At 65.4% G+C, this 227,217-nt stretch carries 204 protein-coding genes (2 of these 204 cut by a window edge); 105 read left to right on the top strand and 99 right to left on the bottom strand.

What is annotated here, in order from left to right; translation table 11 throughout:
• Nucleotides 1-1,572, bottom strand: partial view of a sulfatase gene (locus ACFY5D_RS10215; protein ID WP_387528721.1) — the 5' portion only. The gene continues 195 nt to the left of window position 1, outside the view; 1,572 of the gene's 1,767 nt are visible here — the first part of the coding sequence; the start codon lies at nt 1,570-1,572; its stop codon lies beyond the left edge, outside the window.
• Between the two features lie 37 nt (nt 1,573-1,609).
• On the bottom strand, nt 1,610-2,224 hold the full coding sequence (locus ACFY5D_RS10210) for a PadR family transcriptional regulator (RefSeq protein ID WP_387528718.1): 615 nt from the start codon (nt 2,222-2,224) through the stop codon (nt 1,610-1,612).
• Between the two features lie 130 nt (nt 2,225-2,354).
• On the opposite strand from ACFY5D_RS10210, the gene ACFY5D_RS10205 reads away from it, so the two are divergent.
• Nucleotides 2,355-3,332: a formylglycine-generating enzyme family protein gene (locus ACFY5D_RS10205; protein ID WP_387528715.1), complete on the top strand. Its 978-nt coding sequence runs from the start codon at nt 2,355-2,357 to the stop codon at nt 3,330-3,332.
• 232 nt (nt 3,333-3,564) lie between these two features.
• Here the strand turns inward: ACFY5D_RS10205 and ACFY5D_RS10200 are convergent, their stop codons facing one another.
• Complete coding sequence (locus ACFY5D_RS10200; RefSeq protein WP_387528712.1) at nt 3,565-4,263, bottom strand: HAD family hydrolase; 699 nt, start codon at nt 4,261-4,263, stop codon at nt 3,565-3,567.
• Nucleotides 4,264-4,455: 192 nt separating this feature from the next.
• On the opposite strand from ACFY5D_RS10200, the gene ACFY5D_RS10195 reads away from it, so the two are divergent.
• The 6 genes from ACFY5D_RS10195 (at nt 4,456) to ACFY5D_RS10170 (ending at nt 10,186) form a co-directional block, all read left to right on the top strand.
• Nucleotides 4,456-5,217 carry a GntR family transcriptional regulator gene (locus ACFY5D_RS10195; protein WP_387528709.1) on the top strand — a complete coding sequence of 254 codons (762 nt, stop codon included), beginning with the start codon at nt 4,456-4,458 and terminating at the stop codon, nt 5,215-5,217.
• Between the two features lie 143 nt (nt 5,218-5,360).
• Nucleotides 5,361-6,524 (top strand): extracellular solute-binding protein, encoded by a 1,164-nt coding sequence (locus tag ACFY5D_RS10190; protein WP_387528706.1) that lies wholly within the window; start codon nt 5,361-5,363, stop codon nt 6,522-6,524.
• The gene (locus ACFY5D_RS10185) at nt 6,521-7,453 is read left to right on the top strand and encodes an ABC transporter permease (RefSeq protein ID WP_387528703.1); all 933 of its coding nucleotides are present in this window, start codon (nt 6,521-6,523) and stop codon (nt 7,451-7,453) included. The genes ACFY5D_RS10190 and ACFY5D_RS10185 overlap by 4 nt, the downstream gene beginning before the upstream one ends.
• The gene (locus ACFY5D_RS10180) at nt 7,441-8,295 is read left to right on the top strand and encodes an ABC transporter permease (protein WP_387528700.1); all 855 of its coding nucleotides are present in this window, start codon (nt 7,441-7,443) and stop codon (nt 8,293-8,295) included. Before ACFY5D_RS10185 ends, ACFY5D_RS10180 begins: the two co-directional genes overlap by 13 nt.
• Nucleotides 8,292-9,350, top strand: a complete 1,059-nt coding sequence (locus ACFY5D_RS10175) for an ABC transporter ATP-binding protein (RefSeq protein ID WP_387528698.1) — start codon at nt 8,292-8,294, stop codon at nt 9,348-9,350. Before ACFY5D_RS10180 ends, ACFY5D_RS10175 begins: the two co-directional genes overlap by 4 nt.
• Complete coding sequence (locus tag ACFY5D_RS10170; RefSeq protein WP_387528695.1) at nt 9,347-10,186, top strand: alkaline phosphatase family protein; 840 nt, start codon at nt 9,347-9,349, stop codon at nt 10,184-10,186. The genes ACFY5D_RS10175 and ACFY5D_RS10170 overlap by 4 nt, the downstream gene beginning before the upstream one ends.
• A gap of 82 nt (nt 10,187-10,268) precedes the next feature.
• Here the strand turns inward: ACFY5D_RS10170 and ACFY5D_RS10165 are convergent, their stop codons facing one another.
• Nucleotides 10,269-11,504: a CynX/NimT family MFS transporter gene (locus ACFY5D_RS10165; RefSeq protein ID WP_387528693.1), complete on the bottom strand. Its 1,236-nt coding sequence runs from the start codon at nt 11,502-11,504 to the stop codon at nt 10,269-10,271.
• A gap of 80 nt (nt 11,505-11,584) precedes the next feature.
• Nucleotides 11,585-12,259, bottom strand: a complete 675-nt coding sequence (locus tag ACFY5D_RS10160) for a TetR/AcrR family transcriptional regulator (protein ID WP_387528690.1) — start codon at nt 12,257-12,259, stop codon at nt 11,585-11,587.
• Nucleotides 12,260-12,554: 295 nt separating this feature from the next.
• On the opposite strand from ACFY5D_RS10160, the gene ACFY5D_RS10155 reads away from it, so the two are divergent.
• Nucleotides 12,555-14,183, top strand: coding sequence for an ABC transporter substrate-binding protein (locus ACFY5D_RS10155; protein ID WP_387528687.1), 1,629 nt, complete (start codon nt 12,555-12,557; stop codon nt 14,181-14,183).
• Between the two features lie 180 nt (nt 14,184-14,363).
• Here ACFY5D_RS10155 and ACFY5D_RS10150 read toward each other — a convergent pair whose 3' ends face one another.
• Nucleotides 14,364-15,044, bottom strand: coding sequence for a TetR/AcrR family transcriptional regulator (locus ACFY5D_RS10150; protein WP_387528685.1), 681 nt, complete (start codon nt 15,042-15,044; stop codon nt 14,364-14,366).
• Nucleotides 15,045-15,277: 233 nt separating this feature from the next.
• Here ACFY5D_RS10150 and ACFY5D_RS10145 point away from each other — a divergent pair, with 233 nt between their 5' ends.
• Genes ACFY5D_RS10145 through ACFY5D_RS10115 form a run of 7 tightly spaced genes read left to right on the top strand, consistent with a single transcriptional unit; the run spans nt 15,278 to nt 23,891 of the window.
• Entirely contained in the window at nt 15,278-16,876 is a 1,599-nt protein-coding gene (locus ACFY5D_RS10145; RefSeq protein WP_387528682.1) for an amidohydrolase, read from the top strand.
• 13 nt (nt 16,877-16,889) lie between these two features.
• Nucleotides 16,890-18,521 (top strand): ABC transporter substrate-binding protein, encoded by a 1,632-nt coding sequence (locus tag ACFY5D_RS10140; RefSeq protein ID WP_387528679.1) that lies wholly within the window; start codon nt 16,890-16,892, stop codon nt 18,519-18,521.
• Nucleotides 18,508-19,533, top strand: a complete 1,026-nt coding sequence (locus ACFY5D_RS10135) for an ABC transporter permease (protein WP_387528677.1) — start codon at nt 18,508-18,510, stop codon at nt 19,531-19,533. Before ACFY5D_RS10140 ends, ACFY5D_RS10135 begins: the two co-directional genes overlap by 14 nt.
• Complete coding sequence (locus ACFY5D_RS10130; protein ID WP_387528674.1) at nt 19,530-20,387, top strand: ABC transporter permease; 858 nt, start codon at nt 19,530-19,532, stop codon at nt 20,385-20,387. The genes ACFY5D_RS10135 and ACFY5D_RS10130 overlap by 4 nt, the downstream gene beginning before the upstream one ends.
• On the top strand, nt 20,384-22,054 hold the full coding sequence (locus ACFY5D_RS10125; RefSeq protein WP_387528671.1) for a dipeptide ABC transporter ATP-binding protein: 1,671 nt from the start codon (nt 20,384-20,386) through the stop codon (nt 22,052-22,054). The genes ACFY5D_RS10130 and ACFY5D_RS10125 overlap by 4 nt, the downstream gene beginning before the upstream one ends.
• A gap of 11 nt (nt 22,055-22,065) precedes the next feature.
• A complete protein-coding gene (locus ACFY5D_RS10120; protein WP_387528668.1) occupies nt 22,066-23,511 on the top strand; it encodes an NAD(P)/FAD-dependent oxidoreductase in 1,446 nt (481 codons plus the stop codon).
• Nucleotides 23,512-23,525: 14 nt separating this feature from the next.
• Nucleotides 23,526-23,891 carry a cupin domain-containing protein gene (locus ACFY5D_RS10115; RefSeq protein WP_387528665.1) on the top strand — a complete coding sequence of 122 codons (366 nt, stop codon included), beginning with the start codon at nt 23,526-23,528 and terminating at the stop codon, nt 23,889-23,891.
• A 170-nt stretch (nt 23,892-24,061) separates the two neighbouring features.
• Here the strand turns inward: ACFY5D_RS10115 and ACFY5D_RS10110 are convergent, their stop codons facing one another.
• A complete protein-coding gene (locus ACFY5D_RS10110) occupies nt 24,062-24,397 on the bottom strand; it encodes a cupin domain-containing protein (protein WP_387528662.1) in 336 nt (111 codons plus the stop codon).
• A gap of 212 nt (nt 24,398-24,609) precedes the next feature.
• Nucleotides 24,610-25,296, bottom strand: coding sequence for a DUF2848 domain-containing protein (locus ACFY5D_RS10105; RefSeq protein ID WP_387528661.1), 687 nt, complete (start codon nt 25,294-25,296; stop codon nt 24,610-24,612).
• A 140-nt stretch (nt 25,297-25,436) separates the two neighbouring features.
• Between ACFY5D_RS10105 and ACFY5D_RS10100 the strand changes: the two genes are divergently transcribed.
• The gene (locus ACFY5D_RS10100; protein WP_387528659.1) at nt 25,437-26,840 is read left to right on the top strand and encodes an MFS transporter; all 1,404 of its coding nucleotides are present in this window, start codon (nt 25,437-25,439) and stop codon (nt 26,838-26,840) included.
• Here ACFY5D_RS10100 and ACFY5D_RS10095 read toward each other — a convergent pair whose 3' ends face one another.
• The gene (locus ACFY5D_RS10095; RefSeq protein WP_387528656.1) at nt 26,841-27,497 is read right to left on the bottom strand and encodes a GntR family transcriptional regulator; all 657 of its coding nucleotides are present in this window, start codon (nt 27,495-27,497) and stop codon (nt 26,841-26,843) included. It lies immediately after the preceding gene.
• 33 nt (nt 27,498-27,530) lie between these two features.
• Between ACFY5D_RS10095 and ACFY5D_RS10090 the strand changes: the two genes are divergently transcribed.
• Both ACFY5D_RS10090 and ACFY5D_RS10085 read left to right on the top strand, forming a co-directional pair.
• On the top strand, nt 27,531-28,325 hold the full coding sequence (locus tag ACFY5D_RS10090; RefSeq protein WP_387528653.1) for a carbon-nitrogen hydrolase family protein: 795 nt from the start codon (nt 27,531-27,533) through the stop codon (nt 28,323-28,325).
• 204 nt (nt 28,326-28,529) lie between these two features.
• Nucleotides 28,530-28,877 (top strand): hypothetical protein, encoded by a 348-nt coding sequence (locus tag ACFY5D_RS10085; protein ID WP_387528651.1) that lies wholly within the window; start codon nt 28,530-28,532, stop codon nt 28,875-28,877.
• Nucleotides 28,878-28,988: 111 nt separating this feature from the next.
• Here the strand turns inward: ACFY5D_RS10085 and ACFY5D_RS10080 are convergent, their stop codons facing one another.
• Both ACFY5D_RS10080 and ACFY5D_RS10075 read right to left on the bottom strand, forming a co-directional pair.
• Nucleotides 28,989-30,368: an APC family permease gene (locus ACFY5D_RS10080; protein ID WP_387528649.1), complete on the bottom strand. Its 1,380-nt coding sequence runs from the start codon at nt 30,366-30,368 to the stop codon at nt 28,989-28,991.
• On the bottom strand, nt 30,355-32,046 hold the full coding sequence (locus ACFY5D_RS10075; protein ID WP_387528648.1) for an amidohydrolase: 1,692 nt from the start codon (nt 32,044-32,046) through the stop codon (nt 30,355-30,357). Before ACFY5D_RS10075 ends, ACFY5D_RS10080 begins: the two co-directional genes overlap by 14 nt.
• Nucleotides 32,047-32,244: 198 nt before the next feature.
• Between ACFY5D_RS10075 and ACFY5D_RS10070 the strand changes: the two genes are divergently transcribed.
• Nucleotides 32,245-32,862, top strand: coding sequence for a TetR/AcrR family transcriptional regulator (locus tag ACFY5D_RS10070; protein ID WP_387528645.1), 618 nt, complete (start codon nt 32,245-32,247; stop codon nt 32,860-32,862).
• A 103-nt stretch (nt 32,863-32,965) separates the two neighbouring features.
• Here the strand turns inward: ACFY5D_RS10070 and ACFY5D_RS10065 are convergent, their stop codons facing one another.
• Entirely contained in the window at nt 32,966-34,399 is a 1,434-nt protein-coding gene (locus ACFY5D_RS10065) for an amidase (RefSeq protein ID WP_387528642.1), read from the bottom strand.
• Between the two features lie 246 nt (nt 34,400-34,645).
• On the bottom strand, nt 34,646-35,686 hold the full coding sequence (locus tag ACFY5D_RS10060) for an Lrp/AsnC family transcriptional regulator (RefSeq protein WP_387528640.1): 1,041 nt from the start codon (nt 35,684-35,686) through the stop codon (nt 34,646-34,648).
• 154 nt (nt 35,687-35,840) lie between these two features.
• Here ACFY5D_RS10060 and ACFY5D_RS10055 point away from each other — a divergent pair, with 154 nt between their 5' ends.
• Both ACFY5D_RS10055 and ACFY5D_RS10050 read left to right on the top strand, forming a co-directional pair.
• A complete protein-coding gene (locus tag ACFY5D_RS10055; protein WP_387528637.1) occupies nt 35,841-37,346 on the top strand; it encodes an AbgT family transporter in 1,506 nt (501 codons plus the stop codon).
• A gap of 30 nt (nt 37,347-37,376) precedes the next feature.
• A complete protein-coding gene (locus tag ACFY5D_RS10050; RefSeq protein WP_387528635.1) occupies nt 37,377-38,561 on the top strand; it encodes a M20 family metallopeptidase in 1,185 nt (394 codons plus the stop codon).
• A 65-nt stretch (nt 38,562-38,626) separates the two neighbouring features.
• On the opposite strand, the gene ACFY5D_RS10045 is transcribed toward ACFY5D_RS10050, so the two are convergent.
• Entirely contained in the window at nt 38,627-40,126 is a 1,500-nt protein-coding gene (locus tag ACFY5D_RS10045) for a carboxylesterase/lipase family protein (protein ID WP_387528633.1), read from the bottom strand.
• A 151-nt stretch (nt 40,127-40,277) separates the two neighbouring features.
• Between ACFY5D_RS10045 and ACFY5D_RS10040 the strand changes: the two genes are divergently transcribed.
• The gene (locus ACFY5D_RS10040; RefSeq protein WP_387528630.1) at nt 40,278-42,581 is read left to right on the top strand and encodes a glycoside hydrolase family 3 C-terminal domain-containing protein; all 2,304 of its coding nucleotides are present in this window, start codon (nt 40,278-40,280) and stop codon (nt 42,579-42,581) included.
• On the opposite strand, the gene ACFY5D_RS10035 is transcribed toward ACFY5D_RS10040, so the two are convergent.
• The 4 genes from ACFY5D_RS10035 to ACFY5D_RS10020 all read right to left on the bottom strand — a co-directional run bounded on the left by ACFY5D_RS10035 (nt 42,578) and on the right by ACFY5D_RS10020 (nt 47,272).
• Nucleotides 42,578-43,693 (bottom strand): zinc-binding dehydrogenase, encoded by a 1,116-nt coding sequence (locus tag ACFY5D_RS10035; RefSeq protein WP_387528628.1) that lies wholly within the window; start codon nt 43,691-43,693, stop codon nt 42,578-42,580. The genes ACFY5D_RS10040 and ACFY5D_RS10035 overlap by 4 nt on opposite strands.
• Before the next feature lie 72 nt (nt 43,694-43,765).
• Nucleotides 43,766-45,475, bottom strand: coding sequence for a PhnE/PtxC family ABC transporter permease (locus ACFY5D_RS10030; protein WP_387528626.1), 1,710 nt, complete (start codon nt 45,473-45,475; stop codon nt 43,766-43,768).
• Nucleotides 45,472-46,311 (bottom strand): phosphonate ABC transporter ATP-binding protein, encoded by an 840-nt coding sequence (gene phnC, locus ACFY5D_RS10025; RefSeq protein WP_387528624.1) that lies wholly within the window; start codon nt 46,309-46,311, stop codon nt 45,472-45,474. The genes ACFY5D_RS10030 and phnC overlap by 4 nt, the downstream gene beginning before the upstream one ends.
• 37 nt (nt 46,312-46,348) lie before the next feature.
• Nucleotides 46,349-47,272, bottom strand: coding sequence for a phosphate/phosphite/phosphonate ABC transporter substrate-binding protein (locus ACFY5D_RS10020; RefSeq protein ID WP_387528621.1), 924 nt, complete (start codon nt 47,270-47,272; stop codon nt 46,349-46,351).
• A gap of 489 nt (nt 47,273-47,761) precedes the next feature.
• Here ACFY5D_RS10020 and ACFY5D_RS10015 point away from each other — a divergent pair, with 489 nt between their 5' ends.
• Nucleotides 47,762-49,186 carry a flavin monoamine oxidase family protein gene (locus ACFY5D_RS10015; protein WP_387528618.1) on the top strand — a complete coding sequence of 475 codons (1,425 nt, stop codon included), beginning with the start codon at nt 47,762-47,764 and terminating at the stop codon, nt 49,184-49,186.
• A 58-nt stretch (nt 49,187-49,244) separates the two neighbouring features.
• On the opposite strand, the gene ACFY5D_RS10010 is transcribed toward ACFY5D_RS10015, so the two are convergent.
• The 5 genes from ACFY5D_RS10010 to ACFY5D_RS09990 all read right to left on the bottom strand — a co-directional run bounded on the left by ACFY5D_RS10010 (nt 49,245) and on the right by ACFY5D_RS09990 (nt 54,140).
• Nucleotides 49,245-50,201: a DMT family transporter gene (locus ACFY5D_RS10010; RefSeq protein ID WP_387528616.1), complete on the bottom strand. Its 957-nt coding sequence runs from the start codon at nt 50,199-50,201 to the stop codon at nt 49,245-49,247.
• Nucleotides 50,198-50,794: a TetR/AcrR family transcriptional regulator gene (locus ACFY5D_RS10005; RefSeq protein WP_387528613.1), complete on the bottom strand. Its 597-nt coding sequence runs from the start codon at nt 50,792-50,794 to the stop codon at nt 50,198-50,200. Before ACFY5D_RS10005 ends, ACFY5D_RS10010 begins: the two co-directional genes overlap by 4 nt.
• 207 nt (nt 50,795-51,001) lie before the next feature.
• Nucleotides 51,002-51,799, bottom strand: coding sequence for a histidine phosphatase family protein (locus ACFY5D_RS10000; protein WP_387528610.1), 798 nt, complete (start codon nt 51,797-51,799; stop codon nt 51,002-51,004).
• A gap of 128 nt (nt 51,800-51,927) precedes the next feature.
• Nucleotides 51,928-53,295, bottom strand: a complete 1,368-nt coding sequence (locus ACFY5D_RS09995; RefSeq protein ID WP_387528607.1) for an MFS transporter — start codon at nt 53,293-53,295, stop codon at nt 51,928-51,930.
• 257 nt (nt 53,296-53,552) lie between these two features.
• Nucleotides 53,553-54,140 carry a TetR/AcrR family transcriptional regulator gene (locus tag ACFY5D_RS09990; protein ID WP_387528604.1) on the bottom strand — a complete coding sequence of 196 codons (588 nt, stop codon included), beginning with the start codon at nt 54,138-54,140 and terminating at the stop codon, nt 53,553-53,555.
• 137 nt (nt 54,141-54,277) lie between these two features.
• Between ACFY5D_RS09990 and ACFY5D_RS09985 the strand changes: the two genes are divergently transcribed.
• A complete protein-coding gene (locus ACFY5D_RS09985; RefSeq protein ID WP_387528601.1) occupies nt 54,278-56,563 on the top strand; it encodes a glycoside hydrolase family 3 C-terminal domain-containing protein in 2,286 nt (761 codons plus the stop codon).
• Nucleotides 56,564-56,659: 96 nt separating this feature from the next.
• Here the strand turns inward: ACFY5D_RS09985 and ACFY5D_RS09980 are convergent, their stop codons facing one another.
• The 4 genes from ACFY5D_RS09980 to ACFY5D_RS09965 form a co-directional block, all read right to left on the bottom strand.
• Complete coding sequence (locus ACFY5D_RS09980) at nt 56,660-57,160, bottom strand: DUF805 domain-containing protein (protein WP_387528598.1); 501 nt, start codon at nt 57,158-57,160, stop codon at nt 56,660-56,662.
• 203 nt (nt 57,161-57,363) lie between these two features.
• Nucleotides 57,364-58,602 carry a saccharopine dehydrogenase family protein gene (locus ACFY5D_RS09975; RefSeq protein ID WP_387528595.1) on the bottom strand — a complete coding sequence of 413 codons (1,239 nt, stop codon included), beginning with the start codon at nt 58,600-58,602 and terminating at the stop codon, nt 57,364-57,366.
• A gap of 98 nt (nt 58,603-58,700) precedes the next feature.
• A complete protein-coding gene (locus ACFY5D_RS09970) occupies nt 58,701-60,215 on the bottom strand; it encodes an APC family permease (RefSeq protein ID WP_387528592.1) in 1,515 nt (504 codons plus the stop codon).
• 125 nt (nt 60,216-60,340) lie between these two features.
• Complete coding sequence (locus tag ACFY5D_RS09965; protein WP_387528590.1) at nt 60,341-60,901, bottom strand: TetR/AcrR family transcriptional regulator; 561 nt, start codon at nt 60,899-60,901, stop codon at nt 60,341-60,343.
• Nucleotides 60,902-60,969: 68 nt separating this feature from the next.
• Between ACFY5D_RS09965 and ACFY5D_RS09960 the strand changes: the two genes are divergently transcribed.
• Nucleotides 60,970-61,770 carry an alpha/beta fold hydrolase gene (locus tag ACFY5D_RS09960; RefSeq protein ID WP_387528587.1) on the top strand — a complete coding sequence of 267 codons (801 nt, stop codon included), beginning with the start codon at nt 60,970-60,972 and terminating at the stop codon, nt 61,768-61,770.
• 75 nt (nt 61,771-61,845) lie between these two features.
• Here the strand turns inward: ACFY5D_RS09960 and ACFY5D_RS09955 are convergent, their stop codons facing one another.
• The 3 genes from ACFY5D_RS09955 to ACFY5D_RS09945 form a co-directional block, all read right to left on the bottom strand.
• Nucleotides 61,846-63,444, bottom strand: coding sequence for an SPFH domain-containing protein (locus ACFY5D_RS09955; protein WP_387528585.1), 1,599 nt, complete (start codon nt 63,442-63,444; stop codon nt 61,846-61,848).
• 3 nt (nt 63,445-63,447) lie between these two features.
• Complete coding sequence (locus ACFY5D_RS09950) at nt 63,448-63,924, bottom strand: hypothetical protein (RefSeq protein WP_387528582.1); 477 nt, start codon at nt 63,922-63,924, stop codon at nt 63,448-63,450.
• A gap of 177 nt (nt 63,925-64,101) precedes the next feature.
• On the bottom strand, nt 64,102-65,013 hold the full coding sequence (locus tag ACFY5D_RS09945; RefSeq protein ID WP_387528579.1) for a LysR family transcriptional regulator: 912 nt from the start codon (nt 65,011-65,013) through the stop codon (nt 64,102-64,104).
• Nucleotides 65,014-65,146: 133 nt separating this feature from the next.
• Between ACFY5D_RS09945 and ACFY5D_RS09940 the strand changes: the two genes are divergently transcribed.
• On the top strand, nt 65,147-66,469 hold the full coding sequence (locus tag ACFY5D_RS09940; protein ID WP_387528576.1) for an MFS transporter: 1,323 nt from the start codon (nt 65,147-65,149) through the stop codon (nt 66,467-66,469).
• A gap of 98 nt (nt 66,470-66,567) precedes the next feature.
• A complete protein-coding gene (locus tag ACFY5D_RS09935; RefSeq protein WP_387528574.1) occupies nt 66,568-68,214 on the top strand; it encodes an amidohydrolase in 1,647 nt (548 codons plus the stop codon).
• Between the two features lie 87 nt (nt 68,215-68,301).
• Here the strand turns inward: ACFY5D_RS09935 and ACFY5D_RS09930 are convergent, their stop codons facing one another.
• The 11 genes from ACFY5D_RS09930 to ACFY5D_RS09880 all read right to left on the bottom strand — a co-directional run bounded on the left by ACFY5D_RS09930 (nt 68,302) and on the right by ACFY5D_RS09880 (nt 81,962).
• Nucleotides 68,302-70,350 (bottom strand): beta-galactosidase, encoded by a 2,049-nt coding sequence (locus tag ACFY5D_RS09930; protein ID WP_387528571.1) that lies wholly within the window; start codon nt 70,348-70,350, stop codon nt 68,302-68,304.
• 140 nt (nt 70,351-70,490) lie between these two features.
• Nucleotides 70,491-72,212: an amylo-alpha-1,6-glucosidase gene (locus ACFY5D_RS09925; protein WP_387528569.1), complete on the bottom strand. Its 1,722-nt coding sequence runs from the start codon at nt 72,210-72,212 to the stop codon at nt 70,491-70,493.
• A 3-nt stretch (nt 72,213-72,215) separates the two neighbouring features.
• On the bottom strand, nt 72,216-73,133 hold the full coding sequence (locus ACFY5D_RS09920) for a carbohydrate ABC transporter permease (protein ID WP_387528566.1): 918 nt from the start codon (nt 73,131-73,133) through the stop codon (nt 72,216-72,218).
• On the bottom strand, nt 73,130-74,104 hold the full coding sequence (locus ACFY5D_RS09915; protein ID WP_387528563.1) for a carbohydrate ABC transporter permease: 975 nt from the start codon (nt 74,102-74,104) through the stop codon (nt 73,130-73,132). Before ACFY5D_RS09915 ends, ACFY5D_RS09920 begins: the two co-directional genes overlap by 4 nt.
• Nucleotides 74,101-75,420 carry an ABC transporter substrate-binding protein gene (locus ACFY5D_RS09910; protein WP_387528560.1) on the bottom strand — a complete coding sequence of 440 codons (1,320 nt, stop codon included), beginning with the start codon at nt 75,418-75,420 and terminating at the stop codon, nt 74,101-74,103. The genes ACFY5D_RS09915 and ACFY5D_RS09910 overlap by 4 nt, the downstream gene beginning before the upstream one ends.
• Before the next feature lie 537 nt (nt 75,421-75,957).
• Nucleotides 75,958-76,713, bottom strand: coding sequence for an SDR family NAD(P)-dependent oxidoreductase (locus ACFY5D_RS09905; protein WP_387528557.1), 756 nt, complete (start codon nt 76,711-76,713; stop codon nt 75,958-75,960).
• Nucleotides 76,714-76,719: 6 nt separating this feature from the next.
• Complete coding sequence (locus ACFY5D_RS09900) at nt 76,720-77,484, bottom strand: amino acid ABC transporter ATP-binding protein (protein ID WP_387529771.1); 765 nt, start codon at nt 77,482-77,484, stop codon at nt 76,720-76,722.
• A 38-nt stretch (nt 77,485-77,522) separates the two neighbouring features.
• A complete protein-coding gene (locus ACFY5D_RS09895) occupies nt 77,523-78,497 on the bottom strand; it encodes an amino acid ABC transporter permease (RefSeq protein ID WP_387528554.1) in 975 nt (324 codons plus the stop codon).
• Between the two features lie 3 nt (nt 78,498-78,500).
• Complete coding sequence (locus ACFY5D_RS09890) at nt 78,501-79,460, bottom strand: ABC transporter substrate-binding protein (RefSeq protein ID WP_387528550.1); 960 nt, start codon at nt 79,458-79,460, stop codon at nt 78,501-78,503.
• A 15-nt stretch (nt 79,461-79,475) separates the two neighbouring features.
• On the bottom strand, nt 79,476-81,065 hold the full coding sequence (locus tag ACFY5D_RS09885) for an amidohydrolase (protein WP_387528547.1): 1,590 nt from the start codon (nt 81,063-81,065) through the stop codon (nt 79,476-79,478).
• A gap of 231 nt (nt 81,066-81,296) precedes the next feature.
• Nucleotides 81,297-81,962 carry a GntR family transcriptional regulator gene (locus ACFY5D_RS09880; protein ID WP_387528545.1) on the bottom strand — a complete coding sequence of 222 codons (666 nt, stop codon included), beginning with the start codon at nt 81,960-81,962 and terminating at the stop codon, nt 81,297-81,299.
• Nucleotides 81,963-82,070: 108 nt separating this feature from the next.
• Here ACFY5D_RS09880 and ACFY5D_RS09875 point away from each other — a divergent pair, with 108 nt between their 5' ends.
• The gene (locus ACFY5D_RS09875) at nt 82,071-83,219 is read left to right on the top strand and encodes an ATP-NAD kinase family protein (protein ID WP_387528542.1); all 1,149 of its coding nucleotides are present in this window, start codon (nt 82,071-82,073) and stop codon (nt 83,217-83,219) included.
• Between the two features lie 19 nt (nt 83,220-83,238).
• On the top strand, nt 83,239-83,997 hold the full coding sequence (locus ACFY5D_RS09870; RefSeq protein WP_387528539.1) for an SDR family NAD(P)-dependent oxidoreductase: 759 nt from the start codon (nt 83,239-83,241) through the stop codon (nt 83,995-83,997).
• Nucleotides 83,998-84,294: 297 nt separating this feature from the next.
• Here ACFY5D_RS09870 and ACFY5D_RS09865 read toward each other — a convergent pair whose 3' ends face one another.
• The 4 genes from ACFY5D_RS09865 to gcvPA form a co-directional block, all read right to left on the bottom strand.
• Complete coding sequence (locus ACFY5D_RS09865; RefSeq protein WP_387528536.1) at nt 84,295-84,795, bottom strand: DUF805 domain-containing protein; 501 nt, start codon at nt 84,793-84,795, stop codon at nt 84,295-84,297.
• Between the two features lie 214 nt (nt 84,796-85,009).
• A complete protein-coding gene (locus ACFY5D_RS09860) occupies nt 85,010-85,174 on the bottom strand; it encodes a hypothetical protein (RefSeq protein WP_387528533.1) in 165 nt (54 codons plus the stop codon).
• A gap of 1,144 nt (nt 85,175-86,318) precedes the next feature.
• Entirely contained in the window at nt 86,319-87,920 is a 1,602-nt protein-coding gene (gene gcvPB / locus ACFY5D_RS09855; RefSeq protein ID WP_387528530.1) for an aminomethyl-transferring glycine dehydrogenase subunit GcvPB, read from the bottom strand.
• Nucleotides 87,921-87,922: 2 nt separating this feature from the next.
• Nucleotides 87,923-89,293 (bottom strand): aminomethyl-transferring glycine dehydrogenase subunit GcvPA, encoded by a 1,371-nt coding sequence (gcvPA, locus tag ACFY5D_RS09850; protein ID WP_387528528.1) that lies wholly within the window; start codon nt 89,291-89,293, stop codon nt 87,923-87,925.
• A gap of 271 nt (nt 89,294-89,564) precedes the next feature.
• Here gcvPA and ACFY5D_RS09845 point away from each other — a divergent pair, with 271 nt between their 5' ends.
• The 4 genes from ACFY5D_RS09845 (at nt 89,565) to ACFY5D_RS09830 (ending at nt 93,277) form a co-directional block, all read left to right on the top strand.
• Complete coding sequence (locus tag ACFY5D_RS09845) at nt 89,565-90,872, top strand: ABC transporter substrate-binding protein (protein WP_387528525.1); 1,308 nt, start codon at nt 89,565-89,567, stop codon at nt 90,870-90,872.
• 4 nt (nt 90,873-90,876) lie between these two features.
• Nucleotides 90,877-91,818 (top strand): carbohydrate ABC transporter permease, encoded by a 942-nt coding sequence (locus ACFY5D_RS09840; RefSeq protein WP_387528522.1) that lies wholly within the window; start codon nt 90,877-90,879, stop codon nt 91,816-91,818.
• Nucleotides 91,815-92,636 (top strand): carbohydrate ABC transporter permease, encoded by an 822-nt coding sequence (locus ACFY5D_RS09835; protein WP_387528519.1) that lies wholly within the window; start codon nt 91,815-91,817, stop codon nt 92,634-92,636. The genes ACFY5D_RS09840 and ACFY5D_RS09835 overlap by 4 nt, the downstream gene beginning before the upstream one ends.
• 107 nt (nt 92,637-92,743) lie before the next feature.
• Nucleotides 92,744-93,277: a VOC family protein gene (locus tag ACFY5D_RS09830; RefSeq protein ID WP_387528516.1), complete on the top strand. Its 534-nt coding sequence runs from the start codon at nt 92,744-92,746 to the stop codon at nt 93,275-93,277.
• A gap of 36 nt (nt 93,278-93,313) precedes the next feature.
• Here ACFY5D_RS09830 and ACFY5D_RS09825 read toward each other — a convergent pair whose 3' ends face one another.
• Entirely contained in the window at nt 93,314-94,132 is an 819-nt protein-coding gene (locus ACFY5D_RS09825) for a helix-turn-helix domain-containing protein (protein WP_387528513.1), read from the bottom strand.
• A gap of 125 nt (nt 94,133-94,257) precedes the next feature.
• On the opposite strand from ACFY5D_RS09825, the gene ACFY5D_RS09820 reads away from it, so the two are divergent.
• A complete protein-coding gene (locus ACFY5D_RS09820; protein WP_387528511.1) occupies nt 94,258-95,481 on the top strand; it encodes a glycoside hydrolase family 3 N-terminal domain-containing protein in 1,224 nt (407 codons plus the stop codon).
• Between the two features lie 62 nt (nt 95,482-95,543).
• Nucleotides 95,544-96,686 carry a hypothetical protein gene (locus ACFY5D_RS09815; RefSeq protein ID WP_387528508.1) on the top strand — a complete coding sequence of 381 codons (1,143 nt, stop codon included), beginning with the start codon at nt 95,544-95,546 and terminating at the stop codon, nt 96,684-96,686.
• A gap of 16 nt (nt 96,687-96,702) precedes the next feature.
• Here the strand turns inward: ACFY5D_RS09815 and ACFY5D_RS09810 are convergent, their stop codons facing one another.
• The 4 genes from ACFY5D_RS09810 to ACFY5D_RS09795 all read right to left on the bottom strand — a co-directional run bounded on the left by ACFY5D_RS09810 (nt 96,703) and on the right by ACFY5D_RS09795 (nt 99,705).
• Complete coding sequence (locus tag ACFY5D_RS09810) at nt 96,703-97,305, bottom strand: dual specificity protein phosphatase family protein (RefSeq protein ID WP_387528505.1); 603 nt, start codon at nt 97,303-97,305, stop codon at nt 96,703-96,705.
• Between the two features lies 1 nt (nt 97,306).
• Nucleotides 97,307-97,960: a VWA domain-containing protein gene (locus ACFY5D_RS09805; protein ID WP_387528502.1), complete on the bottom strand. Its 654-nt coding sequence runs from the start codon at nt 97,958-97,960 to the stop codon at nt 97,307-97,309.
• 31 nt (nt 97,961-97,991) lie between these two features.
• Nucleotides 97,992-98,354 (bottom strand): hypothetical protein, encoded by a 363-nt coding sequence (locus ACFY5D_RS09800; protein ID WP_387528501.1) that lies wholly within the window; start codon nt 98,352-98,354, stop codon nt 97,992-97,994.
• A 181-nt stretch (nt 98,355-98,535) separates the two neighbouring features.
• Nucleotides 98,536-99,705, bottom strand: a complete 1,170-nt coding sequence (locus tag ACFY5D_RS09795) for an acetyl-CoA C-acyltransferase (RefSeq protein ID WP_387528498.1) — start codon at nt 99,703-99,705, stop codon at nt 98,536-98,538.
• A gap of 180 nt (nt 99,706-99,885) precedes the next feature.
• On the opposite strand from ACFY5D_RS09795, the gene ACFY5D_RS09790 reads away from it, so the two are divergent.
• Complete coding sequence (locus ACFY5D_RS09790) at nt 99,886-100,674, top strand: IclR family transcriptional regulator (RefSeq protein ID WP_387528495.1); 789 nt, start codon at nt 99,886-99,888, stop codon at nt 100,672-100,674.
• A 32-nt stretch (nt 100,675-100,706) separates the two neighbouring features.
• On the opposite strand, the gene ACFY5D_RS09785 is transcribed toward ACFY5D_RS09790, so the two are convergent.
• Both ACFY5D_RS09785 and ACFY5D_RS09780 read right to left on the bottom strand, forming a co-directional pair.
• Nucleotides 100,707-102,251, bottom strand: coding sequence for an FAD-dependent oxidoreductase (locus ACFY5D_RS09785; RefSeq protein WP_387528492.1), 1,545 nt, complete (start codon nt 102,249-102,251; stop codon nt 100,707-100,709).
• 178 nt (nt 102,252-102,429) lie between these two features.
• Nucleotides 102,430-103,104 (bottom strand): TetR/AcrR family transcriptional regulator, encoded by a 675-nt coding sequence (locus ACFY5D_RS09780; protein WP_387528489.1) that lies wholly within the window; start codon nt 103,102-103,104, stop codon nt 102,430-102,432.
• Nucleotides 103,105-103,217: 113 nt separating this feature from the next.
• Between ACFY5D_RS09780 and ACFY5D_RS09775 the strand changes: the two genes are divergently transcribed.
• Both ACFY5D_RS09775 and ACFY5D_RS09770 read left to right on the top strand, forming a co-directional pair.
• Complete coding sequence (locus tag ACFY5D_RS09775; protein WP_387528486.1) at nt 103,218-104,747, top strand: APC family permease; 1,530 nt, start codon at nt 103,218-103,220, stop codon at nt 104,745-104,747.
• Nucleotides 104,748-104,749: 2 nt separating this feature from the next.
• On the top strand, nt 104,750-105,730 hold the full coding sequence (locus ACFY5D_RS09770) for a carbon-nitrogen hydrolase family protein (protein ID WP_387528483.1): 981 nt from the start codon (nt 104,750-104,752) through the stop codon (nt 105,728-105,730).
• 47 nt (nt 105,731-105,777) lie between these two features.
• On the opposite strand, the gene ACFY5D_RS09765 is transcribed toward ACFY5D_RS09770, so the two are convergent.
• The 8 genes from ACFY5D_RS09765 to ACFY5D_RS09730 are packed head-to-tail and all read right to left on the bottom strand — an operon-like array spanning nt 105,778 to nt 112,818.
• A complete protein-coding gene (locus ACFY5D_RS09765; protein WP_387528480.1) occupies nt 105,778-107,175 on the bottom strand; it encodes a cryptochrome/photolyase family protein in 1,398 nt (465 codons plus the stop codon).
• 39 nt (nt 107,176-107,214) lie between these two features.
• Nucleotides 107,215-108,072 carry a prenyltransferase gene (locus ACFY5D_RS09760; RefSeq protein ID WP_387528478.1) on the bottom strand — a complete coding sequence of 286 codons (858 nt, stop codon included), beginning with the start codon at nt 108,070-108,072 and terminating at the stop codon, nt 107,215-107,217.
• Nucleotides 108,069-108,395: a lycopene cyclase domain-containing protein gene (locus tag ACFY5D_RS09755; protein WP_387528475.1), complete on the bottom strand. Its 327-nt coding sequence runs from the start codon at nt 108,393-108,395 to the stop codon at nt 108,069-108,071. Before ACFY5D_RS09755 ends, ACFY5D_RS09760 begins: the two co-directional genes overlap by 4 nt.
• Nucleotides 108,392-108,730, bottom strand: a complete 339-nt coding sequence (locus ACFY5D_RS09750; protein ID WP_387528473.1) for a lycopene cyclase domain-containing protein — start codon at nt 108,728-108,730, stop codon at nt 108,392-108,394. Before ACFY5D_RS09750 ends, ACFY5D_RS09755 begins: the two co-directional genes overlap by 4 nt.
• Nucleotides 108,727-110,352 carry a phytoene desaturase family protein gene (gene crtI / locus ACFY5D_RS09745; protein WP_387528470.1) on the bottom strand — a complete coding sequence of 542 codons (1,626 nt, stop codon included), beginning with the start codon at nt 110,350-110,352 and terminating at the stop codon, nt 108,727-108,729. The genes ACFY5D_RS09750 and crtI overlap by 4 nt, the downstream gene beginning before the upstream one ends.
• Nucleotides 110,349-111,227, bottom strand: coding sequence for a phytoene/squalene synthase family protein (locus ACFY5D_RS09740; RefSeq protein ID WP_387528467.1), 879 nt, complete (start codon nt 111,225-111,227; stop codon nt 110,349-110,351). The genes crtI and ACFY5D_RS09740 overlap by 4 nt, the downstream gene beginning before the upstream one ends.
• Before the next feature lie 5 nt (nt 111,228-111,232).
• On the bottom strand, nt 111,233-112,324 hold the full coding sequence (locus ACFY5D_RS09735) for a polyprenyl synthetase family protein (RefSeq protein ID WP_387528464.1): 1,092 nt from the start codon (nt 112,322-112,324) through the stop codon (nt 111,233-111,235).
• Nucleotides 112,321-112,818: a MarR family winged helix-turn-helix transcriptional regulator gene (locus tag ACFY5D_RS09730; RefSeq protein ID WP_387528461.1), complete on the bottom strand. Its 498-nt coding sequence runs from the start codon at nt 112,816-112,818 to the stop codon at nt 112,321-112,323. The genes ACFY5D_RS09735 and ACFY5D_RS09730 overlap by 4 nt, the downstream gene beginning before the upstream one ends.
• Before the next feature lie 141 nt (nt 112,819-112,959).
• Here ACFY5D_RS09730 and ACFY5D_RS09725 point away from each other — a divergent pair, with 141 nt between their 5' ends.
• Both ACFY5D_RS09725 and ACFY5D_RS09720 read left to right on the top strand, forming a co-directional pair.
• A complete protein-coding gene (locus ACFY5D_RS09725; protein ID WP_387528460.1) occupies nt 112,960-113,751 on the top strand; it encodes a tryptophan-rich sensory protein in 792 nt (263 codons plus the stop codon).
• Nucleotides 113,748-115,223 carry an SDR family oxidoreductase gene (locus ACFY5D_RS09720; protein ID WP_387528458.1) on the top strand — a complete coding sequence of 492 codons (1,476 nt, stop codon included), beginning with the start codon at nt 113,748-113,750 and terminating at the stop codon, nt 115,221-115,223. Before ACFY5D_RS09725 ends, ACFY5D_RS09720 begins: the two co-directional genes overlap by 4 nt.
• Nucleotides 115,224-115,258: 35 nt before the next feature.
• Here the strand turns inward: ACFY5D_RS09720 and ACFY5D_RS09715 are convergent, their stop codons facing one another.
• Both ACFY5D_RS09715 and ACFY5D_RS09710 read right to left on the bottom strand, forming a co-directional pair.
• Nucleotides 115,259-115,825, bottom strand: a complete 567-nt coding sequence (locus tag ACFY5D_RS09715) for a MarR family winged helix-turn-helix transcriptional regulator (RefSeq protein WP_387528456.1) — start codon at nt 115,823-115,825, stop codon at nt 115,259-115,261.
• A gap of 173 nt (nt 115,826-115,998) precedes the next feature.
• The gene (locus ACFY5D_RS09710) at nt 115,999-116,550 is read right to left on the bottom strand and encodes an HNH endonuclease (protein ID WP_387528453.1); all 552 of its coding nucleotides are present in this window, start codon (nt 116,548-116,550) and stop codon (nt 115,999-116,001) included.
• Between the two features lie 344 nt (nt 116,551-116,894).
• On the opposite strand from ACFY5D_RS09710, the gene rlmN reads away from it, so the two are divergent.
• The 4 genes from rlmN to ACFY5D_RS09690 all read left to right on the top strand — a co-directional run bounded on the left by rlmN (nt 116,895) and on the right by ACFY5D_RS09690 (nt 120,961).
• Nucleotides 116,895-118,100 (top strand): 23S rRNA (adenine(2503)-C(2))-methyltransferase RlmN, encoded by a 1,206-nt coding sequence (gene rlmN, locus ACFY5D_RS09705; protein ID WP_387529768.1) that lies wholly within the window; start codon nt 116,895-116,897, stop codon nt 118,098-118,100.
• Nucleotides 118,101-118,147: 47 nt separating this feature from the next.
• Nucleotides 118,148-118,615 carry a carboxymuconolactone decarboxylase family protein gene (locus ACFY5D_RS09700; protein WP_387528451.1) on the top strand — a complete coding sequence of 156 codons (468 nt, stop codon included), beginning with the start codon at nt 118,148-118,150 and terminating at the stop codon, nt 118,613-118,615.
• Nucleotides 118,616-118,798: 183 nt separating this feature from the next.
• The gene (locus ACFY5D_RS09695; protein ID WP_387528449.1) at nt 118,799-120,139 is read left to right on the top strand and encodes an anaerobic C4-dicarboxylate transporter; all 1,341 of its coding nucleotides are present in this window, start codon (nt 118,799-118,801) and stop codon (nt 120,137-120,139) included.
• A gap of 171 nt (nt 120,140-120,310) precedes the next feature.
• Nucleotides 120,311-120,961: a DsbA family protein gene (locus tag ACFY5D_RS09690; RefSeq protein WP_387528447.1), complete on the top strand. Its 651-nt coding sequence runs from the start codon at nt 120,311-120,313 to the stop codon at nt 120,959-120,961.
• Between the two features lie 188 nt (nt 120,962-121,149).
• On the opposite strand, the gene ACFY5D_RS09685 is transcribed toward ACFY5D_RS09690, so the two are convergent.
• Entirely contained in the window at nt 121,150-122,316 is a 1,167-nt protein-coding gene (locus ACFY5D_RS09685; RefSeq protein ID WP_387528444.1) for an N-formylglutamate amidohydrolase, read from the bottom strand.
• 203 nt (nt 122,317-122,519) lie between these two features.
• On the opposite strand from ACFY5D_RS09685, the gene ACFY5D_RS09680 reads away from it, so the two are divergent.
• From ACFY5D_RS09680 to ACFY5D_RS09585, 20 genes are all read left to right on the top strand, one after another.
• The gene (locus tag ACFY5D_RS09680) at nt 122,520-123,353 is read left to right on the top strand and encodes an oxygenase MpaB family protein (protein ID WP_387528442.1); all 834 of its coding nucleotides are present in this window, start codon (nt 122,520-122,522) and stop codon (nt 123,351-123,353) included.
• Nucleotides 123,354-123,573: 220 nt separating this feature from the next.
• Nucleotides 123,574-124,161 (top strand): hypothetical protein, encoded by a 588-nt coding sequence (locus ACFY5D_RS09675; RefSeq protein WP_387528440.1) that lies wholly within the window; start codon nt 123,574-123,576, stop codon nt 124,159-124,161.
• 9 nt (nt 124,162-124,170) lie between these two features.
• Complete coding sequence (locus ACFY5D_RS09670; RefSeq protein WP_387528437.1) at nt 124,171-124,767, top strand: SipW-dependent-type signal peptide-containing protein; 597 nt, start codon at nt 124,171-124,173, stop codon at nt 124,765-124,767.
• Complete coding sequence (locus tag ACFY5D_RS09665; protein WP_387528435.1) at nt 124,764-125,381, top strand: signal peptidase I; 618 nt, start codon at nt 124,764-124,766, stop codon at nt 125,379-125,381. The genes ACFY5D_RS09670 and ACFY5D_RS09665 overlap by 4 nt, the downstream gene beginning before the upstream one ends.
• On the top strand, nt 125,378-125,917 hold the full coding sequence (locus ACFY5D_RS09660; RefSeq protein ID WP_387528432.1) for a hypothetical protein: 540 nt from the start codon (nt 125,378-125,380) through the stop codon (nt 125,915-125,917). Before ACFY5D_RS09665 ends, ACFY5D_RS09660 begins: the two co-directional genes overlap by 4 nt.
• A 311-nt stretch (nt 125,918-126,228) precedes the next feature.
• Nucleotides 126,229-126,594 carry a thioredoxin gene (trxA, locus tag ACFY5D_RS09655; protein WP_387528429.1) on the top strand — a complete coding sequence of 122 codons (366 nt, stop codon included), beginning with the start codon at nt 126,229-126,231 and terminating at the stop codon, nt 126,592-126,594.
• 123 nt (nt 126,595-126,717) lie between these two features.
• Entirely contained in the window at nt 126,718-127,923 is a 1,206-nt protein-coding gene (locus tag ACFY5D_RS09650; protein ID WP_387529765.1) for a pyridoxal phosphate-dependent aminotransferase, read from the top strand.
• Nucleotides 127,924-128,082: 159 nt separating this feature from the next.
• Complete coding sequence (locus ACFY5D_RS09645) at nt 128,083-128,493, top strand: DUF2695 domain-containing protein (protein ID WP_387528426.1); 411 nt, start codon at nt 128,083-128,085, stop codon at nt 128,491-128,493.
• Nucleotides 128,494-128,690: 197 nt separating this feature from the next.
• Entirely contained in the window at nt 128,691-130,898 is a 2,208-nt protein-coding gene (locus ACFY5D_RS09640) for an acyl-CoA dehydrogenase (protein WP_387528423.1), read from the top strand.
• Nucleotides 130,899-130,977: 79 nt separating this feature from the next.
• Complete coding sequence (locus ACFY5D_RS09635) at nt 130,978-133,131, top strand: acetate--CoA ligase family protein (protein ID WP_387528420.1); 2,154 nt, start codon at nt 130,978-130,980, stop codon at nt 133,129-133,131.
• 80 nt (nt 133,132-133,211) lie between these two features.
• Nucleotides 133,212-133,826, top strand: coding sequence for a TetR/AcrR family transcriptional regulator (locus ACFY5D_RS09630; RefSeq protein WP_387528417.1), 615 nt, complete (start codon nt 133,212-133,214; stop codon nt 133,824-133,826).
• A 22-nt stretch (nt 133,827-133,848) separates the two neighbouring features.
• Nucleotides 133,849-134,664 carry a VOC family protein gene (locus tag ACFY5D_RS09625; protein ID WP_387528415.1) on the top strand — a complete coding sequence of 272 codons (816 nt, stop codon included), beginning with the start codon at nt 133,849-133,851 and terminating at the stop codon, nt 134,662-134,664.
• A gap of 102 nt (nt 134,665-134,766) precedes the next feature.
• Nucleotides 134,767-135,972 carry a thiolase family protein gene (locus tag ACFY5D_RS09620; protein ID WP_387528412.1) on the top strand — a complete coding sequence of 402 codons (1,206 nt, stop codon included), beginning with the start codon at nt 134,767-134,769 and terminating at the stop codon, nt 135,970-135,972.
• A gap of 13 nt (nt 135,973-135,985) precedes the next feature.
• Nucleotides 135,986-136,417, top strand: coding sequence for a Zn-ribbon domain-containing OB-fold protein (locus ACFY5D_RS09615; protein ID WP_387528409.1), 432 nt, complete (start codon nt 135,986-135,988; stop codon nt 136,415-136,417).
• Between the two features lies 1 nt (nt 136,418).
• Nucleotides 136,419-137,900: an aldehyde dehydrogenase family protein gene (locus ACFY5D_RS09610; RefSeq protein WP_387528406.1), complete on the top strand. Its 1,482-nt coding sequence runs from the start codon at nt 136,419-136,421 to the stop codon at nt 137,898-137,900.
• A gap of 232 nt (nt 137,901-138,132) precedes the next feature.
• A complete protein-coding gene (locus tag ACFY5D_RS09605) occupies nt 138,133-139,632 on the top strand; it encodes an MFS transporter (protein WP_387528403.1) in 1,500 nt (499 codons plus the stop codon).
• Nucleotides 139,633-139,912: 280 nt separating this feature from the next.
• Nucleotides 139,913-140,806 (top strand): MaoC/PaaZ C-terminal domain-containing protein, encoded by an 894-nt coding sequence (locus ACFY5D_RS09600; protein ID WP_387528400.1) that lies wholly within the window; start codon nt 139,913-139,915, stop codon nt 140,804-140,806.
• 30 nt (nt 140,807-140,836) lie between these two features.
• Nucleotides 140,837-141,607 (top strand): electron transfer flavoprotein subunit beta/FixA family protein, encoded by a 771-nt coding sequence (locus ACFY5D_RS09595; RefSeq protein ID WP_387528397.1) that lies wholly within the window; start codon nt 140,837-140,839, stop codon nt 141,605-141,607.
• A 14-nt stretch (nt 141,608-141,621) separates the two neighbouring features.
• Nucleotides 141,622-142,608, top strand: a complete 987-nt coding sequence (locus tag ACFY5D_RS09590; protein WP_387528394.1) for an electron transfer flavoprotein subunit alpha/FixB family protein — start codon at nt 141,622-141,624, stop codon at nt 142,606-142,608.
• 21 nt (nt 142,609-142,629) lie between these two features.
• Nucleotides 142,630-143,571: a cytochrome b/b6 domain-containing protein gene (locus tag ACFY5D_RS09585; RefSeq protein ID WP_387528392.1), complete on the top strand. Its 942-nt coding sequence runs from the start codon at nt 142,630-142,632 to the stop codon at nt 143,569-143,571.
• A 134-nt stretch (nt 143,572-143,705) separates the two neighbouring features.
• Here the strand turns inward: ACFY5D_RS09585 and ACFY5D_RS09580 are convergent, their stop codons facing one another.
• The 3 genes from ACFY5D_RS09580 to ACFY5D_RS09570 form a co-directional block, all read right to left on the bottom strand.
• On the bottom strand, nt 143,706-144,191 hold the full coding sequence (locus ACFY5D_RS09580; protein WP_387528389.1) for a septum formation family protein: 486 nt from the start codon (nt 144,189-144,191) through the stop codon (nt 143,706-143,708).
• A gap of 113 nt (nt 144,192-144,304) precedes the next feature.
• Nucleotides 144,305-144,742, bottom strand: a complete 438-nt coding sequence (locus ACFY5D_RS09575) for an acyl-CoA thioesterase (protein ID WP_387528386.1) — start codon at nt 144,740-144,742, stop codon at nt 144,305-144,307.
• A gap of 98 nt (nt 144,743-144,840) precedes the next feature.
• Nucleotides 144,841-145,356, bottom strand: a complete 516-nt coding sequence (locus tag ACFY5D_RS09570) for a MarR family winged helix-turn-helix transcriptional regulator (RefSeq protein WP_387528383.1) — start codon at nt 145,354-145,356, stop codon at nt 144,841-144,843.
• Between the two features lie 90 nt (nt 145,357-145,446).
• On the opposite strand from ACFY5D_RS09570, the gene ACFY5D_RS09565 reads away from it, so the two are divergent.
• Both ACFY5D_RS09565 and ACFY5D_RS09560 read left to right on the top strand, forming a co-directional pair.
• Nucleotides 145,447-146,121, top strand: a complete 675-nt coding sequence (locus tag ACFY5D_RS09565; RefSeq protein WP_387528380.1) for an NADPH-dependent F420 reductase — start codon at nt 145,447-145,449, stop codon at nt 146,119-146,121.
• A 65-nt stretch (nt 146,122-146,186) separates the two neighbouring features.
• Nucleotides 146,187-147,230 (top strand): LLM class flavin-dependent oxidoreductase, encoded by a 1,044-nt coding sequence (locus ACFY5D_RS09560; RefSeq protein WP_387528378.1) that lies wholly within the window; start codon nt 146,187-146,189, stop codon nt 147,228-147,230.
• 231 nt (nt 147,231-147,461) lie between these two features.
• Here the strand turns inward: ACFY5D_RS09560 and ACFY5D_RS09555 are convergent, their stop codons facing one another.
• On the bottom strand, nt 147,462-148,262 hold the full coding sequence (locus ACFY5D_RS09555) for an IclR family transcriptional regulator (RefSeq protein ID WP_387528375.1): 801 nt from the start codon (nt 148,260-148,262) through the stop codon (nt 147,462-147,464).
• Between the two features lie 230 nt (nt 148,263-148,492).
• On the opposite strand from ACFY5D_RS09555, the gene ACFY5D_RS09550 reads away from it, so the two are divergent.
• From ACFY5D_RS09550 to ACFY5D_RS09535, 4 genes are all read left to right on the top strand, one after another.
• Nucleotides 148,493-148,816, top strand: coding sequence for a putative quinol monooxygenase (locus tag ACFY5D_RS09550; protein ID WP_387528372.1), 324 nt, complete (start codon nt 148,493-148,495; stop codon nt 148,814-148,816).
• 323 nt (nt 148,817-149,139) lie between these two features.
• A complete protein-coding gene (locus ACFY5D_RS09545) occupies nt 149,140-149,325 on the top strand; it encodes a hypothetical protein (protein WP_387528369.1) in 186 nt (61 codons plus the stop codon).
• Nucleotides 149,326-149,395: 70 nt separating this feature from the next.
• Complete coding sequence (locus ACFY5D_RS09540) at nt 149,396-150,007, top strand: dihydrofolate reductase family protein (protein WP_387528367.1); 612 nt, start codon at nt 149,396-149,398, stop codon at nt 150,005-150,007.
• A gap of 124 nt (nt 150,008-150,131) precedes the next feature.
• A complete protein-coding gene (locus tag ACFY5D_RS09535; RefSeq protein WP_387528364.1) occupies nt 150,132-151,229 on the top strand; it encodes a pyridoxal-phosphate-dependent aminotransferase family protein in 1,098 nt (365 codons plus the stop codon).
• 132 nt (nt 151,230-151,361) lie between these two features.
• On the opposite strand, the gene ACFY5D_RS09530 is transcribed toward ACFY5D_RS09535, so the two are convergent.
• On the bottom strand, nt 151,362-151,931 hold the full coding sequence (locus ACFY5D_RS09530) for a nucleotidyltransferase domain-containing protein (protein ID WP_387528361.1): 570 nt from the start codon (nt 151,929-151,931) through the stop codon (nt 151,362-151,364).
• Nucleotides 151,932-152,437: 506 nt separating this feature from the next.
• Between ACFY5D_RS09530 and ACFY5D_RS09525 the strand changes: the two genes are divergently transcribed.
• The 4 genes from ACFY5D_RS09525 to ACFY5D_RS09510 all read left to right on the top strand — a co-directional run bounded on the left by ACFY5D_RS09525 (nt 152,438) and on the right by ACFY5D_RS09510 (nt 156,172).
• Nucleotides 152,438-153,886, top strand: a complete 1,449-nt coding sequence (locus ACFY5D_RS09525) for an APC family permease (RefSeq protein WP_387528358.1) — start codon at nt 152,438-152,440, stop codon at nt 153,884-153,886.
• Between the two features lie 48 nt (nt 153,887-153,934).
• The gene (locus tag ACFY5D_RS09520; protein ID WP_387528355.1) at nt 153,935-155,185 is read left to right on the top strand and encodes an acyl-CoA dehydrogenase family protein; all 1,251 of its coding nucleotides are present in this window, start codon (nt 153,935-153,937) and stop codon (nt 155,183-155,185) included.
• A gap of 142 nt (nt 155,186-155,327) precedes the next feature.
• A complete protein-coding gene (locus tag ACFY5D_RS09515) occupies nt 155,328-155,678 on the top strand; it encodes an ArsR/SmtB family transcription factor (protein WP_387528353.1) in 351 nt (116 codons plus the stop codon).
• A complete protein-coding gene (locus ACFY5D_RS09510) occupies nt 155,675-156,172 on the top strand; it encodes an SRPBCC domain-containing protein (RefSeq protein ID WP_387528350.1) in 498 nt (165 codons plus the stop codon). The genes ACFY5D_RS09515 and ACFY5D_RS09510 overlap by 4 nt, the downstream gene beginning before the upstream one ends.
• Nucleotides 156,173-156,246: 74 nt before the next feature.
• On the opposite strand, the gene ACFY5D_RS09505 is transcribed toward ACFY5D_RS09510, so the two are convergent.
• The gene (locus ACFY5D_RS09505) at nt 156,247-157,107 is read right to left on the bottom strand and encodes a helix-turn-helix transcriptional regulator (protein WP_387528347.1); all 861 of its coding nucleotides are present in this window, start codon (nt 157,105-157,107) and stop codon (nt 156,247-156,249) included.
• 77 nt (nt 157,108-157,184) lie between these two features.
• On the opposite strand from ACFY5D_RS09505, the gene ilvD reads away from it, so the two are divergent.
• From ilvD to ACFY5D_RS09485, 4 genes are all read left to right on the top strand, one after another.
• Complete coding sequence (gene ilvD / locus ACFY5D_RS09500; RefSeq protein WP_387528344.1) at nt 157,185-159,053, top strand: dihydroxy-acid dehydratase; 1,869 nt, start codon at nt 157,185-157,187, stop codon at nt 159,051-159,053.
• 155 nt (nt 159,054-159,208) lie between these two features.
• The gene (locus ACFY5D_RS09495; RefSeq protein WP_387528341.1) at nt 159,209-160,378 is read left to right on the top strand and encodes an outer membrane lipoprotein carrier protein LolA; all 1,170 of its coding nucleotides are present in this window, start codon (nt 159,209-159,211) and stop codon (nt 160,376-160,378) included.
• Entirely contained in the window at nt 160,375-161,346 is a 972-nt protein-coding gene (locus tag ACFY5D_RS09490) for an ABC transporter ATP-binding protein (RefSeq protein ID WP_387528338.1), read from the top strand. The genes ACFY5D_RS09495 and ACFY5D_RS09490 overlap by 4 nt, the downstream gene beginning before the upstream one ends.
• Nucleotides 161,347-161,353: 7 nt before the next feature.
• The gene (locus ACFY5D_RS09485) at nt 161,354-162,151 is read left to right on the top strand and encodes an ABC transporter permease (RefSeq protein ID WP_387528336.1); all 798 of its coding nucleotides are present in this window, start codon (nt 161,354-161,356) and stop codon (nt 162,149-162,151) included.
• Nucleotides 162,152-162,206: 55 nt separating this feature from the next.
• Here ACFY5D_RS09485 and ACFY5D_RS09480 read toward each other — a convergent pair whose 3' ends face one another.
• The 7 genes from ACFY5D_RS09480 to ACFY5D_RS09450 all read right to left on the bottom strand — a co-directional run bounded on the left by ACFY5D_RS09480 (nt 162,207) and on the right by ACFY5D_RS09450 (nt 169,843).
• Nucleotides 162,207-162,485: a hypothetical protein gene (locus ACFY5D_RS09480; RefSeq protein ID WP_387528333.1), complete on the bottom strand. Its 279-nt coding sequence runs from the start codon at nt 162,483-162,485 to the stop codon at nt 162,207-162,209.
• A 115-nt stretch (nt 162,486-162,600) separates the two neighbouring features.
• Nucleotides 162,601-164,121 (bottom strand): GMC family oxidoreductase, encoded by a 1,521-nt coding sequence (locus tag ACFY5D_RS09475; RefSeq protein WP_387528330.1) that lies wholly within the window; start codon nt 164,119-164,121, stop codon nt 162,601-162,603.
• A gap of 16 nt (nt 164,122-164,137) precedes the next feature.
• A complete protein-coding gene (locus ACFY5D_RS09470) occupies nt 164,138-165,565 on the bottom strand; it encodes an aldehyde dehydrogenase family protein (protein WP_387528328.1) in 1,428 nt (475 codons plus the stop codon).
• Between the two features lie 148 nt (nt 165,566-165,713).
• Complete coding sequence (locus tag ACFY5D_RS09465) at nt 165,714-166,658, bottom strand: helix-turn-helix domain-containing protein (RefSeq protein ID WP_387528325.1); 945 nt, start codon at nt 166,656-166,658, stop codon at nt 165,714-165,716.
• Between the two features lie 76 nt (nt 166,659-166,734).
• Entirely contained in the window at nt 166,735-167,748 is a 1,014-nt protein-coding gene (locus ACFY5D_RS09460; protein ID WP_387528322.1) for a TAXI family TRAP transporter solute-binding subunit, read from the bottom strand.
• Nucleotides 167,745-169,178 (bottom strand): ATP-binding protein, encoded by a 1,434-nt coding sequence (locus tag ACFY5D_RS09455; RefSeq protein WP_387528319.1) that lies wholly within the window; start codon nt 169,176-169,178, stop codon nt 167,745-167,747. Before ACFY5D_RS09455 ends, ACFY5D_RS09460 begins: the two co-directional genes overlap by 4 nt.
• Nucleotides 169,175-169,843, bottom strand: coding sequence for a response regulator transcription factor (locus ACFY5D_RS09450; RefSeq protein ID WP_387528317.1), 669 nt, complete (start codon nt 169,841-169,843; stop codon nt 169,175-169,177). Before ACFY5D_RS09450 ends, ACFY5D_RS09455 begins: the two co-directional genes overlap by 4 nt.
• A 258-nt stretch (nt 169,844-170,101) precedes the next feature.
• Between ACFY5D_RS09450 and ACFY5D_RS09445 the strand changes: the two genes are divergently transcribed.
• Nucleotides 170,102-171,541 (top strand): MFS transporter, encoded by a 1,440-nt coding sequence (locus ACFY5D_RS09445; RefSeq protein WP_387528314.1) that lies wholly within the window; start codon nt 170,102-170,104, stop codon nt 171,539-171,541.
• Nucleotides 171,542-171,641: 100 nt separating this feature from the next.
• On the opposite strand, the gene ACFY5D_RS09440 is transcribed toward ACFY5D_RS09445, so the two are convergent.
• Together ACFY5D_RS09440 and ACFY5D_RS09435 are read right to left on the bottom strand one after the other, a co-directional pair.
• The gene (locus ACFY5D_RS09440) at nt 171,642-172,478 is read right to left on the bottom strand and encodes an aldo/keto reductase (RefSeq protein ID WP_387528312.1); all 837 of its coding nucleotides are present in this window, start codon (nt 172,476-172,478) and stop codon (nt 171,642-171,644) included.
• Between the two features lie 45 nt (nt 172,479-172,523).
• Nucleotides 172,524-173,717, bottom strand: coding sequence for an MFS transporter (locus tag ACFY5D_RS09435; RefSeq protein ID WP_387528309.1), 1,194 nt, complete (start codon nt 173,715-173,717; stop codon nt 172,524-172,526).
• 156 nt (nt 173,718-173,873) lie between these two features.
• On the opposite strand from ACFY5D_RS09435, the gene ACFY5D_RS09430 reads away from it, so the two are divergent.
• From ACFY5D_RS09430 to ACFY5D_RS09410, 5 genes are all read left to right on the top strand, one after another.
• Entirely contained in the window at nt 173,874-174,320 is a 447-nt protein-coding gene (locus ACFY5D_RS09430; RefSeq protein WP_387528306.1) for a MarR family winged helix-turn-helix transcriptional regulator, read from the top strand.
• Nucleotides 174,321-174,583: 263 nt separating this feature from the next.
• Entirely contained in the window at nt 174,584-175,831 is a 1,248-nt protein-coding gene (locus tag ACFY5D_RS09425) for an acyl-CoA dehydrogenase family protein (RefSeq protein WP_387528303.1), read from the top strand.
• A 331-nt stretch (nt 175,832-176,162) separates the two neighbouring features.
• The gene (locus tag ACFY5D_RS09420) at nt 176,163-177,209 is read left to right on the top strand and encodes an MBL fold metallo-hydrolase (protein WP_387528301.1); all 1,047 of its coding nucleotides are present in this window, start codon (nt 176,163-176,165) and stop codon (nt 177,207-177,209) included.
• Nucleotides 177,206-178,546 (top strand): MFS transporter, encoded by a 1,341-nt coding sequence (locus ACFY5D_RS09415; RefSeq protein WP_387528299.1) that lies wholly within the window; start codon nt 177,206-177,208, stop codon nt 178,544-178,546. Before ACFY5D_RS09420 ends, ACFY5D_RS09415 begins: the two co-directional genes overlap by 4 nt.
• A 417-nt stretch (nt 178,547-178,963) precedes the next feature.
• Nucleotides 178,964-180,391 (top strand): amino acid permease, encoded by a 1,428-nt coding sequence (locus ACFY5D_RS09410; RefSeq protein WP_387528296.1) that lies wholly within the window; start codon nt 178,964-178,966, stop codon nt 180,389-180,391.
• A 231-nt stretch (nt 180,392-180,622) separates the two neighbouring features.
• Here ACFY5D_RS09410 and ACFY5D_RS09405 read toward each other — a convergent pair whose 3' ends face one another.
• Nucleotides 180,623-181,546 (bottom strand): LysR family transcriptional regulator, encoded by a 924-nt coding sequence (locus ACFY5D_RS09405; RefSeq protein ID WP_387528293.1) that lies wholly within the window; start codon nt 181,544-181,546, stop codon nt 180,623-180,625.
• Between the two features lie 317 nt (nt 181,547-181,863).
• Here ACFY5D_RS09405 and ACFY5D_RS09400 point away from each other — a divergent pair, with 317 nt between their 5' ends.
• From ACFY5D_RS09400 to ACFY5D_RS09365, 8 genes are all read left to right on the top strand, one after another.
• Nucleotides 181,864-184,194, top strand: coding sequence for an aminotransferase class III-fold pyridoxal phosphate-dependent enzyme (locus ACFY5D_RS09400; protein WP_387528290.1), 2,331 nt, complete (start codon nt 181,864-181,866; stop codon nt 184,192-184,194).
• Nucleotides 184,195-184,822: 628 nt separating this feature from the next.
• Nucleotides 184,823-186,289 (top strand): hypothetical protein, encoded by a 1,467-nt coding sequence (locus tag ACFY5D_RS09395; protein WP_387528287.1) that lies wholly within the window; start codon nt 184,823-184,825, stop codon nt 186,287-186,289.
• A 74-nt stretch (nt 186,290-186,363) separates the two neighbouring features.
• The gene (locus tag ACFY5D_RS09390) at nt 186,364-187,767 is read left to right on the top strand and encodes a rhodanese-like domain-containing protein (protein WP_387528285.1); all 1,404 of its coding nucleotides are present in this window, start codon (nt 186,364-186,366) and stop codon (nt 187,765-187,767) included.
• Nucleotides 187,768-187,980: 213 nt separating this feature from the next.
• Nucleotides 187,981-188,940 (top strand): ABC transporter ATP-binding protein, encoded by a 960-nt coding sequence (locus ACFY5D_RS09385; protein WP_387528282.1) that lies wholly within the window; start codon nt 187,981-187,983, stop codon nt 188,938-188,940.
• Nucleotides 188,940-189,692 carry an ABC transporter permease gene (locus ACFY5D_RS09380; RefSeq protein ID WP_387528280.1) on the top strand — a complete coding sequence of 251 codons (753 nt, stop codon included), beginning with the start codon at nt 188,940-188,942 and terminating at the stop codon, nt 189,690-189,692. Before ACFY5D_RS09385 ends, ACFY5D_RS09380 begins: the two co-directional genes overlap by 1 nt.
• Nucleotides 189,689-190,777, top strand: a complete 1,089-nt coding sequence (locus ACFY5D_RS09375) for a sensor histidine kinase (RefSeq protein WP_387528278.1) — start codon at nt 189,689-189,691, stop codon at nt 190,775-190,777. The genes ACFY5D_RS09380 and ACFY5D_RS09375 overlap by 4 nt, the downstream gene beginning before the upstream one ends.
• The gene (locus tag ACFY5D_RS09370) at nt 190,774-191,409 is read left to right on the top strand and encodes a response regulator transcription factor (protein ID WP_387528275.1); all 636 of its coding nucleotides are present in this window, start codon (nt 190,774-190,776) and stop codon (nt 191,407-191,409) included. Before ACFY5D_RS09375 ends, ACFY5D_RS09370 begins: the two co-directional genes overlap by 4 nt.
• Before the next feature lie 44 nt (nt 191,410-191,453).
• A complete protein-coding gene (locus ACFY5D_RS09365) occupies nt 191,454-192,128 on the top strand; it encodes a metal-dependent transcriptional regulator (RefSeq protein ID WP_387528272.1) in 675 nt (224 codons plus the stop codon).
• A gap of 96 nt (nt 192,129-192,224) precedes the next feature.
• Here the strand turns inward: ACFY5D_RS09365 and ACFY5D_RS09360 are convergent, their stop codons facing one another.
• From ACFY5D_RS09360 to nirB, 6 genes are all read right to left on the bottom strand, one after another.
• Nucleotides 192,225-193,115 (bottom strand): metal ABC transporter permease, encoded by an 891-nt coding sequence (locus ACFY5D_RS09360; protein ID WP_387528270.1) that lies wholly within the window; start codon nt 193,113-193,115, stop codon nt 192,225-192,227.
• A complete protein-coding gene (locus tag ACFY5D_RS09355) occupies nt 193,112-193,855 on the bottom strand; it encodes a metal ABC transporter ATP-binding protein (RefSeq protein ID WP_387528267.1) in 744 nt (247 codons plus the stop codon). Before ACFY5D_RS09355 ends, ACFY5D_RS09360 begins: the two co-directional genes overlap by 4 nt.
• Complete coding sequence (locus ACFY5D_RS09350) at nt 193,852-194,814, bottom strand: metal ABC transporter substrate-binding protein (protein WP_387528265.1); 963 nt, start codon at nt 194,812-194,814, stop codon at nt 193,852-193,854. Before ACFY5D_RS09350 ends, ACFY5D_RS09355 begins: the two co-directional genes overlap by 4 nt.
• A 379-nt stretch (nt 194,815-195,193) precedes the next feature.
• Nucleotides 195,194-196,321, bottom strand: coding sequence for a uroporphyrinogen-III synthase (locus ACFY5D_RS09345; RefSeq protein ID WP_387528262.1), 1,128 nt, complete (start codon nt 196,319-196,321; stop codon nt 195,194-195,196).
• Complete coding sequence (gene cobA / locus ACFY5D_RS09340) at nt 196,318-197,343, bottom strand: uroporphyrinogen-III C-methyltransferase (protein ID WP_387528260.1); 1,026 nt, start codon at nt 197,341-197,343, stop codon at nt 196,318-196,320. The genes ACFY5D_RS09345 and cobA overlap by 4 nt, the downstream gene beginning before the upstream one ends.
• Nucleotides 197,340-199,970 (bottom strand): nitrite reductase large subunit NirB, encoded by a 2,631-nt coding sequence (gene nirB, locus ACFY5D_RS09335; RefSeq protein WP_387528257.1) that lies wholly within the window; start codon nt 199,968-199,970, stop codon nt 197,340-197,342. The genes cobA and nirB overlap by 4 nt, the downstream gene beginning before the upstream one ends.
• A 154-nt stretch (nt 199,971-200,124) precedes the next feature.
• Here nirB and ACFY5D_RS09330 point away from each other — a divergent pair, with 154 nt between their 5' ends.
• The 7 genes from ACFY5D_RS09330 to ACFY5D_RS09300 all read left to right on the top strand — a co-directional run bounded on the left by ACFY5D_RS09330 (nt 200,125) and on the right by ACFY5D_RS09300 (nt 205,369).
• Nucleotides 200,125-200,280 (top strand): hypothetical protein, encoded by a 156-nt coding sequence (locus ACFY5D_RS09330; protein WP_387528255.1) that lies wholly within the window; start codon nt 200,125-200,127, stop codon nt 200,278-200,280.
• A gap of 70 nt (nt 200,281-200,350) precedes the next feature.
• A complete protein-coding gene (gene nirD, locus ACFY5D_RS09325) occupies nt 200,351-200,728 on the top strand; it encodes a nitrite reductase small subunit NirD (protein WP_387528252.1) in 378 nt (125 codons plus the stop codon).
• A complete protein-coding gene (locus tag ACFY5D_RS09320) occupies nt 200,725-201,495 on the top strand; it encodes a sirohydrochlorin chelatase (protein ID WP_387528249.1) in 771 nt (256 codons plus the stop codon). The genes nirD and ACFY5D_RS09320 overlap by 4 nt, the downstream gene beginning before the upstream one ends.
• Nucleotides 201,496-201,850: 355 nt before the next feature.
• Nucleotides 201,851-202,318, top strand: coding sequence for a hypothetical protein (locus ACFY5D_RS09315; RefSeq protein ID WP_387528247.1), 468 nt, complete (start codon nt 201,851-201,853; stop codon nt 202,316-202,318).
• A gap of 388 nt (nt 202,319-202,706) precedes the next feature.
• Entirely contained in the window at nt 202,707-202,898 is a 192-nt protein-coding gene (locus ACFY5D_RS09310; protein ID WP_387529762.1) for a hypothetical protein, read from the top strand.
• A 1,045-nt stretch (nt 202,899-203,943) separates the two neighbouring features.
• Nucleotides 203,944-204,600 (top strand): gamma-glutamylcyclotransferase, encoded by a 657-nt coding sequence (locus ACFY5D_RS09305; protein WP_387528244.1) that lies wholly within the window; start codon nt 203,944-203,946, stop codon nt 204,598-204,600.
• Between the two features lie 178 nt (nt 204,601-204,778).
• Complete coding sequence (locus ACFY5D_RS09300; RefSeq protein ID WP_387528241.1) at nt 204,779-205,369, top strand: hypothetical protein; 591 nt, start codon at nt 204,779-204,781, stop codon at nt 205,367-205,369.
• A gap of 421 nt (nt 205,370-205,790) precedes the next feature.
• Here the strand turns inward: ACFY5D_RS09300 and ACFY5D_RS09295 are convergent, their stop codons facing one another.
• From ACFY5D_RS09295 to ACFY5D_RS09275, 5 genes are all read right to left on the bottom strand, one after another.
• Nucleotides 205,791-205,958: a hypothetical protein gene (locus ACFY5D_RS09295; protein WP_387529804.1), complete on the bottom strand. Its 168-nt coding sequence runs from the start codon at nt 205,956-205,958 to the stop codon at nt 205,791-205,793.
• Entirely contained in the window at nt 205,910-206,086 is a 177-nt protein-coding gene (locus ACFY5D_RS09290) for a hypothetical protein (RefSeq protein ID WP_387528238.1), read from the bottom strand. The genes ACFY5D_RS09295 and ACFY5D_RS09290 overlap by 49 nt, the downstream gene beginning before the upstream one ends.
• Nucleotides 206,087-206,298: 212 nt before the next feature.
• Entirely contained in the window at nt 206,299-207,807 is a 1,509-nt protein-coding gene (locus tag ACFY5D_RS09285; RefSeq protein WP_387528236.1) for an FAD-dependent oxidoreductase, read from the bottom strand.
• On the bottom strand, nt 207,804-209,975 hold the full coding sequence (locus ACFY5D_RS09280) for a molybdopterin oxidoreductase family protein (RefSeq protein WP_387528233.1): 2,172 nt from the start codon (nt 209,973-209,975) through the stop codon (nt 207,804-207,806). Before ACFY5D_RS09280 ends, ACFY5D_RS09285 begins: the two co-directional genes overlap by 4 nt.
• Nucleotides 209,976-211,322 carry an MFS transporter gene (locus ACFY5D_RS09275; RefSeq protein ID WP_387529760.1) on the bottom strand — a complete coding sequence of 449 codons (1,347 nt, stop codon included), beginning with the start codon at nt 211,320-211,322 and terminating at the stop codon, nt 209,976-209,978.
• A 568-nt stretch (nt 211,323-211,890) separates the two neighbouring features.
• Here ACFY5D_RS09275 and ACFY5D_RS09270 point away from each other — a divergent pair.
• On the top strand, nt 211,891-212,670 hold the full coding sequence (locus ACFY5D_RS09270; protein ID WP_387528230.1) for a VOC family protein: 780 nt from the start codon (nt 211,891-211,893) through the stop codon (nt 212,668-212,670).
• Nucleotides 212,671-212,813: 143 nt separating this feature from the next.
• Here ACFY5D_RS09270 and ACFY5D_RS09265 read toward each other — a convergent pair whose 3' ends face one another.
• Nucleotides 212,814-213,245, bottom strand: a complete 432-nt coding sequence (locus ACFY5D_RS09265) for a winged helix-turn-helix transcriptional regulator (protein WP_387528227.1) — start codon at nt 213,243-213,245, stop codon at nt 212,814-212,816.
• 126 nt (nt 213,246-213,371) lie between these two features.
• Here ACFY5D_RS09265 and ACFY5D_RS09260 point away from each other — a divergent pair, with 126 nt between their 5' ends.
• Nucleotides 213,372-213,731: a DoxX family protein gene (locus ACFY5D_RS09260; RefSeq protein ID WP_387528224.1), complete on the top strand. Its 360-nt coding sequence runs from the start codon at nt 213,372-213,374 to the stop codon at nt 213,729-213,731.
• A gap of 198 nt (nt 213,732-213,929) precedes the next feature.
• On the opposite strand, the gene ACFY5D_RS09255 is transcribed toward ACFY5D_RS09260, so the two are convergent.
• A complete protein-coding gene (locus ACFY5D_RS09255; protein WP_387528222.1) occupies nt 213,930-214,859 on the bottom strand; it encodes a LysR family transcriptional regulator in 930 nt (309 codons plus the stop codon).
• A 184-nt stretch (nt 214,860-215,043) separates the two neighbouring features.
• Between ACFY5D_RS09255 and ACFY5D_RS09250 the strand changes: the two genes are divergently transcribed.
• The 4 genes from ACFY5D_RS09250 (at nt 215,044) to ACFY5D_RS09235 (ending at nt 220,673) form a co-directional block, all read left to right on the top strand.
• A complete protein-coding gene (locus ACFY5D_RS09250) occupies nt 215,044-216,345 on the top strand; it encodes an MFS transporter (protein WP_387528219.1) in 1,302 nt (433 codons plus the stop codon).
• Nucleotides 216,346-216,490: 145 nt separating this feature from the next.
• Nucleotides 216,491-218,170 carry an amidohydrolase gene (locus tag ACFY5D_RS09245; RefSeq protein WP_387528216.1) on the top strand — a complete coding sequence of 560 codons (1,680 nt, stop codon included), beginning with the start codon at nt 216,491-216,493 and terminating at the stop codon, nt 218,168-218,170.
• Between the two features lie 14 nt (nt 218,171-218,184).
• Nucleotides 218,185-219,198: a CobW family GTP-binding protein gene (locus ACFY5D_RS09240; protein WP_387528213.1), complete on the top strand. Its 1,014-nt coding sequence runs from the start codon at nt 218,185-218,187 to the stop codon at nt 219,196-219,198.
• 14 nt (nt 219,199-219,212) lie between these two features.
• Nucleotides 219,213-220,673, top strand: a complete 1,461-nt coding sequence (locus ACFY5D_RS09235) for an amidase (protein WP_387528210.1) — start codon at nt 219,213-219,215, stop codon at nt 220,671-220,673.
• Nucleotides 220,674-220,791: 118 nt separating this feature from the next.
• On the opposite strand, the gene ACFY5D_RS09230 is transcribed toward ACFY5D_RS09235, so the two are convergent.
• The 7 genes from ACFY5D_RS09230 to ACFY5D_RS09200 form a co-directional block, all read right to left on the bottom strand.
• Complete coding sequence (locus ACFY5D_RS09230; protein WP_387528207.1) at nt 220,792-222,222, bottom strand: hypothetical protein; 1,431 nt, start codon at nt 222,220-222,222, stop codon at nt 220,792-220,794.
• A 279-nt stretch (nt 222,223-222,501) separates the two neighbouring features.
• The gene (locus ACFY5D_RS09225; protein WP_387528205.1) at nt 222,502-223,548 is read right to left on the bottom strand and encodes an LLM class flavin-dependent oxidoreductase; all 1,047 of its coding nucleotides are present in this window, start codon (nt 223,546-223,548) and stop codon (nt 222,502-222,504) included.
• Between the two features lie 18 nt (nt 223,549-223,566).
• Nucleotides 223,567-223,773, bottom strand: coding sequence for a 4-oxalocrotonate tautomerase family protein (locus ACFY5D_RS09220; RefSeq protein WP_387528202.1), 207 nt, complete (start codon nt 223,771-223,773; stop codon nt 223,567-223,569).
• Nucleotides 223,774-223,787: 14 nt separating this feature from the next.
• The gene (locus ACFY5D_RS09215) at nt 223,788-225,272 is read right to left on the bottom strand and encodes an aldehyde dehydrogenase (RefSeq protein ID WP_387528199.1); all 1,485 of its coding nucleotides are present in this window, start codon (nt 225,270-225,272) and stop codon (nt 223,788-223,790) included.
• Complete coding sequence (locus ACFY5D_RS09210) at nt 225,269-226,021, bottom strand: alpha/beta fold hydrolase (protein ID WP_387528196.1); 753 nt, start codon at nt 226,019-226,021, stop codon at nt 225,269-225,271. The genes ACFY5D_RS09215 and ACFY5D_RS09210 overlap by 4 nt, the downstream gene beginning before the upstream one ends.
• Nucleotides 226,022-226,036: 15 nt before the next feature.
• Nucleotides 226,037-226,588, bottom strand: coding sequence for an amino acid synthesis family protein (locus tag ACFY5D_RS09205; protein ID WP_387528193.1), 552 nt, complete (start codon nt 226,586-226,588; stop codon nt 226,037-226,039).
• On the bottom strand, nt 226,585-227,217 hold the 3' portion of the coding sequence (locus tag ACFY5D_RS09200) for an amino acid synthesis family protein (RefSeq protein ID WP_387528191.1). 36 nt of this gene lie beyond the right edge of the window; 633 of the gene's 669 nt are visible here — the last part of the coding sequence; its start codon lies off the right edge, out of view — the gene reads right to left on this strand; the stop codon is at nt 226,585-226,587. Before ACFY5D_RS09200 ends, ACFY5D_RS09205 begins: the two co-directional genes overlap by 4 nt.

The following is a 227,217-nucleotide window of genomic DNA, read 5'->3' as shown; positions in this document are numbered from 1 at the left end:
TTCCAGGGCGGCGCCGCTGGCGTGGAATCCGTCCAGCGGCGGCAGCGGCTCAAGGGCCCCGGCGGCACGGTCCGCCTGCCGGCGGACCAGCAGGTGTTCCCGGGTCGGGGCGGTGTCGAACGGGATTCCGAGCCGCTCGAACTGGCTGCGGGGTGCGTCGTTCTCTCGCATGAGGCCTGCCAGCAACCCCAGCATGCGCAGTTCGATCTCGTCGTCGGCGAGCGGGGTGTTCTGCCCCGGGTCGGTCCGGAGGTCGAAGAGCAGGGTTCCGTGGGCCCACGGGTTCATGAAGGAGCTCGTCGGCACCTTTATCGTGCGCAGGCCCTTGGTGAAGGCGAACGGGGCGGCAGGCTCCCAGTCGGCGAGCTCGGAGATGTCGAAGCGGGAGCGCATGTGGGTGGGCATGAGGGTGAAGTCCTCAAGCGGTGCATTGGACTCGTCCGCGGCGGCGCGCATGTACACGTAGCGGCCATCGGTGACATTGACGTGCCCGCCGTGGATGCCGAACAGCGCGGCCTCGCGCACCTCGGAGTCGTCCCTGAGGATGGCGGCGAGGTCCTGCCCCTGCATGTCGGGGGTCGGCTCGAGGTCGAAGTAGCGCAGCATCGTCGGGGCGATGTCGATGGTTTGGGCCAGCGCGCCGCGTCGGTTGTCGCGTCCGCCGGTGCGCGGATCCCAGAGGAACATGGGCAGGTGGACAAGTTCGTTGAACCAGGGCTGGATGGATTTGGCCCACCAGCCGTGCTCGCCGAGCAGGAACCCGTGGTCGGTGTTCACCAGGAGCATGGTGTCGTCCCACATGTCGTACTTGTCCATGGCGTCCAGGACGCGGCCCAGGGACTTGTCGCACATGGACACGAGTGCCGCGTACTCGTAGCGGGCATGGTCCACCTGCTCCCGGGGCTCGGTGACCTTCTGGTACCCGGGCCAGTCGAACTCCGGCCCGTCATACTCGTGGGGGTACAGGTCCTTGTAGGCAGAGTGCGTGAAGAAGGGCTCGTGCGGATCGAACAGCTCGATCTGCAGCATCCAGCGGTCGGAAGCCTGGTTGGTGTCGATGAAATGCAGCCCGGCATCGACCGTGCGGGTCTGGGAATGCTCCGCCTCCGTCGGCATGTAGCTGCGGTTGATCAGGTCCTGGCGTTTCAAGTCGCCATGCAGGTCATCGGTGCCGCCCGCGGGGTCCACGACACCCTTCCAGGGATCGCCTTCCTGGCCGCGGAAGAACTCCCAGGTGGTGTACCGGGGGTGGTAGGTGGCACCGCCGTCTTCCCAGTAGTGGGGGTGGTCCGATGCCAGATGGGTATGCACCCCGGCCTGGCTGAGCATCTGCGGCATGGAGTCGTCGAACGGTTCGAGCGGACCCCAGCTGCGGTGCAGGAAGTTGTAGCGGCCGGTGTGCATCTCTCGCCGGGCCGGCATGCAGGGCATGGAGCCCGCATAGAAGTTCTCGAAGGTGACCGTCTTGGCGGCGAGGCGGGCGAAGTTTGGCGCATCGACAATGGTGTCGGCGTACGGGGAGAGCATGTGCCTGTTCAAGCTGTCGAACATGAGAATGATGGCCTTCATCATGGCCCTTTCGAGTGGGTGGGTGGCAGGTCGCCAGGGATCAGTGCGTGCCCTCGGGGCGCGGGGTTGTCGGCGGCATGGCGGGGGAACGCGAGGACAGGCGGCCGTCCAGGAGGTCCCTGCGCAATTCGAGCAGCGCCGCGACGTGGGCGTCGGCGGCGCCGGCTCCCATGACGTGGAGCCGTTCGCCCACCGCCGCGGAGAGTTTGTCGTCAAAGGGAATGGTCGGGGCCTTGGTGGTCCGGCGGTCGCGGTTCCGGTACCTGCCGATCTCGGCCTGCCGCGTCTGGAGCTCGACGTCGAGGATCCGCAGTAGCTGCTCGGCGCTCATGAAGCCCGCGAATGACAGGCGTACGGTCAGTTCCGGGTCCTGGAACCGCGTCGGCGGGTCGTAGGGTCCGGTCAGCCAGTCAAGGAACGCTGCCGCCCCCGCGTCCGTGACCCTATACGTCTTGGCGTCACGTGCGCCCGGCCGCGGGTCGACGCTGTGGCCAACCCACCCCTGTTTCTCCATCGATCCCAACGACCTGTAGACCTGGCTCATGGTGGTGTTGGAGCGCAGAAAGCGGCCGCTGCCGTCAAGGAATTTCTTCAGGTCGTAACCGGTGCAGGGGTGCCCGAGGAGCACGCCCAGGAGGATGTTTTCCAGCTTCATTGTTCTCCAGGGAAGGGGTGTCCGGCCCGTGACGCGGACCATGTTGAGTATGGCACAAGTGGAATGGTTTTGGTAGGATCGCCTCACGGTCCACGTCGCGACCGGCCCAGTTTCGAGTGAGGGAAACTCCATGGACCCCCAAGGGACGCCGGTATATCCATCAGGCTGCTGTTCGCCGTCACGGGTGGCCGCGCCGCCCCGGACCGGGGAGCGCCGCGCCTTCACCTCCCCGGCGCTCGCCGGGCACGAGGATGTCCTTGTGCCTGCCGGCGCATTCCTGATGGGGGATGCCTTCGGCGAGGGGTACCCGACCGATGGCGAGCTCCCGGTGCATCCCGTGAAACTGGATGAGTTCCGTATCGATGCGACGGCGGTGACGAACGGGATGTTCGCGCGTTTCGTTGAGGCCACCGGCTACCGGACCGAGGCCGAGGACTTCGGGAGCTCGGCGGTGTTCCATCTGCTCCTGAAGGCGCCCCGGGCTGAGGTCCTGGGGGTTGCGGCGGGTGCACCATGGTGGCTGGACGTGCGTGGCGCCTATTGGGCCCACCCCGCCGGCCCCGACTCGCACTGGTCCGAGGTGGCCGACCACCCGGTCGTCCACGTCTCGCACAACGATGCCCTGGCCTACTGCGAGTGGGCGGGCCGGCGTCTGCCCACGGAGGCGGAATGGGAGTACGCGGCCCGCGGCGGACTCTCCGGAAAACGCTATGCCTGGGGTGACGAGCTCACGCCTTCAGGGGAACACCGGTGCAACATCTGGCAGGGAACGTTTCCCACCCTGAACACCGCGGCGGACGGATTCCCGGGCACTGCCCCGGTGAAGTCGTTCCCGCCCAACGGGTACGGGCTCCACGAGGTCGCCGGAAACGTCTGGGAATGGTGTTCGGACATGTTCCATCCCGGGTACTACGGCATGTCCCCGGTCGAGAATCCGCAAGGTCCCCCGGCCGGTTCCGGTCGGGTGATGCGCGGCGGCTCTTACCTGTGCCACGACTCGTACTGCAACCGGTACCGGGTTGCCGCCCGCACCTCCAACACCCCCGATTCCTCCAGCGGGAATTGCGGCTTCCGCACCGTGGCCCCGGGGCCCGTGAGCCCGGAATGAGTGTGCGGGACCCGTCGAGCAGGGCTGCCCCCTGGGCCCCGCTCGTTCGAATGGGCCCCGGGAGTTGTTCCGCCCCGCATCCCGGCTCTGGCCTCGACTTTCCGTAAGCCCCTGGATCATCCAGGTGTTGCTGCCACCCGAAGGTCATCGCCCATCGGTCGGTGCTTGCGGTATTCGGGGTCGAAGTCCGGTCGATGCGCCGGTGACACCAAAATCGAACACGACGGTGGTGCTAGGCGCCGAGATCAAGTTCCAGGCACGCGGTGCTGATCTCAGGAACGATGATGAGCGCGTGCTGCTCCAGCACCTCGGTCGGGTGGGTGCCCTCGACGCAGATGGCGATCATGCCGGCCGCCGCAACGGCGCCGAGCCCCGGGATGGAGTCCTCGAATGCGGCGACCCGCGAGGGGTCGTCCAGGCCGAGTGCGGCGGCCGCGCGCTGGAAACCCTCCGGGTGGGGCTTGCCGTTGACGACGTCCTCGTCCGTGACCACGATCCCGAACAGGTCCAGCAGGCCCGCGCGTTCCAGCGCGGGGAGCACCTGGAGACGGCTTGCGCCGGTGACCACGCCCAACTTCAGGCCAGCCGCATGCAGTGCGTGGACCAGCTCCCGGGTGGCCGGGCGGATCAGGCTTTCGCGTTCGATGCGGGCGGCGTATTCGGAATCGATGATCGGCAGGTACTTGTCCACCGGTCCGGCATCGGCCGGTGCCATGGCCAGGATGTCGGTCATGATCTCGCGGTCGCTGCGGCCGGCCAGGACCTCCTGGTACTGCCGGGCGGTGAGGGTCAGCGAGCAGTGGGTTGCGGCCAAATCGATGAACAGGTCCCGCAGGACGCCTTCGTCGTCGGAGAGGGTGCCGTTGAAATCGAAGAGCACGCCGTCAAGGTCCGTGAGCGTCAGGGTGGCGTTGGTGGAGGTGGCGCGCATGGTGCGTTTCCAATCTTGTAGTGTTTAGTGAAGTCGCCCAACGGTCTAGACCCATGGGCGATCGAGAGACCAAACTAGCGAGCCGACATGTCCCCGACCGCCATATTGGGTGGACCCCAGCTTGGTTGCGGGTGAACGGAACATGAACCCGGTCCGGCAATTGAAAGCGAGCCGAAAATCAATACCGACGAATTGCTTGAACAGGCCCAAAGGCTTGTTCTTGACCCGGAGCTTCCGGCCCACCAATCCATCAGCAATTGGCTTGCCGGCATCATTGCCGAAGGTCTGCTTCCGGCCGGCAGCAAGCTGCCGGCCGAGCGACAGTTTGCCCAGGCCATGGGCGTCAGCCGCATGACCCTGCGCCAGGCCCTGGACACCTTGGTCCACGAGGGGCGGATCGTGCGGGCGGTGGGTAGCCGCGGAGGCTCGTTCGTGGCGGAGCCGCGGGTTCCCGTGGATATCTCCAACCTGATGGGACTCAGCGCCCAGTTGCTCAAAAGCGTGCATAGTGCCTCGTCAAGCGTGCTTTCTGCGGTGACTGTCCCGTCCGATAGGGCGGTGTCCGAGGCCCTGCAAATCTCCGCGGGATCCCCGGTCCACCGGATCCACAGGATCCGCTTTGCCGCATCGACGCCCGTGGTGCTGGAAGAGATGTTCCTGCCCGCGGAGCTGTTTCCGGGCCTGTCGGAGCGCGATTTGACGGGCTCGATCTATGCGGTGATGGGGGAATGCTACGGCCTGGCACCGTTCTCCTCCGTGGAGGAATTGAACCCGGCCGTGGTCGGCGAGGAGAGCGCGGGGTACCTGGAAATAGCCCCCGCGACTGCGGTGCTTGGCATCAAGCGCACCGGGCTGGCCAAGGACGGGCGCCCCGTCGAGTACTCCGAGGACCTGGTCCGCACCGACCGGCTGAAGATCGTGGTGTCGGGTCGCGTGGGCGGGTCGGGCGACTGAACCGAATGTGATCAGTTCGGTCTAGACCATTGTTCATCTGTGGGACACCTTGGCGTCGCTGCCCGTCAAGGTGCCGTCGTTAGGTTGGTGTCTGCAAGCAGGCCTTTCCCGGGCCTCCTCACTCACACGGAGAGCATCCCGCCATGAATATGCCACTCGTTCCGGCAGCAATACGTTCGACGAAAACCACCCGACGCACCCTGCTCCGCGGTGCTGCCGGACTCGCGCTGTTGGCCACCGTCGGCGGCTCGCTCGCAGGCTGCAGCCAGGCGCCAACCGCGGCGGCTAAGATCGGCGCCACGACCAGCGAGATTGCGGACCTGGCCAAGGCCGAGGGCACCGTCCAGCTGATCGCGGTGCCGGCCGACTGGGCCAACTACGGCGGCCAGTTCGCCGCCTTCAAGGCAAAGTACGGCGTGGATACCCCGGTGGCCACCCCCGATGCCTCGAGCGCGGACGAGATCACCGCGGTCAAGAACCTGCGCGGCCAGAAGACGCAACCGGACGTGATCGACATCGGGTACTCCTTCACCAAGAAGGCCGGCGACGAGAAGCTGATCGCCCCCTACAAGCCCAGCAACTTCGACGCCATCCCGGCGGACCTGAAGGACCCGAACGGCATGTGGGTGGGCGCCTACTACGGCGTGGTCCAGGTGGGCACCAACACCTCGGCGGTCGAGGCCCCGAAGACCTGGGACGACCTGCTGGACCCGAAGTACAAGGGCAAGGTGGCGCTGCCGGGCGACCCACGCAAGGGCGCCTCCTCCATCGCGGCGGTCTTCGCCGCATCGCTGGCCCACGGGGGTTCCCTGGACAACATCCAGCCCGGCATCGACTTCTTCGAGAAGCTTGCCAAGTCCGGCAACCTGGTGAGCATCACCTCCCCGGTCTCCGCGCTGAGCACCGGCCAGGCCGCGGTGGTCCTTGACTGGAACTACAACTTCCTGGGCATGGAAGAGGAACTGAAGAAGTCCAACATCACGCTGGAAACCCAGACCTTCGCTGACGGCGTCTTCGGCAACTACTACGCCCAGCCCGTGGTCGCCGACTCGCCGCACCCCAACAGCGCCCGCCTCTGGGTCGATTGGCTCACCAGCGACGAGGGCTCCGAGCTCTTCGCCCGCGGCGGCGGCATCCCCGCACGCTACATCGAACTGAAGAAGGCCGGCAAGCTCTCCGAGGAGGCGCTGTCCAAGCTTCCCGAGGCCGACGTGATCGAGAAGATCAAGTTCCCGACCATCGAGCAGGGCGAGACGGCCGGCAAGATGATCGTCGACCAGTGGGGCCAGAAGGTCGCCGCGCAGTGACGATCGAGCTCGACAAGGCGGCCGACCGGCCCGAGGCGGTGCAAACACGGGCGCCGCGCAAGACCATGGGTCATGCAATTCGCAAGGCGCCTGGAAAGGTTGCCGGATGGCTGGGTGCGCTGCCGCTGCTGGCGTTCCTCGCGGTGTTCCTGATCGCCCCCATCGCCACCAACATCTTCACCAGCTTCCGGGTGGACGGGCGGTTCTCCCTGGAGTCCATGGCGAAGCTGTTCGAGCCGCAGTACCGCGACGCGTTCATGCAGACCATTAACCTGTCGCTGCTGACGGCGGCGGTCGGCGGGGTGCTGGGATTCATCCTGGCGTGGGCCCTGGCCAGCGGAGACAAGCCGGCCTGGCTGCGGAACCTGGTGCTGTCCTTCTCCGCGGTGGCCTCGCAGATGGGCGGCGTGGCGCTGGCCTTCGCGTTCATCGCGACCCTGGGCGTGCAGGGCCTGGCCACCCGGATCATCCTGTCGCTGACCGGCTGGAACCTCAGCGAGAACATCCAGTTGGTCTCCTTCCTCGGGCTGGCGCTGGTGTACCTGTACTTCCAGGTCCCGCTGATGGCCATCCTCATGCTGCCGGCGTTCGGCTCCCTGAAGAAGCAGTGGCCCGAAGCCGCCTACTCGCTGGGCGCCAGCCGCTGGCGCTACCTGGTGGACGTGGCCCTGCCGATCATGTGGCCGCCGATCGTCGGCGCGCTGCTGCTGCTCTTCGCCAACTCGTTCAGCGCTTACGCCACCGCCTACGCGCTGGCCGGCGGCCGGGTGAACCTGGTGCCGATCCTGATCGGCTTCTTCATCTCCGGCGACGTCATGGCGGACGAAAGCTTCGCCGCGGCCCTTGTCACCGGAATGATCGTGATCGTGGTGGCGGCCATGGGCCTGCGGACCCTGCTGGAAAGAAGGACCAACAAATGGCTGCGCTAGAAACCGCACCGCACCCGGTGCCTCGCACCAGCCCCGCAAGGACCGTGCGCCGGCCGAAGCTGCAGGACATGTCGCGGACCGCGGTCTTCGCCGCCGCACTGGTCATGTTCTTCATCCCGCTGGTGGCCTCGGCGGCGTTCGGCTTCACGCTGCCGGGCCAGGGCTTCACGCTGGAACCGCTGACCGACGCGCTGGCGGGCACCGACTTCGCCGCGCAGCTGTTCACCACCCTGGAATTGGCGGTGCTCAGCACGCTGGGATCCCTGGTGCTGCTGGTGCCGACGCTGCTCTTCCTGCATTTGAAGGCCCCGAAGATGCTGCGGCTGACCGAGTGTCTGTCCGTGGTTCCCTACGTGGTGCCGGCCATCGCGCTGGTGGGCGGGGCGAACCTGTTCTTCCGCAACGTGGCACCCGGCTTCCTGGTCAGCACCTATTCGCTGGTGCCGTTCTACATGGTGCTCACGCTGCCGCTGGTCTACCGGAGCCTGGACGCGGGCATCCGCGCCCTGGACGTCCAGACCCTGTTCGCCGCAAGCGCCAGCCTGGGCGCCAAGCCGTGGCAGACCCTGCTCAACGTGGTGCTGCCGAACATGCGCGCCGCCCTGCTGGGCTCCGCCCTGCTCTCCTGCGCCATGGTGCTGGGGGAGTACGCGCTGGCGAGCCTGCTGCTGCACTCGACCTTCCCGGTCTTCATGGTGCAGGTCGGCATGAACCAGCCGCGCGCCGCGGCCGCCCTGTCCTTCCTCACCATCCTGGCCACCTGGCTGTTGCTGGCGTCCCTGTCCACGGTGACGGCGCGGCGCGGCACCAAGAAATCCACCACGAAAGGGGGATCCCGATGACCCGGGATTCTGCAGAAGTCTCACTGTCCGGCATCACCAAGGCCTTCGGCGGCCGCACCGTGCTGGATGACCTGGACCTCAACCTTGCCGGCGGCGAGCTGCTGGCGCTGCTGGGCCCGTCGGGCTGCGGCAAGACCACGATCCTGCGCGTGCTGGCCGGGCTGGAAACCCCGGACTCCGGCACCGTGCGCATCGCCGGCAAAGACATGACGCGCACCCCGGTGCGCGAGCGCGGCATCGGCATCGTCTTCCAGGCCTACAGCCTTTTCCCGCACATGACTGCGGCGGAAAACGTCGCCTACGGGCTGAAGATCGCCGGGACGTCGCTGGGCAAGCGCACCGCCCGGGCCAAGGAACTGCTGGAAACCGTGGGCCTCGGCGAACACGCGGCCAAGTTCCCCGCCCAGCTCTCCGGCGGCCAGCAGCAGCGCGTGGCGCTGGCCCGCGCGCTGGCGATCGAGCCACGGGTGCTGCTGCTCGACGAGCCGCTTTCGGCCCTGGATGCCCAGGTGCGCGTGCACCTGCGCGAGGAAATCCGACGCATCCAGACACAGTCCGGGACCACCACGCTGCTGGTCACCCACGACCAGGAGGAGGCGCTGACGGTCGCGGACCGGGTGGGCGTGATGCTCAACGGGCGCATCGAGCAGCTCGGGTCCCCGCAGGAGATCTACCAGCGCCCGCGCACCCCCTTCATCTCCGAGTTCGTCGGGGCCGTCAACCGGATCCCCGCGACCGCAACCAGCGGAGGGGTCGCGGTGCTGGGCCGCATCCTGCCGATCTCCAACCCCGCCTCCGCGCCGCTCCAGGCCTCGGGATTCGAAGCACTGATCCGGCCCGAGGACCTGAGCCTGCTGGCGCACGACCGCGGGGAAGGGATCGTCAGCTCGATGGTGCTGCGCGGTCCCACGACCAGCGTGGTCGTCGAACATGCCGGGTCCAGCCTCCGGGTGGACATGCCCTCGCACGAGGCCACGGAATTCTCGCTGGCCCAGCGCGTCGAGGTCAACACCCGCCGCTCCTCGGTGCTCGTGGATGCGGAGCGTGCGGCATGAGCCCGAAGACCGTAAGCCCGAAAATTGCCAGCCCGAAGATCGCGCTGGTGGGAATCGACGGCCTGCGCATCGACCTGGCGCGCGGGACCGGCAGGATGCCGACGCTTGACGCGGTGATCGAGCAGGGCGTGTTCAACGAGCTGGTGATGGAGGTTCCCACCCTCTCCGGGCCCGGCTGGTCTTCCCTGCTCACCGGCAGCACCCACGCCGAGCACGGGGTCAAGGACAACAAGTTCATTGGCCACGCGCTGCTGCACCGCCCGGATTTACTGAGCCGGGCCTACTTCGCGGACCAGTCGACCACCACCATGGTGGCGGCGGGCTGGCCCCCGCTGGTCGACCCGGCGGACGCGGGACCGGTGATCTGGGAGCGGCGCGAACAGCAGCGCTCCGGCCACCACCGGGTGATCGCCCGCGACGGGGAAACTTACGGTTACCAGATTGCCGACGCGCAGGTCGCCGACCACGCCGTCGATGTCCTCGCGTCCAAGGGCCCGGATGTTTCCTTCATCTACTTCTGCGATGCCGACGACGAGGGTCACGTCTACGGGCCACACGCCCCGGAATACTCGGCGGCCATGGACCGGATCGAGGGGCACCTTTCACGCATCAAGGAGGCGATCGCGCGCCGCGTGGAGGAACTGGGGGAGGACTGGTACCTGTTGCTGACCACCGACCACGGCCACGTTGATGCCGGCGGGCACGGGTCGGACAGTCCCGTGGAACGGGCGTCGTTCGTTGCGGCGACCCGCTTCGGCGGCTCCCTGGAGCACTGGCCGGAGGAACTCGCACCCCACGAGCTCACCCCGCTGCTGCTGGAGTGCCGCAAGGGCTGACGCTCACGCACTTGGAGCCAACCCGTGAATCCCCGGCCGGAATGTCCGCCCGGGGATTCGGCGCCTCCGGCGGCCGGCGCCTTTAGCTGTGCGAGAAGCGCAACCCCAGGCGCCGCTCGCTCAGGGCAAGTGACAGCAGGATGCCGAGCGCCGCAAAGCCGCAGGTCATCCACCAGGTGGACGACCAGCCGCCGGTGGCCGTGGCCAGCCAAGCCACGATCATGGGGCCGGTGAAGTTGCCGATGTTGAAGATCTGCTGCATCAGCCCCATGGCCGCCGACGCCGATCCGCCCTCCGGGGCCAGGTCAACCGCCATGCGCGTCAGCGTGGTCGGCACCATTGCGCCGGTCAGCGAGAACAGCGCCACGCAGGCCACCTGCCAGGTCATGCCGTTCGGCACCGGAGACCAGTCGACCGCGAAGGTCAGCACGCTGGTGACTGCCATCAGCACGAAAGCCAGGTTGAGCAGCAGGCGTGCCGGCGCCCCGCGCTGCAGCAGGTTCCCGGTAACCAGCGCGCCCACCGCGTTCATGCCGCCGACCAGCCCCGTGAGCACGCCGGGGCCCACCCCGGTGATCCCGCTCTGCGCGTAGACCGTGGGCAGGAACCCGACCACCGCCATCCACTGGATCGTGTAGCAGCCAAAGACGATGCCGGCGATCCATACCCTGCCAGAACGAGCCGTGATGCCAATGCGGGCCATCGCCGTGCGCGCGCCGCCGGTGCCCGCCCCGGGGTCGGCCGGGACAAAGCGCAGGACCAGCGGGATGGGGAGCAGGCTGACCACGGCCATCAGCCACCACAGCGACTGCCAGCTGGCAACCTGCAGCAGGAAGGCGCTGGCGAGCAGGCCCAGCAGGGTGGCGGTTCCCTGGTACGCGCTCCAGCATCCCACCGCAAGGTTGACCCGCGCAGCCGGTGCGTGGGACCTGATCAGGCCCGGTCCCACCACCGTTGCCACGATGAAGCCCACGCCCTCAATGGCACGCGAGGCAAGCAACAGACCCGCCCCGGTGGATAACGCACCAAGGGCCGATCCTGCACCGAGGAAAACCAGGCCCAGGATCAAGGTTCGCCGCGGCCCGAAGACCTCTGCCAGCAGCGAGACGGCGAGGCCGCCCACCATGCCGGCGAGTTGGACGATGCCCAGTAGCACGCCGGCCGTGAGCAGCGAGAATCCCAGGCTTTCCTGGATCACGGGGAGCGCGGCCGGCAGCTTCCAGATATGGAGGGCTGCGGTCACGCCGGCAAGGACCACGGTGATCCACGCTGCATTGCCTCCGCGCGTTTTCTGGAGGCGCGTTTGGGTTGTGGTCACCGGTTCATTCCTTCGTTGGGCGCCTCATCGGATTCCGCCACGATCCGGACGATGGCTCCCATGAGGTATCGCGGTACGGTTCAGTCGTTGTTTTTTCCATTGGCGGCCGCGGCGCGCACGATTTGCTTCACCCCGGCCAGGAACATTTCCCGGTGGTCGAGGGAGAGGATTTCATCGCGGAGGGACGCGACCAGCGGATTGCGTGAAGGGTCCGCCAGCAAGGGCCCGGTGAACCACTCGTGGGAATCGGAATCGGACGATTCGGCTTGGTCCTTGGCGAGGCCGGCGGCACCGGCCAATACATATGCGCCGAGTATTGCATACTGTTCGACCAGGGCCTCACCGCGCAAACCTGCCTCGAAGAAGCAGGAGAGCATGAGTTCGATGCTGTCGAGTTCTCCCTGCCCGCTGGTGGTCAGCGAGGTCGCAGTCACGGCGATGGCGGGGTAATCGAGGAAGGTGTCGAGCGTTGCTGCGGCGAATTCCATCAGGCATTCTTCCCACTGCGAAGTCGGGATGGTCATCCTGTCATGTGCCAGCTTGAAGAGCCGGTCCAGCAGCTCCTGCATGAGGCTTTCCTTGCTCTGGAAATGCCGGTAGATCGCGGTGGGATCAACGCCCAATTCCTTGCCGAGATCTCGATAAGTCAGTGTCAATGTGTGCGGACGCGCGGCAAGGCGAAACGCGGCCTCGACAAAGACTTCGCGATCCAGCGGAGCCTTGGTCGACCTTCCGATGGATGATTTGCCTGACACGCGGTCCTCCGTTCTACCCGCTGTGCGGGAGCAGTTGATTTCTTCGATCATCCTACATTCGATGCTGACAACGTATGTGTCAACATCATTGACAACTGCATTGACCGCACTTAGTGTCGTAGCTAACACTCCGGGGAGGCGTGGATCACACGCCTGGTGAGTGGTCATTTCCCCAGGGCCTCCATGCGTTTCCTGCCGATGGGTATCCGGCCGGTTCCCGCGTATCCGGGTCCTCGCCCAAGGGGTTTGCACTGAAGATCATCGACCTGTTCCATCTGAGCTAGGAGCCTGAAAATTGAGAAACAAGTCCCTGAAACTTGCGCTTGCAGCAAGTGCCGTCTTGGCCCTTGCAGCTTGCTCGGCCTCTCCGGGCGCCGGTGCCGGTGCTGCGGCGCCGAGCTATGAAGTAACGGCCAACACCCCGGCGCCATCCGGCGATCTGGACAAGCTGACTTGGTCCATCTATGCCGAGCCCTACTCGTTGGACTACGTCTACGCGTTTGACTATGCGGATAACCAAGTTCTCTCCAATGTGTGCGAATCCCTGCTTCGCCTGAATGAGGACATGTCGGTTTCCCCCGGCCTGGCCACAAAGTTTGAGAACCCGACCCCCACTACATGGGTTTACACCATTCGCGAGGGGGTGAAATTCCATGACGGGACGACGCTCACGGCCGACGATGTTGTGGCATCCATGAATCGTCACCTGGATCCGAAGGTCGGATCATTCTGGTACTCGGTCTACCAGAATGTTGAAAGCATCAAGAAGAGCGGCCCGAACGAGGTCACGGTGACCTCGAAGGTGCCCGATGCGCTGTTCAACGAGTCGATGTCCGGTGCCGCGGGCGTCATTGCTTCGGCCGCTTCCTTCAAGAAGTTTGGTGCCAACTACGGCAACTCCAGCGGCGGCGTAAACTGCACGGGTCCGTTTGAGCTCAAGAAGTGGCAGAGCGGTGAAAAGATCTCTCTCTCCCGATTTGACGACTACTGGGACGCCGACCTGAAGGCCAAGTCCAAGGAACTTGATTTCGTGATCATGACCGACTCGGTGGCACGCGTCAATGCCATGAAGTCTGGTGAGGTCGACGGAGGCTGGATGGTTCCGCCCAACGCCGTCGCTGAATTGAATGCCTCGGGTGCCGGGCAGGTCCACTTTGGATTGAACACTGCCGTGCAATCCCTTGTCGTTTCCAACCCTGACGGCCCGTTGGGCAACGCGGAAGTCCGCAAGGCCCTGCTGATGGCCATCGACCGCAACGGATTGGTCCAGGCTGCCGAGGCCGGTTTCGGCAAGCGCACCAACTCACTGACATCCGAGTCGGTGTGGACCCACGCGGACCCTGCCACCCGTGATGCCGCATTCAAGGAATTGGCCGATTATCCTTACGACGTCGAGGCTGCCGCCAAGATCGTCAAGGAGCAAGCCGTTGATGGCCAGGAAATCACCATCACCACTGCTCCGATGGGCCAAGGGTTCGCTGTAGTTGCCCAGGCCACGGCCGCGGCTGCGGAATCGATCGGACTGAAGGCCAAGATCAACACCGTGACCCCGAGCGCCTACACGGCACTCTTCTCGGATCCCGAAGCCCGCAAGGGAACGGACCTGTTCTTCACCAGCTGGTACCTCTCGGTTGGCGACCCGCAGGAAATGTTCTCCGTGCTGCGGAGCGGGGACTTCTCCAACTACGGGCAGTGGTCAAACAAGGACTACGACAAGGCCGTCAATGCCGGCTTGCAAACCATGGACGGCGCCGAGCGTTTCACGAAGTCGCTTGAGCCGCAAAAGATCCTCAACCAGGAGGTGCCGTGGCTGCCGCTTTACGAGAGCCCTACCATGATGTGGATGAATGACAAGGTCACCGGCGCTTCGCCGTCGGTCAACTTCTTGTACTTCCCGTGGGCTGCAAAGATCGGCAAGAAGTAGGAGCCGTCCCTTCGCGGAGTGACGATTGCAGATGAATGTTGAAATTGCTCCTTGGTTCGAAATTGATTCGGACCAAGGAGCAATTTTCGTGGCACGGAATAGAGGGCTTGAAGGGCGGCGAATCCGTCCAATCGTGGAGTCCATGGAGCCGAAATCTTGTCTTTCAGGTCGAGCAAATGGTTATGGGACGGTCTGTCCTTGGGCCCTGTCCTTGGCTGCGGTCACGAGCTGCTTGATCCCGGCGAGGAACATCTCACGGTGGTTCAGGGCCATGATGTCGTTGCGAAGCGACGAGGTCAGGGGATGGCTTGCGGGGTCGGACATCAGTGGGCCAACGAACCATTCGGCAGTTGAGGAGCCGGCCGCTTCTGCGTGGTCCATGGCCAGTCCCGCGGCTCCGGCAAGCGAATAGGAGCCAAAGATTGCATATTGTTCCGCGAGGCCCTGGCCCCTGAGGCCCGCCTCGGAAAAGCAGGAAAGCATGAGTTCAATGCAAGCCATTTCGCCGGGGCCGCCGGTGGTTAGTGAGGTTGCCGTGATGCCAATGGCCGGGTGTTCGATGAACACGTCCAGTGTCGATTCGGCGAGCTCCATCAGGCAGGCTTCCCAGGAAGTTGCGGGGGCTGTTGTCCTGGCCCGGATCATCCCGAAGGCGCGGTCAAGGAGTTCCTGCATCAGGACCTCCTTGCTTTGGAAGTGCCGGTAGATCGCAGTCGGATCAACCGAAAGTTCGCGGCCAAGCTCGCGATATGTCAGTGACAGGGCATGGGGTCGAGTGGCGAGGCGCAGGGCGGCCTCAACAATCACTTCGCGATCAAGGGCTGTCCTTGCGGTTTTCGGCTTGGCCAATTTGCCTGCCACACGGGTCTCCGTTCCTCCCGCCGCGGGCGGCGTTAGCTATATCTCCAGCAATCCTACAATCATCGTTGACAACGGATATGTCAACACCATTGACAGTAGCGTTTACCTCATTTAGTGTCGTACCAAACAAACTACGGAGATGAGGGTCACAAATGCAGGGAATCGCCGATGTCGCATTTCGAGGCGGCAGTGTTTTTTTGGGTTCGGGAGAACCGGCCGCTGACCTAGCGGTATTGGTCAACGATGGTCGCATCTCGGCAATCGTGCCCGAGGCCGAACTCGCATTGCACCTCGGTTCGGAGACCAACGTGGTCGAGCTCGACGGCGCCCTGCTGGTGCCCGGTTTCCAGGACTCGCATATCCACCCGACCGGTGGCGGCACCGAACTGCTCCAGTGCAACCTCTCCGAGGCCGAAACCGCCGAGGAAGCCACCGCGGCCATTGCCGCCTACGCCGCGGCAAACCCCGGTGTTGCCTGGATCCAGGGCGGCGGCTGGTCCATGGACCACTACGAGGGTGGCGCGCCGCTGGCCGCGCTCATCGACGCCGTTGTACCCGACCGCCCGGTTTCGCTGGCAAGCCGCGACCACCACTCGATGTGGGTCAACAGTGCGGCGTTCCGTGCCGCCGGCATGGATGCAAATACCCCGGACCCTTCCGACGGACGCATCGAGCGGCTGGCCGACGGCACGCCGGCCGGTACCCTGCACGAGGGTGCCATGGCCTTGGTCCAGAAGCACGCACCAGCTGCCACGCTCGATCTCCTGGTAGCAGGCCTCTCCCGTGCGCAGGAAGAACTGATCGCCCAGGGCATCACCGGGTGGCAGGACGCAATGGTCGGCGCGGGTTCCGGCATCCCGGATCCCAAGGACGCCTACTACCGCCTGATTGCCGAGGGCAACCTGAAGGTCCGCGTCCGTGGCGCCCAGTGGTGGAAGCGCGACCAGGGCCTGGAGCAGGTCGACGCAATGATCGAGGCACGGGCCGAGGCCGAGGCGCTGGGGATTCCCGAGCGCTTCAACCTGAGCACCGTGAAGATCATGGTCGACGGCATTGCCGAAAACTTCACGGCTTCCATGATCGATTCCTACCGGGACAAGTGCGGTCACAGCACCGAGAACAACGGACTGTCCTTCATTTCCGCCGAGGACCTGGCGATCTACGTGACAGCCCTTGACGCCGCGGGCTTCCAGTGCCATTTCCACGCCCTGGGCGACCGTGCGGTGCGCGATGCACTGGACGCCATCGAGGCGGCGCGCAAGGCCAACGGACCGAGCACTTTGCGCCACCACCTGGCACATCTGCAGGTTGTCTCGGCGGAAGACGCCGCACGATTCGCCGAGCTGGATGCCGTGGCAAACCTGCAGCCTCTCTGGGCCTGCCACGAGGACCAGCTCGACCGGCTCACCCTGCCGTTCATGCCGGAATCCGCGCAGGACCGCCAGTACCCGTTCGGCGACCTGGTCAACCACGGTGCCAAGCTGGCTGCCGGCAGCGATTGGCCCGTCTCCAGTGCCGACCCGATCGCCGGGTCGCACATCGCCGTGAACCGCGTGGTTCCCGAAGGCGGCAGCCGGCCGCTAGGCGGCGAGAAGCAGCGCCTTGACCTGGCCACGATCCTTGCTGCCTACACCTCCGGAACTGCCTACGTGAACCACCGCGACGAGACCACCGGTAGCATTGCGCCGGGCTACTTCGCCGACCTCGCAGTGGTTTCCCCAAACCCGTTCGACGTACCGGCCGAGGAGATCTTCCGCAGCCGCGTCATCTCCACCTGGATTGACGGCAAGTGCGTCTACGCAGCAGCCGATGTCCCCGTTTCGTCCAAGTAAGGCCCTGAAGAACATGCTTAAGAAGCCCCTTAAACTCGCGTTTGCGGCAAGCACCATCCTGGCACTTGCCGCCTGCTCGGCCTCGCCGGGTGAGGCCGGTGCCACTGCTGCGAAGCCCAGCTTCGACCTCACCGCGAACACCCCGGCCCCGACCGGCGAACTCGACAAGCTGACCTGGTCCCTCTACGCCGAGCCCTACTCGCTGGACTACGCCTACGCCTTCGATTACGCCGACAACCAGGTCCTGGCCAACGTCTGTGAATCGCTGCTGCGCCTGAACGAAGACATGAGTGTCTCCCCGGGCCTGGCCACGAAGTTCGAGAACCCCACCCCGACCACCTGGGTCTACACCATTCGCGAGGGCGTGAAATTCCACGACGGAACCACGATGACCGCGGACGACGTTGCCTATTCGATGAACCGCCACCTGGACCCGGCCGTTGGTTCTTTCTGGTACGCGGCCTACTCCAACGTCAAGGACATCAAAAAGACCGGCGACCACCAGGTCACCGTGACAACCAAGACCCCGGACGCGTTGTTCAATGAAACAATGTCCGGTGCCGCGGGCGTCATCGAATCGGCAGCGACCCTGAAGAAGTCCGGCGGCGACTACGGAAACTCCACCGGCGGCGTGAACTGCACGGGCCCGTTCGAGTTCAAGGGCTGGCAGAGCGGCGAGAAGATCAACCTCGCCCGCTTCGACGGCTACTGGGACAAGAAGCTCTCGGCCAAGGCCAAGGAACTTGAATTCGTCATCCAGACCGACCCCGTGGCACGCACCAACGCGCTGAAGTCCGGAGAGGTCGACGGCGGCTGGTTGCTTCCCACCAACGCCATCGGTGAATTGAACGCCTCCGGTGCCGGCAAGGTCTTCTTCGGCCTCAACTCCTCGGTGAGCAGCCTGGTTGTTTCCAATTCGGAAGGCCCGCTGGGCAACCCGGAGGTCCGCAAGGCCTTGCTGATGGCCATCGACCGCAACGGCCTGACGCAGGCGGCAGAAGCCGGCTACGCCACCCGGACCAACTCGCTGACCACCGAATCCGTCTGGGGATCGGCCGATGCCGCAACCAGGGACGCCGCGTTCAAGGACCTCGTCGACTACCCCTACGACGTCGAGGCAGCCGCCAAGATCGTCCAGGAGCAGGGTGTTGCGGGCCAGGAGATCACCATCACCACCGCGCCGATGGGCAACGGCTTTGCGGTGGTTGCCCAGGCAACCGCCGCGGCAGCGGAATCGATCGGTCTCAAGGCCACGATCAACACGGTGACCCCGAGTGCGTACACCTCGCTCTTCTCGGACCCGGCGGCCCGCAAGGGAACCGACCTGTTCTACACCAACTGGTACCTTTCCACCGCCAACCCGCTGGAAATGTTCAGCATCCTGCGCACCGGGGATTTCTCCAACTACGGCTCCTGGGCCAACCCGGAGTTCGACAAGGCAACGAACACCGGCCTGCAGGGAACCGACCCGGCCAAGAGCATGGCCAAGGCGGTTGAAGCGCAAAAAATTGCCAACAAGGAACTTCCCTGGTTGCCGCTCTACGAGAGCCCGACCAATATCTGGATGAACAACAAGATCACGGGTGCCTCACCGTCGGTGAACTACCTGTACTACCCATGGGCGGCCCAAATTGGCGCAAAGTAACCTCGCCACAGCGACCCCGCCGGCTCCGGGGGCAACCAAGCCCCCGCGCCAGGCGGGCGCGGCACTGAAACTGGCAGCCGGCAAGATCGGCGCATTCCTCTTCACCGTGTTCGTTTCCTCGGTGATCGTGTTCTTCTCGCGCTGGCTGGTGCCGGGCGACCCGATCAGCTTCCTGCTGCGCGGGCGTAGCCCCAACCCCGAGGCCATCGCGGAAGTCACGGCCATCTACGGCCTGGACAAACCCCCGTTGGAGCAGTACTGGAACTGGATCACGGGTGTGCTGCAGGGCGACTTCGGCCGCTCGCTGCAGTACCGCCAGGACGTCACCGACGTGATCCTGAACCGCTTGCCCGTCACCCTGGGCCTGGTGGTCATGGCCGGTGCGATGATCGCGATCCTCGGCCTGGCCGCGGGCATCGCCGCCGCGTTGTTGCGCGGCACCTGGGCCGACCGGGCGATCGTGGCCTCCATGTCGGGCCTTGCTGCCATCCCGTCGTTCGTGGGTGCCATTGTCCTGATTGCCGTCTTCGCGGTGCAGCTTGGCATGTTCCCGTCCTTTGGGTCGGGAACCGGGTTCTGGGACATGGTGTACCACTTGGTTCTTCCGTCCCTGGCGCTGGCTCTCTCGTTCATCGCCGTGGTGGGGCGGGTGACCCGCTCGGCCATGGTAGAGCAGTTCGCCCGCGAGCACGTCGAGGTTGCCCGTTCCCGCGGCATCACTCCGGTTGCGGTTGTCATCCGCCACGTGCTGCGCAACGCCACCGGCCCGATCCTCACGGTGTCCGGCCTGCTGGTTGCCGGTCTCCTGGTGTCCTCCGCGATCGTGGAGCAGGCCTTCGGCTTGGCCGGCCTGGGTTCCCTGCTGGTTTCCTCCGTGGACCGCCTGGACTTCCCCGTGGTGCAGGCGATCGTGCTGATCGTCGTCACCGCATTCGTAGCCATCAACACCCTGGTTGACCTCCTGGGTCCCGTTATCGATCCACGCCTGAAGGCGGGGGAAGGGGCACGATGACCATCCAAGTTGCTCCGCGTTTGCCAATCAAGCGCCTGAGCCTGAAAAACCGCCGGTGGGGGCTGATCCTCTCCGCGACATTCCTGGCGCTGGTCCTGCTCACCGCCGTCCTTGCCCCGCTGGTGGCACCGTATCCGCCGTCCGCGGTCGACCTGTTGCGGGTCAACTCCGGTCCGACGCCACAACACTGGCTGGGCACCGACGCCCTGGGCCGCGACATCTTCTCGCGCATGATCCACGGATCGCGCACCGCGCTGGCCGGTCCGGCGTTTGTGGTCCTGCTTTCCTCGATCTTGGGCCTGCTGATCGGTTTGTGGGCCGGCTGGGCCGGCGGCAAGGTCGATGCGATCATCAGCCGCGTCTTCGACATCGTGCTCGCGTTCCCGGGCCTGTTGCTGGCGATCCTCGCCGTGGCACTTTTCGGCAAGGGACTGGTGGCACCCGTGCTGGCCATGTCCATTGCCTACACCCCGTACATCGGGCGGCTGACCCGGCAACTCGTTGCCACCGAAAAGAACCGCCAGTATGTGGCCGCATACAAAGTGCAGGGGTTCTCCGCACCATGGATCGCCACCCGGGCCGTGATGCCCAACGTGCTGGGCGTGGTCGGTTCGCAGGCCACGCAGAACTTCGGGTACGTGCTTGTTGAGCTGGCCGCCCTGTCCTTCCTGGGTCTCGGAATCCAGGCGCCGCAGGCCGACTGGGGCAACATGATCAATGAAGGCCAGACAGCATTGGTCAGTGGAAACTTCATGCCCGCACTCATCCCGGCGGTGGCCGTGGTGCTCGTTGTCGTGGCAGTGAACACCGTTGGTGGCTGGCTATCAGACAAGCTGGGAGATCCCTTCGCATGAACCTCTTAAACGTCTCTGACCTAAGCATCGAGATCAACCAGCCCGGGGGCTCGACCCTGCTGCTGGACAGGGTTTCCCTGCACATCGCGCGCGGCGAAACCGTGGCGCTGGTTGGCGAATCGGGATCCGGGAAGTCGCTGACGGCCCGCGCCGTGTTGGGCCTGCTGCCTTCCTCTGCCGACGTCACCGGCGAGATCGAGCTCGAGGGCGTCCCGGTCCTCAAGGCCTCCCCGGCCGAGCTGCGCGCCATGCGCCGCACCCGTGCCGCCATGGTTTTCCAGGACCCGCGTTCGTCCATCAACCCGGTGCGTACCCTCGGTGCCCACCTGATCGAACCGATGATGCAGGTTCCAGGGGCAGACAAGGCAGCCCTTGAGGCCCGCGCGGTCGCACTGCTCGGTTCCATGGGATTGACAAGCCCCGAGGCCCGCATGAAGCAGTACCCGCACGAGTTCTCTGGCGGCATGCTGCAACGCGTCATGATCGCCGGCGCCCTGATGAACGACCCGGAACTGCTGATCTGTGACGAGTCGACGACGGCCCTGGACGTCACCACCCAGGCGGCGGTGATCCAGCTGCTCTCCAAGGCCGTGTCCGAGCGCTCCATGGGCATGCTCTTCATCACCCACGACCTGGCCCTGGCCGCATCGATCGCCGACCGGACCTACGTGCTGCGCAACGGCGTGGTCCAGGAACACGGTGAGACCCGGCAGGTCTTCGAACGTCCCGTCTCGGAGTACACCAAGAAACTTGTCGCGGCAACGCCCAGCATGCAGAATGCGCCGAAGACCGGTGCGCACCGTACCGAGGCGACCGAAGCCCCCGTGCTGAGCGTGGACAACGTCTCCAAGACGTATCACATCCACGGGCAGCCGTCGGTTGAGGCTCTGAAATCCGTGTCACTGGCCATTCCGGCCGGTGGCGGCCTGGCCGTCGTTGGCGAGTCCGGTTCGGGAAAATCGACCCTCGGTCGCATCGTTGCCGGCCTGGAACACGCAGACACCGGTGAGATGACGGTGGCAGGTGGCGAGGTCAAGGGCGGGAGCGCCAAGGAACGCCGGCTGAAGACGGCATCGCGCGTCCAGATGGTGTTCCAGGACCCCTACCAGTCCCTGGATTCCCGACTCACCCCGGCCAAGGCGCTGGAAACTGTCCTGAAGCTGCACTACAAGCTCGATGCCAAGGCCATGAAGGCCCGCATCAAGGAACTGCTTGAATCCGTGGGGCTTGAGGAAAAGCACGCAAACCTCTACCCCCGCAAGCTGTCCGGCGGCCAGCGGCAGCGCGTTGCCATCGCCAAGGCCATGGCCCTGAACCCGCGCCTGCTGGTGCTCGACGAGGCGACCAGCGCGCTGGACGTCTCGGTCCAGGCCCAGGTGCTTGAGCTGGTCAACAGGCTGCGCAAGGAAAGCGGCGTCTCGGTGCTGTTCATCAGCCACGACCTGGCGATCGTCGGGGAAATCTGCGACGAGCTGCTGGTGGTCCAAAACGGCACCATCGTCGAGAGCGGCCCGACCGCCGAAGTGCTGAACAACCCGCAACACCCCTACACCCAGACCCTGTTGGCCTCGGTGCCGCGCCCGCGTTGGGAAACCGACAGCAGTGCCGGAATCGCCCGGGATTCCCTCGACGGGGACCTGGAACCGGCGCAGAACAACAGTCTCTAGAGAAAAAGACAATGACTACATCTAAACCGACGTTCTTCGAGAACGCCGAAAAGACCATCGACCCGGCACTCTGTGCGGCGTCGCTGCGCGACACCAAGCGGGCCGTGTACTGGCTCGATTCACCGTTGCGCCCCGGCATCCGTGAACCGCTGCGCGCCCAGATCGAGGCCGATCTGCTTGTGGTCGGCGGCGGCTACACCGGGTTGTGGACAGCCCTGCAGGCCAAGGAACGCAACCCCGAAACCTCGGTGGTCCTGCTTGAGGCCAACTGGGTGGGTTCAGAGGCCTCGGGTCGCAACGGCGGCTTCTGCGAAGCCTCACTGGTCCACGGCGAATCCAACGGCGAGCAGCACCTGCCCCAGGAAAACGCGCGGCTGACCGAGCTGGGCAACGAGAATCTTGCCGAGCTGATCGAGACCATCGAACGCTATGGCATCGACTGCGACCTGTACCGCGAGGGCGCGCTGGCCGTGGCCACCGAACCGCACCAGGACGCCTGGCTGCGTGAGGAAGCGGACGGCGAGGACACTGTCTACCTTGACCGCGCAGAGACCTCCGAGCTGATCAAATCCGAAGCCTTCATTTCCGGTGCGTGGAGCCGCGGCGACACCGTCCTGGTGAACCCGGCGAAGCTCGCTTGGGGTTTGCTGGCAGCTTGCGAGCAGCTCGGCGTGCGCATCTTCGAGCAGTCCAAGGTCACCGGCATCGAGGAACGCGACGAGAAGATCGTTGCCGCAACCGCCGCCGGCCAGGTCATCGCCTCCAGGGTGGCCCTTGCCACGAACGTGTTCCCGTCCCTGCTGAAGCGCAACGCGCTGATGACCGTCCCGGTCTACGACTACGTGCTCGTCACCGAGCCGTTGACCGAGGCGCAGCGCGAGGCGATCGGCTGGGAAACCCTGCACGGGCTGGTGGACCTGAACAACCGCTTCCACTACTCGCGACCGATCGTCGACGAGAACGGGGACTTCCGCATCCTCTACGGCGGCTTCGATGCGATCTACCGTTTCGGCGGCAAGGTCAACCACGAGTTTTACGACAACGAGGCCACCTACAAGAAGCTTGCCGCGCACTTCTTCGCGACCTTCCCGGAACTGCAGGACCTGAAGTTCTCGCACGCCTGGGGCGGGGCCATCGACTCCTGCAGCCGCTTCTTCTCCTTCTTCGACCTGGCCTACAAGGGCAAGGTCGCCTCCTGTGCCGGCTTCACCGGCCTGGGCGTCGGGGCCTCCCGCTTCGGCGCAAAGGTTATGCTGGACCTGCTCGAGGGCAAGAACAACGAGCTGACCAACCTGGAAATGGTCAAGAAGAAGCCGCTGCCGTTCCCTCCGGAGCCGGCCGCCTGGATCGGCGTCAAGATGATGACCACGGCCCTCGCGCGCGCCGACCGCCGCGAGGGCGAGCGCGGACTGTTCCTCAAGACCATGGATGCCGTGGGCATGGGGTTCGACTCGTGAGTATTATCGAAAACATGAATATGACCAGTTTCAACAACCCGACAGTCCACGCGCCCTCAGCGGTTCTGGAACACGAGCTCGTTCCGGCGGACCAGTCGGTTGCCGGGGATCCCACCACCGCTGCCGAGCGGCTGGGAGAGATCTTCGGCGTGGAGTTCGGTCTCTGGGAAATGAGCGCCGGAATCATGACCGACGTCGAGGCGGAGGAACTCTTCGTGGTGCTCAGCGGTTCCGCCACCGTGCAGATCCACGAAGCCAACGGCTTCGCCGCGGACGTGCTCAAACTCGAGCCGGGAACCGTCTGCCGCCTCGGCGAGGGCATGCGCACCACCTGGATCTTGGACGCACCGCTGCGCAAGCTGTACCTGACGCAGGCATAACGGGCAAACAATGGCGGGGTCCGTGGGATTTAGCACCACGGACGCCGCCATTTCCAGCTGGGTCGGTGGTTATTCCTGCCTGGTTGTGAGTCTGTTCTGGCAGGCAAGAGCCTTTTCCCGGTGGAGCCATCACCCCGTAGAAGCATCCGAGACGCTCCCGAGGACCTCACCTAGACGGGAGTCGCAATGACGAGCATGACGCATCCGGTGCGGGTGACGTATGGCCCATGTGGCATGTTGGGCTGTCGACTCGTGTAAGCCCCGGCCAGGAACGTCTCATTTAGCGTGAGATCCGTGAGCTCCCCCGAGAGTAGAAAGACTTCCTCGGCGAAGTCGTGACTGATGACCCCGCTGTGACTGGTGTCCAGCCCCGCGTCCCACTTTGAAAGTTGGGTCGAGGCGCCACTGTCGTCATGGCTAAGTATCTTCTGGCTCACCCCCGCGAAGTCTGGATCGGGGATCCATTCCAAAGCTGATGTGTCGAAGAATTCGTGTTCGGCTTTCAACCAAATACTCCTCAATGGTGCGTACAACGACGCTTTGCTGTTCGGTCTTGCATGGACTTTCGCGTTGACATCGTTTCCGCAGGAGACGGTGTTCGGAATGCCTCGGTGCCGTTGTTCATCGACAGGCGACGTGCAACGGCACCGAGTGCAAATGCTGGTGGGCCGGCGCGAACGGATGCTGCTGCTTTTTCGCCCGACCGACTTGAACCTTCTTAGCCGATGGGTGCGGCCATTTGCTCCACAACATACTGTGCATTGATGTTGTCTCCGGTCGCAGGATCGGTCATTTCAACCTTCCAGCTGCGAGCGAATTGGTCGATGCCGCCGCGCATGGCCACCGTTCCCGAAATGAGAACCGTGCCAGGCTGCGCCAAACCGCGGTCCCTTAGAACGTCAAGCCAATAGTCCGGAGTCAGCAAGGCTCCAAGCGTGCTGTCCTGAATGAGGGTGTCAGGCGTGTCGCCGGTGCCTACCCAGCCCTTCAGGGTGATCTGATCGAGTCGGTCTCGGACGTCGTCCAGGCGCCAAGCCTTGCGGCCGAGGATGTCTGGACTCGCGTTTTTGCTCCATGCCACGCCATGCACCTCAAGGTCCCGGTCCGTGTGGTCGCAAGCCACAGTCAAGAGGACGCCGTCGTCGGTGATGACAAGTGCCCATTCGGCCTCGCCCGAGGTGCGGTCATGTTGTACGCGGACCTCGGAAGCCTGCTGGGCGAGGTATGTGGATACCGGATAGAGCGCTGGAGTAGTGGAGGGGCCAGGGACACCCAGTTCCGCGAGTTCGGCAATGTGCGCTTGCACTTCATCTTGCTCCCGCCCGGCGTATCCGGCATTGAGAAGGTGCTTCACCTCGATGACCTTGGTGCTGCCATCGGGAAGTTCGAAGCTCAAAACAGTCATTGGGGATCCGTTCTCTTGGGGTGCCGGGGAAACTTTCATCCGCAGCCTATGGTCAATGTACTCCTAGTATGCGTAATGTATACATTTAACGCCAGCGTGACAGGCGTCACCAAACGAATCTCTGAGAAGGACTAAACACCATGGCCAAATCTCCAGTGCCACTCGTGGACGTTAGGCACCATCCGGACAAGCCAGTACGTCCGAAAGGCTTGTACAAGGCCTTCGCGGCCAGTCTTACCGGAACGGCACTTGAATGGTACGACTTCGCCGTCTACTCCGCTGCTGCGGCCGTAGTTTTCCCCATCATCTTCTTCCCGGCCTCTGATCCGCTGACGGGAACCATTCTGGCGTTCTCAACCTATGCTGTCGGCTATGTTTCCAGGCCGATCGGCGGAATCGTTTTTGGCCGGCTCGGCGACAAGATTGGGCGCAAGAAGGTCCTTGTGGTGACCCTGATGATCATCGGTGTCGCCACCGTACTGATTGGAGTGCTGCCCGGCTATGCAAGTTTGGGTATCGCAGCCCCGATTATTCTTGTTCTCTTGCGTTTCGCCCAAGGCGTGGGCGTTGGCGGTGAATGGGGCGGGGCGGTCCTGCTTTCGAGCGAGTATGGCGACCCGAACCGACGTGGATTCTGGGCTTCGGCAGCCCAAATTGGCCCGCCTGCCGGAAACCTGCTGGCAAACGGTGCACTTGCCGTGTTGACCGTTTCACTGACTGAAGAGCAATTCCTGAGTTTCGGATGGCGCATTGCCTTCCTGTTGTCCGCACTGCTGATCGCCTTTGGACTGTGGATCCGGCTAAAGCTCGAAGACACGCCGATCTTCAAGGCGATCGAAGCTCACGGGGAGCAGCCGGCTGCTCCGATTCGTGAAGTTTTCAGCAAGGAATTGCGTCCATTGATTGCCGCTACTTTGTGCCGAGTTGGCCCCGATGTGGTCTACGCATTGTTCACCGTCTTTACGCTGACCTATGGAATCCAAGTTCTCGGGTTCGAGCGGGGCCAGGTGCTGACAGCCGTCCTCATCGGTTCGGCATTCCAGCTATTCATGATCCCCCTTGCAGGGGCGGTTTCGGACCGCATCAATCGTCGACTCGTGTATGGCGCGGCAGCCGTTCTTGCGGCTGTCTGGGCATTCGTGTTCTTCGCCGTCCTTGGTGGTGAGAGCGAGGCCATGTTGATTGTCGGCATTGTCCTGGGGCTCATGACCCACTCGTTCATGTATGGACCGCAGGCTGCCTTCATCGTGGAACAGTTCTCTCCGCGTTTGCGCTCCACCGGCAGCTCCCTTGCGTACACATTCGCGGGTGTCATTGGCGGCGCAATTGCCCCGCTGATGTTCACGCTGCTGCTTTCGTCCTACAAGAGCTGGGTTCCGGTGGCGATTTACGTGGCCGTGGCTGTCGCCATCACGCTGATTGGCCTTGGTCTCGGGCGAAATCCCAACCCCTCCGAGGACGAGGAATACCGCCTTATCCTGGAAGGCGGACATCCGGAGAACCTGCCGGATGAAAATGCCGACGCAGGTTCGTCGGTGCGCTGATCAGGTGCGAAGCAGGATGTCTCGGGTGACGGCCAGATGATGTCCGATGGCCTCGTTGGCCTTTGCGGTATCGCCGGACGCCAGGGCGTCGAGGATGTCCTGGTGTTCGGCGCAGACCTGCTCTCGCCGACCACCCGTTCGGGACAATGCCGAGACCCCCACCAGGATCTGGCGGACGTGGAGTTTGCTGTAGCTGCGGGAGAGGAGCTCATTGTCGACGGCGTCAATGAGTTGTTGGTGAAACAGTGTGTCCAGTCGAATGAACTCCCGGGCGGCATCGGGAGTCAGATGGTCGGGCATGGAAGCCTGGAGATCCAGGGTCTCTTGCATGGCCTCCAGGGGGACTGCGTTCTTGGCTATGACGAATTGGGCGGCGTGACATTCCAAAACGCCGCGAACATCCATGAGCTCGGAAATCTCGCGCCCGGTCACTACCGGAACATACGCACCGCGTTGGGGAATCAATTCGACAAGTCCATCCGAAACCAAGAGCAGGAGAGCCTCACGCACTGGGGTTCGGGATACGCCGATCTCGGCTGCGAGTTCCTGCTCGTTGAGGAACTTTCCCTGCATTTCAGGGTCAATCAGGATGTTTTCGCGTAAATAGGAGTACGCCTTCTCCCTGCCGGAGGACGTTGTCCGTGAAGTAGTTCGCATACATTAGGTATACAACAGAATGGAATGATTTTCATGCGATTAGCACTTGCCCAAATCGTTAGTACTGCAGATTCGGCACAAAACCTGTCCATTGTTCGAGATTACGCCAAGCGTGCCTCTTCCGCCGGAGCGGAGCTCGTCGTTTTTCCCGAAGCAACGATGTGCGCTTTCGGGAATCCCTTGCTCGATGTCGCCGAACCCTTGGACGGGCCGTGGGCTGAGGAAGTACGCGCCATTGCCCGCGATCTTGGGATTGTGATCGTGGCGGGAATGTTCACCCCGGGATCGGGCGCCAGGGTGCGCAATACATTGCTGGTTACCGGGCCGGGAGTCGAGACTTCATACGACAAAATCCATCTCTTCGATGCCTTTGGATTCTTCGAGTCGGATGGCGTCGACGCCGGCGAGTCACCCGTAACCTTTGAGCACAACGGAACGGTCTTCGGACTGGCCACCTGCTACGACATCAGATTCCCCGCGCTTTTCACTTCGAATGCAAGAGCAGGAGCAATGGTCAACATTGTTTGTGCCTCATGGGGTATTGGCGAAGGCAAAGCAGAACAATGGGACGTGCTGGTGCGCGCCCGTGCATTGGACAGCACCACTTTCATCGTCGCGTGCGGGCAAGGTGATCCGTCAACTGTCGGAATTGATGCCAATGGAGCAGCGCCTACCGGGATGGGTCACAGCGCGGTGGCTTCCCCTGCGGGAAAGTCCCTGCTGGCCCTGGGCGCCGGGCCGGAGCTGGCAGTGTTCGACATTGACACGAACGAAGTTCCCGACATCCGGCTCAAATTACCGGTCCTTGCCAACGCCCGGAGCCTCTAAAGCGCGTCATGGCTGCCGGCGGTCACCAACCCCCGTCGGCTTCGGCTGGTGGATTTCAGGGTTCGTTGCCACAGCACCAATTCCTTCCGAGACAACCGTTGTATGTCGTTGGCCGCCCACCTATGCTGTTCGCGTCAAACCCACGAACGGCAGGGCAACGCGGCCAGGACTCGTGCTTGGAGCGCCCGGAGAATGGAGCAAGCCATGAGCGACGAACAGGTTGGCCGCAACCTCAAGGGAATGGACGATCTCGACTTCGACGGTTGGAACAACGCCGACTGGAGCGGCGTCTTTGCCCACCACCACACCGATGACGTGCTCGTGGATTGGAAGGGCCAGGAACCCACCCGCGGCGTCGCGGCGCACATTGACGCGATGAAGGCCTTTGTCGAATCCGTCGGGGGCACGCCGCCCCGGATCGCCTCCCACCCGATCGCCTTCGGATCCGGCGAATGGACCTGTGTCATCGGCGAGTTCGAGGACGGGAGCCGCATGGTGACGGTCGCGAAGTGGCGTGACGGCGCGATCGCCGAGGAATACATCTGGGCGTAAGCCCCCCCACCATGTACGGAAGCCGCCCCCAAATAGGAGCGGCTTCCGTTTTTCATCGATATTTCATCAATGATGCGCCTCGTCCATCCAGGCGACCGGACGGTCCGGGTTCTACTTTTCAGTCATGTCCAGATGCGGCGTCGGACGGCGGAAGCCGCGGGTGATGACCAGCAGCCAGATGAAGCCGATGCCGAGCCACACCAGCCCGATGGTCAGGGCGGTCGCCGACAGGCTGGTCCACAGCCAGACCGTTAGTGCCAGGCCGACTAGCGGCAGCACCAGGAACCTGAAGGTGTCCACCGCTCCTCGCCTGCCCTCGTCGAAGAAATAGTGCTTGATGACCGCGAGGTTGACAGCGGAGAACGCGACCAGCGCCCCGAAGCTCACGGTCTCGGAGATCAGCTGCAGCGTCACGAAGAGCGAGCCCATGGCGATCACCGACACCGCCAGGATGGAGAGGACCGGGGTGTTGAACCTGCGGCTGAGCCGCCCGAAGAAGGACTTGGGCAGCACGCCGTCGCGGCCCATCGCGTAGAGGATCCGGGCCACGGACGCCTGCGCGGCGATCGAGGAGCCGATGCCGCCCGCGGTGAACGCGGCCAGGAAGATCGCGGCGAACGCCTGCCCGCCGACGGACAGCATGACGTCCATCGCCGCGGCATCCGGGTCGCTGAACACGTTGCTGGGGTAGGCCAGCTGGGCCACGTAGGCGAGGATGACAAACAGGATGCCCGCCCCGAGGGTGACCAGCGTGATGGCGATCGGCAGCGAGCGGCGCGGGTTCTTGGTCTCCTCCGCCAGGGTGGAGATCGAGTCGAAGCCCAGGAACGACAGGCACAGGATTGCGGCGCCGCTCATCAGCGGGGCGAACCCGTCGGCGGTGCCATCGCCGGTGAACGGCTTGGTGATGCTCAGGTCGGCCTGTCCGGTGGCCGAGGCGACTGCCATCGCGATGAACACCACGATGAACACCGTCTGGACGGCGATGATCGCCAGGTTGGCCCGCGTGACCGAGACGATCCCGATGATGTTCAGCGTGGTGACAAGGCCGATGACCACGACGATGAACACCCAGTTGGGGATCGCCGGGAAGGCGGCATTGAGGTAGATGCCCGTGACCAGGTAGTTCAGCATGGGCAGGAAGAGGTAATCCAGCAGCAGCGACCAGCCGGCCATCAGCCCGGTGGCCGGGCCGAAGCTTTTCTGCGTGTAGGTGTAGGCGGAGCCCGCATAGGGGAACGCCTTGGACATGAGCCCGTAGGAGCGCGCGGTGAACATCATGACGCACAGGGTGATCAGGTAGGCCAGGGGCAGGCGCCCGCCGGAGACCTGGGTGACGATCCCGTAGGTGGTGAAGACCGTCAGCGGAACCATGTAGACCAGCCCGAAGAGCACCAGGCCGGGGATGCCCAGGACGCGCTTGAGCTGTGGTGCGGCCGGGCTGGCGCCTGCGGCCTGGAGCTGTGCCGCGCTGGGGTTACTGTTCGACATGGCGCTGTGGCCCTTCGTGGTAGGTGTTGATGTCGTTTGCGTTGTCGTTCGTGTAGGTCGGCTCGCCCGCAAGGTAGGTGGCGATGACGGGGTTGGCGGGGAGCTCGGCCGGCGCCGCGGAGCGCGGATCCCGCCCGAGCCACACCAGGTCGGCGCTGTGGCCCGCGGCCAGGGTGCCCCACGGGGTCGGGTGCGCATCGGCGAATCCCTGGAAGGCGGTGCCGCGCGTGTAGATGTCCAGCGCGTCCTCGATCCCGATGATTTGCTCCGGGACCCAGCCGCCGTCCGGGTCCCCGTCGGTGGTGGTCCGCGACGCGGCAATGGCGATGCCCTCGCGCGGGTCGGCGGAGGACGCGGGCCAGTCAGAACCGAAGGCGAGCCGGGCGCCGGATTCGGCCAGCGTGCGGGTCTTGTATTGCGTGTCGGCACGTTCCCGGCCCAACCGCGGGATCGTCAGCACCGTCATGAGCGCGTCCAGCTGGGCCCAGAGCGGCTGCATGTTTGCCACGACGCCCAGCTCGGCAAAGCGCGCCAGGTCCCGGTCGCTGGCGAGCTGCACGTGGGTGACCACGGGTCGCGCCGCGGCCCCTTCGGCGAGGTGCTCCGAATGCTCCATGGCGTCGAGGGAAATGCGCACCGCGTCGTCGCCGATGGCGTGGATGTAGGGCTGGAATCCTTCGGCCCGCACGGCCGCGACGGCCCTGGACAGCTCAGCCGGCTCCCAGATCCTCATGCCGTGGTGTTCCGCCGTGCAGTACGGGTCCAGCAGGGACGCCGTCTCGTTCTCGATGACCCCGTCGGCGAAGAACTTGATGGTGTTGAACGTGAGGTTCGGGTGGTTCAGGGCCCGGATCTCCTCGCGAGCCGCAAGCATCTCCTGAAGCGAACCCGGGAAGTGCCGCGGGTCGGCGATCAGGGCGATGTTCATGCGCACCTTGAGCAGTCCGCGCCGGGCCGCCTCGATGTAGACCTTGTAGTTGTCCAGTTCGGCCCAGGACTCCTGGGCCCAAGTGATGCCGAAGGACGTGAACATGTCCAGGGCGGTGGCCAGCGCCTGCAGCCGCACCTCGAAGGCCGGGGGAGGGCAGACCGCGGCCATCAGGTCCAGGGCTCCCCATTCGCGCAGCACGCCGAGCGGTTCGCCATCTGCTCGCCGCGGGATTTCACCCATCTCCGGCTCGGGGGTGTCCTTGGTGATCGAGGCCCTGCGCAGCGCCTCCGAATTGCACCAGAGCGTGTGGCCGTCCCAGCCACGCAGGACCACGGGGCGGTCGGCAACGCCCTCGTCGAGCCAGCGGGCCTCGAACAGGCCGCCCTCGGCGAGCGAACCGTTGTAGGCAACGCCCTGGATCCATTCCTCGTTCGGATTTTCCTCGGCGTAGCGCCGGACCTCGGCGACAACGGCCTCCACGGAGGTGAGCCCGACCAGTCTGGGGCCGAAATTTTCAAGACCGCCATGGATCGGGTGGGAGTGGCCCTCGCCGAACCCCGGCATGAGGAACCCGCCTTCGAGGTCGATCGCCTCGTGGTCGATGTCCTTGGCGCGTTGCACGGCTTCGTCGCCGAGCGCGGCGATGCGGCCGTCGCGGACGAGCAATGCGTGCGTGTCGCCCAGCCCCTTTCCGGGCCAGACGGTTCCTCCGTGAAACAGGGTGGATCTCTGCTGCTGCGTGTTCATGCAAACCCTTTCAAGGCCAAGCAAAGCAAATGGCACGGCTCGGCACCGACCATGAGATGGGAGTGGGGCGCCGAGCAGTACGAACGAACGTCGTTCGTATAAGTAGAATGGAATCTACAGCCGAGGCTAGAGTGTGTCAATGGTCACTTTTGCGGGCTGGTTGCAAGGGTTTTTAGTGTGGGGGAGTCAAGGATGGGCATGAATCGCCGGAAGATCGCCATCGCCGCGCTCGAGTTGGTGGAACGCGAAGGCATCGAGGCGCTCACCATGAAGCGGTTGGCCGAGGAGGTTGACCGGAAGCCCGCGTCTTTGTACAACCACATTGCGGGCAGGCAGGACCTCATCGAGGCGATGCGCGGGATCCTGTCCGAGCACATCGACGCCAGTTTCTTCGAGTCTCTCGGGTGGAGGGATGCGCTGCTGGCCTGGGCGCGCGAGTACCTGAAGGCCTTTGCCCGGCATCCAAAGATCATCGCGGTGATGGCCACGACGGCGATCTCGGACCCCGCGACCCTGGCCGCCTACGAGCAGGTGGTGGCCAGCTTGGCCCGCGGCGGCTGGAGGCGCGGCGAAGCCGTGGCGGTCATGCGCGCCGTGGAGGCTTACGTGCTCGGGTCCGCCCTCGATATCGTGGCACCCGATACGCTGCTCAACCGCGACTCGATCCCAGCGGAACTCACCGAATTGCGCGAGAACCTGGATCCGCGGGATGCGGAGAGCTGGAGCGCGCAGGCGGCATTCGAGCTGGGCATCCACGCACTGCTTGACGGGCTTGTCTCCACCCTCGAGCGAAACGGTGCGAGCCGGGCCCTGTAGCGGCCAAGTGGCACCCGGGCGCAAGAAGGGATTGGCAGCGCCCCCTCCCGCCCCCACGGCCGGTCGGGGCGCTGCCAATCCAGTCTGGAGTGCCGGTGGTCGCCTAGGCGTTTGCCACGGCGTTCATTGCGGGCCACCATGCGGCCCGGGTCCACAGGTTCAACGATTCCTCGAGCGCCTGGCCCAGGGTGAAGACGGTCGCGTCGTCGTAGGTGCGTCCAACCAGCTGCACGCCCGTCGGCAGGCCGTTGGGGGCCATGCCGGAGGGTAGCGCCAGCACCGGCACGCGGCCGATCACGTTGAACGGCACGGTCAGCGCGGATTCGATCCAGGAAACCTTGGCGCCTCCGACATTGACAAGCGCGGCGGGGTCCGCGAAATCCGCGGCCATGCCCTGGGTGGCAAGCGTCGGGCAAAGCAGGGCGTCGTAGGTTTCGAAGACCTTGCCCAGCGGTTCGTAGATGGCGGCCTCGGCCACCAGGCCCTCGGCAAAGGAGCCGGCCTGTGCCGCGCGCTTGGCGAAGTCGAGGGTGTAGGGCATCAACAGATCGGAATCCGCGCCGGCGACCTCGGTGATGAACGGGCCCATGATGCCGCCGAAGTGCGCCCAGGCTGCCTCGACGATCTGCTTGCGGGTCCACGGCAGGGTGATCTCGTCGACGACGACCCCCGCACTGCGCAGTGCCTCGGCGGCGGCGCGGGTGTTGGCCTCGATGACCGGGTCCACGATGTAGTCGCCGAGGTTGATGCACAGGGCGACTCGCATGCCCGCGGCCGCGGCGGCGTTCGGTGCCGGCAGCGTGTAGGCCGGGCGCAGCGAGGCCTGGTCAACGCGGTGCGGGCCGGCGATCACATTCTGCAGCATGGCCACGTCGGCGACGCTGCGGGCCATGGGGCCATCGGCGCAGTAGGTGTCCTGGTTGAAGGGCGCCAGTCCCGGGACGCGCCCGAACGGCGGCTTGAATCCGACGATGCCGGAGAAGGAGGAGGGGATGCGGATGGAGCCGCCGATGTCCGAGCCCGTCGCGAGGATGGACTCGCCCGCGGCCAGCGCCGCGCCGGAGCCGCCCGAGGAGCCGCCCGGGGTCAGTTCCGGGTTCCACGGGTTGCGGGTGACGCCCCACAGCTTGGAGTGCGTGTATGGCGCGCAGCAGAACTCCGGGGTGGTGGTGCGGCCGTGCACCACGGCGCCCGCGGCAAAGATGCGCTCGACGATCGGGTGGCTGACCTCGGCGATGGTGCCCTTTTCGGTCAGTGAGCCTTCCTCTGCAAGGCGTCCGGCGATCGGCTGTTCTTCCTTGAGCAACAGCGGGATGCCTTCCAGGGCCCCGAGTCGCGAGCCGCCTGTGGCAAAGCGTTCCTGCGAGGCGCGCGCGGCGGCGTAGGCGTCGTCAAGCATTTCCTCGGTCAGTGCGTTGATTCCGGGTTCCACGGATGCCGTGCGGGCCACGACCGCGTCGAGCAGTTCGACCGGTGAGAGCTCCTTGGTGTCAAAAAGTTCGCGTGCCTTGGTGGCCGTGAGGTGGTGCAGCTCCATGGGGTGGCTCCAATCGAAAGGTGTACGAAGACGTGTGGGCCACTGATGCGTGACCTGGAATCGAGGGCGCGTGGAATGCCCCTGCATGATGAGACTAGGCTCACGTTTCGATTAAGTCAACGGTGATGACAGCATAGTTGACACCGAGCCTCGAGGGGTGCTTGGAAGGCGCGGGGGATTGGGCGCATGCGGAAACGGCACCATTCGCGGGATCGCGAATGGTGCCGCTGTTGTTCGGTGGTCCGGTCAGGACGCCATGCCGTCGTCGGGACGCGGCAACGCCGAGGGTTGGCGCTCGCCGAGGATGAAGTCGTCCTCGCGGTCGATCCATTGGCGGCGCAGCACGCGCAGCACCAACGACATGTTCATGCCCACGATCCCGGGCAGTGCGCCGATGTCGTTGGTGACAAAATCCGCCAGCGCATCCTCGCTGCGGAAAACCCCGTGGTAGAACACGGAAGCCGGCCCGGCCGTCATGACCGTGTAGCGGGCCGATTCGTGGGCGCTGAGCCGGGCAAGGGCCTCGGGAATGTGCCGGGGCTGAATTTCCAGGCTGATCAGCGCGGTGATCGGGTAGCCCAGCAGTGCCGGTTCGATCTCTGCTCGGGGTCTCGCGGTCCCCGATTCCAGCAGGTTCTGGACCAGCCGGTAGGCGCTGGAATTGCTGATATTGAGCTTGCGGGCCACCTGCGCCGAGGAGACCCTGCCGTCATCGAGCAACATGGCCAGGGCGCCGTGTTCATTGGGGCCCAGGGCGGGGTTGGCTGCGGCCGGCGAGTCCGGGTCGTAATCGGCCAATGCCGTAAGCGTGGCCGTTTGTTCCTCGGTGAGTCGGTGCAGACGCCAGCCGAATCCTTCGCGAGCCGCGCGCAGCACCAGGTCCGAGCGGATCGAGGCGACTCCGTCGATGGCGGGAAGCTGCGTCATGAGCAGCTGCTGGATCTCGGTGTCCGGCAACGGGTAGACGGTGCAGTAGAGGTCGGTCAGCCCGGTGGTCATCATGATCGACTGCACCTCGGGCACCCTGCGCAGCTCGTTGGCCACCGCATCGGTGCGCCCGGGGGCGCACTTGATCCACACCACGTACGGATTTCCGCTGGTCAGTACCGTCCAGCGCGCGGACGCGATCACGCGCAGCACCCCGCGCTCCTGCAGGTTCGCCAAGCGGCGGCTCGCGGTGGTCGGCTTAAGCCCGATGACCTCGGCAATCAGGTTGATCGGCGCCCGCGGAGCGATCTGCAGGGCGGCGACAATGTCTAGGTCGGCGGCGTCGAGTTCCTGGACCAAATTTCCTCCTTGGGATATTTCACCACTATAGTTGCCTTTCGTGACAACAATCACCACTGAACGTGGTGTGGCTGGTTGAAATTATTGATTGGATTGGCTTGTGGTGATGGAAGTGGAGACGGAGACTAAAAAGCCCCGTCGCGGGATTGGTGCCATGTTGAAGTTCATGGACGCCGTGGAACAGTTGGGTAACAGGCTGCCGCATCCCTTCTGGCTTTTCATGGGACTAAGTGTGGTGCTCATGTTCGTCAGCGCCCTGCTGGCGGCCCTGGACGTTTCGGCGGTCTCGCCTGCCACCGGGGAAGTCATCGAGGCACGGAACCTGCTCTCGGCCGAGGGCCTCGAGCTGATGCTCGGCGACCTCATCAAGAACTTCATCACCTTCCCGCCGCTTGGCCTGATCCTGGTGGTCATGCTCGGCGTCGCCATCGCCGACAAGGGCGGCCTGCTCACGGCCGTCATGCGTTCCATGCTGGCACGCGTGCCGGCAAAGATGGTGACGTTCACCGTGGCGCTGACCTCCATGTTCGCCCACATCGCCTCCGATGCGGCATTCATCGTCATGATTCCGCTGGGCATGATCGCTTTCAGGTCGGTGGGCCGCAGCCCTGTCATCGGTGCCATCGTCGCCTACGTGGCCGTCGGCGGCGCGGGCAGCGTCAGCCCCATCATTGAGGGTTCGGATGCCGTCTACGCGGGCCTGACCACGGCAGCGGCACAGACCATTGATCCTAACTACGTGGTTTCCCCCGTAGCAAACTACTTCTTCGGCGTCGTGTCCTCCTTCGTGCTCGCCATTTCGATCACCATCGTGACCGAGCTGATCGTGGCCCGCCGCGTCGAGGCCATGAACAAGGTCATCCCGGACCTGGCCGACCCGACCGGCATCCCCGACATGAAGCTCAACGCCCTTGAGCTCAAGGGCGTACGCAGGGCAGGCATTGCCGCGGCCATCTTCCTGTCCCTGTTGGTGCTCTCCGTGGTGCCACAGGCTTCCCCGCTGCGCGGCGAGGGCGGTTCCATCGTGGACTCCCCGTTGATGGACAACGTCGCCGTGTTCCTGATGATCTTCTTTGCCGTGGTTGGCATCGTCTACGGAAAGACCGTGGGGACCATCAAGTCGGCCCGCGACATTCCCGACCTGATGGGCCAGGGCGTGCGCGACCTGGTCCCCGTGATCGTGCTCTTCTTCGCTGTCTCCCAGTTCCTGGGCTACTTCAAGTGGACCAACGTCGGCCAGCTGGTGGCCATCGGCGGCGCAAACGCGCTCAATTCCGTCGACGCGCCCGTCATGTTGATCTTCGTCGGCGCGATCCTGCTCATCAGCATCATGAACCTGCTGCTCACCAGCGGCATCGCCATGTGGTCGCTGATCGGCCCGGTGCTGGTCCCGATGCTCATGCTGCTGAACATCTACCCCGAGACTTCCCAGGCGCTCTTCCGCATCGCCGACGCGCCGACCAACTCGCTGACCCCGATGAGCCCCTACTTCGTGATCGCCCTTGAATTCATCCGCCGCGTGCGGCCCTCGGCCGGCATCGGCACGCTGATGTCCCTGGTGCTGCCGCTGACGGTCATCAACCTGGTGGTCTGGACCCTCATGTTCCTGGGCTGGTACGCCCTGGGCATCCCGCTGGGCCCGGGCGCCCCGGTTCGCTAACAACCGGCTCGAGACGACATCAAAGCAAGAATGAAAGAGGCGTACGTGCTAGCCAACGACGTGACAACGACCCACCTCCATGACTGGGCCAAGGCCCACGCCGAGGACATGGTCGCCGACGTGGCCATGCTGGTGGGCCACGAAACCCCCAGCCGGGACCTGGACCTGCTGGACACCGCGGCCGGGGCCATCACGGCCTGGATGCGCGAACGCCTCGGGGAACCCGACCGGTTGGTGCGGCACAAGCTTGCGGGCCACGGGGACGCCATTGACGTGACCTACGGGGATCCGGACACCGCCGGCGTGCTGCTGGTCGGCCACTACGACACCGTGTGGCCGGCCGGAACCCTGGCCGAATGGCCCTTCACCATTCGCGACGACGGGACCGCCACCGGGCCCGGCGCCTACGACATGAAGGCCGGACTCGTCACCGCAGTGTGGGCGCTGCGCGCCCTGCGCGAAGCTGGCGCCGACCACCCTCCCGTGCGCTTCATCTTCAACGGCGACGAGGAAATCGGCAGCCCGGTCTCCCGCCCCATCATCGAGAAGGCCGCGGCCACGGCCCTCTCCACCCTGGTGCTGGAGCCGGGCGTCGGATGGGACGTGAAGACCGAGCGCAAGGGCGTCGGCGCGTTCACCGTTAACGTCTCGGGCATCGAATCCCACGCCGGGAACGACCCGCTGGGCGGGTCCAGCGCCATCCACGCGATGGCCGAGCTGATCCCCGAACTCGTCGCCGCACAGGACCATGCGGCCGGCACCACCATCAACGTCGGTGTCATCGGCGGCGGGACGACCCGCAACGTGGTGGCCGGCGCCGCGCACTGCGTGGCCGACGTCCGGGCCTCCACCACGGCGGAGGCCGACCGGGTGGCCGAACTCTTCGCCTCGCTGGAGGCCAGCGACCCGCGCATCGAGGTCGAGGTCACCGGCGGCTGGAACCGCCCGCCCATGCAATTCACCTCGGTGAGCCGCCCGTTGTGGGAGATGGCGCACGACGTGTCGGCCGAACTGCGCGAACCCCTGGAAGGCATCAGCGTGGGCGGCGGCAGCGATGCCAACTTCATCGCCGCGCTGGGCCTGCCGGTGCTGGACGGGCTGGGCGCCAGCGGCGGCGGGCCGCACGCGCGCCACGAGCACATCGTGCTCGCCGACGTTCCCGACCGGGCGGCGCTGGTTGCCGGAATCCTGCAACGCCACCTGCCGCAAGACTGACTTCCACGGCAAGCGACCCCCGACCTCCCTGGAGGTCGGGGGTCGCTTGCCGTCCGGGGCGATGCCTAAAGCGAGGTCCCCGGGCGCAGGGCCCGGACGCTGGCGTAGCCGTCGGAAACGGTCCGGGTGTAGCTGTCGAAGACGCGCGTGTTCTTGGTTTCGAGGGCGTAGGTTCCCCAGCCCGGGTTCGAATCCCTGATGAAGCCCAGCGCGGAGGCGTGCAGCGTGTCGGCAAGTTCTTGCGGGGGATTGGGGCCGGCCAGCGGCTCGACCTTTTCCGAGCCCAGGCAGTCGAAGAAGAACGGCACGTCCAGGCAGTGGACCGCCGCCGAGAACGCCGGGGAACGCCAGCTGAAACGCGAGACCCAGGTGGGCGTGCCGCCGCGCAGCTCGGCGAGTTCGGCCAGGTTGACGCGGAACATCCGGTCGGTCAGGAAGCGTCCCATGACGGCGGCCGTGCCCAGCGCCTTGACGTCCGCGTTGTGTGTCATCCAGGCGCGGCATGCTTCCTTGGTGCCGCCCATCTTGGTGATCATGCGGCCGGCCGGCAGGAAGCGCAGGAACTTGGCGGCCTTGGAAAAGGCCATGGCGAACTCGTCGTCGGTGGCAGAGAGCCAGAGCGGGATGTCGCTGCCCTGGCCGTCGGCCAGGGCCTCGGTGGTCGGGCGGGGGATCAGGTCCCCGTCGACGATCGGGCCGAGCGAGAGCCCCTCGTCGAGCATCTTCTGAAGGGCGCCCTTGGCCGTGAGGCTGGTGTTCTTCAGCTGCAGCTCGATGAGCTTTTCCTCGGGCACCGAGCGGAAGCCCGCAAGGTCGGCGCTCACTCCGGCGCCCTTGGCCAGGCTCTCGGTCAGGTCCTTGGCCCGCGTCAGGCTGACGTCCGCCAGCGCGCCGGAGAGCGAGATGACGCCGCGGAAGAGCCCGCGGGCGGCGGGCATCCCCAGCAGGGTGAGTACCGCGCCGCCGCCTGCCGACTGGCCGGCGATGGTGACCTTCTCCGGGTCGCCGCCGAACGATGAGATGTTGTCGCGCACCCATTCAAGGGCGCAGAGCCAGTCGCGCACGCCGCGGTTCTCCGGCGCTCCGGGAATGTGCCCGAATCCGTCGAAGCCCAGGCGGTAGGAGATCACGACCGTGACGACCCCGTCGCGGGCGAACCCGGTGCTGTTGTACCAGGGGCTTGCGGGGGAGCCGGCGAAGAAGCCGCCACCGTGGATCCAGACAAGCACCGGAAGCTTCGCGTCGCCGTCTCCCGCCGCGGGGGTGGTGACGTTGAGGTTGAGCGTGGATTCGCCGGGCACGCTGGGCTCCGGGATCAGTGTCACGCCGGGATCCCCGCGCTGCGGCGTGGGGCCGAAGGCGAGCGCGTCGCGGATGCCGTCCCACGGCTCGACGGGCACCGGGGCGGCGAAGCGGAGATCGCCGACCGGGGCCTGGGCGAAGGGGATGCCCATGAAGGACGTGACGTCGTCGCGGCCATCGACGGACCGGCGAATGCCGCGTATCCTGCCCAGCGGGGTGTCGATGATCAGCTGGTCCTGTTCGGTGCTTTGTTCTGCTGACATCGTGGCTCCTGATCTGTTGGAACAGAGGGTGTTGGCGGGGCGTCCCCGACGTCCCAGCGCAAGACTATCCGATCCTTGTGGAGAAATCCCGACTGTTGTACGGTATTTCCAAATGCGGTGTCGAGACCGCCGGAACAGACAAGAGGACAGCATGAACGCAATGATCCCTTCCGAGCTGGCAGTCCAGGAAAAAGCGTCGTTGACGACGGGCCGCGATTTCTGGAGCACTTCCGGCCTCGAATCCGCGGGGCTGCCGGCCGTCATCCTCACCGACGGCCCCCACGGGCTGCGCCTGCAGGCAGGCGCCAGCGACCACCTGGGGCTCGCCGATTCCGTCCCGGCAACCTGCTTCCCGCCGGCCGTGACGCTTGGCTCCAGCTTCGACGTCTCCCTGCTCGAGCGCGTGGGCGCCGCCATCGGCGCCGAGGCGCGTGCCCAGGGCGTGGGCGTGGTGCTTGGCCCGGGCGTCAACATCAAGCGCTCCCCGCTGTGCGGCCGCAACTTCGAGTACCTCTCCGAGGACCCGCTGGTCTCCGGAGTGCTGGGCTCGGCGCTGGTCGACGGGCTGCAGTCCCAGGAGGTGGGTGCCTCCGTGAAGCACTTTGCCGCAAACAACCAGGAGGCCGACCGCATGCGGGTCTCCGCGGACGTCGACCCGCGCCCGCTGCGCGAAATCTACCTGCGCGCCTTCGAGCGCGTGGTCCGCAACGCCAGCCCGTGGACCGTCATGTGCTCCTACAACCGCATCAACGGCGTCTCCGCGGCGGAGAACCGCTGGCTGCTCACCGACGTGTTGCGCGAGGACTGGGGCTTCGACGGCATCGTCGTCTCCGACTGGGGAGCCGTCACCGACCGCGTGCGTTCCCTCAACGCGGGCCTCGACCTGGAAATGCCGGGCAACCCGGGCAACAGCATCCAGCGCATCTCCGACGCGGTTGCCTCCGGCGAGCTTGAGGAGTCGGTGCTCGACGAAGCCGTCGTGCGCCTGGCCGAATTCGCCAAGCGGGCCCGGCCCGCCACGGGCCCCGCGGACCTCGATGCGAACCACGCGCTGGCCCGCGAGGCCGCAGGCAAGGGAATCGTGCTGCTGAAGAACGACGGCAACCTGCTGCCCGTGCGGGCTGGAACCAACGTCGCGGTGGTCGGCGAATTCGCACGCACCCCGCGCTACCAGGGAGCCGGCTCCTCGCAGGTCAACCCCACCCGCGTGGAAAACCTCCTCGACGAACTCGGCTCCGTCCCGGGTCTCGGAACCATCGAGTTCGCCCCCGGCTACTCGCTGGGGGTGGACGCGGCCCCGGAAGCGGAGCTCTTCGCCGAGGCCGTGGCAGTTGCCGGACGGGCCGACACCGTGATCTTCCTGCTGGGCCTGCCGAGCGCCGTCGAATCGGAGGGCTTTGACCGGGCGGACCTGAAGCTGCCGGCCGTCCAGCTGGCGCTGCTCGAGCAGGTGCGCGCGGCCAACCCGAAGGTCGCAGTCGCGCTGGTGGGCGGCGGAGTCGTCGAGATGCCGTTCGCCGACGACGTGCCGGCAGTGCTTGCCGCCTGGCTTGGCGGCCAGGCCGGCGGCGGCGCGCTGGCCGACGTCGTCACCGGCAAGGTGAACCCCTCCGGCAGGCTGGCGGAGACCATCCCGCTGCGCCTCGAGGACACCCCCGCGGCCCTGGATTTCCCGGGCGAGCACGGACACGTGCGCTACGGTGAGGGCATCTTCGTGGGCTACCGCTGGCACGACGCCCGCAAGGCCGCGGTGCGCTACCCGTTCGGCCACGGGCTGAGCTACACCGACTTCGAGTACACGGACCTTGCCGTCGAAAAGTACGACGACGGGCTGCGGGCCACGGTGACCCTGCGCAACAGCGGCGGCGTTGCGGGACGCGAAATCGTGCAGCTCTACGTGGGCCTGCCGGGTTCCGGCGTGGCACGTGCGCCGCGCTCGCTTGCGGCCTTCGCCTGCTTCGAACTCGCCGCCGGCGAGAGCACCCGGGTGGAACTGCTGGTCGACCGTTCCGAACTTGCCTACTGGGATACCCGGGTCGAGGGCTGGACCGTCGAGCCGGGCACCTACGAGGTGTCCGCCGCCTCCTCCAGCCGCGACGTGCGCCTGAGCGCCGGCATCGAGCTGGCCGGCGACGTGGTTCCGGTCGCGATCAACTCCGAGACCACGCTGGGCGAATTGATGGCCGACCCGATCGGCGGCGCCGTCATGGCCCAGTTCGCCGGCGACGCGCTCTCCGGGATCACCGGCGGCTCGGGCGACGACGAGGCCTCGGCGATGATGACCTCGATGCTCGGTTCCATGCCGATCGGGCGCCTCCTGAACTTCCCGGGTTCCCCGATGACCCGGGAGGGCCTGGACCAGCTGATCGGCGCCATCCACGGTGCACGTGCCGCGGCCGCCGCGGGAGTGCCGGTTCCGCTCCGCGGGTCTGCCGTGGGGGATTCCCGGGGCTAATCGGTGGTTCGCTCCGGCTGGATGCCGACGCGGACGTCGGCACCGGTCTTTGCCGTTTCGAGCGCCTTGTCGAGTTCGTGCAGGAAGAACCTGGGGCCGACGAGGTCCGCAAAGGGCATCTTGTTCCACTTGAGGAACATGAAATCCACGGCGTCGGCCAGGTCGTCGGCCGTGTAGTTGTGCACGCCGACGATCGACTTCAGACCCCTGATGATGGCCTCGGGGTCGATCCCGACCTCCGGGCCGGGCGAAACGCTTCCCACCAACACCGCGATCCCGCCGATGCCCAGCGAGTCGATGGCGGACTTGACGGCAGCCGGGGCGCCGGAGGCCTCGAAGGCCGCCAGGGGTTCGGCCAGATCCGCCGCATCGAGTGCGTCCGCGGCGTCGCCGGCCAGCGGGTCAAGGGCAAGCGCGGCCCCGAACTTCAGGGCCATGGCGCGGCGCTCCGGGGCGGGGTCAAGCGCCACCACCTTTGCGCCGGCCGAGACCGCCATGGCGATGATGCTCAGGCCCACCATTCCGGCGCCGGAGACCAGGACCGTGGCACCGTCGATCGGGCGATGCCTGGTTGCTGCGCGCAGGGCCGCCGCGGCGGTCGCGGTGGCGCATGAAACCGGTGCCAGGATGGCGGCGGGAATCTCCTCCGGAACCCGGGTGATTCCTGAACCTGCCTTCACGTGCACGTGGGTGGCAAAGCCGCCGTTGAGCTCCCAGCCCCGGCCGATGCGCTCGTGCCCGTATTTCAGGATCTTCTCGCACTTCTGCGGAAGGCCCCGGTTGCACGTGCCGCAATCCCCGCAGCTGACTGTGACGGTCCAGACCACCCTGTCGCCGACCTTGAGGGAAGTGCCGTCGTGCAGGACGGCCTCCGGGGTCGCGGCAACCACGCGGCCGACCTGTTCATGGCCCAACACCAGGGGAGGCGCTGCGCTTCGGTGGCCCGAGGTCGTGTGGATGTCGGATCCGCAGATCGTCGCATACTCGACCTCCACGAGGGCATCGCCCTCATTGAAATGTATCTGGGGAACCGCGACGGTTTCGTGGGGGAGACCCGGTCCCTTCCACGCCATGGCGATGGGCGTCGGGGCGAACCTGAGTGTTGATGGCATGGGGTTATCGGCCTAGGGGTAGGGGTAGGGGTGGCGGTATGGGAATGGATGTGCCGGGGTGCCGGGAAGGGCCTAGCGCAGGACCTTGCGCACCCACATGGCGATGCCCTCGACGGCGAGCCCGGTCACCAGGATCATCAGGACGATCGAGCTGACGAGCTGGTAGTTCGACCCCTGGCCCGCATTGAGCAGGTAGTAGCCGATGCCGCCGCCGCCGACGATGCCAAGGACGGTCGCGGCACGGATGTTGGAGTCCAGCAGGTAGAAGCTGTGGCCGATGATGGCGCGGGCGCCCTGCGGCAGCGTGGCGGACACGTAGGTCTGGAAACGGGTGGCGCCGGTGGCGGTGAGTGCCTTCTGCGGCCCGGTCTGCACCTCCTCAAGGGAGTCTGCGATCAGCTTGCCCAGCAGCCCCACGCCGGCGAAGGCCAGGGCGATGATGCCCGCCTGGCTGCCCAGCCCGGTGATGACGATGAGCAGGATCGCCAAGATGATCTCGGGGACGCCGCGGACCATTACCAGGGCCAGGCGGGAGCCCGCGCGCACCGAATCGTTCGGTGCCACGTTGCGTGCGGCGAAGGAACCCAGCACCAGGGAGAACACCAGCGACAGGATCACCGCCGCCAGGGCGACGGCCAGCGTCTTGCCCATGGCCGAGGCCATGGTCGCGAAGTCGTAGGAGCCGAAGTTGGGCGGCCAGAACTGGGCCATGATGGCCGGAAGCTTCGGCCAGACCTCGAGCAGGTCGCTCCATTTGATGTCGCAGACCCACACGCCCGCAACTGCCGCGGCGACGGCGCCCCAACCCCAGACGAGGTTGCGCACGCGGGCCATGGTCCATGGCCTGCGCGAGTGGGCCGTGAGGGGTGCGGCGGCGCGCGCCGCACGGCGGGCCGTCGCGCGTTTTGCGGTGCCGCGCGAGGTATCCGGGGTGTGACCCAGCAGGACCTTGCGGATGGCGCCGGACACCAGTTCCATGGCCACGCAGAGGATGAACATCACGATCGCGATGCCGACGCCCAGCGAGTAGTTCAGCGACTTGAACGCATGGGACATTTCCAGGCCCAGGCCCACGACGCCCACGTAGCCCAGGATCACCGAACCGCGGAGGTTGATGTCGTTGCGGTGCAGCACCGTGGCGATCCACGACGGCAGCACCTGCGGCAGCACGCCGCCGATGAATTCCTGGGTCTTGGTACCGCCGGCGGCACGGATGGCCAGCCGCGGCCCCTCGTCGATCTGCTCGATCGCGTCGGCGAAGAGCTTGGAAATCATGCCGATCGAGTGCAGGCCGATGGCAAGGATGCCCGGAAGGGCTCCGATGGAGAACACCAGGATGAACACCATGGCGAAGACGACGTCGGGGATGGCGCGGGTGAAGACCGTGATGAAGCGGCCCACGGCCTGGAAGACCGGGCCGGGGGTGGTGTTGGCCGCGGCGATGTAGGCCACCGGCACGGACAGGGCGGCTGCCAGCAGCGTGCCGGTCAGCACCAGGCCCAGCGTGAGGACCGTGAGTTCGAGCAGCTCCGCCAAGGGCGGGAACTTGACGGTGCCGACGCGGGCCAGGAAGCGCTCGGCGTTGGCGATGCTTCCCAGCATGTTCGAGATCGAGATCTCGGCCTTCGCCAGCGAGTAGATGGAGATGCCCACGATGGCCAGCAGGGTCAGCACCACCGCGGTGCGCTCGGGCGTGGGACGGGGCAGGGCCCCGGTCCTGCCCGTCACGGCGGTGGGCGCCGGGGCCGGAGTCGGAGCGGGAATCCGGGTGTCGACGCTCATGAGGTGGCGGCCCCGCTGTAGGCCAGGGATGCGGCGTGCTTGGGTTCCGTGTCGGCCTTGGCGGGTGCCGCGGCGGCCGCGGGTTCGACCGAGACCTTGCCGTAGATCTCCATGACCTCCGCGCGGCCCAGGCCGGCGGTCGGCGTATCCAGGACCACGGCACCCTCGCGCAACCCGATGATCCGGTCGGCCCAGGAGAGGGCCAGGTCCACTTGGTGCAGCGAGCACAGGACCGTGAGATTGCGTTCGCGGGCGATGTCGCGGATCAGCGACATGACGATCCGGCTTGATTCGGGATCCAGCGAGGCGACGGGTTCGTCGGCCAGCAGGATCTCGGGTTCCTGCATGAGCGCGCGGGCAATGGCGACGCGTTGCTGCTGACCGCCCGAAAGGGTGTCGGCGCGCGCGTAGGCCCGCTCGAGCAGGCCGACCCGCTCGAGGGTTTCTAGCGCCTTCACGCGCAGGCGGCGCGGGTAGGTTGCCAGGCCCAGGCGCGGGCCCCTGAGCGAGGACAGCGCACCGGTCAGCACGTTTTCGAGTGCCGTCAGGGATGGAACAAGTTCAAACTGCTGGAAGACAAAACCCACCTTGGAGCGCAACTTGCGCATCTCCTTGCCCGAAAGCGTGGTGAGCTCCTGGCCCAGGACGTTGAGCGTGCCGCTGGTCGGTGTTTCCAACCCGTCCACGTGCCGCAGGAAGGTCGACTTCCCGGAGCCCGAGAGGCCCAGCAGCACCACCATTTCGCCCGGTTCTATGGCCAGGTCAACGCCCTTGAGCGCAGCCTTGTCGCCGAATACCTTAACCACATTCGTGGCCGTGATTGCATGTCCAGACACCTTGTCCACCTGTTCCATCCCTCGTTCTACTTGGTAACTACTGGCACTGCGAGGCGTTGGTGCTCTTGCAGATGTCGCGGATGGTGTTGTAGTAGGCGTCGTCCACCGGCTTGGTCTCGAAGAAGACGGCCTTGAAGCCCTCGGAGTCGGCGCCCTTGATGCCGGCGGCGGCGATCTCGTCGATGGTCAGTTCCTTCATCAGGCCCGCAACCTCGGTGCGCAGTTCTTCCGGCAGGTTGTCGGAGACGACGATCGGTGCGCCCGGAACCATGGTCTGGTCGATGACCTTGACCTTGTCGCTCTTGGCGACCTCGCTGTCCTCGGCGAAGCCGGCCTCGCATTCCTTGCCCTCGCCGACCTTGGCCACGGAAACGTCGTGCTTGCCGGCGAAGACCTTCTCGATGTCGGTGTCGACGTTGATGCCGGCCTTGCCCAGGTTGTAGGACGGGAAGAGGTAGCCGGAGGTCGAGGACGGGTCGACGAAGCAGACCTTCTTGCCCTTCATGTCGGCGATGGTCTTGATATCGCTGTCCGCCGGCACGATGGCCTGGGAGAAGTAGCCCGGCTCCTGGCCCTCCGAGGTGACGATCGAGGAGACGGGGGTGATCTTGGCGCCGTTCTTGGCGGCGGTCACGTACGTGAAGCCGGAGAAGGAAGCGACGTCGATCTTGCCTGCGATCGAGGCCTCGATGAGCGCTGCGTAGTCGGTGGACTCGTGGTATTCGACGGTCTTGCCGGTTGCCTTGGCCAGGTAGTCCATCAGCGGCTGGTAGTTGGTCTCGGTGTCGACCGAGTCAGGCACCACGCCGAACACCAGGGTGTTGGCGTCCTTGGCGAAGCCGGTTGCGGCTGCGGCGTCCGGGGTCTGTGCGTTCCCGGCGGGAGTCGCCGAGCATGCCGCCAGGGAAACGGTGGCGAGGAGGGCGAGGGTTAGGGCCGAGATCTTGGTGCGAGTAGACACGGTGCTGGTTCCTTCGGAGTCATCATCTTGTGTGCACAGGAGTCTGTGCCGAGTGTCGACGATATTCACCAAGTTCAACCATCAACCACCAAATCCGTGAACTGCCGGTGAACGGACCCTGCATTTCTGGTGTTGGTTTTCGAATGTGCGTTGGGGCCTTGACCTGCATCGGGAGGCAAAAGCATAGCGAGGCGACATGGCAATGTCCGCCCGGCCGGGGTCTCGGTCGAGATTGCGGCACCCGGGCGGAGTTGACCAGACAACTCTGTTCCGGTCCCGGCCTTGAAGTGGGCGTTCGCAGGTATCGGTGCGCGAGTGGAGGGTGCGGATCCGTGCAGTCGGGTTAATCGACAACGCCCTTGTCAACTGCGTAGACAACACTGTTGACGATTGTTAGTGTGTGACGCAGTGCACAATCGTCGGTTGGGGATAGGGGACGGCATGGCACTTTGAAACGCCGCAACGTCGCGGACTACGAAAGGAAGCTCCATGCAGCCAGAAAACCTTCGTCCACAGGATAAAACCACGGGAATCGTTTCCCGACGAACCATCCTCGGAGCCGGTGCGGCCGCGGCCGGCCTTTTGCTTACGGCAGGGGCCAGCCCGTGGTCGGCAGTGGCGGCGCCGACCTACACCTGGGACGCGATCGTCGTCGGCGCCGGGGCCGCGGGCCTCGGCGCGGCCAGAAAGATCGCCGCCGCGGGCAAGCGGGTCCTGGTGCTCGAGGCCAGGGACCGGATCGGCGGCCGCCTGTGGACCGACCGAACCTCGCTGAGCATCCCGCATGAGCGCGGCGGGGAAATGGTCCATGGCCATGACGTTTCCACCTGGGAACTGATCCGGCAGCAGAACCTGACCACCCATCGATGGGAAGACAAGTTCGCCAAGATCAATGTCAGCGACAGCACGTGGAACAGCGCCAAGAACTACGACACCTTCCAGTTCCCGCAGGGCGCGCCATCCTTCCCCGTCGGGATTCCGCAGCCACTGGCCGGGGAGACCGCGGAAGTGTGGTTGGCGCGGATCGGGATCCCGCGTTCGAACTACCCGATCTACTTCTGGGTGCTGGAGGGCGACTACGAACAGTTCGACGTGATGCCCGCGGAAATGGTCGTCGAGGAGCTCGGGCTCGTCCTGGACATGCAGCAGTACTCGGGCGCCATGCCGACGGAGGAATATGGTGACTACCGGGTCATCGGAGGCTACGACCAGATCCTCAAGCCGCTGATGCGAGATGTCACGATCCGCAAGTCCACCGTGGTGAACACCGTCGAATACGGCGCCAGCTGCGTAAACATCCACACCAACAACGGGTCGTTCAGGTCCCGCGTGGTGGTCATGGCGGTGCCCGGCGGGGTGTTGAAGTCCGGCGCGATCACCTTCGACCCGCCATTGCCTTCCGCACGCCGAACGGCCATCGACGAGATCAGCTACCTGTCGGTGTTCAAGGGAATCCTTGAATTCGCCGAGCCCGTGGTGCCGGCGGATGCCGCGCTCCCGCGCCGCTGGGACGTCACCGCGCTGTTCTCCGAGAACCCGCCGACGCTGTGGGATGCCTCGCGCGGCACGCCCGGATACGGCGGCCAGCTCATCGTCACGTGGATGACCGGCGCAAAGGCCCAGGAGCTGCTCGACCTGCCGGTGGCCGAACGGCACCAGGCGGGACTTGAAACCGTGCGCAAGCTGGCCGGCGACCCGGGCCTGCAGAACGTGGGGGCCACTACGTACGACTGGTCCAAGGACAGGTTTGCGCTGGGTGCCTACCCGGGCCCGTTCTCGCGCCGCGACGGCCTGAGCGACCCGGTCGGAGGCGTGCTCTTCTGGGCCGGCATGACCACGAGCATGGTCCACACCTCGCGCGATTCGGGAACCGAGGCCGCGGACCTGGCTCTGGCGGCCCTGCGCCGGATGTAGCCAAAGGCAAAAGCCCGCGGGGATCGCTGTGCGCATGGTGCCGCGATCCCGCGGCGGGTTACCTTTTGGCCGGTACGCCGGGTACTGGTTGAAGGTCGCGCTGCCGGGCGGTGTTGGTCGGTGCTGCACTAGTGGCCGGCGCAACGGCCAGGACGACTAGCGCCGCTCCGATGATGGCCAGCCCGCTCCAGCCCGCGGGGCTGAGGGTTTCACCGACGATGACCACCGCCAGGATCGCTGCGACGGCCGGCTCGCTCAGCGTGATGGTGGTTGCGGTGCTGGCGCCCAGACGGGCCAATCCGTACCCGAAGAGCACGTAGCCAAGGAACATCGGGACCAGTGCCATGTAGGCAGCCACGGCAAACGCCTGGGGAGTGGCGATCAGTGGTGCGCCGGTCAGGAAAAGCACCGGGAGGAGCAGGACGCCTCCTGCCCCGAACACCGCACCCATCGAGGCGGAGCGCCCGACGCCTCGGTCCATGAGGCGCCGGGCGCACCACGAATAGCAGGCATAGGTGGCTCCGGCAACAAGTCCGAGCGCCATGCCGGCGATGGTGTTCCCGGCGTCTTCGGGGCCGGCGGCCATCTTGGATAGGCACAGCAGCACGCTGCCGATGATTCCGAGTCCTGCGGCAACCATCCACCACCGGCCGAGCGGGGTGCGTTGCACGAACCATTCCAGCACCCCGGAGGCCAGCGGGGCCGAGGCCAGCGACACGACGGTGCCCAGTGCCACCCCGGCCAGATGCATCGAGCTGTAGAACGCCAGCGGGTAGATCGCCACCGCCACGGCACCCACGGCGACCAGGGGCAGGTTGGCGCGCAGCCGAGCGCGGTTGGCCAGCAGCGCGGGAATCGCGATGAGGGCCTGCAGGATGCCGCCGACTCCCAGTGCCGCGGCCCCGATCGCCAGCGGGCCGGCATCGGGAGCGAACGTCGCCGCGGTTCCCGTGGTGCCCCACAGGATCGAGGTGACGGTGATGGCCCCGATGGCGAGCATTCTCCCGCGGCTCATGCCGCGTCCTCCAACTCGGCATCAACCAGTGCGGCGGCGATGGTCCGGGCGCGAACCAGGCGGTCGGATGTTCCTTCCAGCCCGGCGCGGGCCACGGCGCCCTCGAGCAGGAAAGACAGTTCCTCGGCGAGGTCCGCGGCCAGTTCGGCGTCGAGGGCCTCGGTCAGCGACTCGGCCAGGATCGCCTCGACCTCTTCCTTGTGTTCCCGCACTGCCGCCCGCCCTGGCGCACCCACCGGCAGCTCGGCCGCCGCGTTCAGCAGCCCGCATCCGCGGAACCCGTGGGAGTAGGCGGCTTCGGCGTGGTCGATGTAGGCATCGAACACCGCCAGCACCCGGTCGCGGGCCGTCCGCGCCCCGGCTGTACGCGCCCGGTGCAGCTCCAGCCATTCTTGGTGCCGTTCGGTGAGATAGGTGAGCACCAGCTCGTCCTTGGACGCGAAGTTGTTGTACAGGCTCTTCCGCGCCACGCCCGCCTGCTCGGTGATCGCGTCAATGCCGGTCGCCGCAATCCCGTTCGCATAGAACAGGTCTGCCGCTGCCCTCATCAGACGATCCCGCGCCGGACGCTGCCGGCCCGTAATTTCACCCATGACTCACCATTTCTAAGTAGGTAGATCAGTCTACCTACTTAATGGTCTGGATGTCACCGGGTCCCCGCGGCTGGCGCCTTTTCCCTGGCGCCGCCACTGTCCGTGCGCCGGTGCCCGGGGTTAAAAGCGTGATGGTGTCCCACCGCATCGATGCGGCGGGACACCATCCGGGTTTCGGGGATAAGGCGCGTTTTCCCGGGGTGCTGGTTACTTCGTGTAGCTGGTGTCGTTCACCTTGCCGACTGTCCAGTTGCCGTCCTTGAAGGTGAGGACGCTGACGCCGCCGTTGGTGATTCCCCCATCCGGAAGCGTCGCGCCGAGGGAATCCAGCACGCACGAGATCGACAGTCCGCTGCTGACCGCAAGCACCCGTGACTTGCCCTCCTTGAGTGCGGCGCCGGCCATCGCATCGAGGGACTCGCGCATCCGCGGGCCCGCCAGGGTGCAACCCTCGGCGGGGATTTCCGGGTTCGGGTTAGCCGAGGCCATGGCGTCGGTCAATTCGGTCAGCGTGAAGCGCTCGAAGGCCTCGTCGAGCGACGCCACCTTGAGCTTTTTCATTCCGGCTCCCCACATCGCGTTCCCGTCGCCGCCCTCAAAGCCGCCAAAGGCGAGTTCGCGCAGGCGCTCGTCGCGTTCCACCGGCAGGTCCTGTCCCATGCCCTTGACGATGAGCGACGCCGTTTCGTAGTGGCGGAGCATGTCGGCGGAATAGGCGGCGTCGACGGTGCCGATCTTCTTGGCCAGGCCCGCACCGACCGCCGAGGCGGTCTTGCGCCCGTCGTCGGTGAGCGGGGAATCGCTCCAGCCTTGCGCGCGCTCCAGGATGTTGAGCAGGGTTTCCCCGTGGCGCGTGAGGTACACCGTGACGGACTGGTCAGCCGGGGGTGTTGCCTGAGGTGTCGTTGTGGCCTGCGGTGCCGATGGCGCCGAACAAGCGGCGAGGGCCGCGGGGCTCAGGGCGGCCACTGCCGTGCCGGTGAAACGGGTGAGGAAAGAATTCATGTCCATCTCCTTTGAATGCGGCATCTGGGCGGGCGTCATCGCCGGTGCTCCCTAAAAGGGAGTGTCCAGGGCCTGTGGTTGCGGTGTCTGTGATCAGAAGGCGTTGCTGACCCTGCCTGCGGGTCGGATCACCGGGCTACGCGGCGCCGGGGCGAAGTGCCCGCACGCTCGCATGGCCGTCCTTGTTTCACCGAGCAGATCGGGGCAAACGCGATGGCCGCGAGCACCACCGCGACCATGCCGAAGGCGAACAGCGCAGGGTAGCCGCCGGCGGTGCCGATGATGACGCCCGCGATGGCCGGGCTCATGGCCTGCGGGATGTTGGTGGCGATGTTCAGGATGCCCAGGTCCTTGCCCGCCGCGGCGCCCGCGCCCGGCAGGACCCCGGTCATCAGTGCGGTGTCGCAGGCCATGTAGAAGCCGAAGCCGATCCCGTCGATGACGGCCGAGAGGATCAGCCCCTCCAGGGTCCGGTTGAAGAGCGGGATCGCCAGTGAGACGACCATGATCACCGAGGCTGCATAGATGAAGACCTTGCGCCGCCCCACGCGGTCGCTCCACCAGCCGGCCAGCACGATCGCGGCCATGGTTGGCAGCAGGGAGGCCAAGGCGATGGTGCCGATGGCCGTCTGGGCGTCCTCCAGCGACATGCCGATGTAGTCGGTGATGATGTAGAGCTGGAAGGTGCTGACCACGAAGTAGCCCAGGATGAAGAGGAAGCGCGCGGTGAAGGCCCAAGCGAAGTCGGGGTTCTTCCGCGGGTTGATCCAGAAGCCGCGGAGGAAGGCGCTCCAGCTCCAGGCGGGCACCTGCGAGTGGGCGGAAGACCAGTCGCGGTTGACCACGATAAAGAGGACCGTGGTGAGGATGATGGCGATCCCGAAGGCCGAATAGGCGATCCCGAGGGCTCCGGCCAGGGCGCCGGCTGCCAGCACGCCGAGGGTGCCGCCGATCTGCATGCCGATTCCCGCCATGGCGCTTGCGGTGCCGCGCTTGTTGCGCGGGAAGCGGTCGGCGGTGATGGCGCTGAACGGGCCCTGCAGGGCATTGAGCGCCACCTGGATGACCACCCAGAAGACGGTGATCCACACCAGCGAGGTGAACGATCCCAGGCCCAGCATCAGGACGCCGCCGATCAGCGCCCCGAGGATCATCCACGGTGCGCGGCGCCCCAGCCTCGAGCGCGTGCGGTCGCTGATGGCCCCCACGATGGGCTGGGCGAACAGCGTGAAGACGAAGGAGGTGGTGGTGACGATCGCGAAGTTGCCAACCTTGTTTTCCTCGTCCAGCACGGCGATCTGGCTGGGCAGCAGCACTCCGATGAGCGCGGCGTAGGTTGCATAGAGCGTCAGGGAGGCGACCGGGATGCCGGGCAGCAGCGTGCGGGTCGGCGGCGGGCTCTGCGGGGGAGTCCCGGGCAACGGGGCTGCGGTGTCGATCTGCTCCGTGGACGCCAGGGGGAACGGGGGGTCCGGTGCGGAATTCTGTGGATTCATGGCGCGTCCTCAGCGTCGTGTCCGATGGGGTTCACGCCTTCGAATCCAATACCGAGTGGCGCTCGGTGTTAAAGTGTGCCCCGGATCACAAATACCGTCAAGGGGTCGGTTTTGAGGCGCTCGCCGAGGAAATCGTTACCCGGCCGCCCGCCTTTCGAGGGGAATCGGGCGCACGTAAAAAGTCGGCCCGGCCGGGCCGGAGGTCCGGCGTCCGGTGCATCATGCCCGGCACCTGCCCGGAAGGCGGGGTTTGGGCGTCAGGATTTGGGGTTCGACCGCCAGGAATCGATTGTGGCCTCGAGGTGGCTGGCCATGTCCAGTGCGGGGTTCAGGAGCCATTGGGTTTGTAGGCCGTCGGTGAGTGCCAACAGCGAGTTCGCCGCAAGTTCCGGATCGAGGTCGGGGTTGAACTCGCCCTCCCGCTGCCCGTCCTGGATTTCCTCCGCGAGCTCGCCGCGGAAACGGTCAAAGCGTTCGGTGAAGAACTTGTGTGCGGGGTGCATAGGGTCGGGGGCCTCTGCCGAGAGGCTGACGTAAAGCTGGACAAGGCCGGGCACCGCCGAGTTGTGTCGGACCACCACCGGGAACGTGTCAATCAGCCTTGCCTCGGGGTCGGCGCTGGCGTTGGCCGTGTCGACCTCGTCGCGGTGGCGGAGGACCTCGGTGAAGAGTTCGTCCTTGGATGCGAAGTGGTGCAGCAGTCCCGCCTGGCTGAGGTCCACGGCTGCGGCGATCTCGCGGACCGAGGTCTTGCGATATCCTTCGCGGGCAATGACCTCGAGTGCTGCATCGAGAATCTCCTCGCGTTTTGCGACACCTTTTGCATACGATCCTCGACGAGCCATGGAGCAATTCTAGCCCGGGGCCCGGTTGCGCTTTCGTGGATGGGGTTCGGGCGGACGGCCCTTGTTTCGTAATACCGAGTGATATACGGTATTAGCAAGTGCGGTGCCGTATCCGCCGATTCAGAAAGAGGACATTGATGAATACGCAGATCCCCGGCGGGTTGACGATCGAGGAGCGTGCCTCGCTCACCACCGGTCGAGATTTCTGGCATACCGAGGGCCTTGAACGGGCGGGCGTGCCGGCTGTGCTGCTTACCGACGGCCCGCACGGCCTGCGTCTGCAGAAGGGCGACTCGGACCACCTGGGACTCGCTGACTCCGTGCCCGCCACCTGCTTCCCGCCGGCGGTGACCCTGGGATCCACCTTTGACGTCGACCTGCTGGAACGGATCGGCGCGGCAGTGGGAGCCGAGGCGCGCGCGGAGAACGTGGGGGTGGTGCTCGGCCCGGGCATCAACATCAAGCGTTCGCCGCTCTGCGGGCGGAACTTCGAGTACCTATCCGAGGATCCGCTGGTCTCCGGGGTGCTCGGGTCGGCACTGGTGCGTGGGCTGCAGTCCAGGGGCGTCGGTGCTTCCGTCAAGCATTTTGCCGCCAACAACCAGGAACACGACCGGATGCGGGTCTCCGCAGACGTGGACCCCCGGCCGCTGCGTGAAATCTACCTGCGCGGTTTCGAGCGCGTCGTGCGCGAGGCCAAGCCCTGGACCGTCATGTGCTCGTACAACAAGATCAACGGCGTCTCCGCAGCCGAAAACCGCTGGCTGCTCACGGACGTGCTTCGGGACGAGTGGGGCTTCGACGGAATCGTCGTTTCCGACTGGGGCGCGGTGTCCGACCGCGTCCGTTCCCTCCAGGCCGGGCTTGACCTGGAAATGCCGGGCAACCCCGGACACAGCGTCCAACGGATCGCCGGGGCCATCGCCACGGGCGAACTCGACGAGGGCGTCCTCGATGAGAGCGTCGAACGCCTGGTCGACTTCGCCCGCAAGACCGCGACGCAGGACGCCCCCGTCCCCGCCGACCACGGGGCCCACCACGCGCTGGCCCGCGAGGCCGCCGCCCGCGGCACGGTACTGCTGAAGAACGAGGGCTCGCTGCTTCCGTTCGCGCCGGGCCTGCGCATCGCCGTGATCGGCGAGTTCGCCCGCACCCCGCGCTACCAGGGCGCGGGTTCCTCCCTGGTCAACCCGACGCGCGTGGAAAACCTTCTCGACGAGCTGCGGGCCATGCCCGGGGTCGGCGCCGTCGACTTCGCCCCGGGATACACCCTGGGCGCCAACGCGGCGGAGGACCCGGAGCTGGTGGCTCAGGCGGTCGCCGCCGCGGCGCGGGCCGACGTGGTGCTCCTGATGGTGGGGCTGCCGAGTTCCGCCGAATCCGAAGGCTTTGACCGCATGCACCTCCGGCTGCCCGCGGCGCAGCTTTCGCTCCTCGATGCGGTCCATGCCGCGAATCCGGCGATCGCCGTGGCCGTCGTGGGCGGAGGCGTGGTCGAGATGCCCTTCGCGGACAAGGTCCCGGCGCTGCTGGCCGCATGGCTCGGCGGACAGGCAGGCGGCGGCGGGCTCGCCGACGTGCTGATGGGACGGGTGAACCCCTCGGGCCGCCTGGCGGAGACGATCCCGCTGCGCTTCGCGGACACCCCCGCGGCACTGGACTTCCCGGGCGAACACGGGCACGTGCGCTACGGGGAAGGGATCTTCGTGGGCTACCGCTGGTACGACGCACGTAGCGCGAGCGTGCTTTTCCCGTTCGGGCACGGGCTTTCCTACACCGACTTCGACTACTCGGGGCTTCGCCTCGAGGAACGTGATGGCGGGCTGCGCGCCCGGGTCACGGTGCGGAACACCGGATCCCGGAGCGGGCGCGAGGTCGTGCAGCTCTACGTGGGGCGCAACGAATCCGCGGTCGCCCGCCCGCCGCGCAGCCTGGCCGCCTTTGCGTGCGTCGAGCTTGGCGCGGGGGAGAGCCGCGAGGTCGAGCTCGCCGTCGACCGCTCCGACCTTGCCTACTGGGACACCCGCTTCGATGCCTGGCTTGTCGAGCCGGGACACTACGAGGCGGCCGTCGGCGCCTCGAGCCGCGACGAGCGTGCGCTCGCTGCCATCGAGCTGGAGGGGGATCCGGTGCGGCTGGCGCTGAGCGCGGAGACCACGCTCGGGGAATTGCTTGCCGATCCCGATGCCGCCCTGCACATGCAGGAAGCGCTCCGGGCGTTTCTTCCAGAGGAGGACGAAGCAATCGCGGAGGACGAGGAAGACGTCATGGCAACGCTCATGTCATCCTTCCCCATCGGCCGGCTGCCGAACTTCCCTGATGTTCCGCTCACCCACGAACGGCTCGCGGAGCTGATTGCTGGATACGAGGCCGCTCCCGCGGACGGTGCGGCACGGGTTGTGGAGCCCAGCTCGACGAAATAGCCGGGGACCGCGCCCGATAGGGGGCGCCACTGAACGAGAAACGCCCATGGAACCGGGACCCGGTTGCATGGGCGTTTCATTCGAACGGCTTCGACGCTAGGACGTCGGCTGGCCCGCCGGCCAGGCCTGGCCCTTGTCGAAGCGTGCCCCTGCCGGATTGGCCGTCATCAGAGTGAAGACCAGGACGGCCACGAACCCGACAAGCGGCACGAGGATGAGCAGATACAGCCAGCCGCTGAGGTTGGCATCGTGGAGGCGGCGCACGGCCAGCGCCCAAGTGGGGATAAGTGTGGCAAAGCCGTAGATGTTTGCCAGCAACTCAACGAGTGCGGCACCCGGGGGCATCTCGGTGGAAACCGGATCGATGTCCAATGCGCCGCTCATGATCATGGCGACCGCCGCGACGATCCCGACCAGGGTGTTAAACAGCATGACCCACCAGTACTCGCTGAGGCTGGCGCGGCCGCTGAAGGTCGCATACTTCTTGAAGTACCGCTTGACGGCTTCACCAAAGGTGGCGCCGTAACGGGGCAGCTGCAGGCTGTCTGGTCCGGCTGGAGCGTAGGGGTTCCCGGGCGGGTAGGCGGGGTATGACATGGTGCGCGTTCCTCCAGCGAAGTGATCTTTTGTCATCTTAGTTGACACGCAATCCGGGCATCGACGGGGCGATGGCACATATGGCGACGCTGGCAACGCGTTTCCCGGGCAACGATGTCGCCGCGTGCCTCAGGGGAGGTGGCAGTAAAACGCAACGGGAGGCCCCGGCCAAATGGCCGGAACCTCCCGTTGCGCGTTAAAAGCTAGGCGCCCAGCTCGTGGGTGCGATCCTGGACGTGCCAGGGGGAGCCGTAGCCTGCCGGGGCCTCGGAGCCGAGCAGGTCAAGGAACGGCTTGGCGTCGAAGGCCTCCGGGCCCAGCACGCCAGCGCCGGTCCACACGCCGGTGGCCAGCAGTTCCAGGGCGATGACCGGGTTCAGTGCGGTCTGCCAAACCACTGCCTGCGAGTTGTCGCGGGCCATCGTCTCCTCGTTGTCGGTCACGTGGTACAGGTAGACGCGCTTGGGCGCCCCGTTCTTGTCCTTGCCGGTGACCAGCAGGCCGGCGCAGGTCTTGCCCTTCATCAGGTGGCCCAGTTGTGCCGGATCCGGCAGCGCCGCGGCGACGACGTCGCGCGGGGAAACCATCTGGCCCTTGACGTTGATCGGCTTGGTGGAATCCAGGCCGAGCATGTGCAGGGTCTTGAGCACGGAGATGAACTCCTCGCCCAGGCCGTACTTGAAGTTGACCTTCTTGGCATCGATCCAGCGCGGCATCAGCAGCACTTCCTCGTGCTCGACATTCACGCACTCGACCTCGCCGATGCCCTCCGGGAAGTCGAAGACCTCCGGCTCGGAGAACGGGGCGGTGGTGAACCAGCCGCGCTCGGCCTCGTACATCACCGGCGGATTCAGGCATTCCTCGATGGTGGTCCAGATGGAGAACGACGGGGCGAAGTCGTAGCCCTCGACGGTCAGGTTGGCGCCGTCGCGCACGCCGAGCTCGTCGATCTCGCTGAACAGCTCGTCCGCCGCGTAGCGGGCGAAGACGTCGGAGAGGCCCGGCTCGACGCCGATGCCGCACAGGGCAAGAATGCCGCGTGCCTCGAGGGCCTCGTGCTGCCCGAACTGCTCGTCGCCCAGCTTCACTCCGGTAAGCTCGTGCGGGGTTTGGGGGTGCGGGGTGGACAGGCTCATGGCCATGTCCAGGTAGGTGGCCCCGGCGTTGGTGACACCGGTGAAGATCGGCATCACGAAGCGCGGGTCCACCGCGTTCAGCGTGTGGGTGATCCCGTTCTCGCGCACCAGTGCCTCGACGGCTGCGGCGTCGGAGGCATCGACCTGTGCCGCCTTGAAGCGGGGATCTGCAAGTTCCGCGATGAGCTTCTCGGGGCGGGACGGATCGTAGTCGGCGATCAGGCAGGAGGTGAAGAAGTCGCGGCGCTTGGCGATGCGGGCTGCTGCCGCGCCGACTCCGCCGGCTCCGATGATGAGGATCTGCACGATTGTGGCCTTTCTGGTGGCGGTGTTGCGGTGTTGTCATCCGGCGGCCTCGCCGGATCGGGGGAGTGCTTGCGGGGCCTACTCGCTGGGGCGAGTGGTTACTCGGGGGCCAGGATCTTGGAATCCTTGTTGATGGTTTCCCTGCGGAAGAACGGCTTGGACTCGGGGAAGAGGGACCAGGCGAACATCGCGACAAGGCCCAGCGCCAGCGACCCGATGCCGATCACGAACGTGGAACCGATCCCGCCGATGGTCGCGTACCCGTAGTCCGGGTCCGCCATGTCGATGGCCGACTGGACGAACGCCCAGGCCATGAAGACCCCGCCGAGCAGCGGGAAAAAGAAGCGGTAGAAGAAGTTGCGCGCGGAGGTGAACAGGGAAGTGCGGAAGTACCAGATGCAGGCGAAGGAGGCGACGCCGTAGAACAGCGCGATGGCGAGGCCGATCGAGAGGATCGAATCCTGCATCAGGTTGTTGCTGACCATGCTCATGCCCACGAAGTAGGCGATGGAGATGATGCCCATCAGCAGCGTGGAGAACGTCGGGGTCTGCGACTTTTCGCTGACCTTGGCGAAACGTGCCGGCAGGGCCTTGTAGATGCCCATGGCGAAGGTGCCGCGGGCGGTGGGCAGGATGGTGGTCTGCGAGGAGGACAGCGCGGAGACGGCCACGGCGATGATGAGGAACCAGCCCAGCGGGCCCATGGCCTGGGACGCCAATCCGTAGAAGACGTCGTCGGCGTTTTCCGGGTTGGCCAGGCCGGTGCCTTCTTCGCCGATTCCCGCGTACATCATCACCGCGAGGGTGATGCCGACGTAGGTGACAAGCAGCAGGATGGTGGACAGCAGCGCCGCGCGCCCGGGGGTCTTCTGGGGGTCCTTGGTTTCCTCGGTCAGTGCCAGGCAGGTGTCCCAGCCCCAGTAGATGAACAGGGCGAGCATGACGGCCTGGACCATGCCGGACTGGTCGGCCAGCATCGGGTTGAACCAGTCGAGGGAAACCGGGGTGGCGTTCGGGGCGTTGCCGGTGAAGTATCCGATGAGGCAGCCGATGACAAAGGCGGCCATGGCCGCGTACTGGATGACCAGCAGCACCGTCTGCACCTTTTCGCCGAGTTCCACGCCGCGCATCGACACGTAGGTCATTGCCGCGATGGTCAGCGCGCCGAGCCCGACAACCACGACCCGGTTTTCGACGAGCGACCCGTCGCCGACCAGGTGGAGGATGTAGATGGCGGTGATCTCGGCGAGGTTCGCCATGACAAAGATGCCGGCCACGGCCAGCGCCCAACCGGAGAACCAGCCGGTGCGCGGGCCGAAGGCCTTGGCCGCCCAGGTGAAGACCGTGCCGCAGTCGGGCAGGGCGCTGTTGAGCTCGCGGTAGGCGAAGGCGGTGAACATCATCGGCACAAAGGCGATGATGAAGGCGATGGGGGCCTGGGTGCCGACGGCAAGCACCACGTAGCCCAGGGTTGCTGCGATCGAGAAGAGCGGCGCGGTGGAGGCCAGCCCGATGATCGTGGACCCTGCGATGCCGAGCTTGCCCGTGGCAAGCCCCTTGCCCGCGGTCGCGGTTGTGTCATGGCCTGCTGGTCTCTGCGCTGTGGTTTGCATTCGGGCCCCTCCGCGGTTGTGTGATCCACCGCATAGTGCGGCCGTGGGCTAAAACCTACCATCTGGTTGGTAGGTGAGCAAAGTGATGCGGACCACTGTCGCCGAGGGCGTGTTTTATTACAGGATCAGGCCCGGGGTCCGGCCGTTTCCCGGAGTCTTTCCACCAGATCCAACATGTCGGTGGCCGTCGAGGCATCAAGGAAGGTTTCGCTGTTTTCATCCACGCTGAGCAGTACATTGTGGTTGATTCCGTCGCCGGCAAAGAGCACCAGCTTGGCGAGCGCGGCGTCGCCCAAGGCCAGCAATAGTGCCTCGTACCAGCCCCTGCGGCAGATGCGCAGCAGCTCGAGTGCCGACTCGTCGCCTGTTTGCGCCAACCTGTGCACGGCCTCGATGAGGCGTTCAAGCAGGCTGTCGCGACTCAGGGATGACACCAGATAGTAATTGGCGGCGTTCGCCAGGTCCGCCAGCATCTTGTTGGCGTCCGCCGAGGCCTGTGCTTCGAGTTCGACAAAGATTGCCTGCCGCAGGGCACCCATCGAGGAAAAGTGGTGCAAGACCCCGGCCTTGGAAAGCTGGCAGGCAGAGCTGACCGCCTCCAGAGTGGCGGCACGGATCCCTTGGAGTACGAGCAGGTTCAGGTAGGCGGTGAGAATTTTCTCCCGTTTTCCTTCTTGGGTCAGCATGCGACAATCCTACTCAGCGCCCGCAACCCCCGCGGGCATCTTGCGACCGTGGGCGTTAGGGTTGCCACATGAAACCGCAACAGGAGCTGTGGGCCGAGCTTCCCGATGGCACCAGGCTCGCCTATTCGGCGGTGGGCCAGGAAGCCGGGAATCCCGTACTTTTGCTTCACGCCTGGGGAGAATCGCGACGGTCCTTTGGTCGGCTCATGCCGTTGCTGCCCCCGACGATGCGTGCGATGTCCATCGACCTGCGGGGCCACGGAGACTCCGGCAAGCCACCGCGCGGATACTCGCTGGACGGGATGGCCGCCGACGTCGTCGGGTTCATGGACGCCATAGGACTCGAATCGGCGATCCTGCTGGGTTCTTCGAGCGGAGGCTACGTCGCCCAGCAGGCGGCGGTCACCGCACCGGATCGGGTGGCGGGGCTGGTGCTCGTCGGTTCGCCGCGCAGCCTCCTAGTCCGGCCGGGCTTCGCCGACGAGGTTGAAGCCCTGGTTGATCCGGTGGATCCCGAATGGGTTCGCCGGTCCCTGCCCTGGTTTCCCTGCTTCACCCCGGTTCCGCAGGAGTACATCGATGACCGCGTCCGGGACGGCGCAAACATACCCGCCCACGTGTGGATCAGGACCCTCAACGGGCTATGTGGCGCGAAACCTCCGACGGATGCCGGAATCGTAGCCTGCCCAACGCTCATCCTGTGGGGCGGAAAGGACAGTGTCTTGTCCCGGGCTCAGCAGGACGGTCTTGTGGCCGGAATCCCCGGCTCGCGGCTCGTGGTCTACGGGGACACCGGCCACCTGGTCCTCTGGGAACAACCCGGGCGCATCGCCGAGGATGTTGCGGCATTCCTGGCAGCCCTGGAATAGCCCCAGCAGGCTAGGGGTGCCCACCCAAGCAGGACGCCCGGCCGGAAATTCCGGCCGGGCGGCCTGTGTGGCAACTTAGTTCTGTTCGAAGGCCGGGGTCTCGACCGACGGGTCGATCACATCAACCGGAGTGGAAACCGCAGTTGCGGGCTTCTCGCCCCCGAGCAGGCCGGTGAGCATGTCACCGAGGTCCACGCCGGAGCCGGCCTTGAGCATGGCCAGGCCTTCGGTGACAATCCGGTTCGCCTGCTTGACGGCATCCGAGGCGCCGTCGGAGCTGATGACCGTGTAGTTGTCGATGCCGGAGACGGCATCCGAGCTGGCCTTGACGATTTCCGGAAGGGCACTGATCGCCAGGAACGCCAGGCTGGCCTGGGTGTGGCCGGTCAGCGCGGTGGCCTTCGCGTCCTCGGCCGCAGCGGTTGCCGCACCGATGGCTGCAATGGATGCACCCTCGGCCTCGCCGCGCAGGCGCACCGCGTCGGCCTCGGCCTTGGCGTTGTATTCAACGGCCGTCGCCTCGGCCTTCGCCTTGAGCTCCACGGCGGTGGCCTGGCCCTGTGCCTTGAACACCTCGGCGTTCTTCGAGGCTTCTGCCTCGACGGTCTGCGCGGCAGCGCGGGCCTCTGCGTCGGCAATGGAGGCGCGCTTGGCACCGTCGGCCTCGATGGCCTTGGACTCGGAGCGAGCAGTGGCGTTGAAGACGTCGGCGTCCCGCTTGGCCTGGGCCTCGGTGCGGAGCTTGTAGGCCTGCGCATCGGCCGGCTTGTGGACCTCGATGTCGAGGCGTTCCTGCTCCACCAGGGCCTTTTCGGCCAGCGCCTTGCGCTCGAGCTCTGCAACCAGCACGTCCTGCTCGGCCTTGGCCAGCTCATGGGCCGAGCTGGCGATGGCCGCTGCACGGTCCTCCTCGGCCTTGAACTCGGATTTCTTGATCGCGAGGTCTCGCGCCAGGGCCGCGGTGGCCCCTTCCTGTTCAATGCGGGCCGCTTCCGATTCCTGGAAGGCCTTGGATGTGGCGACGCGGGCTTCGCGCTTGGCGCGCTCCAGGCCCGGCTTGCCGACTTCCTCCAGGTAGTCGATGACGGTCGGCATGTTGTCTGGGCCGATCACGGTGCGCGAAGGAGTGCTAACCGAGGAGATGTTGAACGCGTCGATCTGGATGCCCTGCTCGGCGAACTGGGTGACCGCCGATTCCAGGGACTGGTCCTGGAATTCCTTGCGGTTGTTGTTCGCGTCCTCGACCGACATGGCTGAAACAATGCCGCGAAGCACGCCCTCGGCCGACTTGGTCACCGAGGCGTTCAGGTCTTCCTTCGAGTGGGTGAGGAACCGCTGGACTGCCTTGCTCATCCCCTCGACCGAATCGTCGAACTTGAAGTTCAGGCTGGCTGTCACCGAGGTGGTGATGAAGTTCTTGTCCACACCTTCCACGGCAAGCTCCACCTGGCGCTGCTCGAGGGACATCACATATTTCTGGTGAATGACAGGCAGGAAAAGCACGATGCCCTTGGTGAATATTTGCACCTGCCCCTTCGCTCCCTTGCCGGCGCGAATGACGGCCTGGTTGGGTGCCACCGTGACCAATCGGGTGGTGGCGTACCAGATGAGGGCTATGAGGACGGCGAGGATTGCCACGATGGCAATGACAGTTCCGTTTACGGCAAAGTCCATGGGTTAAGCTCCGTTCAGTTCAGAGGTGGATGCGACCCTGATGCGGTCTCCAACAACAGCCACGACGGCAATCGGTGTGCCCTTCTCGATCGGGCTGGTTGAAAAGGCGAGGCGCTGGTTGATTTCATCGGGGTGGTTCAGTTGAACCTTCCCGATGGTGTTGTTGATGTCTGTGGTGGCGACGCCCAGAAGTCCGATGACTTCGTGAGGCTGTGCGTCGGAAATGCTGGCCATCTTCCGGGCAAGCAGAGCTACGCCGAAGATGCCGATGGCTCCCAGGAGGAAGCCCGCGATGTAGGCCAGCAACAGTGGACCGTCGTTGAGCAACACAATCGCACCCGCGGCGCCGAAGAGCGTGGCCGCCGCACCGACGGCAGCAGTGGAGATGATTCCGTCGAAGAGATCGAAAATCTCTCCCAAGGTCATGGACAAGATCAGGAGCAGGAGGCCAATGCCTCCGATCACTGCGAATGCGAGCATGGGGCGTTCTTTCCGTCGAAGGGATTAACTCTTCACCCTACTTGGAAAAGCGTTATGAGCGGCATGTGGTGACATATTGATTTGCCCATGTCGGGTGGAATCGAAGGCATTGGTCAATGTTTTTGAGTTAGTGCCAGCGTATCGCCCGGTCGCATGGATGCGGTCAAACGAGGGCATCTATTCGGCCGAGAAAAACCTATGATGGTGGGTGTTGGAGTAGGTCTGCGGTTTGGTGCGTTGCATCCACGCAGCCAACTCTTCGGCCAGTGCCCCGAGTTCCGGTGCCGCATAATGGTCAGGCTCCCAAGCTGCATGGATGTCGACAGCCAGCGGATCTCCGTCGTGGACGAGGAGGGCCTCGTTGAGACCGAACGCCGCAGGTTCGATGGCGATCGAGGTTCCGCGGCCGGCGGCGGCCTGGGCTTGGGCGAGTATGCCGTTGCTGGCCGGTGTGGCAAGGGACAGATCGATGGAGGATCGACCGGCTGCTGTGCGGACGTTGCGTTCCACGGCGCTCCCGTAGCCGGGCATTTGCATGGCGAAGCGGGCAACTTCCCTGAGTTCGGCCAGTCCATTGGCCACCGGGAATGGCGCGTTGCCGGGAAAGTGCACGAGGATCGGGCTGGACAGCAGATGTTGGGATCGTAGCTGCGCCGGAGGTGCCAGGGTATTCACTGCCATATCGGCTCCCGTATCCAGAAGCCCGTAGACATCGGCGGGCCGTGCGGGCAAGATATCGGAGATCGGCGCGCCGGTGGCGATGAAGGGTGCGACAAAAAAGTTTCCGGTGGTTTCGGGGCAGGCGACCGTGAAGAGGTGCTGTCCTTCGCCGAGCGCTCCCATGACATCGCTTGCCCGCTCGAGGCGGTTGTGCAGGTCTTGCGCCAGCGTTCGAAGCCGTTCGCCGGCGGCGGTCGGCACCATGCCCGAGTGTGTGCGCCGAAACAACCGAAGGCCCAAGCTGCGTTCGAGGGCCGCAATCCTGCGCGAGACCGCCGGCTGGGAAACATACAGCTCGGCTGCCGCTCCGCTGACCGAGTTTGAGCGGGCAACCGCCAGAAAGTACATCAGATCCAGCTGATTCATCATTACAACAGGTTATAGCCTCCTGCGATTTTGGCATTGGACGATTATGTCCGTGGTCGTAATAGTGGGTGGTAGAAAATGTATCGCGTCGATCACATCTGGTCATCGACGACTCGCAGCCAAAGGAACACCTCCAATGTCCCAAACCATCACAGACGCCGCCGGGCGCCAACGCCGATCGATGGCAGGCGCTTTCGTCGGCACCGCCATCGAGTGGTACGACTTCTATATCTTCGGAACCGCTGCAGCTCTTGTATTTGGGCACGTCTTTTATCCGGGTGTCGCGCCCGGTGCTGCCTTGATGGCCTCGTTTGCCACATTCTGGGTCGGATTCTTGGCCCGTCCCATCGGCGGCATGATCTTCGGCCACTTCGGCGACAAACTCGGCCGCAAGAATGTCCTGGTCATCACGTTGTTGATGATGGGTGCCGCAACCACGATGATCGGTCTGTTGCCCGGGTATGCCCAGATCGGCGCCCTGGCTCCAGCACTGCTCATTGTCCTTCGCGCGTTGCAGGGCATTGCCGTGGGCGGCGAATGGGGAGGTGCGGTGTTGATGGCCACCGAAAACGCCACCGAGAAGAAGAAGGGCCTCGCCGGTGCCTGGGTGCAACAGGGGTCCCCGGCCGGGTCCATCCTGGCGACGTCCATGTTCATGCTGGTCGGCCTGCTGCCCGACGAGGACTTCCTGTCCTGGGGGTGGCGAATCCCGTTCCTCCTCTCCGCGGCCTTGGTCATCGTGGGCCTGATCATCCGGATCAAGGTTGAGGAATCTGCCGACTTCGAGGCCGCCAAGGCAGCGAACGCCGTGGTCAAGGCGCCTATCGCCGAGGTGTTCCGGGTGGCCCCGAGCATCGTTGTTCTGGGCATCGTCGCGTCCATCATGGGAATCTCGCTGGCATACTTCACCAACACCTTCCTTCTTTCGTGGACCACGGGCTCCCTGGGCCTCGAACGCCAGACGATGCTGAACGTGTTGCTGGGCATGGCGGTGCTGCAATTCATTTGGCAGCCCATCGCCGCACTGATCGCCGAGAAGATCGGCGCCACCAAGGTGATGATCCTGGGCCTTCTTCTTACTGTGGTCATGGTGGTCCCGTTCTTCCTGGCGATTGCTTCGGCGAACCCTGTGAACATTGCAATCACGCTGTACATCAGCGCGATCGGCGGAACCGCATATTACGCGCTTCTGGCCAATGCTCTGGCGGCCGCCTTCCCGGCAAACATCCGCTACACGGGTGTATCGCTGGCCTACCAGCTGTGTTCCTCGCTCATCGGCGGTGCGACACCGTTGGTGGCGCAGTGGATCCTGAACAATTCCAATGGCAGTCCCTGGGGTGTAGCGGCGTTCTATGCCGCCATGCTTGTCGCCACCATTATGGGCGTGGCGGGCCTTTCCAAGGCCGCCGCCCGACGCTCTTCGAAGGCCGCTGCCCAGCCCGTGGCCGTCGGCCAGTAACGAACGCAGCCTTCCCTCATAACCCGGTGCCGGGGCGCGCCCGAACGCGCACCGGCACCGCAGTACGTGAATCCCGCCGAACCCTAGGAGTGCCAATCGTGCGCATTGACGCCATCTATACCAACGCCCGCATCCGAACTCTGGATTCGACCCGGCCCGTTGCCACACGCATTGGTGTGCTGCACGGGCGAATCGTGGGGTTCGACGAGGAGCTCGAGGGAATCGACGCCGACCGCGTCGTCGATCTGGGCGGCGCCCCGGTGCTTCCAGGTTTCCACGATGCGCACTACCACCTGTCGCTGACGGGTGCCCGGCTTGCCGCCCTTGACCTGCGGCCCACCAAGGTCAAGAACCTTGCCGAACTCTATGCGGCCGTCGCCGAGCTCGCCGCCACCCTGCCCGAGGACGTCTGGGTCCGCGGATCCGGCTACGACCAGAACTTCCTGGGGGCGCATCCCGACGGCGCCGACCTGCACCGGGCGGCCGGTGGGCGCCCGGTCTATCTGGAGCACGTCTCCGGGCACATGGGCGTGGCGTCCATGCGGGCCTTCGAGCTGGCCGGGCACGCCGGGGGACGTGGCGTACCCGATTTCGACGGCGGCCACGTGCAGCGCGACGAGGCGGGATCCGCCACCGGGCTGCTGCAGGAGCGCGCCATGCAGCTGATCTACGATCTGGTGCGCCCCATGAAGCTGGATGAGGTGCAACGCAACCTGGACCTGGCAAACAAGCAGGCCGTCGTGTACGGGCTGACCTCGGTGACCGAGCCGGGCATCGGGGACTACAAGATGCTGGGAAACACCCCGGTGGACTTCCACTCCTACCAGCGTGCTGTGGAAGAAGAAGTGGTCAACACCCGGGTGACGTTGATGCCCTACTGCAGCACGCTGCACGAGCTGGAGGGTTTCAAGGACCACGGATGGTTCGGGCTTGACCTCGGCATCCGCACCGGTCTGGGGGACGACAGGCTGCGCGTCGGGCCGGTGAAGATCGTCTCCGACGGTTCATTCATCGGGCGCTCCGCGGCCATGCATCACTGCTACCATGGCGAACCGGACAACCACGGGATGATGCAGCACGACCCGGAGGAACTGCACTCGATGATCATCGGCGCCCACCGGGCCGGATGGTCCGTTGCCGCGCATGCCATCGGGGATGCGGCCATCGACCACGCCATGGACGGGTTCGCCGAGGCCCAGCGGCTCCACCCGCGGCCAGGGGTCCGGCACCGCATCGAGCACTTTGCGCTGAGCACCGATGCGCAGATCGCACGTGCGGCGGGTCTGGGCCTGATCCCGGTTCCGCAGGGCGTATTCATCTCCGACTTCGGCGACAGCATGATGGACGCCGTCGACCCCGCGCTGGCTCCGCTGATCTACCGGATGAAGTCGCTCCTTGCTGCCGGTCTGGTGCTGCCCGGCGCCACCGATTCGCCCGTCTCCGACGGCAACCCGCTGGTGTCAATCCACGACATGGTCAACCGCACCACGGCAACGGGCAGGGTGCTGGGTCCGGCCGAGCGACTGAGCGTGGGCGAGGCGGTGCGCGCCTACACTCACGGGTCGGCGTACGCGGTGGGCCAGGAAAAGGACAAGGGCACGCTGCGCGTGGGCCAGCTGGCTGACTTCGTGGTTCTCTCCGACGATCTGTTCAAGGTAGACCCGAGCAAGATCCGCGAGGTCTCCGTCGCTGCCACTGTCATTGGCGGGCGCACCGTGTACGACGCGACGGGCAACGCCAGCTAGGACCGTCACCGCGAACCAATGCAAAGTGCAGGAGGGCGCTGGACGTTTCCGCCCTGCGCCCTCCCGGCATCATGTGTTTGTGTATGGTCAGGCGCGCCCGATGAACGGCACCGCGCCGGTCCGCGCCGAGGCCAGCACCGCAACGCCGTAGCGCGGCAACACCAAGACGCCGTCCACACTGGGAGCGCCCAACAGGTCAACCGAATCCTGCGGTGCTGTGACCGCAAGCGGCTCGGTGCCGTGGTTGAGCACGAAGGTGTAGTCGGTGTCCTCGTCGCTGCGGGTCACCGCCTCCAGCACGGTGTCGGGAACTTCGCGCGCGGGAAGCCCGGCGGCGTCAAGGACGCGGCGGAAGAGTGCGTCCAGGCCCGCCGCCTCCGGCACTACGCCCAGGTACCAGGCGGCACCCGTGCCCGAACCCGCGCGACGGGTCACCGCCGCGCGGCCCGCCAGCTCACCGGTGGTGTGGGAACCCAGCGCCTCGGTGCCGGCGATGAGCTCGAGCCATTCGCTCCAGATGGACACGGAGAACGACTCTCCGGCGACCTCGAGCTTTTCGTGGAGGCCGTCGGGAATCGGCCAGTGCTCGTCGACCTCGATGCCCAGCAGTTCGCGCAGCGGGCCCGGGGCGCCGCCGGTGTGGACCTTTTCCGTCTCGTCGACGACGCCGCTGAACGGGCCGACGACCAGCTGGCCGCCGCGCTCCACGAACGCGGTGAGTGCCGCGGCCTGCTCGTTGGACGCGATGTAGAGGTTCGGGACCACGACGACGTCGTAGCCCTCGAAGGAGTCGGTGGCGCGCACGGTGTCCACCGGGTGTCCCAGGCGGAAGAACGCCGCGTTCCAGGCGCGGGCCTGCACCGCGTAGTTCAGCCGCTGGGACGGGAGGGACTCGGTGGCGGAGGAACCCCACCATGAATCCCAGTCGACGACCAGGCCCACCGAGGCGCGCACACGCGTTCCGCGGACGGGTTCCAGCTTCTTGAGCTCGGCACCCAGCGCCTTGGTTTCCTTGAAGCTGCGCGATTCCTCGCCGCGGTGCCCGAGCATCGCGGAGTGGAACTTCTCCTGGCCGAACTTGGCCTGGCGCCATTGGAAGAACATGGCTCCGTCGGAGCCGTGGGCGATGGCCTGCATCGAGTCGATGCGCATCTGGCCCGGGGCCTTGGGCACGTTGACCTCGCGCCAGCTCACCGCGCTGGCCGACTGCTCGAGCAGCAGCCACGGGGCACCGCCCTTCAGCGAGCGCATCAGTCCGTAGTTCAGCGCGGCGCCGACGTGGGCCAGCGGGTCGGCCGGGTCCGGGTAGGCGTCGTCGGTGACAAGGTCCTCCACCGCGGCGAAGTCCCAGTAGTTCAGGTCGCGCAGCAGCGACATGAAGTTGGTGGTGACGGCGATGTCCGGGGTGACCTCGCGCAGCACGTCGATTTCCACCTGGAAGAGCTCCAGCAGCGCGTCGGAGGAGAAGCGCTCGAAGTCCAGCAGCTGGGTCGGGTTGATGGGCCCGGTGGCGGTGCGCGGCGGCTCGATGTGGTCCCAGTCGGTGTAGCGCTGGCCCCACACGCCCACGCCCCAGGCCTCGTTCAGGCCCTCGAGGGTGGTGTAGCGGTCCTGCAGCCAGGTCCGGAAGTGCACGGCGGAGGCTGGGCACCAGCAACGCGAGACGTGGTCGCCGTACTCGTTGGAAATGTGCCACAGGGCCAGCGCCGGGTGGTTGCCGTAGCGTTCGGCCATCGCGCGGGTCATCCGGGCGACGTTTTCCTTCCAGACCGGGGAGCTGGGGCAGTAGGCCTGGCGGGAGCCGAATTCAAGCTGTTGGCCGTCGACGTTGTGCGGGAGCATTTCCGGGTGTTGGCGGATCAGCCAGGACGGCGGGGTGGCGGTGGCGGTGGCAAGGTCGATCTTGATGCCGGCGCCCCAGAGCACCTCGATGACGCGGTCAAGCCAGCCCCAGTCGTACACGCCGGGGGTCGGTTCGAGCTGCGGCCAGGAGAAGACCGGAAGGCTGACAATGTTCACGCCGGCCTCGACCATGAGCCGGGCGTCCTCGACCCAGGTCTCCTCGGACCACTGGTCGGGGTTGTAGTCCCCGCCGTAGGCAAGGGCATCAAGCCGGATGGACCTGGATTCGGTCATGTCCGTTCCTTTCTGTGGCGGCACCTGCCGCCGGGTGTTTTGCCGGTGCTGTTTGGTTTGTGGGAGCTTCGCGCTCCATGGGCGTGCCGGCCCCCGCATGCGGGGGCCGGCTGCGTGGTCTGTGTCCCCGTGGTCCGGGGTTACCAGTTTTCGTTGTTGGAGAGCTGCACGGCCAGGTCGATGAACAGCGCGGCGGACCAGCCGAACGCGGTGGTCGCCGTCTTGGCCTTCTGCCCGGTGGACGGGTTGAAGTACTCGTGCGGGCCGCCGCCGTGGATGACAAGCTTCACCGTCTGCTCGGCCAGGGCACGGGCACGCTCGGGCTCGCCCGAGTTGCGCAGCCCCTCTATGACCAACGAGTTGGTGTTGATCCATACGGGTCCGCGCCACATGCGCTCGGTGGAGAAATCGGGGTCGTCGGCCGATACGGTCGGGATCGACCATTCGGTGCCGAACCGTGCCGGGTTGTCCAGATCGCCGAGCATCCGGGCCTTGACGGATTCCGGCAGCGAGCCGGTGAGCAGCGGCATCAGTCCGACCACCCCGTGGCTGGACACCGGTTCCCCGGCGGCGCGCGCGTGGAAGAAGCCGGTCGATTCGTCCCACATGCCCAGGAGCAGCTCCCGGGTGCGGGCGGCGCGGGCGCGGTGATGCCGCGCCAGTTCCTGCGAGCCCTCGCCGCCCCGGCGCTCGGCGAATCCGGCCAGCTCCAGGTCCTGCAGCACCAGGTAGGCGCCGAGGTCCGGCGCGGTGGTGGGCAGCGGCCCGTCGAAGATTGGGCTGTCATCCAAGCCCGAGGAGTACGGGTGGCCGTACTCGGGCATGCCGTCGTCGTCCAGGTCCGAGGCCGCGAACCACCAGTCCTGCGAGCGGCGCAGGGTTTCCAGCTGCGCATCGACCCAGTCCTCGCCGCCGAATTCGGCCGCGGGCTGGACCTCCAGGACCTTGCGCAGCGCCCAGGCCGCCAGCGGCGGCTTGGTCAGCGGCACCGGGGCCGACTGATCGGCGATCGCGGAGCCGGCGCGCCGCAGGGTCTCGCGGTCGGAGGCCGGCAGGTCGTCGCTGGTCGCCAGGATGCCGAGCTCGTGCACCACGTCGGGCAGCTGGCCGTCGTCGCGCGGGAAACCGAAGGCCAGGGACAGCTGTTCGCGGGCCAGTTCCGGGTCGCCGTGGCGCAACCCCACGGCAATGAAGTACGCGTCCCACTGCCAGAGCCCGACGTAGCCGATCTTGGAGGGAACCACCGCGCGGGCGGATCCCAGCGCCGGCATCTCGACGATGTTGGCGCCCAGCACCCACCAGCAGAAGGCCGCCATGTCCCGCAGGTCCTCGCGGACCGGCGGGCACTTGGCGAACCAGTCCAGCCAGATCGCCTCGGTCGCCGCCACGTGGGCGGCGTGCCGGTCCGCATGGGTTGCCGTGGCGCTGCGATCGGGAGCGATGGCAAGGTGCACCGAACCGGCGGGGGACTGCCCGGCCGACATCGAGTGCGCCAGGCCGTCGGGGGTCTGCCAGTGGATCGTCGCCGGACCCGCGTGCCCGGGACCCAGGCCGATGCTCAGGGCCGAGGGCCCGGCGAAGGTCAGCGTGAGAGCGCCGTTCCCGAACTCGATCACGTGGGGCAGCACCCGGGTGACGGGCAGCGGGCAGCCCTCCGCGCCGTGCACCCGGAGGCTCTCGAAGACCACGCACTCGGCCAGCCGCTTCTCGTACTCGGAGGTGCACACCCGCAGGCCATCGCCCTGCGCGAAGATGATCAACCGCGAGCGCGGCAGCGTGAACGGCGCCTGGACCAGGTCCAGGTGTCCGCCGGCGGCCTCGAGGTTCTCGCGGGCGCTGGTGGTTTCGGTCGGGAAAGGCATTGCTTATTTTCCTCCCAGGCCGGACGCGGCCATGCTGTTCAGGATGCGGCGCTGGCCGATGACAAAGGCGATCAGGATCGGGATGGTGGCGATGGACGATGCCGCCATCACCAGGCCGTAGTTGACCGACCCGAACTGGCTGGTGAAGCTGGCCAGCAGCAGCGGCACCGTGTAGAGCTCCGGGGAGTTCAACAGGACCAACGGGAATAGGAAGCTGTTCCACACGCTCAGCGCGGTGATGATCACCAGCACGCCCAGGCCCGGCTTCAGGTTGGGCAGGATGATGCTCCAGAAAATGCGCCAGCGGCTCGCGCCGTCGATGACCGCCGCCTCCTCGAGCTCCTTGGGAAGCGCCAGGACAAACTGGCGCATCAGGAACACCGCGAAGGGGTTGACCATCATGGCCGGGACGATCAGCGCCAGGTGGGAGTCGATCCACCCCATCTTGCTCATGAGCAGGTAGAAGGGCACCAGGGTGACCTGCGCGGGGATCATCTGCGTGGCCAGGAAGACCACGAAGATCGACTTGGAGCCGCGGAACTTGATCCGGGCGAACGCGTAGCCCGCCATCGAGGCGGTGACCAGCGTGCCGAGGATCGAGAGCACCGCGATGTACAGGCTGTTGAGGTACGCCTGCGCAAACGGGACGGCGTTCCAGGCATCGGTGAAGTTGGACCAGGTCCACGGATCGGGCCAGAAGCTCAACGGATCCTGCAGCAGCTGCGGCAGGTCCTTGAGCGAGGTGGTGATCATCCACAGGAACGGGAAGACCATGGCAATGCCCGCAACCAGCAGCACGATGTGCAGCGTGGAGGAAATGCCGATGGAGGCCAGGCGTTCGCGCAGCGGCGCCTTCGGGGTGGACCCCGGTGTGGCGGGCCCGGCGGGGGCCTTGGTTTCTTCAAGGTTCAGGGTGCTCATGCTGCATCATCCTCGTAGTGGACGAACTTCTTCTGGGCGCCGAACTGGATGGCGGTGATGACCAGCGTCATGACCAGCAGGATGACGGCGGCGGCGCTGGATGGCCCGAACTGGAAGCGGCCGAAGCCCAGGTCGTAGATGTGGTAGACGATGGTGCGGGTGGCGTTGTCCGGGCCCGCGTTCTGGGTCAGGATGAACACCGTGTCGAAGGTCTGCATCGAGGAAATGAACGCCACGATCGTGGAGAAGAAAACGATCGGGGACAGCAGCGGCAGGCGGATCTTGGTGAACAGCGCCCACCACCCGGCACCGTCGATGCGCGCCGCCTCGATGACCGAGGGGGAGATGTTCTGCAGGCCGGCCAGGAAGATGATGACGTTCAGGCCCAGCGAGGACCAGATCGACACGATCGCCACGGCGATCAGCGCGAGCTTCGGGTCGCCCAGCCAGTCCGGCGGGGTGATGCCGAAGACCTTGCCGATCGTGGCGCTGAAGATCCCGTCGGCGCGGAACATCTGCTGCCAGATCATGGCCACGGCCACGGTGCTTGTCACCACGGGCGCGAAGAACAGGATCAGGTACAGGGTTCTGGTCTTGAGCTTCTCCAGGGCCACCGCGATGACCACGGCCAGGCCAAGCCCGATCGGCACCGTGATCAGTGCCAGCAGCAGGGTGTTGACGATCGACTTGTGCAGCAGCGGGTCGGCCAGCTGGTCGGTGAAGTTCTTGAACCCCACCCACGTCAGGTCCGTCAGCCCGTCCCATTCCGCGAAGGCCAGGACAAGGCTTGCCGCGAACGGGATGAGCACAAACAGGACCATGCCGATGACCTGCGGGCCGATGAAGACGTAGCCCCAGGCGCGGTCGCGCTTGCGCCAGCCGGCCTCCTTGCGCATTTCGGGCAGTGCGTCTTGGGTGGAGGAGCGCCTGGGGTTCACTCGCGCGGGTTTCTCCGCGAGTGAGGTGCTCATTTCCCGGACTTCGAAGCGATGAGGGCCGCGACCTTGTCGAGGGTTCCCTGGGCGTTGTTCTTGCCCTGGTAGAGCTCGAGGAACAGGTCGGAGATGTCGGTGGACAGTGCCGGGACCGCGCCTTCGGCGGCGTAGTTTGCGAAGCCGATGTCGCGCATGTCCAGGAAGGTCTGGGCGTGCTTCGGGTAGTTGTCCTCGAGCACCACGTCGTCGGCGCCCTTGATGGACGGCACGGCGTTGCCGCCGCCGGTCAGGCGGAACGTCTGGCCCTCGGCGGAGAGGAACTCGGTCCAGTAGGTGAACGCGGCGTCCTTGTTCTTGGTGTCGGCATTGACCGCCAGGTAGGAGGCTGCAATGCCGGTCGGTGCCGGCTTGCCGTCCGGGGTCGGCCAGTCGACGATGTCGTAGCCGTCCTGGACCTTGGCGCCCTTGAGAGTGCCGATGGTGTAGCGGCCCTGGGCGAAGAAGCCGGCCTTGTGGGTCACGAACTTGCTGTCGGCGCCGGCGCCGTCGGGCAGGCTGTCGGCGTCGATGAACTTCTTGTCCTGGAAGTACTGGCCGAGGGTCTCGACGGCGGCAAGGGTCTTGGGGTCCTTGTTGCCGACGAACGCGCCCGACTCGTCGTAGGCGGTGCCGCCCTGGGTGGAGATCCAGCCGTAGTGGGTGGCCCAGTAGTTCCAGAACATGGAGCCGATCAGGCCCTTGGCGGCGATCTTGTCGTTCATTTCAAGGAACTTCGCGGTGGTCCACTTGCCTTCGGCGGCGAGGGTTGCCGGGTCCTCGGTGATGCCTGCCTCCTCCAGGACCTTCTTGTCGTACCAGAACGCGTCGTTGTTGACGTCGTTCGGTGCGGCGTAGGTGACGCCTTCCTGCTGTGCGGCGCCAAAGGTGCCCGGGAAGAATTCATCCTTCTTGGTCTTGCTGGCGCCCGATGCCAACAGGTCGTCCAGCGGCATGAGGCGCTTGGAGCCGACGAATTGGCCGAGCTTGTCATCGCCAACATAGAAGACATCCGGTGCGGTCTTGCTGGTGAGCTGGGCAAGGAGCTTCGAGTGGTATTCGCCGTAGCTGGCCACCGGCTGGAGCTTGACCTTGATCTCCGGGTGGCGCTTCATGAAATCGGTGTTGAACTCGGTGAAGCGGGTCAATTCCTCGGGGGTTCCCCAGGTGCTAAAAACGATGGAGCTGCTGCCATCCGCCGCCGGACCGGCCGTCGTTCCGGAGCCGCCGCTGCATGCGGTCAGGACCAAAGCGGAGACCGCGGCGACGCCTAGGGACAGAACGCTTCTTCTTTTCAGATCCTTGGAATTCCACATGCCAATACCTCTTTCGGTGAAAACGGTCGATTCTTCGCCGCGATGGCTCGAAATGATGCGATCAACCCCGGGGATTGGAGTGATCGGCGCCACAGCGTCCTTGTATTCTGTATACATAAGACGCATGTGTCAAGTGTCACTTTGTTTGTTTATGTTCGAAACAAAACGCCGACGTGGGTTTGTCGACCGGCCTGCAACCGCGTAAATACGTGGAAAATCCGGTCTCATCACCGGTAATATTGCACATGCCACGCATTTTCGGTTGCTTTTGTTCGGAATCGAACAAAGTGTTTTGGGGTCAATATTGATCCTCCGGGACCGCGCGGAGGTGCACTGAGGACTTCCCGCGGCCGTGCGGTGGCGCGTCCGTGCGCGCCGCGCCCGGACCTCGTTCGCGCGGCGCCTCGGCTGGCTGCCTCGCAGGTGGTCCGACAAATGGAGCACGCAAACGAAGCGGGCCGGAGGAATCCGGCCCGCTTGAGGCTTTCGTTGGCTATTCGGTCGTTTGTTCAGCAGTTCGTGCGGTGGCGCGTGCGGCTACTGGGTCCGGTAGGACGAAGCCGTCCCTCCGGCAAGTTCCCCGCCGTCCACGACCAGCTGCTGCCCGGTGATGAAACTGGCGTTCTCCGAGGCCAGGAAGAAAAACGCCTCGGCGATCTCCGACGGGTCGGAATGGCGGCCCATCGGGATCTTCTCGTTGACCTCGGCCAGCATCTCATCGCTGTATTCGCTGCGCTGCATCGGGGTGAGCACGTATCCCGGGCTGACGCAGGCGGTGCGGACCCGGGGCGCAAGCTCCAGGGCGACACTGCGGCAAAGCGCGAGCACGCCCGCCTTGGACGCGTTGTAGTCCGAGTACCAGGGGTAGCCTGCCGATCCGTTCGTGGAAGCGGTTGCCAGCAGGGTCCCGGAACCCGCCTCGAACATGATGCGGCCGGCGGACTGCCAAAGGTTGATGACCCCGAAGAGATTGATGTCCAGCAACCGGCGGATGGCCTCCGGTTTCATCTCGAGGAACGCGTGCCGGGTGCTGATGCCGGCATTGGCGATGGCCGTATCGATCCTGCCTTCCTCGGCGGCGATGCCTTCCACCACCGAGCGAACCATGACCGGATCCGTGACGTCGCATTCACGCCACTGCAAGCCGCCGGAAGTTTTTGCCGGCGGCTGCCTGTCCAGGTTGAAAACCCGTGCGCCCGAGGCCGCGAAGCGTTGGGCGGTGGCTTCCCCGATGCCGGAAGAGGCGCCGGTGATCACCACCACCGGTGCCTGGTTTGTCGTGGAATCAGTCATGGTCGCTCACAGCACCTTGGAGAGGAACTGCTGGGTCCTTTCGTGCTGCGGGTTGGCGATGAGCTCGCGGGGATTCCCCTTTTCCACCACGACGCCGCCGTCGATGAAGGCCAGCGAATCCGCGACCTCGCGAGCGAAACCGATTTCGTGGGTCACCAGCACCATGGTCATGCCCCCGACCGCCAGGGACTTCATGACCTCCAGCACCTCGTCGACCAGCTCCGGGTCCAGGGCCGACGTCGGTTCGTCGAACAACATGACCTGCGGATCCATCGCGAGCGAACGGGCGATGGCGACGCGTTGCTGCTGGCCGCCGGAGAGCTTCATGGGGTACTTGTGTCCGTGGCCGGCCAGCCCCACGCGTTCCAGGAGCTCCTCGGCACGGGCCAACGCCAGCTTCTTGGGTTCGCCCTTGACCCGCGCCGGCCCGCAGGCAACGTTCTCAAGCGCCGTCATGTTGGCGAAGAGGTTGAAGCGCTGGAAGACCATGCCGACGTTGAGGCGGAACTTCGCGTACTCGGCGGAATTCCATTCATGGAACTTGCCCTTGCGGTAGTTGAATCCCACGTCTTCGCCGTCGATCCTGATGCGGCCGCCGTTGGGTTTTTCCAGCGCATTGAGGCAGCGCAGGAACGTGGATTTGCCCGACCCCGAGGGGCCGATGATGCAGGCGACCTCCCCGGCCTCGACGGAGAAGTCGATGCCGGAGAGCACCTGGTGGTTGCCGAAGTTCTTGGTGACCTGTTCGGCCAAGACCAGCGGAATGCGCATGCCCGTCCCGGTCTCCGAGAGTGAGGTCGTCATGCTGTTCATGGGGTGCTCCTTGACGGCTCGGTGCGCAGGCGCTGGCACAGCACCGCCAGGTTGTCGCGGGAAAAGAACGGTTTGGAGAACTTCTGGCGCTTGCCGGTGATGGGTCGGTCGGCCGTGCCGAACTTCCTTTCAAGCTTGCCCTGGAAGTACGTGGCAATGACCGTCATGGCCATGTACCAGATGCTGGCCACGATCAGCAGCTCCATGATCTTCCCGTTTTGCTTGTAGATCTGGCTGGCGTTGGTCATCAGGTCGTTGCCCGCGACCACGTAGACCAGCGAGGTGGTCTTGAGCATGGAAATGAACTCGTTGCCGATCGGCGGGATGATGATGCGCGTGGCCTGCGGCAGCACCACCACCCACATCCGCTTGAACGGGGTCATGCCGATGGATGCCGCGGCCTCGGCCTGCCCGGGATCCACGGCCTGGATGCCCGCGCGCACGGTTTCCGCCGCGTAGGCACCCAGGTTCAGGCCCAGGCCCAGCATGGCCGCGGTGAAGCCGGTCATGACCACGTTGGTGTCCCACATGTAGCCGATGTTCGTGAACGGGATCTTGATGACCAGCTGCGGGAACAGGAAGGCCAGGTTGAACCAGAAGATCAGCTGGACCAGCACCGGGGTGCCGCGGAAGAACCAGATGTAGAGGTTGCTGATCCACACGGCAACCGGGTTGGCCGAGAGCTTCATGATGGCCAGGGCCACGCCGATGGCCAGGCCCATGATGGTGGCCAGGATGGAGAGCTGGATGGTGACCAGCACGCCGTCCAGGATCTTTGGGAACGTCAGGTAGTACAGGACGTCGCCCCAGATGATGTGGTCATTGGTGGCCAGCACCCAGGCGAACCAGCTGATGCCCGCGATGCACAGCAGCGCCACGACAAGGCGTCCCGGGTGGCGCAGCCTGACGGTGTTGCCGGGCCCGGGCTGCTCCACCAGCCGCGGCGGTGCGGCGACCTGTTCCTGGGTCATTGTCTACTTGCCCTGGTTGACGGTGGCCTCTGGAAGCGCCATCTGGTCCAGGCCCCAGGCACCGAGGATCTGGGTGTAGGTGCCGTCCTTGATGAGCTTGTTCATGGCGTCCTGGACCAGCTTCACCAGTTCCTCGTTCTTCGGGTCGATCGCGATGCCGAACAGGGAGCTGCCCGGGATCTCGATGGCCTCCAGGGCCCCGTTGGATTCCTTGGCGCGGAAGACAGCCACCGGGTAGTCGTTCAGGCCGGCGACGGCGCGGCCGTTCTGCACCTGCAGCAGGGCCTCGGGGTCATTGGCGAAGCCCAGGATCTTGATGGGCTTCTCGCCCTTGGCCTCGCAGTCCTTGCTGAACCCTTCGGCCAGCTGCATGTAGTACCCGTTGTCGAGCACCGCCATGGTCTCGCCGCAGAGGTCCGCCGGGGACTTGATGCCCTCGGGGTTGCCCTTGGCGACCATGATCGAGCCCGAGGACTTGGCATAGTCGACGAAGGAGACCTTTTCGCGGCGTTCGGCGGTGTCGTTGAAGCCGGACATCAGCAGGTCGAAGCGTCCCGAGACGACGCCGGGCATCATGCCGGATACGTCCGAGTTGTTGATCTTGGCCTCGACGCCCAGCAGGTTGCCCATGGCGCGGGCCAGCGACATGTCCACGCCGACCATGGTCTTGCCGTCGGTGTCGAACATTTCCATGGGCGGGTAGCCCTCGGCCGCCGCGATCTTCAGGCCGCCGGTCTTGATGGCGGCGGGGACGCGGGCCGCGAGGTCGGCATCGACGTTGATGGCCCCGATCTGGGCGGCCGCGAGGTCGCCCGCGGGTGCCGCGTTCTTGAAGGCGCCCGCCGCCGCGGCACCGGAGGCCGACGGGGCTTCGGCCAGGGACTGGCCGCCGCAGCCGGTCAGGGCCGCCGCACCGAGGGTGATAACGGCAGTGAAAAGCATTCCTTGCTTGAAGGATTTCATGTGTTTCTCCTTGTGTTAATCGGACCAGTGGATGCGGCCGTCGATGACTGTCATCAATGTGTAAGTCGAGTGGAGTTCCAGGGGCGGGCAGGAAACCGGGTCGCGGTCAACGACGATGAAATCCGCCAGTTTTCCGGTTTCCAGGGTGCCCTTAAGGTGCTGCTCCCCGGTGGCCCGGGTGTGCGAGGTTGCCGCGGCATGCAGGGCCTGGGAACGGGTGAGGATCTCCTCGGGCTGCCAGCCCCCGGCGGGGAAACCGTTCGGGCGCTGGCGGGTGGTTCCCGCGTGGAGTCCGTGGAAGGGGTTGGTCCCCTCGACGGGTGCGTCGGAGCTGAAGGACACGGCTCCGCCCGCGTTCAGGATGCTGCCCCAGGCGTAGGAAAGGACGTCGTGGTCGCCCAGCAGGGAGTCGACCAGCTCGATGTCCGAGGTGCAGGAGGCGGGTTGCATGCAGGCAAGCGCGCCGCTGGCGGCAAGCCGGGGCAGGTCGCGGCGGGCGATGTGTTGGACGTGTTCGATCCGGTTTGAACCGGCGGGCATCGGGGAGCCGGCGCCGGCTGCCTGTTCGAAGGCGTCCAGGGCGTTGGAGACCGCGCGGTCGCCGATGGCGTGCACGGCGGCCGACAACCCGTTGTGGTTGGCCAGCTTGACCAGGCGGTTCAGCTCCTCGGGGGCGGTGACTGCCAGGCCCTCGGAACGGTCGTGCCCGTAGGGTGCGTGCATGAGGCAGGTGCCGGATGAGAGGGAGCCGTCGGAGAAGATCTTCACTCCGCCGCGACGCAGCCAAGGGTCTCCCTGTCCGGTGCGCACGCCCTGGTCGATGATTTGGTCCAGCACTGCGACGGGCATGATCTTGTTGACCCGCAGCGGAAGCTCGCGGCGCTCGTGCAGGTCGGAGAAGGCGGCCCAGGCGTCCATGCCGTCGATGTCGTGGATGGAGGTGATGCCTTGGCGGACCAGGGTGCGCAGCGCGGAGGGCAGCAGCGTTGCCAGGTCGTCCCGGGTGACCTCCTCGAGGGCCCGCCCCGCGTTGAATCCCGCCGCTTCCAGCAGGATGCCGGTGGCGGCACCGGATGCGTCGCGCACGATGGTCCCGCCGACGGGATCGGGGGTTGCCGCGTCGATGCCGAGGTATGCCAGTGCCGCGGAGTTCAGCCAGTAGGTGTGCAGGTCGGAGTGGTGCAGGGCCGTGGGATGGGATCCGGTGACGTAGTCGAGTTCGCGGCGGTCGGGAAGCTCCGCATGATCCCAGCCGCGGTGGTTCCAGCGTCCGCCGAAGATCCAGCTGGTGGCGTCCCCGGGTTCGAGCTGCGCGACGCGTTGGGCAACCAGCGCAACGGCCGCGGAACTCGAGGTGGCGGGGGAGAGGTCGACCTCCGCCTGGCGCAGTGCGAGCTGGGCGGTGTGGATGTGGCTGTCGGCCAGCCCGGGCATCGCGTGCGCCCCGCCCAGATCGATGCGCCGTGCCCGCGGGGCAAACTCCCGGGCCTCTCCGACGGATCCAAGGAACCGGATCCGGCCCTCCTCCGCGACCAGGGCGGATGCCATGGGGTTCTGCGGGTCGAGGGTATGGAAAACGGCATTCTCGTACACCGTGAACGTCATGCAGTGCCCCCATTGTGCGGTGATTTGTCGCCATTCGAAGCGCCTGTGCATCGAATACGTTGCACTGTATACCGCATACAGTTTCCGTTCAAGACATTTTGTGATCCATTCAACAGGCGGTGCAATTGTGACCTGGCGTGGGGATTTGCGGGTCTGCAATCCTGCCGGGAATGCAAAAGGCCGTGTCGGGAAACCCTGGGGGTTCCCGACACGGCCTTGTCGCGCGTTGTTCTAGACGGCTACTTTTGCGCCTTCTTTGCTGGCCATGGCCTTGCCGATGCGCGAGGTGCTGTTGAGCCAGTTGGCGGTCAGTGCGGCCTGTGCGGCCTTGAGGTCCTTCGCAACAAGTGCCTTGGCGATCGCCGAGTGCTCGGTCGCGGCTCGCTCGACGCGGTCCTTGGCTCCGACAAAGAACTTTTCGTAGCGTCGCAGCGCAACCTTGTGCGAGGCAATGGTCTCCAGGAGACGCCGGTTGGGGCACTTGGAGAGCAGGAGCTCGTGGAAGTCGTCATCGTGGCTGTTGACCTCTTCGGCCAGCGCCTCGGTGGCCGTGAATGCCTTCGCGGCATCCAGGATCCGTGGCGCAATCACGTTCAGCTCGTCCGCCGGGCTGAGTTCCAGCGCGAGGCACTCGAGGGCGGCAATGATCTGCACCGCCTCGGCGAAGTCGCGCTCGCTAATGGGGGCCCAGCGGAAGCCCTTGCCGGAAATGCGTGTAATGACGCCCTGCTGGGATAGCGATATGAGTGCCTCGCGCAATGGAGTCCGACTGACGCCGAGTTCCGCCGATAGCGTTACCTCGTTGATGCTCTCGCCCATATCGAATTCGCCTGCGCCGACGCGGTTCATGATTTCTGTTTCGATCTGTTCGCGCAGTGATTGGCGTTGAATTGCCACTGTCGCCCCCTGGTTCTCGATAGATGAAGCACCGGATTTGATCACCTCTATTGTACTAGAGACTGGGTTCAGTATACTGTATACAGAAATATGAGAGGAAGTTCACACATGGACGTGACGATTGGCCTGATTGTGAACCCAGTCGCCGGCCTCGGCGGCCGTTTGGCCCAGAAGGGCAGTGACGCCTCGGATATTCGCGATTTGGCCAAGCGCGCGGGGATCGATTCCCTGGCTCCTGAAAGGGCCGGACAAACAATCAGCCGTCTACTGGACGGGCTGGAATCATCCCGGGTTGCCGTGCGAATCCTCGCAGGTGCCGGAGAAATGGGAGCCGATGCGCTCGACGCAAGCATTCCCCACGAGACCGTCGCTTCGGGCGCTGTCCACCCGGGGGCTTCAAGTTCCGAAGACACCAAATCAATGGCGCGGAACATGGCGGACCGAGGCGTGGACCTATTGCTCTTTGCCGGGGGAGACGGCACGGCCCGCGACATCCTCGACGCCGTCGGAACCGGCATCCCTGTGCTGGGCATCCCCGCGGGCGTCAAGATCTACTCCGGCGTATTCGGCTTGACGCCTGCGGAAACCGGCGCTTTGGCTGCGGGTTGGCTGGCGAACCCGAACCGGGGCAGCGATGAACGCGAAGTCGTCGACATCGACGAGGACGAACTGCGCCAAGGCCTTGCGACCCCCAGCCTCTACGGGACGCTGCGGGTCCCCTCGGACTCCCGCCGGCTTCAACCTCGCAAGTCCGGCAGCCCCGCCTCCGACGTCAATGCGGCCCGCTCGTTGGGCATCGCTTTCGCAGCCACCATGGTCCCGGACCGGTTTTACGTGCTTGGCCCGGGCAGCACCACCATGGCCATCGGCAGCGCACTGGATTTGGAACTGACACGGCTGGGCGTTGATGTTGTCTGCAACGGCCGGCTGATCGCCGAAGACGTCGACGCGGATATGCTCAACGCGTTGGTGCCCGAAGAGGGTGCCACCGTCGTTGTCACCCCGCTGGGACAGCAAGGTTTTGTCATCGGGCGCGGCAACCAGCAGATCGACTACCGCGTGCTGCAACGCAGCGAGCTGAGGATCGTGGCCACGCCCTCCAAAATGATTTCCCTGGGCGGGCGACCGCTCTGGGTTGATTCGGGACATCCCGAACTGGACGCCACGATCTGTGGCTACGCCAAAATATTTACCGGGGCGAAAGCCGAAGTAATTTATCCCATCAGCAACACCGCTGATTCCCAAGTTCGAGCCTAAACACCACAAGGAGCAGTTCATGCGTTTGAAGGACAAGTCTGCAATCGTCACCGGCGGCGGATCCGGCATCGGCCGGGCCACTGCACTTGCCATGGCTGCCGAAGGCGCCAACGTCGCGATCTTCGACATCAACGAGGAAGCGGCACAGGCCGTTGCCGCCGAAGCCGCGGCATTCGGCGTCAAGACCCTTGGCCTGGCCGTCAACGTTGCACTGGATGAAGACGTGAAGCGCGGCGTGGCCACGGCCGCTGCCGAGTTCGGCACCGTCAACGTCCTGTTCAACAACGCTGGCATCATCCGCCGCGCCAACGTCATCGACACCACCCTTGAGGAATGGGACCAGGTCATGGGCGTGAACGTGCGCGGCCCGTTCCTGCTTTCCAAGTACGTGATCCCGTTGATGATCGCCGACGGCGGCGGAGCAATCGTCAACACCGGTTCCGGCTGGGGCCTCAAGGGCGGCGGCGACGCACTGTCCTACTGCACCTCCAAGGCGGCAGTGGTCAACATGACCCGCGCCCTGGCCATCGACCACGGACCGGACAACATCCGCGTGAACTCGGTGAACCCGGGCGACACCAACACCCCGATGCTGCGCGAGGAGGCCCGCCAGCTGTCGCAGGCCGAGGCCGCCTTCCTTGAGGAATCCAACGACCGCCCGCTCAAGCGCATGGGCACCCCAGAGGAAATCGCCGAGGCCGTCGTTTGGCTCGCCAGCGACGCCAGCAGCTACGTCACCGGCTCGGCCCTGGTTGTCGACGGCGGCGGCATCGCCTAACCACGAACGCAAGAAAAGTCCCGCAGTGCAAAGCCCAGGCTTCGCGCTGCGGGCTTATCCTGTCTCCTGCGGGGCAAAGCGACCACGGGAAACCCGGTTCAACAGCCATCATGCTTGGGTACATCGGTGGTCAGCGACTGGTGAGCTGATACGGGCCGCGAAGACTGTGAAGTTTGGCATTCAGCGCTGGATGTCGCACCGCCGGTTGCCGACGAGAAGCGAGCGCGTCGTATAACGAAAAACGCCCATGCAACCGTGTTTCGGCTGCGTGGGCGATTCGTTCGAACGGCTTCGAAGCTAGGACGTTGGCTGGCCCGCTGGCCAGGCATGGCCCTTGTCGAATCGTGCGCCTGCCGGATTCGACGGCATCAGCACGAAGATGAGGACGGCCAGCGACCCGAAGAACGGCACCAGGGCGAGCAGGTACAGCCAGCCGCTGAAGTTGCCGTCGTGGAAGCGGCGCACGATCAGCGCCAGGCCCGGGATGAATGTGGCAAGGCCGTAAAGGGTCAGCAGCAAGACGCCGGGCACGGCGCCCGGTGGCATCTCGGTGGAGTTCACCGGGACGTTGAATGCGCCACCCATGGCCATGATGGCCACCGCGACGAGCCCGACCAAAGCGTTGAACAGCGCGACCCACCAGTACTCGCTGCGGCTGGCGCGGCCGCTGAAGGTCGCATATTTCTTGAAGTACCGCTTGACGGCTTCACCGAAGCTGGCGCCGTAACGGGGCAGATCCAGGCTGTTTTGCGCGGTTGAAGCGTCGGGGTTCCCGTACGGGTTGGCAGGGTATGACATGGTGCGTGGTCCTCCATTGAAGTGAGTTTTCTAGATTGTTCGACCCGCAGCCCTGGCGTCGACGGGGCGGTGCTACATGCGGCGCTGCAAGTATTGCGACACTTGGCGTTGAAGTCCACAGGTGATGAGGGTCTTGTGTCAGCCAGCAGGGTGCACCGGCAGAGCCAGGGGGTGCCGTTCCAGGTGTTTCGGACACCGCAATCCTTGCTTCGCGCTAACTCGTCATGCCGATCCCGGACGCCACCTTGTTGCCCAGGAACTCCTTGATTGCCTCCGGGGCGATCGTTACGGCGAAGTAAATGATGAATCCAACAATCACTGCAATCAAGACAAAGAGGGCGATCTTAACAAGCTCGCGGAAGGTGAAATCGAAATCCACATCAACTTCTTTCTGGCTGCCACCTGCGGCACCTTATGGAATCTGTAATTTGGCTCCGAGGAGATCTCGGGAAATGAGCTGGCGACCGGCGGCAACCGAGTGTGGTCTCAATGTGAAATCCGGCATGACAAGGGATCGCACAGGATCGAAGGTCCCATCATGCCCCGCGCGGCCTCGATTGTGCTGAGTCTGACCACGCGGCAGGTGCCCGGGGTTTACCCTCACATAAAACCGCACGGAAACGAGTTGTCTGTTTCACGAGACTGACAACACGAATAGCGAAAGGCCGAGAGCCCTTCACCGCAACTGCCCGCCAAAACTATCACTCGGCACGGCCCTGACGTTCAATCGAAAGAGGTACAACCGGGGTATGACACTTCATCGATTTACTAGTCAGCCTCTCCTGAGCATGAGCACTCCAACGGGTAGCCATGTCAAAAGTCACTCCCACGGAGAGCTCTACGGATAGCGGTCATGAAGGATCCCTGAGAGGTCGTGCTGCCCTTGGTCGTCGCAGGCCGATCTTTCACCGAGTTGACGGCGACACGGCTTGCCGATGACGGCTTCACGTACGTCGTCGTAGACATCGCCCATTCGTTGCGAATGCGATTGCGCTATCTCTCGCGATGCGGGCGAGCCTGAAATCTTTTCGCAGGGACAAGTTGAAACGAATTCAGCCGGTCTTGCCCCGCAACAGATTTCGTTCAAACAAGCGCCGGTCGAATTTTCCTTGCGGCTACCCAATCGCAGCCCCTCGTTCGTCCGCCACGGGATGCGAGGCCTGGGTGTCCAAACGCGTGCATCTCGGCTATCAGTCGAGGCGTTGCTCGGTGAACATTTTCGACGAAGCGACCTCCGCGCGCCATCAATTCTACGTAGGTTCCGTGTCCTGCAATTTTCCCGTCCTGCAGGAGATGAATTCGGTCCATGCCGCACAAGGTCCGAGCCCGGTGAGACACAACTTTTGTTAGTCGTTTCTTTTTGGTGGCGATCCGAAGAGTGGCAGTGCGCCGGGCAACGATACCTGGACCAACGCGATCATGGTCGAGAACGTACGTGCGCCCGCACATGGCCATACGCATGTGGGCTGCCGCCGGTATTCCGGCGACAGCCCACATGGGTTATCCGTTGGTCATCTATCTGGCTAGCCCACCGAGACGGGCTCTTCAGCCAAACGCGCATCGGCGTTGCTGAAGTACTTCTTTTGGTACGAGCGCCAGGTGATGGCCCAGCGTTCCGGATCGTCCAGGTCATCGTGGTCGATGGCGTGGACAGTCTGGTTGTGCGGGGCGGTGCGCACCAGCTCGGGGTTCTCCCGGGCCTCGGTGGCGACCTGTGCCAGCGCGGCTACATATTCGTCGATTTCCGACTTGGAGTACGACTCGGTCGGCTCCAGTGTGAACGGCTGCGGAACCAGGTACGGGTGGTGGCTGGTCCAGTAGTGCATTCCATAATCGCTCATGCGGATGCCGATTTCCTCGGAGCTGATGCCGGTGTCCTCGAACAAGCCCTGCCACGAGTAGCGGACCTGCTCGATGCGGTGCTTGCCCTCGGCGTACGGTGCGCTGGCGCCCGGGATCTGGCGGACCAGGGCCAGCAGGTAGTTGTTGTTCAGCACGGCGATCTCCGCGACCTGGCGCAGGCCGGAGGCCCCCAGCGCCATGATCCAGGCGTAGGCGCGGACCACGTTCGGGGCGACGCCGAAGAACGGAGCGACCTTGCCGATGGACTTCTCGCCGCCGTAGTTCACGGTGAAGCCGGCCTCGGTTTTTTCGATGCGCGGGTTGGGCAGGAACGGGGCAAGCCGCTCCGAGACGGCGCTGGCGCCGGCACCCGGACCGCCGCTGGCGTGCGGGGTGGAGAAGGTCTTGTGCAGGTTGAAGTGGCACAGGTCGAACCCTGCGTCCGAGGCGCGGGTGATGCCCAGGATGCCGTTGGCGTTCGCCTGGTCGTAGGCCGCAAGGCCGCCGACCTCGTGGACGATCTCCACGAACTCGCGGATCTTGTCGTTGTAGATCCCGGTGTCTTCCGGGTTAGTGATCATCAGTGCCGCGGTGCGCGGGGAAACGGCTGCGCGCAGCGCCTCGATGTCCGGGTAGCCGTTGGCATCCGGCATCAGGGTGATGACCTTGAAGCCCGCGGCCTTGGCGCAGGCTGCGTTGGACGGGTGGGAGAAGATCGTGGTGATGACCTCGTCGCGCACCTGGCCCTCGCCGTTGGACTCGTGGAAGGCGCGGATCATGGAGATGTTGGCCCAGATCGCGGCGGAGCCGCCCTGGGTCTGCAGGCTCACCGAGTGCATGCCGGAGATCTCCGCGATCGCCTGTTCGGTGCGCCAGAAGATCTCCAGCACGCCCTGCAGCGAGGCCTCGTCCTGCATCGGGTGCAGTTCGGAGAGCTTCGGGGTGCGGATGATCGTCTCGTTGACCTTGGGGCTGTACTTCATGGTGCAGGTGCCCTGGCCGATGTCGACGTTGAAGTCGGCACCCAGGTTCTCCTGGCTGATGCGCAGGTAGTGGCGGACCACGCGCATCTGGGCCAGCTCGGGAAGCGCGGGGGCGCTGGAGCGGCGCAGCGAGGAGAGCTGGTCCTCGATGCCGCCCAGGGCCTCGACGGCGGCCGGCTCGGCCTGCGAGACAAGGATGCCGCGCTCGCCCGGGGTGCTGAGTTCGAAGATGATCGGCTCATCCCAACGGGCCTGGTGGAACCGGCGGTGGGCTGGCTTGGGGCTGACTGGAAGGGCCATTGTTACTTCTCCTTCAGGAAATCGGTGAGGGCTGAGACCAGGGTGTCGATGTGTGCCGTGGTGATGCGTTCGGTGACGCAGACCAGCAGGTTGTTTTCGCCGATGACCACGCCCGGCTCGATGTCGCGAGCGCGCAGGGCCGTGACAACCTCGGCCGCGGTCTTGCCGGAAGCCGAGAGGTCGAGTACGAATTCGCGGAAGTGTGCGGCTGAGTCGCCCAGTGCCACGCCGTCGATGGCGGCGAGCTGCTGCTGGGCGTAGGCGGTGCGTGCCAGGACGGTGTTGCCCAGGTCGGACATGCCGGTCGGGCCCATCGACGCCAGGTAGACGCCGGCGGCGATGCCCCAAAGCGCTGCGGCGGTGCCGACCCATTCCTTGCCCTCTTCGCGCAGGGCGAAGGAGGTGCGGTCCCAAGCGACGTCGCCGAAGCCGTATTCACCCTCGACGGACGTGCTGGCCAGGCCGAAGAGGCGCGACGGCATTTCCATGACGAACTTCGGGTCGTCGTGCACGGCGATGAAGCCGCCGCGTCCGCCGCCGAACCACTGGTGGATGCCCAGGGACTGGATGTCGCCGCAGACAATGTCGGCTCCCCAGTCGGCCGGGGGAGTGAGGCTGCCGCAGGCGATCGGGTCGGTGCCCACGACCAGGAGTGCGCCGAACTCGTGCGCCAGGTCGGCGATGGCCCGGCCGGAGGTCTCCAGCACGCCGTGGAAGCTCGGGGTCTGGATCCAGACGGCCGAGGTCTCGGAGTCGACCGCTGCCGCAAGCGCGGCGGTGTCGACCAGGCCGTTGGCGGTGGGCACGAAGACCAGCTCGGTGTGGCTGCGTACGTAGTCGGTGACCTTGGAGAGCAGGTCCGGATTCACGTCGGAGGCGACGACGATCTTCGAGCGTCCGGTGATGCGTCCGGCCATGGCCAGCGCCGTGGCGGTTGCCTGCATGCCGTCGTAGGTCGGCACGTTGACCACGTCCATGTTGAGCATTTCGCCCATCATGGAGGTGTATTCGAACAGCGCCTGGAAGCGGCCGTGGTCCTCGTAGGGCTCGCCCGCGTAGGCGGTGAGGAACTCGCTGCGGTTGATGACCTCGTCCACGACGGACGGCACGTAGTGGTTGTACACGCCGGCGCCCAGGAAGCTGATGACCTCGCGGGTGCTGCGGTTCTTGTTCAGCAGGCCGGTGACGTGCTCTTCCAGCTCGGCCTCGGCAAGGAACGGCTCCGGCAGGTTCAGCAGGCCCTTGACGCGCAGGCTCTGGGGAATGTCCTCGTAGAATTCCTCGATGCTGGATGCCCCGGTGACGGCGAGCATTTCCTCGATGACCGAAGGCACCGTGTTGGGAATGTAGGGGTGAACTGTGGAATTTTGCATGGAAGGTCGCCTCCTGCTTTTGTCATGACCCGGGTGCATGAACCGTGGTTCGAAGCGCGGGATAACTTTGGTGAAATTCTGTATACAGTGCACATTATGCGGATTCGAAGTGAGAGTCAATTGTGACCCACGCCGCTTTTGGCTCGGCGACGCCCTGTGACATTTTTGTTTGGTTCTGGTGGGAAAAGTGAGAAAGCTATCCCAATTGTTCTGAATACTGTGTACAGTGTCGTCAACAAACGAGGTCTTCCTGATGACAAGGAGCTCCACAATGATCAAACCCGCAAAGCTGGCCGTACCGGCCCTTGCACTCGCCCTGTTGACCGGCTGCGCCGGCGGCGGAGTCCCCGCGCAGAGTGGCGCGACACTCAAGCCGAACGCCGAAGTATCAGGCGAAATCACCGTCTGGAGCTGGGACGTCGCCGCGACCGCGCTGAAGCGGCTGGCCACCTCCTACTCCGCCGAACACCCGGGCACCACCATCAAGGTCGTGGACATCGGGTACGACAACGCATACGACAAGATGTCGGTTTCCCTGCAGGCCAACAGCGGGTTGCCCGATGTCATCACCGTCGAAACCGACCGGATGCCGGCCTACGTCACCCAGTTCCCCAAGGGGTTCACCGACCTGGCGCCGCTCATCGACGGCGCAACCAAGGACTTCGACCCGTCGAAGATCGCGGCGTCCTCGGACAAGGGCGGGCGCCTGCTGTCCCTGCCGTGGGATTCCGGAACCGTCGGACTGTTCGTGCGCACCGACTACTTCGCCGAGGTGGATATTGACCCGGCCTCGATCAAGAGCTGGGACGACCTGGTCACGGCCGGCGAAACCATCAAGAAGAAGACCGGCCACACGCTGATCTCCACCGACCTGTCGGGCGGCGGAATCTTCTCCATGCTGCTCCAGCAGCAGGGCAAGGGCACCTTCAACGCCGCGGGCGAGATCGACCTGAACTCGCCGGAGGCGGTGCAGGCGCTGACCCTGATGAAGACCATGAACGAAAAGGGCCTGCTGCACAACGTCAAGGGCTGGGACGGACAGGTCACCGCCGCCAAGGACGGCAAGTCCGCGGTCAACCCGGAAGCGGTCTGGTGGATCGGCACGCTGACCGGCGAAGCCCCCGAGCTGTCCGGGAAGTACGGCGTGCAGCCGTTGCCGGCGTTCACCACCGGAGGCGGAACCACCTCCAACAACGGCGGATCGACCCTGGCCGTTCCCACCCAGGCCAAGAACCCCGAGCTGGCAGGCTCGTTCGTCAAGTACGTGCTGGCCAACAAGGACAACCAGGTCTCGATGATGAAGGACGAGGGCCTGTTCCCGTCCTACCTGCCGGCCTTCACCGACCCGCTCTTCGCCGAGCCGCAGGAGTACTTCGGCGGCGAGAAGGTCTACCAGCTCTTCGCCGAGCAGACCGCCAAGATCCCCGCGGGCACGACCAACAGCGACAGCGCCAAGGCCGGGGACATCGTGGCAAACGCGGTGGTCTCCTCAGTGCTGAACGGCGCCGACCCGGCGGCGGAGCTGAAGTCCGCAGCCGAGCAGATCGCCACCGCGACCGGTCGCAAGATCGCGCAGTAACACCATGACCACCACGCTGACGCGGCCCTCCGAATCAAAGGAGGGCCGCTCCACGGCCCGCGCGGCAGCAGGCAAGGCGGCGCGGCGGGCAGCCCGCCGCCACCGCCCCGGCTACTTCTTCATCCTGCCGGCGCTTGCCCTGTTCGCCCTGTTCTTCGTCTACCCGCTGGTTTCCTCGTTCATCCAGAGCTTCCAGTCGATTTCCGGCGGGGAAACCAGCTGGGTGGGACTGGCCCAGTACCAGCGCCTGTTCGAGGATCCGCTGGTGGCGCAGAGCCTGTTCAACGTCTTTTTGATCCTGGCGATCCAGGTGCCCCTGATGGTGTGCATCGCGATCGGGTTGGCCTACATCCTGAACCAGAGCTGGGTCCGCTTCCGGACCGGGTTCCGGGCCATCTACTTCCTGCCCGCGGTGACCACGCTGGTGGCCTACTCGCTGGTCTTCCGGGTCATGCTGGCCACCGACGGGGGCGCGGCCAACCAGATGCTGGGCATGTTCGGGATGGACCCGATCGACTGGCTCAACTCCGAGGGCTGGGCACGGGTGGCGCTGATCGCCTCCATCACCTGGCGCTGGACCGGATACAACATGATCATCATCCTGGCCGGCCTGCAGGCGATCCCCGCCGAGCAATACGAGGCCGCACGGATCGACGGGGCCGGACGCTGGGCCATATTCTCCCGGATCGTCGTGCCGCAGCTGCGCCCGGTGATCCTGTTCAGCAGCATCACCTCGACGATCGGCGCGCTGCAGCTCTTCGACGAGAACTTCATCCTGACCGGCGGCGGGCCCAACAACGCCACGCTGACGCCGGTGCTGTACCTCTACAAGGTCGGCTTCCAGCAATTCGACTTCGGCTACGCCTCCGCCATCGCCTGGCTGGTCGTGGCCATCATCGCGGTCATCTCACTCATCCAATTCCGAATCATGAGGGACAAGTCATGATGCAGATCCTCCGCCGTTCCCCGCTCTATGTCCTGCTGGTGCTCGGGGCGGTGGCCAGCCTGGTTCCGTTCCTCTGGATGGTCATCGCCTCGACCCACACCACGGCGTCGATCTTTGCCACGCCGATGCCCCTGCTTCCCGGGGGAGAGCTGTGGAACAACCTGGCCCGGCTCCAGGCCGACACCGGTTTTGCCCGGGTCATGCTCAACAGCGTGCTGGTGGCCGTGATCTACACGGCCTTCTCCTGCATCGTCAGCGCCATGTGCGGGTACGGACTGGCCAAGTACCGGTTCCGCGGCCGCGGCCTGATGCTTGGCGGCGTGCTGCTGACCATGATGATTCCCGGCCAGGTGCTGCTGGTGCCGCTGTTCCAGATGATGGCCAGCGTCGGCTGGATCAACAGCTTCCAGGCGCTGATCCTGCCGTTCCTGGCCAACGCCTTCGGCATCTTCCTGATGCGCCAGGCCTTCCTCGACTTCCCGGACAGCCTGATCGAGTCCGCGCGGATCGACGGCGCCAGCGAGATCAAGACGTTCTACCGGATCGTGCTTCCGGTGGCCCGGCCGCAGCTGGCGGCCCTGGTGATCTACACGTTCATCAGCCAGTGGAATTCCTTCATCTGGCCGCTGCTGATGCTCAACAGCGAGGAGAAGTACACGCTGCCGGTGGCGCTGAACACCATGGTGGGGCTGTCGCGCGTGGACTACTCGGGGCTGATGCTCGGCTCCCTGCTGGCGACCCTGCCGCTGCTCATCGTCTTCCTGCTCTTCCAGAAGCAGTTCATCTCCGGGCTCATGGGCGGAGCGGTCAAGGGCTAGGCGGTCAATGCGAAGTGGGGCTGTCGGATTTTTTCAAGACCGGCCCGCCCGTCCGCGTTTCACTGGAGATGTTGGCAGCCCACCGCACCTGGAAAAGGAACCCGATCATGTCCACGCAACCCACACAGTCCCCGGCGACAGGCAACCACACCACGGCCGGAGTCCCGCACGGCTACACCTCGCTGACGCCGTTCATCGTCGTCGAACCGGCGCACCAGGCCATCGAGTTCTACCGGGAGGTCTTCGGGGCGACACCGCTTTCGGTGATGCCCGGAGCCCCGCGGGAGGATGGCAGCCCGACGGTGTCGCACGCCGAGCTCGATTTCGGCAACGGAATGCTGCAGCTGTCGGATCCGCAACCGGGCTACGGCCTGGTGGCGGCGGACGCGCAACACACCAACAACTCGATTGCCCTCTATGTCCGGGACGTGGATGCCGTCTTTGCCGCGGCCACCGAGCACGGGGCCACTGCCGTGGAGCAGCCCGCCGACTTCGTGTCGGGGGACCGCTTTGCCACGTTCGTCGACCCGTTCGGGCGGCGCTGGAGCGTGATGACCCGGATCGAGGACCTCTCCCGGGAGGAATCCGAAAGCAGGGTCATGAAGTGGCTTGAATCGTTCACCGCGGACGCCGGCAAATAGGGACGGCCCGCAGCACACCTTGGACCGGGGCTCCGGCTAGCGGCCGGGGCCCCGGTCGTTTACCTGCCTCAGGTATTCCCCGGGGCTCATGCCCGTCACCGCCGCGAAGTCCCGGGTGAAGTGCGCCTGGTCCGCATAGCCCAGGGCGTAGGCCACGTGCGACAGGTCCGGGCCCATCCCGCGGCCGATCAGCGCCGCGGCTTCCTGGAGCCGGTGGCGCTGCAGCAGCCACTTCGGGGTCAGCCCCAGGCGCGAGCGCACCAGGCGCTGCAGGCGGCGTTCGCCGATCTGCCACCTCTCGGTGAGCTGTTGCACGCGTTGCAGCCCGGGGGTGGTTTCGATGTCCCGGCAGATCCGGTTGACCAGCAGCCCGTCCTCGTCCGCACCGTCGGGAAGCCGCGCGAGCAGCCATTCCTCAAAGAGCCCGATCGCCGCTGCCTGCTGCCGTTCGGGCGTTCCCGCCGCTTGCAGGGCCGCATCGATCGGCACCGCGCAGTCCAGGCCGATGTCGCCTTCGGGCAGCGAGGAATCCACGATCTCGTGCATCGGCCGCGGGCTGAGCAGCGCGCCCGCGGCCGGGCGCAACAGCACGCCCAGGGCGCTCCCGCATCCGGAAAGCCGCTTGGTCGAGAGCCGGGTGACCGGACCGTACAGCGTTCCGGTGCCGTCCTCGATGACCAGGTTGCAGGCGGGATAAGTGAGGATGCGTTGTTCGTGGTCCGCGTCCGCGGGAATCTCCCAGCGGGCCACCCAGTAGTGGCCCACGAGTTCACCCAGCCGTGGATTCGGATCGATGCGCTCGACATGGGCCCACCCGGTGCCGGTGGGCAGCAGCGGGCCGCGCGGGGTATCCATGGCCCCCATTATTCCCCGCCCGGGAACCATGCCGGAATCCTCGAAAATTGCTGCTCGGCGCGGGGCGGCAGATGGCGGCCGAGACTAGAATTGCGTCAACTCGCAACGAACCGGGGGTGTCCCTCATGCGCAACACGAAGTCTTCAGGTCTCCACGTCGCCGGGCGATTGGTGCTGGCGGGGACGCTGGCCATCGCGTTGGTCACGGGCATGGCTCCGATGTCGCAGGCGCACGTCGAAGGTGGCCTTGCAAGCAGTGCGATCCCGGACGCAGCACCCGCCTCGGCGCTTCCGGCCGCCGTCCCCGCGGCGGCGCCCACCCCGAAGCAGGCGTTGGCCAAGCTGACCCTGGAGCAACGTGTCGGGCAGGTCCTCATGATGGGCGTTCCCGCGACCGGCGCCGGCAAATCGGACCTTTCGACCCTGACCAGGTACAAGATCGGCAACGTGTTCCTCAAGGGCCGCAGCTCTGCGGGGGTCAAGTCCACCAAGGCGGTCGTGGCAAAAATCAGCGCGACGGTCAGTGCCTCGAGCACCGGCGGACAGAAGCGCTTCGTCGCCACGGACCAGGAGGGCGGCAACGTCCAGGTGCTCAAGGGTCCCGGCTTCTCCGTCATGCCCACCGCGTTGCGCCAGGGCACGTGGTCGACCACGACCATTCGTTCCAACGCGACGACCTGGGCCAAGCAGCTGAGTGCGGCGGGCATCAACGTCAACCTGGCACCCGTTGCCGACACCGTCCCCAGCGCGGCATTCGCCCCCTACAATTCCCCGATCGGCTACTGGCACCGCGAATTCGGCTACACCTCGGGACACGTGGCCAACGACGTGGCGGCGTTTGCGCAGGGGATGCGCGCCGGGGGAGTCGCCCCGGTGGTCAAGCACTTCCCGGGGTTGGGCCGGGTCACCAGGAACACCGACACCTCCTCGAACGTCAAGGACACGACCACCACCCGGACCAGCGCCTACATCAAGCCTTTTGCCAAGGCCGTTGCCGGCGGCACGCGGTGGGTCATGGTGTCCAACGCCTACTACACCAAGATCGATGCGGGGCACCCCGGGCCGTTTTCCTCCACCATCATGAAGACCATGCTGCGCAAGGACCTCGGCTTCACCGGCATCGTCGTCTCGGATGACATGTGCACGGCCCGGCAGCTCTCGCCCTGGAGCTACGCCACCCGGGCGAAGAACTTCTTCAAGGCCGGCGGGACCATGATGCTGTGTGTCAACGCGGCAGCCATCCCGTCGATCCACCAGGCGCTGGTGGCAGAGGCCAAGGCCAGCCCTGCGTTCCGGGCCAAGATCGACGCCGCGGCGCTGGAGGTGTTGGAAACCCGGGCAGGCAAATAGCACGGGCCTGTTTACCCGGTGTTCCTCCCGAAGTCCGGGGGACCGGTGGCAGAATCGAAGGCATGGAGATCCAACCGGATAACCAGCGTCCCCCGGAGCCGGCGGAGACCCGCCTGCGCGTTGAAAGCTGGGCGCTGTGGTTGGGGCTGGCCTGGACCGTGGCGGGAACACTGGCCGGATTCATCGGCTTTGCCAGGTACCGCCCGAATCTGGCGGGCTCGGGTTCGGTGGCCCTCTACGCGGCAATCGTTGCAGCATTCGCCGCGACGTCCGGAAGCCTGACGGGGTATCTCAGAATCCTTGTCCTCACGCAACCGTGGTTGAGGGGCTTCCCGTTGTACAGGCAGATCACCAACGCCGTCGCGCTGGTGATCATCCATGCTGCGATCTCCGTCATGGCCGCGCTGGTCACCTTCCGGATCTTCCAGAACTCCTTCCTGGGTCTCACGGTCGACCGCTATGCGGGAGGACTCATGGTGGGGGTCTGTGCGGGCATCGCGGGATACATCGCGCTGACCTCGGCCGCGCGGCTGACGGCACAAAGCCTTTCCACGTTGCTGGCGGTGTTCCTGGCCACCGGCGTCTTCATCAGCATGCTGGCGGCCGACAACCCACTGTGGTGGACCGGCATGTTCTCGACCCTCGGGACCTGGCAGTCGGGATTGACGTCCTTCTGGACGTTCAATGTCACCCTGGTGGTGTCCGGGCTGGTGCTGAGCACGCTGACCGCATTCATCGTGCGGGACCTGAGCCTCATGGCCAGGCTGCACGACGACTATGCCAGGGCCATGGGCCGCCCGCCGGCGCGGTTCATGCGCCCGCGCCCGGCCGTGGTGCGGGTCTGCCTGCTGGGAGTGGGGATCTGCACCATGGGCATCGGGCTGGTCCCCATCGACGTGGCCGAACCCGTGCACTCCTGGCTGGCGCGGCTGGCCGTCGGGTTCATCGCGGTGCTGCTCCTGGGCGCCGCATTTTGGCTGCCGGGGTTCCCGGTGGCCTTCCACCTGTTCACGCTGGCTTGCCTGCTGGGCATCACCGGGGCCGCGCTGCTGTGGCGCCCGCTGCGTTACTACGACCTGACGGCCTTTGAGCTGGCCATCGTGGGCACCACCATCGGCTGGCTGGCGGTCTTCGTGCGGACCACCTCCGCCGCGCTCGCCGTCGACGAAAAGGCCCTGGAACGGGCCGTTGCCGTCAACGGCTAGCCTGCCGGCGGCATGCCTAGGCCGATTGGCCCAGGTCCCGTTTCCGGTTTTCGCGCATGATGTGCCGGATGCACCCGACCTTGCTCGCCGTCAGCTCCGCCTCGATGTGCTGTTCAAGGGCCACTGCCTGGGCTTCCCAGTCGACGGAACGTGCGCCCTTGCGGCGTTTCCTGGCGGCATGGGCCGCCAGCGCGTCCTGCGCGTAGGCAATGAATGCCTGCGGCCGGGCCGCACGTATCATGTCGAAGGCCTCGATGGGGGAGTACCCGCGATCCAGCAGGATCGCGAATCCCATGGAGGGACCGCGGTTGATCCCCATGTGGCAGTGGGCCAGCACCTTGCCGCCGTTGCGCGCCGCGCGCCGGGCGAAGCGCACCCCCTTGTCGAAGACCTCCGGCGGGACCACGTGTCCGTCCTCGTCGGTGGTGCCGACCGACAGGTAGGCGATCTTGGCGGCCTCCCAGATCTCCGAGTCCTCCGCCTCGCAGCGCAGGTCGATGATGTGGGTGATGTCCGCGTCGATGATCTCCAGAACCTGCGCGATCATGACCTGGCCGTCGTAGTCCAGGTCCCCTCCGACTGCCAGGTCGGCGGTCACCCAGTTGAGGTTGGCAAGCATGTCACTTGCCCGTGGCCTTGCGCTGGCGCTCGGTGAACACCGATCCCAGGAGAACCTCGTCCACGTCGGCCCCGCGGCTGCGGGCCCGACGTGCCGTGCTGGTCAGTTGGCTGTATGCGTCCATGGCTTCCGCGGCGGTTTCCCGTGTGTAGGTCAGGGAACGCTCGGGGGAGATGCCCAGGCTGGTGCCGATCTCGACGGCATCCTGGTCGCAGCCCATGTAGGAGATGATCCACTTGTCGACCTCTTCCTGGGCCTGGACCATGTCCCGGATGGCCCTGCGGGAGTACTTGGTGGACGCGTTCTCCAGCCCGTCGGTGGCGATGTTCAGGTGCACGATTCCCGGGCGCTTCTCGGCGGGCATCGCGGCAATGCGCTTGCGGGTCTCGGTGATGGTCCTGGCGATCGAATCGAACAGGGCGGTGGAGCCTCGTGGTTCCAGAATGAAGGGTGGAACCTCATCCAAGGGCTTGTCCAGGTAGACGTCCTCATAGACGTTGTCGAACTGGTGAAGCGACGCGAGCGCGGTGCCCGCTTCGGCCCGCTGCTTGGCGACGTAGGCGTTCAGGCCGCCCTCGATGTCTTCCTTGATGTCGTACATGGAGCCGGAACGGTCAAGCAGGAAGACGAGCAGGGCGGTGTCTTTGTTGGTCATGGCTAGTACCTTTCGGGAAGCGGCGCGTTGTTTAGTTGGAGCGCCTGGGCTTGAAGGTCATGGGTTCCTTGGGCGCGGGGCGCCCGGTTTCCGAGTCGTAGCGGGCTCGCTCGATGGAGGAGCTTGACACCTTGCCGCCGGCATCCGTGTAACTGGACAGCTGCGAGGTGCGGGCCAGCCGCGGGGGGACCGCATTGGGCGAAAGCCCGGCGCGGACGGCCACCGAACGGATCGATGCTCCCTCGAGGGTGGCCTCGGCCATCGCCTCGTTCAGGGCGGTATCGATGAGTTCTCGGACCTCTCCCAGTCGTTCGACTGCAGCCAGCGGATCGGACGGAATGTCCGAAAGCATCTGGCGGGCTTCGTCGATCGGTGTGCGCTTCTTGTTGCTCATAAACACATCATGCGCAGTTTTTGCGCATGGGTCAATAGTGCGAAGAAAGTATTTTTGCGCAGTTGGAGGATCGTCCGGGAACGCGGGCCTGCCAACAAGGAAGCGCATGTGCCTTGCATATTCAATGCAAGGCACATGCGCCGGGGCAGGGAATTCAATTGTCGATTCGTGTCCTGACGGACTAGAGAGCGCGCAGGACCACGGCGCTGCCCTGGCCTCCGCCGCCGCAGATGCCCGTGGCGCCGAGGGAGCCGGTGCCGAGTTCGGCGAGCTGGCGCGCCAGCGTGCCGACGATCCGGGCGCCGGAGGCGCCGATCGGGTGTCCCAGGGCGATGGCCCCGCCCTTGGTGTTCACGATGTCCGGGTCGATGCCGAGTTTCGCGGTCGATCGCACGCCGACGGCGGCGAACGCCTCGTTGATTTCCACGGCCAGCAGGTCCGCCGGTGCGATGCCGGTGCCGTCCAGGGCGGCGAGGATGGCGTTGGCGGGCTGTTCGTGCAGCAGCACGTCCGGCCCGGAGACAAGGGAGTGGGAGACGATCTCGGCCAGCGGCGTGAGGCCCAGCCGTTCGGCGGCGGCCTGGCTGACCAGCACCACCGCGGCGGCGCCGTCGGTGATCTGCGAGGCGTTCCCGGCGGTGATGGTTCCGTCCTTGTCGAAGGCGGGGCGCAGCTTGCCCAGGGATTCGGCGGTGGTCTCCGCGCGGATTCCGTCATCGACGGAGACGACGGTGTCGCCGCGCCGGGTGGTGATGGTGAACGGGGCGATCTCCCCGGCGTGGAATTCGGCGGCGGCCGCGGCCAACCGGTGCGAGCGGGCGGAGAACTCGTCCTGCTCGGCGCGCTTGATGCCCATGGCGGTGTTGCCGTCCTCGGTGGAGGAGCCCATGGAGCGGGCTTCGAAGGCGTCGGTGAGGCCGTCGAATTCGAGGGTGTCGAGCAATTCGATGGCGCCGTACTTGGTTCCGGCGCGCGCCCGCTGGACGTGGGGTGCCAGGGACATGGATTCCTGGCCGATGGCCACCACGATGTCGGCCTCCCCGGCGTCGATCATCCGTGCACCGGCCACCACGGCTTCGGTGCCCGAGAGGCACACGGCGTTCAGCGTCAGGGCCGGGACGTCCAGTCCGATGCCCGCGCCGACCGCGGACTGCCGCGCCGGGTTTTGCCCGGCGCCCGCCTGCAGCACCTGTCCGCCGAAGACGCGCTGGACCTCGTCGGCGGGGATGCCGGCACGCTCGAGGGCTGCCGCAGCGGCGTGGGCGCCCAGCGCGGTGGCGGGCACGGTGGACAGTGTCCCGTTGAATCGTGCGAACGGGGTGCGGGCGTACCCGGCGATCAATGCGCTCATGCTGCTTCCTCAAAGACTTTGGTTGCCATGGTTGCCCCGGGCTCGTCCACGATGTGAAATCCATGGGGCTCTATCCTTGACCGTACTGATTTGGCGCATCCACGGTCAACGAATCCACACAATTTGATATGAATTGCTCGGCTGGTGGTGGGTGGCCTCAATTTCGACCATAATATGGACATGAATTCCTCGTTTCCCGGGGCCCAGATGGTGGGCAGGATGGCGGCGGTGCTGCGTGCCGTGAGCACCGCGATGCCCAGGGGCATTTCCACGTCAGAGGTGGCCCGGAGCACCGGGCTGGCGCGCCCCACGGTGCACCGACTTCTGGGGGCCATGGCGGCCGAGGGGTTTTGCGACCACGACCACCACGAGGGGCTGTGGATGCTGGGCCCTGAAATGTACATCATGGGGACGGTGGCCGCCGAGCGGTATGACATCACCGAGATCGCCCGGGAGCACGTGGCCGCCCTGGCCGATGCAACGGGTGAAAGCGCGTTCCTCTCCGTGCGAAGGGGGGAGGAAACGGTGTGCCTGCTGCGGGCCGACGGCGCGTTCCCGATCCGTTCCTTCGTTCTCTACGAAGGCAAAAGGTTTCCGCTCGGGGTGGCCTCGGCGGGGCTGGCCATCCTTTCCTTCCTGCCCGAGAACGCCATCGAGCGCTACCTGGACAGCCACGACCTTGAGCCGGCGTACGGCAGCGACCACGGACGTGAATCCCTGGGCCGACGCATAGCCGAAACCCGGGAACGCGGCTGGGCCGAGAACCCCGCGCTGATTGTGGAGGGGAGCTGGGGGATGGGCGCCGCGGTCTTTGACGCGGCCGGCCAACCCGCCTGGGCCCTGAGCCTTACGGGCGTTGAATCCCGCTTCTCTCCCGAGCGCCGCCCCGAGCTGGGACGCCTGCTGATGCACCACGCCCACGAGCTGTCCAAGAAGCTGCGCGGCGAACAGGCGTTGCCCGCCCGCTGACCCCGGCGGGCAACCCGGTTGTGCCCGTCGGCCTACTCGGGAACCTGCTCGAAGTGGGCCACGAACATGTCTGGCCGCACCAGGACAACCGATCCCTCGGGCAGCAGGTGCTTGGGGGACGCCGGGAAGACATGGCAGCCAACCCCGAGCTCCGTGGCGAGCTGGGTTGCCCGCGTCGAGGAGCTGGTTCCGTAGCCGTGGACCTGCCAGCTGGCGTCGTTGAGCACCTCGAAGTTATCCGGGTACTCGCCGGTCCGGAAGGGAACCCACGGCAGGCGCCGGCCCATGACCTTCCCGCGACGCCGGGTCTTGGCAAAGCCACGGGCCAGGGCCGCCCGGTCGCGGGCATGTTCGGTGATCCAGTAGTGGATGCGGATCTGGGACAGGTAGCCAAAGAAGCGGCGGCCGGTCGGAATGCGGCCGATCACCCGGATGGCCACCGGCCAGATGACCGGGAGCATCCGGATCCGCAGCATGCGGGCGAGCCACGAGCTGGAGGTCACGGCGCTGAATACCCGGTCCGTGGTCTTGACCAACCGAAGGGCCACGGGCCGCCGTTCGGCCTCGTAGCGTTGCAGGTAGTCCTCGGGCATCCCGCCGGCGAGCACGTCGTTGATCTTGCACACCAGGTTGTGGACGTCCTGGAGGCCGGTGTTCATGCCCTGAGCGCCGACGGGGGAATGGATGTGCGCGGCATCGCCGGCCAGGAAGACCCGGCCGCGGGCAAAGGTGTTGGCGACGCGGTGATGCACCCGGTAGCGGGAGAACCACTGGGCATCGGTGTAGAGGACTCCGAACTCCCGGCGCAGCGCGGTGCGGGCCCGTTTCTCATCCACCTCGATGACATCGGTATCCGCGGTTTCCGGCTCGCGCACGATGCCCAGCAGCCTGCGGCGCTCCCCGCCCTGCGCATCGGTGCCCATGGGGAACCCGAGCATGAAGTTTTCCTCGGCGAAGCGCACGTTGATGCCGGATCCCATGCCCGTCACGCCGTTGGCATCAAGCACGTAGAACACCTGGTCCGCCGTCTCGCCCTCGAAGCGGATGCCCAGGCCCTCGCGGACCTCGGAGGAAGCGCCGTCGGCGGCAATCACGTAGCGCGCGGAGATCGCCAGGGGCCCGTCGGGGCCCGTGCACCGGACCTCGACGCGCTCGCCGGTTTCCTGCAGCGAGTCGAAGCCGTGGTTCCACAGCACTTCGTGACCCGCCGCCTTGAGCGAGTCGGCCAGGATTTCCTCGTTGGCGCTCTGCTCCAGCATGGTCAGGCCGGCATACCGGGTTTGCGAGTACCCCAGACGGTTGAGCTTGATGCTCTTGAAGCTGCGGGCCCCGATGCCGGGACGCAGTTCCCCGGTGGGGATGGCCCGGCGCAGGACCTCGTCGACGAGTCCGAGCTGGCGGTAGATTTCCATGCTGCGCGCCTGGAGCGCCAAGGCACGCGACTCCCGGGTCGGTCCCGACTTCGAGTCGATGATCTGCGCATCGATCCCGAACTTGTGCAGCCACGCCGCGGCCATAAGCCCGGTGGGACCTGCGCCGATGACCAACACGTCCGTCTGAAGTTGCTTGGCATCCATGTTTCTCACGCTACGCCCGAATCCTGTGCAAATCACCAGTTCGGCTGCGGCTCGCCGCGTGTCTGCCCAACGCCCAAGGAAGGATCAAGCAACGGGATCAACGTCCGGCGGCGGCGAAAGTTGACCTTGGCGTCAGTCGGAGTCCCCGGAAGATCCCGGGTGGCGTTGGCCTGGGAAACTAGGCCCGCTGGGTTTCCCCGGCTGCCGCAGCCTTTTCCTGGCGCTTCCGCGCTGGACGGCTGTGGCCATGCCCTTCGTGCTCGAGCTTGGCTCCGACAAGGTGTTCGGCGACGCTGCAGATCAGGCTGATGACTTCCCGGGGCGCCTTGGTGCCGGTGAGGATGTCCATCACGAGTCCGTCTTCGAGGGCCACCAGGGCCCACGCAAGGGCGTTGGCGTCGAGTACCGGCCGAAACGCGCCCGAATCGATGCCGTCCCGGATGATGCGCTCGTAGATTGCAACCTCGCGCTGGTCGAGCACGCGGTCGGCGTCGTTCATGCCGGAATCGCGCAGCGCGGCGGGCCAGAACTCGTACAGGATGCGGGAGTCGTTGCTCTCCAGGCCACCCGTCGTGCCGGCCACGATGGCCGCCCGCAGGCGCGCCTCGGGGGATTCGGCGCGGTCGACCGCTGCTTCGATGTGCTCGATGAAGGCATCCGACGAGGCGAAGACGAGTTCGCGGAAGATCTCGGTCAACCCGCCGAAGTAGTAGAGCACGGCCGGCGGTTCCATCCCCGCCTGCGCGGCGATCGCCCGCAGGGTCGTGCCGGCGGCGCCATCGCGCACCGCAACGCTCTTGGCCGCGGCGAGGATCTCGGCGCGGCGTTCGGTCTGTCGATTGGGGCGTCCCATCCTGCCATTCTGCCTTAAAAAGCCGCAGGCCTTGACAGCCGGCGTCGGTGTTGTTTGAATGGCGTTCAGTAATCTGAATCACATTCAGATAAAACTCGAAGGAGAGATCCGCTATGAATGAGCCCGCCCCGCCGAGCCTGTCGGTGACGTACCCGGCCGACAAAGGCCTCCGCCGCGATGCCATCGGGATGGTGCGGATCGTGGCAGTCGGCCTTGCCGCGGTCGCGCCCGCATACAGCCTCGCGGTGACACTGGGATTTGTCGCCGATTCAGTGGGCGTTCACGCCCCGGCAGCATTTTTGGTGGGATTCCTCCCGATCCTTTTCACCGCGTTCGCCTTCCGTGATCTCAACCGCGTGATGCCCGACTGCGGCGGCGTGTTCGTCTGGATCTCCCGAGTGCTGGGTCCGGTTGCCGGATGGTTCTTCGGAGGGTGGGTCCCCCAGATTGCCACGTTCATCGCGACCGCGGCCCTGGCGCAGGTGGCCACGGTGTACCTGCTGGACTCCGTCGGGCTCGAATCGCTCGCGGCAAACCCTCTGGCCACGATTCCCCTGGCGATCGCACTCATTGCGGCCAGCGCCGTGGTCGCGATCCGCGGGATCGAGCTTGCCGCTTGGGTCCAGTACGCCCTCATCGGCCTGCAGATAGTGGCCATCGGCGGATTTTGTGCCGGCGCCTTCCTGGCGATCGGCCGCGGCACCGCACCCGCAAGCGCCGAGCCGGTGAGCCTGGACTGGTTCAACCCGCTTGCGGCGGACCCCTCGGGCCTTGTCGCCGGGGTCATTCTTGCGCTGTTCATCTACTGGGGATGGGACTCGTTGATTGCCGTCAACGAGGAAACCACCCACCGTTCCCGCACCCCGGGCCGCGCAGCCATCGTCTCGACGGTGATCCTGTTGGTTCTCTACGTCATGGCCTCCGTCGCCGCACTCGGATTCGGCGGCGTCGACCTGCTGACCTCGGACGATGCGATTGGCGATGTCCTCTCGGTGATCGGCCCCCTGGCGACCGGCGAGTTCTTTGGCCGCGTCATTACGCTGGCGATCGGCATGTCTGCCCTGTCCGCGCTCTTTACGGTGGCCGTCGCCAGCCCGCGTTCCTGGCTGAGCATGGCCACCTACCGGGCACTTCCGAAATCCATCGGTTCCGTGGATCCCAAGAGCCGCACGCCGAGGACCGCGACAATCTGGTGGGCGGGGTTGAGCATCCTCACCATCATCGTGCTTTCGCTCATCTCCCGGGACTTCGTCGGCCTCGCCATCCTTTCCGTCGGTTTGATGGTGGCCGTCTACTACGCCGCGACGGCGATCGCGGCCATAGTCTTCTTCGCACCCCGGATGCGGGACCCGAAAACCCTGATGCTGGCCGGCGTCCTGCCGGGACTCGGGGCATTGATGATGGCCATCGCGTTCGTCGTCAGCTCCATCGACATGGCCCGCCCCGAGTATGCGGGCGTTTCCTGGCTTGGGGTCGGAGCCGTCTTCTGGATCGGCATCGGGGCGATGGCCCTTGGCCTTGTTGTCACCCTTGCGGTCCGTCCGCTCTGGCCCGAATTTTTCAACTGCTCCACGATTCCCGTGGGCAACGCAAACAGCACCGACTTCCAAATAATGGACCCCACCGAAGAAATGAGCCACTGACCATGCGCATCCTCAACATCGCAGCCATCCAGACCAGCCCGGTGCCGGGGGACCTCGAGACCACTTTCGAACGGTTCGAGACGCAGGTGCGCACCGTAACCTCGATGCGACCGCACCTTGACCTGGTGGTCGTTCCCGAACTGCTGCTTGCCGCACCGAAAGCGATGCTCGAGCCCGACCCCGACTTCGACGAACGCGCGGAAACCACAGTGCCGGGGCCGCTCACCGATCGGCTCTCCGGCTTGGCGCGAGAGCTCAAGATCTGGCTCGTTCCCGGTTCGCTGGTTGAACGCTCGGGCGACCACCTCTACAACACCGCCATCGCGATCAACCCCGACGGCGAAATCGTGGCCCGATACCGCAAGCTCTTCCCCTGGCGCCCGTACGAGACCCTCGAACCAGGCAGCGAGTTCACGACCTTCGACATCCCGGGGGTCGGACGCATCGGCCTGGCGATCTGCTACGACGGAAGTTTCCCGGAAGTGGCCCGACAGCTCGCCTGGCTCGGTGCGGACGTGATCATCCAGCCCACCCTCACCACCACCCGCGACCGCGAAATGGAACTTGTCATGGCCAGGGCCAACGCGTTCACCAACCAGGTCTTCGTCGTCAACCTCAACGCGTCCGACCCGGCGGGCGTCGGCGATAGCGTGCTCGTCGACCCAGAAGGCACGATCATGCAGCGTGCCGGCACCGGTGAGGAAACCCTTTTCGGTGTCCTGGACCTCGACAGGGTTGCCCTCGTGCGCAAGTACGGAACCCACGGGATCAACCGCCCGTGGGACGAGCTGGAGAGCAAGTGCAACAGCCTCGCTTTCCCGATGTACGGTGGCGCCCGGATGCTCCCTCCGGTGTTCCGTGCAGGAACGGAGGGCAAGCCAGATGAGCCGGCGGTCGAAGAACGGGATCCTCGTTTCGACACCGATCCGGACAGCCAAGGTGCGGACTCGCAGGAGGAAGCGGCCGTTCGGGTGAATGGGTAGTCCGTCGGAGGCATGCGCGTCGACGTGCAGGCATCCGATGCACTGCCTTAGCGTTCCTTCATCCGGGCGTAGGCATCCAGCGCCCGCTCGCGCGATTCCTTCAGGTCAACGATCGGTTCGGACACAGCCACCGGCGCAAAGCGGGCAACGTAGGAACCCCGTGGATCGAACTTCCTGGCCTGCAACTCCGGGTTGAAGATCCTGAAGTAGGGGGAGGCATCGGCGCCGCAGCCGGCGACCCACTGCCAATTGGTGGGGTTGGCTGCGGCGTCTGCGTCGACGAGCGTGTCCCAGAACCACTGCTCGCCGACCCGCCAGTGGATGCCAAGGTTTTTCACCAGCAAGCTCGCGGTGACCATGCGCACCCGGTTGTGCATCCACCCGGTTTCCCACAGTTGTTTCATGCCCGCATCCACCAGCCCGAATCCCGTCTCGCCGCGGCACCACGCTTCGAAATCGTCGTTGGCCTGTGCGTCTTCGGGGTTCTGGGGGACACCGTCGGAAGGCCAGACCCAGTCGAACGCGTCGAACTCCGGACGCAGGTTTAGTTCGGCCATCCCCGGCTGGTGGTAGAGCAGGTTCCAGCAGAAGTCTCGCCAGGCCAGCTGGCGCATCATGGCACGTGCGCCGACGGCGGCCGGGGGACGCTCCTGGATCAGCGAGCTGAGGGATTCCCACACTTGGACCGGGCTCAGGTGGCCCCAGCGCAGGGCCGGCGAAAGCCGGGAGGTGCCGTCCATGTCCGGCCGGTCGCGGGTGTCGTCGTAGTCGGCGGCAATCTCCGCAAGCACCGCATCCAGCCGCTCGCGGGCGGCCGACTCGCCGGGTTCCCACGCCGCGGCAAGCCCGTGCGACCAGTCAAGGGCCGTGGGCAGCAACTCCCAGTCGGCCAACTCGTCGCTCGTCACCGAGGGGAGTCCTGTTGGTTCCTGCGGCAGCGGTTCGCCCAGCGCGGGACGCAGCGGCAACCGCAGCAGAGCGTTGAAGAAAGGAGTGAATACCTTGAACGGCCTGCCGTCCTGGGTCAGCGGAACCCATGGCTCTTGCAGCAGCGTTCCCGAGAAGCTCAATGCCGTGCCGCCCGCGGCGCGCACGAGCGCCTTGACGCGGGTGTCCACCGCACGTTCTGGGCCGCCGTAGCGGCGGTTCCAGTAGGCGGATAGCGCGCCGCTTACCACCAGCACTTCGGGCAGGATGTTTGCCGCCGCACCGCGACGCAGGACCAGCGGCACCCCGAGCCTTTCCAGGTTCGCCCGGAGGTCGGCCAGAGCGTGGTGCAGCCACCAGCGGGCCGCACCGCCAAGCGGGCGGATGCCCGACGACTGCTCGTCGAGAATGTACACCGCAATGGTCGGCCCGGCCGCCATTGCGGCCTCCAACGCCGGGTTGTCGGCCACCCGCAGGTCGTCGCGGAACCACACCAGGTTCGTCGTGGTCGGACTCACTGGTCCACCTTTCGTGAATTTTGTTCGGGGCAGTCAGGTTCAGCGTTCAAGCGCATACCAAATCAGCACCATGGTGACGAAGAAGCCGGTGACGTAGTTCAACCAGAGGAACCTGACCCAGCCAGCATGGGCGCGCTCCGACTCCGCATCCCCGAGGTTGGCATAAGGCAGCACATTGACCAGGTACGGCAGGGCCAACAAGCCGGCCAACGGCCCGGGCCAGGCGGTGAACAGCAACAGTGCCCCGGACACCATGTAGGCCAGGGCGGCCCCCCGCACCGTCCGCTTGGCCCCGAGCACCGTGCCGATGGAACCCAGGGAAGCCGCACGGTCGGGAACAATGTCCTGCACGGCGCCGAATGCGTGCGAGGCCATGCCCCAGAGGAAAAACGCGACAAGCAGCGCCAGCAGCGGACCGTTGAAGTGGGCGCCGGCAAGCACCAGGCCATAGACCGCCGGGGACACGAAGTGCGTGCTGGACGTCAGCGAATCCAGGAAGGGGCGTTCCTTGAAACGCAGCCCGGGGGCGCTGTAGGCGAGTAGCGCGAACATCGACACAAGCAGCACCAAGTTCGCCTGCCAGGAACCGGCAATGCCCAACACCGCCAGGAACGGCACTGTCGCGACGGCGCAGGCAACCAGGATGCCGCGGTGCCGCGTGCGTTCCAGCACGGCGCCCTCGGCGCCGCCCTTGCGTGGATTGAGCAGGTCGGATTCGTAGTCGAACACGTCGTTCACGCCATACATGGCCAGGTTGTAGGGGACCAGGAAGAAGAACGTGCCAACCACCCAGATCCAGTCGATCCGCCCCGTTGTCAGCAGGTAGGCGGCGGCAAAGGGGTAGGCGGTGTTCACCCAGGAAACCGGCCGGCTGGTCATGAACAGTTCGCGGATCATCGGCGGTCCTTCCCTGCCGGGGCGGTGCCGCCGCCAAGCCACCACAGCGCGGGCATGAACAACACGGCGGCGAGCGGATAGCTGAAGTCCTCGATCGGGGCCAGCCCCACGCGGATCCCCAGCAGAGTCCGGTCCCCGTAGCCAAAGAGCCCGGAGGAGATCATGATGTTGTCGAAGACGGCGGTCAGCACGAGCAGGACGGCCGAGGTAAAACCGAGGGCCGGCGCAACGGCGCCAAACGGGATCCGGCGCAGCTTCAGTGCAACCAGGAAAAGCGCCAGCGAACCGAGCAGGAACCAGCCGGAAAGAAGCGCGAAACTCACGGTGCCTCTACCCCCGCCCGCGTCTTGGCCCGGTGTGCACGCCGGGCCAGTGCCCCGTTGACCAGCAGCATGGTTTGGTAGCAGAGGAACAACAGGAAGAAGGCCTCTTCCAAGGGAAGCTGCTCGCCGAGCATCACCCCGGTCATGAGAGGCGATTCTCGGTGCAGGAAGATTCCTTTCTCGATCGCCATCACGTCCCAGATCAGGAAGATGCAGGTTCCCGCGGTCAGGGACGCGAGGGCGGGGAGCAGCCGGGCGAAGACGAAGAGCCTGTACTTTGCATCGAGCAGCACCATGCACCCGATGAGTGCGAGCAACGTCAGCAGGTACGTCATGTGGCCACCCGTTCTTCCGGCACATTGCCTTCGGGTTCGCGCGCATCAAGGCTGCAGCCGGCGATGGAGAGGGGGCCGGAATCCTTGATCCCGTTGACTGCCTTGGCGACGATTTCGGCGCTGATCAGGCACATGGGAACTCCGATGCCGGGGCGCACCGAGCTTCCCGCATAGTGGAGACCCTCCACCTTGGCGCTCCGGTTGGCGGGCCTGAAGAATGCGCTCTGTCCCAGTGTATGGGCCAGTCCCAACGCCCCGCCGCGCCACGCGTTGACGTTGTCCACGAAGTCCCCGGGGCCGTAACTTTGCCGCACCACAATGCGTTCGGTCAGGTCCGGGATGCCTGCCCAGGCAGCCAGTTGGGCGAGCGCCGCATCGGCGACGGCCTCCACCCGTTCGCTGCCGTTTCCGTCGGCACCGCCGGTTCCCCACTCCGGCAGCGCCGGGGCGGGGATTAACATGAAGAGATTTTCGTGCCCGGCCGGGGCGACGCCCGGATCCGTGGCGCTGGGCATGCACACATAGATGCTTGTCTCCGTGCCCAGCGGTTCCCCGCGGCGGATGCGGCCGAAGTTCTCGTCCCAGTCTTGGGTGAAGAGCAGGTTATGGTGGAGCAGCTTCGGCAGCTTGCCGCGGATGCCCAGGCAGAGCAGAACTGCGCTCGGGCCCGGATCGCGGCGCTTCCACGATGCCTCGGAGGAGGAACGCAGCCTCTCGGGCAGCAGCCGCGTTTCGATGTGGTGCAGGTCCGCGGCGCCGACCACCACGCTCACATCGGCTCGGTGTGTTTCGCCGCGGGAGTCGCTCCAACGCACCGAATCCACGCGGGTGTGCCGGCCGTTTTGCACGGTGTCGATGCCCTCCGCCGTGGCGCCGGTGATGAGCCGGACCCCGGCCTTGGTGCACAGCTCCGCCATGGCATCGACCAGCTTGGCGAATCCGCCGAGCGGATACTTCACGCCTTGGGCCAGGTCCAGGTGGCTCATCAGGTGGTAGAGGGCGGGGGTGCGTTTGGGGCTGCTGCCCAGGAAGACCGCCGGGTAGCCCAGGATCTGGCGCAAGCGGGGATCGCTGAACCGCTGGGCGACGAACGAATCCAACGAGCGGGCCAGCAACGGTGCCAGCCTGGGTAAAAGGGCCGGTAGCCGGGGATTGAGCAGCGACCGGACCGAAGAGAAACCGTCGTACAGGAAGTGTTCCAGGGCCAGCCCGTAGCTGGTTTCGGCGTCGGCAAGGTACTTTTCCAGTGCGGCCCCGGCCCCGGGTTGCACGGATTCGAAGGCCGCCACGGCGCCCGCACCCGTGGGCATGTCCAGCGGATCGGCATGGTCTTCGAACCAGGTGCGGTACCCGATATCGAGGTCGACCAGGTCGATTTCTGCCGCGGTGGAGGTGCCCATGAGTTCGAACCAGTGCTCGATGACCTCCGGCATGAGGTACCAGGAGGGGCCCGTGTCGAAGCTGAACCCGTCGCGGTTCAGCCGGCCAGCGCGCCCGCCCAGGGTGTCCTGCTTTTCCAGCAGCGTGACGTGGTGCCCGGAGGTCGCCAGCAACCCGGCGGTGGCCAGGCCGGAGAATCCGCCGCCGATGACCACCACGCGTTCGGGGGATTGGTGCTTCATGCCGTTGCCTTTCTATGGTTGCCGATCGTCGAGCGCAAGGCGATCATCGCCTTGCGACGTGCGGGAACGGAGATGCGCTGGCGCATCAGCTGCGCAGCGCTGGTGTGCTCCAGTTCCCGCACGAGCGCCCCGAAAAGCCCGTGGGCCATGCGCACCGCTTGGGCCGCGCGCGGTGCCAGGAGCGGGATGCCGAGCGCGGCGGCGGCAAGGTCCGCACGGATATCGGCGACCAGCGCATCCTTGTGGGTGTCGGTGAACGCGGAGGGAACCAGACCGGGGAAGTAGCTGCGGCCCAGCTCGCCTGTGTCCGCGGCGAGGTCGCGCAGGAAATTGACCTTTTGGAAGGCTGCGCCCAGGTGCCGGGCGGCGGTTTCGAGTTCGGCATCGTGCCCGGCGGGGGCCTGCGGCATGGACCGGAACACCCGCAGGCACATGAGTCCCACGACCTCGGCCGAACCGTAAATGTATTGGTCCAGCGTGGCCGCGTCGTGGGTGGTGATGGACAGGTCGGCGCGCATGGAAGCGAAGAACGGTCGGGTCAGCCCGGTGTCTATGCCCTGGCTGCGGGCGGTGCACGCGAAGGCGTGGACTATCAGGTTGGTGCTGTAGCCGGTGAGCAATGCGGCCTCGGTCTCGGCCTCTAGCCGGGCCAGCGCCTCGGCGACCGCCTGCGGATCCAGCCCCGCCTCGCGCGCCACCCCGTCCACCACCTCGTCGGCCAGGCGCACGAGCGCGTAGATGTTTGAGATGTGCCTGCGGGAGGTGCGGTCGAGCATCTTGCAGGCCAGCGAGAAGGACGTCGAGTATTGCGTGATGACCACGCGGGCGCTGCTGCTTGCGGCCTCCGTGTAGCGCTCCAAAGCCGTGTGTTCCATGGCTGCTAGGCCCCCCTGTGCAGGATGAGCGAGGCGAAATCCTCCAGTGCGGCGCTCACCTGGGCCGGTAGCCGCAGCTGGTGGGCCGATTGGGTGGCGCCGTGGCAGAGTTCCTCGGCAAGCTGCCTGGCAAAGGATTCGGCGCCGGTGCGCTGCAGGCTTTGGCGCAGCGTCGCAACATCCGTCCGGTGTTCGCGGAAGAGCTGCAGGTTCGCCGCGAACGCGGGCGTCGTGGAGGCCATCGCCGTGAGGATGGTGCTCTTGCCCTCGCGCAGGTCCGATTCGATGGATTTCCCCGTGAACGCAGGATTTCCAAAGGTTCCCAGCACGTCGTCTATGAGTTGGTAGGCTACCCCCAGCTGGCTGCCGATGTCCCCGAGTGCCGCAGCGTCCTCCGCGCCCGCCCCGGCGAGCAGTGCCCCGGCCTGAAGCGGCGCCTGGAAGGAGTACGCCGCGGTCTTTAATTCCTCCATGCGCAGCACCTCCTGGACCTTGGCAGGGGATGCCGAGAGCGAGAAGAGCAGGTCTTCCAGCTCGCCGGCGCCCGCGTTGTGGACGCCCTGGTGGAAGGCGTTTTCGATGGCGGCCGCCGCGGGCAGGGACGCTGCCGCCTTGCCGGCCAGCCTGATGGAGGCCGCCAGCAACAGGTCACCGGCGATGATTGCCGCAGCGTGGCCGGCGTGATCGGCGTCGGCCGGGGATCTGCCCGAGGCGAGTGCCTCGGCGCGGTAGCGTGCCGAAAGGGTGGGCCGCCCGCGGCGCGTGAAGTCCCTGTCGATCACGTCGTCATGCATCAGCAGCGAGCCATGCAACAGCTCGAACGCGCAACCCAGCGTGACGGCGCGCCCGGTGTCCCGGCCGCCGAAGGCCTCGTGGCCCAGCATGGCAAGGCGCGGTCGCGTGAGCTTTCCGCCCTCAAGAGCCGCGCCGATGCGGTCCCAGAGGATCGCCGTCGACGGTGAATATGACGCTGCGGCCCGCTGGTATTCGCCGATGACGGCGTCCAGTTCGCGGCGGACCGACAGCTCCAATGGCTCTGAACGATTGATCGTCGTTCCGCCGCGGGTCTGCGCGGCGCTATGGGTTGGCAGGCTCATGATCGTCCGCTCCGATTCTTGGTGGTGGGGGTGCCCATGGTGTCGATCTGGGTATTCATGGCCTCGAGCATGGCGTCGAGGTAGCGCACCACTGCTTGCTGTTCCTCGGGTGCCAGTGCCTGGACGACGCGTTCGGCATCGTTGAGGAGCGGGCGCAGTGCTGTGAGTGTTTGGGTGATGGCCGTGGGACTGGGGGAGATGAGGAAGCTGCGGCGGTCGGTGGGGTGTGGTGCGCGCAGCACATGGCCGCGTTCGCTCATCCTGTCGATGACGGCGGTGGTGGCGGCGGTGGAAATGTGCAGTCTTGTGGCCAGCTCCCCGGGGGTCATGGACCGAAAGCGAATCAGGTGCTGGAGCGCCTGGAAGTCGGTTTCGTTGATGTTCAGGTGGCGGCACATCGAATGTTCGAGGGCGTCGTTGAGCACCAAAACCTCGTGCAGCAAGCGCGAGGCGGCGTGCAGCGCGGACCTGTCGTCCGGGAAACCTTGAACCATTTTTACCTCGAAGGGTTGATTGCTAGCTTATCTAGATACATCATGGGTTAACAAGTTGCTGCTTGTCGAGTGGGATGGGCAACCAAAACAAAAAATCCCTCGAACAGGAGGACCGAGATGCACGTCGAAGGGAAAAGTTCGATGGCGATTCCGTTGATGGTTGCGCTGGCGGTGTTCGCGGCGATCGTCGGGGCGTTCGTGGGCAGCGGGGCCTTTGGCGGTGTGCCGGTCAAGGACGCGGCAGACGGGTGGCTGGGAGCCGACTCGACGCTGCTCGCCCCGGGCACCGGCGCGTTTGTGGTCTGGACCTTCATCTACCTAGGCCTGGCCGTCTATGCGGTGTGGCAGCTGGGTGCCACGGCCCGCAGCTCTCCCACGCAGCGCGCCCTGCGGCCGTTGGCTGCCGCCTCTGCGATCCTCAACGCCCTGTGGCTTGCGGTGGTGCAGCTCGGCTGGCTGGGGATCAGCGTCTTGGTGATACTGGCGTTGCTTCTGGTGCTCATCCGGATCTTCATGCTGTTGGTCCAGGAACCCGTGGCCGACCCGACCGAGCGCTGGATCATGTGGCTGACCTTTGGCCCGTACCTGGGCTGGGTGAACGTTGCGACGGTTGCGAACATGGCGGCATGGCTGGCCTCGCTCGGCGCGGGGCGCGGTGCCGGTTGGACACAACCGATGGCAGCGGTGCTGGTCGTCATCGCCGTGTTCATTGGCGCCGGAACGGTGCTGTACTCGCGCGGGCGGATGGCGGCGGCGTTGGCCATGGTGTGGGGCATCGCCTGGATCGGCGTGGGCCGCAGCGACGGCGGGATGTCTTCGATGGTCGTCGCAGCGACTGCATTTATCGGCGCCGGGGCCTTGCTGGTGTTTACGCTCGGTGCCGGGGTGTCGCTGACTTCCCGCCGAAGGCAGATGCATGAGGTGCGGCCATGAGCGTCATTGCCGTGACGGGAGCCTCGGGCTACATCGGTGGTCGGCTGGTTCCCCTGTTGCTTGAAAACGGCCACGAGGTGCGGGTGCTGACCCGCCGGAAGGATGCCTTGCGCGATGTTCCCTGGCGCTCACAGGTGGAGGTGATCGAGGGAGACCTCACTGACCTGCATGCCGCGCAAGAGCTCTGCCGCGGAGCCTCCGTCCTCTACTACCTGGTGCATTCCATGGGCGGCACCTCGGACTTCGCACCGATTGAGGAACGCTGCGCGCGAACCATCGTCCAGGCGGCCATGACCGAAGGCATCGAACGCTTCGTTTACCTTTCGGGGTTGCACCCCAGCGGGGAACTCAGCCGCCACCTGTCCTCGCGGGTCAAGGTCGGGGAAATCCTGGAGGCCAGCGGTATCCCTACCCTGACATTGCAGGCGGGGCTGATCATCGGGTCGGGATCGGCAAGCTTTGAAATGGTCCGGCACCTCACCGACGTGTTGCCGGTGATGCCGGCCCCGCGCTGGGTGCTCAACAAGGTCCAACCCATCGCGGTGCGCGATGCACTGCACTACCTGGGCCGCGCCGCGGAACTTCCTCCGGACGTCTCCGGGGCCTTCGACATCGGCGGCCCCGACGCGCACAGCTACGGCGACATGATGCGACTCTATGCGGATGCCGCACGCATTCGTCGACCCGTCATTTGGGCGTTACCCGTGTTGACCCCGTGGCTGGCGGCGCAATGGGTCAACCTTGTCACTCCCATTCCGCGATCCCTCGCAATCCCGTTGGTCGAATCCCTGCAGCACGACTGCGTGATGCGCAACAGGGACGTTGACTCGATCATCGAACGTCCTGAAGGCGGGCTGACCGGATACCGCAGGGCGGTCGAGCTGGCGCTGGCCAAGATGGAGGCGGACACCGTGGAAACGACGTGGGCCACGGCCCACGCGCTGGAGTCCCCGGCCGAACCGCTGCCCTCCGACCCCCAATGGGCGGGGCGCACCGTCTACACGGATGTGAGGGAACGGGAAACCACCGCTGCACCGGGCGATCTCTTCACGGTGATTCAGGGGATCGGTGGGGACACCGGCTACTACTCGCTGCCCGGGGCATGGGCCGTGCGTGGGTTCCTCGACAAGCTTGCAGGGGGAGTGGGGTTGCGTCGAGGCAGGCGCAGCCGCCAGTCCCTGGCGCTGGGCGATGCGCTTGATTGGTGGCGCGTCGAGGAACTGGTGCCCGACGAGCTGTTGCGCCTGCGTGCGGAGATGCGTGTCCCGGGGCAGGCCTGGTTGGAGCTGTCCGTCAAACGGATCCCGGGCGGCAGCCTCTACAGGCAGCGGGCGGTGTTCTTCCCCCACGGGCTGGCGGGCCGTCTCTACTGGCTATCGATCTTGCCGTTCCATGGGGTGATCTTCTCCTCCATGGCGCGCAGGATCACCACGGCAGCGGAAAACCTGGGAGAAACGAAGAACCGGGGCTGACCTGTTGAACCCGGGAACCCTTGGGTAGGGAAATGCTACGAGCCGTCGTCGGGGCGCTCGCCGACAGACGCGATGCTGTCTTCCAGATCGCGGGCCGTCTCGGCGAGGAAACGGATGACGACTTCCCGCTCCTCGGCGCTGAGCCGCGCGGCGGCACCGAAGCGCGCCGCGTGATGGCGGCCGACCTGTTCACGTGCGGCCAGGTGCGTTTCGGGGGTTACCGCGACGCAGAGCGAACGGCGGTCGGTCGGGTGCGGGGTGCGCACCACGTGGCCGGCTTGTTCGAGGCGGTCAATCATCTTGGTCACCGAGGCCGTGGTGATCGACAGGTGCTTTGCCAGCATGCCGGGTGTCACTGCCGTCGATGTGTTTTTGGCTGAGATCAGGAAGCGAATGGCCCGCATGTCGGTCTCGTTCAGTTTCATGTAGCGCTGGGAGGCCCTGGAGATCTTGCGCTCGACAGCGCGTAGCCGACCCATCTCGGCCATGATGTGGTCGATCTGCGCCAGCGTTTCACTGCTCAGTCCGGACCTGTCGATCAGTTCACTGCGCGGATCGCTCGAGGCGAGATTGAAGATAGTGGGAAGCTCTTCGCGTTCCATTGGCTTCCCTTCGTTCCGCATGAATCGCACCGACGTAGGCGACCACTTCATGATACGGCTCTTGGATTGGCACCCCACTACTCAGCGCCAATCCGGCACGGGCCTACAAATGACTCACCATGTTGCACGCAACTGCCGAAACGAATACTCACCGAGTGTCCGTATGAAAGCAATCAGCGCCGTGTAGTCAACCCAGAAGACTTCCTGCGGTTGCAAGGACCGCAAAGGAGCTGCAAATTTTCACTGTTGCTGCTGCCGTTCATCGCCAAGGGGATGATGTGGTCGAATTGCAATTCAGTCGTTGCACCGCAGCTTTGGCAGTGACCTTCATCCCGCGCCCAAACATATTGCTTTACGTCATCAGGAATGGATCGCCGAGCGGCCGTTCCTCGAGGGGCCGAACCGGCTGCAACAGTCATTTGCGCATGATCGATGTAGCGTCGGTTTCTTTGTTCCCTGGTCACGATAAGGGCATAGACCTCAGTCGGCTTTAGGTTGTCGTTTTCCCAGTAGATGCGGTTCTGAAACTGCCAGTATCGTCTGTCGCCGACCGTAATCAATGCGACAGGGCGTTGTTTTTGAAGCTCTTGGCATTCTGCAAACTCGGGTTCTGTCATCTTGCCAACCAAGTATGTCTTCCTGCCAATTGACACGACCATTGGACCTTTACGAGTCCAAAAACTTGGCTTATGAGTGAATGAAACATTTTCAGCGCGACGAAGCATCCCCAAGTTCCTAACTCTGAATTGCATTGTTCCAGAATCCAATTCGTTTACCTTAGCCCTGACTACGGCAGGTTGTCAGCTGTTGTGTGCGGTGAATGCATGATTTGCAGCCTTCGATGTTTATATTGCCCGGAGGCCTGCAAATACAGCCACGCACCGGAACGAACCGGTTGTAAATGGTGGTGCCCAATCTCACCGCCCATGCGCTGGACATGCATGGGAGAATGGTAGGGATGACTTCCCCCAAAGACACCCCAGAGACCGTGCCTGCCGAAACTGTGCCCAGCGCAGAGGACGTGGCCGCGCGCCGTGCCGCCCAGGCAACCGCCCAAGGCGCCCAGCAAATGCGCATCTCCGAGTCCCGTGCCAAGGCCGAGGGCCGCGCGCAGGTTCGCCCGACCGCCGAAGGCTGGAAGCAGGCCATGGGCGACGACGGTCGTCCGCAGCTGCAGTTCACCGCCAAGAAGCGCGTCTCGCAGCCGCCGGTGCACCTCGCGGACCTGACGTTGGCCGAGCGCGCCGACAAGCTCAAGGAAATGGGCCTGCCCGGCTTCCGCGCCAAGCAGCTCTCCGTGCACTACTTCCAGCACTACACCACCGATCCCGAGCTGATGAGCGACCTTCCCAAGGACCGCCGCGCCGAGATCGCCGAGGTCATGTTCCCGACGCTGCTCACCGAGGTGAAGCGTCTGGCCACCGACGATGGCAAGACCATCAAGTTCCTTTGGCGCCTCTTCGATGGCTCGCTGGTCGAGTCGGTGCTCATGCGCTACAGCAATCGCATCACCCTGTGCATCTCCTCGCAGTGCGGTTGCGGCATGAACTGCCCGTTCTGCGCCACCGGCCAGGCCGGACTGACGCGCAACATGTCCACCGCCGAAATCCTGGACCAGATCGTCCAGGCCAACCGCGTCATTGCCGAGGGTGGACTGGGTGGACAGAAGCACCCGGAAGAGCGCGTGGGCAACATTGTCTTCATGGGCATGGGCGAGCCCCTGGCCAACTACAAGCGCGTGATGAACGCCGTGCACCGCATGGTGGCCGACGTCCCCGAGGGCCTGGGCATGAGCGCCCGCGGCATCACCGTCTCCACCGTGGGCCTGGTCCCGGCGATCAACAAGCTCTCCGAGGAGGGTGTCCCGGTGACCTTCGCGCTGTCACTGCACGCACCTGATGACGAGCTGCGCGACGAAATGATCCCGGTCAACTCGCGATGGAAGGTCGACGAGGCACTCGATGCCGCGTTCAACTACTACGTGAAGACCGGTCGCCGCGTCTCCATCGAGTACGCGCTCATCAAGGACATGAACGACCACGGCTGGCGCGCGGACCTCTTGGCCCGCAAGCTCAACGCCCGCGGCCGCGGCTGGGTCCACGTGAACCCGATCCCGCTGAACCCGACCCCGGGTTCCGTCTGGACCGCTTCCGAACCCGACGTCACGGCGGAGTTCATCGACCGCCTGGAATCCGCAGGCGTGCCGACCACCCTGCGCGACACCCGCGGCAAGGAAATCGACGGCGCCTGCGGCCAGCTGGCGGCAGCCGAGTAGTACAGTCATCCCTATCGGCGCGGGCTTCTCTTCGAGAAAGGTTTCACATGTCATTGTCTGATCCGTTTTTCCTGGACAAGTCCGACGCCGATAGCTGGAAGGCGCTCAACGCCTTCTCCCTGAAGGTCAAGGCCGCCGGCGAAGCCGCGGGCCTTGAATACCGGCTGATTGAACTGCTGAATGTGCGCATTTCGCAGATCAACGGGTGCGCCTTCTGCCTGGACATGCACACCCGGCAGGCAATCGAGGCGGGCGAAAACACCCAACGACTGGCAGTGCTCTCCGTCTGGCGCGAAACCACGCTCTTCAACGACATCGAATCGGCGGCCCTTGCCGTCGCCGAGGCGGCCACCACGCTGCCCGACTCCGAGACCCGCATTGCTGAGTTGGCGGCCTCCCGGCTGGTGCTCACCGACGCGCAATTCTCCGCCGTGCAGTGGGCAGCCATCGCGATGAACGCGTTCAACCGCGTCTCGATCCTCTCCCAGCACCCGGTGCGGGCGCGTAAAGCCTGACCCTAGCACTTTGCGGTGCGTCTTTATGCCTTCGGGGTCCGCCTCGGACTGGAGCGGCGCCGCGTGTTCGAGTGCATCCCCTGGGCCTTGATTTTGTGCCATTCTGTACAAAAGTTCCTATTCAGGGCCAGGTTCCTCCGGTATTCTTCGGCTGAAAGGCAAAAGCGTACGAGGGGGAGTTTTATGGAGACGGCACGATTCATTATCGAGTTGCTGGTAGTCCTGGGTGCCATCATCATGGGTACGCGATCAAGCGGCGTGGGGCTGGGTCTGTGGGGCGGCACGGGTGTCGCGGTGCTCGTCTTTGTCATGGGCCTGCCCATCGGTTCGCCTCCGGTCGACGCGCTGCTGATCGTGATGGCCGTCATCGTCGCGAGCTCGATGATGCAGGTTGCCGGAGGCATCGACTGGATGGTCTCGATTGCCGCCAAGTTGATTTCCAAGAACCCCAAGGCCATCACCTTTGTCGCACCGCTTGTATCATTTCTCTTCGCCGTCGGCGCGGGAACCTCGAACATCCTCTACCCGCTGCTGCCGGTGATCCAGGACCTTTCCTACCGAAACGGCGTGCGGCCCTCGCGCCCGCTGTCGCTGTCCGTGGTGGCCACCGGCGTTGCGCTGGCCTGTTCGCCGGTGTCCGCGGCGATGGCCGCCATGGTCACGCTGACGGCCGTGAACCCGTACAACTTCGAGCTCATCGACATCATCAAGATCACCTTCCCGGCGGCGTTGATCGGCATCGTCGTGGCAGCGATCTTCGTGAACAAGCTCGGCAAGGACATCGAAAACGACCCGGAGATCCAGGCGAAGATCGCAGCCGGCGAGATCCCCGCACCGGATGCCGGGGGAGCGGTGGCGCAGGTCCAGGTGACCGTCACCAAGGCCGGCAGGAACGCCGCGCTGATCTTCTTCGCCGGCGTCGCAGCGATCGTGGTCTTCGGCCTGTTCAAGAACCTGCGACCGCTGGATGCCGCCGGCGACCCGATCTCGATGACCCCGCTGATCCAGGTGCTGATGCTGCTTGTCGGCACGCTGATCTGGCTCGTGTGCCGCCCCGACGTCAAGGAGGTGCCGGGGACATCCGTGTTCAAGGCCGGCATGGTCTCCGCGATCGCGCTCTTCGGCCTGGCCTGGCTGACCGACACGTTCCTGGGCGCGCACACGGAAATGATCGCCAACGGCGTGGGTGCCATGGTGCAGAGCGCCCCGTGGATCTTTGCCCTGGGCGTGTTCCTGGTCTGCGTGCTGACCACCAGCCAGTCGACGGCGACGCGGACCGTGGTGCCGATCGGCCTGGCCGCGGGCATGGCGCCGGGGCTGCTGTCCGGCATGTGGGCCGCGGCCTTTGCCGGCATCTACCTGCTGCCGACCAACGGCTCGCAGATCGCGGCGGCGAACTTCGACACCTCCGGCTCCACGAAGCTCGGCTCCAAGCTCTACGACCACTCGTTCTTCGTGCCCACGCTGATCCTCACGGTGACCACGATCGTGCCGGGCGCGATCCTGGGCCTGATCCTGGGGTGATTGATCAACCGTCGGGACGCCTTTTTACGACGCATTCGAATCCCGGTAACCCACCGCTTCGGACGTGTGCCGTTCCACATGTTTCGTGATGGCCGCAGTTGCAGCCGGGGCCACGCGAGGAACAAATCGGCTTATTTCCCGGTTGTTTAATGCAACCGCGCAAACTACGCGATGTGTCTGAATTGGGAGTCCACCGTGTCTACAAACACCGTGCCCACCACCGAAAGAGTCGACTTTTGGTTTGACCCTGTCTGTCCGTTCGCCTGGGCAACCTCGCGCTGGATCGGCGAGGTGGAGAGCGTGAGGAACATTTCCGTAGACTGGCACGTCATGAGCCTGTCGGTCCTCAACGAAAACCGTGAAAATCTCTCCGAGGATTACCGCACAATGATGGCCCATAGCTGGGGACCCGTCCGCGTTATCACCGCCGCTGCCGCCGCTCACGGTGAACAGGTCATCAAACCGCTCTACGATGCCATGGGTACCGAGATCCACGTCAGGGGCACCAAAGACCTCAACGTCGTCATTGCCAAGGCCCTGGCCGAAGTTGGCCTGCCTGCCGAGTTGGCCAGTGCCGCCACCACCGACGACTACGACGGGGCCCTGCGTGCCAGCCATGCGGATGGCATAAACCGAGTAGGCCAGGACGTCGGCACGCCCATCGTGGCCGTCAACGGCATGGCCTTCTTTGGCCCCGTCATTACAAGCATCCCGCGTGGCACGGAAGCGGGAAGAATGTGGGATGCCGCCGTGACACTGGCCGGTTTCCCGCACTTCTTTGAAATCAAGCGCACTCGAACCGAGCGCCCGCGGTTTGACTGATTCCAGGAACAAGCACAGCCAAGGGCCGCTGCAAACAGGAGGAAGGGGTTTGCGCGGGCCCGGCGCCACCTCCTGCATTCCCACGAAACAGCTGCCCCAGGACCACTATCATGTGCCTGCCTGGGAACCGCTTCACCGGCCGCCGGGGCGCCCGGCACGTCGTGCGAGCGGCCGGGACCCTAACCGAGTCAGTCCTCCTGCAAAGCGAACCAGGCCCGGAACTCGTCCCAGCTGGCCATGCAGTGCCGCCCCAGCGTCGCCGTCCATTCGGTGTCCTCGTCGGGCCATCCGGTGCCCGGCAGCTGCAGCGCGGCCGTTGCACTGGGCCCCAGCAGGTATTCGCGCAGGAACTCGGCCTGCACCGCACCGAGCTGGACCTTCCCGGAGCCCGATTCCAGCGTGAACGTGGAGTCGGTGAGGTTCCTGAAGCGTTCCCCCGAGGCGATGATTTCCTGGCTGCCCAGGTACGGGGTGTTCAGCGCGACGTCGGCGTCGAACGCCACGTCGAACCCGGTGCGGTGGCAATCGGCAAGTGCACGCAGCGCCTCCGCGTCCATGGTGATGACGTCCTCGCCGCGCCTGTTGCCCTGTGCATCCCCTCGGTTTGAGAGGGCGACGACGTCGGGCAGCTGGTCGGCCGGCGCACGCAGCACGTTTACGGCGCCGTCGCGCGTGGTGGTGTGGTTCATGGTGTCGTGGAAGGACAGCGTGGTGACCTGGGCCCGGCCGCCGTTTTTCACGCGCTCGGCGGCGGCGGCGACCATGGCGTTGCGGATGGAATTCCGTGTTGATTCGTACACGCCCAGGCCGCGCTCGGCGACCGACTCGAAGGCCCTGACCATCGCCTCGAGTTCGGCGTCGGAGTCCGGCACCCGCAGCAGCGGGAAGAAGGAGAAGGTGACCGGGCGGATCGTGTCCACGCCCGTCAGATCGACCTTGTTCCAGGCCCCGGCCTCGCGCACCCGATTGAAGGCCTCGCGCAGCTGCGCCCCCAGGTTGGCGGGCCGTGCCCGGTTGGGGTCGCGCAGCAGCCGTGGGTGGGGGTTCTCGACGTAGATGATGCGCGGATCCAGTTGCGCCCAGGCGCGCACGACGGGTCCGGTGGTGCGGTCGGAATAGTCGAATTGCAGCCGCTGGGTGAACTCCGGTGCCAGGAATTCGGCGAGTTCCGCGGGCACCGCGTCCCCGGAGTGCGGGCAGGAAACCAGCAGGTCGGCCTCCGCGATGGCCTGTTCCAGGGTACGGGTGCCCTTGTCCTTGAAGAAGGTGATCTCATCGGGCGTGAACGTCTTCCCGGCCGGAATGAGCACCGGCGCGCCGGGTTTGGCGGCCGCCGGCTGATCGGACTGCGACATGCGGTTCTCCTCGTGGTGATGCTGTTGTGCGGAGGTGCTTCAGTGACTTGACATGAGCGTATCCGCTGGTGACCGCGGCGGGTAGCAGTGACGCAAATAATTCCGGAACCGTCATCGGCTAACGGGACTCGCTCAGGATGGCAGGACACAATGGGAACGGGACGCCGCAAAAGCGGGGCTCCGAGCTAGTGAATGGAAGTCAGATGAGCCAACCAGCTCCAGCGGCAGGGGCCGGGCAGGAATCGGTGTTGGGCAGGTACGCTCCGGAGAGCGTCTTCTTGCTCGGAGCGGGGCGCGCGATCCTGCTTCAGCTGGCCCTGGCGCCGGTGGGCCACGGGGTGGCGCGCCATTCGAATTTCGCCACCAACCCGGTCGGGCGGCTGCACGGCACACTGACCTACATCTACGCGCTGAGCAACGGGACCGCCGAACAGCGGGCCAAGGTGCGCGACATGGTGACTGCGGTCCACGCCCCGGTACGCTCCCCGGCCGCCGCCGACGGATCGCATCCGGCCTACTCGGCACGGGATCCACGATTGCAATTGTGGGTTGCCGCCACGCTTTACGACTCGGCGATGCAAATCCACGAGCTGGTCTTGCCCCCGATGGATGCCGAAACCGCGGAACAGCACTATCGGGAGTATGCGGTGCTGGGTACCGAACTGGGCATGCCCGAAGGATTTTGGCCCGCCAACCGTGCGGATTTTGCGGAGTATTGGAAGCGCACCTGCGCTCAACTCGAGGTCGATCAGCCGGTGCGAGAGGTGGCGCTGGAGCTTCTCGCGGCAAGGAACGCGCCAATGTGGGTGCGTGCGGTGATGCCGCTGGCCAGGTTCATGACGATCGGGCTGCTTCCCGACTCGGTGCGTAACATGTATGGCTTTTCCTGGACCGAGCACCAACAGCGGCGCATGGGGTTCGTGCTTCGTTGTGCCCGGGTTGCCGTGCGGATCCTGCCGCGTAGAGTCCGGCACTTTCCCATGCGGTACTACCTGCGGCGCCTTGATGCGAATGGCCGTACGTCGATCGTCACATAGCCAGTCAGAAAACATAATTTAGCCATGGGACTAGTGCGTTAGAAATTCTTGGCCAATACTTTGGAACTAAGGACCAGAAACAGCTTCAAGAGCTTCAACTGTACTGTTTTTGGATGCGATTACTGCTAGCTTTCGAGTAATCGCCCTTAGGCCCATGGCTTTTGGGGGGTCGCCAATATCTGAATATTCGCATCATTTCATCGCTACTGAGGGGGAGCGCATGACTGAGAAAGAAACCAACCGCAAGGTCCGAGCCGTTATGGCCGGGGGACTGGTGCTTGGTGTGGGGGCGGTGTTGACATTGGCTGCCTGGAACAGTTCCGACTTTGCCGCCGGAGTGTTCGGCACAGGTGCGTTCGTTCTGGAAGGCAGCACCAACGGTACGGACTTCGCGCACCACGAGGAAGCCAGTCCTGCGGCACTGACCTTTGGCCTGACAGCGGCAAATCTCAGCCCAGGTGAAAGCGTCAGCGCACCATTTGCCGTACATCTGGACGGGACGACCACCTACGACGCAACAGTTGCGATGAACACGACATTTGGAGCAGGTCTGGACGGCCTGAGCTACAAGGTCTTTTCGACCGCGGCCTTCGGTTGCGCAGAGGCCAGCACCGGTGACGTGGTCGCCAGCACGCCATTGATATCGGGAACGAACGTTGCAACATTCGACCTGACCAAGGGCAGCAGCGGCGCAGCCGGGGCCGCCAAGAACCTGTGCTTCGTCGTCACGGCCGGCGACGAGGTCGATCTGAGCGAGGGCGCAACCTCCACCGCGGTGTGGGAGTTCGCCGGAACGCAAAAGAACTAAGAAGATCCCATGACTAGGAAGCGAGCAGGGACGAAGCGCAAGGTAGCCGCGGTGCTCGCAGGAGGTCTGGTTTTGGGAATCGGTGCGGCAACCACGCTTGCGGCCTGGACCGACTCCCAATTTGCGACAGCCTCGTTCACCGCCGGCGTCTTCAAACTTGAGAGCAGCATCAACGGCACGACCTGGACAGACCACACCGCCGGCGCGCCCGCCCAACTGACGCTCAGTGCGACCGGCATGTCGCCGGGGGTCTCGAGCTTTGGCTATCTTGATGTGCGCACCACCGATGCTTCCACCCTGGGCGGCACGGTGCTGTTGCAGGCCGCCACGAAAGGATCCTCCGACCCGCAAGACATGATCGACGCCCTGGAATTCCGTGCCAAGGCGTTGGCCGCCGGGCAGACCTGTGACGCAGCGGCACTGTCGTCGGCGGCATTTGTCGACGTCACGGCGTCCCCGGTGGTTGCGGGAAGCCAAACCCTGTCGCCCAAGAAAGCCAACGTGGTGCGCTACTGCCTTCAAACACACATGAAGACTTCGGCGCCGAGCAGTGTCCAGGGAAAAACCGCGAATCTGACATGGACAGTCTTGGGAACCAGCTCATGACCATCCAGCGATCCTTCAAACCCGAGGGCAGTTCGGACACCAGGCTGCCGGACAACCTCAAGGTCCGCCCTCCCCGCGTCGCGGGTAATGCAGACCCGCAAGTTCATTACCCGCGACGCACCCTACGCGCCATCGGCGAAGGAGCCATGTGGATTGCGGCACTTGGGGGCTTCATCTGCATCGGACTTGTCATCGCCGCGTATGTCTTCAACATTTCCCTCATCATGTTCAAGACGGGCTCGATGTCCCCGACCATCCCGGCGGGATCGGTGGCCTTAGTCCGTGAAATCCCCGCAAGCGAGGTCCAGGTCGGCGACATCATCACCGTGGATCGACCGGGAAACCTGCCCGTGACCCATCGGGTGACCGAAATCGAGGCCATGAACAACGGGCAGTGGCGTTTGTCCATGAAGGGCGATGCCAATGAGCAGCCGGATCCGGTGCCCTATGAAGTGGTGACAGTGCGCCAGACGCTTGGACACGTTCCGGGGTTGGCGCCGGTCATTGTCTGGATGGGTTCGCCCTGGGTCATGGGCGGTTTGACCCTGGGTGCGGCAACGCTGGTGACCTGGGCCTTTTGGCCGCGCCACAAGGGACGGCGCGTCGCTGAATGAATCGTTCGTGGTTGATGCGCGCGGCCGCGGCAGGGGCCGGTGGAATGCTCGTGATGGGCGTTGCCGCACCCTTGACGGTTGCCATGACGGAAGCGTCCTGGACGCACACACAGAGTGCACAGGCAGCGTTGATGGCTGCAACGGTGCCTGCCCCCGTAAATGTTAAGTGCACTTCTTCCGATTCGGCCCTCGGTGGACCTGTGGCAACGATCGATTGGTCTGCTCCGGCATCGGTCAATGGTTCCGTCATTACCTACATGGTCGTAGGAAAACAGAATGCAAGTGACCCCGAGTGGAAGAAGATTGCCGACGCGCCGGGGAATTCCTACGCCTTCGGCAACGGTCTGCTCGGCGGGCTCATTGGCGGTATCTTGAATTTGCTCTTTGGCGGAGGCAGCCAAATAACCGTCGGCGTGATTGCAGTACATACGTTCCCTGGTGGCCCAGTCTGGGAATCCGTTCCAGGGCAAACCTGGAAAGTTTCAAAAGCCCAGGGTGGAGCGCTGGGGCTCCTGGACGGCTTCAAATGCGGATAATCTGCCGTCCCTGATGCTTAAAGCAGCTTGGGCCCGGCAATACGCCGGGCCCAAGCATGAAAAGTCGTGATTACTTGCAGGTGCAGCGATCAGCAACTGCAACATCGCCGAGTGCGGCTTCGATGTGCTCGCCGCAGCCTTCCCAAGTTGGCTTGGCGCAGCTATTGCAGGTGACCTTCTTGCACATGTGGTGACTCCTTGTTGAAGATAAAGAAACGTTCACTCGGAATAATACCCCTGTGGGTATGGTTAGGCTATTTGAGGATTCGTTTGGGGTCCACGTCCACACCTCCCGAAGGGATGAAGCATACATGGCTTCCGTTGAACTTAATGCAGCAAACTTTGAATCGATCATCTCAGCACCGGGTACGGTGCTGGTGGATTTCTGGGCGGCTTGGTGCGGTCCGTGCCGCAATTTCGCGCCGGTGTTCGAGGCTGCCAGCGAAAAGCACGAGGACATCGTCTTCGGCAAGATCGACACCGAAGCCGAACAGCAGCTGGCCGCCGCCGCCAACATCACCTCCATCCCGACGCTGATGGCGTTCCGCGATGGAATCCTCGTCTTCTCCCAGCCCGGAGCGCTTCCCGGCGAGGCGCTTGAGGACCTGATCGGCCAGATCAAGGGCCTGGACATGGAAGCCATCAAGAAGGACATTGCCCAGCGCGCAGATGCCTGATTCCCGCATGGTTCTTGCCTTCGTGGCCCCGACCGGTTTGTCATCCGGTCGGGGCCACGGCCGTATAACGGGCCTCCTGTGACAGGCTGGGCAGAGACGAAAGAATCAACCGTTGGAGGAATGATGCAGCGCAGTCTCAAGGTCGCCGGTCGGGCGAAGGTTCCTGCCTTCGAGGTCATGAGCATTCTTGACAGGGTCTCGGCCCTGCGTGCCGCGGGACGAGACGTGGTTTCCCTGTGCGCGGGGGAGCCTGGTGACGGGGCGCCCTCGGCGGTTTCCAAGCGCGCCGCGGAGATCCACCTGGCCGGCACGCCGATGACCTACACTCCGGCGCTGGGCATCCTCGAATTGCGGGAGGCGATCGCCGGGCACTACAAACACTGGTACAACATTGAGGTTCCCGCGGCCAACGTCGCCATCACGACCGGCAGCTCCGGGGCCTTCATGCTGCTCTTCCTGGCCGCGTTCAACGCGGGGGACAAGGTGGCGCTGGCGCGGCCGGGCTACCCGGCGTATGCAAACATCCTGCGCACGCTCGGCATCGAGGTCGTGGAACTGGCGGCCGGACCGGAATCCCGCTACCAGCCGAGCATCGAACTGCTCGAGGCCGCGTGGGAGGAACACGGCAACCTCGACGGGTTGGTGCTGGCATCCCCGGCCAACCCGACGGGCACCATGGTCTCCGGGACCGAGCTGGCCGAGCTGGCTGCGTGGTGCCGCGAGCGCGGGGTCCGGTTGATCAGCGACGAGATCTACCACGGCATCGACTACCCGGAGCCGGGCGCCCAGGCCCGCCGATCGGTCAGCGCGTGGGAGGTCGACACGGACACCGTCGTGATTTCCAGCTTCTCCAAGTACTGGGGCATGACCGGGTGGCGGCTGGGCTGGGCGTTGGTTCCCGAGGACCTGATCGCCACCGTCGATGCGCTTGCCGGCAACGTCGCGCTCTGCCCGCCTGCGCCGGCCCAATATGCGGCGCTTGCGGCATTCGGCGAGGAATCCTACCGAGAGGCCGAGGCCCGGGTCGCCGAATTTTCCAGGGCGCGCACAGCGCTCCTGGAGGCGCTGCCGCGTCTGGGGTGGGGCGAATGCGCCCCAGCCGATGGCGCTTTCTACCTCTATGCGGACCTCGGCGACAAGCTCGGTTCCTTCGGGAATTCCAGCGAATACTGTGCCGCGCTGCTGGAGGCCGAAGGCGTGGCGATCGTCCCGGGCACCGACTTCGACAAGGTTGGTGGGGGCCGCCGCGTCCGGTTGAGCTTCGCCGCGGGCCTTGGTCCGGTCACCGAGGCCATCGAGCGCATCGTTCGGTTCCAGGCGCGGCTCTGACCCAGCCACCCGTGGCCGGGCGCCACTGGTGGGGACTGATCCGCACCGGGCGGTTCCGTGCGAGGAACCGCCGACTCCTGTCCACAGGTTCCATGCCGAACGGCCCTTCGCGCGCGAATCCCATCCATCCTTGAGGCAAGCCAAGCCCAGGAGGACGCGATGGAACAGTACCCCGACAAAGAGCTCGAAGACGCGCTGAAGACCGTGAGGATGCTGCTGCCGTGGCGCCACGAATGCCTGGCCTGCTACGTCTTCCGCATGCTCGACCATGGGTGCGACGGGCTGAAATGGTCCAAGACGTATCGCGACATGCGCGCCCCGCGGGCCACCGCGCTGGAGCGGAAGCTCCCGGAACTCGGCGGGTACTGCGACTGCGAGGTCATGGCCAACGTTTTCCATCCCAACGACGCGATGTGGGAACTCGACGACGAGGGAGAAATCGACGAGACGCGCACCCCGCGATGCCACAGCGTCCGCCTCGGGACCATCCAACCGTGCGGATTGTGGTTCATGCGCAACGGCGTCCAGTGGGGCGGCGGGGTGTACCGGGGCGCCAGAAAGGCTTCCTGAACAACCGCGGATATTGTTGTTCCAGGCCGTCTGCGGGACGGTCGGGAGGGCTCGCAAAATTTCTGAAACCCGGATCCAAAAACTGTTGCCCAAGTCACAAAATCAAACTAGAGTCTAGTTTCAGTTCTTGAAATGACAGCTCGACGACGGACCGCCCCGCAAGGGCAGGAAGCCGTCCGTGACATTGGAGTGATTAGATGCCGCTTTCCCTCACCGAAGAGCACGCCGACCTGGCTGCCGCGGTTTCCGAATTCGCCGACCGGTTCGCCGACATCCTTGAAACCCGCGAAAAGCTCGATGCCTACGGTGCCGGAGGGCGACCCGCCCATTGGGGCGAGCTGGTGGACAACGGGCTGCATGCGCTGCACATCAGCGAGGAACGCGGGGGCCAGGGCGGAAGCATCATCGATACGGCCATCGTGGTCGAGGAATTCGGCCGCCGGCTGGTGCCCGGGCCATACGTTTCCACGGTGCTGGCCAGCTCGGCCGTTGCCGGCGCGACCGAATGCAAGGCGTCAACCGCGGGTCTCGACCTGTTCGCCGGCGGCGCGACGGGCGCACTTGTCATGCCCACCCCAACGCTCACAGCCGTCGCCACCGCGGGCGGCTGGTCCTTGAACGGCAGCGCCCCGGTGGCCTCGCTGCTGTCCGCCGAACAGCTTGTTGTCGGGTTCACCTGCGAAGCCGTCACCCGTTTTGCGCTTATCGACGTGGAGAGCACCGGCCTCGAACGAGTGGCGTCGACGTGCTCGGACCTGACCCGCGACGCCGGCACCCTGGTGCTCGACGGCCTGGTGATCGAGGCCGAGGCAATCCTCGAGGGGCTGGGTGCACGCTACGTGGAAACCCTGCAGGCGGGCCTGCTGGCCGCCGAGGCATCCGGCGTCATGCGCTGGGCCGTTGACGCATCGACCGACTACGCCAAGATCCGCGAACAGTTCGGTGCCCCGATCGGCTCGTTCCAGGCAATCAAGCACAAGTGCGCAAACCTGCTCATCGCAGCCGAACTCGGAACCGCGGCGGCATGGTCGGCACTCGTTGCGCTCGAACAAGACGAAGACCAGCAAAAGCTGGCAGCGGGCTCCGCCATTGAAGCAGCCATTGTCCCATCCGTCGAGGCCGTCACCGAGGCCGTCACCATTTTCGGCGGCATCGGCTTCACCTGGGAACACGACGCCCACCTGCACTGGCGTCGAGCCATCACCCTTGCCGCACAGGTGGGCCCGCGGGGCGAGATCGCCGCGACGCTGGGCAAGGTCGCGCTCGACCAGGACCGCCGCATCGACATCGAGCTTCCCGACGAGGATCCCGCCTTCCGCGACCGCATCGGCGCGCTGCTCGACCAGGCGGCCGCCTTGGAGAACGAACACGACGGCGGACGCTGGTACTCCCGCGGTTCCCGGCGCACGTTCCTTGCGGAAAACGGTTTGGCAGCTCCGCACTGGTCGACTCCCTACGGAATGGCCGCGTCCCCGGCCGAGCAGGTCGTCATCGCCCAGGAATACGCCCGCCGCGATCTCATCCAGCCATCATCGGTCATCGGCGAGTGGGCCATGCCCACGATCCTTGCCTACGGGAGCGACGAGATCAAGGAACAGTTCGCGCTTCCGACGCTGCGCGGCGAACTCGTGTGGTGCCAGCTTTTCTCCGAGCCCGGCGCCGGATCCGATCTTGCCGGCTTGACAACGCGAGCCACCAAGGTCGAGGGCGGCTGGGAGCTGCGCGGACAAAAGGTCTGGACCTCGGGAGCGCACGAAGCCGACTGGGGAATCTGCCTGGCCCGCACCGACGCCGAGGTGCCGAAGCACAAGGGCCTGAGCTACTTCCTCGTCGACATGCGCAGCGCTGGAGTGGACGTCCGCCCCCTGAAGCAGCCCACCGGGGACGCCGAGTTCAACGAGGTCTTCCTCGACTCGGTGTTCGTTCCGGATGCCTACCTGCTCGGCGAACCCGGACAGGGCTGGAGGATCACCGCCACCACCCTGCAGAACGAACGCACCCAGATTTCCTCCGGGGTCTCGGCGGGAACCGAGGACGGGCTGCGGACACTGATTCGCGAGCAGGGCCACGCCGGAGACGAGCGCGAGGCGTTCTCGGCCCTCGGCAAGATCGTTGCCACCAGCTCCGCGATCGGCGCCCTGAACCTGCGCGAAACCCTGCGCCAGCTCAACGGCCTGCAGCCCGGGGTCGGTTCCTCGCTGGCGAAGGTCGCCCACGCGCGGCTCGCCCGGGAGGCCGCGACCTTGGCCCTGGCCCTGGTCGGTCCCGCGGCACTCTTCGCCGACGCGCCGGGGGACTCGGTGACGGGACAGCTTGCCGTGCCACAGGTGCTCATTGGTGGCGGCACCGTGGAAATCCAGCTCAACGTCATCGCCGAACGCATCCTCGGGCTGCCCCGCAGCTAGTCCCCGTGCCCGGGCAACACCCGCTCCACCCTGCCAAGAATTCAGTACGCTAAGTTTCACCGAAAGGAACCCTTTTCGCATGACAACGTTGACGAGCGAGACCACTACCTTGCAGAACCTAGATGCGGCACGGCTGCGCGAACTCCTAGAACCGCGCTCCGTGGCGATTATCGGAGCCAACACCAACTCGACCTGGTCGCACTTCACCCACAGCAACCTGTTGGCCGGCGGCTTCGAGGGCGAGCTGTACCTGGTGAACCGCCGCGGCGAGGAATGCCACGGACAGGCCTCCTTCCCCTCGATCGCCGACCTGCCCGAGACCCCGGACCTGGCCATCGTGCTCACCGGCACCAACTCGCTGGAAACCATCCTCGAGGAGGCCCGCGTCAAGGGCATCCGCAACCTCATCCTGCTGGCCTCCGGCCTGGGCGAGGCCGGGGCGGAGGGCGAGGCCCTGCAGGGCAAGCTGGTCCAGCGGGCCCGCGAGGCCGGGCAGCTGATCCTCGGCCCCAACAACCTGGGTTTCATCAACTCGCACGCGAAGGTCGCGGCCTTCAGCCACATGACGCAGATGCCGATGATCACCGGGGGCGTGGGAGTGGCCAGCCAGTCCGGCGCTCTGGCCATCTACCTGTTGCCCTACATGGCATCGCGCGGCGTGGGCTGCTCGATCGCCGTGACCGTCGGCAACGAGGCCATGGTTTCGGCCATCGACGTCATGGGCGTCCTGGTCGAGGACGATAACACCAAGGTCATTGCCGCCTACCTCGAGCAGATTTCCGATCCCGCGCAATTCCTCGCGGTTGCCGCACGGGCCCGCGAGGTCGGCAAGCCGATCGTCATCTTCAAGGCCGGCCGCGGCGAGGCCTCCGCCCGGGTGGCCGCGGCGCACACCGGGTCGCTGGTGGGCGACGACAAGGTGATCGACGCAGCCTGCAAGCAGTTCGGCATCATCCGCGTCGACAACATCGAGGACCTCGTCGCAACCGCAGGGATCATCGAATCCTACGGCGCGCTGCCGGGCAACCGCATGGGCGTGGTGACCGGCTCCGGCGCCATGTGCGCGCTGGTGGCGGACAAGGCAGAGTCGGTGGGCCTGGAGCTGCCGACCCCGTCCGCGGCCACCGTGGATTCCCTGCACGCGGCAGGGCTGCCGTCGTTCTCCACCGTGAACAACCCCATGGACACCACCGGCTACATCTCGGTGGACCCCACCATCCTGACCAAGGCCAACCAGTGCTTCATCGACGATCCGAACTACGACTTCATCGTCGTCAACGGTTCGTGGCCGGCCAACCAGACGATGGTGGACATGGGCCGGTTCACCCAGGACGAGCTGCTGCGCCAGCTGAGTTCCTCGCCGAAGCCCGTCATCGCGATGAGCTTCCTGCCCACCGAGGTGACCGAATTCGGCCGCCGGTTCGCCGCCGAGAACGGCTACCCGCACGCCTCGGACTCGTTCGACCGCGGCATCCCCGCCGTGGCCCGCAGCGCCTGGTGGGGCAGGCGCACCGCCGAACTCGCGTCCGACGCAGCGTTCCCGGATGCCCCGGCCATCTCCAAGCCGGAAGGCGCGGAGGGCTGGACCGAGATCCAGACCGGCGAGTTCCTGCGCTCCCACGGCGTGCCCTACGTGCCGGCCGCCATTGCCACCTCGGCGGCAGATGCCGTGGCTGCGGCCGAGGACATGGGCTACCCGGTAGTGCTGAAGATCGCCTCGGAGGACATCGCCCACAAGACCGAGGTCGGCGGGGTGCGCCTGATGCTTCGAGACGCCGACGCTGTCTCCGAGGCCTACGACTTCATCCGGACCTCGGTGGCCACGCTGGCGCCCGAGGCCCGCATCCAGGGCGTCGCGGTGTCCCCGATGCGCCCGGCCGGCAACGAATTGCTGGTCGGCGTGGTGCGGGATCCGCAGTGGGGGCTTGTCCTTGCCGTGGGCTTCGGAGGCGTCATGGTCGAGATCCTCAAGGACTCGGCACTGCGGCTGCTGCCGGTGGGCCCGGCGGAGATCCGCCGGATGCTCGAGTCGCTCAAGGGCATCGACCTGCTCACCGGGTTCCGCGGGGCAGAAGCCACCGACCTCGATGAACTCGCCCGGGTGATCTTCAAGATCTCCCAGGTGGCGGTCGGCCTCGGGGATGAGCTGGAAGAACTCGAAATCAACCCGCTGCGCGTTGCCGGGAACCAGATCGAGGCGCTCGACGCGCTTGTCCGCTGGAAGGACCGGTAATGAAGGCAACGCAACGTCCCTTGTCCGGACGCCGGTGGTAGCGTTGGAACTCCAGCAGACCAACAAGCAGGAGGCGAACGATGGCCGCACAGCTCTCTGGCGAAACGCTCGAACTCCCCGCGTATCAATTGGTGCGCAGGCAGCGCATCCTGGATGCCGCCAAGTCGCTCCTCAAGGTCAACGACTACGAATCGATCCAGATCCGCGACGTTGCGGCGGAAGCGAACGTGGCGCTGGGAACCCTCTACCGCTACTTCTCCTCCAAGGAACACCTCTACGCCTACGTCGTGTACGACTGGGCGGTTCCTCTCGGGGACTCGAACCAATCCTGGGCCGAGGGACTGAGCGCAACCGATCGGGTCAGGCAGCTACTGCGCATGGCGTTGGCGGCGTTCGAGCGGCGGCCGAACTTCTACAAGGCGATCCTGGTGCTTCGTTCAACCTCGGATCCGGAGGTCTCGCTACTGATGCATCAACTCGGCGAGGTCCTGGAGGCCCCGCTGCGCGAGGAATTCTCGATGCTGGAGCCGGAGGAAGCCGGGGACATCACCGCCATGGTGTGGTGCGTGTTGATGGACCTGGTTGCGCGTTTGGCGGCCGGGGACAAGACCATGGACGAGGCCCATCGCATCGCGGACAGGTTCGTCCGCATGGTCGGGTTGCGGCTGCAAGAGGCCGAATTGGGCAACTCCTAGCACCCATCGCGGGGGCGGCTTCGTGAGCGCCCACGAGCTTGACCACCTGGCCATTGCCGTTCGTTCCTGGGCTCCCGCCGGGGAACTGTTGAACCGTGAACTCGGGGCCCGCTGGGCCAGCGGATTCGCGATGCCCGTCTTCAGCCCCTGCCAGCTGGCACTTGCGGACGACATGCGCATCGAGCTGCTGGAACCGGGCACCGCGGCGGATTCCTTCATCGGGCGCTTCCTCGACGAGAACGACGGCAACGCGGCACCCCACCACATCACCTTCAAGGTCGAGGACATTCACGCGGCCATTGCGGGTGCGCAACAGGCGGGGATCGAGCCGATCCTGGTGAACCTCGAACACCCCGAGTGGCAGGAAGCATTCCTGCACCCGCGGGACACCGGTCTGGGCTTCCTGGCCCAAATGGTTCGTGCCCCGCGAAGCATCGAGGAGCTCACCAGCCAGGACGACCAATGGAGCACGCCGTGCCCCTGGGAGCAGCTCGCCGGCGAACCGGTGCAGCTGCGGGTGATCCACGGGCACGTCGAAAACCTCGAACGGGCACGCACGGTGCTGGTGCAGGTGCTGGGTGCCGAGGAATTCCCCGTGGCCGGCAACGGCGCGGGGTTCACCTGGAACGAGGGCGCCGACCTGGTCCTGCACGAGGTTCCCGCCGGCACCAAGGGCACCGGGCTCCGCGCCATCGGTGTTGCGGAGCCGAGAGGCATCCGTGAACCGGGCGCCTACCCGCCCGACATCCGCGAGGTGCTCGAGTCCGGGGTCCTGCATCCCGAGCTGGGGCTGCGGATCTCGCCGCTGAAGGCCAACGCCCTGGCCGCCGACGCATAAAACCGCAAGAAAAACAGCAATAACCACATTGCCCTGGTTTCGTGCACCCAAAAACGGGTGCCGGGACCGGAAACACGACCAACGAATGAGGAGAACACCCCCATGGGACTTCGAGGAGAAGCCGCAATCCTTGGCTATTTCGAACTGCCGCCGCAGCGCAAGCTCGCCCGCGAGAAGACGTTCAACCTTGAGCAGTGGGCGCGCCTGTCCAAGGCGGCGCTCGACGACGCGGGCCTCGACGCCACCGACGTGAACGGCATCGTCACCCCGCTGATCGGCGAGGCGGACATGTTCGTCCCCTCCACGGTCACCGAGTACCTGGGCATCGACGCGAACTTCGCCGAAATCGTCGACCTGGGCGGTGCCGGGTCCGCAGCGGCGGTCTGGCGTGCCGCAGCGGCCGTGGAACTCGGCCTGTGCGACGCGGTCCTGGTGACGTTCCCCGGCACCCACGACCTTCCCGTCCACGAACGCCGCCCGTTCGAGATGAGCGACAAGATGTACTTCGGCGCCTCCTCGAACGCGTACGGCTCCCCGCAGGCCGAGTTCGAGATCCCCTACGGGAACCTCGGGCAGAACGGCCCCTACGGGCAGATCGCCAAGCGCTACGGCCACGAGTTCGGCTACGACGAACGCGCCATGGCCAAGATCGCCGTGGACCAGCGCACCAACGCCTGCGCCACCCCCGACGCGGTATTCCACGGCCAGCCGATCAGCATCGAGGACGTGCTCGCTTCTCCCATGATCGCCGATCCCTTGCACAAGCTGGAGATCGTCATGCCCTGCCAGGGCGGCGCAGCGGTCGTCATCGGCAACAAGGAAATGGCCGCCAAATCCAAGAACCGCCCGGTGTGGATCAAGGGGTTCGGCGAACGCGTTCCCTACAAGACCCCCACCTACGCGAAGGACCTGATGTCCTCGCCGATGGTCCACGCGGCGGACCAGGCGTTCAGCATGGCGGGGATCGGCCGCGACGACGTCGACATGGTCTCGATCTACGACTGCTACTCGATCACGGTGCTGATGAGCCTCGAGGACGCCGGCTTCGCCGAAAAGGGCAAGGGCATGCAGTTCGTCAACGAACACGACCTGACCTACCGCGGGGACTTCCCGATGAACACCGCCGGCGGCCAGCTGTCCTTCGGCCAGGCCGGCATCGCCGGTGGCATGCACCATGTCATCGACGGCGCCCGGCAGATCATGGGCCGCGCCGGAGCGGCACAGGTCGCCGACTGCAACCGGGCCTTCGTGACCGGCAACGGCGGCATCATGAGCGAACAAACAGCATTGATCTTCGAAGGCGAATAGGAGAAACCCCGCCATGAGCACCGCATACACCCCACCGGTCCTGACCCGTCCGCTGCCGGTCCCCACCCCGCTGACCAGGCCCTTCTGGGATGCCCTTGCCGAACACAAGGTCCGCATCCAGTACTCGCCCTCCTTGGGCGAGTACATCTTCTACCCGCGCCCGCTGGCCCCGCGCACCCTGGCCGACGACCTGGAATGGCGCGAGATCTCCGGCGCCGGAACGCTCTACACCTACACGGTGGCCACGCGCCCGCCGTCCCCGCACTTCGCCAACGAGGGCACCCTGGTGCTCGCGGTCGTGCAGTGGGACGAGGGCCCGAAGTTCTCCACCGAACTCGTCAATGTCGACCCCGCGGACATCCGCGTGGGCATGCGGGTCACACCGGTCTTCTGCGACTACCCCGAGGCAGAGATCACCATGCTGCGCTACGAACCGGAGAACTAGGATGTCCACCACCGCCGAAACCCTGCGTCCCGCACCGGGACTGCCGCAAGTGACCCTGCGCATCGGCGCCGAATCCCGTGCTACGGGAACCGCCACCCACGAACACGTGAACCCAGCCACCGGCCGCGTCGATGCGCTGGTCCCGCTTGGCGGGCCGGCGGAAATCGACGAGGCGGTGCGGGCGGCGCACGCGGCATTCGCCGTGTGGCGGGCAGCCCCCGCCGGAACCCGCGCCAAGGCCCTGCTGAAGCTGGCGCAGCTGGTCGAGGACAACACCGCCGGGTTCGCGGCCCTCGCCACCGCCGACAACGGCATCGCCCAGACCACGGCGCACGCCACCGTGGCGGCGGCGGTGGAATGGATCCGCTACTACGGAGGCTGGGCGGACAAGCTCCCGCTGGGACGCATCACCTCGGCGGTGGGCGCGGGCGGTTCCTTCGGGCACACCCTGCGCCAGCCCTACGGCGTGATCGGCGCGATCATCACCTGGAACGCCCCGCTGATGTCGCTGGCCATGAAGGTGCCGGCGGCGTTGGCGGCCGGGAACACCGTGGTGGTCAAGCCCAGCGAGCTGACCCCGTTCACCGCGATGCTCTTTGCGGACCTGGTCCGCGAGGCCGGCATCCCCGACGGAGTCTTCAACGTGGTCACCGGCGGGGCCGCGGCCGGCGCAGCGCTGGTCGAGCATCCGTTGGTGAAGAAGGTTTCCTTCACCGGGGGACCGGACACGGCGCGGAAGATCACCGCCGCCTGCGCCCAAAGCTTCAAGCCGGTGTTGCTGGAACTGGGCGGCAAGTCGGCGAACCTGGTCTTTGCCGACGCGGACCTCGAGGCCGCGGCCATGCACTCGACATTCATGGCGTTCGGGATCATGAGCGGACAGGCTTGCGCGCTGCCCACCAGGCTGCTGGTGCAGGACTCGGTCTACGACGAGTTCGTCGCGAAGGTCGGCGCCATCGCCGCGTCCTTCAAGACGGGCAATCCGTTGGAGGCGGACACGATCTGCGGACCCGTCATCAACCAGGGCGCCATCGACAGGATCGAGGCCATGGTGGCCCGGGCCCAGGAACAGGGGGCTCGGCTTGTCACGGGCGGGGCCCGGCTCGACGGGGACCTGGCGGATGGTTTCTACTACCCGCCCACAGTGCTCGCGGACGTGGACCCGGCCAGCGAGCTCGCGCAGAAGGAAGTCTTCGGGCCGGTGCTGGCGGTGACGCGTTTCTCCGACGAGGACGAGGCACTCGCCCTGGCCAACGGCACCGAATACGGACTTTCCGGCTACATCTGGACCTCCGATTCGCGGCGCTCGATCAGGCTCGTCGAGGCCCTGGAGACCGGCGAGGTCGTCGTCAACGGCGCCCCCAATGCGGTCGCCGAACGGCCCTTCGGCGGCATCGGGCATTCCGGAAACGGAAACGAGGGCGGCTTGGAGGGACTGGAGGAATTCTTCTGGATCAAGTCCGTCGCCTACGGAAACGGCTAGGGCCTTTCCCGCCGAGTCATTGGCGGTTGCTTGACCCCTCGGACCGAGGGGATGTGTCAAACCCCGTGGATGGGGGCGCCCCGTCGGCGCCGCCTCCACGGGGCGGGCGGGGCCGCGCAGCAGGTTGGGGGCGGCCCCGCCACAAAGATTGTCAGTCCCACCGCCGGCAGGCACTCCCGCCCCACGGCGTCATTGCATTCTTTTCACAGCACCCACGAAAGGCGGGACTTCGATGTCCGCACCAGCCGGCCGCAAGGCCTCAACGACCGGGCTGCTCAAGCGCCCCGGATTCGGCGTCATTGTTTCGGTCCTGATCCTGGCCGAAATCGTCTCGGCGTTTGAGCTTTCCATGATGTATGTGACACTGCCGACCCTGATCAAGGACTTCCAAGTCGACGCGAACACCGTCGCCTGGGTGGTCACCGCCTACCTGCTGGTCTCGGCTTCCGCCGGGGTCATGGGCGGGCGCTTCGGTGACATGTACGGCCGGCGCAAGGTCATGGTCGTTGTCCTGATCATCGCCGGGGTCGGTTCGCTGGTGTCGCTGCTTGGCGGCACGCTGGGCATGATCATCCTGGGCCGCGCCATCCAGGGGGTCGCCGGAGCCGTCATGGGCCTGGCCTTCGGCCTGGCACGAGAACACCTTGACGAGGAACGCGTTCCGGTGGGCGTTTCGATGATCGGGGCCTCCGCGCTGATCGCCGGAGCCGGTGGCGCCTTCATCGCGGGCTTCATGATCGACGTCTACTCCTGGCACGGAATCTTCGCCTTTGCCGCGGTGCTTGCGGGCCTCGCCGCCCTCGCCGTCTTCCTCTTCATTCCGCGTGACAACGTCGTCGCGACGAACGAGAAGCCGGACTACTTGGGATCGCTGTTGCTGCCGATCGCGGTAAGCGCCATCCTGCTGGGTCTCTCCCGCAGCTCCAAGGTCGGCTTCGACTCGATCCAGTTCATCGGGTTGATGGGCCTCGGCATCCTTGTCGCCCTGGTGTGGGTGTGGTGGGAATTGCGCGTCGAATCCCCGATCGTGAACCTGAGGATGTTCAAGAACAGGCAGATCGCCCTGGTCATGACGGCGACGATGCTTGCCGCGATCGGCCCGATCGGCGGCATGGCGGTGCCCTCGCAGATGGTGCTGCAGTATCCCGCCAGCGCAGGCTTCGGCCTTGGTTTTACCGCCACCGCGGCCGGTGTTTTCAGCTGCGTGACGGCGCTGCTCGGCTACTTCTTCTCGCCGTTTGGCGGGCGGCTGGCCCACCGCTACGGTGCACGGTCGGTGTTCATTGCCGGCCTGGTGCTGATGACCCTGGTCATCCCGATCATGCTGCTGACCTTCGGCAACGTTGTCATGTTCGTCGTCGCCATGAGCCTGAACGGCATCGGCATCTCGCTGACCTACGGCGCGCTGCCCAACGTTCTGATCGAGGCCGTGCCGCAGACCCACACCTCCGAAACCGCCGGTACCAACACCATGGTCCGCAACGTGGGTCAGTCAACGGCAACCGCCATCGGCGCCTACATCCTGGCCAGCCACCAGGATCCCGCCACCACCATGGTGGCCCAGTCCGGTGTGGCGGCCGCCTTTGTCTTCATCCTTGTCTTTGGAGTGCTGGCGGTGGCGGTGGCGTTGATGCTCAAGCGCAATCCCGTGCCGTGGGTTCCCGAGACAGTGGAAGAACGCACCGCGCGTCGAGCGCGTCCGGCCAAGGTGTCGGCTGCGGTCGCCGACTGACAAGTTGGTCGTGCGGGACCCGTGCCGGGTCCCGACCATCGCACCAGAGGCTTCCAGGAAAGCCGGGGCATGTCCCTGGCCGCCCGGGAAGCCTCTCGTCGTTTTACGGGCTCACCGGTGGAGTGCGTTCGGGGAGTCAGCGCGGGTTTTGGGAGTTCGCACAAAACCCATGGACAGAAACTAGAATCTCGTTATAGTCTTCATGAAACAAGTGAGCCGCGCCACTAGGTCGGCTTGCTGTCGGAACGCAAGGGCGCAGCCCGCACGAAGGGGGCCTGGAATGGCAATTCACGTACACAACATCGGAAAAAAGAGCGAGGGAAGCCCGTATTCCTGGGAGTCCAAGGACGCCCTGCTCTATGCGCTCAGTGTCGGGGCTGGAGCCTCCGACCCGGCCGAGAATCTCTCCTTCACCACTGAAAATTCCCGTGGCATTGTGCAGCAGGTGCTGCCGACCTTCGCCGTCACCCTGGGTGGGGCCGGCGGGTCGATGGAGGAGCTTGGGGATTTCAAGCTTTCACAGATCCTCCACGGCGGGCAGGCCATCACGCTGCACCGGTCGCTGCCGGCCGCCGGCACCGTCATTCCCGTCAGCTACATGAGCGCCGTGCATGACAAGGGACGCAACGCCATCATCGACCTGACCACCGACCTGCTGGACGTCGACACCCGCGAACCGGTGGTCAGCAGCGTGACCTCGATGGTCATCCGCGGCGAAGGCGGTTTCGGTGGCGACACGGGCCCCGGCGAAACCTGGGCCGCCCCGGACACCGCTCCGGATCTGGTCATTACCCAGCGCACGATGCGCGACCAGGCATTGCTCTACCGGCTCAACGGTGACCGGAACCCCCTGCATTCGGATCCGTCGCTGGCGAAGATGGTCGGTTTCGAGCAGCCGATCCTGCACGGGCTGTGCACCATGGGATTCGCCGCACGCGCAGTGCTGGAAAACGTGGCCAACGCCGACCCCGAGGCCTTCGGATCCCTCAGCGTCCGTTTCGCGGCGCCGGTGCTCCCGGGAGACGAACTGGAAACCAGCATCTGGAGAACCGAGAACGGCGCGATCTTCCAGGTGCGCGTGGGGGAGACGGTCGTCCTCGATCGCGGAACCTTCACCCTCCGCCAGACACCTCGGCAAGACGCCGCCCAAGATTTTGCAGCAGCAACGGCCTAACGGCCGCCCCGACCAAGGAAGGAAGAACCAATGAAGATTGCAGTGCTCATCAAACAGGTGCCTGACACGGAGGAAGACCGCCACCTTGCACCGAGCGGATCCGTGGACCGTTCCGCAAGCGAACGAGTCGCCGACGAAATCACCGAACGTGCGCTCGAGGTCGCGTTGAAGGAAAAGGACTCCGACAAGAGCATCGAAATCGTGGCCGTCACCATGGGTCCGGCCACAGCCACCGAGGCCCTGCGCAAGGCGCTGTCCATGGGCGCGGACTCGGCAATCCACATCGTCGACGATGCTCTGGCCGGCTCCGACGCACTGACAACGGCCAAGGCGCTGGGCGCCGGGCTGCGGGACGCCAACGTCGACGTCATCATCGCCGGCAACGAATCCACCGACGGCCGCGGCGGCGTGGTGCCGGCGATGCTCGCCGAGCTGCTGGGCCTGCCGTTCCTGGGCCCGCTGAACACCGTTGAATTCACCGGTTCATCGGTGCGCGGCGAACGCCAGAGCGCGGAGTGCACCCAGGAACTGGCCGCGTCCCTGCCCGCGGTGCTGTCCATCACCGAACGCACCGGCGAGGCCCGCTTCCCCAAGTTCAAGGGCATCATGACCGCCAAGCGCAAGCCGGTGGCCCTCTACAAGGCGACCGATCTCGGCCTGGACGGCATCAACCACGCGGAAGGCAACCTGGTGCTCGGTGCCAGCAAGCGGCAGGCGCGCGGTGCCGGCACCAAGATCGTGGACGACGGAAATGCCGCGGCGCAACTCGCCGACTACCTCAGCACCGAAAACCTGATCTGAAGGGAATGCACGTCATGAGCAATATTCTTGTCAACATTGAACTGGCAGCCAGGGGAAAACTGCGTTCCAACGCCGCACACCTGCTGCGGTTGGCCTCCACGCTGGGTGAACCCGTGGCGGTGGTTGCAGCGGCCCCGGGCAACAGCGCCGACCTCGTTGCCGAACTCGGCGCACTGGGTGCGAGCCGGATCTTCATCGGCGAAACCGCGACGGCCGCCAGCCACGTTGCGGCGGGTTCGATTTCGGCCCTTGCAGAGGCCATCCGCGTCTACACCCCCGTCGCCGTGCTGGCCTCCAACGGTGCCGATGCACGCGAAACCCTGGGCCGGCTTGCCGTGCGCACTTCAAACCCCGTGATCCTCGAGGCGCACGAGCTGAAGCTCGACGGCGGCAGGATCGTCGCCACGCACTCGGTGTTCGGAGGGAACTACAACACCGAATCCAGCGTCGGTGCCGGCATCGCGCTGATCACCGTTGCCTCAAGCGGTGCCGAGGCACCCGCCCCGGTTGCGGCGCCCGAGGCAAAAGTCGTCCAGCTCCAGGTGGCCACCACCGGCGAGGCAGTCATCGAGGCGACCCACGCGGCCCCTTCGAACTCGGACCGCCCGGAACTGCGTGCGGCACGCATCGTCGTTTCCGGTGGCCGCGGGCTCGGATCCAGGGAGAACTTCGCGCTCGTGGAGGAACTCGCGGACTCGCTCGGTGCGGGTCTCGGCGCTTCCCGCGCGGCCGTCGATGCCGGCTACGTGCCGCAGAGCCACCAGGTGGGCCAGACCGGGGTCAGCGTCTCGCCGGACCTCTACATTGCCGTGGGCATTTCCGGCGCCATCCAGCACCGTGCGGGCATGCAGACGGCAAAGCGCATTGTCGCCATCAACCAGGATGCGGACGCCCCGATCTTCGATGTTGCCGACTTCGGCATCGTGGGGGACCTGTTCACGATCCTGCCGCAGCTCAAGGTCGCCATCGCCGAACGCAGCGGCGTCGGCGCCGGGCTCTAGGCGAAAAGGGAGGAACCGGATATGTCGTTGCTGACCAAACCAAGGTCCGATTCCAAGGAAGGTCCGGCCAAGTGGGCGGGGTTGGCCAAGCGGGCGGTTCTTGCCGTGGTCTCGCTGGCCGTGGTGGTGCTCCTGGCCAGGTGGGCGCGGGGACTGGAGCCGGTGCAGGAGTTCATGGTGGCCTACCCCGGCCACAGTGAGCTTCCGGCCGGGGCTCCCGTGGGGTTGCCTGCCTGGCTGGGTTGGCAGCACTTCCTGAACGCCTTCTTCATTGTGCTGATCATCCGCTCCGGTTGGCAGGTCCGGACCACGGCCCGGCCCAAGGCCTACTGGACCCGGAAGAACACCGGCCTGTTTAAGACCAAGAACAAGCCCTCCAAGATCAGCCTGGAACTCTGGTTCCATCTGAGCCTGGATGTCCTGTGGCTGCTCAACGGGCTGGTGTTCATCGTGCTGCTCTTCGCCACCGGCGGTTGGATGCGCATTGTGCCCACCAGCTGGGACATCATCCCCAACGCCCTGGGCACCGCGCTGCAGTACGCCTCGCTGGACTGGCCGATCGAGAACGGCTGGGTCAACTACAACGCGCTGCAGGTGCTTGCCTACTTCACCATCGTCTTCATCGCGGCTCCGCTGGCGGCCATCACCGGCGTAAGGATGAGCCCGGCCTGGCCCAAAGGCAACGCGGCCCTGGACAGGATCTACCCCATGGAGGCGGCCAGAAAGATCCACTTCCCGGTCATGCTCTTCTTCACCGCGTTTGTCATCATGCACGTGGCGCTGGTGCTGTGCACCGGGGTGTTGCGGAACCTGAACCACATGTTCGCGGCGCGCGACGACGCGGGTTGGCTGGGCTTCGGCATCTTTGCGCTCTCGGTCGCGGTCATGGTTGCCGCGTGGTTCCTGGCTCGCCCGGTGTTCCTGCGGCCCGTTGCCGGGCTGATGGGCAAGGTCTCGAAGTAGGCGGTAACCGACAGCGGGGCCGGGCTTCTTGTGGGTGCTACTACGTGTGCACCTGCAAGAAGCCCGGCCCCGCTTGTTGTGTTCGTGGCGGACTCCCGGCTGTGGGAGTCCGCATTGCTTGCGAAGGAAGACCGCTAAACGTTGCTGCCCTTGAGCGAACCGGTGACCTTGGACAGGTCGCCCTTGCCGATCAGGCAGTGCACGGTCCTGTCGCCTTCATCCCAGCTGAGCTTGGTGGGCTGCATTGAGGTGTACTCGAGTTTGGAGTCTTCGTAGGAGCGCCCCACAAATGACTCGTAGACCGGATCGCACGTGGACAGGATCAGTTTTTCCATGGCCTCGTCGGATTCGGGGAACTTGTCTTCGACGAGCGTGAACTCGTGGAACACCTCAAGCTGGTGCGGTTCTGAGCAGGGCACCACCTTGACATCGCTGATTTCCTCTTTGCCCGGTTCGTTGATGCAGTCGCCGAGCTTGAGCGAAAACACATCCGCCCTGGCTTCCTTTTCGATGGCGCCCGCTTCATTGCGCGGCGCCTCCGGTGCCGGAAGCAGAGAGCAGCCCGCCAGCATGGTGGTGCCTGCAATGACGGCGAAAATGGTCTTTATGGATCGAATCATGGTTGCGTCCCCCGCGGATGAGTGAATGTTGGAATCATCGTAGCCGCACGCCGGGAAAACGGGGACAAAAACCATGCAGCGTCGGGTAAGGTGTCGGCCGGCGCCACGGGCGCCTAGAGCTCCTCGGGGTGCTTGATCTTCAGGTGTTCGCCGGGGATGCGGTCGCGGTCGTAGGTGATTTCCGTGTACCCGTGCGGGGCGGGCTTGCCGTCCTCGCCCATGTTCACGAAGACGATCTTTTCGATCGTCAGGATGGACTGGCGGGTGATCATGTTGCGCACCTCGGCGCGCATGGTCAGCGAGGTGCGGCCGAAGGCCGTTGCCGTCAGCCCCATCTCGATCAGGTCGCCCTGTTGCGCGGAGGAGACGAAATTGATTTCCGACATGTACTTGGTGACGGCAAAGCCGTTGCCCAGCTGGACGATCGCGTAGATCGCCGCTTCCTCATCGATCCAGCGCAACAGGTTTCCGCCGAAGAGCGTGCCGTTGGCGTTGAGGTCTTCGGGGCGGACCCATTTGCGGGTGTGGAAAGTAATATCACCATCAGTCATGCGTCGATTGTATGGGTCGCGCATGCCCGGCGACGATGTGGGCGGGCATGCGTCGTCGCCATGCTTCGGCGCCCGCGTGTGGCGGCGCGGAACTTCCTCTAGCCCAGGTGGTCCATGGCCTCGCACGGGTTGGCGCCCGGCTGGGCGCGGTGCACCGACATCGAGAGCTTGCCAAGGAGGCTGGCCAGCTGTGCGGTCTCGCCGGCGTCAAGGCCGGTGAGCAGCGTCTGTTCGGCATCGGCCACGCGTTTTTCCAGCTTTTCCAGCAGCGCCAGTCCCTTGTCGGTGGCGACGATCTTGCGTGCGCGGCGGTCGGTGGGCGCCGGGACGCGCTCGACGAGCTCAGCGGTGACGAGGTCGTCGATCAGGTAGGTGAGCACCGTGCGGTCGATGCCCAGGTGGGCGCCGAGGGCCTGCTGGTTTGCGGGGTCGTGGTGGACCACCGTCGAAAGCATCTGGTAGCCGCGCACCGAGCAGGGCATCTCCTCGACCGCCTGCGCAAAGAGTGTCTGGTGGCCGCGCAGGATCATGCCCAAGTGCCATGCGAGGTCGCCGGGGATGAACCCGGGAAGCGGCTTGTCCAGGGAAAGCGGTGTGCGCGATGAGGTTGCCATGACATCCATCATAGCCGAAAGCATGGTGTTGCGCAGATGTTCTGTTTGGAATATAGTCTGCAGTACAGCATATATTTCTGGAGAGAAGGAATGATGGACATCGGTGCACAAGAGCATGTGGCAACTCGCGGGACAATCGGCATTCTGGGTGCCGGCCGCGTGGGTACGGCCATCGCCCGGCTGGCGGTTGCCGCCGGCTACCGGGTGAAGATCGCCACCTCCAAGCCCGCCGCCGACAACGCGCTGATCATCGAGATCGTGACCCCGGGCGCCGAAGCGGTGGACGCCGCGGAGGCCGCCGAATCCGACCTGGTGGTCGTCGCGGTCCCGCTGCACAAGTACAAGGGCGTGAGCGCCGATGCGCTGGCCGGCAGGGTCGTCATCGACGCGATGAACTACTGGTCCGTCACCGACGGCGACATCGCCGACTTCGAGGCCGACGACCGTACCTCGTCCGAGGTCGTCGCGGCCCACCTGTCCGCCTCCCGCGTCGTGAAGTCCTTCAACCACATCGGCTACCACGAGATGGAGCCCGATGCGGCTGCGCCCGGCGCCGCTGACCGCCGTGCGCTGGCCGTCGCCGGCGATGACGGTGCCGCCAAGGACCGGGTCGCCGAGTTCATCGACGCGCTCGGCTTTGATGCCGTCGATGCCGGCGGGCTTGCTGCCGGTGCGCGCTTTGAACCCGGCACCGAGATCTTCAATGGCCGCTTCAACGCGGCCGAACTGGCCGGCCTGCTGCAGCGCAGCCTCGCGGGTATCTAAAAAACCACTTACCTACTTCACCACCAGCACTCACCCCAAACCCCGGATCGGAAGAGAACCACACCATGGAAATCGGCGCCTACAGCTTCGGCGACACCCAGCGCAACGCGGACGGGTCCCTGCGATCCACCACCGAGGCCATCCAGAACCTCTTCGCGGCGATTGTCCATGCCGACAAGGCCGGGCTCGACTACTTCGGCATCGGTGAACACCACACCACCACCATGCCCGCGTCCTCGCCCGGCGCCATGATCGCCGCCGCGGCGGCTGCAACCACGCAGATCAAGCTGGGCAGCGCGGCAAGCATCATCAGCACCGACGACCCGGTGCGCATCTACCAGCAGTTCGCCACGGCCGACGCCATCTCCGGCGGCGGGCGCGTGGAAATCACCGCGGGCCGCGGTTCCTCCGTGGAGACCTTCCCGCTCTTCGGCTACGACCTGGCCGAATACGACGAGCTCTACGCGGAAAAGCTCGATTTGCTGATGACCATCAACGATGCGCAGGCCGAGGAGGTGACCTGGTCCGGCACGAAGCGACCGAGCATCCAGGACCTGGCAGTGGTCCCGCGCCCGGTCTCCGGCAAGCTGCCGATCTGGCTGGCCACCGGCGGCAACGCCGCATCCTCGGCCCGCGCCGGACAGCTGGCCATGCCGGTTTCCTATGCAGTCATCGGCGGGGCACCGCACCGCTTTGCCCCGCTGGCCGACCTGTACCGCCGCGCCGGTGCCGCGGCAGGCCACGCTCCCGAAGCGCTGAAAGTCTCGGTTGCCGCGCTGGGACTCATCGCGCCGACCAAGAAGGAAGCGCTTGAGCGCTTCTACCCGGGCTGGCACAACCTGAACGTCGAGATGGGCCGTTTGCGCGGCTGGCCAGCGCCGGACAAGCGTGCCTACGACGCGCAGGCCGAGGCGCCGGGGGCCTACTACGTCGGATCGCCGGACGAGGTCGCCGAACGCATCGTCCACCTGCACGGCTACCTGGGGCACATGCGCCACTTCCTGCAGATGGACATCGGCGGCCTGCCGCAGGAACACCTGCTCGAGTCCATCACGCTGCTGGCTACCGAGGTCAAGCCGCGCGTGGAGCGCCTGCTGGCGCAGAAATAGCCTTCACGGACCTTTACCACGCGATATCCCACGGAGCGGGGCCGGAACCAATTGTTCCGGCCCCGCTCCGTGCCATCTCCGTCGCCGCCCGCCGTCCAAGCGGGTCATGCAGTGATGCCGCGCTGTTTGCCCAATGACCGCTCGCCACCGAGGGGCGCATATCAAGGCGGCGTCGAGCAGAAAGCACCGGAGAATGCATTGTGTGCCCTCTTGCGTCCAGGGTTCGAACGGTCAGCGGGCCAACCCGGTGCGGAAATACTTACTGACCTTGTTGGCCGAATCGCGAAGCGCAACCTCGACCTCACGCTCGCGCCCGACCATGAATGCGGTGTCGGCGCTGACGGCGACGGCCCCGACGACCATGCCCGCCCCGTTGTGCACACCAACGGCTGCGCAGGTCTTTCCCGCCACGAACTCTTCGTGTTCCCAGGCGATGCCGTCGATCATGACCGATTCCAAGTGTGTGGATAGTTCCGCTTGGTCTGTGATCGTGTTTTCCAGCAATGACTTGGGCTTGTGAACAGCAAGATACTGGTTGCGTTGGGGTTCGTTCATCCCCGCGAGCATGATCTTGCCGAAGGCCGTGGCGTGGGCCGCCTCGTGGAATCCAAAGTTAAGAGGGGTCAAACGAGGATGTTTCGGCGAATCCACAACATAGGCGACCACGACGTCCGCTCCCCGGTACACGGCGAAATAGGCTGCCATGGATAGCCTCTGGTGAAGGTCCGCGATGACGGACTTGACCTGTGTGGGGATGCCGATCTGGCGGTGAAGAGACACTGCGAGCTGATGCGGTTTGTAACCCAATTCAAAGCGTCTCTGGTCTTTGAGATGAACCAAGTAGCCCGTCTGGACGAGGGCCTTTGCGAGACGGTAGACGCTGGGCATGGGGTAACCCAGGGCATCGGATATCTCCTTTGCCGTGGCTCCGCCGCGTTCTGCAACGAACTCGAGCACGGCAAAGGTTTTTTCCAAGGGCGATGACTTCTCACCAGGGTCTTCCGAAAGATTGCTTGCCAATTGCAGCGTCACGATGCACCACTCTCAAATAGTTCCGCCAATCTAGATTATGCATGCGGGAGACATCTTGTGCCCTGCAAGTTTGGCTGGGTCCGTCACGGCTGCCGCCGATATCATGGATGCCGCTTGGCAGGACTGTAGCAGCCCAAGATCGACGGCCACGAACCACGCTTCCCATGCCGATTCTCATTATCCGATAGAAGACCTTTTTGCCGGCACCGCCGGTTGCCTAGCATTGAAGCATGTACTTCATCGTCGTAAGATTCCAGACCAAGCCCGAATACACCGAACAGTTCATGGACCTCGTGGGTCCATTCACAGCCGGCACCCGCCAGGAACCGGGAAACCTGTGGTTTGACTGGTCCCGCAGCGTGGAGGACCCTGCCGAGTTCATCCTTGTCGAGGCGTTCCTCGATGACGAAGCTGCCGGAACCCACGTCAACAGCGACCACTTCAAGGCCGGATTGGACGCCATGCGTCCGGCCCTGCTTGCCACCCCGAAAATCGTTTCCCGCAAGGTGGATGGCGATGCCTGGGGCGAAATGGGCGAGCTGCAGATCGGCTGATTCCTCAGGGAATGCCGTTGATCCGGTTCCCCACGGGTGTTTGGATCAGCGGGTGATTTCTTGGCGTCCGGAGGGGCGTATCGCGGTAGTCCGGCTCGGTTGTTCCGAGCCGGACTACCGTGCTATTTGGGCCGTATCGTGTGGGCAGACGGGGGATACGTTGCCTCATCGAGGCGCGATAATTCCGGCGAAAAACCCATGGATTCCCTTGGGAGAATCTGTCGTGCGGAGAGGCCGGCCAACCTGTTGCCAAACAACCCGTCCGGTGCAACGGTTGAGATATCCGGGGAGCAGCTTGCCCGGGATCGACTTTGGAGGGCGTCATGGGCAACCACCACCATGAAGACGAACGCTACAAGAAGTACTACGACCGGCCGCCGCACGGAGAAGTTCCGTCCGATGATCGGGTGCGCCAGGCCAAGGACGGCGGAACCGAACCCGTCCAGGACGGCACGGGGAATCCGGAACCGGTCCCGGAGCCGGCAGGTGGCGAACCCGGGAACCGGTAATCCCCGGACACACCCGATCCTGCGCGGCCGCGACGGGCCAGCGCGCCACCTCGTTGAAAGGCTGTTGGCCATGCGGAAACTGCCGGTCTTGCGGAAACTGACGGTGCTGAACAACCTGACCCTTGACGGGGTCATGCAGGGTCCCGGGCGCCCGGACGAGGACACCCGCAACAGGTTCGACCACGGTGGCTGGGCGCAGGCCTACACGGACTCGGTGCTGGGGGAGTACCTGGGCCGCGGCATGGGAACGGCCCACGAGCTCGTGCTGGGCCGCCGCACCTGGGAGGACTTTGCTTCCTTCTGGCCGACGCAGGAGAACAATCCGTTCACCGACCTGCTGAACACCCTCACCAAGCACGTGGCATCGCGCACGCTCCACGAGCCGCTGGCATGGGCCAACTCCAAGCTGTTGCCCGGGGACGCGGTCGAGGCCGTCGCCGCGCTGCGCGGTCAACCGGGGCCGGACTTGCTGTGCATGGGCAGCGGCAACCTGCTGCGCTCTCTCATGGCCGCGGGGCTGGTGGACGAGTACACACTGCTGATCCACCCGCTGGTGCTCGGAACGGGCCGCAGGTTCTTCACCGACGGGCTGCCGCGCGCCGAGCTGGAGCTCGTCGAAGCGATCACCACCACCACGGGAGTGATCATCGCGGTGTACAGGCCGCGGGATCGCGCCGGCTGACGGCCGGCTTCGGATTGGCCTCGCGGGGATAAAAAAGATATCTCTCGGTGCCGACCCGCCCCGGCGTAGTGTGGGTGATGACGAGTTCCGAGATCCAGTCAGAACAGACAGAAAGGGTTTTGCGATGACCCAGATTGTTCCCGTCCGCCACCTCTTCGGCCCCGGCCCCTGCAACCCCTACCCCGAGGCCACCGCCGCGCTCGGGCTGCCGTTGCTCGGACACCTGGACCCCGCCTTCATCGCCCGCATGGACCACACCTGCGCGGGCCTGCGCACCCTGTGGGGAACCGCCAACGCGCGCACCCTGCCGCTGAGCGGCACCGGCTCGGCCGGCATGGAGGCCTCGTTCGTGAACACGGTGAAGGCGGGCGACGTCGCGGTCATCGCCGTCAACGGACTCTTTGGCGAGCGCATGTGCGAGGTTGCCTCGCGCGCCGGTGCCGAGGTGGTCCGCGTGGACCACGAATACGGCACCCCGGTGGATGCCCAGCGCGTTGCCGAGGCACACCCGAACCCGACGGTGATCGCCGCGGTGCACGCCGAGACCAGCACCGGAGTCATCTCCGACATCGCCGCGCTCGGCGCCATCAAGGGCGACGCGCTGCTGATCATGGACGCGGTGACCTCCATCGGCGGCATGCCGGTGCTCGCCGACGAATGGGGTGTCGACGTGGCCTACGCCGGAACGCAGAAGTGCATCGGCGTGGCCCCGGGGCTGTCGCCCTTCACCATTTCGGACCGGGCGTTCGAGCGGCGCGTGCAGAAGCCGCAGTCCTGGTACCTGGACCTCGGCCTGCTCGGAGGCTACGCCACGGGCGCGCAGGGCGGCGGCCGCACCTACCACCACACCGCGCCCGTCGCGATGGTTGCCTCCCTCGAAGCCGGCATCGACAGGATCCTCGCGGAAGGGCTGGACAACGTCACGACCCGCCACCAGGCCGCCGGCAAGGCGTTGCAGGACGGGCTCGAGGAGATGGGCCTGACGCTCTTCGCCGCGGAGGGGCACCGACTGCCCCAGCTGACCACCGTGTACGTTCCGGAGGGCGTGGACTCGTCGAAGGTCCGCAACTACCTCTTGGAGCGGTTCAACATCGAGATCGGCGGCGGTGTGGGCAAGTACGCCGGCACGGTGTGGCGGATCGGAATGATGGGCCCGAACGCCAATCCGGCCTCCGTTGCGCTGCTGCTCACGGCCCTGAAGGAAGCGATCGCCAAGGCCTGATCCCCGGGAACAATCGGTGCGGGCCAAGCTAGCGCTGGTTCAACGCAAGATTTATGAGGGCAGCTGCGGATCGTTCAGCCTGCTGCAGCTGGGTGTTGGTCACCGGGTCGTGCCCGTACCCTGCTCGTGTCTTCATGATGCGGCACTTTGCCGGCGGAGGGTCCGGCGCAGCCAGTTGGAATCACCGGCGACGGTGATTCCCTCCGAAACGATGGAATCGAAAATGGGGGCCGGCGTGACTTCGGCGGTGCGGTAGACAAGCGGGCGGACATCGTTTCCCGTCCAGCCGGTTACCTGCTCCGCCAGGCTGTAAACCACTTCATCGACGACGTCTTGGCTTGCCTCGTCGGGGAATACTACGAGGATATCGATGTCGCTGTCAAAGTGCATGTCCCCCCGCGCGGCAGAGCCGAAGAGGGTGACTGCGACTGGTTGGATTGGCCATGATTCGACCACGGTTTGGATCTTAGCCAGCAGTCGTTCCTTGGCGTTTGTCATGGCGAGCAGGGGCTCGGCCAGAAGGTGCCGGCGATTCAGCGAATACGCATGGGTCTTGCCCAACACAACTTCGGCAACCAGCCCTTGGGCGACCAATGGTGCCAACGCCTTGCGGATACCCGTTGGCGATACTTTCTGCTCAAGAACGTTATGGATCCGTGTGACAGTGAAGCTGGTGTCGGCGCCTGCCAAAACGGAGAGCACTGCCGTGCCGAGGGTGGGGGCTACCGCGGCCAGTGGATGTTGCAGTAACAAGGCCGTCCTCCTTCGGGGGTAGGTCCGGGGATTGCCTCTGGGGTGCTGCCATGAGCGTGGAGACTGTAGTGCTCAATCGAGAACTTAAGTCTCCCTATGAACACTATAGTCTCCACGTCGAGACTTTAGTGCGTGAATTGGCTTCCAATTGGAGGCTCCGCGGATGCCGCTCAAAGAGTCCGGTGCGTCCCGGAACCATCCGACTTGTTGCCCGGATCCTGGTCCGACCGGTGGGTACGCCGCCGAGGGCAACTTTGTGTCGCAGTGTTTCCGCGGTGGCGTCCGGGATGACGTAATGTTGCGCCCGGGGATGCAGGGGGACCCCGCGGGCGGGCAACCCGCGTCATGGAACGACGCGGTGGGCAACGCCCTGACATGCGCTCGGCGGCCTCCGCGGCGCGAACTTAATGTGGATCCAATTCCCATTAAGTGAACTTCCGTTCGGAGCAACCCACATGTCCCAGCAACAGACCCTTGCACCAGTGCCCAGCGCGCAACCGGATACGGCAACGGCCCGTCCCCGCTTGCGCGGCAACCTCGGCGTCGCCTCCATCGTCTTCATCGTTGTGGCCGCGGCCTCGCCCCTGGGCGTCATCGGCGGCCCCGTCCCGCTGGGCATCGCGTTCGGCAACGGCGCGGGCTTCCCGTTCTCCTTCGTCATCGCCACGGTGGTGCTGTTGCTCTTTTCCGTGGGCTTCACCCAGATGACCCGGTTTGTCCCGACCGCCGGGGCGTTCTACTCCTACGTCAGCAAGGGGCTGGGCCGCGGGTTCGGCCTGGGTGCGGCCTTCGTCGCGCTGCTGGCCTACCTGGCGCTCGAGGCGGGCGTCTTCGGGCTCTTCGGCCCCGGGCTGGCCGAACTGGTGAAATCCTACGGCGGGCCCGACCTGCCATGGTGGGCCTGGGCCGCGATCGGATTCATCGCCGTGACGGCGCTGGGCTACAGGAACATCGCGCTCTCCGGGAAGTTGCTGGCCGTGCTGCTCATTGCCGAGGTGGCGATCGTGCTGGTGCTCGACGCCGTGGTCGTCTTCTCCGGCGGCGGTCCGGAGGGCTTTGCCACCGGAATCGTGACGCCTTCCGAGATCGTCTCCGGCGCTCCGGGCATGGGCATCCTCTTTGCCATCCTGAGCTTCGTGGGTTTCGAGGCCACCGCGGTGTTCCGCGATGAGGCCAGGGACCCGGACCGCACGATTCCGCGGGCCACCTACATCTCGCTGATCTCCATCGGCGTCTTCTACACGGTCTCCAGCTGGGTGCTGATCAGCGCCAACGGCGAGAGCGGCATCGTCGCCAACGCCACCGAAAACCCGGGCACCATCCTGCAGACCACCACCCAGGCCTACCTGGGTGCCGCCGGGGGGCACATCGTCCAGCTGCTGTTCGTCACCAGCCTGTTCGCCTGCATCCTCTCCTTCCACAACATCGCCTCCCGCTACCTGTTCCAGATGGGTGCCCGCGGTGTGCTGCCGGCGCCCCTGGGCAGCGCGCACCGGGTCCACGGCGCACCCTCGGTTGCCTCGTTGGTTGCCTCCGGTACGGTCGCCGTGCTGGTCATTGCCGCCGCGGTGCTGGGACTCGACCCGATCGCCCAGTTCTACACGTGGCTCGGCGGAATTTCCTCAGTCGGCGTTGTCCTGCTGCTGGCGTTGACCTCCGTCGCCGTGCTCGTGTTCTTCGGGAGCAAGGAACGCGGCGGTGCCCCGTGGCCGCGGCTGGTTGCCCCGGGGCTCGGGCTGGTCGGGCTCTTGGCCTTCCTTGCCATCATCCTGGTGAACCTGCCGGCGCTGGTGGGGGAGACCGGTTACGGACCGTTCTCCGCGGGAGTGCTGGTCCTGCTGGCAGCCGCGCTGCTTGCAGGCCCCATTGTCGCCGCACGCAAGCGCACCGTCGTCCTTGACTAGCAGTCCACTTCGTCCACTTTTCAACCACAAGTCGTTTTAGGAGAATCCATGAGCAACGTTCTGTCTGCCGAGACCCTATCCGCGGAGCCCCTGACATCCGAGAACCTTTGGTCCGGCCACGCCGACAGCCGGGAACTGGGGCAATGGAGCGCGGTGGCGCAAACCGTCGCCGATGAGCTGGCCAAGGGTGCGCTGGAACGCGACCAGAGCGGTGCGGATCCGCTGCAGGCGCTGGAGCTGCTGCGCGCCCACGGCTTGGCCGGGCTCGTGGTCCCCGCCGTATACGGCGGCGCCGGGGCGCACTGGGAAACCGCCTTTCGGGTCATCCGGATCCTGGCGCGGGCCGATGCCTCGGTGGCGCAGATCCTCGGCTACCACTACCTGAATTCATCCTGCCTCGCGTTCTACGGCGCGGGCCGCGACCAATCTTCGTGGTTCCGGAGGATCGCCGAGCAGAACCAGCTCTGGAGCGACGCGCTGAACCCCGTCGACCCGGACCTGGAGCTGCTCGCCGACGGAACCGGCTACCGGCTGACCGGGCTCAAGCGCTTTGCCACGGGAGCCTCCGCCACTGACGTCATCATCTCCGCGGCCCTGGCCAGCGGGGGCCGGTACGACGGCCGCGTCGTGATCTTCGCCGTGGAGCGCGGACGCGAAGGCGTCGGGTTCCCGGGTGACTGGGACCACCTGGGCCAGCGTGCCTCGGCCAGCGGCTCGGTGCGCTTCGAGGCGGTCCGCGTGGAGGAAGCGGACGTCGTCGGCTTCGATGACGGCACCGCTTTCTCCACGGTCGTCACCCCGGGAGTCCAGCTGCTCTTCGGCAACATCTACCTGGCTGCCGCCGAGGGCGCGCTGGAACAAGCCAGGGAATTGACGCTGGCCCGGCGCAACTCCTGGTTCCTCTCCGGGGTGCAGACCTACGCCGAGGACCCGCTGGTGCACCGCACCTACGGCGAACTCGTGGCCAGGACCCAGGCCGTCGAGGCGCTCGCCGACAAGTTGAACCGCCGCTATGACGAGGTCATCGGCCTGGGCGGCGCGGTGACCGAGGCGGACCGGGCGCGGCTCGAGGTCGAGGTCGCAGGGCTCAAGGTCGTCTCCACGGAGGTGGCGCTCGACGTCACCAGCCGCGTGTTCGAGGTGACGGGCGCCAGTTCGACGAAGCGCTCGGTGGGGCTGGACCTGTACTGGCGCAACATCCGGACCCACTCGCTGCACGACCCCGTCGACTACAAGAAGACCGAGGTCGGCGCGTACTTCCTCAACGGAACGGTGCAGCCGATTTCGCTCTACACCTAGGCCCTGCATTGTCGATTCGGCCCGCCCCCGTCATCGGGGGGGCGGGCCGTTGTGCTGCGCGGCACCGGCGGCGTTCATGCCCGCGGAAATGGGTCGGAAAAACCCTTGCGCATCAATTTTCCACGGAGTAATCTACAACCAAATGGTTGTACATGAACTGAGCGAACCCGAGATCGACCGCATCTTCCAGGCCATGGCGGATGCGACCCGGCGCGACATCATCAAGCAGGCGATGCGGCGGGAACAATCGGTCTCCGAACTGGCGAAGCACTACCGGATGAGTTTCGCGGCCGTGCAAAAGCACGTCGCGGTTCTGGAAAAGGCCTCGCTGATCACCAAGGAAAAGCGCGGAAGGGAGCAGATCGTGCACGGAAACCCGGAAATGCTGCACCGCGCGGCGCAGCTGCTCGATGCCTACGAGGACATCTGGCGGCAACGCGCGAACCGCATCGGAGAAATCCTCTTCGAACCCCGCAAAGGAACGGAATCATGACTGTCATCAGCACACAGAAGGACACCGAAAACCTCACGCTCACCTTCGTCGCAGAATTCGCGGCCGACGTCGAACGCGTCTGGCAGGTCTGGGAGGACCCGCGCCAGCTCGAGCGTTGGTGGGGCCCGCCGACCTGGCCGGCTACCTTTGTCCGCCACGACTTCGTGGAGGGCGGCGAATCCCGCTACTACATGACCGGCCCGGACGGCGAAAAGGCCCGCGGGTGGTGGAAAACCACCGCGGTGCAGGCGCCCAACACCCTTGAGTTCGACGACGGCTTTGCCGGCGACGACGGGGAGCCCAGCGGATTCCTCGGCACCACTCACTGCACGGTGACGCTCGAGGGAACCGGAGCTACCACCCGGATGACCACCAAGAGCTCGTTCGAGAGCCTGGAGCAGCTCGAGGAAATGCTCAAGATGGGCATGGAGGAAGGCATGCGCGAGGCCATGGGCCAGATCGACGCATTGCTGGCGGTGGAGGCCAAGGCATAGCGAAGGCCAAGCAAGCCAACCACCGTGGGCGGGAGCCGGGAATGCGGCTCCCGCCCACGGTGCGTCCGCGGTCGCTAGCCCGCAGGCGTCGTTGTGTCCGGCGGGACGGTGTCTGCGATGAGCATGCGGAGCCGGTACCTGGTCGGTGTGCCCGCCACCGGCGCATACATGACCAGGTGCAGATCCGGCGCGTCGGACGGCACCAATCGGTGCTGTTCAAAGACCAGCTCGCCGGCGACCGGATGCAGGAAGATCCGTTGCCGGGAGGCAAAACGTTCCACGCCGCGGTCTGCCCACAGCTTGGCGAACTGCGGGTTGGCTTCGCCCAGTCGCTTGATCAGTGCCTTGTGGGCAACCGATCCAAGTCGGGCGCCGGCCTCGGCGCGAAACTCCGCCACAAAATGCCGCGAGGTTTCTTCCCAGTCGGGCAGCATCTCGCGCAGGTGGGGGTCGGTGAAAATCAGCCAGAGCAGGTTTCGTTCCGCGGGGTCCACGGTGGCAATGCGCGCGTAGAGGCCCGCGTAGGCGCGGTTCCAGCCGGCGATGCCCCAGTCGGGGGCGACGGCGAAGGCCGGGAAGTCGAAGGTGTCGAGCAATCGCTGCAGGTGGTCGGGCGCCTGCTCGATCGTGGCGGCCTCGGTTGCCGGAACGGGCGTGTATCCGCCCATGGCCAGCAGGTACGACGTTTCCGCGGGGGTCAGGCTGAGCACTCGCGCGATGGATTCAAACACCTGGCGGGAGGCGTTGATGTCCCGGCCCTGTTCAAGCCAGGTGTACCAGGTGACGCTGACCGCGGCGAAGGATGCGATCTCCTCCCGGCGCAGGCCCAGCGTGCGGTTTCGTCCGATCGGGGGAAGTCCCAGTTCCGCACGGACAAGATTGCCGCGCCTGTCGCGCAGAAACTGTCCCAGTTCCCGCCTGCGTTCATCGCTCATTGGTCTAAATCTATCACTGCCACTACTAGTATTAGCACCGTCTTCCGGCGCAAACGCGTTGCTGATTAGATGGTTTCATGCCTGAATTACGTTCACGAACAGTCACCCACGGCCGCAACATGGTCGGCGCCCGCGCCCTGCTCCGCGCCGCCGGAGTCAAGGGCTCCGACTTCGGAAAGCCGATCATTGCCGTCGCGAACAGCTTCACCGAATTCGTTCCCGGACACACCCACCTCCAGCCGGTGGGCCGCATCGTGTCCGACGCGATCATCGAGGCCGGCGGCATCCCGCGCGAATTCAACACGATTGCCGTCGACGACGGGATCGCCATGGGCCACGGAGGCATGCTCTACTCGCTGCCCTCGCGCGACCTCATCGCAGACTCCGTGGAGTACATGGTCAACGCCCACTGCGCCGATGCGCTGATCTGCATCTCCAACTGCGACAAGATCACCCCCGGCATGATGATGGCCGCCATGCGCCTGAACATCCCCACCGTGTTTGTCAGCGGCGGCCCGATGGAGGGCGGCACCGCCGTCCTGGTGGACGGCACCGTGCGCAAGCGCCTGAACCTGATCTCCGCCATCGCCGACGCTGTCAACGACTCGGTTTCCGACGAGGACCTGCTGCGCATCGAGGAAACCTCGTGCCCCACCTGCGGTTCCTGCTCGGGCATGTTCACGGCCAACTCCATGAACTGCCTCACCGAGGCCCTGGGCCTGTCGCTGCCCGGCAACGGCACCACGCTGGCCACGCACACCGCACGCAAGGACCTGTACGAGGACGCCGGACGCGCCATCGTGGAGATCACGAAGTCCTACTACTTCGACGACGACGAGTCCGTGCTTCCGCGCGCCATCGCCGACCGCCCCGCCTTCGAGAACGCCATGACCATGGACATCGCCATGGGCGGCTCCTCCAACACGATCCTGCACCTGCTGGCCGCGGCGCAGGAGGCCGAGCTGGACTTCACGCTGGATGACATCGACGAGATCTCCCGCCGCACCCCCTGCCTGACCAAGGTCGCCCCCAACGGCGACTACCTGGTCGAGGACGTCCACCGCGCCGGCGGCATCCCCGCCATCCTGGGCGAGCTGGACCGCGGCGGGCGGCTGAACCACAACGTCCGCTCCGTGCACAGCCCCGACCTGCGCTCCTGGCTCGACGACTGGGACATCCGCGGCGGCAAGGCTACCGAAACCGCCATCGAGCTGTTCCACGCGGCCCCCGGCTGCGTGCGCTCCGCCGAGGCGTTCTCCCAGTCCGAGCGCTGGGACACCCTGGACCTGGATGCCAAGAACGGCTGCATCCACTCCATGGAACACGCCCACTCCGTCGAGGGCGGCCTGGCCGTGCTGCGCGGAAACATCTCCGTCGACGGCGCCGTGGTCAAGACCGCCGGCGTGGACGAGTCGATCTTCAAGTTCTCCGGCCCCGCCGTGGTCTTCGAGTCCCAGGACGACGCGGTCACCGCGATCCTGAGCAAGGAGATTGTCGCCGGCGACGTCGTCGTGATCCGCTACGAGGGCCCCCGCGGAGGCCCCGGCATGCAGGAAATGCTCTACCCGACCTCGTTCCTCAAGGGACTGGGACTTGGCGCGAAGTGCGCGCTGATCACCGACGGACGCTTCTCCGGAGGCACCTCGGGACTGTCGATCGGGCACATCTCGCCCGAGGCCGCGGCAGGCGGCGCCATCGCGCTGGTGGAAAACGGGGACACCATCTCCATCGACATCCCGGCACGTTCCATCACCCTGGAGGTCACCGAGGACGAGCTGGCCCGGCGCCGCACAATCCTGGAATCCACCATCGGCTACCAGCCGCGCGACCGCGACCGCGTGGTTTCGCCCGCGCTGCGGGCCTACGCGGCCTTCGCACAGTCGGCGGACAAGGGCGCCGTGCGGCACGTGCCATTGGTCGCCCAGCCATTGGTCGCCCTGGCCTAAGGGGCGCCGGCATTTGCCGGAATTGCCACGGTGGTTTGGGATGCCTCCCAAACCACCGCGGCGCATATCCAGACTGTTTCCCCGGAGGCGTCGCCATCGGCTGCCCGGCGGCGTACCGTGGAAATACCTATGGATTTGAGTCGGGGATGATGGCCATGAAACCCGTTGCAGCCAAAAAATGGATACCCGCAGTGGCGGCGCCCGCGTTGATCGCGGCGGTCGCACTCGGGGCCGCGGCTTCGGCAAGTGAGCGGGTGAAACTCGACCCCAAATCGCCGCAGGACATCCTGCTGATGATCGAGAACTCCAAGGACACAGACTTTTCCGGAAACCTCACGGCGACGGTCGATCTGGGACTCCCGCAGCTGCCCGACGTCGGCGGCTACGGCCCGCCGGACACCGGACCATCCGACGGCACCGGCTCTTCCGACGGCACCGGAACACCGGACAACGGATCGTCCGACTCCGGGGAGTTCGACGCCGACAAGCTGACGCACATGCTCTCCATGGTGTCCGGAACCCACGAGGCGCGCGTCTATGCGGACAAGCCCGACAAACTCCGGCTGCAGGTCATGGACGGCATGGACGAGCAGGACTTCATCCGCAACGGCAGCGCGCTGTGGCACTACGACTCGGCGACCAACACCGTCGACAAGGCCACGGTGACCGACATGCCGAAGGACGCCAACCACCATTCCGGCTGCGGCGACAATGCGGAGCCGATGACCCCGGGCGAAGTTGCCGACAAGTTCCTGGCCGCCATCGACCCGAGCACCGCGGTCGAGGTCAAGGAGGACGTGCAAATCGCCGGCCGCGATGCCTACAGCCTGGAACTGACCCCGCGCACCGATGACACCCTGGTTGCCGGCGTGAGCATCGGCGTCGATGCCCAGACCGGAGTGCCCCTGGGCATCACCGTCGACGCTGTCGACCAGGAAGAACCTGCCATCTCGGTGGAGTTCACCGACTTCACCCCGGAAACCCCGGATGCCGCCCGGTTCGACTTCACCCCGCCGGAAGGCGCAACGGTCCGCGAGCACGACATGTCCGAACACATGATGCACCACGACATGAAACGGGACGGCATGGACGGCAACAAGCCGGAGACAGTGGGAACCGGATGGGAAACCGTGGCGTTGCTCGACGAGGAACAGCTGCCCGCCGGGCTGCTGGACTCCGAGGTGCTGGACCAGCTCACCACTCCGGTCGAGGGCGGTCGCCTGCTGCACACCTCGCTGCTGAACATCCTCGTCACCGACGACGGACAGGTGCTCATCGGTTCGGTTCCCGAGGCCCGGCTGCAGGCCGTGGCCGACGAACAGTGAGCCTGCCGCCCCTTGACGGGGCGCTGGCCATCCAGACGTCCGGGTTGGGCAAGAGCTTCGGCAAGCGCCGGGCCGTCAACGACCTGGACCTCGAGGTGCCGCACGGATCGGTCTTCGGCTTCCTGGGCCCCAACGGATCGGGAAAAACCACCACCATCCGGATGCTGCTCGGCCTGGCCACCCCCAGCAGCGGAACCATCAACCTGCTGTCCCGGCCCATGCCCGCGGCGGCACCGCACGTGCTGCCGCGGGTCGGTGCCCTGATCGAGGGCCCGGCCTTCCACCCCTTCCTGTCCGGGCGGGCCAATCTGGTCCGCATGGATTGCGCCGACACCACCTCCGACCCGGCGACCCGGAGCCGGCGCGTGGAGGCGGCGCTGGAGAAGGTCGGGCTGGCCAAGGCCGCCAAGCTGGCCGTGCACGCGTATTCGCTGGGCATGAAGCAACGCCTGGGAATCGCCAATGCGCTGTTGCGCGAACGCGACTTGCTGGTGCTCGACGAGCCGACCAACGGACTTGACCCGCAGGGGACCCGCGAGGTGCGGCACCTGATCGGCGGGCTCGCGAAGGAGGGGACGACGGTCTTCGTCTCCAGCCACCTGCTCAGCGAGATCGAGCAGATGTGCACGCATGTGGCGGTGATGAGCACCGGAAACCTGTTGGCGCAGGGGACGTTGGCGCAGCTGCGGGCCGGCGGGAGAAGCCGGCTCACGCTGCGCACCCCGGATGCCGCGCTCGCCCTGGGCGTGCTGGCCCGGCTGGGGCTCGAGGCGCTGCCGGACCCGGCAACGTCCGGGGCCGATCCCGTGCTGAGGTCCGGGCTTGATTCGGGGGCGCCGGAGGCCGAGCGGATCGTTCGGGAGTTGGTTGCGGCGGGCGTGCGCGTGCGCGGCTTCGCCGTGGAACCCGCCAGCCTCGAGGAACGTTTTGTAGACCTGACGGGGGAGGGGTTCGACCTTGCACAGTAGCGGATTGATGCGCTCTGAACTCGCGCTGCTCTTCAGGCGCCGCCGTACCTGGGCGATGCTGCTGGCGCTGGGGGCGGTGCCGGTGCTCATCGCCGTCGCCGTCAGGCTCACCTCCGGCCCGCCGTCGGGCCGCGGCCCCGCGTTCCTGGACCGGGTGGCGGGCAACGGGTTGTTCGTGGCCGTCACCGGTTTGCTGGTGTGCATCCCGTTGTTCCTGCCGCTGACGGTTTCGGTGGTCGCGGGGGACACGATCGCGGGCGAAGCCGGCACCGGGACGCTGCGCTACCTGCTCACCTCACCCGTCTCGCGCCCGCGCCTGCTGCTGGTCAAGTACGCGGCGGCGGTGGTCTTTTGCCTGGCCGGGGCGCTCACGGTGGCCCTGTGCGGGGTGCTGGTCGGGTGGATGCTGTTCCCCGTGGGCCCGGTGACGTTGCTGTCGGGCGACACCATCGGCACCGTCGGCGCGCTGCTGCGGGTGGGGCTCATCGCCGCCTACGCGGCGCTGTCGCTGCTCGGGCTGGCGGCCATCGGCCTGTTTGTTTCCACGCTGACCGACGTGCCGGTCGGCGCCATGGCAGCCACGGCGGTGACCGCGGTGACGGCACAGATCCTCAACCAGCTGCCGCAGCTGGACTGGCTGCACCCGTGGCTTTTCCCGCACTACTGGCTGGGTTTCGCCGACATGTTGCGCGAACCGATCCTGTGGACGTCGTTCGGCGACAACGCGTTGCTGCAGGGCGGCTACATCCTGGTCTTCGGGGCGTTGGCCTGGGGCCGGTTCGCCAGCAAGGACGTCCTGTCCTGAGGGTCCCGCGCGTCCGAAACGGGGGTGATGCGCCGCGGACTGCGGCGCATCGTCGCTACTTCTTGGGCTTCTTGGACATACCGGGGCGCACCGGCACGAACTCGACGACCTTGTTGCGGGCCAGCGGCTTGCCCTTGTTGCGGTCAAAGCCCTTCGCGTCCAGCTCGTTGGCCAGGCGGTAGGCGGCGTTGGCCTCGGCGCGCAGTTCGTTCAGGCGCTGCCCGGTGAACTCCTCCTGCGTCCCGTCGGTGAAGAGGACGTTGACGCGCACGGTCTTGGGGTAGATGGCGCGCATGCGGATGTTGCCGTCGGAGTCCTGCTGGAGATTCATCATGTGGTGTTCGCCTTACGTGTTTGTGGGAGTACAGTCTTTCGCATTTTTCCCGCATTCACATCCTGCACGCCGCAAAGGGGCGCCGGGGCCGGTCTGCCGGACCCGGCGCCCGGAATCAGGACCCGATGAGTGCCGCTGCCGCGCGCTCGGCGATCATGATCGAGGGGGCGTTGGTGTTGCCGGTGGGCACCAGTGGCATGATCGAGGCGTCCGCGATCCGGATCCCGCCCAGCCCGTGGACCCGGAACGTGCCCGGGTCCACGACCGCCAGCTCGTCGATGCCCATCTTGCAGGTGCCGACCTGGTGGTGGTAGGTCACCACCGAATCGCGCACGTACTGTTCAAGGTCATCGTCGGAGACCGCCGGGCCCGGGTGGATTTCCTCGGGTTCCCAGCCGGCCAGTGCTCGGGTGCGGCCGATTTCCCGGCACTGCCGCACTGAGGCCACGAGCGCATCGACGTCGGCCTGTTCGGCCAGGGCGCCGAGGTCGATGCGAATCGGATCGGTGTCCAGCGGGCCGCTGAGGGTGATCTCTCCGCGGCTTTGTGGGCGGACCAACCCGCCGAGCATGGAGAACGCATTGTCCGGACCCGTCATCTCGCCCGGGGCATAATCCTGGGAGTACATGGGAACCGAGAAGAACAGGGGCTGGGTGTCGGGAACCGGAAGGTCGGGAGTGCTCTTGGCGAAGAAATGGACTTCAGCGGGGGCCACCTCGCCCATCGGCACCGGCTTGGCCTTGGTGGTAAAGATGACGGGGGAGAGCAGGTGGTCCTGGAGGTTCTTGCCGACCCCGGGCAGGTGATGTACCGGTTCGATGCCGGCCTCGCGGAGCTCCTGCTCCGGGCCGATGCCCGAACGCAGCAACAGCTCCGGGGAATTGATGGCTCCGGCAGCCAGCACCGTTTCACCGGCACGCAGGGTCTTGCGCTGGCCCTCGTGGTCGAACTCGACACCGACAACCTGGCCGTCCTCCAGCAGCAGGCGCCGCACCTGGGCGCCGGTCAACAGGGTGAGGTTCGGGTGCTCGGCTACCGGCTTGAGGTAGGCATGCCAGGTGTTGAATCGCTTGCCGTCGCGGACGTTGAGCTGCATCCGGGAGACGCCCTCCACATCGCCGGAGTTGTAGTCCTCGTTCAGCGGAATTCCTGTCTCCACGGCCCCGGCCAGCATGTCTTCCTGGAGGGGGTTGCGCGCAAAGTCTTGGACCACGTCGAGCAGGCCCGCGGAGCCTCGGCTTTCCGAGGCTCCGCCGTCAAAGTTCTCGATGGCCTTGTACACGGGCAGGACATCCTCCCAGCCCCAACCGGCGCATCCCGCTTTTTCCCAGGCGGCGTAGTCCCAGCGGTCTCCACGAACCCAGATGGTGGCGTTCAACGCGTGGGAACCGCCCATGACCTTGCCACGCGGCAGGTGGATGCGGCGGTTGGAAGCGCCGGGTTGTTCGGTGGTGTAGTAGTCCCAGTCCTGTTCGCTGTGCCAGAGCATGCCCAGGGTGTAGAGCTGGGCGATGTTCGGGTTGGTGTCCTGGTCGCCTGCCTCCAGGACTGCCACGCGCTTTCCGGCATCCAGCAGTCGGCGGGCGATGACGTTTCCGGCCGAGCCGGCACCAATGACAAGGTAATCGAGTTCCATGACGGTTCCTATCGTGTTAGTAGCTGATGACCTGCGGCTGGCCGAGGTGCTTGAGCCCCTCGGTGCCGAATTCGAGCCCGTAGCCCGATTGCTTGGCGCCGCCGAACGGCACCCGGGGATCCACCGCGCCGTGCTTGTTGATCCACACGGTTCCGGCCTGGATGCGGGCGGCTACCTCGCGCGCCGCGTCGGTGCTGCTTGACCACACGGAGGCGCCGAGTCCCACCTCGAGCCCGTTGGCCATCTCGATGGCGTCCTCCACGCTCGAATACTTGATGATGGGCAAGGCCGGGCCGAACTGCTCCTGTGCAACCAGTGGATTGTCGTTGTCAATGTCGGCGACCAGCGTGGTCGGGTAGAAGAATCCTGGCTGCCCGGCGTCCGGGTTTCCGCCCAGCAGGATCCGGGCACCGGCGTCCTTGGCCTGCCGGACCAGCTCGGACACGATGTCGAACTGGGCCTTGTTCTGCAGCGGACCCAGCACGTTGTTTTCGTCGAGCCCTACGCCCATAGGCATCTGGCCCGCGACCTCGACCAGGGCCTCGCAGACGGAATCGTAAATGTCCTCATGCACGTAGAGGCGCTTGAGGGCCGCGCAAGTCTGCCCGGTGTTGATGAATGCGCCCCAGAACAGGTCCATGGCCAGGGCCTTCGGATCCGCATCAGGCAGGACGATTCCCGCGTCGTTGCCCCCGAGTTCCAGGGTGACTCGCTTGACGGTATCGGCGCTGGAACGGATGATGGCCTTGCCCGTTGCCGTGGACCCGGTGAACATGATCTTGTCGATCGACGGGTGGGAGGACAACGCTTCGCCGACGTCGCGGCCGCCGGAAACCACGTGAAGCACATCCTGGGGAAGCGCGGAGTTGATGATGTGGGCAAGTGCCAGCACCGAAAGCGGGGTGTATTCGGAGGGCTTGAGCACCACAGTGTTGCCCATGCGTAGGGCCGGGGCCAATTGCCAGACCGAGATCATCATGGGCCAGTTCCACGGGCCAATGGCTCCGACCACGCCCAACGGGCGGTAGTGGATCTCGGCGCGTCCTCCCTCTTCATCGACCAATACCTCGGGTTCCAGGCCGAAGCCCGCCGTGGCACGGAGCCACGCTGCGCATGCGCCGACCTCGAAGCGGGCGTTGGGCCCGTTCAATGGTTTGCCCTGTTCCCGGGACAGCAGCACCGCCAGTGCCTCCGCGTTGGCTTCGATCGCGTCGGCGGCGTTGTTCAACGCCGCACTGCGTGCGCCGTGGCCGAGAGCGGCCCATGCCGGTTGCGCCGCGCGGGCAGCGGCAACCGCAACCTCAAGATCGGGGACCGTATGCTCAGGGGCCCGACCGACGGGTTCCCCGGTAGCCGGATCGTTGATGGTTCGTCCGCCGGTTGTCGGTTCGATGGCGGACAGCAACTCGGCGTCGGTGGCGAAAATTGTGGCTTCGGTGGTCATGGGGGAACTCCTTGGGTGAGGATGGGCCGGTGGTGTCGACCCGAACGGTTCTCACCTCAAGTGTGTCGCGCGCCACGCGATCAAGGCTTGGCTTTCCCCGTACGCTTCTTGGCATCCCGCGCCCCCGGGTGTTCCCGTACCCGGTCGGCTATCCCCGGACCGCGACGGAGCTCCGCCTAAACTGGCTGGGCGATAGCCCGTAGGCGGTGCGGAAGACTCTGCTGAAGTGGGCGCCATCCGGCAGTCCCCACCGGGCGCCGATCTCTCCAACCGGAACGTGTTCGCAGAGTGGATCCGCCAAATCCCTGCGGCATTGATCCATACGTCGTTCACGGATCCATCCGGCCACCGTCAGACCGTGGGCCGAGAAGATCTTTTGAAGGGTCCGGGTGGCGATGTGGTGAGCCCGGGCAATGGACTCCGGACCCAGTGCCGGGTCTGCAAGGTTTGCCTCGATGTGGTGCTGTATGCGGCGCAGCATGCGCGCGTTGTTGTCGGTGCCCTGTTCGGGCCTCGAATAGATCTCGTCGGCGAGCAAGGTGGAAAGCAGGTCGACGATGTTCAGGGCCAGCCGGTGACCGATGGGGCTCTTGAGCTCCGGGAGTTGCGTGGCAATGCTTGCTACAAAGGGTGCCACGGCTTCCGCAAGGCGGTTTCCTTTGCCCATGCGAACGGCGGTGAGCTCGGAAACGTCTTCCACCGAGAGTCCGAGCAGGTGCTGGGGAAACATCAAGACCAGGGTTTCGAATTCCTTGTCAAAGGTCAGCGTGTAGGGACGTTGGGTGTCGTAGATGGCCACGTCACCGGGCTGCAGCACCGCCTCTCTTCCATCTTGCAGGAGCAATCCGTGCCCGGAGAGCTGCAGGCTCAATTTGTAGTGCCCGATTCCGCCGCGGGCGATGAGCTCGGGGGAGCGGGAGACGGATTGGGGACCGGCTTGCAAGCGCATGATGCCCACGTCGTGCATCTTTCGTCCGCTGAGCTGACCGCTGAATGCCCCGTGGTGAAGCGCCTTGGCTTCCAGCGGCACAAACGTATTCGAGATCAATTTCTTCCAGGCAGAAAACGAATCCGCCTGCTGAACCTGGTACATGAGAACCCTTCCTCGACGCGCTTCCCAGTAGCCTACGCCACATTCGCGGGGGGAAAGGGGGCCCGTTTTGGTGCTGTTACCCGTGCAATGTCCTGTAGGCGGCGGCCGCGGCGGGGTGCAGCGGTATGCCCGCCGTGTTGATGAGCGATTCCGGGCTCAGGAACTGGACGCCGACGCTCGAGCGCGGAATGAGTTCCTCGGCATGGCCCACCAGCAGTTCGACGGTCCGCCTCACCGTCCGTTCGTCCAAATCCGCCCGGCACAAAAGCAGGTTGGCCACGCCGATGGTCCACACCGCGGGCATGCCCTCATAGCTTCCCGCGGGGATCAGCACCCGGTCGTAGAAGGCGCCATGCCGGGCCCGGAGGGCCGGGAGCAATGCCGAAAGGTCAAGCAGGGCGAGCCCGGTGTCCCGATGCGCCGCGGCAATGGCTGCGGTGGGCACGCCCCCGGACCAGAACAAGGCGTCCACCGAACCGTCCCGGAGTGCGACAAGCCCGTCATTGAGTCCGAGGTTTTTCACGGTGATGGTTTTCCAGGTGGCCGGGGAGCCGTCGGGGGTGGGGGCGAGCCCCGCAACCTCGATGAGCCGCGGGGTGATCAGCGACGTGCCCGAACCGGGCCTGCCGACGGCAACCGTCCGGCCGGCAAGCCCTGCGAGGGAGCCGATGTTGCTGTCCTTCCGCACGACGCAGTGGACGTAGTTTTCGTAGACCTTGCCCAGGGCAACGATCTCCCCGGGGTGCGCGCCGGGGGTGCTTGCCTGCCGGGATGCGGCGTCCGCCAGTGCGACGGCAAGGTCGGCCCGACCGGTGCGCAGGTACTCCAGATTGTCCAGGCTGCCGCCGGTTGCCTCGACGACCGCCCTCTCGGCGACGCCGTGCCGCTGGAGCGATTCCGCCAGCAATGTTGAAAACTCAAGATAGAAGCCACCCGGTTCCCCGCCGGCAACGGTGAGCAGGCCGGGCCGGCCCTCGGCGGTGCATGCGCCGAGGGCCGGGGCCACGATTCCGGCCAGGCCCGCTGCAAGCCCGGCCCTGAGCATGTTGCGCCTGGACAACTGCAATGCGCCGACATCAGGTGTGCTCATGGTTTTGCTCCCGGCCCCGGTAATATGCCTGCCCGGTTGAATTCCAGGCGCGCGCTCAAGCCGTGCGGAAGGCGTTCGCCCAGGACCAGACGACCGCCGTTGGCTTCCGCGAGCTTCTCCACGATGGTCATTCCCATGCCGCTGCCGCGAATCCCCGAGTGACCGGGTGCCCGCCAGAACCGCGTGGTGGCGGAGGCCAGCTGGTCCCCGGAAAGCCCCGGGCCGTCGTCGGCTATCTCGACGACCGCGAGTCCTTCCTCTGCGTGGACGGCGGCCGTGATCGCGGCGCCGGCGGAGTACTTGATGGCATTGGTGAGTAGCTCGCCGATCATCTGGGCCAGTTCGGTGGGGTTGCAGGCGATCTCCAGCTCCGCGGCTTCAACGGTGGCCAGGGCGATGGCCGAACCGGCGCGCTGCGCGACGGGTTGCGCCCTGTCCACTTCTTCCTGCAGCACGGAGAAGGGGTTGACGGGCGGCACTGCCGACCCGCTTGGCGAACGGAGCGCCTCGCGGGTCGAACCCTCGAAAGCCCGGTGCTCGGCCACGGCGAGCCTGAGCACCCCGTCCAGGATTTCTTCCACGCGTTCAAGTTCGGCCAGCACGCCCGCGCCGGCCTCAAGTTCGCGCTCCCGGTCTAACTCCAGCAGCAGCAAGTCGACACGCAGCCGCAGCGCGCCGACGGGATTTCGCAATTGGTGCGAGGCGTCCGCGATGAGCTGGCGCTGGGATTCGATGCTCTCGCTGACGGCGTCCGCCATGCTGGTGAAGGAGCGGCTTAGTTCGCGGAGTTCCGGCGGGCCGTCCTCCGGCAGTCGGCTGGTTCGGCCTGTGTCCTTCAGTTCCGTCACTGCTTCGTTCAGCCGGTGTACCGGACGCAAGACCCAGCCGGTGACGCGCGCGGCGCCCAGCAGCAGCAACGCCGCGAACGCGGCCGCGGCAAGGCCAACGAACAGCCACCTGTGCAGCAGCTTCTGCCGTGCACCGTCCAGGTTGACCTCGAGCACGACCTCGCCCAAGACCTGGTTGGCGCTTCCGATGGAGCGGGAAACGACTTCCGTGCCGCTGCCGAACGGCGTGACCGGTGCAAGGGTGGTGTCACTGAGATTGAGGCTGGCCCGCGCGAGCGCTTCCGCGACGTCCGGCCGGTTCTCGTCCAGCGCGCCGGAGCGCAGGGTTTCCCGCTGCAGCCGAACCAGTATTCCTTCGCCGTAGAGCCCCGAGTACGTGTCCATTTCGCGCTGCAATACGGTGCTGTCCCCGTCGACCGCGGCGTCGTAGGCCACCAGCGCGATCCTGTTGAGCGATGCGACGCGGTTGATCTGCAGCTGCTGGGTGAGCTCGCGGCTGCTTGAAGACAGGATCACGTTGGAAATGACAAGGACCAGGAGCAGGGAGAGCACGCTCAGAACGCCGAGGACACGCGCTTTCACCGTGGGTCGGCTTCGATCCGGTACCCGACGCCGCGGACATTGACGATGAATCCCGGAAGCTGCAGCTTGGAACGAAGCCCTGTCAGGTGGACATCGAGGGATCGCGACGATGCAAGGAACGCATCTCCCCAGAGCGCGTCGAGGATTTGTTCCCGGGTGACGACGGAACCCGCATGCCTGGCCAACAGCGCAAGCAAGTCGAACTCGGTGGCCGTCAACGGCAGTACGCGTTCGGCGACGGCGGCCACGCGGCGGTCCAGATCGATGTCCAGTTCGCCCACGTGAAGGTGTGGATCCTTCCTCCCGTCGAGCAGCCGCGTGCGTCTGGTGACCGCCTCGATCCGGGCCAGCAATTCAACGAGCTTCACCGGCTTGACGAGGTAGTCATCGGCGCCGGAACGCAATCCCAGGACTACACTGCGTTCGTCGTCCCGTGCAGTGAGGATCAGGATGGGGCATTGGGTCACCTGGCGAAGCTTCCGCAGCACCTCAAGCCCGTCCATGTCCGGAAGTCCCAAGTCCAGCAGGATCACGTCGAAGTCGCGGTGCCGCAGCAGGGCATCGCTACCGCGGGAGACACGATCGGCACCGTGGCCGGTGGACTTCACGGCTGCGGTAAGTGCTGCGGCCATGGAGTCGTCATCCTCAACGATGAGTACGTCCATGGCAGGGTTCCTTGCGTCGTCAGAAAGTCGTTGTTCACGGTCGGTCGATGCGACCGGTGCCCGTCTTGGAGGGTACCATTTCTCCGCGTTTCCCGCCCTTCTCCGGCTCTGGTGGCAAAGCCGCAGTAGGGCCGGAAAGCGGACTCTTAAGGAAGTGTTAGGAATTCCAAACTACGTAGGTTGTGCCGTGTCTCACGATCTACCTTGGTGGAGGACCTCGGTTATTTTGGGGGCCGCCAACGTAGAGGAGGAACCCCCATGAGCAATGTCGCCGTGGACAAGAACAACAAGGCACCGAAACCCGGTTCCGGCACCAAGGACGCCGCGTCCGCAAGCGAGGCCGCCGCGACCCGCAAGGCCGTGAGCAACATCCTCAAGGGATCGGCCGGAAACCTCGTGGAGTGGTTCGACCTCTACGTCTACACGGTGTTCGCCGCATACTTCCAGTCGCACTTCTTCAACGCCACGAACGAGCTGCAGGCGGGCCTCGAGGCGATGGCCGTATTCGCCACCTCGTTCCTGATGCGCCCCGTTGGCGCATGGTTCTTCGGCCGCTACGCCGACCGCCACGGCCGCAAGGCGGCACTGACGCTGTCCGTGACCATGATGTCGGCAGGGTCCTTCGCGATCGCGCTGCTGCCGACCCAGGAAGCCATCGGCATGTGGGCCATGATCCTGCTGGTTTTCGTGCGCCTGTTGCAGGGCTTCTCCGTGGGTGGCGAGTACGGCACGAGTGCCACCTACATGTCCGAGGCTGCGACCTCCAAGCGCCGCGGGTTCTTCTCCAGCTTCCAGTACGTGACCCTGATCGGCGGCCAGATGCTGGCACTGCTGGTGTTGGTCATCCTGCAGAACACCATGAGCCACGAAACCCTGGTCGAATGGGGCTGGCGCATTCCGTTCGCCATTGGCGGCGTTGCGGCACTGGTGGTGTTGTGGCTGCGCCGCAGCATGGAGGAAACCGTCTCCGCCGAGCAGGTTGCCGCCGCGAACAAGCCCGGCGTCGCCGGCGAAGCCCAGCCGGGCACCATGAAGCTGCTGTTCACGCAGTACTGGAAGCCGCTGCTGGTCTGCATCGGCATTACCCTGGGCGGCACCGTTGCCTTCTACACCTACACCAACTTCATCCTGAAGTTCATGAACGATACCTCGGGCATTCCCAAGACCGATACCTCCGTCATCAACTTCTGGGCGCTGTTCATCTTCATGCTCCTGCAGCCGGTCTACGGCATGATCTCCGATAAGGTCGGCCGCAAGCCGCTGCTGCTCTGGTTCGGCATCACCGGTGTGCTGTTCACCTGGCCGTTGCTCTCGATGCTCGCAGGGACCCAGAACCCGGTCTTCGCGTTCCTGCTCATGCTCGGCGGCCTGCTCATTGTTGGTGGCTACACCTCGATCAACGCCCTCGTGAAGGCCGAGCTGTTCCCCGCCTCCATTCGCGCACTGGGTGTGGGACTTGGCTACGCAATCGCCAACTCGCTCTTCGGCGGCACCGTTCCGCTGATCGGCGCGGCCTTCCAGAAAGCCGGCCGCGTTGACCTGTTCTTCACCTACGTCACCGTGGCGATCGCCATCTCGTTGCTGGTCTACATCTTCGCACTGAAGAACAAGAAGACCACTCACCTGGACGACGAACAGGGGCATGCCTGGAACGCCAAGAACCAGGAAGACGACAAGAAGGAACTCATCGAGGCCTGATTTCGTCGGTAGTACGCCGGTGGCCACCCGGTTCGCGCAAGAACTTGCGCGAACCGGGTGGCCACTCTTCGTTGGCGGGTGCCAACCGGCGGAACCGATCCTAGCCGTTGAACGTCAGCGGGTGCGGACCCGTCCTGCCGTCGCGCTCGAGGGCCTCGATGGCCGTCATTTCCTCGTCGCTGAGCTCGAACCCGAGCACGTCGAAGTTCGCCGCCATGCGCGAGGCTGTGACCGACTTCGGGATCACCACGTTGCCGGTCTGCAGGTGCCAGCGTATGACAACCTGTGCGGGGGTCACGCCGTGCGCCTGGGCGGCCGCCACGACGGCAGGCTCGCCCAGAACTGCGCCCTGCGCCAGGGGGCTCCACGCTTCGGTTGCGATGCCGTGGGCAAGGTTCACTGCGGCGGTTTCGCGGTTCTGCAGCAACGGGTGAAGCTCGACCTGGTTCACCGCAGGAACGGTTCCGCCCAACGCGATGATGCGCTCGAGCTGTTCCGGCGCGAAGTTGGAGACGCCGATGGCTCGGGTGAGCCCCTCGGCGCGAAGCTCCTCAAGCACCTGCCACGATTCGAGGTAGGCGTCGGTATCGGTGCCGGGCCAGTGAATGAGGTAGAGGTCGACGTAGTCGAGGCCGAGCTTCTCGAGGCTGGTGAGCAGGGCGGCGCGGGTCTTTTCGCGGCCCAGGTCGGCCAGCCACAGCTTGGTGGTGATGAACAGTTCGTCGCGCGAGATGCCGGATTCGGCGATGGCGCGTCCGACGCCTGCTTCGTTTCCGTAGATCGCTGCCGTGTCGATGCTGCGGTAGCCGGCGGCCAGGGCACCGGCTACGGCCGCGGTCGTTTCCTCGTCGGATACCTGGAACACGCCGAAGCCCAGCTGCGGCATGGTGATCCCGTTGTTCAAGGTGACGACGGGGGTGGTGGAGGTGGTGTTCATGTTCTTGATTCCTTTGGTGGGCGTGGGTGGTGGGGGAACGGGTTGTTAGGACACCGGTACGGAAATCGGGGCCGGTTCCGGGGTTTTTGCGTATTCGCCGCCGCGAACCCGTACCGCGACAAGCAGCACCAGCAATCCGGCAACGGTGATTGCGGCACCGGCCCACAGCGGGGAGGTGTAGCCGAGCCCCGCGGCGATGGTCAGGCCGCCGACCCACGCGCCGAAGGCGTTGCCGATGTTGAAGGCCGCAATGTTGGCGCCCGAGGCGAGGGTTGGCGCGTGCGCCGCGTGGTTCATGATGCGCATTTGCATCCCCGGCACCGCGGCAAAGCCGACTCCGCCCATGAGCACCAGAGCGATGATGGTTGCGATCTGGTTCTCGGCCGTGAGTGCGAAACCGACCAACACGACCGTGAGGACGCCCAAAAGCGCAATGAGCGTTTTCGGCAGGTTCTTGTCCGCGGCGCGGCCGCCGAGGATGTTGCCGGCGAACAGTCCGACGCCGAAGAGGATCAACAGCCACGGCACGGTGCTCGGGGCAAAGCCGCCGACGCCCGTGAGCGTGAAGGCGATGTAGGTGAAGGCGCCGAACATGCCGCCGTAACCCAGGATGGTGACGAACATCGAGAGCCATACCTGCGGGCTGCGGAAGATCGAGAATTCACCAAAGACGCCTGCGTTGGAGGAACGGGCCAGGTTGCCCGGCACCAGCAGCATGATGCCGACCAGCGCGATGACACCGATGGCCGTGATGGCCCAGAAGGTGGCGCGCCACCCGGCGGCCTGGCCGAGCATCGTTCCAAGGGGCACGCCGAGCACGTTGGCGATGGTGAGTCCCGCGAACATGAACGCGATGGCGCCGGCACGCTTGGTGGCAGGCACCAGGTCGGCGGCAACTACCGAGCCGATGCCGAAGAACGCGCCGTGACACAGCGCTGCGATGATGCGTCCGAGCATGACCAGCTCGTAGCTTGGACCGGTGGCCGAGAGCAGGTTGCCGATGATGAACAGCACCATCAGGAACAGCAGGGACTTCTTGCGGTCGTACCTGCCCAGCACGGCAGTGAAGATGATGGCGCCGATGGCAACGGCCAGGGCATAGCCGGAGATGAGGTATCCGGCGACGGTTTCGGTGACGCCGAAATCCGCCGCGACGTCGGGCAGCAAGCCCATGATCACGAACTCGGTGAGACCGATGCCAAAGCCGCCGAGGGCAAGGGCATAAAGAGCAACTGGCATGAAAACCTTCTGTGCGAATCTTAGGTGTGGATGCAGCGGCGTACCGGCCGGATACGTTCGTTGCGTGTGCAACTACTGCGTAAGCAATGATTGCACGCGCGGCATATCGGCGCAAGGTGATAGTCTTGTGGTGTAGAGAACAGAGGAGTTCCGCCCATGGGAATCAAGGACGACGCGGTACAGGTTCGCGCGCAGGGCTGGCGAACGCTTGCCGCGCTGCACAACCTCATTGAGGGTGAACTGGAGCGCGCCCTGCAGGCCAAGCACGGCCTGTCGGTTGTTGAATTCACGGTGCTGGACGCACTGGGTCGGCAGGATGGATGGCACATGCGCATGGCGCAACTTGCCCGTGCCGCCGCACTCTCCAGCAGCGCCATTACCCGGCTGGTCACGCGACTCGAAGACCGCGGCCTGCTCACCCGCATCCTCTGCATGGATGATCGCCGCGGCATTTACACCGAACTCACGGCGGCAGGCGAGAAGCTGCTGAACGAGGCGCATCCAACCCACGACGCCGTATTGCGCGAGGCGCTGGAAAATGCCGCCCGGGTGCCCGAACTCCAGGACCTGGTCACGGCCGTCGCGCCGCGCGACGAAAACTGACAGCGAAGGTTTCTGCGGCGACCAAGGGTGCCGGGTTACCCGGCCCCGACGTTGCGGAACCGACGCATTTCCTTGGCATGCCGAGCATGCACTTCCGTGACGGAAAAAGACCCCGCGTGACACCGCCGGCCGCCGAAAGCGGCCGCGTGTGACACTGTGCGACCCCTTGATTCCCCACGTGAAGCGCGGGGTTTGCGGCGGCGCCAGCGGTTCCTAGAGTCGAACATATTCGTTCGCATCTCGCCCGGAAGGAACCACCAATCATGACCAGCACGGACCTCGAAGCACAGCCCCGGACGCGACTTGAGCAACTCGAGGAACGCTTTGCGCCGCTGTTCTTGGACATTGCCGCGGGGGCTTCCGAGCGCGACAGCACCCGGAACCTGCCTCACGAGCAGATCAAGGGCCTTGCCACCGCCGGTTTCGGTGCCGTGAGGGTGCCCGAATCCCATGGCGGTGCAGGCGCCACCCTGCCCGAACTCTTCGTGCTGCTGACGTCCCTGGCCGCCGCCGATCCGAATATCGCCCAGGCGCTGCGCGGGCACTTCGCGTTTGTGGAGGATCGGCTGGTCGCCCCGGAGGGCGCAGAGCGCGATGCCTGGTTGGGCCGCTTTGCGGCGGGGGAGCTCGTCGGAAATTCCTGGACCGAGATCGGGACCGTGGCACTGGGCGAGGTGAACACCAAGGTGAGCCCGGACGGCAGCGGCGGTTTCGCCGTGACCGGAACCAAGTACTACTCCACCGGCAGCATCTTCGCCGACTGGATCGACACCTATGCCGAGCGCACCGATACCGGGCAGCGGGTCATTGCCGTGGTCAAGGCCCGCCAGCCGGGCGTATCGCTCGGGGACGACTGGGACGGGTTCGGGCAGCGCACCACCGGCACCGGCACCGCGAACTTTGCCGGGGCGGCGGTGGAGCCGGCGCACGTGATCGACTTCGAGACCCGCTTCAAGTACCAGACCGCGTTCTACCAGGGCGTGTTGCTCGCCGTGCTTGCGGGCAGCGCCAAGTCCGCGGAACGCGATTTCGCCGCGGAACTTGGTGCCCGCAAGCGCACGTTCAGCCACGGGGCCGCGGAACGGGCCAACGACGACCCTCAGCTGTTGCAGGTCATCGGCGAGGTCTCGGCCGTAGCGTTCGTGGCGGCCGCTTCCGTCGCATCCACGGCCGCGGCGCTGGAGGGCGCGTACCAAGCGGCGTTGGCCGTGCATGCGGGGGAGCTGGGCCTTGAGGAAGAGGAAGCTGCCAACGACGCCGCGGAACTCGCCTCCGCGCAGGCGCAGATCGTGCTGACGCCGTTGGTGACCAATGCGCTGTCGCATGCGTTTGACGCCCTTGCGGCCTCCGCAACCAGCACCGCGAAGAACCTGGACAGGCATTGGCGCAATGCGCGCACCGCCGGAAACCACAATCCCTGGGTGTTCAAGGCCCGGCTGGTCGGTGAAAACGCTGTCCACGGCTGGGCGCTGCCGCGGGTCTGGGCCATCGGGGCGTCCACCTCGCGCTAAGGACCCTGGTCATCAACCTTTCTGGGCGGGCACGCAATGGCGTGCCCGCCCAAAGACGTCTTCGGGTCGTCTGGTTCTTTCAGGGGCTTGATGGATCGCCCGAGCCCGCGGGGCGGGCTTGGCGTCCGGTGGATCCTGGCGCTTGGGCCGCCGGATTCCGCGAACGGGTTGCAGGGGATGCCAGACGTGCGGCGAGCGCCTCTTCCGGGCCTGGTTTTATATAGGTAAAACCTGTTAAGAAGAACGATAAAAACAGTTTTACGAATGTAACGCGAGACACCATCCTTGTGTGTGAAGGTCATCTCATTCTTGGCACAAAGGAGCCGTTCGCGTGCAGAGCACATCCCTGAAACCCCACGTCGTCACGCTGGGAACCGCCGGCGGTCCGCGCTGGTGGACCGGCGAAAATGCCGGCAAGCGTGCGGGCATTTCCACGGCGGTCGTCGTCGGCGACGCCGTGTACCTGGTGGATGCCGGAACGGGCGTGGGAAACCAGCTCATGAAGGCTGGCTTCAGCACCGCGAACCTGCGCGGGATATTCCTCACCCACCTGCACTCGGACCACACCATCGACCTCGCGTCACTGGCCATCTTCGGGCTGTTCACCGTGACCCCGGGCCAGAGGCCCATCCACATCATCGGCCCGGGCGACCGAGGCATCCTGCCGCCGGCCTCGCCGCGCGCGAAAGTTGCCCCCCAGCCGCTTTACCCGGCCAACCCGACCCCGGGCACGGCCGACATGTTCAGCCACCTCATGCAGGCCTACGCCACCGACCTGAACGACCGGGTGATCGACGCCTTGCGCCCCTCGCCGCTGGACCACTTCATCGCCTCGGACATCCAGATCCCGCAGGGAACCGGCTACCACGCGAACGAGAATCCGACCCCGGAGGACTTCGCCCCGTTCGAGATCTACCGCGACGAGCTGGTCACCGTGACGGCCACCCTGGTCAAGCACCCGCCGATCGCCCCGGCCTTCGCGTTCCGCTTCGACACCGCCGAGGGGTCGGTGACCATTTCCGGCGACACCGCTCCGTGCGACAACCTGGTCACGCTGGCCCGCGACACCGACCTGCTGCTGCACGAGGCCATCGACTTCGACTGGGTCGAGCGGGCCTACGGCCACATCGGTACCGAGGCCGCGCAAGCCTCCATGGACCACCACCGGCTCTCCCACACCTCCGCGCAGCAGGCCATCGAGCTTGCCGAACGCGCCGGGGCCCGCACCCTGGCCCTGCACCACCTGGTCCCCGGAACCACCCCGATCTCGGTATGGCGCTCCCACGCCGCGGACTTCTCCGGCACCTTCGTGGTCCCGGACGACTTGCAAGTGATCTCCTTCGCCACCCAACGAGCAGAAATGGTAGTCTCCCGATGACACACAGCCCGGCTATCGATAAGGCCTCCGAGAAGTTGGACATCCCGTCGCTGAACTCGCCGCAGATGCGGCGCATCCTGGCCTCGTCCTTCATCGGCAGCGCCATCGAGTTTTACGACTTCATCCTCTACGCCACGGCCGCCTCCCTGGTCTTCAACAAGGTGTTCTTCGTGAACCTGGAGCCGTCGGTGGCGATCTTCGCCTCCTTCGCCACGCTCGCCGTCGGCTACCTGGCCCGCCCGCTGGGCGGCATCGTCTTTGGCCACTTCGGCGACAAGCTCGGGCGCAAGGGCGTGCTGATCACCTCCATGGTGATGATGGGCGTTGCCTCCACCATCATCGGGTTGCTGCCTCCGACCGCGCAGGTGGGCATGATCGCCCCGATCGCGCTGATCATCCTGCGCATCGTCCAGGGCCTGGCCGTGGGCGGCGAATGGGGCGGGGCCATGCTCATGGCCCTGGAACATGCCCCGAAGGAACGCCGCGGATTCGCCGCGAGCTTCGCGAACATGGGCGGCCCGGCCGGCGCCGTCATGGCCACGCTCGCCGTCTCCGCCGTCTCGACGCTGCCCAACGACCAGTTCCTGTCCTGGGGCTGGCGCATCCCGTTCATCGCCAGCCTGGGCCTCGTGGCCATCGGCCTGGTCATCCGCCTGAAGGTCTCCGAATCCCCGCTCTTCCTGGCCCTGGAAAACAAGGCCGAGGAAAAGAAGATCCCGTTGATGCAGGTGCTCACCAAGTACCCGAAGTCGGTCCTCATGGGCACCTTGGTGGGCATGAGCTCATACACCGTGCAGGGAATCATGACGGTCTGGGCGATCTCCTACGTGGTGGAAGCCGGCGGAATGGACCGCACCTCGGTGCTGAACATCAAGGCAGTGGGCGCCGCGTTGACGGTGGTGTTCGTCTGGATTGCCGCACGCTACTCCGACCGCATCGGGCGCCGTCCGGTGATGATGATCGGCATCCTGGCCGGTGCCGTGCTGGCGCTGCCGATCATGTGGATGCTGCAGATGGGCGAACTCTGGCTCTTCGCCATCGCGCTGTTCCTGGCCAACGGGCTGATCCAGGGCGTCATCTTCGGACCCTTCGGTGCCTTCACTGCTGAACTGTTCCCCACGCGCATCCGCTACACCGGCGCCTCGCTGGTCTACCAGCTGTCATCGACCCTCGGCGCCGGGTTCACCCCGATGATCGTCACGGGGCTGGTGCTCCTTGGAGGCGGATCGCTGTGGATCGCCGGGGCCGGGTGGGCCGTGGTCTTCGTGATCGCCGCGCTGGCGATGCGCAGCGTGAAGGAAGGCAAGGACGCCGACCTGAGCGCCGAAAAGATGTAGCTCCGCGGAGCTTTTGAAGGGATGGGTGGTTTCTGACGAAACCGCCCATCCCTTCTTTGCGTTCGGCCCCGATCCGTTCGCGGAAATCGATGAAGACGCGCGGGCACCTGCCTCCCTGCCGCCACCGCCGACGGGTTTCTTCCGGCGGCTGCCGGCGCAGGGCCGTGGCCCCGGCCACGTATGATCCCAGTCACTGGGGTGTGGTGCCCGCGACACCTCGACGGAGTGCCGCAGCGCCCGGAAACTGGCATCTTTTTCGCTTTCCCCCGGGCATTTCCCGGTGCACCCCAGACTCAAACATGCATCGTTCGGAGGGGTATTGTCTCCAAGGGCGCATCTCGCCTATGCACCAGAGCACATTTCTGGCTGGCGGCCGAGGCGCCCAAATATCCCTGGCAAGACCCCGGAAAGTTTCACATGGCTATTAGCACTACTTCGACGGCAACGGAGCCGTCTGCACAAGGTGACGCAGGCAGCAAGCTGCGCTCGCGGCACGTCACCATGATCACCCTTGGCGGCATCATCGGCGCCAGCCTCTTTGTGGGTTCGGGCAACGTCATCCGTTCGGTCGGTCCCGCAGCCGTCATTTCCTACCTCATCGGCGGGCTCCTGGTCTTCCTGGCCATGCGCATGCTCGGCGAGATGGCCGCCGCACGCCCGACCGTCGGCTCGTTCATGGAATACGCCCGTCAGGGTCTCGGCAACTGGGCCGCATACCTCGTCGGCTGGCTGTACTGGTACTTCTGGGTCGGCGTGCTGGCCTACGAATCGGTGCTCGGCGGCAAGATGCTCAACGGTTGGTTCCCCGAGCTTCCGTCATGGTTGTTCTCCGCTATTCTGTTGGTCCTCTTCATCTGCACCAACATCATCTCGGTGCGCACCTTCGGCGAGGTCGAGTTCTGGCTGGCCAGCATCAAGGTCGTCGCCATCGTCGTCTTCCTTGCAGTCGGCGTGCTCTTCGCCCTGGGCATGTGGCCGAACTCCACTCCCTCCCTCGATAACCTGTGGCAGCATGGCGGATTCGCCCCGAACGGCGTGTGGATCTCCATCACCGGCGTGGCCGTCGTGATCTTCTCCTACTTCGGCACCGAGATCGCCGTCATGGCCGCAGCCGAGTCCGAGGATCCCGCCAAGGGCATCCGCCAGGCCAGCAGCACCATCATCTGGCGCATCCTGCTGTTCTTCGTCGGAGCAGTGCTGGTGATCGTGACCATCGTGCCGTGGAACCAGCTGCCCGATCCGGCCGAGGTCGCCCCGTTCACCTACGTGTTCTCGCTCTTTGGCCTGCCTGGCGCCGAACTGGTGATGAGCCTGATCATCTTCACCGCAGTCTGCTCGGTGCTGAACTCCGGCCTGTATTCCGCTTCGCGCATGTTTGCCGCGTTGGCCGACCAGGGCTTCGCCCCGAAGATCATGACCAAGCGTTCAAAGAACGGCGTGCCGCTGGCCGCATTGATCGCCTCGACGGTCGGCGGCTTCATTGCGACCATCGTGAACTTCGCGTTGCCGGACTCCGGCATCTTCGACTTCATCATGAACTCCGCCGGGCTGGTGGCACTGTTCGTCTACGTCTTCATCGCCGTGACCCAGATGCGCCTGCGCTCGCGCATGTCCCCCGAGGAAGTCGCCGGGTTGAAGCTGAAGATGTGGCTCTTCCCCTGGTTGAACTACCTGCTGATCGCCGGTGTGGCCGGTGTCCTGGCCATCATGTTGACCACCGAATCCGGCCGGACCCAGGTGTGGACCAGCTTGCTGGCCACCCTGGTACTGGTTGCCTTCTGGCCAGTGGTCCGCAAGAAGCTTGCGGCCCGCGATCGCGAAGCGGTCACGTCCTCCGCTTCCTAGCCTGAAGTTCCGCTGGCCGGGAAGCCGGAAAGCCGGGAACCCGGGTAATGAACCGGCCTCCTAAGGCCGGGCTCGGTAGGCAAACATCCACGCAGCGAGTGCCTGGGTCCGATATTTCATCGGGCCCAGGCACTCGTGCGTTAACGGGATGCGTTCGGCGTTGAACCGGCGGACATGGTCCCGAGATCGGCCGTCGCTGAACTATCTCAGCCCGGCTTCCGGGGGAGCAGGTCAGAAACCGCCCGTCCCTTCTTCGCGTTCGGCCCCGATCCGTTCGCAGAACTCGATGAAGGCGCGCAGGCGCAGGCTGGGCCGGTCCGAGGCCGTGTAGGCGACACAGATGTCGCTGCGGCCCACCGGGCCGTCGATTTCCAGCATCGCCAGCGGCAACCCGTCGTAGCTCATGTTCACCGGCGGGCGTTGGACCAGCACCGTGTAGCCCAGCCCGCGGGCCACCATGCCGCGCACGGCCTCGAAGTTCGAGCTGCTCCAAGCGATCTTGGGATCAAGGCCGGACATGCGCAGGTTCACCAGCTGGTTGTCTTGCACCGAGGGGATGTCCAGGGAGACGAAGTCCTCGTCGGCCAGCTCCGCCAGCCGGATGCTGCCCCTGCCGGCGAGCGGGTGGCCGGCGGCCAGCAACACGTAGGGGCGCCCGCCCATCACCGGGGCGTGCTTCACCTGCGGCAGCAGGTGCCTGGTGTGGGTCAACACCGCATCCAGGTAGCCCTCGAGCATCCGCTCCTGCAGCACGACCCCGTCGCCCTCAATGATCCGCACCTCGAGTCCGGGGTTCGGCTTGGTGAACTGCTCGCAGATCACCGGCAGCCAGAACGCCGAGAGGCCCGTGTAGCAGCCGATGACCAGCGGTCCGGCCAGGGTGCTTTGGCGTTCCCCGATGTGGCCCTGGACTTCCTCCGCATGGCGGACCAGGTCCTTGGCGTCGCGCAGGAAATGGGCGCCCACCGCGGTGAGCACCACCCCGCGGGCCCGGTGCCGGACCAACAGCTGCGACCCCACGATGCGTTCGAGTTCGTTGATGGCCTGGGACATGGCCGCCTGGGAAATGTGGCACGCGGCGGCGGCGCCGGATATCGACTCGGCATCGGCCACGGCGATGAAGTACTGCAATTGCTTGAGGGTGTAGTTGACCACCCATTCAGCGTAGGGGATGGGGTGCGGGAAGCCCTGAACGGAGTCATCGGAGTGACGCCGGAACCAGCGCATATTGCCTCTGCTGCCCGGCAGCCGGCCTCACGCGTCATGTATGGCTCAAGCGCGGATGTTGACAGACATCGGTCGGTGGGGACAAAAGGGGCGCTCTTCGTCAATGCCCGAGCACTGAAACACAAGCTCCGCGGCACGGCGGATTCGTACAGTGGGTGGTGGACCGCGACGCAATGCGGCGTACCTGCGGGGTGATGGAACCGAATGGATCCTGCGCCCCCGAACCGTCGTGGAAAGGCGAAACCATGGAGACCACACTCGACCTGCGCAGCATCACCGCTCAAGAAGCCGAGCGGCTGGTGGCGGGGGCGCTGGGGTCCTACGGGATCCCGGCAGCCGAAGCGACGCTCGAGCTCATCAAGCACCGCGAGAACTTCGTCTACCGGCTCCGGGTGCCCGGGTGCCCGGACCTGGCGGTGAGACTGCACCGGCCGGGGCTGCACAATGACGAGGAAATCCACGCGGAGATGGCGTTCCTGGGAGCGGCCGCAGCCCGCGGAATCATGGTGCCCCGGGTGCTGCCGACGCTCGACGGGCGGCTGTTCGTTTCCGAACTCGATCGATTCGGCAGGTCCGTCCAGATCGACCTGCAGGAATGGATCACCGAATCCACAACGCTCGGATCCATCGATGAAGGGCTGTTCGGCACCAGCACGCTGGGACCCGAGGACTTCAGGAACCTGGGGGCCACCATCGCCCGGCTGCACGTGCTGGCCGAGGAACTGGGTCCGGAAGCCGGTGCGGGGCGCAGTGCCTGGGACTCGGAGGGGCTCACCGGTGCCGCGCCGCTCTGGGGCGACCCGCTGGCCGGCAGCGTGCTGGACGCCTCCCAGCGAGTTTTGCTGCGCACGGCACTGGACCGTGCCGGCCGCAAGCTGGAGGAGCACGGCAAGGCCCCGGACCGCTACGGGGCCATCCACGCGGACTTCACCCCGGAGAACGTGCTCACGTCTCCCGACGGCCTGCGGGTCATCGACTTCGACGATTTCGGCCCCGGCTACTTCCTCTTCGACCTGGTGACCGCACTCTTCTTCTTCCAGCCGCATCCCGAATACCCCGCGTACCGGGAGGCGCTGCTCCGGGGGTACGGTTCCGTTCGTGAACTGCCGCCGGAACACCTGGAACTCTGGGACACGCTGCGTCTGGCCCGCGGCGCCAGCTACCTGGGGTGGGCCGCGGCCCGCGACGGGCAGGACGACGCCCGATTCATCTTCGAGAACGTGCTGCCGCTGGTGCTCCGGCTGGCGGCGGACTATGCAAAGGACAGCCCGACGTTGATTTCCGAGACCGTTTCCACGACGGATGAACTGCTGGCCCGGCGCTTCGCCACGGTCGGCAGGCATTCCCCGCTCTTCTACGCCCAGCCGATCGCCCTGGCCTCGGCCGAGGGGGTGTGGCTCACCGACACCGAGGGCCGCCGCTACCTGGACGGCTACAACAATGTGCCGCACGTCGGGCACTGCAACCCGCGGGTGGTCGCCGCCGCGTGCGCGCAGGCCAAGGTCCTGAACCTGCACAGCCGCTACCTGAACGAGCCGATGGTGGCCTACGCGGAGAAGCTGCTGTCCTGTTTCCCGGCGCCGCTGGACAAGGTCTTCTTCACCAACTCCGGCTCGGAATCCAACGAGCTGGCGCTGCGCATCGCCCGCCAGCACACCGGGGCCCGGGGCGTGCTGGTCAGCGATTTCAGCTACCACGGCAACACGAGCTCGCTGGCCGAGCTCACCACCGGCCTGATCACCCGCGAGGGCCTGGGGGAGCATGTCCGTCCGATCCGCATCCCCGACCTGGAGCATGCGGGCGGGCTGGCGGAGGACGAACTCACCGCCGATGCCCTGGCCGAGGTGGACGCGGCGATTGACTCCCTGCGTGCCGCGGGCATCGGCCTGTCGGCGGTGCTCTTTGACCCGCTCTTCTCCACGGAGGGGCTGAACCGGGTCCCGCGCGGCTACGTGGCCGGGCTGGCCGACCGCGTGCATGCCGCCGGCGGCATGGTGATTGCCGATGAGGTCCAGTCCGGGTTCGGGCGCTCCGGGGACGCCATGTGGGGGTTCGAGCTGCACGGCATCGTCCCGGACCTCGCCACCCTCGGCAAGCCCATGGGCAACGGGCACCCGCTCGGCGGCGTGGTGACCACGGCTGCGCTGCTCGACGAGTTCGGCAGCCACAACATGTACTTCAACACCTTTGCCGGCAGCCCGGTCTCCGCGGCCACCGGGCTGGCGGTGCTGCAGGAAATGGAGGACCGCTCCCTGATGGCCAACGCCGGGGACCTCGGTGCCGACATCCAGCTGCGGCTGCGGGAACTCGCGTCCGCATCGCCCGCCGCCGGCGCGGTCAAGGGACGCGGCCTGTTTTTCGGGGTGGAGATCGTGCGCCCGGACGGGAGCCCGTGGGCGGAAGGCGCCAAGGCGGTCATCGAACACATGAAGGCGAACGGCGTGCTGGTCAGCAGGATCGGCCCGGACGACAACGTGCTGAAGATGCGCCCGCCCATGGTGATCGGGAGGACGGAAACCGATCTGCTGCTCGAGGCCTTCGGCGCCGCGCTGAGGCATCTAGACAACGCGGCCTAGGGGCCCGGATCGCGAAATGCCCGTGGCGGGCACCGGAGGAATCGGTGCCCGCCACGGGCATTTCAGGTTTGTTTGCGCCACTGCCCGTGGTGCCGTGCGGGGTGCTTCGCAACACTCTTTGTGCCGCGCTTGCATAGGCCCTTCGATTGCCGGTTCACCGGATTCCGCGCATGCGGGAGATCGTTCCCGACTGGTTCTATTCCCCGCATGATTGCTGCGGTGCTTTGCGTCCGCAAGTAAGCAATTTTTATACCCCTAGGGGTATATGACATACTCGGGTGGGGACGGGGCTTCGGCCCCACCGTGAAAAATGACACCAAACGCGAGGAGCAAACGCATGTGCCGTGCAGTCAAGTGCCGCAAGTGCCAGAAAACCACCTGGGCCGGCTGCGGCCAGCATGTCAAGCAAGTCATGGCCCACGTGCCGAGCTCCCAGCGCTGCTCCTGCGACCCGAACGCGCCAAAGGCCCCCAGAGAGTCCGGCGGTTGGCTCGCGCGTTTCTTCCGCCGCTAGATCCGGGGCGGCCAAGAGCCTTGCGGCGATCGATGCACCGAGTGGTGCGTCGATCGCCGTTTTGTTTGCCACCCAAGTTGGATGCGGCCGTCCGCGGCGTTGCGACGAAAACCCTTGAATTATTACGAATTTGTGACGATTGATTGTCGACCAAACTTATTGGCATGTGGTAATGCGCTCGCTAGGCTGGGTGGGCTTGGGGTTTTGCAGCATTGCAGGGAGCTTCGCCGGTTCGGTTTTTTGGGGGGAGATCTGATGTTGGGGTTGAAAATAAGGGTTGCCGCTGCGGGTTTGTTGCTGTTGTTTGCGGTTGCCAACGTGCAGGCGGGGGCTCTTGCGGCAGTACCGAAGTGCTCGCTGGCTCCCGAAAGCACCCTTCGTCTTGATCCGCCCGAATCGAACAGGGTGATTCAGTCGTTCGACTATGGTTCCGACGGGGATGTCTATTTCATGCAGCCTTCCCGCAACAACACCCGGTTGTCCAGATGCTCCCGCACTGCGGAGGGGGCCTGCGTTCAGAAGGACAGCGTCATGCTGCCGGACTTCGGGCACGGCGAATCCCTTGAGGTGTACGCGAAGGGCGGTCATACCTATGCATGGGTGGGAAGTGGTGCCGGGAACAAGTCGCCGCACTATCGGTCGAAGACGGTCTCGCTTATCGAGTACATCAATGCGCCCGAGGGGTCGAAAAGGGCGAGCTATCGAATGGTTGGCACGCTGACGGACTTGGCTGCAATTGCCCCCGGCAAGTCCGGCCCCGCATCCCGAAGTGCCGTTGCGCTGGCCGACGGGCAGGATCGGCTGGCCATTCGGGCGCAGCTCGGAGGGCCTCGTTCGCCCGTCTACTACGGCATTTACAAGACCGCGGAACTTACCGAACTCATGAGGAAGTCGCCGGGAAACACGTTGTCGATTGCAAAGGCCGAGGAGTTGATGGTGTCCCGATTCAAGGAACCGAAGACCTCGAAGAAGGCATTCCAGGGCTTTGACATCAAGGACGATGGGGCCGCGACAAAATACCTCTACATTTTTCGAGGTTTCGTGGGGCAAACCCCCACGATTTACCTGAACTCCTGGCGGGACGGTGGGGAAACTGCCCGGAAGGGGGTCTACGTCATGAAGAGCAAGGCCACCTCGAGTCTTGAGGCCGAGGGTATCAAGGTTGAAGCGGACCCAATGGGTGGCGAGGGCGTGCATGTTCAAATCGGATTCAAGCCGAACAAGCGCGATGACAAGGACCGGCGGATCTTTAGATTGTACCGATTGGCGGGCTACGCGCCGGGGCTGGAGGCAGGTGCTCCTGTCCTTCCGCCTTGCCCCGAGAAGGGTTCCCCCAGCGGGGAGAATTCCCCCAGCGACAAGAATTCCCCCGATGGGGAGGTGGCGAGTCCTCAGGTCCGGGGGAACCGACCCGACGGGTCGAATTTGTCGCCCAGCGAGCTTCGGGGGTACCTGAGCGCCGGGGGGACAGTGTGGGTCCACCGATGCTTTGCGAGGATCCCCTTTTGCAAAAGCTTGTGTGGAGCCTCGAGCTGGCGTGCTCGCGGAGTGGCGGGCAAAACCTATCACCATACCCCCTAGGGTATTATCGTTAACGTTTGATTCGATACCCCTAGGGGTATCTGTAATGGATGACGCAACCACAAGGAGAGACGATGCTTCTTGAACGCATCTATGACGAAGACCTCGCGCAGGCCAGCTATCTCATTGGCTGCCAGGCAAACGGGGAAGCAATCGTGGTCGACGCGCGACGCGACATCGAGGTGTACCGCAAGATTGCCGCGGCAAACGGGATGAAGATCGTTGCCGTCACCGAGACGCACATCCACGCCGACTACCTCTCGGGCACCCGTGAGCTGGCCGCCGCCACCGGCGCGAAGGTCTACGTCTCGGGCGAGGGCGGGAAGGACTGGCAGTACGGCTTCGCGGGCGAGCGGCTCCTCGACGGGGACACCATCACACTGGGCAACATCACGGTCGAGGCCATGCACACCCCCGGGCACACCCCGGAACACCTGTCCTTCCTGATCACCGACGGCGCGTTCAGCGACCAGCCGGGATTCATGCTCTCGGGAGACTTCGTCTTCTCCGGCGACCTCGGACGCCCGGACCTGCTCGACGAGGCGGCGGGAGGCGTCGACACGCGCTTCGACGGGGCACGCGACCTGTTCGTCTCGTTGCAGAAGAAGTTCCTGACCCTTCCGGACTACGTGCAGGTCTATCCGGGGCACGGCGCGGGTAGCGCCTGCGGCAAGGCGCTGGGCGCCATCCCTTCCACCACGGTGGGCTACGAGCGCAGCTTCGCCTGGTGGGGCGTCTACCTCGAGGCAGACGACGAGGCGGGATTCGTCGAGGCGCTGCTCGACGGGCAACCCGACGCCCACGCCTACTTCGGCCGCATGAAACGCCAGAACCGCCAGGGACCGGCCGTCATGGGCGAGCGCGCGGCGCTGGCCGAGCTGGCAACCGAGGACGTGGCCGCAGCCCTGGCCGCCGACGAGATCGGCATCGTCGACACCCGCCACCACTCGCAGGTCCACGCAGGCACGGTGGCGGGCGCCCTGAACATCCCTGCCGGCAAGCGGGCGGCAAGCTACGGCGCTTGGGCCGTTGACCCGGAAACCGACAAACGTCCGCTGGTGCTGCTGGCTCCGGACAGCGAGTCCGCCACCGAAATGTGGGATCACCTGGTGCGCGTGGGCATCGACGCGGTGGCCGGCTACGTCCGGACGCTCGACGGCCTGCCGAGCTACAGGCCGGAGACCTTGGCCCCCGCCGACCTTGCGGGGTTCGACGCGGCACTGCTGTTGGATGTGCGCAGCAAGTCCGAGCACGCCGCCGGACACATCCCCGGCTCCGTCCAGCTCAACGCCGGGCGGGTGCTCTGGCACGCCGACAGCCTTCCGGCCGACGGCGTGATCGTCAGCTACTGCCAGACCGGCGCGCGCAACTCCGTGGCCGCCTCCGCACTGCGCCGGGCCGGCCACAGGGTCGTCGAGCTCGAGGGCAGCTACGCGGGCTGGAACTCATGGAACGGCCGAAACACCCAAAACCCCTAGCACGATGCAGGGCGCCGCGCTACGTCTCCATGACAGGAAAGCTCCCGCGCGCGGCGCAACCACTGGGACCATCGCTCCGAAACACCCGAAGAAACCGCCAGACCATACTGGATCTGATTCGCCCAACTCATTGGTTGGCCATGACAACTGTCATGGCCAACCAATGAGTTCTTGCTCTTCTGCTGGGCCGCCATACACAGAAGACTGGTCGGTATGAACGAAACGACCGAACAATTGGCCGCACGGTTGGAAACCACGCCTGATCCGGGGCTCGCGCTAAGACTCGACGCGGTCCGCAAGACCTTCCACACCGCCCAAGGCCCGCTGGAAGCCGTGGCGGGAATCAACCTGAGCGTCGGGACCGGAGAGATCGTTGCCTTCCTGGGACCCAACGGAGCGGGAAAAACCACCAGCATCGACATGATGCTCGGGCTCACCGCACCGACAACCGGCACCATTTCGGTGTTCGGCAAGAGCCCCCGCGCGGCCGTGGAGGCCGGGGAAATCTCGGCCGTGCTGCAAACCGGCGGGTTGCTGCGGGACCTCACGGTGCGCGAAACCGTCACCGCGATCGCAGCGCTGCACGGTGCCAAGGACCGCATCGAAGAGGTCATGGAACGCACCAATATCCTCTCCCTGTCCCGCCGCAAGGTCTCCAAGTGCTCGGGAGGCGAACAGCAGCGGCTGAAGTTCGCGCTCGCACTGCTGCCCGATCCGCGGCTGCTGATCCTCGACGAACCCACCGCCGGCATGGACGTTTCGGCCCGCCGCGCCTTCTGGGACACCATGCGGCAGGACGCGCTGGAGGGGCGTACCGTCCTGTTCGCCACCCACTACCTGGAAGAGGCGCAGGAATTCGCCGAACGCACGGTGTTGATCGGAGCCGGCCGGTTGCTGGCAGACGGCCCCACCAACCAGCTGCGCACCATGACCGGCGGACACGTCGTCACCGCCACGTTGCCCGATGACCGACCCGCCGAGCCGGCACTTGCGGCGCTGCACACCCTGCCGCGGGTCGTCTCCGTGCACGCGGAGGGCCGCCGGGTTAGCGTCACGGGTCCTGAGTCCGATGCCGCTGCGTTGATGCTGCTCACGGAACTCGGGGCCCGAGAGCTGGAGATCACCGCACCCACCCTGGAATCCGCCTTCATGGCGCTGACGGAAGCACGCTGATGAACCCCACCTACGTACGCATCGAGCTTGTCCGCCAATCCCGGGACATCATGAACGTCATGTTCGCGGTGTTCATGCCCGTGGCCATGTACGTACTCTTCGGGAACATGTTTGGCTCCGGGGACGAGCTTGCCGGCAACGGCAACGTAAAGTTCTACGTCATGGTCTCTATGGCCGCCTACGGTTCGGCCATAGCCACCACGGCAATCGCCGGGACCGCCGCCACCGAGTCCATGCTCGGGTGGGGACGGCAAATCGCGCTGACGCCGATGAAGCCCTCGGGGTTCGTGGCCGCCAAGATCGCCGTCGCCCTTGTCATCTCCGCAGCCAGCGCCGCCGCCGTGTACCTGACCGGCATGCTCACCGGGGCGCAGGCAGACGCACCCTGGATCTGGGCGCTCAGCTACGGATCCGTCGTGCTGGGCTCAGGGGTCTTCGCCCTCTACGGCATGGCCGTCGGGTTGGCCTTCAAATCGGAGACGGCAATCGGCATTGCCAGCAGCGGCATGGTGTTCTTCGCCTTCTTCGGCAACGTATTCATGCCGCTGAGCGGGGTGTTGCTGGACATCGCACGCTTCACCCCGATGTACGGGTTCGTGGGACTGGCCCGCTACCCGCTGACCGAGGGCAACGGGGCCGGGACCGACACGGTGGATTCGATCGGCGTGCTGTTGGCTAACCTTGGGGCATGGACTCTGATCTTCGCTGCCCTGGCCGTATGGGCGGTCCGCCGCTCGAAGGCGCGGCGGTGAAACAGGCACCGCCGGCCCCCGAGGCCTTCTGGGTCCGCTACGGCTGGCTGCTGGCGGCGGTCTGGATCATCTTCCTGATCTACCCGATCAACGCATTGGCAACCTCCGGGGTGGATGCCCCACGGAAGATCGTCGGGTTCGGGCTCATCGGCGTGTTTGCCGCCATTTACCTCATCGCTTTCTACAGGTACAGCGGGCACATGGGCCGGGAGCCGAACGGGATGGTGGTCCTGCATTTCGCGTTGCTGATAGCCGTGGCGCTGGCCGGCGTGCCGCTGTTGGGCGTCAACACCCTGAGCTTTGGCCCGTTCATCATCTCCTTCTCCGCCTACCTCATGTCCGCGCGCTGGATGTGGTGGACGAGTGCGCTGACCTTCGGCACGGCGGTGGCAGTCGCGGTGGTCGGGAACCTGCTCTCCGAACTCCTCTTCCTGATCTGCCTGCTGCTGGTGCTGATCATCGCCAACGCCGTGAACGCCACTCTGATCAGGCGCAGCATAGCCGCCGACGCGCTGCACCAGAACTACACGATCCTCAGCGAGCAGGAACGCATGGCACGGGACGTGCACGACGTGCTGGGACACTCGCTCACCGCAGTGAGTCTGAAAGCCGAACTGGCCGAGCGACTGCTGGACGCCGATGTCGAGAAAGCCCGGGAGGAATTGCGGCAGATCCGCGCGTTGACCCAGGAAGCGCTCGATTCCATTCGCACCACCGTCGGCGGGTTGCGCCGCACCACCCTTCAGGAGGAATTGCGCTCTGTCCGCGCCGCCCTGCAGGACGCCGGGGTCGCCGCCGTGGTGACAGGGGATGCCGAATCCCTTGACCCCGTCCGCTCCCGCGCGTTGTCTTGGGTGCTGCGCGAATCCGTCACCAACGTGCTGCGCCACGCACACGCAACCACCTGCTGGATCCATATTTCACCCGATGCGCTGAGCATAGAGGACGACGGGGATTCGCTGGCCGGACATCATGAGGGACACGGCATGCGGGGCATGAGGGAAAGAGCCAGGATGGCAGGCGCCAACTGCGAGATCGGGGCTTCGGAACACGGAGGAACCAGGGTGGGACTGCAATGGGGATGACAAACGCGGATACCGGCACCGAGAACCAGATCCGGGTGCTGCTGGCCGATGACCAGGCGTTGGTGCGTGGGGCGCTCGCCGCCCTGCTGAATCTCGAGCCCGACATCGAGGTCGTCGCGCAGGCTGGCGACGGCACGGACGTCGCGGCGCTCGCCGAGAAACACCGAGTCCACGTGGCGTTGCTGGATATCCAGATGCCGCTCATGGACGGGCTTGAGGCCGCCACGCGGCTCCGGAGCAGGCTGCCGGAATGCAAGGTGCTCATGGTGACGACGTTCGACCGGCCGGGTTACCTGCGTGCCGCGTTCGAGGCCGGGGCCAGCGGATTCCTGGTCAAGGACACCCCCTCCGCAGAGCTTGCCGCGGCCGTGCGCCGGGTGCATGCGGGCGGGCGGGTGGTGGATCCGGGCCTTGCCGCCCAGTCGCTGATGAACGGGGCCAACCCGCTCACCGACCGCGAACGCGAGGTGCTTGCCCGCGCGCAGGGCGGGTTGCCGGTGGCGCAGATCGCCGCGGCCCTCTTCCTGAGTGTCGGAACCGTTCGCAACCACCTGTCCAACGCCATCGGCAAGACGGGGGCGGCGAACCGGATCGAGGCGGCGCACCTCGCCCACGAGCGGGGCTGGATCTAGGCGCCCGCCAGCACACCGCCCATCCGATCTGTAGACTCGTAGTCATGTCGGTTTCGGAGCTTTCGGTCAGTACGCAGAACTACCTGAAGGTCATCTGGGGTATCTCCGAATGGTCCGACACCCCGGTCACCGCGACCGTCATCGCGCAGAAGACGGGGCTCAAGGTCTCGTCCGTTTCGGACGCGGTGCGGAAGATGACCACCCAGGGCCTGGTGAGCCACGCCCGCTACGGCGCCGTCGAGCTGACCGACCTCGGCCGGAAGCACGCCCTGGACATGGTGCGGAGGCACCGGCTCCTGGAGACGTTCCTGGTCCAGGTCCTCGGGTACGACTGGGACCAGGTCCACGACGAGGCGGAGAACCTGGAACACGCCATTTCGGATTTCATGGTCGAACGCCTCGACGCTTTCCTGCAGCACCCCACCCGCGACCCGCACGGCGACCCGATCCCGTCCGCGGACGGCGTGGTGGTGCAGCCCGACGCGGTCCTGCTCAGCGAGGTGGAGCCGGGCCAACGCGTCGTCGTGGAGCGGATCTCCGACGACGATCCGGTGCTCCTGAAGTTCCTCCACGCCCAGGGGGTCGTGCCGGGCGTCGCGTTGACGATCGTGGGCGCCACGCCGTTCTCGGATGCCATGAGCCTGAACGTCGGCGACGGCTCCACGCCCGTCAGCCTGGGCCGACAGGCCACCGACGCGCTCTACGTGTCGCACGCGTAGCGGCACAAGACACCCAATCGCCCCGAAACGCACGGAGGGCCGGGGAACCGGCGCGCTGCGCTGATTCCCCGGCCCCGGCACGTGCCGTCGGCGGTGCTAGGCGACCTGCGACGGTTCGGGTGACGCCGCGGCGCGGCGTCGCTTCGAGGCGGCGTACCGCTTGCCCAGCAACCCCTGCGTGGGGCTGAAGAGGTACACCAGGGCGAACACCGCGCCCTGGGTCAGCACGATCATGCCGCCGGAGGCCGTGTCCAGGTAGTAGCTCACGTACAGGCCGACCACGGAGCAGGCGACGGAAATCGCGGGAGCGATCACCAGCATCCGGCCGAACCGGTCGGTGAGCAGGTGCGCCGTGGCCCCCGGGATGATCAGCATGGCCACCACCAGGATGACGCCCACTGCCTGCAGCGCCACCACCGAGGTCAGCGCCAGCAGGCCCAGCAGCGCCGCGCCGATGATCTTCGGGTTCAGCCCGATGGCGTGCGCGTGGGTCGGGTCGAAGGCAAAGAGCGTGAAGTCCCTGCGCTTGAACAGCAGGATGCCCAGCGCGATCGCGCCCAGGATGACGATCTGCGTCAGCTCGGCCTTCGAGACGCCCAGCAGGTTGCCGAAGATGATGTGGCTCAGGTCCGTGTTCGACGGGGTGACGGAAATCAGCACCAGGCCCAGGGCGAAGAGCGTGGAGAACACGATGCCGATGGCTGCGTCCTCCTTGATGCGGCTCGTGTCGCGCACCGCCCCGATCAGCGCCACGGCCAGGAAGCCGAAGAGCAGCGCGCCGATCGCGAACGGCACGCCGAGCACGTAGGCCAGCACGACGCCCGGAAGCACAGCGTGGGAGACCGCGTCGCCCATCAGCGACCAACCGATCAGCACCAGCCAGCAGGACAGCACGGCACAGACGGCCGCGGCCGTCACGGCCGTGGCCAGCGCGTTCACCATGAAGTCGTAGCCCAGAGGCTCGACGATGAGGTCCAAGAGGTTCATGATTCGTTCCCGCTTCCCAGGACGTCCAGGCCGAAGGCCAGGGCAAGGTTTTCCGGCCGCAGCACGGTCTTCGGGTCCCCGTGCATGAGCACCCGCTGCATGAGCAGGACGGCCTCGTCGGCCAGCGCCGGCAGGGCGTGCAGGTCGTGGGTCGAGACCAGGATGGCGGCGCCGTCGGAGGCCTGCTCGCGCAGCAGGCGCGTGATCGTGGCCTCGGAACGCTTGTCGACGCCCGCGAACGGCTCGTCCAGCAACAGGATGTTGGCGTTCTGGGCGATGCCGCGGGCCACGAAGGCGCGCTTCTTCTGGCCGCCGGAGAGCTGGCCGATCTGCCGGTCCGCGTACTCGGTGAGCTCGACGCGTTCCAGGGCCTCGTCCACCGCCAGGTGGTCGGAGCGCTTGGGGCGGCGGGTCCAGCCCATGCCCCCGTAGCGGCCCATCATGACCACGTCGCGCACCGAGACCGGGAAGGCCCAGTCGACGTCCTCGCTTTGCGGGACGTAGCCGATGGCCGCGGACTTGCGGGCCTGCGCCGGGGTCTCGCCGTTGATGGAAACGCTGCCGCCGTCGGGCCTGACCAGGCCCATGATCGCCTTGAACAGCGTCGACTTCCCCGAGCCGTTCATGCCGATCAGGCCGCAGATCCGTCCGTGGTGCAGGCTGAGTTCCGCCCGGTCCAGGGCCAGCACGTCGCCGTAGCGCACCGTGACGTCCCTGACCGTGACCGCCCGGGTCGTCATGACGACTTCCCGGTGAGTGCCTCGAGGATCACCGTGGAGTCGTGCCGGATGAGGTCGAGGTAGGTGGGGACCGGGCCGTCGGCCTCGGAGAGCGAGTCGACGTACAGGGTTCCGCCGAACGTGCTGCCGCTGGCCTGGACCACCTGCTGCATCGGGGCGTCGGAGACGGTCGACTCGCAGAACACCGCCGGCACCTGGTTTTCCTTCACGAACTCGATGGCGGAGGCGATCTGCCGCGGGGTGGCCTGCTGTTCGGCGTTGACGGCCCAGATGTACTTCTCGGTCAGACCGGCGTCGCGGGCCAGGTAGGAGAACGCGCCTTCGCAGGACACGATCGCCCGGTGGTTCGGTTCCAGGCCGGAAAGCCCGGCGACGAGGTTGTCCTGGAGCTGCTTCAGTTCCTGGTTGTAGGCGCGGGCGTTCTCCGTGTAGACGGCGCTGTTCGCGGGATCGAGCTCGATGAAGGCATCGCGGATGTTCTCGACGTAGACCTGCACGTTGAGCGGGCTCATCCAAGCGTGCGGGTTGGGCTTGCCGGCGTAGGAATCCTCGGTGATGTCGATGGGTTCGACGCCCTCGCTGACAACGGCATGCGGCACGTCGATTTCCTCGACGAACTGCGTGAACCATCCCTCGAGGTTCATGCCGTGGTCCAGGATGAGTTGCGCGCGGGAGGCCTTGGCAATGTCCTGCGGGGTCGGCTCGTAGCCGTGGATCTCGGCCCCGACCTTGGTGATCGACTCGACCTGGAGCTTGTCGCCGGCGACGTTCTGGGCGATGTCGGCCAGCACCGTGAACGTGGTGAGCACGACGGGGCGGCCGGACTGGCCGCCGCCGGCCCCGGGGCTAGTGTCGGAGCAGGCGCTGAGCGATGCGATGAGCGCGACGCCGGCCGCGCCGGCCAGTAGTCGGCGCAGCAACGTGGGCGTGGCTGCCTTGTGTCGGCGAGGATTCGTCATTGATGTCCTATGCGGCGTGGTGTGGTCGTTGGGCCGGGGGAGACCGGCGTAAAAGCAATGTTACGTCATGGCGTAGAAGAATGTACGTCTAGACGTAACTATTGCCTCGTGCGAAGAAACGGCCGGCCGACGGGCTTCCGGGCCGGGCGGATTCGGGTCGGTCCGGAGGGCCGTTCGGGAATCCTTGGTGACTAGGCAAGGCAAAAGCCGGAGCGTCCGATCGTCGCCTCATGCAGGCGACGATCGGACGCTCCGGCGTGGAAAATATTCGGTGGTTGATGACGACCCCGCTGCCATCAGGTGGATGCGGAGGGAGGCCTGGCCGGGCCAGGCAACCACATGGACCATGCGCACGAAGCCCACGTGCCAAGGGGTGGAGCTAGGCGTTGATTCTGTAGCCTCGTTTGACGACCGTGGAGATCAGCCGCGGATCCGGCAGGGCCTGCCGAAGCCTGCTGAGCGCCATGTCCAGGGCGTGGTCCGACGAGCCGTCGGGCAGGAACGTGACCAGACGGGCGCGGGAAACCACCCGTCCGCGAGCCGTCAGTATTGCCTTGAAGAGCTTCAGCTGGATGGCGCTGAGTTCGCGGTCGTCCCCGGCCAGGTGCACGGTATCCCCGCGCAGCTCGCAGGAACCCAGAACGGTTTGGCAACTGATCGATCCGCTGTCGGAGAGGTGTTCCACCAGGATGCGGATCATGGCTCCCATCCGGTGCCGTTCGGGGACCAGAGGTTCGATACCGATCTCCCTGAGCGGGGCGGCCGTCACCGGTCCCACGGTCACGCAGCACACGCTGAACTGAAGCGCCTGCAGCAGTTCCGTGTAGCAACCCTGCTCCTCCGCGGCGGCGAGCAGCGCGCGGACCGCCGGTGCACTGGTGAACGTGACGGCGTCGATGGCCCCGGAACACAGGGCCCGAAGCAACTGGGTCATCCGGTCCGCGTCCTCGGGCGGTCCCCAGCGATACGGGCTGACCCGGATGACCTCCCTGGCGCCGGCGTCGCTCAACGCCTGGGCCGCCGGGTCGTCACCGATGCCGTGCTGCTGCAGCACCACGGCCTTGCCGGCAACCTTCGGGGCCACCTCGGAAACCAGCGTGGAGGTCAGTTCGTCGCTGCTCATGCCGTCGGCCTCGAAGCCCATCGCGCGCACGGAGCCCAGGGCCTTGGGGCCCCGAACGTGGATCGATGCGTCGTGCAGGACCTGCGTCAGCTCGTCGCCCAGGCCTGCTGCGTCGGCCGTCTCGAACCACCGGCGGAATCCGTAGGCCGTGCTGACCAGCACGAATTCGGGCCGCAACTCCAGGACGTGCCGCGTGTGTTCCAGCAATTCCGCGTCCTCGACCAGCGGCGCCATGCGCAACGTCGGGGCGTGCTGGACCTGCGCGCCCCGGCGGGCCAACGCCTCGATCAGCTCGGCCGAACGCCGCTCCGAGGTGACGGCGATCCGGAACCCGGACAGGGGCAAGGCCGCACGGCCGGTTGTCTCCAGCTCGGCCACGCTCATCGTGCAACCGCCGGCATCAACGACTGCAGCTCGGAGTCTTGGTCGCCCAGGGCCGCGACCCCGCCGATCACGATGACCGCGGGGTTGCTGCAGCGTGCGCCGCGCGCCGCCTGGGCCAGCGTCCCCAGTGTTGCCCGGGTGCTGCGTTGGGTGTCCGTGCAGCCGCGCTCGATGATTGCGGCCGGCGTTCCGGCATCAAGCCCGTGGCGCAGCAGCCCAGCAGTGGTCTGCTCCAGCGTGGCGACGCCCATAAGCACCACCAGCGTGCCGCCGAAGCCGGCCATGTGCCCCAGCTCCTGCTCGGTGAACGGGTCGTGCCCCGAGAGCACCGTGAAGCCCTTGCTGATTCCGCGTGCCGTCACCGGAATGCCGACGGCGCCGGGAACCGAGATCGCGCTGCTGATCCCGGGGACCACCGCCGCCGCGATGCCCGCGGCCCGGCAGTCGGCCAGTTCCTCGGAGCCGCGCCCGAAGACGTACGGGTCCCCGCCCTTGAGGCGCACCACGTTGTTCCCCGCCCGGGCCGATTCGATCATCAACTCGGTGATGCGCGCCTGGGGCACCTTGTGGTGGCCCGGGGCCTTGCCCACGTCCACCAGCTCGGCGGTCGGCGCCAACCGGGCGAGGTCGTGGCTGGGCCCCAGCCGGTCGTAAAACACCACGTCGGCCGCGGCCAACGCGGCAACCCCGCGCACCGTGAGCAGGTCGCTGCTGCCGGGGCCGCCGCCGAGCAGCGTCACGGAACCCTCGGCCCCGGCCGCCGGCTCGTGCGATACCAGGATGGCCTCGTCCGCGGCCAGCCTGTCGAGGACCGACCACCCCGCGTTGCCGTCGTCGACGGAAACAATCAGGCGGATCTGGTGTGCCGCGTTCAGCTGACCTTCCGCCGCGGTTGGGTCGTGCGCCTCGATGACGTGGGCGCCGGCGGCCCGGTAACGCGCCACCGCGCGCCGGGCGGCCCGGGGGGAGCCCGCCACGAGTACGTGGTGGCCGTTGAGCTGAAGGTTGCTGGTGAACATCATGACTCCCAGGTTGAATTCGGGGCACCGATGCCGATGCTGGCTCCCAGCGACACGGGGGCGGCCGGACGGTGCTGGCCGCGCTCGGGGACGTATTCCAGGTCCGGGTCGGACAGGCCCGGCGCGTTGACGAAGGAACGGAAGCGGCGCAATTTCTCCGGGTCGGCCAGCGTGGCGGCCCATTCGTCCTCGTAGTTGCCGATGTGGTTTTCCATGGCTTCCTCGAGTTCCGCGCCCAGGCCCAGCGAGTCCTCGACCACCACGGAGCGGACCATGTCGATGCCGCCTTCGAGGTCCTCCATCCAGCGCGCGGTGCGCTGGAGCTTGTCTGCCGTGCGGATGTAATACATCAGGTACCTGTCCACGTATCGAATCAGTGTCTTGTCGTCGATCCCGCCTGCCAGCAGCTGGGCGTGGGCGGGATTGGCGCCGCCGTTGCCTCCCACGTACAGGTTCCAGCCTTCCGCGGTGGCGATGACGCCGACGTCCTTGGCGCGGGCCTCGGCGCATTCGCGGGCGCACCCGGAGACCCCCATCTTGAACTTGTGGGGTGCCCGCAATCCGCGGTAGCGCAGTTCCATTTCGATGCCCATGGCCACGGAATCCAGCATGCCGTAGCGGCACCACGAGGAACCAACACATGTCTTTACGTTGCGCAGCGACTTCCCGTAGGCCTGCCCGGATTCGAAGCCGGCGTCGACCAGTTCCTTCCAGATCTCCGGCAGCTGCTCGAGCCGGGCGCCGAACATGTCGATGCGCAGCCCGCCGGTGAGCTTGGTGTAGAGATTGTATTTCTGCGCGACGGCGGCAATCACGCCGAGCTTTTCCGGGGTGATCTCCCCGCCGGGGATGCGCGGGACCACCGAATAGGTGCCGTCCTTCTGCATGTTGGCCATGACGCGGTCGTTGGTGTCCTGCGCACCGGCCAGCCCTGCTTCCATCGGGTGCCCGGAGGTCTGCGAGGCCAGGACCGAGGCGATCACCGGCTTGCAGATGTCGCAGCCCGCCCCCCGGCCGAAGCGCTGCATGATTTCCGGGTAGGTTGTCAGGCCGGCCAGACGGACCGCCTCGAACAGCTGGGCCCGCGAGAGCTCGAAGTGCTCGCACATGGCCGCCGAGACGACGGCCCCGTTCTTGAGCATCTCCGTTTCCATGAGCTTCTTGAGCATGGGCACGCACGAGCCGCACTGGGTGCCGGCGCGGGTGCAGCCCTTCAACGCCGAAAGGTTCGTGACGGGTTCCTGTCCCTCGCAGCTTCCGCAGCCACCCACGGCGTCCCGGATGGTTCCGGCATTGACGTTGTTGCACGAGCACAGGACGGCGTCGTCGGGCAGCTCGCCGTCCGGCACCTCGCCGCCCAGTGCGCTGAGGTAGGCACCAGGCTCGGCGGGCAGTTCCCGGCCCAGCAGCGGACGCAGCGACTGGTAGGGACTGGCATCTCCCACGAAGATCCCGCCCAGGAGCACCTTGGCATCCCGGGAGACAACGATCTTTTGGTAGAGGCCGCGCGGCGCATCCGCGTAGACCACCTCCAGGGCCCCCTCGGTGCGCGCGAAACCGTCGCCAAAGCTTGCAACGTCGACGCCGGACAGCTTGAGCTTCGTGGCGGTGTCGAACCCGCCGAACTCGGCGGACCCGCCCTGCAGCTGCTCGGCGAGGACTTCCGCCATGGCGTTGGCCGGGGCCACGAGGCCCACGCACATTCCCTCGAAGTTGGCGACCTCGCCGATGGCCCAGACATGCGGCACGGCCGTGGCGCAGCGTGCGTCGATCTCGATGCCGCCGCGCGGGCCGATGCCGAAGGACGTGGCCCCGGTGCCGGCCTCCTCGATCATCTGGTTGTAGTTGCGGGCCAACTCGTCGCGCGGTCGCACCCCGATGGAGACGATGACCATGTCGGCGGGGATATGGTTGCCATCGGCCATCAGCACGCCGGTGACCTTTTCGGTGCCGTCAACCGCCTCGGTGGTGATTTCCTGCGGGAAGACCCCGCCGTGGACGGTGAATCCGGTCTGGGCAATGAGCCGGCCCATGGCCTGGCCCGCGCCCTCGTCCAGCTGGGTGCCCATGAGCCACTTGCCGCCGTCGATGACCACTGCATCGGCGCCCAGGGACTGGGAGCCCGCCGCTGCCTCGAGCCCCAGCAGCCCGCCGCCGATGGTGGCAACCACGGGCTTGCGGGCCAGCTGCGCGGTGAGTGCCTCGATACCGGCGTTGATGGCCCAGACATCCTCGAGGGTGCGGTACACATGGGTGTGTTCGTTGCCGGGGAGCGGCAGTGTCGCGGCGTTGGAGCCGGTGGCCAGTACCAGCTCGTCGTAGCCGAAGCTGCGGCCGTCGTTGGTGTGCACCATCTGGTTGACGCTGTCCAGCGTGTTCACGCGGGCGTTTGTTTCGAGCGTGACGTTCTCGCGCGCCCAGAGTGCCGGATCTCCCAGGGTCAGGTCCACGCCGGTGTTGGTCAGCGCCTTGGTCAGCGCAACCCTGTCATAGGGAACATGCGCTTCCTCGGTGAGCACGGTGATGTGTACGTTGCTCGGCTCCCGGCCGGCCATGGCCTCGGTGAAACGATGTGCGGCGGGGCCTCCGCCAACCACCACGATGCGGCGTGATCCATTCACTGCGCTCATTTTGTAACTCGACTTTCGCTCACGGACGCCAGAAAGGCTTGTCGTTGACTGATTTCCACCCTAGGGAACCGGTTTTGCCGCCCGATGACCCACGCATTTCGGTCAGCACAATTTCATGCACCAAACACATGACACGGGGTGAGCGTCCCGAAACATGGACGAAACGATCGCCGGGCAGGGGCTGCGCAACCCGCGCAGTGGACTCGTGGAAGCCATCGGGTTCAGGCAGGATCATGCCGCCTCACCGGACTGTTCCGCCGTTGAGAGGGACGGTTTACAGATGCGCAACACCAGATCGTCGAGCGCGTAACAACGGCTCCGTAGGCTCTCATCAACGGATCAACCCGGATCAGATCAACCCAGTCGAAAGGAACACCGTCATGAGCGCAGTAGTCGAAGAAGGCGTACTCGAATCCGAAGGCCGCATGGTGTCGGTGTGCCGGCCCGAGGACCTCGAACCGGGGTGGGGTGAAGCCGCGTGGCTGGGCGGGCAGCAAGTCGCCCTTTTCCGCACGGAGGGCGAGGACTTCTTCGCCGCGTCCCACCACTGTCCCAGCAGCGGGGCCAAGGTCATGGCCCGGGGGATCCTGGGCGACCAGACCATCGATGGCAACAGGGTGTCAACCATCGCGTGCCCGCTGCACAAGGAGGTGTACCGGTTGGACACCGGCGACTGCCTGAGCGCCGTGGCGCAGCCGCTGCCGGTCTTCCCGCTGGTCGAGCGACAGGGCCAACTGTGGATGGCGGGAACGCCATGACCACGGCGCACGCAGAACCAGTAGCGATTGACCACACCGCGTGGCAGGGGTGGGCCGAGACGCTTCCCGAGACGACCCTGGTGGCCGTCTCCCATGGAACGGGCGATCCGGCGGGGCGCGCCGCGGTCCGGGGGCTCGTGGATGCCGTGGACATGGCCTTGGAGGCTGCCGCCGTGCATGGCACATTCGTGGATGTCGAGCACCCGAGGGTCGGCCGGTTCGTCCTCTCGGATGCGCTGGGGCAGAATGCCGCGGCGGCACTGGTGCCGTTGCTGCTCTCTGCGGGCACGCATGCATCCGGCGACCTTGCCGAGGCCGCGGCCCTGCGTCCGGGTACGCGGGTCGGACGTCCGCTGGGCCCAGCCAGCGGGTTGGCGGTCGTGTTGCGCCGCCGCCTCCTCGAAGCCGGCTGGGTTCCGGGCGAAGCGGTGATCCTGGCGTGCGCCGGGTCGACCGATCCCGCGGGTGTCGCGGACTGCCGCACGATGGCGCAACTTCTGGCCGGCCACTTGCAGGTCCCGGTCACCGCCGCATTCATTTCGGCCGCCGAACCGCGACTTGGCGACGCGATCAACGAGGCGCGTACACGCAACCCGGGAGGCCGCACCGCGGTTGCCACCTATTTGCTGGCCCCCGGCTATTTTGCGGAGCTGGTTGCAAGTTGCGCCCCGGACCTGATGGGCAGGCCGCTGCTGGTCGCCGGCGAGAACCCGCCGCAGGAACTGGTGGACCTAGTTGTCAAGCGCTACCGGCAGGCCATCGCCTAGAATTTCTAATTGCCACTCTCGGCGATGCCGCCTTTGACCGGGAATCACAGACAGGGGATTGTGAATTCGTTGAGTATCCGGCGCCAACCCTTCGAAGCATCCGGTCACGATTGCTCACAAGACGCTAGGTGTTTTCATTGGGCCCTGGAATCCCCGGGCCCGGGGTGTAGTGCCTTGTCGTGCACGCGCCAATGCAATGGATGACCTCCGTGGCGACGCGCAACGCCTGCGCAGGTCGAACCCATGGCTACGAACTGTGCAGGTTGCAAGTCGCCGGCTGCCTGTTTCTGTCGGAAAACCGCGCCAGTCGAGAATTTCGCTTTTTCACAGGTCAAACCAAACATAGGCTGTACCCATGGCTACTCTTCCCGCGCAGAATCTTGGCAGGCTCTTCTTCCCGCTGCTTGGCATTGCCTTGCTGCTAGGCGCTGCATTGGGGATTCTCAACGTGGCGCTATCACTGGTGCCCGAGGACTGGAGCGCGGGCAGCACCCCCTTCGTCCTTTTATTGGCTGCGATGTGGGGTTCCTTGGTTTCGCTTCCTCCCGCAATAGGAGCAGCGGTGGCCGTGGCTATCCGGGGAAGAAAACGACTTCCGTCCTCGGGAAACCGCCAAGCACTCATCGCCGCGCTCGGAGCCGCAATCGGCGCAATTGTCCCGGCGCGGGCCTACCTATCCATCAGTTCCTTCGAGCCAAACGTGGCCGCAGCACTGTTGACCGTCACGGTCTTCATCCTGATCTGCGCTGGTTTAGCATGGGCAACCTTTAGAGGAGCGTTGTCCGTCGTCAGTAAAAGGCAGAAGCAACCCGCAGGATCTTAATCCGTCATCGTGTTAGCCCTGTCCCCAACGGAACCAAGCCGGGAGTGATCGGGCGAGCGATGACGGAGCCTACCTGGGCGCGAAGAGGGGTTTGCTAGGGAAACATCCGCTGGGGGCGGCTTGTGGATTCGCCGAATATCCGGCGCCAATGCTTCGAAGCGTCCGGTAGCGATCGTTCGCAAGACACTATTTGTTTTCGATTGGGCCTGGCAATGCAAACTCGGGGTGTCATTGCATTGCTGTGTACGCGCCAATGCAATGGATGCCTTCCTTGGCGTTGCCGCACTACCTGCGCAAGCTCGATGGCACCCGGAAATGGACACACAGCTGGTTTGACTGCCCGGAAGCAGGCACCCTGGTCCAGACGCTGTAGGTGACTTGGGAACAGATGACGTTGGACTGGCCCCAAGCGGTGTTGGTGTATTACCGTGACTACTTTTACCCGCCGATGGACCGGCTCACCAGCCCTGAGGGCTCGTTCCACGCCTACGACGAAACCACTCATCCTCAGTTGCCAGATATTTGGTCGACGGAGGCTGCGCCAGACGGCCACTTCACGCAAGCTGAGAACGTCACCTGAAACTTAGGTGCGTACTACTAGATTCGTTGGCAACCTTTGAGAGGGACGGGTTGACTAGGTCGATTTGTCCCTTTTCATTGATGCGCTAGCTCCGGGGTCTTTTGCGATTATTACCGACCGTTTCAGAGCCTTCGCTGGGACCCCTGGCCAGTAGGTCGCCAAAAGGACCGTTAGTTTTTTCCACTGCTATAGAACCGATCTATTTCCGGTCTTCGAGGAGAATTGCGGCATTTTGCAACCAACTGAAAACCCCTTCTGTCTCACCCGTGAAGAATACTTGCCACGAGACTTTGCCGCTTAGGACTCCGAGAACCGCACCAGGATCTAATTCAAGATGGTCACGAAGCAGCGTTATCGGCGAAGAATTTCGGAATGCTTTCGAAGACTTGTCTCCCTTCGAAAGCAGCACTAATCCCGCAATGTTTCAAGATTATGTTTGGATTTTTGGTTGGAAGTTTAACTTTTCGACCGTTGGATAACCCGCGTCACCAGTGCTTTGAGGCGGTTCAAATTTGGCCGCCCACTAATTGATTTGCATCAATACACGTTCAAATATTGCCTAGTCAGGTAGTATTAAATTCGTTGGACATAAAAGTTCGGCAAAGAAGTGCGGTTCGAACCTAGGAATATTTTTGAACAAAATTTTAATCTCGCGGAAATTTGTGCCAGTTGTGGCCATGCTCCTCGGAGCAAATCTCGCGATTTCGGTGACACCTGCAGTAGCGGCCCACCCCGCGACAGGTAATCTCCAGACGCAGTCATCCCCGATAACACAGCAGACTCTAGACACCCCTGCTGATTCGACTGAGAAGCGTGACCAGGAGAATCCACTCGGAATGACAACGGGTGATGGTGATATTGAACCAGCGGATCCCACTGATGACTTCGAGTTGACGGATTCGCAAAGTCCCTCAGACGACGTACTGATGCCGGCCGGGCCCATTTCCGATGATTCTTCAATAAAGACCGAAGACGAGACGCCGGCCCCTAGCGAGGATTCTCTAGAGGAACAAACCGCAGCTGAAGAGCCCCCTCGTCACCGGCGATGTCGCCCTTCGCAGTGACGCCGCCTCCACTAAATCCGGGCATTGTGAGTTATGGGCGTTGGACCAAAAAAGATAAGGTGCCAATGCGATCTACGAATTCATCAAGTGCATCTGTCGTTGCCACCATTCCGACGTCCGGAAAAAAGGTCAAAGTTTCACAGGTCAAAGGTGCTTGGTCGCGAGTCACCTATGGCTCAAAGACCGGCCGGGTCGTTGCGGCAAATGACTTGACCACTGAAAACACGCGATCCTTTCTTGTCTACGGCACACTCCGATACAAGAAGCCGAATTGGAGTCGCGTGAGCAATGCAGAAGCACGCCAGTCAACGAAGATCAAGGGACATGCTCTCTACAACGTCAAGTTTGGTAAGCAAACTTACGGTGCTACCACCGCGAACTCGTCAAAGACTGTTGTGGCAGATCAGCTAAGCTTCAAGGCCAGCGATTGGACATCCACCCTAGCCAGAGTTGATGCACTCGAGTTCAACCTCAAAGTAAGGTCCGGTAGTACTCTTGTCCGTTTCTACCAACGGAACAAGGCAACTGCAAGCGATGGCACAAAATCCTGGAGCTATCCAGTTTCCACTGCAGCAGTCGCGAAAGCGCATTTGACCAAGCATGGAACAGCGATTAAAAGCGGGGACCTCTATGCATAAGGGGGCAGCGATCTTGAAGTTTCAGAGAAGCACCAAGAGCCGATGGCATTTCGTGATGGTGGCTGTTTGTGTCGTCGGTTTGTCCGTGTCTGGTTGCTCCAAAACGGCGGAACCTCAGAGTGCTCCCGGCAGTTCCCAAATCTCATCTCCAACGGCCAGTTCATCATTGAGTCCAGAGATGTCTAGTGGCAACGGAACAACGCAAAGTGCAACCATGCCTGTCACAGGTGCTCCGGAACCATCGCCGTCCCAGGAAAAGCGACCCCAACCGGTCCTGACCAATCCGCAGACGGGGCAGAAGAACAAGCTTGACCATAATGGGAACATCATCAAGGAGCTTGGGGAGACCGGTTCCATGATTCAAAAGGATGCTGACAAGCCACACATGACCTTGGCGGTGAAGTCGGTCAAGGTCATGGATTCATGTTCAAGCCTGGGCGACGGGGTGCGCATCAAGCCAAAGCACAGGTACTTTCTGGCGGTAAAAATCCGCTCTGAACTAACCAAGGAAGCAGATAAAGTCGCTGGAGTGACAGACACTTCAATGGACACAAGCCCGTATTCATTCAAGATTGAACCAGCTGGATCTACCGATTCCATCGAGCAGGGAACGGGGGAAGCCATGAGCTGCGATTACCAGCCCGTGGCGGCCATCGGCGTAATCAGCGGGTCAGTGGATGAGGGATATATCATCCTTGATTCGCCGACCAAGCACGGCAGGATTGTCTATGACAATGATGGCTTTGGCGGATGGGCATGGAACTTTTAGTCATTTGTTTGTATCAGGGTCTGTTTTCTTAGTCCGGTACTTGTAGGTGAAGTATCTGATTTGTTCTCTGGGCATTGGCTCGGCACAGTTCATTGTGTCTGGCCGATGCCCAGAGTTTCTTCCGGCCGGTATCGGACGCAAAAGCATGATTACATCGAGTAGCTCGGCACATTCGGACAGCTGAATAACCGTGTCTGGAAACCAGCGATCACGCCACAAGAGTGCCGCCATCAGTATTACTGTCACCGAGCACTGACCAGCGCAGTCCTGCCCCGATATGTCTGGGCGACCTGTCACCGAAGTGGACTAGGCCAGGCCTGCCACGACGCCACTGCTTAGGCGAAAACAAGACCGAACGCACTCCAAGGAGGGTCTTGATACTGAGTTGCCGGTAGTTTCCAGATTCGGGCGCGATCTGGCGCTAGCCGTTCTTGACGGTAATTCCCTCGCGATAGGCTTGGGATTGCAACACGTCATATGCGTCGGGCTTCTGGGAGAAATCTTCCAGCTCGATCAAGCCGGCGGGCATGCCCGAGCTGGTCAGTATCGCTCGTCCCCGTGGCAGGGCAGCCAGATCTGCCACATCCATGATGGGTTCGCGTAGACGGATCCACCGTGTTTACCACTGCTTGACGAGCTTTTCTGAACATCCCGGTCGCCGGTGAGCTGGGGAAGGAACGGCAGGAACTTGTCATCGGACAAGCCAGATCCGGCCACGCGGATATTGGCTGCACCCCACAGCTTGGATGTGCTCTTCTCCCATGGGCCTCCACACCCTGGTTGAAGGACTGGAAGAACGCGGAAACGATGATGCCGCGGGATCCGTTGTGACTATACACACCCAGGTAACTCGCACCAGCGAACCACGTTCGCTGGTGCGTCGAGTACCGCCATCATCGGCGTGTGCAGCCGGCCGCGCTCGCCCAATGTCAGGCGGGAACCGGAAGCCTGAGCATCGCCTCGATCGTGGCGCGGCAGCCGCCGCATCCGGTGCCCGCGCGGCAGGCATCGCCCACCTCGGCCACCGTCAGGCAACCGTCCTCCACCGCCCGGGCCACCTGCCCGTGCGTCGCTCCCGAGCAGCGGCACAACTGGTCATCGGGCCCCGCGGCCACCGGCATCTCCAGCGCGCACGGGTCATCCAGGCGCAGCAGGGTCGAACGGTCCTGCGGCAGGACGCTGCCGCGCTCGTAGGCCAGCACCAGTTCGGCGCTGGTCCGGGGCAGCCCCATGGCCAGGAAACCGGTGGGAACACCCTGTCTGGTGACGAGTTTCAGGTAGCGGCCCTCCGCGGGGTCGGCGAAGACCGTCACCTGGTCCTCGCCGTCATCCCAGAGGCCTGCCGAGACGTTTCCGCCCGCCGTCACCTCCAGCCCCTGCCCCTTGAGCATCAACACGTCCGAGGAATGCTGGACCGGCGGAACGATCGACGCATCCATGGGCTCGGCGGGGGCATCCGGGCGCGGTGCCGGGTGCGTGAGCATGAAGCTCGCCAACCAGCCGGCCTGTGCCCAGCCCGGGGCCAACAGCCCGACCGGCGCCCGGCCGGCAACCTCCGCGCAGTCACCGATCGCAAAGATCCGGTTCTCGGTATCGGCAACGAGGTATTCGTTGGTTTGGATCCCGCGGTTCACCTTCAATCCGCACCCCGAGGCCAGTTCGGTGCGAGCCCGGACACCCGTCGAGATGAGCAGGGCATCGCCGGGGATCACCCCGTGGCCTTCGGTCACCAGCCCGGTGAATCCCTTCTCGTCCTTTTCCACGCCCGTCGCACGGACGCCGGAAACCACCTCGATGCCCGCGGCACGCAGGCCGCGGGCCAGGAGCATCCCGCCGTCGGCATCCACAACGCGGCCCAGCGGCGCCTCGCCGTGGTGGATGAGCACCGGACGGTGCCCGGCCTTGGCCATGGCCAGGGCCGCCTCGATGCCGAGGATTCCGCCGCCAAGCACCAGCACCCGGCCCTCACGTTTAAGCACTTGGTTCAATGCCGTGGCGTCCTCGATGGTGCGCAGGGCAAGCATCCCGCGGGGCAACCGGGCCTCGACGTGCGGCTCGAAGTTCACTCCGCGCAGGGTCGGGATCACCGGCCGCGCACCGGTGGCAAAAACCAGCCGGTCGTAGGGGAGCGCCCCGCCGTCCTCCAGACGCGCCTGGCGTCGTGACCGGTCCACGCGCGTGACCTTGGCGCCCAGGCGCAAGTCGACGCCGGCCTGCCGCAGCCGCTGTTCGTCGACCATGTTCAGGTGCCCGGCCTCGGTGGCGCCAACCGCCAACTCGGCAAGCAGCACCCGGTTGTAGGCAAGGTGCTTTTCGGCGGAAACCACGGTGAGGTGGATCCTGCCGTCGGCGACACCGGGGAGCAGGCCCTCCACCAGGGAGGCGGCCACGGGGCCGAACCCGATGACGACGATGCGTTCAGGGGTGTTTGGCGTCATGACTCCTCCTCCAGGGGAAACAGCGACACGGGGACGTGCTTGAACTCGGGCATCGCGCTGAGCGGGTCGACCAGGGCCGGGGTCAGCAGGTTGGCGTTGTTGGTGCCGGCGAAATGGAAGGGCAGGAACACCGTGTCCAGCCGGATCCCTGCGGTGAGTTTGGCGCGGGCCACCATCCGGCCGCGGGCGCTGGCCAGCGCAACGCGCTGCCCGTCGGCGATGCCGTGCGCCAGGGCGGTGGCCGGGTGGATTTCCAGGAACGCCTCGGGCGCCGCCGCGTCCAGTTCCGCCACGCGGCGTGTCTGCGTGCCCGTTTGGTAGTGCTCGAGCAACCGGCCGGTGACCAGGGAGACCATGCCGGGTTGGTGGGCGGGCTCGGGCGGCGGGGTCTGGTGGACGGGGACCATCACGGCCCTGCCATCGGGGTGGGCGAAGCCTTCCAGGAAGAGTCGCGGGGTGCCCGAACGCCGCCCGGGTTCGCGGGAGACCCGGTGCTCGGGGGAGCACGGCCAGTACACCGCCGCCCCCGCGTCGAGGTCGTCCCAGTCGATCCCGGAGTAGTCGGCCAAGCCGCCGGCCGAGGCCAGGCGCAGCTCCTCGAAGACCTCGCGGGCATCGGCGGAGAATGTCCCGGGGGAGTCCAGCCGCCGGGCCAGCTCGGCGAGGATCCACAATTCGTTGCGCGCCATCTCCGGTGCGTCCAGCGCGGCACGCCGCCGCAGCACCCGTCCCTCCAGGTTTGTCATGGTGCCCTCCTCCTCGGCCCACTGCAGCACCGGGAGCACCAGGTGGGCCTCGGCCGCGGTCTCCGACAGAAAGAAGTCGCAGACCACCAGGAAGTCCAGACGCCGCAACCCCGCGATCACGTTGGCGGCGTCCGGCGAGGAGAGCGCCGGGTTGGATCCGTGCACCATGAGCATGCGTGCGCCGTGCTCGGTGCCCAGGGTGTGCAGCAATTCGGTGGCCGGCACTCCGGGACCGGGAATGGTTTCCGGGTCCACGCCCCACACCCTGGCCACGTGTTCGCGGTGGGCGGGGTCGGTGATCTTGCGGTAGCCGGGCAGCTGGTCGCATTTCTGTCCGTGTTCGCGCCCGCCCTGGCCGTTGCCCTGCCCCGTGATGGTGCCGAACCCGCCGGCGGCGGTGCCCGGCAATCCCAGGAACAGGGCGAGGTTGATCGCGGCCGTGGTGGTGTCGGTGCCGTTGACGTGCTGTTCCACGCCGCGACCGGTCAGGACGTAGACGGGCCCGCCGCCGGTTTTCGCCGCCCTCGCCGCCATGGCCAGGGCACGGGCGGTGCGCCGGATCTCGCCGGCGGGAACGCCCGTGACCGATTCGACCCGTTCGGGCCACCACTGCGCCAGCGAGCTGCGCAGCGCGCCCAGGCCGTTGGTCCGACGTTCCAGATAGTCGTGGTCGACCAGCGACTCCGTGAGGAGCACGTGGGCCAGGCCCAGGAGCAGTTGCAGGTCGCTGGCCGGTGTCGGTCGCAGGTGCCAGCCCGCGCCGTTGGCGCAGAGCTCGGCCGTCGCCGAGCGGCGGGGGTCCACCACGACCAGCCCGCCGGAGGTGCGGGCACCCTGAAGATGCCGCACGAACGGGGGCATGGTGTCGGCAACGTTGGATCCCAGCATCAGGATCATGGAGGCCCCGTCCAGGTCCGCCAGCGGAAAGGGAAGGCCGCGGTCGAGCCCGAACGCGCGGTTTCCGGCCGTTGCCGCGGAGGACATGCAGAACCTGCCGTTGTAGTCGATGCGCGAGGTGCCCAGGGCCAGCCGGGCGAACTTCCCCAGCTGGTAGGCCTTCTCGTTGGTCAGTCCGCCGGCTCCGAAGACCGCCACGGCATCGGCCCCGTGCTCGGCACGGATTCCCGCGGCCCGTCGGGCCACCAGATCCAGCGCCTCGTCCCAGCCGATGGGCGAGAAGCCGCCGTCGGGCTGGCGCAACAGGGGAGTGTCCAGCCTTTCGGCGTGCCGCAGCAGCCTCGTCGCGCTGTAGCCCTTGCGGCACAGGGCGCCGCCGTTGGTTTCGAAGTTCCTCCCGCTCAGCCGCACCGGTTCGCCGGCATCGGGCGTCGGCTCCAGCATGATGCCGCATTGCAGTGCGCAGTAGGGGCAATGGGTGTCGGTGGGCTGGTGGACGTGTCCGGCCTCGGTCGGAATGCTCATTCAGACTCCTTGTGTGGCGAACTCTGTGCCGCGGCGAACGTAGCAGAACCATGTCACGGCCATGAGGGCAACATAGAACGCGACGAAGATGCAGAACGCCGGGGTGTAGGAGCCGCGCAGCGAGATCGAGAGGCCCAGGGCCTGCGGGACCAGGAATCCGCCGTAGGCTCCGATGGCCGAGACCAGACCGAGTGCCGCGGCCGCCTTGCGGGCGGCGCCCACCTCGACGTTCCTGCCGGCGCCGTCGGATGCCGTCGTGGCGCGCAACGCGAAGACCGCAGGGATCATCCGGTAGGTCGAGCCGTTGCCGACCCCGCTGGCCGTGAAGAGCACCAGGAAGAGCGCGAGGAAGAGCCAGAAATTGGCGTGCGCGAGCGTCAGCACCAATCCGACGGTCACCGTTGCCATGACGGTCAGGGCGCCGAGGGTGATCCTCGCGCCGCCAAACCGGTCGGCCAGTTTCCCGCCGAAGGGACGGGCCAGCGAACCGACCAGGGGACCGAGGAAGGCCAGAGAAATCGTGGCCGTGCCCAGCTGGAAGGCGGAGTATCCGGTGAAGGTGTCGGCGATGAGTTTCGGGAACACGGCCGAGAATCCGATGAAGGATCCGAAGGTGCCGATGTAGAGGGTGGCGATGATCCAGAGGTGCTTTTCGCGCAGGCATGCCAGCGCGCCGCGCACGTCCGACCGGGCGGTGCTCAGGTTGTGCATGTTGCGCCAGGCGCCGAACGCGGCCACCAGGATCAAGGGGATCCAGATGATGCCGGCCATCGGCAGCTGCAACGAGCCGGCGGCGAAGACGGTGATGGCGATCGGCACCAGCAGCTGGGCCACCGCCGCGCCGAGGTTCCCGCCCGCGGCGTTTAGCCCGAGGGCCCAGCCCTTCTGCGATGCCGGGTAGAAGTAGGTGATGTTGGCCATCGAGGAGGCGAAGTTGCCGCCGCCGAACCCTGCGAGCCCGGCCAGGGTCAGCATGACCCAGAAGGGGGTGCTGGTGTCGGAAACGGCCAGGGCCAGGCCGCCTGCCGGGATCAGCAGCAACAGGGCGGAGACGACGGTCCAGTTACGTCCCCCGAAGCGGGCGACCATGAAGGTGTAGGGGATCCGCAGGGTTGCGCCGACGAGGCTGGGCATCGAGATCAACCAGAAGAGCTGGGTGGTGCTGTAATCGAATCCGGCTTTCGGCAGGTAGACCGCGACGATTGCGAAGAGCTGCCATACGACGAAGCCCAGGAACTCGGCGAATATTGACCAGCGGAGGTTGGTTGCGGCAGTGGAGCGACCGACGCTGTTCCAAAATTCGGGGTTTTCGGCGTCCCAATTGCTGACCCACCGTCCCTTGGCCATAGCGAGGGAAGTTGTGGGAGCTGTGACGGTGCCGATCGTTTGCGTTTCGGACTCTAGCTGGGTGCTCAAAGCGAATCGTTCCCTTTCACTCGTGGTTGATGCTGTTGAGCATTCCAGAGCGGGATTTCACCGAGGCGCAGTTGCTGTTGCGCCAAGGGTAAATGGAAATCACGATCACAATACAAAGCGGGAGGCCCCCGAAACCTGTTGGAAACGCGGTCGGAAGTTCCGAGCGGCAGGGCCTGTGGCCGGCATGTCCCATGCGGGGATCCCCGGGAAGTCTTACCGCGACGTGCACTGAGGCAGGAAGGGGCGGTCTCCATGCGGCAGTGGTGCGCGCGGGTCGCGGGGCAACGCCATGAAAGTGTCGGGCCGGGCGGATACGCTCGGGCACGAGTCACGTTGTCGTCTTGGCACCGAGGAAAAAGACCTAGCCGGAGGCGACACGGCCCACCGGTATCAGGGGCAAAAGTTCAAGGGAATATGTCCAAAAGTTCATTGCCTCGCACCAGACCCGGACATAGACTCGCCTCTGGAACGGACCCCCTACTCACGGAACGGAAAACACATGCCCAAGCCAGACATCACCTCCGGATCGCCATGCTGGATCGACCTGATGACCGCCGATCCCCAGCGCTCGATGGACTTCTATTCCGAGCTTTTCGGATGGACCTACGAGGTCGGTGACCAGGAGAAGTACGGCGGCTACACCATGGCGTTCAAGGACGGGAAGCCCGTCGCCGGCCTCATGATGAACGACGGACAGTCCGGGTACCCGGATGTCTGGTCGACGTACCTGCGCGTGGATGACATCGGCGCTGCGGTGGACGCCGCGGCTGCCAACGGCGGCGCGGTCTACATGCCGCCGATGGAGGTGCCGGAACAGGGCAAGATGGCGATGATCGGCGATGCCGGCGGAGCCAGCGTCGGGCTCTGGGAATTCGGCGGCCACACGGGCTACCAGCTCGTCGCCGAGTCCGGTGCTCCGGCCTGGCACGAGCTCTTCACCCGCGACTTCCCGGCCGCTGTGAAGTTCTACCAGGACGTTTTCGGCTGGGACATCAACGTCGTGGGCGACACCGACGAGTTCCGCTACTCCACCCTTGGCGCCAATGAGGAAGCCAAGGCCGGAATCATGGATGCCAGCTCGTTCCTCCCGGCCGAGGCACCGGCGAACTGGCACGTCTACTTCGCCGTCGACAACGCGGATGAAACCATCGAAAAGACCCTGGCCCGCGGTGGCACCGTCATCCAGCCGGCCGAGGACACTCCCTTTGGCCGCAACGCGGCGCTCACCGACGTCACCGGTGCGCCGTTCTGGATCACCCAGGAGATCAAGCAGGGGTAGTCCCGGTCTGGAACAAGGCCGGCCGCATCCCAGACGGGGTCGCGGCCGGCCTTGTTTGTGTCCGGAATCCGCCGGTTGCCAGGCATCGTGGGGCCGGAACGAAAGCCGTCCACTTCCGGCGCCCGCATCCGAACCGCGGTTGTTTAGGCGTCGGGCCCGTCGAACGCCGCGCGTGCATCCAGGATCTCGCGGTGGTTGGTTGCCGCCCATCCCACGAGGCCGATCACCGGTTCGCTCAAGGAGCGGCCGAGCGGCGTCGTTGCGTACTCGACGCGGGGCGGGATCTCCGGGTAGCTCGTGCGCGTGACGAGTCCGTCCCGTTCGAGACTCCGGAGCGTCTGGGTGAGCATGCGGTGCGAGATCCCGTCGACACTGCGCTGGATATCCGTGAAGCGGCGGGGGCCGTCGTGCAAGAGCCCGATCACCAACAAGCTCCACTTGTCGCCGACGCGCGCCAGAACTTCGCGGATCACTCGGCTGGCGGGATTACTCGTGCTGCACATCGCCACGCCGTCGGTGTCGCCAATCGCGTGGATCGATTCGGGTGCTTGCGCTTGTGGCGGATCGCTTTTCATGTCTGTTCCCTTCCAATACGCACCTCAAGGTGCGTAACGAACGTAGAAGTGCGGCAGTCCTCTGGGGAATACCCTAACAGTTGGTGCGTTATGCACTATTAGTAACTAATGACTTTGGAGGACTTTATGTACATCGCACTTTGGGTAGTAACAGGCATTTTTGCAGCACTCTTCGCCATGGCGGGGACCATGAAAGTCGTGAAGCCGTACGCCGGCATTCGCGAACAAATGGAATGGGTGGAAACCGTGACCCCCGGACAGCTGAAGGGAATCGGCATTGTCGAGGTGCTCGGAGCCATCGGATTGATTCTGCCGGCAGCGACCGGCATCGCCCCGTGGCTCACTCCGGTTGCCGCCGTCGGTCTTCTGGTGACGATGATCGTTGCGACGGCCCTTCACGTGCGCCGCAAGGAACCCATCGTTCCAAGCCTGGTTCTCGGCATTGTCGCACTGGTTGTCGCGATCGGCTGGATCGTTATCGCGTAAGTGCGACGGACACCGGGCCGCTCGCACCCGGTGCACCAACGACGGGCCCAGCGATCTGCGCGTGCCCCGGCTGCTTCCCGGAGCGGCATTCGCCGATCCGCCCCATCTCCGTTTGATCTCGGAGGTCGGGGTGGATCGTTTTATTTGCCAATGAAGCGGCGGGCCGGTTCCGCTGCAACGAGCCTCCCGCGTGCGACCCTACCGCGGGGCGCGCGAGGCGAACTGTTGCACCACATTGTCGATGACTTCGATCAGGTGCGCCGTCCGTGCCGGGGCTTGGTCCCGGGTAGGGGTCACCGCACATAGTTGCGAATCCGGGACATCCTCCTCGATCCGCAGCGGGACCAGGCTTCGGCCGCAGTGCGTCTGGTGTGTCAGGTGTTCGTGGTGCAGCAGCGAGTACCCAAGCCCGGAGGCGACGTAGGAACGGATCACCTCGTAGCTGGGCGAGGTGTATTTGATGTTCGGCGTGATGTTCAATGCCCGGAAATAGCTCATGTAGCGATTGAATGAATGCGAGATCGAGAGGAACGCCGCCGGTTCATCGGCCAGCTCGTGCAGGGACACCGAGGTGCGGCCCGCTCGAACCAGTCGGTGGTCCTCGGCGACGACGACGTGGGGTGCAATGGATCGCAGCGGGGCGATGCCGAAGTCGGGGGTCAGCTCGTCGGCGTACATCAGTGCCACGTCGAGCTGCCGTCGACGCAATGCCTCGGGAAGTTCGTCCAGGTCGCCCTCGGTCACGGTCAACGTTATCCCCGGCATGAGCCGCGCAGCCTCCAACACGATCGTGGGGGAATAGAACGGGGCCAACGGGGCATAAATGCCCACACTCAATTCACCCTTCAGCGGATCGTCCGTGCCCCGGGCGATCGATCCCAGGCGCCCGACCGAATCCAGCAGGGGCTCCAATGCCGACAGCAACCGGCTGCCCGCGAGCGTCGGCTCGACGCCCTTGCGCGGGATGCGTGCCAGCAGCTGGACGCGATACTGCCGCTCCAGGCGCGTAATGGCCGTCGACAACGTCGGCTGGGTGACGCTCAACGCCTCCGCCGCACGCGTCAGGCTTCCCAGTCGGACCACGGTGCGGAAATACTCCAACTGGACGATCGTTGCGTCATCGAGCACTGGCCGATTCTCCTTTGCATTGATTTTGGCAATGCTAGCGCGAAAAAGCATTGATTGGACAGCCACTCCGAGATCGACACAAACTGTGGTGGTCATCACAGCAAAATACCGAGATTCATTGGAGGCTTTAGTGGGTCAATCACCCTCACCGCGTGCCGATACCCGGACCGTACGGTCCGGATCGATGCAGAAGCGGGTTCTGGCAGGCGGCGCCGTCGGCCAGTTCATCGAGTTCTACGATTTCAGCCTGTACGGGCTCAGTGCCTTGATCCTGGCGACGCACTTCTTCCCCAAGGGATCGACGTTCACCGCAATGCTGGCAACCTTCGCCACCTTCGGCGTGGCCTTCCTGATCCGTCCGCTGGGCGGGCTGTTCTTCGGCGCGCTGGGCGACCGCATCGGCCGTCGGCCGGTCCTGTTCATCACCCTGATGGGCATCGGCCTGGCGACGGTCGGCATCGGACTCATGCCTTCGTACGCAGCCATCGGGATCGCGGCACCGGTCCTGCTGGTGTTCTTCCGACTCATCCAAGGCTTCTCTGCCGGCGGGGAATCCGTCGGGGCGCCGGCCTTCGTGCTGGAACATGCTCCGCTGGAACGGCGCGGACTGTGGCTCTGCATCACCATTGCCGCGACTGCGCTTCCGGGCGTCTTCGCCGGCGGACTGATCCTCGGGCTGAACGTGGTTTTCGGCCCGGATGGATACGAACAATGGGCCTGGCGCATCCCGTTCCTATTGGCGTTGCCGTTGTCGGTGTTCGGGTTCTGGATCCGTAGCCGCACCGAGGAGTCGCCGGAATTCCAGAAGGTGCTCCAAGCATCGGAAGCCAAGGAATACAGCCCGATCCGCGAGGCCTTCCGTACCAACGGTGTGCGCATGGTCCAAGTTGCACTTGTCTGCGGCCTGACGGCACTGTCCTTCTACTACCTGGCCGGCTACTTCGTCTCCTTCCTGCAGACGGCCGGAGGCCTGAGCCGAGCCCAATCGCTGGGACTCAACGCAATCATCATGGCGATCATGGCGCTGGCCACCCCGTTCGCCGGGCTGCTCAGCGACAAGATCGGACGCCGCCCGATGCTGCTGGTGGGCTCGGCCGGCGTGGTCATCCTGGTGATTCCAGCGTTCCTGCTGATCACCAGCGGCAACGTCGGGATCGCGCTACTCGGCCAGCTGGTCTACATCCTGCCGTTGCTGGTCTACAGCGCCGGCAGCGCCACGATCTTCGTGGAGATATTCCAGACCAAGACCCGGTTCACCTCCGCGGCCGTGAGCTACAACGTCGGCTACGCATTGCTTGGCGGCACCGCACCGTTGGTCGGCACCTGGCTGGTCGAGACAACCGGATCGGCGATTTCGCCGGGTATCTACCTGGCTATCTATGCCGCGATCGTCTTCCTCGTGGTCCGGTTCGGCGGGGTCCCGGAAACCCACCCTCTGCTCGGCAAGGCCAGCCCGGAAAAATCCGAACTCGTCAACCAGCAATAGAACCGCTCGGCCCGATCGGACTGGTCGCCGGGACCTTGCGAAAGCCCGAAATCGTTTCGCGTTCCCGCAAGGTGTCCGGTGCAGGCCGATCGGTATTTCACTATCCGCACCAAGTTCAGATTTAGCGAAAGGCAGCTGCTCTTCCATGGAACCCACCATTGTTTATCCCGCCCGAATGATCCGCACCATGGACCCGGCACGGCCGACGGCGGAGGCCATCGCGGTGCGCGGCGAACGGATCCGCGCGCTTGGCACCGTGGCCGAATTGCTGACGTACCCGGGTGCGGTTCTCGATGAACGCTACACGGATGCCGTTCTGGTTCCGGGCTTCGTTGAATCCCACAGTCATGCGGGAACGGGAAACATGTGGAACGACACCTATGTCGGGTTGGTGGATCGCACCGATCCCGGCGGAAAGCGCTGGCCCGGTTGCCTGACCATAGAGGATGTCATCGCGCGGCTGATCGAGGCCGATGGCGAGTTGCAGGATCCCGGCGCCCCCTTGCTGGCGTGGGGGCTGGATCCCATCTACTTCCCGGGGGAGCGGCTTTCGGCGAAGCACCTGGACAGGGTCTCGACCACCCGTCCCATTCACATCACGCATTCCAGTGGACACTCGAGTTCGGTGAACTCCGTGGCGCTGGACGCCTTCGGAATTGATTCCGGCACCAACGTCATCGGCGTCGTCAAGGATGAGCAGGGCAACCCCACCGGGGAACTCCAGGAAATGGTGGCCATTGCCCTGGTTGCACCACTGACCGAAGGCCGTGGCGTGATGTACACGAACCCCGATGCATTGCGGGCCTTCGCCCAAGATGGGGTGAACACGGGAACCACGACCCTGACCGACCTGGGATCACAACTCCTGATGGACGATGAAGGCTTGGACGTCTACCGATCCGCGGTCGATGAAGAATTCCCGGCACGGCTCAACGTGTTCCACTTCGGGCTGGGCCTCGGGAAGGTGGCGTTGTCATTTGAGGATGCTGCCAAGCGGTTGGTGCACCTGCGTGGACTCTCAAGCGACAAACTGCGATTCGGCAACGTGAAACTCATGCTGGACGGCACGATCCAGGGCTTCACTGCCCGGCTTCTGGAGCCGGGCTACTACGGTGGACAGCCCAACGGGATTTGGGCCGTCAGCCCCGAGGAATTCCACGAGGCGTTTGAAACATTCCACCGCGCCGGCATCCTGGTCCACGTCCACTGCAACGGCGACCAGACAACCCAGTTGTTCATTGAGACGCTCGAAGCCATCCTCGCCAAGTACCCGAGGCCGGACCACCGCCACACCGCCACCCATTCACAGCTGAGCACCCGTGCACAGTACCGCCGTCTGGCCGCGTTGGGCGCGTGCGCAAACATTTTTGCCAACCACATTTGGGCCTGGGGCGACCAGCACATGGATCTCACCGTCGGTCCGGACCGGGCGGCCCGGATGAACGCTGCGGCCACCGCGCTGCGTCACGGGGTCCCGATTTCCCTGCACTCGGATTCACCCGTGACGCCGCTGGGCCCGCTGCGCACCATGAAGCATGCCGCCACCCGGTTGACGGTCTCCGGGCGGGTCATGGGTGAACACGAACGAATCAGTGCCCAGGATGCGTTGGAAGCTGTCACCCTCGGCGGCGCGTACATGTTGAAGATGGACCACGAGGTCGGGTCGCTGGAAGCGGGAAAGTTTGCCGATGTTGCGGTTCTGGCCGAGGATCCACTCGAAGTGCCGGCCGCCCGGATCGGTGAGATCCATGTTTACGGCACCATGGTGGGCGGGCGTCACCATGCCAGCAATGTCGCCGCTCCGGTCATGGCCGGCACACAGTGACTCCCCGGCTGGGATTGATCGGCGGCTACCTGGGTTCCGGGAAATCCACCCTGGTCAATCGGCTGCTTTCCGGTGCGCTGCCGGGCCGCACCGCCGTGGTGGTCAACGACTTCGGCAGCGTCAACATCGACGCCGATCTCATCCTTTCGGCGGAAGGCGGCACGATCGAGCTGAGCAACGGGTGTATTTGCTGCCAACTCAGCGACGACGTTTCGCGCACCATGAGGGCACTGGCCGAACGCAGGGATCTGGACAATGTCATTTGCGAGGTCAGCGGGGTGGGAGACCCCGGCGAATTGGCAGCTTGGCGAAGCTACCCGGGCTTTGCCCCGGGCCCGGTGGTCGTCTGCGCCGATGCGACCGCCATCGTGCGTTTGTCGCACGATCAGTACGTGGCCGATACGGTTCGACGGCAGCTGGGTTCGGCAGAGTTCGTCCTGATCACCAAGACGGACCTGGCAATGCCGGGGAACGTCGCTGAGGCGCTGGCGGCATGTGATTCGGCTGCCCCGCAAGCGTTTGTGGTGCAGCAAGATCCGGTGGACCCCCGACTCACCGCCGCTCAGCTATTTGCTTCCGAAGTACGTCCATCCGCGGCGGCCGGTTCCGTGGTGGACGACGCACATACCGACGTCCATTCCACCTGCACTGTTGCGGTGCCCGGCCCGATCGATGTCGATTCGCTGCAACGGGCCTTGTCCGCCCAGTCGGAAAGGCTGGTTCGTGCCAAGGGCATCGTCCAGGACGCGGCACACCGTTGGCATGAGGTGCACCTCGCCGCTGGTCGCGTCGAGGTCAGCGAGAGGGTACCGGGTGCCCCGGCGCCCGCCGCCGCCCGATTGGTCTTGATCTCAGCAGGGGCCGACCGAATTGCCGATCTGGAGAGAGCCCGGACTGAACTGCTCGATGCGGTGGGTATTGCCCTGGTGACGATGCCCGGTCGGGAAAACTGTCCGATCGGGGTCCCGGAAACCCACCCGTTGCTCGGAAAGCGCAGCGCAGACCTACCCAATCTTGTTAATCAGTGAAAGGAATCTTCCCCATGACCGCTTCAAACACCGACACAACCCTGTGCTTTGCAACCGCCACCGACCTGCTGGACGGATACCGCCGCCGTGAGTACAAGCCCAGCGAGGTCCTCGCGGACCACTTTGCTCAGATCGACCGCACCAACCCGCTGACGGCCCTTGGCGTCAATGCGCTGACCCAGGAGATGCGTGAATCCGCCGCGGCCTCGGCGCTCGCTGCAGACGAGGCCTACGCCCGCGGCGGGGACTTGCCGCCGCTGCTCGGCGTGCCGCTGGTGACCAAGGAAAAACACGCGATCGCCGGACTTCCCGTCACCCAGGGGCTGGGCGTCGAACGGGGACAAATTCCCGAAGCCAACCAGCCCATTGTCCAGCGGGTGCTGGATGCCGGCGTCGTGCTGCATGCCCGGACCACCACCCCGGAATTCTCCTGCGCCTCCGTCACCCATTCCAAGCAGTGGGGCGTGACGCGCAATCCGTGGAACCTGGCGGCAGGGCCCGGCGGATCCTCCGGCGGCGCGGGCGCCGCCCTGGCTGCGGGGATGAGCACGCTGGCCACGGCCAGCGACATCGGCGGATCCACGCGCATCCCCGCCGGCTTCAACGGGCTGGTCGGCTACAAGGCTCCCTACGGCAGGGTTCCCGGGGCCGCGCCGTTGAGCGCCGACTGGTACCGCAGCGACGGGCCGATGGGACGCAGCGTCGCCGACGTTGCACTGCTGCAGTCGGTGATGGCCGGGCGCCACGGGTCGGACCATGCTTCGTGGGGCGAACACGGCGACGACTACCTGCAGCATGTCTTGGCCGGAACTCCTGATTCCCTGCGCGGGGTGCGCATCGCCTACAGCCCCACGCTCGGAGGGTTCCCCGTGGCAGCGAGCATCAAGGCCAACACCGAGTTGCTGGTCTCGCGTCTGGTCGCGGCCGGTGCCGTCGTGGACGTGGTCGAACCCCGTTGGAATGTCGACCAAGTGCTCGACACGGTCTTCTCCCACTTTGGTTCCATCATGGGCGCGGCACTGCTTCAGGAGGTCGATGGGGACCGGGGGCAGCTATCCGGGTACGCGCAGGTGTTCGTGGCGAAGGCCGCGGAGGCCGCCGGACACGGAACCCTGGTGGACTCGCTGGTCAAGGACGCAGTGATGCAACAGGAACTCGCGCGCCTCATGGACGGATACGACGTGCTGCTGACCCCGACCCAGGGTGCGGAGATGCTGCCCGCGGACGGCAATTTCACCGATGGCATTGAGCTCGAGGGCGGCCACTACGAGAACTACATGGCCTCGCACATGACCATGCCGTTCAACATCGCCAACCGCTGCCCGGTCATGGCCATGCCGACCGGTCTCTCCGGCGTGGGGGTTCCCACGAGCGTCCAGGTCGTCGGCCACCCCTTCGACGAGGCAACGGTCTTCAAGATCTCCGCCGCCGTCGAATCGCTCAGCGATCCGCTGGGTCATCCAGCAGGTTGTTAAGGCCCGGTATCTCGGGCAGCCAGAGTATTTCGGGCAACACTTGATCGCCGTAGTCCTCCCATACCCGTAAGGGCCGGGCGGACTACGGCGATCTTGTTCGTTCGTCTCCCAGAGGGGGTTACTTGTAGCCCCGGACGTACTGGACGTACTGCTCAGTGTCGCTGTACTCATCGGTGATCAGCCAAACGCCGCCGTTGACGGCAGCCGTTGGAATGCTGGGGACGACGATATCGGTCAGGCCACCCGTACCCGGCTCCAGCTCGTCCATATTCACGAATCCTCCGGTGATGGGGTAACGCGTAATCTCACCAGGTTCTTCGCTATTTCCGATGTACTCAATCCGCAACCAATCGCGAGGAGCCAGCGGCTCTTCGCCAACATTCATGACAAAGAGTTTCGCACGGAGCTCGCTCTTCAGCGGGTCGGTGACACTGGTTTTCCGGCTGGGCTCGGTCAACCCCAGGAGCCAGTCGGTCAGACCAAAGAGCTGGCCCACGGCCATGGGATCTTGTTTTGACGAATCGACATAGAGGACGGAATGGGCCGAGGCCGTTTTGCCCGCTCGGTTGCTCGCGATGACCCGGTACGATTCCATTTCGTTCTTGGAGCGCGCCGTGAACGTGTAGTTCGCCTTGGTTGCACCGGGAATCCTTGCCCAGTGGCCGCTACTGTTTCCTTCGACCCATCGTTCCCACTGGTAGCTCAAGGCTCCACCGGTTGCAGTGCTCTTGAAAGTCGCAGGATCCCCGGCACCAACTATGAGTGAACCGGGTAGTTTTACTTTTGGTTTGGTGACCACAACAACTCTAGCGGCGCTCGACGTCGACTTGCCGGCCTTGTTGCTGACACGTACCCGGTAATCGGTGGTTGACTGGCCGGAGGATGAGGTGAACGTATGCGACGGTTTGGTGGCTTTCGAGACGTTCGACCAGGTCGAGCCCCTCTTTTTTTGCCACTGGTATGAGAGGGAGCCGCCGCGCGCCTTGGCCGAAAGTGTGACCTTCGATCTCGCTGCGACGGTGGACCCCTTGGGCTGGGTGGTGAATTTGGGGCTCGTGACAACCGTCAGTTTGGCGGACTTCGAGGTCGTCTTGGCCCGGGAATTCGAAACCACAACGCGGTACTGTGCCCCATTGAGCCCGGTGCTGGCCTTGACCTTCAGCGACTTCGTCTTTGCCGACGAGCCGGAAACCTTCCCCCACTTGGTTGAATTCGGTTTCTTCACGTACCACTGGTACTTGAGTTTGCTGCCGCTGGCCTTGACGCCGAAGGTGTGGGTCTTGCTGCTGGCCACGCTGGCGGACTTCGGCGAAGTCGTGATCTTTGCCTTGGATACTGCCGTGGCGATGGCGACCGCATGCGTGATCGGCACGGACGGAGCCGCGGTCGCCGGCGCGAGCGCGGGCGCGGTAATCAGGAGCGCAGCAACGGCCGTGGCCGTGGCGCGCAGGAAGAGATTCTTCAAGTATTTCCCCCAAGACATAGGCATAAGGCCCGAGTGACGTGTGGCACAAAAGCCTATCAACGTCCGGCGGGTTGTCCCATTCATGACACCGGCCTCGGGAAGATTCGGGATTCTTCAGGTCCAGAGGCAAAAAGATCGCCCCGACAGTGAAGTCGGGGCGATCGGAAATTAAAACAAGAGACGGAACAATCCGCCCAGGGGCTACTTCCTCAGGTGGTCTACAAGCTGCGAGGCGATGCCGTTGCGGGTGCCCGGGGTCAGCGCCAGCGAGGGCCTCGCTTGCGCTGTCTTTGGTGGCAAAACGTAGCAGGGCACGGGTTCCCGAAAGAACCCGTGCCCTGCCTTGGAAATGCTAGTTCCCGGTTACTTGGCGAATGCCGGAACTACCTCGTCGATGAACAGCTGCAGCGAACGCTTCTTCTCCTCGTGGCTGAGGGAGTTGTCGTTCCAGAAGCTGTACTCGGTGACGCCGAGGTCTTCATAGCGGCGCAGACGCTCGACGACTTCACCGGGGGTGCCGATCATTGCTGTCTTGTGCAGCGACTCGGGGGTGAAGTCAGCGCGGCCCTCGAACTTCTCAAGCGGGCTGGGCTCGAGGAAACCGTTGACCGGCGTGCTCTTGTTGCCGAACCAGGCATCGAAGGTGCGGTAGAACTTCTGGATGCCCTCGGCGGCCGGGCGCCAGGCCTCCGGCTCGTCGGCCGAGTGGACGTAGGTGTGGCGCAGGACCATGATGTCCGGGCGTTCGGTGACCTCGGGGTGGTTGGCGATCGCGGTCTCGAACTTCTCGACCAGCGACTCAACCTCCTCGTCGCCCTTCATCAGCGGGGTCACCATGACGTGGCAGCCGTTGGCTACGGCGTAGTCGTGGGATTCGGGGCTGCGCGCCGCAACCCAGACCGGAACCTTCTTCTGCACCGGCTTGGGCACCGAGGTCGAGGTGGGGAACTGCCATACCTCGCCGTTGTGGGCGTAGTCGCCCTCCCAGAGCTTCTGGATCGCGGGGATGATCTCCTGCATGTGCGCACCGCCGTCGGTGGCCGGCATGCCACCTGCGACACGGTCGAACTCAAACTGGTAGGCTCCGCGGGCGACACCCAGCTCGGCTCGGCCGTTGCTGATGACATCGAGCAGGGCAACCTCGCCGGCAGCCCGAATCGGGTTCCAGAACGGGGCGATGATGGTACCCGCGCCCAGACGGATGGTGGAGGTCTTGGCCGCGAGGTAGGCCAGCTGCGGAAGCGGGTTCGGGGAAACCGTGTACTCCATCGAGTGGTGTTCACCGATCCACACGGTGCCGAAGCCACCGGCTTCGGCCATCTGGGTCAGCTCGACCAGGTTCTCCCAGTGCTGCTCGGGTGTGAGCGACTCATCGTAGCGTTCCATGTGGATAAACAGGGAAAAGCGCATGCTTACTGCCTTTCGGGCTTAGGTGGTGGTGTTTCGTTGGTTTCGTTCGGCGATCGTCACATTGGTCCGCGACCAGTGCTCGTGTTCGATCTCGCGGACGAGGACCGTGATGTTTTCCGGGGCCGCGTCCACGGTGCGGACGGCGGCGTTGTGCAGGGCGTCCATCAGGGCTCGCAGTTGTTCGGGGCTGCGGCCCTTGGCGATGGAGACGTCAATCAGCGGCATGATGTTTTTCCCTTCTAGGAGCGCATGACGAACGGGTCTGCGACCGGCGACTCGTCGGTGTTGATCCACACGCTCTTCAGTCGGGTGTATTCGTTCATGGACTCCAGGCCGTGCTCGATTCCGACGCCCGAGTTCTTGAATCCCTGGCGTGGGGACATCGGGGACATGGCACGGTAGGTGTTCACCCAGATCGTGCCGGCCTCAAGCTTGCGCGCCATGCGGTGTGCGCGGGACAGGTTCTGTGTCCAGACACCCGCCGCCAGGCCGTATTCGGTGTCGTTGGCCATGCCGAGCAGCTCGTCCTCGTGCTCGAAGGGCATGATCGCGGCGACCGGGCCGAAGATCTCCTCGCGCACCACCCGCATGTCGTTGTTGACGTCGGTGAGCACCGTGGGTGCGTAGTAGTAGCCGGGCAGCTCAAGCCCCTCCGGACGGCAGCCGCCGGCCAGCACCGTCGCGCCCTCCTCCGCACCGATCTTCACGTAGGAAGCGACCTTCGCCAGCTGGTCGGCAAACGCCAGCGGGCCCAGCTCGGTGGAATCGGCCAGCGGGTCGCCGATCACGATCGACCGGGCACGCGCGGTGACCTTCTCCACCAGTTCGTCGTAGACCGACTTGTGGGCGAACACCCGGCTGCCGGCAATGCAGGTCTGTCCGGCCGCCGCGTAGATGCCCGCGATCACGCCCATCGCCGCGTTGGAGACATTTGCGTCGCCAAAGACGATGTTCGGGCTCTTGCCGCCCAGCTCCAGGGTGCAGCCGATGAAGCGGCTGGCGGCCTGGGAAGCGATGTGCGAGCCGGTGGCGGTCGACCCGGTAAAGGAGATCTTCGCCAGCAGCGGGTGGGCCACCAGCGCGGCGCCCGCTTCGGCGCCGAAGCCGGTGACCACGTTGATGACGCCGGCGGGAAAACCGGCTTGCTCGGCCAGTTCGGCCAGCAGCAGCACGGTGCGCGAGGTGTATTCGCTGGGCTTGATCACCACGGTGTTGCCGGCGGCCAATGCCGGGGCAATCTTCGAGGTGGTCAGGGTCAACGGCGAATTCCACGGGGTGATGGCGCCGACCACGCCCAGCGGCTCGCGCTGCGTGTAGTTCAGGATCGCCGGGTTCATGGTGGGAATCTGCGCGCCCTGGACCTTGTCGGCCAGCCCCGCGTAGTAGTAGAAGTACTCGGGCAGGGTTGCCATCTGCCCGCGCATCTCGCGCAGCAGCTTTCCGTTGTCAAGCGATTCGTTCATCGCCAGCTTCTCGGCGTTCTCGCCGACCAAGTCGCCCAGGCGGCGCAGCAGGTGGCCGCGCTGGGTGGCGCTCAGCAAGCTCCAGGCCGAGGAAGTGAAGGCGGCATGGGCGGCCTTCACCGCGCGGTCGACGTCCTGCGCGTTGCCGCGGGCCGCTTCGTAGAGTTCCTCGAGCGTCGCGGGGTTGGTGCTGCTGAAGTAGCGGTCTTCGCTAGGGGCGACGTATTCGCCGTTGATGAAGTGCATGTAGCGCTCGGTCATGATGGCTCTCCTTCATTCTCGCTAAAAAAACTGTTCAACTGTGTCGCCAGGGCGGTGGCGTTCTCCACGGGCAGCATGTGCCGGGCACCGGGAACGATGTGCACCTTGCATCGGGGGATGGCCGTCCCCAGCCGGCGGGACATCTCCGGGGTGGAGCCCGGATCCAGTTCGCCGGTGATGGCCAGCGTTGGTTGGGTGATCGAGCCGAGCTCCCCGGAGATCTCGCGGTCGCCGCGGGCGAAGACGGCGTAGGCGTGCAGGTAGGATTCCAGGTCGTTCGCGGCCAGCACCCGCCGGGTGTCGGCAATGATCCCGGCCGGAACCGTGCTCTGCCCGGCCGGGTACCAGCGCTCGATCGCCTTGTCCACGCCCTCTTCGAAACGGTCGCCGGCGGTGGCCAGGCGCTGCTCAACGGCCGCGGATTCCTCCGCTGTCCGCTGGCAGACCGAATTCACCGCGGTGAGGGTCAACACCCGTTCGGGGGCGAAGCGAGCGATGTGCTGGGCGATCAGGGCGCCGAGTGAGAAGCCCACCAGGTGCACCGGCCCGGGGGAGGTCATCCGCCCCAGCACGTCCCGGGCCAGGCTGGCCAGATCCTGTGGTTCGCGCAGGGCCGGCTGCCGGCCGTGGCCGGGCAGGTCCAACGCCACGGATTCGCGGCCCAGCTGCTCCTGCAGGGGCCGCCACATGGTGTGGTCCAAACCCACGCCATGCAGCAGAACCACCGTGGCTTGCTTGGAATTCGTCATCTTCGCCCCGGATGCCTACAGTTCGGTGGAAAGGTCGGCGAGGCGCTGCTGCGGGCGCCCCTGGGTGGCGCCGGCCAGCGCAATGAGGATCTCTCCGGCGTGGGGTGCATCGGCGATCTTCACCTCGACACTCTGGTGGTGCGAGCGGATGGTCGCGTCGGTGAAGTGCTTGAGCGGGATGTCGAACTGCACACCGGCCGGACCGCGCTTTTCGACAGCCGGCAGCAGCGTGGTGGCGTTGGCGGCCTTGCGGAAGTGGTCGCCGAATTTCAGGGTGTGGATAAGTGCCGAGCCGTGCTCGATCTCCCCGTCCAGTCCCACGATCGCGGCCTTGCCGTAGGCTTCAAGCGGGGCGCCCAGTGCTTCGAGCACGCGAGGCGCCAGCAGGGCACCCAGGTCGGAGGCAACCTTGTCGATGCCTTCGTTGAGATCCTCGACGAAGCCCTGGCCTGCCCAGGGGTTGTCGAAGATCGCTGCCACGATGACCACGCGGGCCGCCGGGTCAACCGGGCGGCCGCCCTCGGCGTTGGTCTCTTCGATGATGGTTACGAGCTTGCGGTAGTTCACAGTGTGATTCCCTTCAGGATTTCGGAGGTGATTGGGTTGTCGGTGGAACGGTCACCGATCCGTGCGTGTGGACGCGGACCGGTGGAAGCAGCGGCGATCACCGCGATTTCCCCGGCGTGCGGGGCATCTGGCAAGGAAAGTTCAATGGTTTGGTAGTGACTGCGGGTTGCAGCGGCGTTCTTGTGCCACATCGGCACGCGCAGCTGTTCCCCGGCGGTTGCCCGGCCGTCAACAAAGCAGATGATCGAGGTGCCCTCGAGCGCCTCGCGAAGCAGGTTGCCAAAGTACGGGGTATGGATCAACGCACCGGCATGCTCCAGCTCGCCGTCCAGGCCTACCAGTGCGGCCTTGCCGAACGCCTCGACCTTTTCCGCACCGCCCAATACATCCAGGAGGCGGTCGGACAGCAGCTTGGCAAGAAGCGGGGCAATGCTTTCGGTGCGGTCGGCCAGGTCGTGTGAGGTTCCGGTCCCAAGCCACGGGTTTGCGATCACCGCAGTGGCCGTTGCCCGGGTGATCGTTCCGAGCGTTTCGTGGGGGACTTCCTCGATGATGGAAGTGATCTTGCGCAGTCCGATCGCCGCGGCGATATCGGAGTACTCGTGCAGCGTCGAGCGTTGGCTGAGATC

It is taken from the genome of Paeniglutamicibacter sp. NPDC012692, assembly GCF_042901625.1.
Taxonomy (GTDB): domain Bacteria; phylum Actinomycetota; class Actinomycetes; order Actinomycetales; family Micrococcaceae; genus Paeniglutamicibacter.
This window is presented reverse-complemented; position numbering and strand designations above follow the sequence as displayed.

Coding starts and splice junctions, on each gene's coding strand:
- ACFY5D_RS09630 (WP_387528417.1), top strand. CDS start 133,212: ATGGCCGCACAGCTCTCTGGCGAAACGCTCGAACTCCCCGCGTATCAA.
- ACFY5D_RS09520 (WP_387528355.1), top strand. CDS start 153,935: ATGAGCAACGTTCTGTCTGCCGAGACCCTATCCGCGGAGCCCCTGACA.
- ACFY5D_RS10030 (WP_387528626.1), bottom strand. CDS start 45,475: ATGAGCGTCGACACCCGGATTCCCGCTCCGACTCCGGCCCCGGCGCCC.
- ACFY5D_RS09330 (WP_387528255.1), top strand. CDS start 200,125: ATGGACGAAACGATCGCCGGGCAGGGGCTGCGCAACCCGCGCAGTGGA.
- ACFY5D_RS09385 (WP_387528282.1), top strand. CDS start 187,981: ATGAACGAAACGACCGAACAATTGGCCGCACGGTTGGAAACCACGCCT.
- ACFY5D_RS10210 (WP_387528718.1), bottom strand. CDS start 2,224: ATGAAGCTGGAAAACATCCTCCTGGGCGTGCTCCTCGGGCACCCCTGC.
- gcvPB (WP_387528530.1), bottom strand. CDS start 87,920: ATGGCCCTTCCAGTCAGCCCCAAGCCAGCCCACCGCCGGTTCCACCAG.
- ACFY5D_RS09225 (WP_387528205.1), bottom strand. CDS start 223,548: ATGCGCTTTTCCCTGTTTATCCACATGGAACGCTACGATGAGTCGCTC.
- ACFY5D_RS09535 (WP_387528364.1), top strand. CDS start 150,132: ATGACCCAGATTGTTCCCGTCCGCCACCTCTTCGGCCCCGGCCCCTGC.
- ACFY5D_RS09310 (WP_387529762.1), top strand. CDS start 202,707: ATGACGTTGGACTGGCCCCAAGCGGTGTTGGTGTATTACCGTGACTAC.
- ACFY5D_RS09215 (WP_387528199.1), bottom strand. CDS start 225,272: ATGACCGAGCGCTACATGCACTTCATCAACGGCGAATACGTCGCCCCT.
- ACFY5D_RS09620 (WP_387528412.1), top strand. CDS start 134,767: ATGGGACTTCGAGGAGAAGCCGCAATCCTTGGCTATTTCGAACTGCCG.
- ACFY5D_RS09480 (WP_387528333.1), bottom strand. CDS start 162,485: ATGATGAATCTCCAGCAGGACTCCGACGGCAACATCCGCATGCGCGCC.
- ACFY5D_RS09995 (WP_387528607.1), bottom strand. CDS start 53,295: ATGAATCCACAGAATTCCGCACCGGACCCCCCGTTCCCCCTGGCGTCC.
- ACFY5D_RS09895 (WP_387528554.1), bottom strand. CDS start 78,497: ATGACCCAGGAACAGGTCGCCGCACCGCCGCGGCTGGTGGAGCAGCCC.
- ACFY5D_RS09965 (WP_387528590.1), bottom strand. CDS start 60,901: ATGCTGACCCAAGAAGGAAAACGGGAGAAAATTCTCACCGCCTACCTG.
- ACFY5D_RS09510 (WP_387528350.1), top strand. CDS start 155,675: ATGACTGTCATCAGCACACAGAAGGACACCGAAAACCTCACGCTCACC.
- ACFY5D_RS09980 (WP_387528598.1), bottom strand. CDS start 57,160: ATGTCATACCCCGCCTACCCGCCCGGGAACCCCTACGCTCCAGCCGGA.
- ACFY5D_RS09220 (WP_387528202.1), bottom strand. CDS start 223,773: ATGCCGCTGATTGACGTCTCCATCGCCAAGGGCCGCAGCCCCGAACAA.
- rlmN (WP_387529768.1), top strand. CDS start 116,895: ATGCGCATCTCCGAGTCCCGTGCCAAGGCCGAGGGCCGCGCGCAGGTT.
- ACFY5D_RS09820 (WP_387528511.1), top strand. CDS start 94,258: ATGCGCAACACGAAGTCTTCAGGTCTCCACGTCGCCGGGCGATTGGTG.
- ACFY5D_RS09485 (WP_387528336.1), top strand. CDS start 161,354: ATGCGCTCTGAACTCGCGCTGCTCTTCAGGCGCCGCCGTACCTGGGCG.
- ACFY5D_RS09710 (WP_387528453.1), bottom strand. CDS start 116,550: ATGCTTCGTCGCGCTGAAAATGTTTCATTCACTCATAAGCCAAGTTTT.
- nirB (WP_387528257.1), bottom strand. CDS start 199,970: ATGAGCGCAGTGAATGGATCACGCCGCATCGTGGTGGTTGGCGGAGGC.
- ACFY5D_RS09905 (WP_387528557.1), bottom strand. CDS start 76,713: ATGACTGATTCCACGACAAACCAGGCACCGGTGGTGGTGATCACCGGC.
- ACFY5D_RS09660 (WP_387528432.1), top strand. CDS start 125,378: ATGAATCGTTCGTGGTTGATGCGCGCGGCCGCGGCAGGGGCCGGTGGA.
- ACFY5D_RS09680 (WP_387528442.1), top strand. CDS start 122,520: ATGAGCCAACCAGCTCCAGCGGCAGGGGCCGGGCAGGAATCGGTGTTG.
- ACFY5D_RS09870 (WP_387528539.1), top strand. CDS start 83,239: ATGCGTTTGAAGGACAAGTCTGCAATCGTCACCGGCGGCGGATCCGGC.
- ACFY5D_RS10065 (WP_387528642.1), bottom strand. CDS start 34,399: ATGGAGCTGCACCACCTCACGGCCACCAAGGCACGCGAACTTTTTGAC.
- ACFY5D_RS09875 (WP_387528542.1), top strand. CDS start 82,071: ATGGACGTGACGATTGGCCTGATTGTGAACCCAGTCGCCGGCCTCGGC.
- ACFY5D_RS09415 (WP_387528299.1), top strand. CDS start 177,206: ATGACACACAGCCCGGCTATCGATAAGGCCTCCGAGAAGTTGGACATC.
- ACFY5D_RS09795 (WP_387528498.1), bottom strand. CDS start 99,705: ATGAGCGCATTGATCGCCGGGTACGCCCGCACCCCGTTCGCACGATTC.
- ACFY5D_RS10015 (WP_387528618.1), top strand. CDS start 47,762: ATGCAGCCAGAAAACCTTCGTCCACAGGATAAAACCACGGGAATCGTT.
- ACFY5D_RS09470 (WP_387528328.1), bottom strand. CDS start 165,565: ATGACCACCGAAGCCACAATTTTCGCCACCGACGCCGAGTTGCTGTCC.
- ACFY5D_RS09675 (WP_387528440.1), top strand. CDS start 123,574: ATGACTGAGAAAGAAACCAACCGCAAGGTCCGAGCCGTTATGGCCGGG.
- ACFY5D_RS09900 (WP_387529771.1), bottom strand. CDS start 77,484: ATGCGCATTCCGCTGGTCTTGGCCGAACAGGTCACCAAGAACTTCGGC.
- ACFY5D_RS10115 (WP_387528665.1), top strand. CDS start 23,526: ATGAATATGACCAGTTTCAACAACCCGACAGTCCACGCGCCCTCAGCG.
- ACFY5D_RS09785 (WP_387528492.1), bottom strand. CDS start 102,251: ATGGATGCCAAGCAACTTCAGACGGACGTGTTGGTCATCGGCGCAGGT.
- ilvD (WP_387528344.1), top strand. CDS start 157,185: ATGCCTGAATTACGTTCACGAACAGTCACCCACGGCCGCAACATGGTC.
- ACFY5D_RS09350 (WP_387528265.1), bottom strand. CDS start 194,814: ATGACGAATCCTCGCCGACACAAGGCAGCCACGCCCACGTTGCTGCGC.
- cobA (WP_387528260.1), bottom strand. CDS start 197,343: ATGATGTTCACCAGCAACCTTCAGCTCAACGGCCACCACGTACTCGTG.
- ACFY5D_RS09465 (WP_387528325.1), bottom strand. CDS start 166,658: ATGTACCAGGTTCAGCAGGCGGATTCGTTTTCTGCCTGGAAGAAATTG.
- ACFY5D_RS09640 (WP_387528423.1), top strand. CDS start 128,691: ATGCCGCTTTCCCTCACCGAAGAGCACGCCGACCTGGCTGCCGCGGTT.
- ACFY5D_RS09400 (WP_387528290.1), top strand. CDS start 181,864: ATGGAGACCACACTCGACCTGCGCAGCATCACCGCTCAAGAAGCCGAG.
- ACFY5D_RS10175 (WP_387528698.1), top strand. CDS start 8,292: ATGACCCGGGATTCTGCAGAAGTCTCACTGTCCGGCATCACCAAGGCC.
- ACFY5D_RS09565 (WP_387528380.1), top strand. CDS start 145,447: ATGATGGACATCGGTGCACAAGAGCATGTGGCAACTCGCGGGACAATC.
- ACFY5D_RS09770 (WP_387528483.1), top strand. CDS start 104,750: ATGCGCATCCTCAACATCGCAGCCATCCAGACCAGCCCGGTGCCGGGG.
- ACFY5D_RS09700 (WP_387528451.1), top strand. CDS start 118,148: ATGTCATTGTCTGATCCGTTTTTCCTGGACAAGTCCGACGCCGATAGC.
- ACFY5D_RS09695 (WP_387528449.1), top strand. CDS start 118,799: ATGGAGACGGCACGATTCATTATCGAGTTGCTGGTAGTCCTGGGTGCC.
- ACFY5D_RS09230 (WP_387528207.1), bottom strand. CDS start 222,222: ATGAATGGGACAACCCGCCGGACGTTGATAGGCTTTTGTGCCACACGT.
- ACFY5D_RS10190 (WP_387528706.1), top strand. CDS start 5,361: ATGAATATGCCACTCGTTCCGGCAGCAATACGTTCGACGAAAACCACC.
- ACFY5D_RS09260 (WP_387528224.1), top strand. CDS start 213,372: ATGTACATCGCACTTTGGGTAGTAACAGGCATTTTTGCAGCACTCTTC.
- ACFY5D_RS09910 (WP_387528560.1), bottom strand. CDS start 75,420: ATGTGGAATTCCAAGGATCTGAAAAGAAGAAGCGTTCTGTCCCTAGGC.
- ACFY5D_RS09790 (WP_387528495.1), top strand. CDS start 99,886: ATGAATTCCTCGTTTCCCGGGGCCCAGATGGTGGGCAGGATGGCGGCG.
- ACFY5D_RS10130 (WP_387528674.1), top strand. CDS start 19,530: ATGACCATCCAAGTTGCTCCGCGTTTGCCAATCAAGCGCCTGAGCCTG.
- ACFY5D_RS09715 (WP_387528456.1), bottom strand. CDS start 115,825: ATGGAACGCGAAGAGCTTCCCACTATCTTCAATCTCGCCTCGAGCGAT.
- ACFY5D_RS09615 (WP_387528409.1), top strand. CDS start 135,986: ATGAGCACCGCATACACCCCACCGGTCCTGACCCGTCCGCTGCCGGTC.
- ACFY5D_RS09515 (WP_387528353.1), top strand. CDS start 155,328: ATGGTTGTACATGAACTGAGCGAACCCGAGATCGACCGCATCTTCCAG.
- ACFY5D_RS09835 (WP_387528519.1), top strand. CDS start 91,815: ATGATGCAGATCCTCCGCCGTTCCCCGCTCTATGTCCTGCTGGTGCTC.
- ACFY5D_RS09600 (WP_387528400.1), top strand. CDS start 139,913: ATGGCAATTCACGTACACAACATCGGAAAAAAGAGCGAGGGAAGCCCG.
- ACFY5D_RS09245 (WP_387528216.1), top strand. CDS start 216,491: ATGGAACCCACCATTGTTTATCCCGCCCGAATGATCCGCACCATGGAC.
- ACFY5D_RS09440 (WP_387528312.1), bottom strand. CDS start 172,478: ATGAACACCACCTCCACCACCCCCGTCGTCACCTTGAACAACGGGATC.
- ACFY5D_RS09475 (WP_387528330.1), bottom strand. CDS start 164,121: ATGGAACTCGATTACCTTGTCATTGGTGCCGGCTCGGCCGGAAACGTC.
- ACFY5D_RS10125 (WP_387528671.1), top strand. CDS start 20,384: ATGAACCTCTTAAACGTCTCTGACCTAAGCATCGAGATCAACCAGCCC.
- ACFY5D_RS09730 (WP_387528461.1), bottom strand. CDS start 112,818: ATGGTTCAAGGTTTCCCGGACGACAGGTCCGCGCTGCACGCCGCCTCG.
- ACFY5D_RS09690 (WP_387528447.1), top strand. CDS start 120,311: ATGTGTCTGAATTGGGAGTCCACCGTGTCTACAAACACCGTGCCCACC.
- ACFY5D_RS09610 (WP_387528406.1), top strand. CDS start 136,419: ATGTCCACCACCGCCGAAACCCTGCGTCCCGCACCGGGACTGCCGCAA.
- ACFY5D_RS09740 (WP_387528467.1), bottom strand. CDS start 111,227: ATGGAACACACGGCTTTGGAGCGCTACACGGAGGCCGCAAGCAGCAGC.
- ACFY5D_RS09305 (WP_387528244.1), top strand. CDS start 203,944: ATGTCGCCCTTCGCAGTGACGCCGCCTCCACTAAATCCGGGCATTGTG.
- ACFY5D_RS09775 (WP_387528486.1), top strand. CDS start 103,218: ATGAATGAGCCCGCCCCGCCGAGCCTGTCGGTGACGTACCCGGCCGAC.
- ACFY5D_RS09390 (WP_387528285.1), top strand. CDS start 186,364: ATGCTTCTTGAACGCATCTATGACGAAGACCTCGCGCAGGCCAGCTAT.
- crtI (WP_387528470.1), bottom strand. CDS start 110,352: ATGAAGCACCAATCCCCCGAACGCGTGGTGGTCATCGGCGGCGGATTC.
- ACFY5D_RS09545 (WP_387528369.1), top strand. CDS start 149,140: ATGGGCAACCACCACCATGAAGACGAACGCTACAAGAAGTACTACGAC.
- ACFY5D_RS09665 (WP_387528435.1), top strand. CDS start 124,764: ATGACCATCCAGCGATCCTTCAAACCCGAGGGCAGTTCGGACACCAGG.
- ACFY5D_RS09300 (WP_387528241.1), top strand. CDS start 204,779: ATGTCTAGTGGCAACGGAACAACGCAAAGTGCAACCATGCCTGTCACA.
- ACFY5D_RS09990 (WP_387528604.1), bottom strand. CDS start 54,140: ATGGCTCGTCGAGGATCGTATGCAAAAGGTGTCGCAAAACGCGAGGAG.
- ACFY5D_RS09560 (WP_387528378.1), top strand. CDS start 146,187: ATGGAAATCGGCGCCTACAGCTTCGGCGACACCCAGCGCAACGCGGAC.
- ACFY5D_RS09945 (WP_387528579.1), bottom strand. CDS start 65,013: ATGATGAATCAGCTGGATCTGATGTACTTTCTGGCGGTTGCCCGCTCA.
- ACFY5D_RS10080 (WP_387528649.1), bottom strand. CDS start 30,368: ATGTCGAACAGTAACCCCAGCGCGGCACAGCTCCAGGCCGCAGGCGCC.
- ACFY5D_RS10045 (WP_387528633.1), bottom strand. CDS start 40,126: ATGTCAGCAGAACAAAGCACCGAACAGGACCAGCTGATCATCGACACC.
- ACFY5D_RS10120 (WP_387528668.1), top strand. CDS start 22,066: ATGACTACATCTAAACCGACGTTCTTCGAGAACGCCGAAAAGACCATC.
- ACFY5D_RS09380 (WP_387528280.1), top strand. CDS start 188,940: ATGAACCCCACCTACGTACGCATCGAGCTTGTCCGCCAATCCCGGGAC.
- ACFY5D_RS09275 (WP_387529760.1), bottom strand. CDS start 211,322: ATGGCCAAGGGACGGTGGGTCAGCAATTGGGACGCCGAAAACCCCGAA.
- ACFY5D_RS09590 (WP_387528394.1), top strand. CDS start 141,622: ATGAGCAATATTCTTGTCAACATTGAACTGGCAGCCAGGGGAAAACTG.
- ACFY5D_RS09580 (WP_387528389.1), bottom strand. CDS start 144,191: ATGATTCGATCCATAAAGACCATTTTCGCCGTCATTGCAGGCACCACC.
- trxA (WP_387528429.1), top strand. CDS start 126,229: ATGGCTTCCGTTGAACTTAATGCAGCAAACTTTGAATCGATCATCTCA.
- ACFY5D_RS09570 (WP_387528383.1), bottom strand. CDS start 145,356: ATGGCAACCTCATCGCGCACACCGCTTTCCCTGGACAAGCCGCTTCCC.
- ACFY5D_RS09920 (WP_387528566.1), bottom strand. CDS start 73,133: ATGAGCACCCTGAACCTTGAAGAAACCAAGGCCCCCGCCGGGCCCGCC.
- ACFY5D_RS09830 (WP_387528516.1), top strand. CDS start 92,744: ATGTCCACGCAACCCACACAGTCCCCGGCGACAGGCAACCACACCACG.
- ACFY5D_RS09585 (WP_387528392.1), top strand. CDS start 142,630: ATGTCGTTGCTGACCAAACCAAGGTCCGATTCCAAGGAAGGTCCGGCC.
- ACFY5D_RS09825 (WP_387528513.1), bottom strand. CDS start 94,132: ATGGATACCCCGCGCGGCCCGCTGCTGCCCACCGGCACCGGGTGGGCC.
- ACFY5D_RS09845 (WP_387528525.1), top strand. CDS start 89,565: ATGATCAAACCCGCAAAGCTGGCCGTACCGGCCCTTGCACTCGCCCTG.
- ACFY5D_RS09595 (WP_387528397.1), top strand. CDS start 140,837: ATGAAGATTGCAGTGCTCATCAAACAGGTGCCTGACACGGAGGAAGAC.
- ACFY5D_RS09355 (WP_387528267.1), bottom strand. CDS start 193,855: ATGACGACCCGGGCGGTCACGGTCAGGGACGTCACGGTGCGCTACGGC.
- ACFY5D_RS09410 (WP_387528296.1), top strand. CDS start 178,964: ATGGCTATTAGCACTACTTCGACGGCAACGGAGCCGTCTGCACAAGGT.
- ACFY5D_RS10050 (WP_387528635.1), top strand. CDS start 37,377: ATGAAAGAGGCGTACGTGCTAGCCAACGACGTGACAACGACCCACCTC.
- ACFY5D_RS10075 (WP_387528648.1), bottom strand. CDS start 32,046: ATGAACACGCAGCAGCAGAGATCCACCCTGTTTCACGGAGGAACCGTC.
- ACFY5D_RS09360 (WP_387528270.1), bottom strand. CDS start 193,115: ATGAACCTCTTGGACCTCATCGTCGAGCCTCTGGGCTACGACTTCATG.
- ACFY5D_RS09930 (WP_387528571.1), bottom strand. CDS start 70,350: ATGACCGAATCCAGGTCCATCCGGCTTGATGCCCTTGCCTACGGCGGG.
- ACFY5D_RS09720 (WP_387528458.1), top strand. CDS start 113,748: ATGAGCGTCATTGCCGTGACGGGAGCCTCGGGCTACATCGGTGGTCGG.
- ACFY5D_RS09345 (WP_387528262.1), bottom strand. CDS start 196,321: ATGAGCGTGGCCGAGCTGGAGACAACCGGCCGTGCGGCCTTGCCCCTG.
- ACFY5D_RS09435 (WP_387528309.1), bottom strand. CDS start 173,717: ATGCCAGTTGCTCTTTATGCCCTTGCCCTCGGCGGCTTTGGCATCGGT.
- ACFY5D_RS09985 (WP_387528601.1), top strand. CDS start 54,278: ATGAATACGCAGATCCCCGGCGGGTTGACGATCGAGGAGCGTGCCTCG.
- ACFY5D_RS10040 (WP_387528630.1), top strand. CDS start 40,278: ATGAACGCAATGATCCCTTCCGAGCTGGCAGTCCAGGAAAAAGCGTCG.
- ACFY5D_RS09885 (WP_387528547.1), bottom strand. CDS start 81,065: ATGACGTTCACGGTGTACGAGAATGCCGTTTTCCATACCCTCGACCCG.
- ACFY5D_RS09815 (WP_387528508.1), top strand. CDS start 95,544: ATGGAGATCCAACCGGATAACCAGCGTCCCCCGGAGCCGGCGGAGACC.
- ACFY5D_RS09235 (WP_387528210.1), top strand. CDS start 219,213: ATGACCGCTTCAAACACCGACACAACCCTGTGCTTTGCAACCGCCACC.
- ACFY5D_RS09650 (WP_387529765.1), top strand. CDS start 126,718: ATGCAGCGCAGTCTCAAGGTCGCCGGTCGGGCGAAGGTTCCTGCCTTC.
- ACFY5D_RS10005 (WP_387528613.1), bottom strand. CDS start 50,794: ATGGGTGAAATTACGGGCCGGCAGCGTCCGGCGCGGGATCGTCTGATG.
- ACFY5D_RS09445 (WP_387528314.1), top strand. CDS start 170,102: ATGAGCAATGTCGCCGTGGACAAGAACAACAAGGCACCGAAACCCGGT.
- ACFY5D_RS09890 (WP_387528550.1), bottom strand. CDS start 79,460: ATGAAATCCTTCAAGCAAGGAATGCTTTTCACTGCCGTTATCACCCTC.
- ACFY5D_RS10000 (WP_387528610.1), bottom strand. CDS start 51,799: ATGAATTCTTTCCTCACCCGTTTCACCGGCACGGCAGTGGCCGCCCTG.
- ACFY5D_RS09915 (WP_387528563.1), bottom strand. CDS start 74,104: ATGAGCACCTCACTCGCGGAGAAACCCGCGCGAGTGAACCCCAGGCGC.
- ACFY5D_RS10055 (WP_387528637.1), top strand. CDS start 35,841: ATGTTGAAGTTCATGGACGCCGTGGAACAGTTGGGTAACAGGCTGCCG.
- ACFY5D_RS10010 (WP_387528616.1), bottom strand. CDS start 50,201: ATGAGCCGCGGGAGAATGCTCGCCATCGGGGCCATCACCGTCACCTCG.
- ACFY5D_RS09780 (WP_387528489.1), bottom strand. CDS start 103,104: ATGGGACGCCCCAATCGACAGACCGAACGCCGCGCCGAGATCCTCGCC.
- ACFY5D_RS10100 (WP_387528659.1), top strand. CDS start 25,437: ATGGCCAAATCTCCAGTGCCACTCGTGGACGTTAGGCACCATCCGGAC.
- ACFY5D_RS09685 (WP_387528444.1), bottom strand. CDS start 122,316: ATGTCGCAGTCCGATCAGCCGGCGGCCGCCAAACCCGGCGCGCCGGTG.
- ACFY5D_RS09265 (WP_387528227.1), bottom strand. CDS start 213,245: ATGAAAAGCGATCCGCCACAAGCGCAAGCACCCGAATCGATCCACGCG.
- ACFY5D_RS09805 (WP_387528502.1), bottom strand. CDS start 97,960: ATGACCAACAAAGACACCGCCCTGCTCGTCTTCCTGCTTGACCGTTCC.
- ACFY5D_RS09960 (WP_387528587.1), top strand. CDS start 60,970: ATGAAACCGCAACAGGAGCTGTGGGCCGAGCTTCCCGATGGCACCAGG.
- ACFY5D_RS10200 (WP_387528712.1), bottom strand. CDS start 4,263: ATGCGCGCCACCTCCACCAACGCCACCCTGACGCTCACGGACCTTGAC.
- ACFY5D_RS09725 (WP_387528460.1), top strand. CDS start 112,960: ATGGCGATTCCGTTGATGGTTGCGCTGGCGGTGTTCGCGGCGATCGTC.
- gcvPA (WP_387528528.1), bottom strand. CDS start 89,293: ATGCAAAATTCCACAGTTCACCCCTACATTCCCAACACGGTGCCTTCG.
- ACFY5D_RS09645 (WP_387528426.1), top strand. CDS start 128,083: ATGGAACAGTACCCCGACAAAGAGCTCGAAGACGCGCTGAAGACCGTG.
- ACFY5D_RS09955 (WP_387528585.1), bottom strand. CDS start 63,444: ATGGACTTTGCCGTAAACGGAACTGTCATTGCCATCGTGGCAATCCTC.
- ACFY5D_RS10085 (WP_387528651.1), top strand. CDS start 28,530: ATGAGCGACGAACAGGTTGGCCGCAACCTCAAGGGAATGGACGATCTC.
- ACFY5D_RS10095 (WP_387528656.1), bottom strand. CDS start 27,497: ATGCGAACTACTTCACGGACAACGTCCTCCGGCAGGGAGAAGGCGTAC.
- ACFY5D_RS09540 (WP_387528367.1), top strand. CDS start 149,396: ATGCGGAAACTGCCGGTCTTGCGGAAACTGACGGTGCTGAACAACCTG.
- ACFY5D_RS09425 (WP_387528303.1), top strand. CDS start 174,584: ATGACCAGCACGGACCTCGAAGCACAGCCCCGGACGCGACTTGAGCAA.
- ACFY5D_RS10140 (WP_387528679.1), top strand. CDS start 16,890: ATGCTTAAGAAGCCCCTTAAACTCGCGTTTGCGGCAAGCACCATCCTG.
- ACFY5D_RS09320 (WP_387528249.1), top strand. CDS start 200,725: ATGACCACGGCGCACGCAGAACCAGTAGCGATTGACCACACCGCGTGG.
- ACFY5D_RS09505 (WP_387528347.1), bottom strand. CDS start 157,107: ATGAGCGATGAACGCAGGCGGGAACTGGGACAGTTTCTGCGCGACAGG.
- ACFY5D_RS09550 (WP_387528372.1), top strand. CDS start 148,493: ATGTACTTCATCGTCGTAAGATTCCAGACCAAGCCCGAATACACCGAA.
- ACFY5D_RS09430 (WP_387528306.1), top strand. CDS start 173,874: ATGGGAATCAAGGACGACGCGGTACAGGTTCGCGCGCAGGGCTGGCGA.
- ACFY5D_RS09865 (WP_387528536.1), bottom strand. CDS start 84,795: ATGTCATACCCTGCCAACCCGTACGGGAACCCCGACGCTTCAACCGCG.
- ACFY5D_RS09280 (WP_387528233.1), bottom strand. CDS start 209,975: ATGAGCATTCCGACCGAGGCCGGACACGTCCACCAGCCCACCGACACC.
- ACFY5D_RS10205 (WP_387528715.1), top strand. CDS start 2,355: ATGGACCCCCAAGGGACGCCGGTATATCCATCAGGCTGCTGTTCGCCG.
- ACFY5D_RS09285 (WP_387528236.1), bottom strand. CDS start 207,807: ATGACGCCAAACACCCCTGAACGCATCGTCGTCATCGGGTTCGGCCCC.
- ACFY5D_RS09250 (WP_387528219.1), top strand. CDS start 215,044: ATGCAGAAGCGGGTTCTGGCAGGCGGCGCCGTCGGCCAGTTCATCGAG.
- ACFY5D_RS09460 (WP_387528322.1), bottom strand. CDS start 167,748: ATGAGCACACCTGATGTCGGCGCATTGCAGTTGTCCAGGCGCAACATG.
- ACFY5D_RS09370 (WP_387528275.1), top strand. CDS start 190,774: ATGACAAACGCGGATACCGGCACCGAGAACCAGATCCGGGTGCTGCTG.
- ACFY5D_RS10105 (WP_387528661.1), bottom strand. CDS start 25,296: ATGACTGTTTTGAGCTTCGAACTTCCCGATGGCAGCACCAAGGTCATC.
- ACFY5D_RS09840 (WP_387528522.1), top strand. CDS start 90,877: ATGACCACCACGCTGACGCGGCCCTCCGAATCAAAGGAGGGCCGCTCC.
- ACFY5D_RS09525 (WP_387528358.1), top strand. CDS start 152,438: ATGTCCCAGCAACAGACCCTTGCACCAGTGCCCAGCGCGCAACCGGAT.
- ACFY5D_RS09450 (WP_387528317.1), bottom strand. CDS start 169,843: ATGGACGTACTCATCGTTGAGGATGACGACTCCATGGCCGCAGCACTT.
- ACFY5D_RS09735 (WP_387528464.1), bottom strand. CDS start 112,324: ATGAGCCTGCCAACCCATAGCGCCGCGCAGACCCGCGGCGGAACGACG.
- ACFY5D_RS09495 (WP_387528341.1), top strand. CDS start 159,209: ATGAAACCCGTTGCAGCCAAAAAATGGATACCCGCAGTGGCGGCGCCC.
- ACFY5D_RS09925 (WP_387528569.1), bottom strand. CDS start 72,212: ATGCCTTTCCCGACCGAAACCACCAGCGCCCGCGAGAACCTCGAGGCC.
- nirD (WP_387528252.1), top strand. CDS start 200,351: ATGAGCGCAGTAGTCGAAGAAGGCGTACTCGAATCCGAAGGCCGCATG.
- ACFY5D_RS09295 (WP_387529804.1), bottom strand. CDS start 205,958: ATGGATGTGGCAGATCTGGCTGCCCTGCCACGGGGACGAGCGATACTG.
- ACFY5D_RS09950 (WP_387528582.1), bottom strand. CDS start 63,924: ATGCTCGCATTCGCAGTGATCGGAGGCATTGGCCTCCTGCTCCTGATC.
- ACFY5D_RS10180 (WP_387528700.1), top strand. CDS start 7,441: ATGGCTGCGCTAGAAACCGCACCGCACCCGGTGCCTCGCACCAGCCCC.
- ACFY5D_RS09750 (WP_387528473.1), bottom strand. CDS start 108,730: ATGACGTACCTGCTGACGTTGCTCGCACTCATCGGGTGCATGGTGCTG.
- ACFY5D_RS09575 (WP_387528386.1), bottom strand. CDS start 144,742: ATGACTGATGGTGATATTACTTTCCACACCCGCAAATGGGTCCGCCCC.
- ACFY5D_RS09605 (WP_387528403.1), top strand. CDS start 138,133: ATGTCCGCACCAGCCGGCCGCAAGGCCTCAACGACCGGGCTGCTCAAG.
- ACFY5D_RS09210 (WP_387528196.1), bottom strand. CDS start 226,021: ATGACGAATTCCAAGCAAGCCACGGTGGTTCTGCTGCATGGCGTGGGT.
- ACFY5D_RS09970 (WP_387528592.1), bottom strand. CDS start 60,215: ATGCAAACCACAGCGCAGAGACCAGCAGGCCATGACACAACCGCGACC.
- ACFY5D_RS09365 (WP_387528272.1), top strand. CDS start 191,454: ATGTCGGTTTCGGAGCTTTCGGTCAGTACGCAGAACTACCTGAAGGTC.
- ACFY5D_RS09800 (WP_387528501.1), bottom strand. CDS start 98,354: ATGAGCAACAAGAAGCGCACACCGATCGACGAAGCCCGCCAGATGCTT.
- ACFY5D_RS09315 (WP_387528247.1), top strand. CDS start 201,851: ATGGCTACTCTTCCCGCGCAGAATCTTGGCAGGCTCTTCTTCCCGCTG.
- ACFY5D_RS10090 (WP_387528653.1), top strand. CDS start 27,531: ATGCGATTAGCACTTGCCCAAATCGTTAGTACTGCAGATTCGGCACAA.
- ACFY5D_RS10035 (WP_387528628.1), bottom strand. CDS start 43,693: ATGCCATCAACACTCAGGTTCGCCCCGACGCCCATCGCCATGGCGTGG.
- ACFY5D_RS09760 (WP_387528478.1), bottom strand. CDS start 108,072: ATGATCCGCGAACTGTTCATGACCAGCCGGCCGGTTTCCTGGGTGAAC.
- ACFY5D_RS09270 (WP_387528230.1), top strand. CDS start 211,891: ATGCCCAAGCCAGACATCACCTCCGGATCGCCATGCTGGATCGACCTG.
- ACFY5D_RS10170 (WP_387528695.1), top strand. CDS start 9,347: ATGAGCCCGAAGACCGTAAGCCCGAAAATTGCCAGCCCGAAGATCGCG.
- ACFY5D_RS10070 (WP_387528645.1), top strand. CDS start 32,245: ATGAATCGCCGGAAGATCGCCATCGCCGCGCTCGAGTTGGTGGAACGC.
- ACFY5D_RS09635 (WP_387528420.1), top strand. CDS start 130,978: ATGACAACGTTGACGAGCGAGACCACTACCTTGCAGAACCTAGATGCG.
- ACFY5D_RS09940 (WP_387528576.1), top strand. CDS start 65,147: ATGTCCCAAACCATCACAGACGCCGCCGGGCGCCAACGCCGATCGATG.
- ACFY5D_RS09810 (WP_387528505.1), bottom strand. CDS start 97,305: ATGCTTGCCAACCTCAACTGGGTGACCGCCGACCTGGCAGTCGGAGGG.
- ACFY5D_RS09670 (WP_387528437.1), top strand. CDS start 124,171: ATGACTAGGAAGCGAGCAGGGACGAAGCGCAAGGTAGCCGCGGTGCTC.